This window comes from Bacillus sp. AM1(2019) (assembly GCF_009906915.1).
GTDB classification, from domain to species: Bacteria; Bacillota; Bacilli; order Bacillales; family Bacillaceae; genus Bacillus; species Bacillus velezensis.
The window spans coordinates 3,111,961-3,342,646 of the sequence record NZ_CP047644.1 but is presented as its reverse complement, the minus strand read 5'-3'; the positions used below and the strand labels follow the sequence as shown (position 1 = coordinate 3,342,646).

Here is a 230,686-nt window from a genome sequence, read left to right as displayed (position 1 = left end):
ATTGCCGGGGAAATAACCGACAAATACGGACGGCGGAAACTGATTATTTTCGGCATCGCCGCCTTTGCCGTGTCACAACTGATCTTCGCCTTTGCCGGAAGCCTGTGGCAACTGTTCGCATCCCGGCTTTTAGGCGGAATGGGCGCGGCGTTTTTAATGCCGTCAATGTTCGCTTACATAGCGGATATTACGACCGAAGAAGAACGCGGGAAAGGAATGGGGCTGTTCAGCGCGGCGATGACGCTCGGTGTTGTCATCGGGCCCGGTGTCGGAGGCTATTTGGTTCATTACGGCATGTCTGTGCCGTTCATCGTGTCTGCAAGTCTCGCCTGCTTTTCAAGTGTGCTTTCATTTTTCTTTCTGCCCGAAACGCTGGGACGTGAAAAGCAGCTGGAAGCCCGGGCAAAAACGGAAAAACGTGAGCATCTGTTTAAGCAAATGTCACGCGCGCTCAAGTCGCCGTTCGCGTTTATGCTGATTCTGGTTTTTGTGCTGAACTTCGGAATTATGAACTTTGAATCTGTTTTCGGCCTTTACGTTGACCATAAACACGGATTTAAAGCCTCTGATATTGCCTTTATTATTACGGCTGCGGGTCTCATCGGCGTGTTTGTGCAGGCGGTCGGCGTCAGTTATCTCGTCCGCAAGTTCGGGGAAAAGCGCGTCATTAACGTGACGTTGATCGGGGCTGCTGCAGGACTTGTGTGGTGCCGGTTTGCGGGTTCCTATTGGACTGTTTTTGCTGCGGCAATCTTTTTTCTGACGCTGACATCGCTGCTCCGGCCGGCGGTTAATACGATGCTGTCGAAGCTCGCCGGTGACCAGCAGGGGTTTGCCGGAGGGATGAACACCTCATTCATCAGCTTAGCGAATATCGCCGGACCGTCAGCCGCCGGTTTTCTCTTTGATGTAAATATGGAATTTCCGTATATGCTGGGAGCGGCCATTCTCGCCATCAGTTTTCTGGCCGCGCTTGGCTGGGGCAAAAAGACACAGACCCGGCCGTTCACGCAGCAAGGATAAGAATCAAAAGCCTCCGGGTATCCGGAGGCTTTTTGCTGATTGCCGTTTATTCTTTGGCTCTGCATCTCTGAAATTGCAGAGATGCGCATAGAGGGAAAATCATATCGAACGCCATTGTGAATTATAGGGAAATCAGTTGTTCCGTATGCTCAAGCATAGCGCGAATGGAAACCGGAACAGGTGTAGATAAAGGAAAACCAGATTTATCGCTTGACGAGTCTGACGAATTTGATCTGCCGGAAGTTGATCAAAAAAGAAGGCAGTCAGGCGGGAACCACATAGATCGGCGTAAATGAAGAATGGGAAAAAGCAGCGGTGTTAATATTTGCTGTTTCGCATGCAGAGTGAGAACAGTCTGCCTAAACGGGTCATTGGGATAATACGAACCGTTCAGCCGGGTGTAGGGGTTGATTGGTGACAACAAGGAGAGGTTAGCTTATAAAACCTCTCACGGAAGATGTTGCGATGGTTCCCCTGCACGGATTTTTCAGATTAAAACCCGCAATTAGGCCAACACACAATTATGCAAGAGACAATCATCTAAAAAGGGTGTCGGTAAGTACAATATGGTGTACGGAAAAGGAGTTGAAAATGTTGTATTATTACCCGTCATTCCATTTGTATCAGCGGCAAGAATTTAATTCTTATCCATGGGCCCATCAATTGACCCATTCAGGGAGCTCCCCCTATGTTTCCGCGCGCCCTCCTTTTTATAATTCTCCATGTTACAGAGAGTGCATAAGAAGCGGAGCGGATAGTTATTTCTGCTGCTATATCTGCGGTTTCTGTTAAAAAGAAAGACTTATAGAAGTAAGGTGATCTTTCCACGATGACAGTGAGACCATTATCCAGACAGCCATTAGCCAACACACGAAGCTTCATTACGATTCACGGAGGGGAAGCGCCCTCCTTTTTTGGAAATTTTATAAGAACCCCCTTCATGGCCCGTCAGAAGTGGTATTTGGTCTTGATATGTTCGACTGTTGGTGTTGACGAAGAATTCAAGAAACCAGGAAGCAGCGAAACTTGTATGTATCAGCGAGACACAAAGCTTTCCGCCGCTGAGCGGGTTCATTGTAGATGGGTGCTATCGCATGGGGTAGATAATGAAATTCTCGGCCTAACTAAAGAAATAAAAGAGCAGATTAGGTATTGGAAAAATCCAGATAAATGTTATATTTTTGATATAAGGAGGGAAATATGGACCAATTTATATCAACAATTATATTCACGATTCCTGGTTTAATTTGTTACTATTGGTTACAGCTGTTTGGGTTGACTCCAAATCAAAAGCACAATCCTTTTGAAATGTTAGGTATAAGTGTGTTGTTATGGATTCCTGTCTCAGGATTGAGTCTGATCACATACAATATATTAGTTCTTATATTGAATAGCTTATTAAACTATTATTCGACTAAGACTAACGGAATAACTGAACACTTTAAAGGTGATTATATAGGTGATCTAACAACCCTGAATAGTCACTTAACCAGCTTTTCATTTATAGCAGTATTTTTTGTATTCAGCCTTATCTTTAGTTACTGTGTAGCAAGAATTTATACTAAACTATATTTAAAATTGGTTATAGGAGCTGTTAATAAGGTTCGTAGGAAAAGAGGCTTAAACGGGCTTTCCAAATACCAAACAGTTTGGGAAGAAATTTTTGTGTCACAGGGGCAGAATGTAGTTGAACTTTCTAAGATTGACAATGAGGATAAAAAAATAATTGGAGATATAGAAAAAGTGTCCAGGCCGCTAGAGCCTGAACGAAACTTTGTTTTACGAGATATAACTTATTTTACCGAACTCGTAAAAAAGTACAATTTAAAAATTGAAAAGAGTTATATAGATGTTAAGGCAGGTATAAAAATAGGCGTTTTTAAAAAATCTGAAATTAAAAAAGCACAAATTATTGATAATGAATCAGATAACCCTATTGAGGATTGAATTATTTGCCTTTCCGTATTCTTGAGGATGGAACATCTACAGAAAACCGGTCTCTTTTTTCAACTTTCGGAACTGGTACCTCACTTGTAGGTCGAGGTCTAGGTACTCGGGATGGTGTAGAGTCTACTGAATTATTTTTCCGTGAATAATCAGAACCTTTGTTAGTATTACTCATTAATTTTATCACCTCCTTTTCTGATTAGACCAAAAATTAGATAAATCTGTCAAGATCAAGGCGTGAGACACAATAATGTGTCTCTTTTTATATTTTGAAAGGGGGTGAACAATATGCCAAGAGGTCGACAAGCTTGTCAGCTGATGAAAAAGAAGAGATTCGAAGAGAAGCCTTAGCAAACATGGAATAAAATAGTATAATAACCTCATTACTTTTGGGAATGAGGTTATTATATGAATTGGTTGGAATTTTTCTCATCCATATTAAACTCTTGGTCAGTTGCAATAGTAATTGTTGTGGCTATACTGAAAAAGCCAATTAGTAGTTTAATCAATAGAATTGGCAATCTCACAAATCTGAAATATAAAGATTTAGATTTAAGCTTTGGAGATAAGGTTAGTGAGATAAAATCTGAACTAGAATTTGGTAAAGTAATTGAGCAAACAGAGAAAAAGGATGAGGTAGGTCAAGAAAAGAAATTATTCATTGATGAAGTTATGCGTTTAGCTAAGGTTTCACCACAAGAGGCAATTTATAAAATGTGGCTGGAACTTGAAAAAGAGCTTAGATATGTTGGTGAGAGTTAATGCTCCTAATATAGGTGCAGCTGAAGAAATTGTGATATTTCTTCAGCAAGAGAATTATATTTCAACTAGAACAGGAAACATCATATTTTCATTACTGAATTTGAGAAATGCAGTTGCCAGGGACTATCCAGAAGCAAAGGATATTAAATACAGTGACGCAGTTGAATATTTTAAAATAATTGAAGAACTAATAGCTCAATTTAAAGAAATTTCAAGTGAATATTATGCTTATACCCCTTCTGTTTGATAGGGGTTTTTATTTTGAAAGGAGGTGAACACATGCCAAGAGAATTGATAAACGCAAAAATCACACATGTTTCTTATGTAGACAAGGCTGCGAATCAAAAGCAGTTCTTTTTTTTGAAATCAGAAAAACATCCGAACTTTTACAAGGAAGTAAAGACCCTTGCGAAAGAAGTGGACGAGCAAAAACTTGATTACGGTATCGTTTATGAGCCGGACACAGTGGATGCTCACGAGGATGTCATGATAGCTGCAGAAATTGAGAAGGTCCGCTCAAGGTTTCTTGAAAGATGCTCGTGGAATTGAAAAGCAGCATGACTTTCAGGGCGGCGTTGGTGAAATGGTTGAGTCTTATGTCGCTCCCCACTGATTTTTAAATGAATGGCGAAACCATCAAAAAAGGATCATGGGTGCTTGTGACAAAGGTTCCGAGGCAATTTGGGATGAAATTAAAAAGGGTGAGATTATCGGTTGCATCCCGGATATTAGAAAAAGCCTGATGACATCACTGGAAGCAGATTTTGACGGCAGCATTTTTTGAGGATTTAGCTGAATGAATCCCCCCTTAAATAGGATGCGGGAGAACACCCGCATCCCTGTCTCTAACTATTTCTTAACCGATCAGCCGCTGCATTCTCAGCGCGAGCCGCAGGCGCATCGTCGTTTCCGGATCTTTTAAGCTTTTGCCGAGCAGTTCCTCGCATTTTTCTAAACGATAGATCACCGTATTTCGATGGACGTACAGGCGCTTAGCCGTTTCTGAAATCTGGCAGTGGGTCTCCAGATAAACAGACAGCGTATGAAGCAGGCTCTGGTCTTCCTTTTGCCGGTCGGCCAGGCTTTGGAGGGTGGCTTCGTAAAACTTTTTCACATCTTCCGCGGGAAGCAGGCGGAGCAGCTCCGGCACGTCTTTGGCATGATAGATTTGAATAAACTCTGCGCTTCTGGACAAATGCCCGGATGAAATGGCGTCTGAAGCTTCGGTAAAAGCGTCAGGGACGTCGATCAGCTTTTGGCATATGTTTGAGATGCCGAAGGAGACAGTCCGTTTAAACTGCGTCCGGACCTGCTTTTGAAACTGCTCCAAAAAGCTGATGACAGACGCGTGCATTTCATTCCAGCTGTCTGTCGCTTCAATTAAAAGAATACCGACATTTCCTTTAATAAAGAGATGAGGGGGAAACGGAAAGGATGACAGCTCTCCTTCAAGCAGATCAAATACATGATCGGAAACGAGCTGATTTTCGGTAAAGCTGATCGTTTTCTCATTTCGGTCAAGTTTTCCGCAAATGCACATGTATTTCTGATCCCAGCGGAGCCGGAATTCTTTGGCGCGGCTTTTGATTTCTTCATGGCCGGTAAACGAGCGGTCGATGAAATTGCTGAAAAATTCATTGCGCGCCCGTCTGCCGAATTGTTTGATGGCATTTTCTTTCAGCAGTTCAAAGGAAATGACGTTGGCCGCCTGTTCAATTGTCAAAATCATGCCTTTATCAGCGGTCTGCACCAGCTCCGGAATCACCAGATAACCGCAGTTTTTTTCAACATTCAGAATCGGAAGGACAGAATACGCCTTTCTGTCAGACAGCATGGAAAAGCAGGTGAAATAAGGCCCGGAAAGGGAATAACAGATGTTTTTCAATAAAGACGTGTCAATGGGTATGCGGTGGGACGATGATAAGAGTTTTGTATGCTGATCCAAAAGCAGCACGGGAAGCCGGAGAATGTCTGAGAGCTTCTTAAGCAGGGATTGCAGCCCCTTGCCGCTCATGATGTGGTTTGTAAATTTTTTATGGGCGTAAATGGCCTGCTGGAGCTCATTTGAACGCATATCAAGAATATGGCTCAGAGTGGCGTTGACGATATCTCCGAGCCTGATGTCTTCCGGCAGCTCAATAATCGGAAATTCATACCGGTCGGCAAGCTCCGCCACATCTTTCGGAATGACATTAAGATAACGTTTCGTTTTGATCCCCAGTCCCGCGCAGCCCCGTTTTGCCATGAGGCGGATCAAATCTTTCAACAGCTGCGGGCGGTCCTTCAAGTGGTAAGCCGTCGTGACGAGCAATTCGTTTTTATGTAAAAAATCAGCGATGTCCGGCGCATCCATCATGTTGACGTGCTGCACCTCCCTCCAGCCGCCGGACTTGCCTGCGATTAATGCCGCCCGCTCATAAGCGGGAATCTTCATCACGTCATAAATATTCATCAGTAGTCAATCTCCTTTCAGGTTCTAAAGACAACCATTGGTTAATATGAATAAAAATCATCAAAAATTATAGCGGTTTTGCTGATGTATTACGATCATAGTAGCAGTAAACTGGCAATCATAGACGCATGTTGGGATAAAAACTGACAGAAAATCGTCATCCTTACAGGGAGGAAGATAAAATGGCCTATGACGTAATTGTAAAGGGTGCGAAAGCTGTGCGAAAAGGCGGAACAGAGCGGGCTGATATCGCCGTCAAGGACGGAAAAATTGCCTTGATCGGGCCCGGCATTGACGAAAACGCGGAACAAGTGGTGCAGGCGGACGGCATGTATGTGTTTCCGGGAGCGGTCGATTGTCACGTGCATTTCAATGAACCCGGCCGCGAAGAATGGGAAGGCATTGAAACCGGCTCAAACATGCTGGCTGCCGGCGGCTGTACGTCTTATTTTGATATGCCGCTTAACTGCATCCCTTCGACGGTAACTGCTGAAAACCTGCTGGCAAAGGCGGAAATCGCCGAACGGAAGTCAGCGGTTGATTTTGCGCTTTGGGGCGGTTTGATGCCCGGATATACCGAACATATCCGGCCGATGGCAGAAGCGGGGGCAATCGGGTTTAAAGCGTTTCTGTCTAAATCGGGAACGGATGAATTTCAATCAGCCGATGAACGGACTCTTTTAAAGGGAATGAAGGAAATCGCGGCGTGCGGCAAGGTTTTGGCCCTGCACGCAGAAAGCGACGCCCTCACCCGATTCCTTGAAGCCGAGTACGCGCTCCAAGGGAAAATTGATGCCCGCGCTTATGCTTCCTCACGTCCGGAAGAGGCCGAATGCGAGGCTGTGCAGCGGGCGATTGAGTATGCAAGAGCGACGGGATGCGCGCTTCATTTTGTACATATCAGCACGAAACGGGCCGTGCTCTCCATTCAGCAGGCGAAAAAAGACGGATTGGATGTCACCGTTGAAACGTGTCCGCACTACTTATTATTCAGCTTTGAAGACTTCTTCAAAAAAGGGGCGGCTGCCAAATGCGCTCCGCCGCTCCGCTCAGAGGCTGATAAAGAGGAATTGATCGGGGTTTTGGCTGAGGGCCTGATTGATATGGTGTCTTCGGATCATTCTCCCTGTCATCCGTCTTTGAAACGCGAGGATAATATGTTCCTGTCGTGGGGCGGGATCAGCGGAGGCCAATTTACGCTTCTCGGCATGATTCAATTAGCGATCGATCATGGGATTCCGTTTGAACATGTGGCCCGATGGACGGCCGAAGCACCGGCCAAGCGCTTCGGTTTAACGAATAAAGGCCGGCTTGAAGAAGGATTTGACGCTGATTTTGCCATTGTCCGGCCGGAACCTTTTACCGTCACAAAAGAAACGATGTTTTCCAAACATAAGCAAAGCCTGTATGAAGGCCGCACCTTTCCATACCGAATTGCTGCGACCTACAGCAAGGGGCGCTGTGTGTACCAGGATGGCGGTCGTAAGCAGAGCGGGGCATTCGGAACATTCCTGAAGCCTTCTCTAATAAAAGAGCCGATTCTCTGATGAGAATCGGCTTTTTTTGTCGTTTGGAAAGCGGGTCTCGTGGTATCTTTTTATAAAAAGGAGTAAAACACATTGTATGATCAAATCTTGAACATATTAACGGCATCGTGGTCGCGCAAGACTAGTACAAAATGGACGGAAGATTGCCCGGCCAAAGGCCAGTGCGGCGTGACGGCTTTAGTCATCCAAGATGTTTACGGCGGTGACATTCTCAAAACAAAAACCGGCACAAGCTGGCATTTTTATAACCGAATAGACGGGGAGATATATGATTTCACGAGCGGTCAGTTTTCAGAGCCGATCGTCTATCAGCACATTCTTTCTTCCAGAGATGAGGCATTTTCGGACACCAATGAACATCAATACCGGTTCCTGAAAAGTGCATTCAGAAAAAACATGGAAACGGAAAGAGAAAAACACCTGTGATAAACTAGAGTGAGAGGTGAAGGATTGTGATTTATATCGGACTGACGGGGTGGGGGGATCATGACAGCATCTATCCGCCTAAAACGGCGGGCCCGCAAAAACTGCAGGCGTATTCCTCCCATTTTCCCATCGTTGAGCTGGACGCGAGCTTTTACGCGATACAGCCCGCCCGCAATAACGAAAGATGGGTCAAAGAGACGCCGGAATCTTTTCAATTTGTCATTAAGGCATATCAAGGAATGACGGGCCATCAGCGCGGCGATATTCCCTTTGAATCGAAGGAAGAAATGTTTGAGGCGTTTAAGCTGTCATTATCGCCGTATATAGAGCATGGAAAGCTTGCCATGGTGCTGTTCCAATTCCCGCCGTGGTTTGACTGCAAGAAAGAAAACGTCGCATATTTAAGATGGTGCAGGCAGCAGATGGGCGATATTCCGTGCGCGCTTGAATTCCGCAACCGGTCTTGGTTTTCCCCGCCATTTTACGAACAGACGCTTTCTTTTATGAAGGAGGAAGGCTGGATTCACAGCATATGTGACGAGCCGCAAATCGGCGAGGGCAGCATTCCGACCGTCCTGAAAGCAACGGATGAAGAAAAAACGCTTGTCCGTTTTCACGGACGGAACAAGCAGGGCTGGATCAAACCAGACGGCGGACAAAACTGGCGTGAGGTCAGATATTTATACCGCTATAACAAACAGGAGCTCAAAGATTGGAAAAACAATCTTCAGGAGCTGAAAAAACAGTCGCGCAATCTGTATGTGCTCTTCAACAATAACTCAGGCGGAGACGCCGCCGATAACGGGCTTGAGATGCTTGAAATGTTAGATATCTCATATACCGGGCTTGCTCCGAAGCAGCTCGACCTATTCAGCTAGAAAAGAGGTTTCAAGACACATGTCTTATCTTATATTGATCATATTAGGATTTATCGCGGGAACGGTCGGCAGCCTGATCGGGCTTGGGGGAGGAATTATCATCGTGCCGGCGATGCTCTATTTAAGCACGATGACTCCGTTTTTCCATGACGTAACACCGCAGACTGCCATCGGCACGTCCCTTTTGGTGATTATTTTTACGGGCCTGTCATCAACTCTGGCCTATATGAAATATAAAACCGTTGACTACAAAAGCGGACTGATCTTTTTTATCGGTTCCGGTCCGGGAAGCATCATCGGCGCGTATTTGTCTAAACTTTTTAATGCGCATACGTTTTCCGTCTGGTTCGGACTTTTTATGATTTTGATTTCCATTACATTAATGCTGAAGGCGAAAGCAAAACCGGTCAATAAAGCGCATAAAGGCATGATCCGGACATATGAGGATGAATCGGGTGAGCTTTATACATATTCGTACCGTATTTTCACCGGTATCGTGATTGCCTTTTTCGTCGGTTTATTGGGCGGTCTTTTCGGCATTGGCGGCGGCTCTCTTATGGTTCCGGCCATGATGCTGTTATTTTTGTTCCCGCCGAAAGTGGCTGTGGCGACGTCAATGCTCATTATTTTCTTATCCTCCGTGACGGGTTCCGTGTCACATATCGCAGAGGGCCATGTCAATTGGCTGTATGCGCTGTGCCTCGTTCCGGGCGCGTGGTTCGGCGGCAAAATGGGCGCGTGGGTCAATAAGCGGGTGCAGACGAAAACGATCGTGCTTTTCATGCGGGTCGTCTTGATTTTAATCGGCTGTGAATTGATTTATCAAGGGATATTCAGCTAAAAGGTAGGAGAGATGGTATGTTAGAGAAGCTCCGTTTATATCATACGAATGATTTGCACAGCCATTTCGAAAATTGGCCGAAAATCGTACATTATATTGAGCAGAAGAGAAATGAACATGAAAAAGACGGGGAGGAAACACTCGTATTCGACATCGGCGATCATATGGACCGATTCCAAATGATAACGGAAGCGACCTTCGGCAAAGCGAATGTCGACTTGTTAAATCGGCTTGAGATCGATGCGGCTGCCGTCGGGAATAATGAAGGAATTACGCTGCCTCACGATGAGCTGGCGGATTTATATACCCATGCCGCGTTTCCCGTCATTGTGTCCAACCTGTTTGACAAGGACGGACAGCGGCCGGAATGGGCCGAGCCCTACGTGATCAAAACGCTGAAAAACGGGATGACCGCCGGCATACTGGGCGTCACGGTGCCGTATTATCCCGTCTATCAAAAACTCGGCTGGACGGTGACGGATGCGGAAAAAAGCATTCAAGAATCACTTGACGATATCAAGGGCAAAGCGGATATCATCATTCTGCTTTCTCATTTAGGCCTGATCGATGACCGGGCCGCAGCGGAAAAATTTCCCGACATCGATGTCATTCTTGAATCACATACGCACCACCTTCTTGAGGACGGACAGGACATAAACGGTGTATTGCTTGCATGTGCGGAGAAATACGGGAACTATGTCGGCTGTGTCGAGCTGACGATAGAAAGTGAATCACGAACCATTGTCAGCAAACAGGCATCTGTACAGAAAATGGCTGATTGGCAAGGGGAATCTGAAGATACGGCGGCTTTTCTGAAAGAGAAAGAACGGGAAGCGGAAAACCTGCTCTCCGAACAAGTCGCCAACCTGAATGAAGAAGCCGGCGTGAAGTGGTTTGAGGAATCGCCGCTCCCGCTTCTTTTAGCCGAAGCGCTGAAAAGCTGGTGCGGCTGTGAAGTCAGCATGGTGAATTCAGGCGTCATTTTGGGGCCTTTACAGAAGGGGCCTGTCACAAAGCTTGACCTGCACCGCATCTGCCCTCATCCGATCAATCCGGTGGCCGTTCGTCTTTCAGGCAGGGAACTCCAGGAAACAATCAGTCAGGCCGCCTCGGAACAAATGGAGCAGCTGCGGATAAAAGGTCTCGGCTTCCGCGGGGAAGTGATGGGCAGGATGGTATATGCCGGAGCGGAGGCAGAGGCCGGCATTCTTGAAGACGGTGTGACGCATCTCCTAAATGTGAAAGTGAACGGAGAAGAGATTGATCCGGAGCGGATATACTCGGTTGCCGTTCTCGACATGTTTACACTCGGAAAGCTGTTCCCTTACATCCGCGATTCAAAAGAAAAACAATACTTTATGCCTGAGTTTTTAAGGGATCTGCTCGCCTGGAAGCTCGCGCGGCAGCCGTAATGTCGTATAGCTTGCCCGCCGTTCCATCTCATCCGAGTAAAGGTAAGCGGGACTTTTTAAGAGTAAAAATAAAATACTATGTCCCCTCTTACAAGCATACATTGTGATATGTAAGGGGGGATTTTTCTTGCCTAGATACCGGAGCGCTCTTCGCAAGAGAGGGCCTTTGCCTTTTCGATATGTGCTTCTTCTGTCGTTTGCTTTTTTTATCATATCGACGGTCATCAGCCTTTGGATGATCAACTCCTCAATCAAACCGGTGCTGATGAACATCGGAGAAATGGAAACCAAACGGGTGGCGACAGAGGTCATTACGGAATCCATTGAAGAATACATGTCTCACAGCGACAATGTGAAAGATATGGTCGATATGAAAACGGATGAAAACGGAAAAGTCACAACGATGGATTTTAATACACAAATGGTCAACAGCATGAAGGCGAAAGTGACAAAGCAGCTTCAGGCTCATCTGAAGGAAGCGGAGTCGAACAATAAGCAGCATGAAACGGAAAAAGACGCGAAAACGGCCGATGAAATTATGATTAACATCCCTTTAGGGCAGGTCACGGGAAACAGCATTCTCGGAAATCTGGGGCCGAAAATCCCCGTGCGCTTTAACCTGATCGGTGATGCGTTAACTGATGTGAAAACAAAAATAAAGCCGTACGGCATTAACAATGCCCTGATCGATATCAGTATTTTTGTGGAAATAAAAGTGAAGGTCATTATTCCGTTTGCCAGTAAGACATCAGTCGTGACAAATAATATTCCGGTCTCCATTAAAGCGATTCAAGGAGAGGTGCCGCAGTTTTATAACGGAAGCGGCGGGTCAGGTGTGACGCCTTCCGTCCAGCTGCCGAGTGAAAAACAGAAGAAAGATAAATAAAAACACACAGCCGTAATCTTTCCTGGCGGCTGTGTGTTTACTTTTTCCTGCGGATTTCTTTTCGCTCCCATGCCCTTAAATGGGGATACGGATCAAAAGACCATTCCGATCTGCCGTTATCTTTATACATCCCGTAGTGAAGATGCGGCGGGAATTTTCCCGCGGTGCCCGGCGGTCCGTACCCGGAACTGCCGACAGAGCCGATCACCTCTCCGGGTTTGACGATCTGGCCTTTATGCACACCTTTTGCAAAGCCGTTCAGGTGAGCGAAGTAGTGATACGTGTTATTGATATCCCTGATGCCGATTCTCCAGCCGCCGAAACGGTTCCAGCCCTTCATTTCAACAATACCGTAGCAGGTCGATCTGACGGGGAGCCCGTAATGAGCGAACAGATCCGTTCCTTCGTGAATCCGGCGCCCGCCGAAACCCCGTGCGGCGCCCCATGTGCTGCGGTAGCTGTAATCCGTCTTCACGGGAAGCGGAAAAGCGTGCTCTCCGAGATCAAGGCGGCCGAACGTTTTAAACAGTGTCATGAATTCGGTGATAATGCCGACCGTCTGATCACGGCGGTAATAATTCCAGAGACCGATGCGGATATGGTCAAGATCGGTTCCGAATCCCGCTAAATACTGAGCAAATGTATAAAGGATATCCTCATCATTGCTTACCTCGGCTTTTCCGTCGCCGTCGCCGTCCAGGCCGATCCCGTCAAATACTTTAATGCTGAGAGGCGCATCGTCCTTAGGATTTGGATTTTCAGGGCCGCTCCACAAATGATCCGGAATATAAATGCTGATGATTCCCGCTTTTTCCGGCAGATCCTTTCGGTTCGAGCGGACATTTTCTTCATATTGGTCAACCGCCGCAAGCACATACCAAGGAATCTGCGTGACTGCTTCGGCTTTGCGGTACAACTGCATCCGTTCGCCGTAAACAGGAGCCGATTGTTCTTTCCCGCTTGCAGCCGGACAGAAAACTGAAAAAAGGAGAAGAGCAGATAACAGAACTTTCACAACATGATCTCCTTTCAGGATTGAATACAAATAGTTTGCGGCAACAATCCGAGAAAATGTAAGTAATTCTCTTCCCTTGTCGAGAAATTTTTCCTATGTTAAAGTGACTATTGAATAGAAATCCGCAAGTTTTATATCCATCGTGAAATAGAAATTTTTCGCACACGAACATGAATAAAGGGATAATGGAGATGATGGGGAAATGGCAAAGAAAGACGAGCATCTGAGAAAGCCGGAATGGCTCAAAATAAAGCTGAACACGAATGAAAACTATACGGGTCTGAAAAAATTAATGCGTGAAAATAATCTGCATACCGTATGTGAAGAAGCAAAATGCCCGAACATCCATGAATGCTGGGCTGTCAGACGTACGGCGACGTTCATGATTCTCGGTTCCGTCTGTACGAGAGCATGCCGCTTCTGCGCTGTAAAAACGGGTCTGCCGACCGAGCTGGATCTGCAGGAACCGGAACGCGTAGCTGATTCCGTCGCGCTGATGAATTTAAAACACGCCGTCATCACGGCCGTAGCGCGTGATGATCAGAAAGACGGCGGAGCAGGCGTCTTTGCGGAAACGGTCCGGGCGATCCGCAGAAAAAGCCCGTTCACGACAATTGAAGTGCTGCCATCCGATATGGGCGGAAATTACGACAACCTGAAAACATTAATGGATACCCGTCCTGATATTCTGAACCACAACATTGAAACCGTCCGCCGCCTGACACCGAGAGTCCGGGCCCGCGCAACATATGACCGTTCTTTGGAATTCTTGCGCCGTGCGAAAGAAATGCAGCCTGACATCCCGACGAAATCAAGCATTATGATCGGTCTCGGCGAAACGAAGGAAGAAATTATTGAAGTGATGGACGACCTGCTTGCGAACAATGTCGACATCATGGCGATCGGCCAATACCTGCAGCCGTCGAAAAAACATTTAAAAGTCCAAAAATATTATCATCCGGACGAATTTGCCGAACTGAAAGAAATCGCGATGCAAAAAGGCTTCAGCCACTGTGAAGCAGGCCCGCTTGTCCGTTCTTCCTACCATGCGGATGAACAAGTGAACGAAGCGTCTAAAAAACGCCAGGCCCAAGCATAAGATAAGCCGAAAAAACCCAAAACGCCGCAGGTTTTGGGTTTTTTGTGATGGAGCCGTTTTTGCAGGGAAAAAGTCATTCTTGAATAAGGATCGTCTGAACCGCTACACTGGATATAAAGAGGAAAAATTCTCCGTCCGTCCGAACCGTCTCATTTTGCAATTGATGGACAGAAGTCAATGAATTATGATAGTAAAGAGTGATAAAAGAGGTGAAGACATGATTCTTATTCAAAATGCCGAGTTTGAACTCGTACATGATTTTAAAAACGGCTTTAATGAAGAAGCGTTCAAAGCCCGCTATTCGGACATATTAAATAAATATGATTACATTGTGGGAGACTGGGGATACAGTCAGCTGCGGCTCAAAGGCTTCTTTGATGACCAGAATCAAAAAGCAACCTTTGAAACGAAAATCAGCACATTGGACGAATACATTTACGAATACTGCAATTTCGGCTGCGCGTATTTTGTTTTAAAACGAATCAGAAAATAATTGATGCAGAAGGGGATGCTGTCACGTGTATTTTGTTGACAGAAATAATATCGAACAAACACTCCGTTTTTTTGAGACCCAGCTGGCGCTGTTTGACAGCACGCCTGCATGGGAGAGCGAGATCGAAAAAAGGGCGCTTGAGCGGATCAGCCATCTTATGATCGAATGCATTCTCGATATCGGAAATGATATGATTGACGGCTTTATCATGCGCGATCCGGGGAGTTATGACGACATCATGGATATTCTGACGGATGAAAAGGTGGTAGCTGAGGATGAAGGGAATAAGCTGAAGCAACTGATCTCTTCCAGAAAGCAGCTTGTCCAGGAATATCAGCACGCCGATCATCAGGAGCTGTTTACGCTGATCACGTCAAACAAAGATGTGCTGAAAGCCTTTCCGGCCTGTGTAAGAACCTACCTGGAAACAGAATTAGGGCCTGTTTCCGCATTTAAATAACAACGAGTGAGAAAATCCACAGGAGTGTTGAGTATGAAGGATTATAAAGGATATTTGATAGATTTGGACGGCACAATGTACAACGGGACGGAAAAAATCGAAGAAGCGTGTGAATTCGTGAGAACGCTTAAAGCGCGCGGCGTTCCGTATTTATTCGTGACGAACAATTCTTCCCGGACGCCGAAGCAGGTGGCGGACAAGCTGATGAGCTTTGACATTCCGGCATCTGAAGAGCAGGTCTTCACGACGAGCATGGCGACTGCGCAGCATATCGCCCAGGAGAAAAAAGACGCGTCGGTGTATGTGATCGGCGAAGAAGGCATCCGTCAGGCCATTGAAGAAAACGGGCTGAGCTTCGGAGAAGAAAACGCGGACTTTGTCGTTGTGGGAATCGACCGCGGCATTACATATGAAAAGTTGGCAACGGGATGCCTTGCGATCAGAAACGGCGCCCGGTTCATTTCAACAAACGGCGACGTCGCCATTCCGACTGAAAGAGGGCTTTTACCAGGGAACGGTTCGCTCACATCCGTTTTGACGGTGTCAACGGGCGTTGAGCCTGTCTTTATCGGCAAGCCTGAATCCATTATTATGGAACAGGCGATGCGTGTGCTCGGAACGGATATTTCCGAAACACTCATGGTCGGCGATAACTATGCAACGGATATTATGGCCGGCATCAATGCGGGCATGGATACGCTGCTGGTTCACACCGGAGTGACAAAGCGTGAGCATATGGCAGATTACGGCCAAAAGCCGACATATGCGATTGACTCTTTAACCGAATGGATTGAACATCTATAAAAAAAGGGACGGCCATGACGGCCGTCCTTATTCTGTATTTCTGGCGCTGTGAGCAAGCCGGCTTGAAGCCGCTGCTGCGATTGCGCCGACGATATCATCAAGAAACGTATGGCATTCGCCCGTAGATTTATCATTTAACCGCCCGAGAATGCCGGGTTTTTCTTTGTCAATGTAGCCGTAATTCGTAAAGCCGATCGAGCCGTATATATTCACGATAGAGAAGGCGAGCACCTCGTCAACCCCATACAGGCTTTCATCAATCGCCAGAATGGTCTGAAGCGGTTCAGACAGCTTATTTTGTTCGGCGAGCACATCTAATTCTATTCCCGTTAAAATGGCGTTTTGCACCTCGCGTTTTGCGATGACACGGTCCACATTGAGCCTGCATACCTCCATCGTCAAATCAGGATGATATTTTTTTTGAAGGAAATACACCAGCTCGGCAATATCGTCCGTCTCAACCCCCCGTTCTTTTAAACGCGCTCTGGCGACAGCTTCCACCTGATTCAGTTGTTCCTTTTCTGACATTTGCTTCACCCAATCTTTTTTTACTAGTTTATACAACACTCTTCCGATGTGTACGATGTTTCTCCACTTATTCAAAGGATTACAATATGTATTCATAATTCCGCCGGCGTATGACTACGATGTGAATAGCTCTAATTTTTCAGGCAGGTGATTATGATGAAAAGCATCATTAAAGAAAAATACGGCATCCACGTCAGACAGCTCTCCGTTTATCAGAAATACCAATGCTTCCAGACGCCAAATTCCTTCTTTCTTATTATTCCCGTCTCCGGGTTTTCGCAATCAGAGCTGACGGAGCTTTACTACATGAGTCAGTATTTACAAGAACAAAGTGACCCATACGTTTCAGTGTTTATCTTTACGAAGGAAGGAGAACTGACCTTTGAGGACGAAGGCAAAACGTATGCGCTCTTAAAAGCGCCGATTCCCGTCTCAAACCGGTCGTTTTCTGTCGGAGGGGAGCTTGCCGAATTTCACAGAAAAGGGCGGGGTTTTCCGTACGAAGTGAAAGAAGCGGGCAGGATCGGCCAATGGAAGGACTTATGGGGAAAACGGGTGGATCAGCTGGAATCATTCTGGATGCAGAAAATTCATATGTCTCCGCTTGAACCGTTCGAAAAGAAAATGATCGAAGCATTTCCTTATTATTCAGGCTTAGCGGAAAACGCCATTCAATATTTAGTGGATACGGAGCTGGATGACAATCCCGGCGCAGAAGACTCGGGGACAATCTGCCATCAGCGGATGGAACGGGATACCTGGTCGGAGGAATCATTGATCCGCATTCCGGGCGATTGGGTATTCGACCATGCCGCCCGTGATATTGCGGAATATATGCGCAGCACATATTTGTATCATCGTGACGACCTGCTCAAAGATGGGTTTTTGTTTCTGCAGGAATATGAGCAAGTTACGCCGTTATCCTCCTTTTCCAAGCGCCTGTTTTACAGCCGCCTGCTGTTTCCGCTCCATTTCTTCGAGACGGTGGAGAGCTATTACATTTCTCATGATTCTGAAAAACAGTTTTACGAAGAGCAGCTTGACTACATTCTTGCCGACTGCACCCGCTATGAACAGTTTTTACAGACATGTCACGACATGATGAATGTCAGGTCGGCGCAGGTTTTTGTCCCGCCTGTGGCGTGGCTCGGAAAAGGAATCAGTTCATAAGAAAATATGACGTAAAAATATTTAGAAAATAGGGAATCTTGTCATATCAGTGTGTTAAGCGTTTTCATAGCTGTAGAAACAATATTCAGCCGCTTGTCAAAACAAATGCGGGCTTATATAATATTTGTAACTTAAATGTCTGTGAAGGGTTAACAATTGTCCTTTTCTAGTGGACAAAAGGAAGAAAGGTGGAGTTTCTCTTTGGAAGCGATTCGTATTGGACTGTTAGGACTGGGAACCGTGGGAAGCGGTGTCGTCAAAATTATACAAGATCATCAGGATAAGCTTATGCACCAGGTCGGCTGTCCGGTGACGATCAAAAAAGTGCTAGTTAAAGATATTGATAAAAAACGAGACGCAGACCTGCCGAAAGAAGTGCTGACGACAGAAGTCTATGATGTAATCGATGACCCTGAGGTCGACGTGATTATTGAAGTCATCGGCGGTGTCGAACAGACGAAGCAATATCTTCTTGACGCCTTGAAAGCGAAAAAACATGTTGTGACCGCAAATAAAGATCTGATCGCCGTATATGGCTCAGAGCTTTTAGCCGCCGCAAAGGAAAATGGCTGTGACTTGTATTATGAAGCGAGTGTCGCCGGCGGAATCCCGATTTTACGCACGCTCGAAGAAGGCCTTTCCTCTGACCGGATCACAAAAATGATGGGAATCGTCAACGGAACGACGAACTTCATCTTAACGAAAATGATTAAAGAAAAAAGCCCGTATGAGGAAGTGCTGAAAGAAGCGCAGGATCTCGGATTCGCGGAAGCGGACCCGACCGCCGATGTAGAAGGGCTCGATGCCGCGCGCAAGATGGCGATTTTAGCCCGTCTCGGCTTCTCTATGGACGTTGATCTGGACGATGTCAAAGTAAAAGGAATTTCCCGGATCACGGATGAAGACATCAGCTTCAGCAAACGGCTCGGCTATACGATGAAGCTGATCGGCATCGCCCAGCGTGATGACAATAAAATCGAAGTCAGCGTTCAGCCGACACTGCTTCCGGATCATCATCCGCTCTCTGCGGTGCATAACGAGTTCAATGCCGTTTACGTGTACGGAGAAGCCGTCGGCGAAACGATGTTTTACGGCCCCGGAGCCGGAAGCATGCCGACTGCGACATCGGTCGTTTCCGATCTGGTCGCGGTCATGAAAAACATGCGTCTCGGCGTAAACGGAAACAGCTTTGTCGCCCCGCAGTTTGAAAGAAATCTGAAGCAGCCGTCTGATATCTATGCCCAGCAGTTTTTAAGAATTCACGTCAAAGACCAGGTCGGCTCTTTTTCAAAAATCACATCGGCCTTCTCAGAGCGCGGCGTAAGCTTTGAAAAAATTCTGCAGCTGCCGATCAAAGGCCACGACGACCTCGCGGAAATCGTCATCGTCACGCATCATACATCGGAAGAAGATTTCAGTGACATTCTGCAAAACTTAAATGACCTCGAAGTCGTACAAGAAGTAAAAAGCACATATCGCGTAGAAGGGAACGGTTGGAGCTAATGTGGAAAGGACTTATCCATCAATATAAAGAATTTCTGCCGGTGACGGATCGGACGCCGGCCCTGACATTACATGAAGGCAACACGCCGCTGATTCACCTGCCGAAGCTTTCTGAAAAGCTCGGAATTGAACTGCATGTGAAAACAGAGGGCGTTAATCCGACGGGGTCCTTTAAGGACCGCGGCATGGTCATGGCGGTCGCCAAAGCGAAAGAAGAAGGCAATGATACCATCATGTGCGCCTCTACAGGCAACACATCCGCCGCGGCTGCGGCATACGCGGCGAGAGCCGGCATGAAATGCATCGTCATCATCCCGGACGGAAAAATCGCCTTCGGAAAACTTGCGCAGGCCGTCATGTACGGTGCGGAAATCATTGCGATTGACGGAAACTTTGACGACGCGCTGGCCATCGTCCGGTCAATTTGCGAAAAATCACCGATTGCATTAGTGAATTCAGTAAACCCTTACCGGATTGAAGGGCAAAAAACAGCGGCCTTTGAAGTATGCGAACAGCTTGGCGGAGCGCCGGACATTCTGGCGATCCCGGTAGGAAACGCGGGGAATATCACGGCCTACTGGAAAGGGTTCAAAGAATACCATGAGAAAAACGGCACCGGACTTCCGAAGATGCGCGGTTTTGAGGCGGAAGGTTCTGCGGCTATCGTCCGCGGCGAAGTCATTAAAAATCCAGAAACCGTTGCGACGGCAATCCGAATCGGGAATCCCGCCAGCTGGGACAAAGCGGTGCTCGCTGCGGAAGAATCAGCCGGAAAAATTGATGAAGTCACAGATGAAGAAATTCTTCACGCTTATCAGCTGATTGCCCGTGAAGAAGGCGTGTTTGCCGAACCGGGCTCCTGTGCATCCATCGCCGGCGTTTTGAAACAGGTAAAATCCGGTGAAATTCCAAAAGGCAGCAAGGTTGTCGCAGTTTTGACCGGAAACGGCCTGAAAGATCCGAACACGGCTGTAGACGTATCTGACATAAAACCGATCACGCTGCCGACAGATGAGGACAGTATTCTGGAATACTTAAATGGAGCGGCGCGTGTATGAATGAGGCGGAGATGCTGTTTTCCATTACGGTTCCGGGAAGCACCGCCAACTTAGGGCCTGGGTTTGATTCCGTCGGGATGGCGCTCAGCAGATATTTGAAGCTTTCGGTTTTCCGAAACGATGAATGGCAGTTCTCGGCGGAAACCGAAACTGTCGCGGGCATCCCTCAAGGAACGGACAACCTCATCTACCAAGTCGCCAAACGGACGGCTGACCGCTATCAGAAAGAGCTGCCGCCCGCCCATGTCAAAGTGTGGAGTGACATCCCCCTTGCACGGGGTCTCGGAAGCAGCGCGGCCGCTATCGTCGCCGCCATTGAGCTTGCGGATGAGTTATGCGGGCTGCAGCTTTCGGAAAGCGACAAGCTGCACTTAGCCAGTCTTGAAGAGGGGCATCCTGATAATGCCGCTGCTTCTCTTGCAGGAGGGCTTGTGATCGGCCTTCACGAAGAAGATGAAACACATATCGTGCGTGTTGCCGAAGCGGATATCGACGTTGTGGCAGTGATTCCGTTTTACGAAGTTCTGACCAGGGACGCAAGAGACGTGCTCCCGAAAGAGCTGCCTTACCGGCACGCCGTTAAAGCAAGCGCCGTCAGCAACCTTCTCGTTGCTGCGATCATGTCAAATGACTGGGCGCTCGCCGGGAAAATGATGAGAAAAGACATCCTCCATCAGCCGTACCGCGCCATGCTTGTTCCTGAGCTTTCAAAGGTGGAACATGCGGCCGAAATGAAAGGCGCCTACGGGACGGCGCTGAGCGGAGCGGGACCGACGATTCTTGTCCTGATTGAAAAAGGAAAGGGAGAAGAGCTGAGAAAGCAGCTTTCTGAGCATTTCCCCCACTGTGAGATTGCGGCGCTTACCGTCCCGTCAGAAGGAAGCGTAATTGAACGGAATCCTTTAGAGCAGGTGAAAAGTGTATAATGATAAAAAAGCGTTCTTCCCATCAGAGAAGGACGCTTTCTTTTTCTGGAGAAGGATTTTTATTTAGGGAAGCGAAATAAAAAGAAAAGGAGGAGAAACGATTTGAAAAAACTCATAACCGAGGAGGACATTGCGACTCTCATATCCGTGACAGACCCGCAATATGCCCCTGACGGCAGAAGAGCCGCTTACGTCCGGACAACAGTCAATCATAAGCGTGATTCCTATTCCTCAGCCATTATGGTATATGACACAGAATCCGGCATCTCAAACCCGTGGACTTTCGGGGACAACAGAAATACAAGTCCGCGGTGGTCACCTGACGGACGGCGCCTCGCCTTTGTTTCTGACAGGGAGAACGGCATCCCTCAGCTGTACATCATCGACGCTGCCGGCGGAGAGGCAAAGCAGGCGGCCGATATTCCTTGGGGCGTATCAGATCCGATATGGGCGCCCGACGGCAGATCCGTGCTTGTGTCCGTCAGTCTGACATCAGCGGAGCGCGCCGATGAGAAAGAAAAAAAGAAGCATGACGAGTATGAGCCGGTTGATATTCAGTCATTAACATATAAACGTGACGGGAAAGGCCTGCTGAACGGAAGCTGGGCCCAGCTTGTTCTGATTCATCTTGAAACGGGGGAGATTCGGCAGCTGACGGATCATGAAGCGGATCATTATGGCGCGGCCTTTTCACCGGATGGCAGGCAGCTTGCGTTTACCGCCAATTTATGCGAGCCGGGTGACGCCGGAAAGCCGAGCGATGTCTATCTGATGAATCTGGCGGACGGAAGCCTGAAGCAGATTACGCCGCACCGCGGTTCTTTCGGTTCCTGCGTGTTTTCACCGGACGGTTCTTATATCGCGATGCTGGGCCATGAAAATGAATTTCGCAATGCGACTTTAGAGAAAGCGTGGCTGTACGACGTGAAAACTGAGCGGCTGTCCTGCCTGACCGACATGCTGGATGTTCATTTGAGCGATGCGCTGATTGCGGATTCAATCATAGGAGGAGTGACGCCCCGGCCGGTATGGACAAACGACGGGCAGGGTTTTTACGTTCTCGGGAGCGAGCAGGGAAGCACCGGTATTTATTATATCTCGATTGACGGCCTCGTATATCCGATCCGATTAGAAGAAGAGTATGTGAACGGTTTTGCTTTTCATCCTGATCAGAAAAGCTGTATCGCTGTCATTGCCAAACCCGCACAGCCTTCCGAGCTTTACAGCATTTCGCTCGAAGATGGGGAAGAGAAGCAATTGACATTCAACAATGATCGGTTTATTGAGGAGCGCATCATATCCGTGCCGGAAAAGCTGCAATATGAAACAAAGGACGGGCTGACGGTAAACGGCTGGTTTTTAAAGCCCGCCGTTTTTGAAGAGGATCAAACTTATCCGCTCATTCTATACATACACGGCGGGCCTCACATGATGTACGGCCATACGTATTTTCACGAATTCCAAGTGCTGGCCGCACAAGGATATGCTGTCGTGTATGTCAACCCGAGAGGAAGCCACGGCTACGGGCAGGATTTTGTCAATCGTGTCAGGGGTGATTACGGAGGCGGAGATTACCGTGATGTCATGCAGGCGGTGGATGAAGCCGTTCAGGCGTATCCGTTTATTGACAGCGGCCGTCTCGGTGTGACGGGCGGAAGCTACGGAGGGTTTATGACGAATTGGATTGTCGGGCAGACAGACCGTTTTAAAGCAGCCGTCACGCAGCGCTCCATTTCAAATTGGTTCAGCTTCCACGGTGTCAGCGATATCGGTTTCTTTTTTACCGACTGGCAGCTCGGACATGATTTGTTTGAGGAAGCGGATAAGCTTTGGGATCGTTCTCCTGTAAAATATGCGTCCCGCGTTTCGACGCCGCTTTTGATCCTGCACGGTGAGCGAGATGACCGCTGTCCGATAGAGCAGGCGGAGCAGCTTTTTACTGCATTGAAGAAACTGAACAAAACGACGTCGTTCATCCGATTTCCGAAAGCCACGCATGAGCTGTCGAGAAGCGGCCATCCGGAACAGCGGATGAAACGCATCCGTTATATTTGTTCATGGTTTGATGACTATTTGTAAAAAATAAAAAACCAGGCTGTCATGCAGCCTGGTTTTATGATTAAAATACTTGTTCTACTTCAACGACACCCGGTACTTCTTCAAGAAGGGCGCGTTCGATTCCGGCTTTCAGCGTAATCGTTGAACTTGGGCAGCTGCCGCATGCGCCAAGGAGGCGAAGCTTTACAATGCCTTCGTCTACATCAACAAGCTCACAGTCACCGCCGTCACGAAGCAGAAACGGACGTAATTTATCCAATACTTCCTGTACTTGCTCTTTCATTTCAACCTCAGTCATGAGATTCGCTCCTTTCATATACATAAAACCATTATATTCACAGTAACGGTAAAAATCTAATGTTTGGTTTGCAAAGCTGCTTTCCCCATTATAGCATATTTAAACTTGAACATAAAAACCGTTTTTTATACAAAAGCTGCCCCGTCCTTTGTATACTGGTGTAAAGGGGATGATATACATGACAAAGCCGGTTACGCTCAGTGTTTACGGCGCTGAAACGCTTTGCGCAAGCTGCGTGAATATGCCGAGCGCCAAAGATACGTTTGAATGGCTGGAGGCGGCGCTGCAACGGAAATACCCGGAGCAGCCTTTTCACATGCGGTATATTGATATTGACGCACCGCCTCAGCAAAAGGAGACAGAAGAGCTTGCGGAGCGCATCAGAAACGATGAATTTTTCTATCCGCTCGTGCTGGTGGAGGATGTCATTGTGGGGGAAGGGAATCCGCATTTAAAAGATATATATGAAGAAATGGAAAGGCGCGGCTATGTTGCGGGCTCTTAAAAATGGCCGCTGATCGCAATCAGCGGCTTTTTTCTTATCAGCCGTTATGATGCTTGTACATCCATAAAAGGCCTGATTTTAATAAACGGGGCACACGCCCGATGAGCGGACGGTCGTTGACAAGACCGAAGCCCGCTTTTTTTCCGAGCGAACCGAGAACGCCTTTCAGCTTAAATTGCGGCATTGTTTCCGGCAGCTCTTCATTGTTCCAGCGTTTCAGGAGGATCTGCACAATTTGTTCCGCCTGTGCTTCAGCCAGCTGGGCGCTCGGCGCATGCGGCAGGCTCGCGCAATCACCGACGACGTAAACATGCTCATCGCCCGGAAGGTTGTGATGCGGTGTTAAAATGATGCGCCCCTGCGGATCTTTTTCAGCGTCCAGTTCTCTGACGGCTTTATTCGGCTGAATTCCCGCCGTCCACACGATGGCATCGGCCGCTATTCCTTCATCATGATTATAAACGATCCCGTCTTCCACTTTTGTAATATTCGCATTATTGATAATGGTGACGCCGTGTTCTTCAAACCATTTCTGAACATACTTGCTGAGTCTTTTCGGAAAGCTTGATAAAATCAGGTCGCCCCGGTCAAATAACATAATCTTCAGATCGTCACGGCTCTCTCTTAATTCACTGGCAAGCTCCACGCCGCTTAATCCCGCTCCGACGATAGCGACAGATGCATTGGCGCCGAGGTTGTTCAGCTTTTGATAGGCTTCGCGTGACTGATCAATGGTCTGAATGCTGTAAGTATGTTCCGGCGCGCCGGGCACGTTATGATACTTATCCTCGCAGCCCAGTCCGATCACCGCGTCATCGTAAGAAATCGGTTCGCGGTCATGAAACAGAACCTGTTTGTTTTTCGTGTCGACGGAAGCCACCTCACCGTATTGAACATCCAGATTCGGATGCTCAGGAAAAGACACCCTGATATGATGATCAGAAATCGTGCCGGCGGCGAGCGCATAATATTCTGTTTTTAAGCAGTGATACGGGTTTCTGTCAATCAGCGTGATGGATATATCTGACGGAAGCTGGTTCGGCAGTAAGCGGTGCAGCACCCGCATGTTTCCGTAACCCCCGCCGATCAAGACCAATTTTTTCATAATGATTCCCCTTTTGCCCGAAAAATATGGTAGTCAATGTTGTTACAAAATAACGAACTATGTAAAATAACATCTAGAATTATATCGAATTTGATCTAAAACCACAATAATAGTTTTAAAATAACCTACAAATTGACCAGAAAACACGTAATAGTAAAACCTTTAACCTGAATTAATATGTTACGATAACATTGAGCGTGAAACCGGATCTTTGACGAATAGAGGAAATTCCGTTAGGATAAGGTACATATGTGAGGTGAAACCGCATGAATCCGATGATTGAATTCTGTGTCAGCAATTTAGCGCGCGGTTCCCAGGAAGCACTTGAGATCTTAGAGAAGGATCCGAACTTGGACGTGCTTGAATACGGCTGTTTAAGCTATTGCGGGAAATGCATGGAGTCCCTGTTCGCCCTGGTCAACGGCGAAGTGGTCACGGGAGGCACGCCTGCTGAACTGGTTGACAACATATATACATTCATAGAAGAAAATCCGATGTTTTAATCAGAGGCTCCGAATGGGGTCTCTTTTTTTATTGCGCCCGGGTTTTGGCAAAATAAAAAATTTGTAGACAGCAAAAATAAATATTGTTATCTTAATAAAGACTTTTTTTAAATAAAATTTTAGAGGTGGATTCATTGAATATCGTTTGGGGGCTGCTCGGGGCAGTTGCTATATTAGCCATTGCTTTTTTGTTATCAGAGAAGAAAAGCAAAATTAACCTGCGAACCGTCATTGTCGGTTTATGTTTACAAATGGCCTTCGGATTCATCGTATTAAAGTGGGACGCCGGCCGGGCCGTATTTTTATGGTTCTCAAGCCGTGTGCAGCTTCTCATTGATTATGCGAACGAAGGCATCAGCTTTATTTTTGGCCCGCTGTTAAAAGTGGGCAGCAGCCCGGCTTTTGCGCTGAGCGTTCTGCCGGTCATTATCTTTTTCTCAGCGCTGATTGCCGTTTTGTATCACTTGAAAATCATGCAGCTCATCTTTCGCGTCATCGGAGGCGGACTGTCAAAACTTCTTGGGACAAGCAGAACGGAATCGCTTGCGGCGGCTGCGAATATTTTTGTCGGACAGTCTGAATCACCGCTTGCCATTAAACCGCTGATTGCGGGATTGACCCGTTCCGAGCTGTTTACGATTATGACGAGCGGCCTTTCGGCTGTAGCGGGTTCGACGCTTTTCGGTTACGCCCTGTTAGGCATTCCGATCGAATACTTGCTGGCGGCCAGCTTTATGGCGGCTCCCGCCGGTCTCGTGTTCGGAAAAATGTTAATACCTGAAACGGAAAAAACGCAGACGATAAAAGGCGATTTTAATATGGACGAAGAAGGCGAAGGCGCCGCTAATGTGATTGATGCAGCGGCAAAAGGCGCGTCCACGGGCCTTCAGATTGCTCTAAATGTCGGCGCCATGCTGCTTGCGTTTGTCGCGCTCATCGCCGTAGTGAACGGAATTCTCGGCGGAATCGGCGGCTGGTTCGGTTTCAAACATATTACATTAGAATCCATTCTCGGTTACGTGTTTTCACCGATCGCATTTGTAATCGGCGTTCCTTGGCATGAAGCGCTTGGAGCGGGAAGCTATATCGGACAGAAACTTGTGCTGAATGAGTTTGTCGCTTATTCAAACTTCGGTCCGCATATTGCGGACTTTTCTAAAAAAACGTCTACGATTATCAGCTTTGCGCTGTGCGGATTTGCCAACTTCTCTTCGATTGCGATTATGCTCGGCACACTGGGCGGTTTGGCCCCAAGCCGCCGTTCGGACATTGCGCGCCTCGGATTAAGAGCGGTTATTGCGGGAACACTCGCAAACCTTCTCAGCGCGGCGATTGCCGGCATGTTTATTTAGTAAACGATAAAAGCTCCCTGCATATGCAGGGAGCTTTTATGTATGAAAAACGGGGGATATTTGTATTGTGTCCGAGCAGAAGAGCTTTTATACTAAGTAAAAGAAAAAAAGTTGGAGGCCGATATGAATTCATTCCGTTTTACCAAGATGCACGGTCTTGGAAACAGTTATATATATGTAAATCAATTTGAAGAACAGCTGCCGGAAGAACGGCTGGCTGAGATTGCCGTTAAAGTGTCCAGCATTCACACGGGCATCGGCTCTGACGGAATGATCCTCATCTGTCCGTCAGAAAAAGCGCCCGTCAAAATGCGGATTTTTAATAATGACGGCTCAGAAGGGAAAAATTGCGGCAACGGCCTTCGCTGTGTGGCAAAGTACGCATACGAACATAAGCTGACAGAAGAAACGTCCTTTTTCATTGAGACGCTTTCAGGTCTAGTGAAAGCAGACATTACAGAGGACAACGGGATTGTGCGTGAAGTCGCCGTCGATATGGGCGAACCGCGCCTCACCAAAAAAGAGCTGCCGATGCTCGGCAATGAAGATGAACGGACGATCAATGAAACCCTTGTTTTTGGAGAAACGGAGCTTTCCGGAACAGCCGTATCAATGGGAAACCCCCATATTGTTTTTCCGGTTGCGGATATCAATCAAGCGCCTCTTACAACGCTCGGTCCCGTCATTGAAAAAGACCCGAGATTTCCGGAAGGCGTCAATGTCGAATTTGTGGAAACCGTCAGCGCCGATGAACTTCATTTCCGCGTATGGGAACGCGGCTCCGGCATTACACAGGCTTGCGGAACAGGCGCCTGTGCGGCGGCTGTCGCATCCGTATTGAACGGTGTTTCCGAACGAAACCGGGATATCACCGTTCATTTAGCGGGAGGCGACCTTGTGATTAATTGGCAGGACAACGGGCACGTACTGATGACGGGACCCGCCGAAACCGTATGCAGCGGCGTCTATTATTTGTAAACAGCTCGTTTGAGAAATACTCTCCTCAAGGTTTATAATAGATATCAGCATCCGTTTTTAAAAAAAGGAGGTCTACCTATGAGTGTTCCAGTAACCATCACTGAAGCAGCGGCTTTGCATATAAAAGATATGATGAAAGAGCATGAAGAAGAAAACGCGTTTCTCCGTGTGGGCGTAAAAGGCGGCGGCTGCAGCGGCCTGTCTTACGGAATGGGATTTGAGCACGAAAAAGGCGAAAAAGACAGCATGTTTGAACAGCACGGAATCACCGTTTTGGTCGACAGCGAAAGCCTTGATATTATGACCGGCACGATCATTGACTTCAAACAGTCCATGATGGGCGGCGGTTTCACCATTGACAACCCGAACGCCATCGTTTCCTGCGGCTGCGGTTCATCTTTCCGCACGGCCAAAAACGCCGGTACGCCGGAAGAGTGCTAAGGGTCAACCTGCCATTCTTAGGATGAAAAAATATGACGTCTTTCTTTTCGGTGGCGCTTGCACCATTGTGAAAGGCGTTTATCTGTTTAATAAAAATAAAACCCGCTCAACAGAAGCGGGTTTTGCTTTTTTAAAGATGTTATTCAATTGTATGTTTCATTGCATTGTACATATTTGCCGTATGTTCATCGGCTTTATCCCGTGACATGCGCAGCCGTTCCGCTGAAGAACCATATCCGATTTCTAGTTTGCCCTCTTTCAGTCCTTTAAAAATCCCATCAGCGAATTCATCCAGCGGTTCTCCTTGAGTATGCAGCCCTGCTCCGCCTAAATCTGTATTCACCGCCGGAGGCGCAACTTCAATCACTTCTACAGATGAATCAGAAAGCTGATGTCTCAGACTCATTGTAAATGAATGAAGCGCTGCTTTCGTTGCTGAATAGATCGGTGCAATAGCAAGCGGTGTAAAAGCCAATCCCGAAGAGACGTTAATGACAGCCGCATCTTCTTTTCCGGCAAAAAACGGAGCGAACAGCATAGACAGGTGGAAGGGAGCTTCAATGTTCGTTGTGATTTCTTTATTGAAATAGTCCCAATTGTCCTTCGCATCCGCTTTCAGCACGTGAAAACGTTGTTGAATCCCCGCGTTGTTTACTAACACATTCACTTCCGGATAATTTTCTTTCACCCAATCAAACAGTGATATACGTTCAGATGGAATGCTCAAATCACTGACATATGTAATAAGATCCGGGAATGTTTCCTTTGCTTTTTGAAGAGCGTGCTCACGCCGTCCGGTCACAATGACTTTATTTCCCGCTTTTAAAAACCGTTCTGCGAAAGCCAATCCTATTCCGGCATTTCCGCCTGTAATCAGTATTGTATTTCCCGTCAGTTTCATATTAACTCCTCTTTTCCGATTGTTTTTACATTTCTTTGTCAACATTTCAGCTTTGATCCAATCAATATATTCATCCCGCAATAGGCATGAAATAAGACAGCAGTGATTCTGTAAAATTTTTTTAGATCATCGGGAAACCCGCCAAAACTATTCTTTCCTTGTCACAATATGATGATACGGCTTAAAGCACGGTTTAAGTCAACAAAAGAACCTTGTGATTCCGTTTCGGTTACTCACATCAGACATAGGTCACGAAAGGAAAGCCGAATGTGAAGTCTTGGAATTTTCTTGATGCGATAAAGCGTACCGTATCACATGGGTGAGAGGCAATTAAAAAACGTTTCTGATCAAAACAAAAGGACGGCGATGCATATGCAGGAAGGAAACAGCGTTGATATCAGGCCGCTCAGCCTGAATGATGCAGAGCAGGAACTGGTTTTGCAGACGGAAAACCGCATGTTCTTTGAACGGTTTGCCATGTCGAGACAAGAGGATTTTTATACGCTGGAAGGCCGGAAAAAACGAATTGAACAATCACTGAAGAATGCGGAAAATGATACTGAATACAGCTTCGGCATTTTTCTTCAAGATCAGACCCTGATTGGCACGATCAGCCTTTTTCAGGTGGTTCGGGGTTCCCTCCAAAGCGCTTTTATCGGTTATTTTTTAGATGGCAAACATAACGGGAAAGGCTATGCGACGAAGGCTGTTAAGCTGGCAGTCGATTATGCATTCAATGAGCTGAAACTGCATCGGATAGAAGCCGGAGTCATGCCGCACAATAAGGTGTCAATCCGGGTGCTCGAAAAAGCTGGCTTTCATAAAGAAGGCATTGCGAGAAAAAATGTAAAAATAAATGGAAAATGGGAAGATCATCAGGTGCTGGCGATCATACATCCGGAGGATACATGACGATATCCTCCTTTTTTATATCCTTCGTCTCTTTCGACAGGTTCTTCCTAAAACTTCAAATCAATTGTCTAAATCATACTATTTGCAAATTCAAAAAAAAATAAAGGGTACATAGAACTGAAAAATCTGAAAGATGTGCTCATTGTCAACACGTCCTAAAGTCATATTTTTCGAAAGGATATTGATTTTTTGATAGGATTAAACTAAATTGTAAAAGTATAGAATAGTTAATTTATTTTGTAAGAAAAGGATGATAATATGATAGGTCAATTGAGCAATAAAAAAATATTTTTAAGTTCTTTTTTCATCATTTTGATCTGTTCATTACTCTTCCAATTCAGTATTTCAGATAAAGTTCTGCAGTCGTATTATTCTTCCGTCGGAGAAAGTACCTACGATATCGGGGAGAAAAGTGTTCGTACGATTGTCATGTTTCTTCAAGGGTTTATGATCTTCACAACTTTTGTGGAAATTCTGATAGGCGGATTTCTGTTATTCGTTGCCGCTTTTATTCTCGGTACAAAAAAACCGAAAAAAATATATTTGCTTCTATATACGCTGACTTCTTTAATCTCGGCATTTAAAATGTTGATTCTTTCAGTTGTTAACTACTTAACGGCTGATTCCTCGCTTATATATTCTGCCGGCGGCACCAGCTTGAGTCTGCAGCTGCTGGACCCATTTCTGCTCATATCAATCGCGGCTCTTTATGCTGCCGCAGGAAAACTGACCGATCTCAGTAAAGGCAAGAGAATCATTTTGACTGGATGTTTTGTTTTACTAAAACTCTTTACTATTTTCTTAAACTATTTTATGGCGGATAAAATTTAGCTCGGGAGAGAGTCAATTAAGCTGAATTTTATTATAAATTAAAAAAACAGAGTAGGGAGATGTTATGATGAACTTAGTAAAATCTAATAAAAAGTCTTTCATTTTGTTTGGCGCGGCTCTTGCTGCAGCAACATTGGTTTATGCACTATTATTAACGGGAATTGAATTAAACGTGGCGGCGGCTCATGCATTCTCAGCCAATGCTGAATTAGCTTCTACTCTCGGCATCTCTACAGCAGCAGCTAAAAAAGCAATTGATATTATTGATGCGGCATCAACAATTGCTTCTATCATTTCTCTTATCGGTATCGTTACAGGCGCAGGCGCGATTTCTTATGCAATCGTTGCAACAGCAAAAACAATGATTAAGAAATACGGCAAAAAATACGCAGCTGCTTGGTAAAATCGCTCAATAAATAATTGCTCTTTTTGTACAAGCTGCAAAAAGAGCCTCTCTCCCAAATACATATGTAAGGATTGAAAGTATGATAGTCAAACAAATTGCGGCTCTTATCAAATATAATACCCTGTCATCGTTTCGAAAAAGAAAGGAAGATTGGGGCATTCCTCAACTCAACAGCAAACTGCTGTCTGCCATTATTATTTCTCTGTTATGTTTATATCTCGTTTTCCTGGGATGCGGTGTTGTATTCGGGACAAAACTGATTCAGCTGCCCCTCAGCGCATGGGGGCAATTTGTTTTAATCGCCGTTTCACTTGAGCAGCTTTTTTGGGCTGCCGGCTTCTTTAAAGAACATCACAATGCCTTTCTGCTGGATACGCGTAAGGTCATTCATCAATTAAAAAAGGTGCGTTTTTTACAGCTGTTTTCTGTTTTTGCCGGCCAGGCGATCAAAAAAACCATTTTCGTATGGTATCTTTTTGTTTTTCCGGTCTTTTTGTTTTTATCAAGCGCAGGCATGACCGGGTCTGCGGCGATCATCGTATTTTTCTTGGGCTTCGTTTATTTTCTTCTCAATTTATTTTTATCTATGCTGTTTTCTTATGTTGTTTATCTTCTTACAAATATGTGGAGCAAATTGTTTTACTTGAAAATCATGAAAGGCATTTTATTCAGCGTCAGCCTGCTGGTTCCGCTTGCAGTCGGATATGCCGTTTATCTTCTCGTGTTTGGGGAGTATACCGCAAAGGATATTTCTAGCTTTACGGAGTCACCGGCTTTCCGGAACATCCTCATGAATACGCCGTATGTATGGTTAGCATTCCGCTCACATTCCGTGCTCGTTTTCGCTGCGGTGTTTGCGGCCGCCGTCCTTTTAACGGCGGGAATGTTTAAACTGTGGTCGGCCACCCTGAAGAAAATGGACCTTATTCCTTATATGTTTTTGACAAACGCAGATTTTGCGCCAAAGCTGAAATTATATAGAAATAACAAAATATTTCATGCCGTTTTTCAAAAGGACCTCCTGTTCTTATCGAGAATTGACGGGTTTTTTATCAGGAATTTCGGCAGTATGCTGTATTTGTTCATGCTGTTTTTAGGTTTTTGTATTCCGCTTTTATCGCATCACTTTATCGGGTATTCGGCAGCCGCCATCGTGTCTGCGGCGGTTATCATTGCGAACTTTTCGTATCAGCTCGTCGGAGATGCGCTCAAAACAGTATTATCAGTTGACGGGGAAATAAAAAATCAGCATTTGTTTCACCGGAATATCAAACATGCGTGGCAGCTGGTATTTCCGAAAGTATGTATTTATAATCTCGCCGCTCTTATCTATTCGTTCATCATCACCATTTTGATTACGGTGTTTTTTCCGTCTTCCGCGGCGCTGACGATTTACTTGTTTATTGTGTTTTTATGTTCGGGTTTTTTATACAGTCTTGTCCAGATTTCAAGCACCGCCCTGTATCCTAAGAAAAACTGGGAGCATCTGTACGAAATTGGAGAAGCGGGGAAAGCAAAGACGTATAACAACTTATACAGTTCTTTCATTTTCATTGTGTCGCTTCAAATCGCTGCGATCACATCGTATTTTATCTATAAAAAGTCGGAACTTGAAACGATGCTTATTCATTCTGCATCAGGTATTTTTGTCCTGTTCACACTATTAAACTATGGAGTCATGTTTCTGTTTCTTCGCAGAATCAATATGGCGGAAAGGTTTGCGAACAATGATTAAATTAGTGAATATACAAAAAAACTATAGTGAAAAACAGGTGTTGAAAGATATTTCGTTTGAGGTGAAAAAAGGCTCAATCTATGCTTTGCTGGGGACTAATGGAGTCGGGAAAACAACGACTTTGAAAATCATTTCGGGCCTGCTTAAACCGACTTCAGGCCGCGTCATGATTGACGGCAAGGAACTGGATTCAGAAGAGGGGGGGCAACTATCGGCTGATATCGGTTTTGTGCCCGACCATGCTTTTTTATATGATTATTTAACGGGAGTCGAATACTTGCGTTTTACAGCGGAGATGTTTCAAGTGCCGTCTCAGCGGACAAATGATTATATAAAGAATATGTTAGAGACGCTGAAGCTTGCTCAAGACGGAAATCAGCTGATTAAAACATATTCACACGGAATGAAACAAAAATTATCAATTGCGGCCGCGCTCATTCATCAGCCAAAGATATTAATTCTTGACGAGCCGCTGACGGGCATTGATTTAATCAGCGGTAAAACGATACGGACGTTATTAAAGGAGTACGTCAAGCAGGGAAATACGGTCCTGTTATCGACTCACCTGCTGGAGCTGGCACATTCGCTGTGCGATACGATCGGTATTATACATGAGGGCGTTTTTGCGGCGGAGTATCAGTCATCCGAGCATTCATTAGAAGAGATTGAAGAATTGGCTGAGAGTATCTATACATGATGAACCGCATGTTGCCGGCAATCAGGACGTCTGTCATTCCGTTAACCGCGTCATTGCTGTTTTTTTCAGGCGGTGTGATCGCTGCGTTTTTTTCCGATCACTTTGTTTCATCAGCGTCTTACAACGGCTCGTCAGGCGCGGTTGAACTGCTGAAAAACAATGCAATCGCTTGTCTGTTTTTAGCCGCGGGTTTTTTTACCTTTGGGTTGACCTCAATCTTTTATTTATTCACCAACGGGTTTATTTTAAGCGGTTCTATTATAGAAAATCTGCATAGCGGGGTTCCTTTTTATCAGATTTTTTTACTGCTAATTCCTCATGGTATATTTGAAGTTCCTGCGTTATTATTAAGTGGCGCCATTGGTTTTAAGGGCGTTGAATTGGTCATCAGGCTGTGTTTTTCTAAGGAAAAAAAGATAATCGCTTCAATGTTCAGGCATATTGGAATATTGGTGCTGCTTATTATTTGTCTGCTGATCGCCGCTGCCATTATTGAAGCTTACATCACACCAATTTTTAAGTAAAAGGGGCAGAAATCATATGAGAAGTAAATTATCATTAATCGGTGTGCCGATTGTTATGATTATCGGTTATATCATTTCTTTATCCTTTGAGTGGCTGTTTCCTGTTCTTACTTTTGGGGTGGCAGGACTATATCTCTTTATATTTGCTCCGGTGCAAAATAAATTCATTCGTTACATCTTTTTGTTTATTTTTGTGATTAATCTGTTAGCCAGTGCGGCTCTTTATTTCGGTATTTAATAAAAAAATGACATTCATATTGAATGTCATTTTTTTTATCTTCGAGCGGCTATGCTGCGTGTTAAAATCTGTCGCCGTTGAAAATAGAGTTTTTTACGATCACGTAGTCGACATTGCGGATGGCTTCGAGTGTATTACCGCCGGCGTAAGAGATGGAAGATTGCAGATCCTGCTCCATTTCAATCAGTGTGTCCTGTAAAGACCCTTTATGTTCGACATGCATTTTTTTGCCTTCGACGTTTTTCTTTTCGCCTTTTTGAAATTCAGAAGCGGAGCCGAAATATTCTTTGTACAGCTTTCCATCGATTTCGATCGTTTGTCCCGGTGATTCCTCGTGGCCGGCGAATAATGATCCGATCATGACCATAGACGCGCCGAATCGGATGGATTTCGCGATATCGCCGTGCGTGCGGATGCCGCCGTCAGCAATGATCGGTTTGCTCGCCGCTTTTGCGCACCAGCGAAGCGCGGCTAATTGCCACCCGCCGGTTCCGAAGCCGGTTTTAATTTTGGTGATGCAGACTTTCCCGGGGCCGATTCCCACTTTTGTCGCGTCAGCGCCCGCGCGTTCCAGCTCCCTTACAGCTTCAGGCGTCCCGACATTCCCTGCGATGACAAAGCTTTCCGGGACATGTTCTTTAATAAATTGAATCATGCTGATCACGGCATTGGAATGGCCGTGCGCGATATCAATGGTAATATAATCCGGCACCAGCTCCTGTTCTTTCAGCTCCCGGATGAATTCATAGTCATTTTCCTTCACGCCGACACTGATGGAAGAAATCAGTCCGCGCGCTTTCATATCCCGGACAAAAGTCAGGCGTTTTTCCGGCTCGAAGCGGTGCATGATATAAAAATACCCGTTTTCCGCGAGCCAGGCCGCGATGTTTTCATCTATAATCGTCTGCATGTTGGCCGGTACGACCGGAAGTTTAAACGTGTGTCCGCCCAACGTAACTGATGTATCACATTCAGATCGGCTTTCAACAATGCATTTTGCAGGAATCAGCTGAATATCTTCGTAATCAAATACATTTTCCATATATAACACCCCTAAAAGCGAATAATAGAATTAAATAAAATTAAAATGTTCGTCTTTTTATAATGTACTTTGTTTTGTCAGGAATGTCAAATGATTTCATGCCGCCTCATCTGCGGTCAGCTTGTCATCCATTTGCAGTTTGGTTATCATAGTAGTATTGGGTGTTGTAAGACATTTGTTACGATAGATAGATTTGCAGAAGAAGGGAGGGGCCGGTGTGGAACAAAAACAGCCCGGGCACAGCCCGAAAGCCCAGAAAATTCAGGACCGGATTATTTTAGGCACGATTTGGGTCGTGTCGGCGCTTGTCATTGCGCTTGTTGTCGGAACCGTCATGAATTATATTTGGATGTTTAAATAAAAAAGAGTCTGTGCCGGTATGACACAGACTCTTTTTTATTATTTTTCAAACATGCTTGTAGAATGCAGAGGCTGGACGCGCGCTTTCGGGTCCATGTAAGCCTTCGCGTTGTTCACGGCTGTCGGAGCTTCGCCGAAACCGCTGGCGATCAGCTTGACCTTGCCTTCATATGTGCAGATATCTCCGGCGGCAAAGAAGCCTTCGATATTCGTTTCCATTGTGCTTTTGACGACGATGGAATTTTTCTCGATTTCAAGGCCCCAGTTTTTAATCGGGCCGAGAGAAGAAACAAAGCCGTAGTTTACGATCAAGTCATCAATTTCAATGATTTCTTTACGGTCGCCTTTCACTTCTTCGAGAACGAGCTGTTCGATCCGGTCTTCACCGACAAGTTCAGCGGGAACAAACGGTGTCAGCACGTTGACTTTAGAATTATGCAGGTTTTCGACACTGTGCTCATGCGCGCGGAATTTATCACGGCGGTGGATGATGCTGACTTCTTTCGCGATCGGCTCAAGCATGAGCGCCCAGTCCACCGCAGAATCGCCGCCGCCCAGAACGGCAACGCGTCTGCCTGCGAATTGATTGAGGTCATCAATGAAGTAATGCAGGTTTTGGCCCTCATATTGTTCCGCTGATTCCAGCTCAAGCTTTCTCGGCTTAAATGCGCCGTTTCCCGCGGTGATAATAACCGTTTTTGAATAATGCGTTTCTGAATTCGTGACAAGCTTAAACACACCGTCCGCCTGTTTTTCAACAGATTCAACGGCCTGCTCTAAGCAGATGGTCTGATCGAACTTTGCCATTTGCTCTTTTAAGTTGTTCACAAGTTCTTGGGCGCGGATTTTCGGGAATCCGGCTACATCATAAATATATTTTTCAGGGTACAGCGCGCTGAGCTGGCCGCCAAGCTGAGGCAGGCTCTCGATGATTTTGACGCTCGCCTGTCTCATTCCCCCGTAAAAAGCGGTAAACAGGCCGACCGGGCCGCCGCCGATGACCGTAATATCATAAACCTTTGAATCCTCTTGCATACCAAATTGCCTCCTAATTGAAAATTGTTATTAATTATAACATACAATTTAAAAGGATGACGAGTGCCGAAAACCGCCCGGCCGCTTCATTCTTGAAAAAAATTGCGGCCGCCGCTAATATGGGGACAAATTCCAATCTGTTTTTTCCTGAATGTTTTCTGATTCTTCCGGATAGTATGGTGATATGCAGACATGTGCGGTTTTCTAAAAAATTTTATATTTCATTTCATAAAATCCCGCCAATAAGCTGAAGCTAATACAAATGTTGATTTGATTATGCGTCTAACAGCAAAAAAAAGAAGGTGGATGTGATGGCATTGAATAAACCCAAAATCGTGGTTTTAGGTGCAGGTTATGGTGGATTAATGACAGTAACAAGGCTTCCGAAGCATATCGGGACAAATGACGCTGACATTACTTTGGTCAATAAACACAATTATCATTATGAAACGACATGGATGCATGAAGCGAGCGCAGGAACGCTGCATCATGACCGCTGCAGATATCAAATAAAAGATGTAATCAATGAATCACGGGTCAAATTTGTGCAGGATACCGTAAAAGCGATAGATGTGCAAAATAAAAAGGTGACGCTTTCACAAGGGGACATCCCTTATGATTATCTTGTCATCGGGCTTGGCGCCGTCCCTGAAACATTCGGGATTAAAGGCTTAAAAGAATTCGCTTTTCCGATCGCGAATATTAATACGTCGCGCCAGCTGAAAGACCATATTGAGCTCCAATTTGCGACATACAATACGGAGGCCGAAAAACGCCCTGACCGCTTAACCATCGTTGTCGGCGGAGCGGGCTTTACGGGAATTGAATTTCTCGGTGAACTTGCGAACCGCAAGCCGGAGTTATGCAGATATTATGATATAGATGAAAGTCTCGTCCGGATCGTCTGTGTCGAGGCCGCCCCGACGGTTTTGCCGGGATTTGATCCGGAGCTTGTCGAATACGCCGTTCAATACCTTGAGAGCAAAGGCGTTGAATTTAAAATCGGCACTGCGGTTCAAGAATGCCGCGCAGACGGTGTCACAGTCGGCAAGAAAGATGAAGAGCCGGAAGAAATCAAATCGCAGACCGTTGTCTGGGCCGCGGGCGTGCGCGGACATCCGATCGTGGAGGAAGCGGGTTTTGAAAATATGCGCGGCCGTGTCAAGGTCAACCCTGATCTTCGGGCGCCGGGTCATGATGATGTTTTTATTCTCGGCGACAGCTCGCTCTTTATCAATGAAGAGACGGAACGGCCGTACCCGCCGACTGCTCAGATCGCGATGCAGCAAGGAGAAACGGTCGCCAAAAATCTGGGCGGTTTGATTAAAGGAGGCCAGCTTGAAGAGTTCAAGCCTGATATTAAAGGAACCGTCGCCTCCCTCGGTGAGCATAACGCCGTCGGAGTCGTATACGGCAGGAAGCTCAAAGGCACGCCGGCGTCCTTTATGAAAAAGGTCATTGACAACCGATCGCTCTTTATGATCGGCGGGCTGGGCCTGACGCTGAAAAAAGGGAAGTTTAAATTCTTCTGAAAACCCGCGGCCGCGGGTTTTCTCTTCTTTTAAAAAAGAGCGCTATCAAAAGAATGTAAAAGAAAAAAATGAATGTTTTCGCTTACATGAGTTATTTTGTTACATATTCTGACTTGGTGCTTGACAAGTAAATATGATATATTATCAGAAAATTGAGAAAAAGGGTGATCCGCATGAAAACGACAGCACAAAGCACGGCGGCGTGTCCGTTCTGCTCAGGTAAAGGGTATTTTCAATTGCTTCTTGGCGGCTCCGAAACATGTCCCTCCTGCCAGGGAAGCGGCAAAGAGAGACGCTGATTTTTCCAGACGTTGACTTTTTTACCGCCCCCGAGGTACACTGAAAGTGCTGTAGGGGGTGGATGTTTGTGATTAGTTTGCCGGTTGTCCTGATCTCAATTGTACTATTTTTTGTACTGTTTTTCGGCATAGGCTTTCTGTTGAACATGCTGCTTAGAATGTCGTGGATTATGGCTGTTGTCTATCCGATTGTATGCCTTTTCATTATCAGCAATAAAAAGATGATCAGTTACGTGCAGGCGCCGGGGGAATCCTTTCAAAGCCTGTTTCAGCGCATCATGTCATTAGCGGTTGCGGATGTCGTGATTTTGGCGGGCGGACTGGCGGGAGCCATCATGTCAGGCATTGCCATAAAGGCGCTCAGAAAAAGAGGATATCAAATGTTTTAAGCCGCTTTCTTATTCGAGAAAGCTTTTTTTGTGCCGCGGCGCTTTTTGTATAGCACCTCACCGAGTTGGGAACAATGACTCGGAGGAGAGTGATTTCAGATTGACGATAATCAGACGCGTATTCATGATCGTGCTCTTTTTGGGCGCATGCCATGCGACATACTTTTCCATAACCGGTGTTGAAGCAAAGGATCTGACAAATTGGATGACGGAACATCGCGGCGCCGTTTTGAAAAACATCGGCACTCCGTTTCAATCCTTACAGAATCAGCCGGAAAAGAAGGCATCAGGCAGGATAAAACCGCTGGAAGAAGCTTTTGACTGGGAACGCTATCCGTCACAAAAGGTGACGGCCACCGGTTATACCGCCGGAGCGGAATCTACCGGAAAATCTCCCGGGCATCCGCAGTACGGAATTACATATTCAGGCGTGAAGGTCAAACGCGATTTATATTCAACTGTTGCGGCCGATCCGTCTGTTTTCCCGATCGGGACGATTCTGTTTATACCGAATTACGGATACGGGGTTGTCGCCGATACCGGCTCAAAAATTAAAGGAAGCCGCCTTGACCTCTACTTTGACACCGTCAAGGACGTCTATAACAATTGGGGCAAAAAAACACTTGATGTCTACATGATTAAAAAAGGGAACGGCACAGTGACCGAGGACGAACTTGTAAAGCTGAACGAAACCAAGTCGATGCAAGTGTTCAGAAATCAATACAAAACGGTAAAAGAATAAAAACGCTTCAGCATCCGCTGAAGCGTTTTTTACATAAAGAAATAATCTAAAATCAATGTCAGCACAATACCGGTGACGCCGCCGAAGAACACTTCAATCGGCTGATGGCCGAGCAGTTCTTTCAGTTTCTTCTGTTTTTCCTTCTCTTCCGCTTTCTGAAAGTCCTTCGCTTCGCTGACAAACCGATTAAAGTCGATGACCAGTTTATTAATGACCGTCGCCTGTTCACCCGCATGCCGCCTGACACCTGTAGCGTCGAACATCGTAATGACGGCGAAAATCGCGGCGACTGCAAACAGGGGCGAGTCCAGTCCCTGTTCCAAAGCGACTCCGGTTGACAGCGCAGTGACGGCGGCGGAATGGGAGCTCGGCATGCCGCCGGTGCTCGTCACAAGAGACCAGTCCAGTTTTTTGGATACGATAAATTGAATAGGCACTTTTACAACTTGGGCAAAAATAATGGCGGCAAAACTCGCCAGTAAAGGAAAATTCATAAGTACATCCATATGCAACATCCTTTCTGTATCTGCTGATTCCGATCGTATCGAAAAACTGCAGAAAACGCCCTTAGTTTGGTAAAATAAAATCAATGAAAAATGTTTTTTCATTATACCACTTTACATAACAAATACCCACATAAGGAGTGTGTACTCATGTTTTATGCATCTGATCAACTGCGGCATCCCGAAACACTGGTCATCGGTCTTTTTCAAAAAAGCACGCTGAACGGATTTACGAAGGAATTGGATGATAAATTGGACGGTCATCTGACCCAGCTGTTAAAGGATGGTGATGTGTCCGCCAAACGCAATCGTGTATCAAAAGTATACCCTCCGGCTGCGACCGGTATGAAACGTATTTATTTTATCGGCCTGGGAAGAGAAGCGGATTATTCGTTTGAAGATACGAAAGAATGCTTTGCACGAGTATTTCAGCAGGTTCATCAAGATAAAAAACAGGAAGTATCTGTTTTGCTCGATACATTCGTCTCCGGGGAAGTGCCTGCCGCCGATGCCGCTCATGCGCTTTCAGAAAGCTGTCTGCTTGCGGTTTACGAAGTGCAGGATTATAAACATAAATCGAATGAGCCGGATCAGGAACTGAAATCAGTCTGCGCCGTGACCGAAGAAGACCTGAGGGAAGTGCAGGCCGGCCTGAACGTCGGAGCGGCATACGGCCAAGGGACGAATTCAGCCCGCACGCTTGTGAATATGCCGGGTAATATGCTGACGGCCACTGATTTGGCGTCATATGCCGCTGAGCTGGCGGCAAAATACGATTTCGAGTGTGAAATTTTAGAAAAAGATGAAATGGAAGAGCTCGGCATGGGCGGGCTGCTTGCCGTTAACAAGGGCTCATCCGAACCGCCGAAAATGATCGTTCTGAAGTACCAGGGCAAAGATCAGTGGGAAGACGTCATCGGCCTGGTCGGTAAAGGAATTACCTTTGATACGGGCGGATATTCAATTAAGCCGAAAACCGGCATTGTCGGCATGAAAAGCGATATGGGAGGGGCCGCCTCGGTATTAGGGGCAATGGAGATTATCGGCGAACTGCGGCCTGAACAAAACGTGCTCGCTGTCATACCGTCTACGGACAACATGATTTCGTCCGATGCGATGAAGCCGGATGATGTCATCGTTTCGCTCAGCGGAAAAACCATTGAGATCCTGAACACCGATGCGGAAGGGCGTCTCGTGCTTGCCGACGGCATCACATACGCCAAGCAGCACGGAGCCTCTGTCCTCGTAGACGTCGCAACGTTAACGGGCGGTGTCATTGTCGCCTTAGGGAACGAAATGACAGGCGCTATGACCAATCACGCCGCGTTTTATGAACAGGTGGCGGAATCGGCGAAAGAATCCGGCGAGCCGATCTGGCAGCTTCCGATTACAGAAAAGGATAAAAAACGGGTGAGAAACAGTCAGATGGCTGATTTGAACAATTCTCCGGGAAGAGAAGGCCACGCGATTATGGCGGGGGCATTCATTGGTGAATTCGCGGAAAACACGCCGTGGGTTCATCTCGATATTGCGGGAACCGCAACGGCGAATAAAGCGACATGCTTCGGCCCTGCCGGCGCAACAGGCGTCATGGCAAGGACGTTGGCTGTTTTGACTGAGCGGTTTACGCCCGAAAGATAACAGCAGCCCGCTGCCTTGATGCAGCGGGTTTTTTGATTTCCAAAATCTTTAGTTGACTAAAGCGCAGAATATATGGTAACTTTAATTATCTACTACATTAGCAAACTAAAGGATTTTTGGAGGGACTCATCAATGAATGCTGTTGTTGTCGCAGTATTGCTCATGCTCGTCTTAAGCCTGCTGCGTGTCAATATTATTATAGCTTTAATGATCGGCGCGCTTGCCGGCGGGCTGACCGGCGGCTTAGGCCTCGGAGAGACGGTGAAGGCTTTTACGGACGGTCTCGGCGGAAATGCCACCGTCGCGGTCAGCTACGCGCTGCTCGGAGCATTTGCCGCGGCGCTGACAAAGACGGGGCTTCCCGATGCAATGGTGGAAGCGTCTGTCAAACTAATCGGAAAAAAGGAAGATTCGCGGAAAAAAGCACTGTCAAAAGTGTTAATCGTACTGATTATTTTAATCATATCCTGTTTCTCGCAAAACGTGGTGCCCGTTCACATTGCGTTTATTCCTGTATTGATTCCGCCGCTTTTAAAAATATTTAACGAACTTGAAATAGACCGCAGGCTGATCGCGTGTGTGATGACATTCGGACTGACTGCGCCGTATATCGTTCTGCCTGTCGGATTCGGACAGATTTTCCAGGGGATGCTGAGAGATAATATGGCGTCAGCCGGTTTAAAGGTGCCGCTCAGTGATATCCCGTATGCTTTAATCATCCCGACGGCCGGGATGGCGGTCGGTTTAATTTTAGCCGTCATCGTCTTCCGGAAACCGAAGAAATATGAGACGAAGGAGATTGCCGGACTATCGTCTTCTCCTTATACGAAAAAAAGCATTGCCATCGCCCTGATCTCCATTGCCGTGTCGCTTGCCGTTCAGCTCTATCTGTCACAGGTGCTCGGAGTGGAAGGTATGATCATGGGCGCGCTTGCCGGCTTGTTTACGCTGTTTATCAGCGGAGTCATGAAGCGCAATGAAGCGGATAAGCTGATCACGGACGGCATGATTCTGATGGCTTTTATCGGGTTTGTCATGCTTGTTGCAGCCGGTTTTTCAAATGTATTGAATAAAACGGGCGATGTGGCTTCCTTGGTCAAAGCATCAACAGGCTTTATCGGCCACAGCCAATCATTAGGCGCGCTCCTGATGCTGGTGGTCGGTTTATTAATCACGATGGGAATCGGATCATCATTTGCAACCGTACCCGTCATTACGACCATATTTGTCCCGCTGTGCGCTCAGCTCGGATTCAGCCCGATGGCGACGATCGCTGTAATCGGAGCGGCCGCCGCGGTCGGTGATGCGGGTTCTCCTGCAAGTGACAGTACGCTCGGGCCGACGTCAGGCCTCAGCGCCGACGGACAGCACCACCACATATGGGATACGTGCGTACCGACATTTATTTTCTATAACATTCCGCTTGTGATATTCGGCTGGATTGCCGCGCTTGTTCTGTAAAAAAAGGCTCCCGGTAAGGGGAGCCTTTTTGTATGCTGAGACATCTTACGCCGGATTTCTGCTGAACCCCGTCGCTTTATGAATAGACCTGTAAACGGCAGGCGCGATTGATGCCAATAACAGTGCTAAAACGATATCTTTTATGAAAAACCATATCATGTAAAACCAGGCCATTCCGTAGCTGATCGGAGCATGAAGCCATAATTTCAGCGCAATATACGTATAGGTCGTGCCAATGAGATATATGACGGCGGTACCGATCAAAGAGGCCCATGCATAATGCAGGCGGCCGGGTTTTTTTGTTTTTTCCAGCAGCCATCCGGCTGCAAATGCCGCCGGGATGTAAGCGAGAATAAATCCGCCGCTCTTTCCGATAAACGGCGCAAAGCCTGCTGAGAATTGGGCGAAAACAGGCGCCCCCGCGAGTCCGGCCAATGCGTATACCGTCATTGCAATGGCTGCCCGTCTGGCGCCGAGAAGCATCGCGGCTAACAGACAAAAGAAAGGCTGCAGCGATAACGGAATTCCCGCAACTTGCAAAAAAGGAGCCATTGATGTAATGTTGGCGCCGACGGCCATCAGTGCGGCAAACATGCCGATAAGCGCCATATCGCCCGCACGAAGGTTGCGTTGTTTCATTTGTTTTTCCCCCTTACACTTGTACCAGATTAGCGTAATCGAAGGGTGATTGATTGTCAACAAAGATTTAATGCAGGTTTACTAAATGGAGGGAGCCATATGTTTTTCGGGAAAACGAAACAAACAAAACAGTCGGAACGGATTCCGCCAAACCAAAATGTCACAACGAAGTTTCCCGTGCTTCACGCCGGAAATGTTCCTTATTATGAAGATATGTCAAAATGGAATCTGCAAGTGTACGGACTTGTTGACCGTCCTATGCTGTTAAGCTTTGAAGATATCAAAGCCTTTCCGGAAGCCGAAGTGAAAAATGATATTCATTGCGTCACGGGCTGGTCCCGTCTTGATAATATCTGGCAGGGAATACGCGCCAAAGACATCGCTGAGAAAGCGGGCGTGCACAAAGAAGCGGGATTCGTCATTCTGCACGCTGAAGAGGGCTGGACGGCCAACCTGCCGCTTTCTGATTTTACGCGGGAAACATCCCTGCTGGCATATGCGCATAACGGCGAGCCGTTAACGCCAGAGCACGGCTATCCGCTCAGAGGCGTTTTCCCCCATCTTTATTTTTGGAAAAGCGCCAAATGGCTGCGCGGCATTCAGTTCACAAAGGAAAACCACCCCGGCTTTTGGGAGAAAAACGGCTACCATATGAGGGGAGATCCATGGAAGAATGAGCGCTTTACATGGGATTAAGCCTCCTATCACTATATAGTTCTTAGGTACCTTATTGAAATAAGGTGCTTTTTTTATATCAAAAATCCATTGACTTTGTTTGGCAAAAAACCTATTATTTGAGGTGTCTTTTGATATTGAAAATCATTATCAATAAGCATAGATAAAGCAATTGCCGCAAAGGGGATGAACACATAATGGACGGAAAACAAATAAAGCGGGGTTTCGCGCCGGCCGGCCGATACGCGGTTCCGGGCACAGAAGTAAGAGAAATGCGCTCAAAAGGAGGCCGTACGTATCGTATCTTTGTCTCTTTTCCTCAAGAAGAACCGCCTGCATCCGGCTTCCCCGTCATATACCTGCTCGATGCGAATTCCGTATTCGGCACAATGGCCGAAGCTTTGCGGGTGCAAAGCCGACGGCCTGAAAAAACAGGCGTTGTTCCGGCGGTGATTGTCGGAATCGGCTACCCGACAGATCAGCCGTTTTCCGCCGAACGTCACAGTGATTTTACGATGCCGCTTTCTGAATCAGAACTGCCGGTGCATCCGCGCGGCGCGGCATGGCCCGAACAGGGAGGGGCGGAAGCATTTCTGGAGTTTATAGAAGAAGAAGTAAAGCCCGCGATGGAGCGGGATTATCCGATCGACAGAGGCAGGCAGACGATTTTCGGCCATTCGCTGGGCGGTCTTTTTGTGCTGCAAGTGCTTTTGACGAGGCCGGACATGTTTCAGACCTATGTTGCCGGGAGTCCGTCAATTCACTGGAACAAGCGTTTTATTCAGGAAAAAGCGGAACGTTTGTCAGACCGGCTCTCTGCGGAAAATCTTCAAGTCAGCGTATTGCTGGCTGCGGGAGAAATTGAAAAAACACATAAAAGCAGAATCCCGCAGCACGCAGAGGCGCTGTACTCTTTATTATCCGGGTTTGAAGATGATGGAGTCCGTGCTGAATACAGCGAGTTTGAAGGAGAGGGCCATATTTCTGTCCTGCCCGTTTTAATCAGCAGGGCCCTGCGTTTCTGCCTGAATCCGGGAGGGCCGCATACCCCGTATTCTCCTGCATGAGAAAAAACAGGCCCTTCGAACTAAATGCGGCTGATTCTAATTTTCTAATTGACTGCGTGTTTTGATTTGGATATGATTGTCTTGAATCATAATTGATAATGATAATCATTATCAATATAGAAAGGGAATGATAATATGGACGCATTGGGAATGAAAGGGAAAACGGCCGTTGTCACCGGCGCCGCTCAAGGCATCGGAGAAGCAACAGCGCTTGCCCTTGCTGAACAAGGCGTAAATGTGGCAGCTATAGATACAAATGAAGACCTGCTTCTCGGGCTTACTGACAGACTTCGGAAAAAAGGCGTGCAGGCGCAGGGGTTTGCCGCAGATGTATCTGACAGTGCGGCTGTCAATGATATCATCGCCGCCGTTGAACGCGACATGGGGCCTATTGAAATATTGGCGAACGTTGCGGGCGTGCTGCGGCCGGGTCCGGTGCAATCCCTCAGTGATGAAGATTGGGATCAAACATTTTCTGTTAATACGACCGGCGTTTTTCATGTATCGCGGGCTGTAAGCCGGTACATGATTGAGCGTCAAAAAGGCGCCATCGTTACGGTCGGTTCGAATGCAGCCGGCGTTCCGCGTGCTTCCATGGCGGCTTATGCGGCGTCAAAAGCGGCTGCCGTCATGTTTACGAAATGCCTCGGACTGGAGCTTGCGGCCCATCATATCCGCTGCAACATCGTATCTCCGGGTTCAACGGAAACCGACATGCAGCGGGCGCTGTGGCAGGACGAGAACGGAGCCCGGGACGTCATCAGAGGTTCGCTTGATACATATAAAACGGGAATTCCGCTTCAAAAGCTGGCAAAGCCTTCTGATATTGCAAATGCCGTTTTGTTTCTGGCTTCTGAACAGGCAAACCATATTACGATGCATGATTTATGCGTTGATGGCGGCGCTACTTTAGGCGTTTGATTTAACGAGAAGGAGGGACAAACATGACAAATCAACATTTATTGGCGGAAGTGTCAGCAAAAGAGGTGCTGGACGCTTACAAGCCCGGGGCGTTCTTTTTAGCTTCCCCGAAAAGTACGATGCTTGCGGAAGGAATGTTTGCGGAAGTGCCTGATACAGACGCGGAAAATCAGCTGGATTCACTGCCTGAACGCGTGAGACAGACGCTTCTTGAGGCAAAGCAAGCCGGCATCAAACATCCGATTGCGGCCGGCGCCATTCCTTTTGACAGCAGAAAAGCTTCCCGGCTTTTTGTACCGAAGAATGTCCATACGGCAGGCCCGCTTTCGTTTGCGGAATCTTCCGCAGAAAAGCCGCAATCCAATACATATGACATCTGTCCCGTTCCGGAGCCTGAGGGCTTTATGAGCGGTGTGGAACAAGGCGTATTCAACATTACGGACGGTCCGCTCAGCAAAATCGTGCTGTCAAGGACGCTTCATCTGACCGCTGAAAAGGATATCGACATTCCTCAGGCCGTCAAGCATTTGGCGCAGCACAACCCGCGCGGCTATACATTCGCTGCGGATGTGACGGGAACGTCAGAAACAAGAAAAACGCTTTTCGGCGCAAGTCCTGAACTGCTGCTGTCCAAAAACGGAACATCGATTCTGTCCAATCCGCTGGCAGGTTCCAGACCTCGCAGCACAGATCCCGCCGAGGATCAGAGAAGAGCGGAAGAACTGCTGCAATCAGCAAAAGATCTGCATGAACATGCCGTAGTCGTGGCCGCCGTGGCCGCCGCCCTTAAACCGTTCTGCCGTGTGCTTGATGTGCCGGAAAAACCGTCACTCATTAAAACTGAGGCGATGTGGCACCTGTCCACCGAGGTAAAGGGAGAGCTGCGTGATCCGTCAACGACATCACTTGAGCTGGCCATCGCCCTGCATCCGACACCCGCGGTATGCGGAACGCCGACGGATGCGGCGAGAGAAGCAATTCAGGATATTGAGCCGTTTGACCGCAATTTCTACTCGGGAATGGCGGGCTGGTGTGATGCTGAGGGTGACGGAGAATGGATTATCGCACTCCGCTGCGCCGAAGCGGAAACAAGGTCTCTCCGGCTCTTTGCGGGTGCCGGGATTGTCGCCGGATCAAAGCCGCAGGATGAACTGGACGAGACCTCGGCCAAATTCCGCACCATGCTCCGGGCGATGGGGCTTTACCAAGATGAGTTGTAAAAAAGGAGGGAACGGATCGTGCTGACTGGATTTACGCCATGGCCGGAAGAATGGGCTGACAAATACCGAAAAGACGGCTGCTGGAAGGGTGAGACGTTCGGAGGAATGCTGAAAGAGCGCGCGGCTTTATACGGAAATCAAACTGCCGTGACGTGTAAAGATGTACATTGGAGCTACAAAGAATTAGATGAAAGGGCCGATCGTTTAGCGGCGGGACTGCATAAGCTCGGAATTCAAAAGGAAGACCGCGTTGTCGTTCAGCTGCCGAATATCGCTGAGTTTTTTGAAGTGATTTTCGCGCTGTTCCGGCTCGGAGCACTGCCCGTTTTCGCACTGCCTTCTCATAGAAGCAGTGAGATTACGTATTTCTGCGAGTTTGCAGAGGTGAAAGCATACATCATTCCTGATATGCATTCAGGTTTTGATTACAGAGCGCTTGCCAGACAGGTGAAAGACAAACTTCCGGATTTGGCGCATGTCATTGTGGCCGGCGCAGCTGAAGAGTTTCAAGAACTGAGCAGCCTGCATAGAGAGCCTGTTCAGCTGGAAGATATAAGCCCGGCGGAAGTCGCCTTTTTACAGCTTTCAGGAGGCAGTACGGGGCTGTCCAAGCTGATTCCGCGAACACACGACGATTACATATACAGTTTGCGCATCAGCGCGGAAATATGCGGCTTGGATCATCACAGCGTTTATTTGGCCGCTCTGCCGACAGCGCATAATTATCCGCTCAGCTCGCCGGGTGTGCTGGGAACTTTATATGCCGGAGGCCGGGTTGTTCTGTCACCGACGCCGAGTCCGGATGACTGCTTCCCGTTAATTGAAAAAGAACGTGTCACAATTACAGCGCTCGTCCCGCCGCTTGCGATGGTGTGGATGGACGCATCCGGTTCGCGAAGTGATGATTTATCAAGCCTTCAAGTGCTGCAGGTGGGAGGCGCCAAATTCAGCGCTGAGGCGGCCCGCCGCGTGAAGAGCGCTTTCGGATGCACCCTTCAGCAGGTTTTCGGAATGGCGGAAGGATTGGTGAATTATACGAGACTGGATGATCCTGAAGAGATCATAGTCAATACGCAAGGCAGACCGATGTCACCTTTTGATGAGGTCAGGGTTTTAGACGATGACGGGCGGGATGTCGCCCCTGGTGAAGCAGGACATTTGTTTACACGCGGCCCTTACACGATTCGCGGATATTATAAAGCGCCAGAACATAATGAAAGATCATTCACAGCCGACGGATTTTATCAGACCGGCGATATCGTCAAACTGACGGCGGACGGCTATATCATCGTCGAAGGACGTGCGAAAGATCAAATCAATCGGGGCGGTGAAAAAATAGCCGCTGAGGAGGTGGAAAATCACCTTCTTGCGCATCCTGCCGTTCATGATGCGGCCATGGTTTCAATGCCGGATGATTTTCTCGGGGAGAGATCCTGTGTGTTCGTCATCCCGAAAGGAGAAGCGCCGAAACCGGGAGAGCTGAAAGCATTTTTACGTGAGCGCGGATTGGCGGCATATAAAATCCCCGACCGGATTGAATTTATCGCTTCTTTCCCGAAAACCGGCGTCGGCAAGGTCAGTAAAAAGGATCTTCGCGAAACGATCGCCCAAAAAGTAAAGCCGGCTGAAATCAAACAATCTTAAAAAAAGGAAGTGTTTACATTGGCTATACCGTCTATTCCCGCATATGCGCTGCCGACAGCGTCAGATATGCCTGAAAATAAAGTATCGTGGACGCTGAATCCGAAACGCGCGGTGCTTCTGATCCATGACATGCAGAATTATTTCGTCGATGCTTTTGCGAAAGGTGAGGCTCCGATCACGGAGGCGGCTCAGAATATCAAAAAAATAAAAGAGCAATGCAAAGCACTCGGCATTCCGGTGGTGTATACCGCGCAGCCGGGCAGCCAAGACCCGGCGGACCGCGCGCTGCTGACGGATTTTTGGGGGCCGGGGCTAAAAAGCGGGCCTTATGAAGAAAAGGTCATTCCGGAGCTTGCCCCGGATGATCAGGACATTGTCCTCACAAAGTGGAGATACAGCGCGTTTAAACGGACGAATCTCCTTGACATCATGCGTGAAAGCGGCAGAGACCAGCTCATGATTACGGGAATTTATGCACACATCGGCTGTCTCGTCACAGCCTGTGAAGCATTTATGGATGATATCCAAAGCTTCTTTATCGGAGACGCCGTTGCTGATTTTTCTTCAGAAAAACATAAGATGGCCATCGAATATGCGTCTCAGCGCTGCGCTTACACGGCTTTGACAAACGAAGTACTGGAGCTGCTGGGCGGCGCGCCGGTTTCTGAAGGAGCAGAGAAGACTTCCGCCGTATTGACAAAAGACCGGGTGCGGGAACAAATTGCGGCGATTCTTCAAGAATCACCGTCTGATATTCCGGATCATGAAGACCTGCTGGACAGAGGTCTTGACTCCGTCAGAATCATGAGCCTTGTCGAACAATGGCGCCGTGACGGAGCTGAAGTGACGTTTGTGGAACTGGCGGAGAACCCGACGCTGGAAGAGTGGTGGAGACTTCTTTCTTCCCGATCTCAAAAAGTCTTGCCGAACGCAGATTATTTATAAAGGGAGAGAATAGAATGCATGATACACAACAGCTGCCTCTGACAGGCGCACAGGCCGGTATCTGGTTTGCGCAGCAGCTTGATCCTGATAATCCGATTTACAATACAGGCGAGTACGTTGAGATAAACGGCGCGATCGATGTGAACATATTTAAAACCGCTCTCGAACGCGTGCTGACGGAAGCCGCGTCATTACACGCCCGCTTCGAAGAGGGAGCAGACGGGCCGAAGCAGATCATCAATCCTCCATTTGAGGCTGCGATCGATGTCATAGATGTGAGTTCAGAAGCTGATCCGAAAGAGGCCGCACTCAGACTCATGCAGACAGATTTGGCTGAGCCCGTTGATATGGCGGCCGGGCCTTTGTTCCGCGACATTTTATTTCAGGCGGGACCGGAACGCTTTTTCTGGTATCAGCGCATTCACCACATTGCGATAGACGGCTACGGTTTTTCACTGCTGGCACGGCGTACGGCGCAAGTGTACACCGCAATACGGGAGGGACGTCCGGATAACGGGCGCTCCTTCGGCTCTTTGGAGGAGCTGGTAAAAGAAGAACAAGAATACCGCGCGTCTGATCAATTCCTGAAAGATCGGGAATTTTGGATGGAGAAATTTGCGGATGAACCTGATGTCGTCAGTTTGGCGGAAAGAGCGCCGAGAACGTCAACAAGCTTTTACAGGAGCACGGCTTATCTTTCTGAAACGGTTTTACAGCATGTAAAAGCGATTCCGAACTGGCATGAAGCCGTCACGGCCGCAGCGGCGGTATATGTCCATCGGATGACAAACGCGGGGGATATCGTGATCGGCTTACCGATGATGGGGCGGATCGGCTCGATTTCACTGAATATTCCGAGTATGGTCATGAATCTTCTGCCTTTACGGCTTTCTCTTCGCCCGGATATGAATTTTCATGAGGCCGTCACCCAAGTGGCAAAAGAAATCCGAAACATCCGGCGCCATCAGAAATACCGCCATGAAGATATGCGCCGCGACCTTAAATTGCTCGGAGAAAATCGCAGGCTGTTCGGCCCGCAAGTCAATGTGATGCCGTTTGACTACGCGCTTGATTTCGCCGGAGCGCCGGGCACCGTTCATAATTTATCAGCAGGGCCCGTTGATGATTTGTCAATTAACGTTTACGACAGAGCGGACGGAAGCGGAATGCGTGTGGACTTTGATGCGAATCCGGAAGTGTACAGCGCCGAAGATATTGAAAACCATCAAAAACGATTCCTGCTTCTGTTGGAATCCGCTGTGAAAGACCAGACACAAAAAATCGGCACACTCAACCTTCTGCTTGAAAGTGAACGTCTCCGCGTACTGGAAAGCTGGAATGACACGCGCAAGGCCGAGAAGCAGAAAAGTCTGCCGGAGCTGTTTTACGAACAGGCCGTAAAAACACCGGACCGGCCGGCAATCATCACCGAAAACGAAGAGCTCAGCTATGCCGAATTGAACAAGCGCGCGAACCAGCTTGCCGGCATGCTAAAGGAAAAGGGGCTCGGACCGGAACAATTTGCCGCTTTGCTGCTTCCGCGGTCACAGGAGTTGGCCGTGAGCATGCTGGCCGTTTTGAAAACGGGAGCCGCATACCTGCCGCTTGATCCTGATTTTCCTTCTGAGCGGATCACATACATGCTCAAAGATGCACAGCCTGCATGCCTGATTACAACGATGGAATTATCCGGCCGCATGCCGGAAGACAGTGATGCAAAAAGGATCATTCTCGATGACCCGGATACGGTAAAAACCGTTGCCGCTCAAAATGCTGACTGTCCCGCTCAGGCGGAATGTTCGCCTTTGCACCCCGCTTATATCATTTATACATCGGGCTCAACGGGCAAACCGAAAGGCGTAGTCGTCACATTAAAAAGCGTAAGCAATTTCCTCTTATCCATGCGGGAAATGTTCCCGCTCGGCGAACAAGACCGCCTGCTTGCCGTTACGACTGCGGCGTTTGATATTTCCGGACTTGAGCTCTTCCTTCCGCTCATCAGCGGGGCGGGGTGCGTCATCGCACGTAAAGAGACGATTCAGGAACCGCGGGCGCTTGCGCACATGATTCACTCATACGGTATTTCAATCATGCAGGCAACGCCGACATTGTGGCATTCATTAGTCACCAATGAACCGGATTCTCTCCGGGCGCTGCGGGTGCTTGTCGGAGGTGAGGCGCTTCCGAACGCGCTTATGCATGCTCTGCTTGAATCAGGCTGTACGGTGACGAATCTGTACGGGCCGACTGAAACAACAATCTGGTCGGCCGCACAGCCGCTTGCAAAAGACCATACGGGGGCGCCTCCGATCGGAACGCCGATTTGGAACACGCGGGTATACGTGCTGGACGCCGCATTGCAGCCCGTCCCGCCGGGAGTCGCGGGCGAGCTTTATATCGCGGGTGAGGGGCTTGCCAGAGGTTATTATAACCGTCCTGATTTAACAGCTGAAAGATTCATTGCCGATCCGTACGGGCCCGCGGGCGCGAGGATGTACCGGACGGGAGATCTCGTGCGCTGGCGTGAGGACGGCTCGCTTGATTATATCAGCAGAGCCGATCACCAAATTAAAATCCGCGGGTTCCGGATAGAATTAGGAGAAATTGAGTCAGTGCTGTCGAAATACCCGGGTATTTCGCAGGCCGCCGTCATTGTCCGTGAAGACCAGCCGGGAGATAAGCGGCTGGCGGCTTACGCTGTCGCGGATCAGCCCCTTGAGGTCGGCGGACTTCGTGCATATATGGGCGAAAGCCTGCCGGATTATATGGTGCCGGGCGCGTTTGTACAGCTGAAAGAATTGCCGCTGACGCCGAATAAGAAGCTCGATCGCAGCGCTCTGCCTGCACCTGATTTTTCCGCTGTCCTGTCTGACAGAGGGCCGCGGACGCCGCAGGAAGAAATATTATGCGATCTGTTTGCCGAGGTTCTCGGTCTCGCGCGGGTCGGAATTGATGACGGGTTCTTTGAATTGGGCGGACATTCGCTCTTAGCCGGACGCCTGATGAGCCGGGTCCGGGAGACGATGGGCGCAGAGCTTGGCATCGGCCGTCTGTTTGATACGCCGACCGTTGCCGGGCTCGCCGCACAGCTTGACACCGCAAAGAGTGCGCGGCCTAAGCTCAAGCCGTTTGACCGGCCGGAGCACATCCCGCTGTCATTTGCGCAGCTGCGTCTTTGGTTTCTCTACTGTCTTGAAGGGCCAAGCCCGACTTACAACATTCCGGTGATTGTCCGCATGTCAGGCAAGCTTGACCAATCAGCGCTGAAACACGCCTTTTACGATGTTGTCAGCCGTCATGAAAGCCTGCGCACCGTTTTTCCGGAAAATAAGGGATCATCTCATCAGCTCATTTTATCTGCTGAAGAAGCCCGCCCTGTGTTTACCGTGACACGTGCGGACAAAAACGAGCTCCAAGACATGCTTGCCGCTGCGGCACGATATCGGTTTGATCTCGCTAAAGAGCCGGCCGTCCGGGCTGAGCTGTTTGATCTTGGTGACGGCGAGTATACGCTGATGATTCTCCTGCATCACATCGCAGGTGACGGCTGGTCCTTGAATCCGCTCATGCGTGACTTATCCATAGCCTATATCGCCCGGCAAACAGGTGAAAAAGCAGAATGGGCGCCGCTGGCAGTTCAATATGCGGATTATGCGCTTTGGCAGCAGCAGCTTTTAGGCAGCGCGTCTGATTCTGAGAGCTTAATTGCGCGCCAGCTGGATTTCTGGAAGAAAACGCTTGAAAATGTACCGGATCAGCTGGAGCTGCCGTCTGATTTTCCGCGTCCTGCTGAATCAAGCTACAGGGGCGGCGTCATTCCGGTCAACATTGGCCAAGAGCTTCATGCCAGTCTTCTCTCACTTGCCAGAAATCAGCGCGTAAGCCTGTTTATGGTGCTTCAATCAGGGCTTTCCGCGCTACTGACCCGGCTCGGTGCAGGGACCGATATTCCGATCGGCAGTCCGATAGCCGGCCGCAGTGATGACGCATTGGGAGACCTTGTGGGTATGTTCATTAATACACTCGTACTGAGAACCGATACCTCTGGCGATCCGAGCTTTTGTGAGCTCCTTGAAAGGGTCAGGGAAATGAATCTCGCAGCATATGAACATCAGGACGTGCCGTTTGAACGTCTCGTGGAAGAATTGAATCCGGTTCGTTCCCGGTCAAGACATCCGCTGTTCCAAGTGATGCTCGCATTCCAAAATACGCCTGACCCTGTACTCAGTCTTCCTGATATGGAAACAAGCCTGCAAATCAGCAGTGTCGGATCGTCCAAATTTGATTTGACGCTGGAATTGGCTGAACAGCGCCATGACGACGGCACGCCTGCCGGTATTGAAGGCCTGCTGGAGTTCAGTACGGACTTATTCAGAAAAGAAACGGCCGAAGCACTTGCCGGACGCCTGCTTCTTCTGCTCGAAGATGCTGCATCACATCCGGAAAAACCGATCGGAAGCTTAACCATTCTTTCTGATGAAGAGCGCCGGAAGCTTTTGCCGGTTAATCGGGCAAAACAGCATATTCAGCCTCGGCAGACACTGCCTGAATTGTTTGAAATACAGGCCGCCGCAAAATCGGATGAAACGGCGGCAGTATTTGAAGAGAGCGGACTCACTTATAAAGAGCTGAATGAAAGAGCCAATCAGCTCGCGCACATGATGATTGCCCGCGGCGTCGGCCCGGAGCAGTTTGTCGCAGTGGCGCTGCCGCGTTCTTTAGATATGATTGTCGGGCTGTTAGCCGTCCTGAAGACGGGGGCAGCGTATTTGCCGCTTGATCCTGATTATCCTGCGGACCGCATTGCTTTTATGTTACATGATGCCAAGCCTGTATTTATGCTCACCAATCGTGAAGGCGCAAGTAAGCTCTCTATCGAAAGCGGCATGCCGGCCTTCATCTTGGATGATCCGCAGAACAAGGAAACACTTCGGCAATATGCCGTCACGAACCCTGAGAATGCCGACCGTATTCGTCCGCTGTCACCGCTTCACCCGGCCTATGTCATTTACACGTCGGGATCAACAGGTGTGCCGAAAGGTGTCATCATTCCGCACAGCAATGTTATCAGGCTGTTTGAGTCGACGCGGCATTGGTATCACTTTCATTCTGATGATGTATGGACGATGTTTCACTCCTACGCTTTCGATTTCTCTGTCTGGGAAATGTGGGGGCCGCTGCTTCACGGCGGACGTCTCGTCGTCGTGCCGCATGACATCAGCAGATCGCCGGAAGCGTTTTTACATCTCCTCGTGAAAGAGCGGGTGACCGTACTTAACCAAACGCCGTCAGCGTTTTACCAGCTGATGCATGCGGAAAAAGAACACAAAGAGCTGGGGCGTCAGCTCGCACTCAGATATATCATCTTCGGCGGCGAGGCGCTTGAGCTGAGCCGGCTTGAGGATTGGTACAGCCGCCACGCGGACAATCAGCCGGTGCTCGTGAATATGTACGGCATTACGGAAACGACGGTGCACGTCAGTTACCTTGAATTAGACAAAAACATTGCCGAACTGAAGGCAAACAGCCTCATCGGCTGCGGCATTCCTGATCTGAATGTATATGTGCTTGATGACCGGCTGGAGCCTGTGCCTCCGGGCATCACGGGCGAAATGTATGTGGCCGGAGGAGGCGTGGCACGCGGTTACTTAGGGCGGCAAAGCCTGACCGCCGAACGCTTTGTAGCTGATCCGTACGGCCCGCCGGGAACGAGAATGTACCGGACAGGGGATTTAGCCCGCCTGCGGAAGGACGGTTCTCTTGATTATATGGGCAGAGCGGACCACCAGATTAAAATTCGCGGCTTCCGGATTGAATTGGGAGAAATCGAAGCGGTTCTCGTCAAACATCCGGATGTCGAGGATGCTGCCGTAGTTGTCCGTGAAGACCGGCCGGGAGATAAACGGCTGGCCGCCTACCTTGTCCGATCTGCCGGCAGCACCTTGGACACGGGGGACATGCGCCGGTTTACCGAAGAAAGCCTGCCGGATTACATGGTTCCGTCAGCTTTTGTCCAAATGAATGAACTGCCGCTGACACCGAATGGAAAGCTTGACCGAAAAGCGCTCCCTGCGCCTGACTTCCAAACGGAGGTCACCGGCCGGGGACCGAGAACGCCGCAGGAAGAAATGCTGTGTGAGCTGTTCGCAGAGGTGCTTCACCTGCCGCGTGTCGGTATTGATGACAGATTCTTTGATTTAGGCGGCCATTCTTTGCTTGCGGTTCATTTAATGAGCCGTATTCGGGAAGCGATGGGAGCCGAGCTGAGTATCGGAACATTATTTGAAGCTCCTACGGTGGCAAGCCTTGCTGAAAGACTTGAATCAGGAACGGGCACAAGCGCGCTTGATGTTCTTCTTCCGCTCAGAACGGCAGGAGAAGAAACACCGTTGTTCTGTGTCCATCCGGCCGGCGGTCTCAGCTGGTGTTATGCCGGGCTGATGTCTTCTTTAGAGGCTGATTATCCGATATACGGCTTACAGGCGAGAGGCATCGGAAAAAAAGAACCGCTTCCGCAAAGCTTAGATGACATGGCGGCGGATTATATTGAAAAAATCCGCACCGTGCAGCCGAAAGGGCCGTACCGTCTGCTCGGCTGGTCTCTCGGAGGGAATGTCATTCAGGCCATGGCGACACAATTACAGAGCCGGGGTGAAGAGGTTTCGCTTTTGGTGATGCTTGACGCGTATCCGAATCATTTTCTGCCGATAAAAAATGCGCCTGATGACGAGGAAGCCGTTATTGCGCTGCTTGCCCTGGGAGGATACGACCCGGACAGCCTCGGGGATCAGCCGCTTGATTTTGACACCGCGCTGACCATTCTCCGCCGTGAGGGAAGCGCATTAGCCAGCCTGGACGAGTCAGTGATGATGAATCTGAAAGACACGTACGTTAATTCTGTCGGGCTGTTAGGAACATACAAGCCGAAGCCGTTCCACGGAGATGTGCTGTTCTTCAGATCCACGATTATTCCGGAGTGGTTTGACCCGATTGAGCCGGATACTTGGAAACCGTATATTACGGGGAAAATCGAGCGGTATGACTTAGACTGCCGCCATAAAGATATGTGCCAGCCGGGCCCGCTTGCCGACATCGGCGCGATTCTGGCAGAGAAATTAATCGGACGGCGTACAGTCCGGTAAAGAAAGGAAAGAGATGATATGACAAATCCATTTGAACGGGAAGACGGCTCATACCATGTGCTCGTCAATGCTGAAGGCCAGTACTCACTGTGGCCGGCCTATCTGGATGTGCCGGACGGCTGGGAAACCCGCCTGACGAATGAAACCCGCCCCGTTTGTCTCGAATATATTGAAACAAACTGGCGTGATATGAGGCCGGAAAGCCTGAAACAGGCCGAAGCCCCTAAAATGTAATAAGAAAAGCCTGCCGTTATTTCGGCAGGCTTTTTATGCGGACATCAGCCGTTAAGCTGTGTATGATCACAAAATGTATAAGGGTGGCCTTCTTCATTCGTGCACCATGACTGAGACAGAAAAGCCAAAAAGACCGCGGCCCACTGGTCTGCAAACTGGATTAAAATACCGCCGTCGTGCCACGTTCCGTTATCCTTCTTCCAGCGTGTATCAATTGGGTTTCCCTGATTCATATGAATATTATGCATGCCGTTTGTCGGCTTGAACCCGAAAATCTTATCAGCGCCCGGCTCCGGCCCGAATTTAGAGCCGTAAATATAGACGGTGGCTTTTTCTGATTTGGCTTTTTGCATGTGCGTCTCAATAAAGTCATTTAAGTCATTATCCGGACCGGTGACTTCATGCGGGAGGGGCACCATGTTCCGGGGATCAAACAATCCGCCGCGGACATAATCCAGCGCCAGCTCACGGCTGGTTTCATCAATTGGGGTATATCCATACGGAATTTTGGGCAGCAGGGTGATCGCGCTTGCGTCAAAATGATCGCGTGCCGCATACAGAACCTCTGATTCTTTTGAACTTGACATGACATTGATCGCACAGCGATAGCGCGTATCAGGCTCGCCTAGCACCTCGACTTGAAAATGCGGAGAATCATCATCTGTTTCCCTTTTCATATCTGACACAGTGCCTTTTAATACACCATAGTGCTGAACAGCCATATGAATCCTCCTTTTTCTTCCGGGATATGAATTGATATTCGAGACAGGGGGCCGTTTTTCCTTTTATGAGAAAGAAAAAAGGACAGCCCGCTGATCAGGCTGTCCTCTTCATATCTATTAAGCTTTTGCAGCCGAACCTTGCATTGCTTTTTCAGCAGGCACGTAGTCATAGCCTAAGTCTTTGGCTACCGCTTCATACGTGACATGTCCATTAGCCGTATTTAAGCCCGCTTTAAGCGCAGGGCTGTCTGCAATGGCTTGTGCCGCGCCTTTATTGGCGATTTGAAGCGCGTAAGGAACGGTTACATTCGTTAATGCGAGCGTAGACGTACGCGGTACGGCGCCCGGCATATTGGCGACAGCGTAGTGAACGACGCCGTGTTTTTCGTAAGTTGGATTATCGTGGGTTGTAATATGATCAACGGTTTCCACAATGCCGCCCTGATCGATGGCAACATCAACAATGACGGAACCCGGTTTCATTTGTTTAACCATTTCTTCCGTAACGAGAGTCGGCGCTTTGGCTCCCGGGATGAGCACGGCGCAGATCAGAAGATCCGCTTCCGCGACGGAATCTGCAATATTTACAGGGTTTGACATCAATGTTTTAATCTGATGCCCGAAAATATCATCAAGCTGACGCAGTCGGTCTGCGTTCAAATCGATCATTGTCACATCGGCACCGAGTCCGACAGCCATTTTCGCGGCATTTGTTCCGACGCCGCCTCCTCCGATGATTGTGACTTTTCCGCGGGATACACCCGGTACGCCGGCTAATAAAATTCCTTTTCCGCCCTTTGGTTTTTCAAGAAACTGAGCCCCGATTTGAGCGGCCATTCTGCCGGCCACTTCGGACATCGGCGTAAGCAGCGGAAGGGAACGTCCGTCCGTTACCGTTTCGTACGCGATAGCTGTCACGCCTTTTTCTGTAAGCGCTTTAGCTAATTCCGGCTCTGCAGCTAAATGAAGGTAAGTGAATAAGACCAGACCTTGACGGAAATACGCATATTCTTCAGCCAGCGGTTCTTTTACCTTCATGACCATTTCCGCATCCCATACTTGCTTTCTGTCCTCCAGAATTTCCGCTCCTGCTGATACGTAATCTTCATTTGTAAAGCCGCTTCCGAGTCCCGCTCCGGATTCCACAAGAACCCGATGGCCGTTTCCGATAAGCTGTGAAACGCCTCCAGGTGTTAATGCCACTCGATTTTCATTGTTTTTGATTTCCTTTGGAACCCCGATAATCATGTCTGTTTCCCCCAATGTTTGTGTGATGCTTCAAGTGTAGCGCGATTTTTGCGAAAATTCTTTGTTTGAAACAGAAAATAAAAAAACACGGATTTGTGAAATTTCACGAACCCATGCTGCGAAGTTTGATATCAAGGTAAATCGTAAACTTTTCATTCACATTTTTTAAGTCGATTTCTGCGATCTGGCTGATTCTTTTCAGCCTGTAATTCAATGTATTGACATGGATGTTAAGCGCTTTAGCGGCAGTGTTGACGTTGCTGTCGGCATCAATAAAATGTTCGAGCGTTTTTACCATATCGGCTTGGTGCTCCCTGTCATACTGCTCAAGCTTTGAGAGGGAATAGTTCATATAGCCGCTGTGCTTGCGTTTTTCATCCAACACATCCAGGTACTGATAAATGCCGAGTTCCGAAAAGCTGAAAAGGTGTTTGGTTTCTCTCACAAACCGCTCTTTCGCTTTTAATACGGAAAGCGCTTCCTGATAGGAGCGGTAAACATAAGAAATCGATTCGTAAATACCGCCGACCGCAATCGACGCATCCTCAATTTTATATCGTTCCTTCAGCTGTTTTTGAATATGAAGGGCGAAGTGCTTTAAATCTTTAAAAGGCTGATCGGTTTTCGGCGCGGCTAATAAGATTAATTCATTTGAATCAACAGTCGCCAGCATGACATGAATCTGCTGTGTCGTTTCCTGCAAATATTGCAGCTGCTGTTCCGTCTTTTCAGTCAGCTCATCATGTAAACGGATGATCATGACGCTGAACACGGACGGCAGCGCCATCCCGAGCTTATGAAACCCTTCGGCCATTTCGGCTTCCTGATAAATATGGCCGGTCAGCATTTTCCAAAAAAACTCCTGGCCCCGCTCTTCGATTTTCGTTTTGCGGATCTGCAGGTGCAAAAGTTTGTTCCGCACCGCTTTGGCTGCCAGCTGAAGTGTCTTCAGATCCTCGTCATTGAGCTTTTTTTTGATCTCAAGCGCCCAAATAAATCCGAGAACCTGACTGTTTTTCCAGATGGAAATCGCCACGCGGTTGCTCAGGCCCACCTCGTCAATTTCTTTCACTTTGATCGGCTGGTCCGTTTTTAAAAGGGCCGGAATGGTTCCGTCTTTCCACAGTTTGTTGATGACTTTTTCCGGCACCCTCCGCCCGATAATCGTCGACGTCCGGGCCGGATCTGTACAATCGCTGTGCGTGCTGTATGCAAGCAGTTTATGATTAACGTCTTCTATTGTAATGGGGCATTGAAGAACTTCACTGATATGGTCGGCAACATCTTCAAGCCTGTCGAAACTGTACTTAAATGGATCCTTTGGATTGGTCATCTGTATCCCTACTTTTTCATAGCTTCATATCTTGATCTTACCATCTTGCTTTTCAGACTGAAAGGCATCTTTGCAGGGAAATGGACTAGGACAATAAGATCATTCGATGAAATCGAAAACAATAAGAAAATCATACTATTATATTTACAAAATGTGTAAATGTGCCGAAAAATCGAATATATCATAAGACTCATTTTGTAAAATTAAAACAGATTTGTTTGACTGTGCCGAATGGTTGTTTTTATAATAATGACGTTCAAAAAATAAGTGAATTAGCCCATATTTAGGCTGATGACACAGGAGGGTATAAGGAATATGTCTGGATTAATTCGTGTCACACCCGAAGAGCTAAGAGCGATGGCTAAGCAATATGGCGTTGAAAGTCAGGAAGTCATGAATCAGGTTGACCGCCTGAACCGCATGATTTCTGATTTGAAAGGCATGTGGGAAGGTGCTTCAAGTGAAGCATTTGCGGATCAATATGAGCAGCTGAAACCTTCATTTATTAAAATGTCTGAATTGCTGCAAGATGTGAATCATCAGCTCGATCAAACGGCAAATACGCTTGAGTCTACTGACCAAGATATCGCTAACCAAATTCGCGGATAATAAGATGAATGAAGAAACGGAGCGCCTGATTCAATCAAGAAGACGGCGCTCTTTCTATGTAAGGGTGATATGAATATGTATATCGATATTACAATAGATTTAACACATTATAACGGCAGCGTCTTCGATCTCAGATTGTCAGATTACCATTCTGTGAAAAAAGTCATTGATATTGCCCGGCAGGCTCAGCATGTATCCGTTCCGCCGCGTGAAGGCTATTGGATCAGAGTGGTCAATAAAGAAACGGTTTTTTCCGGAGAACAAAAACTATCTGACTGCGGCATTACGAACGGAGACCGCCTTGAAATTTTATGAAAGGACATGGTGGAATGACAGGTCATAACAGATCTTATTTAGAAACAGAATTAGACGCCGTCCGGGAAGAAACCGAATCAGGCTTCACGTTCACCTTCCAGCGGGAAAAAATCAAGCTTCTTGACGGGCTGGAAGCAAACGTGATTAAAGATGCTGATCCTTTTTTTCAAAAAGAGGTCTCAGTTTCAGAAGACGAAGTAACCATCACAATCAAACCTCCTTCTTCTTATCAGGCTTTCCGCTATATAAAAGGAAAAGATAAAAAAAGCAGGTGGCAATTTGCCTACCGTCTCGTCCAAGCCGTGAAACAGCATAAGCTGAAACTTCTCAATCTGATTGCCGCCCCTGAAAATATCGTGTTTGATAAAGCGCTGACGCCTTACTTTCTTCATTACGGCGTAAAGGAGAGCCTTCCGCCTTATGAGGAAGATAGAGAAAGGGTGTTAAAAGAGCTCAAAGCCTGTGCGGCGCTTGCAGCTGACGGGGCGTACACCTTCGATGAATATTTGAAGTACAAGGAGACGCTTCACTTCTCTCCTGAGGTGAAAAGCGTGCTAGAGGCGGAGACGATTGAAGAACTGGAAGAAACCATTCAAACCGCAATTGATTCCCTCGAAGAAAGGGACAAGACATACATAAAACTGCCGAAAAAGAAATGGAAAATCCAAAGATACGCCGGTCTGGCGCTTGCCGTCCTCCTTGTGCCGACACTTCTTTACTCCTTATACGTTCTGTTTTTCGCCCAGCCGAAGCAAGAGGCAATTACAGAAAGCAACCGCTATTTTTTAAATCAGCAGTACAGCAAAGTCATTGACACACTCGCTAAATACGATGCGGAAAGCCTCCCGGAATCTGTGCAGTATGAGCTTGCTTCCTCTTATGTGGCAGTTGAAAATCTGAGGGAAGAGCAACGGAAAAACATCGGGAATCTGGTCACGCTGCAATCAGACCCGAAGCATTTCCTTTATTGGATTGATATCGGCAGAGGGGAAAATGAAGAAGCCATCAAAATCGGCCGCAATCTTGAGTACAACCCGTACATCTGGCTCGGACTTACAAAATATAAACAGCAATTATTAGCGGATGACAGTATGAAAGACGACGAAAAGCAGAAAGAACTGGACGCCGTGGAAAGCGAGCTTGCGAAGGCGAAAAAAGAGGCGGAGGAACAGCATAAAGAAGCGAAGGAAAACGGTGACACCGCCGAAGCTTCCGCCGGACAGGATGAAAGCAAACAAGACAAAGCGAAAGATAACAAAGAGAACGACAAGAAAGATGAGAAAAAAGATGGAAAAAAATAACAGCACACATCAAATGGCCGCAGGTAACGATCAGGCTGTCAGGAGGTTCGCCATATGAGTCTGTTATGGGTCTTTTACCGAGAGCACGTACAAAAGATTCAGCTGTCTGAACTCCCGCCGTCTCAGCCGATTACGATCGGTCCGGATATGAAAGATACAATCACGTTCGGCACACTTCCGTTACGGCAAAACGCCGCAACCCTTTATCGAAAAGAAACAGATCGTTATGATGTTTTCCTGGGAAATAACTGTGCCGGCGAATTGACAATAGGAAATGAAATGCCCTGCCGGATTGAAGAAGAGACGATGCGGCTTCTGCTCACCCCTGACCGGGAAGAATCCTCCGTCTATTTTATCGGCGGGAAGGATGAGATCGTTTTCTCATCAGAAACAGAGGAAGCGGATATATACAAAGAGCCGTCCTCCGCTCAAACAGGGGCTTTTTATCTGCGAAAGTCGGCAGGATGCTGGTCTGTCGTCCCTGATGGCCAGGACGTTTATGTGAACGGAAAGCTTGCAGAAGCTCCCGAAAGGCTCCGCATGGGAGATGAGCTGCTGTGGAATTTTCTGCGTGTGAGGCTGACGGAGGACGACCTTTTAGAAGTCGTTCATCACGAAAAGCTTCAAACCGGTTTAACCAAAACGGTAAAACCAAGCACCGAAATGAAAAAGAAATACCCGCAATATCGAAGAACGCCGCGCATGGTCTACGATCTTCCAGAAGACCGCGTTTCATTCAGCTTTCCCTCGCAGGAAAGCGAACAGAATAACCGGGGGCTGTGGCTCGTCATTCTGCCTCCTTTGGTCATGCTGATTGTAATGGGGGTTGTCGCCATTATACAGCCGAGGGGCATATTCATCCTTGTCTCTTTGGCGATGTTTATGATGACTCTCATTACGTCCACCGTGCAGTATTTCCGTGAAAAAAACCAGCGGAAAAAACGGGAGGAAAAACGGGAGCGTGTGTACAAGCAGTATTTGGAAAGCAAACGGGAAGAGCTTCAGACGCTGTCGGAAAAACAGCTGCAAGTGCTGACGCATCATTTTCCCCCGTTTGAAAAAATGAAATATTTAACTTCTGAAATCAGCGGCCGCATTTGGGAGAAATCGCTGGAAAGCAGGGATTTTCTGATGCTTCGGCTTGGAACGGGCACGGTCCCGGCAAGCTACGAGATTTCAATGAGCGGCGGAGACCTGGCGAACCGTGATGTGGATGACTTGATGGAGCAGTCGCAGCACATGCAGCGTGTGTATAAAGATATCCGCCATGCGCCCGTGACCGTTGATTTACAAGAAGGGCCGATGGGGCTTGTCGGGAAACCCCAGATCGTCAAAAATGAAATTCACCAGCTGATCGGCCAGCTCGCGTTCTTCAACAGCTACCATGACCTGCGATTTGTCTTTATCTTTCATGAGGACGAATATAAGGAATGGGAATGGATGAAGTGGCTGCCGCAATTTCAGCTGCCTCATATGTATGCGAAAGGATTTATTTACAATGAACAGACCCGCGATCAATTGTTATCGTCCATTTACGAGCTGCTGCGGGAGCGGGATTTGGAAGAAGATAAAGAAAAGAAGATCTTCCAGCCGCATTTTGTCTTTGTCATCACAAATCAGCAGCTGATCGCAGAGCACGTCATTTTAGAATATATCGAAGGCCGGCATGAGCATCTCGGCATCTCGGCAATCATCGCCGCGGAAACGAAGGAAAGCCTGGCGGAAAACATTCACACCCTCGTACGCTACATTAATGAAGATGAGGGAGACATTCTCATTCAGCAGAAAAAAGCGGTACAGATCCCGTTTAAGCTGGACAGGCACGAACGGACAAACAACGAGCGGTTTTCCCGGACGCTTCGGACATTGCACCATCAGGTCGGAATGACGAATTCCATTCCTGAAACGGTCTCATTTCTGGAGCTGTTTCATGCGAAGGAAGTAAAAGAAATCGGCATCAGGCAGAAGTGGGAGACAAGTGAGTCTGCAAAATCGCTGGCTGTTCCGATCGGCTATAAAGGAAAAGACGACATCGTCTATTTAAACCTGCATGAAAAAGCGCACGGGCCGCACGGATTGCTGGCGGGAACGACCGGCTCCGGGAAAAGTGAATTTCTGCAAACGTACATCCTGTCATTGGCCGTTCATTTCCACCCGCATGAAGCGGCGTTTTTGCTGATTGACTATAAGGGCGGAGGAATGGCCCAGCCGTTCCGCAAGATGCCGCACCTTCTCGGAACCATCACGAATATTGAAGGAAGCAGAAACTTCAGTATCAGGGCGCTTGCATCCATTAAAAGCGAGCTGAAAAAACGGCAGCGGCTGTTTGATCAATATCGCGTCAATCACATCAATGACTATACAAAGCTGTATAAAAAGGGAGAAACGGATATTCCGATGCCGCACCTGTTTTTGATTTCAGATGAATTCGCCGAGCTGAAAAGCGAAGAGCCTGACTTTATCAGGGAGCTTGTCAGCGCGGCCCGCATCGGACGGAGCCTTGGTGTGCATTTAATTCTCGCCACGCAAAAGCCGGGCGGCATCATTGACGACCAAATATGGAGCAACTCACGCTTTAAGGTCGCGCTGAAAGTGCAGGATGCAAGTGACAGTAAAGAAATCCTGAAAAACAGTGATGCGGCAAATATTACGGTCACCGGACGCGGCTACTTGCAAGTCGGAAATAACGAAGTGTATGAGCAGTTCCAGTCTGCCTGGAGCGGCGCCCCTTACATGGAAGATGTATACGGCACCGAGGATGACATTGCCATCGTTACCGATACCGGCTTAATTCCGCTGTCTGAGGTGGATGCGGATGATGCGGCGAAAAAAGACGCCCCGGCAGAAATAGAAGCCGTAGTCGAAGAAATCGAGCGGATTCAAAATGAAATGGGCATTGAAAAGCTGCCGAGCCCGTGGCTTCCGCCGCTTGCCGAACGTATCCCGCGCACGCTTTACCCTGCGCAGGAAAAAGACCGCTTCTTCATCGCCTGCGTGGATGAGCCTGATCAGCAAAGACAGGCGCCTCTCGCTTATACGATGATGGATGACGGCAATATCGGCATTTTCGGCTCATCCGGCTACGGCAAGTCAGTGGCTGCCATCACCTTCCTGATGAACTTCGCGGAAGGATACACGCCAGAAGAGCTTCATATGTACATCTTTGATTTCGGAAACGGCACGCTTCTGCCATTGGCAAAGCTTCCGCACACCGCAGACTATTTCTTAATGGATCAAATGAGAAAGATCGAAAAATTCATGATCCGCATCAAGGAAGAAATCGAGCGGCGGAAACGGCTGTTCAGAGAAAAAGAAGTCAGCCATATCAAAATGTACAATTCGCTCAGTGAAGAAGAGCTGCCATTTATATTTATCACAATTGACAATTTCGACATCGTAAAAGATGAAATGCATGAATTAGAAACAGAATTTATCCAGATTTCACGCGACGGGCAAAGCTTAGGCATTTACTTCCTGCTGACCGCAACGAGGGTAAACGCCGTCCGCCAGTCGCTGTTAAACAACATAAAAACGAAAGTCGTCCATTATTTAATGGATCAGTCAGAAGGATACTCCATTTACGGGCGTCCGCCGTTCAGTCTCGAACCGATCCCGGGCCGCGTCATGATCCAAAAAGAAGAACTGTATTTCGCGCAAATGTTTCTTCCGGCTGAAGCGGAAAATGACCTTGAGATGTTCCAGGCGCTGAAAGATGATGTCAAAGCTTTAGCTGAGCGCCACGCCGGAACAGCCGGCCCAGACCCGATTCCGATGCTTCCGGATAGGCTGACGGCCGGCGAATTTTCACTCCGTCTCGGCCCGCATCAAGAACCGTTCCGCATTCCTGTCGGGCTTCATGAGGAAAAGGTCAGCCCTGTGTACTTTGATCTGGGCAAAAATAAACATTGTCTTATTTTGGGCCAGACACAGCGTGGAAAAACAAACATCCTGAAAGTGATGCTGAATCACCTGCTGCGTGAAGGTACGGAACGGGTCGGGCTGTTTGACTCGATTGACCGCGGACTGTCGCAGTATGCGCAGGAAACAAAGGTCAGCTATCTGGACACAAAAGAAGACGTCCGGCAGTGGATCGAAACGGCAGAAGCCATTTTCACGGAGCGCGAAGCTCAGTATGCGCAGGCCGTCAAAAATGGCGATGTGCACAAACTCAGTTTCTCTCCGGTCGTGTTAATGGCCGACGGCATTACAAGATTCCAGCAGACGATCGACACCGCCATTCAGGACAAACTGGCGATGTTTATGAAATCTTACGCGCATGTGGGCTTCAGTTTTATTCCGGCGGGCAATCACAGCGAATTCTCAAAAGGCTATGATTCCTTAACGACGGAAATGAAACAGATCCGCCACGCGATGCTGCTTGTGAAAAAATCCGAACAAAATGTCATTCCGCTGCCTTACCAAAGGCAGGAACCGGACATTCAGCCGGGCTTCGGCTATTTGGTTGAAAACGGGAAGGAGCAAAAAATCCAAATACCTTTATGTTCAGCGGAAAGGGAGGCCGTCAGATGACTGAACAACGAAAAAGCCTGATCAAATTAATAGCCGCGGTCGTCATCATTCTGCTGCTGCCGGTGCTGTTTTTCCGGTTTATCGGCGATGACCCGGGAAAACAAAAAATCAACGCCACCCGCCAAATCGCAGTCGTGAATGAAGACATGGGCTTACAAACAGATGAAAATGAGGAAGAGGAATCCGTCCATTTCGGCAAAGAAGTAGCGGCCGCTCTCGGCGGCCGTCCGGATTATTCATGGACGGTTGTCAACAGGAGCGCGGCTGAAAACGGCCTGGCGGCTAAGAAGTATGACGCCGTCGTTTACATTCCATCCGATTTTTCAAAAGATATCTTAAGCTATGACAAGGAGCGTCCGCAAAAAGCCACGCTGACATTCAATATTCAAAGCAACCTGAACGCCGTCAACAAAGAAAAAGTGCAGCGTGAGCTAGAAGACGCCCAAAAATCAATGAATAAAAAAATGTCGGCATTATATTGGAATTTCGTCTCACAAAAAGTGAACAATGTCCGAGGCGATTTTGACAAGATCGTCAATAAAGAATCAGAATTTCAAAACGTTATGTACAATTTTTACAAGCCGAGCTCCAATGACTTGGCAGGTGAAATCAAACGGCAAAAAGACCTGATTGACGAACTGAAAAAATCAATGAATGAAGCGCAGGGCGCGGCAAAAGAAAAATTGACCTCGGCAGATGAAGCCAAAACCACGCTCAAAGACTTTGCCGATACGGTCGAGCGCTATAAACAATATCAAGAAAATCAGAAAAAACTGCTGATGGCCGCGCAGGAACAAAATCAAAAGCAAATCACAACCGGACTGAATGCCATTAAAGCACAGCAGGCCGCCAACCAGTTCAGCACGATGATGAGCGGGCTGTCTTCAGGCATAAACCAGGCGCAGACACAGCTTGCCCAGACGGGATCGGCTCTTTTTGCCGCCCAACAGGTGAGAGAAGCGCAGGTTCCTGATCAGGAACGCGGGATGGCGAATATTCAATCCAATTTACTGGACAATTATTTGACTCAATATAAAGCTCAAGCAAGATTTGAAACACTGAACAGCATCCAAACCCTTATGAAAAGGGATCGGCAGGCATTAACCGTTCCGGAAAAGGACCCGGGGGATGACGGCTCGGATGAACCGAAAGAAGAAGAAAAACCGGAAGAAGAAAAACCCGGCGATCTGAAAATTGACCTTGACGATCAGCGTGACGAGTTAAAACGCATCTCCGCTGAAATCAATCACATTTCTGACGGATTAAAAGAACCGGAAAAAGAAAAACCGGAACCCGAAAACCCGGGCCAAGGCGATGACGGTGAAAACTCCGGCGATACCGATCCGAATAACGGAACGAATCCCGGAGAAGACGGAAAAACGGAAGACGGCACAAAAGAAGAGCAGCCTGCTTCTGATAACACAGGCGATCAGGAGCCAAAAACCGTCCAGACCGCGACAGCCGCTAAAAACGTCACTCCGCCTGCTGATGAGCCGGCGGACGATCCGAACGATTCTGAAGGGGACGGAGGCACAGACATATCTGAGGCGAAAGAAAGGCTGAACCAAGCCGCAGAGCGCATTCAGCAAATTGAAAAAGAGCTGGAAGAAAAACAGCAGACTCATAATGAAGAACTGAAAAAACGTCTCGATGCTCTTGATGAAGAAATCCAAGGCCTTAAAGACCAGATTGATGACGTCAAAAAACGCGCAAAGAAAAAGCTGGAAGAATTGGAAGAAAAGAGAAAACAAGACTTCAATACCATTTACAGAATGATTGTAAGAACAGAACAGAACATTTTGAACTACCCGTCATTGGATGGCGGCCGCAAATCTGCTCTTGAACAGATATTTACCGCTGTCATCAATACAAAAGAAATATCCGATTTAATGAGTTACTATAATGATTTATCCCTGTATGAGGCGACACTCTATCACTCTCTTGACGCGGGCTCGCTGCCTGATGTGAAAAACAGGGTGCTGAAAGCCCAGCAAGGCGAAGTTCAAACCGTTCTCGCCATCAAACCGGTGGAAACGGCAAGCTGGGAAAACCTGAAAAACAACAAGATGCAGACAGATGAAGACATCAGCAATTTCATTAAAGGCATGACCGAATTCTCGGATAACTACAGCTCGTATATCAGAGATGAACAAGCCGGAGTGCTCGATGAGCTCGCCAGCATTTCAGACAGCGCGGCGAAAGCATCCGATCAGCTGGCTGAAGGCGCTGTGCAGGAAGCGGCCGCGTTCAGCGGAGACGGATTAACCGGAACGATGGCGCTCGGCGCTCAGGATACCGTCGGCCGCGAAGTCCTGCAAATGTCTGACACGATGGGCCATCTGTCAGAACGCCAGTCCGGCATCATCAGCTATACCGACAATATGCAGCAAAGCGTAAATGACGTCCAGCAAAAAGCGGACACCCTGAACAGCAACTGGGGCAAAAACGTCGATTCCACGAAATTGATCAGAAATGACGTGTACGGCATTTTAGGGAACGCGCTCGTTGACGGACAGGAAAACGGCTACGTTTATGATTATCTCGCCAACCCGCTTAAAATCAGCGGAGAGGTGCCGGAAGACCGGGTTCAGAATGTTCCGCCGGTCGTCATTTTGGTGATCGTCCTGATCAGCAGTCTTCTGATCGGCTATTTCAGCTCGTATTATCAGCAGGCGCCGCTTCTTGTCAAAGGCGCGCTCTTTGGGATTTTAAACATTATGGTCGGATTGATGATCAGTCTGTTCGGTCTGAATATCTACTCGCTTCCGGACGATCAGACGATTAAATGGTCAGTCTTTACGATTCTCTTGCTTGCGGCGAGTTCAGCTTTTATCCGGGCAGCCTTTGGCTTCAGCTCGATTACCGGATGGATCGCATCATCAGCGCTCATTCTCTTTTATGTGGCGCCTTTGATCGACCTGATTATGCCGAACTTCACCTTTGACAGTCCGGTTTCGAAAGTCTATATCGATATTCAATACGGAACGGGCCATCTGTTTGCGATGGGGGTAACGGTTCTTGCGATCATTACGCTGATTGCGGCGGCGCTTCCGCTCGTCATTCGGCTGTTTGCGGAAAAAACGGAGGAAAGTGATCAGTCTTATGAGGCGTAACACGTTCATGGAAAAAGGATTGCTGCTGTTTGCTCTCTCCTTTTTCCTTTTCCTTCCCCAAGCCGCAGCCGCGAATGAGGAAAATACTGATGTCAAGCCGAATGAATATGAAAAGAAAGACATTGAAATTCGTACGGATTACCTGCACGACGATGCCTACTCTGAGGAAAAAACGGCGCTTCCGAAAGAACAGAAGGATATCACCTTTGATCAGCCGGCCGAAAACCCGGATGACAAACTGATATCAAATTTGTTTACATCGTCAGACACGGAGCCGAATACGATCAAAGCGCAATCGAAAAAACTGGGTATCACATTTGCCGAGCCGGCGGTGAGGCGTACCTCGGCAGATATGGAAACGGAAGAGAAAAAGACTTCTTTTCTGCTGCCTGTCATTTATGCCGTCTTGATACTCCTCGGGATTGCGGCCATGATCTATCTGATCCCGAAAGTCACGGCGCAGGAAAAGGCAAAGCGGTAAACGGATCGCTTGTGTTTGCGGGAAGACAGCCCGTAAAATAAGAAAAAAAGGAGGAGTTTCATGCAGTTTTTTCTTATAACAGGCGCGTCAAAAGGCTTGGGCCGGGCGCTTACGGAACAGGCGCTTCAAGAAGGAGCCGAAGTCGCCGCGCTTTCAAGAACGATAAGCGGGGAAAAGCGCGAGGGACTGACAGAATACAGTGTTGATCTAACCGACCTGGCAGATACCGGGCGGCAGATGAAGGCGATTCTTGATCAAGCAGAGGAGAAGGGGTACTCCGCCGTCACACTGATCAACAATGCCGGAATGGTGGAACCGATCAAGCGGGCGAAAGAGGCTTCCGCCGAAGAATTGAACCGTCATTACACCCTTAATCTGACGGCGCCCGTTTTGCTCAGCCAAATGTTCACAAAGCGTTTCGAAGCGTTCAGCGGCAGCAAAACAATTGTCAACATCACATCGGGCGCGGCGAAAAATCCTTATAAAGGCTGGAGCGCGTATTGCAGCTCAAAAGCGGGGCTTGATATGTTTACGAGAACATTCGGGTTTGAACAGGAAGATGAAGAGCTGCCGGTCCGCATGATCTCATTCTCGCCGGGAGTGATGGATACAGACATGCAGGCTGTCATCCGTTCTTCGTCAAAAGAAGATTTCCATGACATCGAACGGTTCCGCAATCTGAAAGAAACGAAAAACCTCAGAAGTCCTGAATACATCGCCGGCGTCATTCACTCACTGATCGCGGGCGAGCCGGAAAACGGACGGATATACGATATCAAAGAATTTTTGTAGAGCAGCTTTCACGCTGCTCTTTTTTGTTTGTACAATCACTTCGGAGTCCGGCGGCATATGATGAATGAAACAACGTATAAGGGGTATAAGAAATGTATCAGATGAATTGAGTTTCTTCTCGATTTATGTTAGGATTCTAAAAATATAAATAAGGAGGGGTTTCCATGAGAAATGTAACGTTAATGGATGTCTTCACCCATCCAATCGCACAAAAGTATTTACAGCGTTCCGGTGTCGCCCATGCGATCGCCTGCGCGTTTCATGCATACCGTCTTGCCGTAAAAGCAGGTGTCAGCCCGGATCTGGCGGCGAAAGCGGCTTTACTGCATGACGTCGGCCATTATGAATGGTACACAGACGGCAAATGGGATTATGAAAAGTACAGAAGAAACGATATCCATGCCATTAAAGGCGCGGAACGGGCGCATAAGCTGCTCATCCGGCTCGGTGAAGAACCGAAAGCGGCGAAGGACATTGCGCTGGCGATTCTGCTTCACACCGATTCCTATCTGCCTGAAGGCGAACTGGACAAGAATACGCTCCAGCAAATCGTGAAACAAGCGGATGAACTCGATGAAGAACCCGGCGGACATCACCATTACCGCCAAATGGATCACACGGCCGCGCTCAAACAAATCCAAAAGCTTGATCAGTTAATTGACCAAGCCCAATATCCCATAAGAAGCTCAGTCTAGGCCACTCATGCGGCCTTTTCCCCTTACATAACTCCGCATGCTCACTAACACCTTTTCCGCTCCGATAGACGTACTGTGTCAAAGCCTTTGTCCGCTGCATATGCTGAAGGAAAACATAGTAAAGGGGATCAGCGAAAATGGCCCAACAAGGAAGCCCGCAAATCGTCTCGTTAGTGGACCCTTACGTTTATCAGACCATCCATAAGCTTATCGGCTCAAGGTTTATTATTCAAACCGTCAGACGCATTATCAGAGGACGGCTGATTGATGCCGCTCCGGATCACATCGCCATTGAAGAAACGCATGACCGTGTATTTTATATCAGAAACCGCCATGTGGTTTCCGTCATGCCTGATTATACCGAACGCGTGTAACAGCCCGAATAAGGCGCAAACCGGAGGCGGCCCTATAGAACCCCGGTGCGTCTTCTTTTTGAGATACATAGATGCACGGCGGCTTTTTTTGGTACAATCACAGTACAAGTTCACATAACAATAGGAGGAAACCGCTTGTTGAAATCAAAGGTCCATTTTTGGACGCTGCAAATTTTGCTCGTTTTGCTCATTATTTACGTATCAACGAAAGTCTCGTTTATTTTTCAGCCGTTTTTCGGTTTTATCACCACTCTGTTTTTCCCGATTTTGATCTCGGGCATTTTGTTTTTCATTTTTAATCCGATCGTGCGCCTGCTTGAGAAAAAAATCCCCCGGACATTGGCGATCCTGCTCATTTATCTCGTTTTCATCGGCCTGATTGCCTTTATGTTCACCGCCATCGGACCGATTGTGGCTTCCCAGGTCACGGGGCTGATTAACAATTTCCCTGATTACATTCATCAGATTCAAGTCTTGACGGCGCAATTATCCCATTCCAAATGGTTTACGTGGATGATGACGCAGGATTATGTGTCGATAGAAAAAATCCAGCAGTCTCTGACGGGATTTTTACAAAGCCTTCCGCAAAATATTACGGCAAGCCTGTCGGCCGTGTTCGGCGTCGTTACGAATATCACGCTTGTCGTGATCACCGTTCCGTTCATTTTGTTTTATATGCTGAAGGACGGCCGGCGGTTTCCGCTCTTGGCAGTCAAAATCCTGCCTTCTTCCTACCGGGCGGAAGGCAGGAAAATATTTAACGACTTATATGTCACATTGGCCGCCTATTTCCAAGGCCAGCTGCTGATTTGTCTCTTTGTCGGAACGGCATGCTTTATCGGATATTGGATCATCGGCCTGCAGTATGCGTTAATTCTCGGGATGGTGATCGCCGTCACCAATATCATTCCGTACCTGGGGCCGTTTCTCGGGGCGGCGCCCGCGGTGATTATCGCGTTTATGGATTCGCCGGCTAAGGCGCTGTTTGCCGTTATTGTTGTCGTTGTCGTCCAGCAGCTTGACGGGAACCTGCTTTCTCCGCTTGTCATCGGGAAACGGCTGAATACCCACCCGCTCACCATTATTCTTCTGCTTATCGGAGCGGGCAGTTTCGGCGGCATTCTCGCAATGATTCTGGCCGTGCCGGTTTACGCGGTTTTAAAAGCTTTCGTCTTAAATATCGTCCGGCTTATCAAACTTCGTCAGCGGTCAAAGCTCGAAGACAGCCGCAAGCCGAAATAAAAACGGGCACAACTCCCGATGCAGCGCATAAAATGCTGTAAAGAAAAGCGGAGGTGTGGGTATGCCTGCAATTGTGGGACCGATTTATATTATGAGTTTAGCCGGAGACGCTGCGGCGAGCTTCGGTGACGTGTTTGCCATTTCTCCCAAAGCCGTTGACCACTCAGGCGCGGGGGCAGGGGCGTTTCATTCCGGAGATTTTATCAAAGTCACTAATAAATTCAGCAAAACGCGCTTTGAAGACATCGATGTGTTTGACGAACCTGATTGGTTCAACGCGTGACAGCCTCCTTTTAGGAGGCTGTCGCTTTTTTGTAGTATAATAGAATCAGTCTTTATAAAAGGGGAATTTTTATGAAAATCAGAAAAGCGAATATTACCGTGCAGTCCGGAATGATCGGTGATGTATATCTGCATGAAAATAAAAAAGAACAGCATACCCTTGTAGCCGTTCCGGAACTTGAGTGGAGCACGATCATTTCCTATGAGGAAGAGAAAAAGGCGCTGGCGCAGCGGCTTTTACAATCATTCAGCAAGCTGATTGAAGAAGAGCCCGCCGGAGAGCTCGCCGGCAAGATCTCCCATTGGGTGGCTGAAATGTAACGAAGCGGTTTACCGCGTCCCGTCCGGGGCGATAATTGTAAAACAAGCTGAGGAGGGACAGGCCGATGAGCGACAAAACGGTTGACCTTTATTTACAGCAGGGGATGTACGGCCCTCTGCAGACGAAACCGGATGAACGCCATTTATTTTTAGGCTCGCTCCGTGAAAGAGTCATCATTGCCCTGACGAAGGGACAGGTGCTGCAAAAGCAGCCGTATGAAGAAGTGAAACAGGCGCTGAAAAGCCGAAAAGACGCGGTGCTCTATATAAACGGAAGGCTCCCGTATCATGCTTATTCACCATATATGAAGCTTGCCGCACTTGCCGGTGTCCGAAGCTCCGTCATATCGGACCTTCAATTCGAAACGCCGCTCGGCCTGGTTTTTGCCGCCGATTATGCCGTGAACCTTGACGGCATTTACGTACAGGATGACATTTTTCAGCGCTCACTCCTGAAATCTTAAAAGGGCAAAACACCGTTTGTCATTTTACAATGCCAATTCACTTACAAGTGGAGATAGGATATAATGGTTTTCATATGAATGGCGGGGAGGCCGGCTATGAAAAAAGCATTTATATGCATTGATTATACGAATGATTTTGCAGCAGAGAACGGGGCATTAACCTGCGGAGAACCCGCGAGACAGATTGAAGATACGATTGTCAGTTTGACGCAAGCATTTATAGAAAACGGTGATTACGTTGTCTTTGCGGTAGATTCGCATGATGCAGACGATGACTTTCATCCCGAGACACGCCTGTTTCCTCCGCATAATATCAACGGCACGGAGGGCAAAGAGCTGTACGGAAGGCTATCGCCTCTTTATGAGAAACATAAACACGCAAAAAACGTAAATTATATGGAAAAAACGAGATATTCTGCTTTTGCGGGAACGGATTTAGAGCTGAAACTGCGGGAACGGCAGATCACTGAGCTGCATCTTGCGGGCCTGTGCACCGACATCTGCGTTCTTCACACGGCGGTTGACGCCTACAACAAGGGCTTTCAGATCGTCATTCATCAAAACGCTGTGGCCAGCTTTAATCCGGAAGGGCATGAATGGGCCCTGTCCCATTTTAAGAACAGCATCGGAGCGCAAGTGGCAGAGTAAGGAAGGGGAAAATAATTTTGGTGGAGCATGGTTTTAAAGACGACAGTTTGTCTTTACATACAGATCTTTATCAAATTAATATGGCCGAAACGTACTGGAGAGACGGCATTCATGAGAAAAAAGCGATTTTTGAGCTTTTTTTCAGAAAGCTTCCCTTTGAAAACGGCTATGCGGTATTTGCGGGCTTAGAAAAAGCAATCGAATACTTGGAGAACTTCAAATTTACCGACAGCGATCTGAATTATTTAAAAACGGAATTGCACTATGCTGATGATTTCATTGATTATTTACGGGATCTTTCTTTTACCGGATCTCTTTACAGCATGAAAGAAGGCGAGCTCGTTTTTAACAACGAACCGATTATGCGGGTCGAAGCGCCCCTGATCGAAGCCCAGCTGATTGAGACGGCTCTGCTTAACATTGTGAATTACCAAACATTAATCGCCACGAAAGCGGCCCGCATTAAAGGCGTTGTCGGTGACGAAGACGCCCTCGAATTCGGAACGCGGCGCGCCCATGAAATGGATGCGGCTATGTGGGGAGCGAGAGCGGCTCTGATCGGCGGCTTCAGCGCAACGAGTAATGTAAGAGCCGGAAAGCGTTTTAATATACCGGTATCCGGCACGCACGCTCATGCGCTCGTACAAGCGTACCGCGATGAATATACGGCATTTAAGAAATATGCGGAGACCCACAAAGACTGCGTATTTCTCGTAGATACGTACGATACGATCCGTTCGGGCATGCCGAATGCGATTAAAGTCGCAAAGGAATTCGGCGACCGGATCAACTTCATCGGCATCCGCCTGGACAGCGGGGACTTGGCGTACCTGTCAAAAAAAGCGCGTGAAATGCTTGATGAAGCGGGTTTCACAGACGCAAAGGTCATTGCTTCAAGCGATCTTGACGAGCACACGATATTAAATCTGAAATCCCAAGGAGCGAAAATCGATACGTGGGGCATCGGCACGAAGCTGATTACCGCATACGATCAGCCGGCCCTCGGCGCGGTTTACAAGCTTGTCGCCATTGAAGAGGACGGCAAACTGACTGACACCATTAAAATTTCGTCAAACCCTGAAAAAGTGACAACGCCGGGAAGAAAGAGAGTATACCGGATTATCAACAAGCTGAATCACCACTCGGAAGGTGATTATATCGCGCTTTATGACGAGCGGGTAAATGATCAGAAACGCTTAAAAATGTTCCATCCCGTCCACACGTTCGTCAGCAAATTCGTCACTGACTTCTATGCGAAAGACTTGCATGAGCCGATCTTTGAAAACGGCGTTTTATGCTATGATAATCCCGAAATTACCGACATCCAGCAATACGTGCAGGATAACCTCAAACTTCTGTGGGAGGAATACAAACGGATCAGCAAGCCGGAAGAATATCCGGTCGATTTAAGCGAAGACTGCTGGAGCAACAAGATGCAGCGGATTCATGAAATCAAAAGCGAGCTGAAACGGGAACTTGAATAGAAGACAAAGCGGCCTTTCCTTTCTCTGGAAAGGCCTTTTTGTTGTGATAATATTTTTCACATTTAGACAAATTTCGTCAAATTATTTGATATACTTATGTTCGAAAGCCGCATCTAAGGGGGTAAATGAATGAAGGTGTTTGTTGCGAGACAGCCTATCTTCAACAGAAACGAACAGGTTGTTGCTTATGAACTTCTTTACCGGGAGAGCGAAGAGAACCGTTATTCGGCCGCTGACGGAGATAAAGCTACGACGGATCTCATTATTAACAGCTTTATCAACATCGGAATCGAAAAGCTGACTGAGGGGAAACGCTGCTTTGTGAATTTTACAGAAAGCCTGATGTTTTCAGATCTCCCTACCTCCTTTGATCCTGACCAGCTTATTATCGAAATTCTTGAGGACATACCGATCACTCCGGCACTCATCTCAAGATGCAGACAGCTGAAGAAATTAGGATATACATTAGCACTTGATGATTTTTACGCCATCAATCCGGAAAATGAAGAGTTAGTGGAACAGCTGATGAAATATATTGATATTTTAAAAATCGACTTTTTGCAATCCTCGCGTCTGGAGCGCAAAAAAATCATTCAGACGTACAGCTGTAAAAGTCTGATTTATTTAGCGGAGAAAGTGGAGACGAGAAAAGATTATAAACAGGCGGCCATAGACGGCTTTCACCTGTTTCAAGGATATTTTTTCAGTGAACCGCGTGTCATCAGCGGAAATGATCTGACGTTTCATTTTCATTCTTACTACCAGCTTTTAAGCGAATTAAACAATGACCAGCCCAATATACAGCGCGTGACGGAATACATAGAGCGGGACGTCAGCTTATCGTATCAGATTCTGCGTTTTTTAAACGGATCGCAAACAAGGCTGAAAAAAAAGATAGACAGCATCCAGCAGGCCATCATGATGCTCGGGCTGAATGAGATTAAGCGCTTGATTTACATTCTTTCATTCAGAGATTTAACGGCGAAAAGCCACTCAAGCCAAAAAGAAATCATTAAGATTTCCTTAATCAGGGCCAAACTGTGCGAACTGCTGGCGAAAAGAACCGGAAGGCCCCAGCCCTCTTCTTACATGCTGATCGGCATGTTTTCGCTCATCGATACGCTTCTCCACAGGGAGCTGGAGGATATCATCAAAGAACTGCCTTTAATCGATGAAGTCGGACAGGCGCTGCTCGGTTATGAAAACGATTATTATAAGATGCTCGCGCTCGTCAAAGCCATTGAATGCAACAACTGGGACTGTGACGAGTGGGGAAAAGAACTGAACAAAGAAGAAGCGTATGAATGTTACCTACAGGCGATCGAATGGTGCCGGCAGCTGATCGTGGATTGAGCCGCTTTAAGCCGACCACCTGAGGGCGATGATAAATCGGCTTTGCTCTCTGACCAGACTGACACGGATGCCGTCGGGATTATACGTCACGTCAAAGTCATTTTTGATGCCGGTCTGCTTAATGAGCCGCTTGACCGCTGCGGTGTCAGATGATTGCGCTGCGGTGAGGATGCGGCGCGCAAGCTCTTTTGACGCCGACAGCCGCGCAAGGAGCAGGCGCGCATCCTCCAGCATGCCCGCAGCTTCTTTTGCGGACGCTGTCAAAATATCTGCGTGAACCGGAGGACTGGGTGCAGGATTCCGGTATGGCGCGGCGAAAACAGGGAAGCATGGATACACATAATGCATACGGCGGCCTCCTTCCTGAGAAAACATTCGTTATACATGAGTATAGGCGGCGTGATAACGAGTTATGACATGCAAAAGACCACAATGCGGGGGTTGCGGTCTTTTCGGTGTTTGTCGGTGGTTATGCGACGCTGTTCGCCCATTCTGTTTTGAAATTGCGACGGCAGGGACTATAGTCCTTGCCGGTTTGTCGGAAAACCGTTAAAAAAACAGCAGAACCGCCAGATTGGTCTGCTTCATCCTAAACGTCTGCCTTTCTGGTAGTTATATAGTCCTGTTCGCTAAATGCTCCGTTCGGGACTATGGGATTACCCCGGTTTGCGGTGTCACGCAGATACTTTTACACATACTTTTCGGTGAAAAATCCCGCAAAAACGTTTACACTATTAGTAACAGATCAAATACCTAGGACTCGTTCACCATACACAATTCATTGATCTTTCAAAAAAAGGAGTGTGGAAACGGTGGAAAACAAATTAGAAGAAGTAAAGCAATTATTATTCCGACTTGAAAATGATATCAGAGAAACAACCGACTCATTACGAAACATTAACAAAAGCATTGATCAGCTCGATAAATTCTCATATGCAATGAAAATTTCTTAAAAAGACTTGGAAACAAGTCTTTTTTTTGTGCATTTTTTATCCATTTCGTGGATAAAGTATTATACGATTGTTAAAAAACGAAAAACCTGCTGTCTTTCATCACCTGCATTTAGTAAAATAGAATGGGAGGGTGAAGACAATTATTGAGCAAATGTGTTTAGATGCCGAAACGATTAAAGAGAAGATGAAGGAAATTGTAAATGATAATCTTTACAATTCAGATTTGATCAGTCTGCTGTGCTCTTTCATTGAAACAAAAGAATCCTTCTTTTTTGGAAACCTGGCATATCAGCATTACATAGCATTTAACGGAGCAAATTTCAAAGAAATAGAGCTACTGGCTGTTGGAATTGAATTGTTGATTTTATCATTTGATATCTTGGATGACCATGAAGATGAGGATAATGACAGTGCTCTTTGGATGAAAATTGACCGCTCAGTTTCGCTAAATGCATCAACATCTCTCTATACAATTAGTCTCCATCTCATTAATTCGCTTTGTACAGTTTCCGAATTTTCTCAGTTAGCCTTAAAATATGCATTAGAAGCAATGCAGGGGCAGCATGATGACTTAAGGAATGTGGCCGAGACTGAAGAAGAGTGCCTCGAAATGATAAAACATAAATCAGGTTCACTTACTGCGATGCCATGTGTACTGGGAACAATGCTTGCATCCGGGGAATATAACGAGACTGTTGAGAATTATTCTTACTTGTTAGGAATTGTGAAACAAATAGAGAATGATTATTATGGGTTATTTAATAAAGAACGCAGTGATATTAACAAAAAAAGAAATAACTTAGTTTTATTATACTTAAAACGAAAATTTAATCCGATGTCAGTATTAATTCTTAAAATAATGAATTCAAACCAGGAATATCAATTATTGCTTTCAGATAAAGACGCGTTCAAACAAAAGCTTTGGGATGCTGGGGTGATTCAATATATTTCTATCATGATTAAATTATATGAAGATAAAATAATGAATGAATTAAACAAAATAAATATTGAAATTGAGTTATTGCATTACAAATCATTGAATGAGGGCACAGTATAATGAATCAAGACATCGTAAATTATTTAATGAAAAACCCAGAAGTACTAGAGAAATTAAAAAAAGAAGAAGTTAGTTTACTTAGTATCCCAAATTCACTTATCCCAACTATTCTTGAGATTTTTGATAATAATGTAAAAATAAGAAGAAATGACCCAGCTTGGTTTACTTAAAAAACAAGAGAGTTGTGGTTCCTTGAGACAATTGCTGAAATGTTTTACGGTTGCTTTATTATTGTTCGGAATTTTTTATTTTACTTTTATAATTTATTATACTCAGAATGGAATATTAATAGGAACAAAAGTAGTTCAGTCTTCTAACCAAGAATTAAAAGTTGTGGATATTTCAAAATCTTCTTATGGAAGAATAATGGGTCTAAAAATTGGGGACAGAATTACTGAAATAAATGGCGGAAAACCTAAAAAAGAAAATATTTATGGTTCATACCTTGCGAAAATTAAGTATTTAAAAGTTGAGAGAGACGGGCGTTTAATAGAACTTAAAAATATTGAATTCATTTATTTAGATAGTCCATATAGTTTCTTTTCGTATATTATTCCGTGTATCTTTTTTCTTCTTAGTTTAATATGCATATTTTATATATTTAAAGTCAACCTAAGAAAAGATAGCGTCTCAGCGTATATTCTTATTTGCTTTTTACTGTGTATTTCTATTGCATACTTAAGCGCAGGAGGGGTTACAAGAGGTTATCGTATTAATAGGTACATTAATCTTTACACCTTTTTAGCTGTGCCTGTTTTATATCTAAATTTCTTGCATCAATATTTCAAAGAACTTAAAGTGAAATTTTCGAGAGGAATTTACGTTGGTTTATTGTACCTTCTTCCTCTAATTAATATCCTGCTTGAATTATTTAGAGATAGAATAGGTCATCATTTAATTGTAAGCCTTAACCTTTTAACATTTTTATTAGAAATGATTGTAGTTTATGTTAGTCTCATATTATATCAAATAAAACATAGAAAAAAGGATTTCTCTTACCTGTTAAAAGTACTTCTGGTTTCTAATACAATTGCTTTTTTACCCTTTTCTTTATTATATATTGCTCCATTGATTATTTTTGGACAATATGTATATAGCGCTGTAGTTACTGCACCTTTTCTTCTGCTCATACCTTTAGCATTGGTATATCAATTTGTCGTAAATAAGATTTACAACATTGATTTCTTGTTAGGCCGTTTGAGGTATTATTGCTTGTTAGCAGTTATTCCGACGATAGGAATCGTTTGGGTATTTGTAGTATTCATCAACAAAAATAAAAATTTTGACACTTTCCAAATTACATTGTTTGTATTTCTAATCATGCTAGCCGTTTTTTATTTCAAAGAAGTTCTAGACTTTAAGTTTCGCTTAAAGCGTTTCTCTGAAAAATACAATTACCAAGACAGCATATTTAAATATACACAGCTTCTTAAAAGCGTATCAGCTTTAAATCAAGTGTTTATGAATTTGAAAAAGACTATTTTGGACGTCTTGCCTGTTAGTAAAGCTTATATATTTGAAATCAATTCTGACGGAGACATTCTGTATTTTGATAAACAGAACAGTGAACCGAACTGGCAGCCGTATAAAAAAGAATTTGATAAAGTCACATCAGAGATTGGCAAGATTATTGAAGTAAATCAAGGTTTTCTGATGAAGATTGGAGAAAGAGGGGCAAACTCATACGTTCTGCTTTGTTTGTCGAGCATTAATACTCCAAGACTGACAAGAGATGAGATATCTTGGTTAAAGACATTGTCTTTTTATACAAGTGTTTCGATGGAAAACATATTGCAGATCGAAGAACTCATGAACCATTTACAAGATCTAAAGCAACAAGGCTCAAACCCGGTCTGGCTCAAAAAGCTGATGTTTACGATCGAGGAAAAGCAGCGTTCGGATTTGGCCCGTGATCTGCATGATTCAGTGCTGCAGGACTTGATTTCTTTGAAGCGCCAGTGTGAGCTGTTTCTGGCCGATTTTAAGAAAGAGGAGCCTTGCCACATAGAGGTGCAGGACAAGCTTCATCAGATGAATGAGCAGATGTCGGATGTCATTTTGATGACCCGGGAGACGTGCCATGAGCTTCGTCCTCAGCTGCTGTATGATTTGGGTCTGGTCAAGGCGGTATCCAAGCTTGCCGCGCAGCAGCAGGAGCGTGCGCCGTTTCATATCCGTCTGAATACGGGCCGGTTTACGGCGGCGCTGGATTTGGATACGCAGCTGAATTTGTACCGCATTATTCAGGAATTTCTTTCGAACGCCATGAAGCATTCTCAGGCGAATGAGGTGCTGATTATGCTGATCAGCATTCAAAATAAAGTGATTCTGCATTATGAAGACGACGGTGTCGGCTGCAATCAGGAAGAAGGCGGCGGGCAGTCGATGAGCATGGGTCTTTCGGGTATTAAGGAGCGCGTCCGTGCGCTTGACGGACGGATGAAAATCGACACAAGTGAAGGAAACGGTTTTAAAGCGGATATTGAAATGGAATTGTAACCAATTTATCACCAAATCGACTTGGCAGAAGCCAAGTCTTTTTAATAAAATGGAAATGAGTGAGTAAAAGGGAGGAAACCATGAAAAAGATACTAGTGATTGATGATCATCCGGCTGTCATGGAGGGCACCAAGACGATTCTGGAAACGGACACGAATCTTTCTGTCGATTGCCTCAGTCCTGATGCCAGTGAACAATTCGTTCTCCGGCATGATTTTTCAGCTTACGATCTCATATTAATGGATTTAAATCTGGGTGATGACATCAGCGGCATAGAGCTTTCCAAGAAAATCTTAAAAGAGAATCCTCTCTGTAAAATCATTGTCTACACAGGCTATGAGGTTGAAGATTATTTTGAAGAATCCATCCGCGCGGGCCTGCATGGCGCCATCAGCAAAACCGAATCTAAAGAGAAAATCATGCAATACATATATCACGTGCTCAACGGACAGATTTTAGTTGATTTCTCCTATTTCAAACAGCTGATGACCCAGCAAAAAACAAAAACGTCTTCTTCCCCTCAAAGTGAGCAGGATCGGTTAACCCCGAGAGAGCGCCATATTCTCCAAGAGGTCGAAAAAGGTTTGACCAATCAGGAAATCGCAGATGCGCTTCACTTAAGCAAGCGGTCAATTGAATACAGCCTGACATCCATTTTTAACAAGCTGAATGTCGGCTCCCGAACTGAAGCGGTGCTGATCGCCAAGTCAGATAACGTACTATAAATCTTGAAGGGAGAATGACCTATGAATCTGAACAATACATTGCTCGGCGCACTCGGTATTGAAATCACTGAAAACACGCCGGAGAGATGCGTGGCGGTGATGCCGGTGGATAAGAGGACGGTGCAGCCTTTCGGATATCTGCATGGTGGCGCGTCAGCAGCGCTGGCAGAGACTGTTGCAAGTGTCGGGGCCCAGCATTTTATCGACCGGTCGAACCAGGCGTGTGTCGGGCTTGAGATTAATGCTAATCATTTAAAATCCGTGAAAGAGGGCGGGACGGTCACGGCGATTGCGAAACCCGTTCACACAGGCAGGGCAACCATTGTGTGCGAGATTAACATTTTCGATGAACGGGAAAGGCTGATCTGTGTTTCCCGCTGCACGCTGGCTGTTATAACAAAATAAACAAACAGCCGGAACCCTGAATCGTCCGGCTGTTTGTTTTTATAAATATGAATCTTCTTTTCGTTTGATCACAAAGTTTCTGATTCCTTTGTAATCATCCTGTACGCTTCTTTTATCAAGCGCCGCTCCCGAATTGTACGCGGCCCTGCATATGAGGTGCGCTCCGACCGGCGCCGTCAGCAGGATAAAAATGATGCCGAGCAGTATTTTTACAGAAATTTCTCCGGTCAGCATCCACAAGTAGCCTAACACCCCGAGCAATACCAAATTAACGCCGAGTGTCGAGCCTTTTGAAGAGGCGTGGGCGCGCGTATACACATCAGGAAGCCTGAGTGTGCCGAAAGACGCGACCAGGCAGATCAGCGATCCCATCAGAATACAAATGCCGACGGCCCATTTAACGATTTCGATCATTTTCGATAATCTCTCCTTTCTCCAAAAACTTAGCAAAGGCAATCGTGCCGATAAACGATAAAATGCCGAGCAGCAGAATGATGTCCAAAAAGGCCGATGTGTTTAAGAGAATGGATACAAGCGCGGTCATGGCAATCAGATTAATGCCGATCCCATCAAGCGCGACGACCCGGTCCGGTATCGTAGGCCCTTTCATGACGCGAATGACGTACAGAAGAGTCGAAACCGCCATAATGCCGAGTGATAATTGCAGAATAAACGTAAACATCAGCGGCTCACCTCCTGAATGGCTTTCTCAAAAGAGACGCGGATGTCATGGATCGCTTTCTCCGCATCTTCAATGTCCATGGCGTGTATATAGAGAATCGACCGGTCATCGGAGATATCCATCACGAGCGTACCCGGTGTTAAAGTGATTAACAGCGAGAGCAGCGTGATCTCCCAATCCTCCGTCAATTCCGTCTTAAACGCGAAAATGCCCGGGCGGATGTTCAGCTTCGGCGATATAACGGTTTTCAGCACGCTGACATTGGCCAAATATAATTCCTTTATAAAGATCAGTGTCAGTTTGATGACTGACCATATTTTCCAAATGTAAAACGGCCGCGAGAAGAAGCGCCGGAAAAAAAACAGCGCCGCCAAGCCCGCGATAAATCCGGTCATAAAACCCGCCGCGCTGAGGCTGTTTGTGAGAAACATCCAGCAAACAGCGAGAAGAACATTTAATAATAGTTGAAAAGCCATGCCATCTACTCCTTCAAAACAGCTTCAATGTATTTTTCCGGATTCAGCAGATTCTCAGCCGTCTGATTGACATACGGTGAAACCCATTCGGTTCCGAGCCCGAACAGAAGCGACAAAAGGAGAAAAGCGGCTGCCGGATAAAGAAGTCCTTTTGCGGACCGTCCGCCTGCGCCGGGGATTTCTTTTTCTTCCCCCCAAAAAGCCGTCGTAAAAACCTTCAGCACGGAATAGAGCACAAGCAGGCTTGATAAGAGAATCAATACGGAAAACAAAGTTTCCCCCTTATCGAACCCGCCTTCCGCAATCTTCAGCTTGCCCACAAATCCGCTGAACGGCGGGATGCCGGCCAAAGATATGGCTGAAATAAAGAACATCCATCCCAAAACGGGATAACGGGTGATCAGTCCGCCCATTTTATGCAGGCTGGCAGTGCCCGTCAATGCGATAAGCGTGCCGGCGAGCATAAACAGCGCTCCTTTAATCAGCATATCGTGAATCAAGTAATAAACCGCTCCTTGAATGGAGGCCGGCGTGTTCATGGCAATGCCGAACAAAATCACGCCGACGGCTGTAATAATATTGTAGATGACGATTTTCATGACATCCGAAAAGGCGATAGATCCGATTACGCCGAATAGCACCGTCAGCATCGCAAGCCACATCATCAATTGGTGGGTAAAGCCCGTATCGTGAATAAAGATCAGGGTGAATACTCTTAAAATGGCGTACAGGCCGACTTTCGTCAAAAGAGACCCGAATAAGGCCGAAATCGCAGCCGGCGGGGCGTAATAAGAGCCCGGCATCCAGAAATACAGCGGGAATATCCCGCCCTTTAAACCGAAAACGACGAGAAGAAGGACGCCGATGACGGTTATCAGCCCGGTCTGGCCCGATTCGCTTATTTTTACGCTTAGGTCAGCCATATTCAGCGTGCCCGTCACCGCATATAAGTAACCGACGCCGATGACAAAAAACGCGGATGACACAATGTTAAACACGATATACTTCAATGATTCTCTTAATTGAATTTTCGTTCCGCCAAGCACGATCAGCATGTAGGACGCGATAAGCAGAAGCTCAAAAAAGACGTACATGTTGAACAGGTCACCCGTCAAAAACGCTCCGCTTACGCCGGCCAGAAGAAACTGCACCCCTGAATAATAGAAAGCGCGCTCCCTTTTTTCTCCGATGGAGCGGAAGGAGTACAGGGTGACGAGCAGCCCGATTATGGCGGTTGTCAAAACAAGCAGTGCGGCAAGCTGATCCGCGGCGAGCACAATGCCGTACGGCGCTTTCCAGCCGCCGAGTGTCAGCGTCTGAATCCCGTGTGTGAAAACCGTCTGAACGAGAGCGGCGCTGATGACGATGGAGACACAGGAAGCGGCAGTGCTGAATACCCGCATCAGCATCACGTGCCTGTTCATAAAAATCAGCAGCACTGCGGCAAGCAGCGGCACCAGAATAGGCAATATCACAAAGTTATTCATGTTGATCATTTCCCCTCATTCGATCCATATCGTCCGTTTTCAGTTCCTGATAGGCGCGAAACGCCATCACAAGCAGGAAGGACGTGACGCCGAACGAAATAACGATCGCCGTCAGTATGAGTGCCTGCGGCAGCGGATCGACAAACGACGTGCTTTTTCCGCCCAGTATGGGAGGGGCGCCTTTTTTCAGTCCGCCCATGGTCAGGAGCAGCAAATGGACGCCGTGGCTTAAAAGCGCGGTGCCGATAATCACGCGCAGCAGACTTTTAGAAAGCAGCAGGTAGGTTGCCGCCATAAACAAAATACCGGCAATGACAGACATTAAGATTTCCATTATTCTTCCTCTCCAATCGTTTGAATAATGGTCATCGTCACGCCGACAACAACGAGATACACACCTAAATCAAACAAAGTGGCCGTCGCAAGCTCCGTATTCCCAAGCACCGGGAGATGAAAATGGCCGAATGTATGGGTGAGAAAGGGTGCTCCGAATAAGAACGAACCTGCACCTGTTGCAATGGCGATAAGCAGACCCGCGCCCGCCACATAAATAAAATTGACGGGCAAAATCGATTTGACGGTTTTTAAATCAAAGGCCAAAAGCAACAGCACGATGGCCGAAGACGTAATCAGTCCGCCGACAAATCCTCCGCCGGGAGCGTTATGTCCCGATAAAAATAAATAGAAAGAGAAAAGCAGAATGATAAAAGATACAAGCTTCGTTGCCGTCTGAAGGATGATGTCGTTTGTTTTTTGCTGTCTCAACGCTCTTCTCCCTCCTCTTTTACTTTCGTTCTGATCATGCCGTAAATCCCGAGTGCGGCAATCGACAGCACCGTGATTTCAAACATCGTATCAAATCCCCTGAAATCAACGAGGATGACGTTGACGATATTGTTTCCTCCCCCGAGCTTATGGCTGTAAGCGGTGAAAAAGGAGGAGATGCTGTCTTTTGTTTTTTCGCTGGAAGACGCGATTCCGAGCATTGTCACGATGACGCCGACACCGAGAGAAATGATAAAATTCGTCATCCGGAATGTTCTTGTCTTCTTTTTTCGCCGCATTTTCGGCAGATGGTAAAAACAAAGAAGAAACAAGGCAACGGATATCGTCTCAATGACGAGCTGCGTGAGCGCCAGATCGGGCGCTCTGAAAATCACGAAAAACAGCGCGAGTGTGTACCCGACAACACCGAGTGAGATAATGGCCGTCAGCCGCGATTTGGCGAACACAGTCGCAATCGTTGCGCTCACCATAACGAGGGACAGCACGATTTCATACAGGCCGATTTCAGCCATTCCTTTCGCTGTCATGGAAAAGCCGCCTTTCATGACGAACGCCGCTCCGATGAGAATGATAAACGCCGCAAAGATATACAGCAGATAATCCCGCAAAAATCCGGTCATATAAGATGACGTCAGCTGGTAAGATCTTTTTTCCATACTGCCCGTCACCGCATCGTAAAGCTTGTTCAGCGTCAGTTTTTTCGGAAACAGACCGTACAAACGCTCCCATTTAGACAGCGTTACGTAACCGATCGTGCCGACAATGATGATACCGAGGGTCATCATTAGCTCAGCCGTCACCCCGTGCCACTGGGAAATATGAACATGGAATGTATCTCCGCCGGTTAACAGAGCCGGATAAATGGAGTTCATCGCCGGTTCAATCAGGCTGTAAGACAAAACGTTCGGTGCAAAAAACAGACTGACGGCGCAAGCGGCAAGGATCACCGGCGAAATCAGCATGCCGAGCGGTGCTTCATGCGGCGTCTTTTCAAGCTGATCAGGTTTGCGCGCGCCGCTGAACGTTCTGAAAAACAGCTTCATGCTGTAGATGAAAGTGAAGACGCTCCCGATCCATGCGAGAACGGGGAACAGCACGCCCCACGTATCCAGGCTGAAAATATCTGCATGAGCAATCCGCAGCATACTTGTAAAGAACATTTCTTTACTTAAAAAGCCGTTAAACGGAGGGAGGCCTGCCATGGAAAACGTTCCGATCAGTGAAACGGTGAACGTTACCGGCATAAGCGCCATCAGTCCGCCGAGCCTGCGGATGTCCCGTGTTCCCGTTTCATGGTCGATAATGCCGACCGCCATAAATAAACTTCCTTTAAAAGTAGCATGGTTAATTAAGTGAAACACAGCCGCGGTGACAGCCGCCGTAAAATACTCTGAATGCTGGTAATGAAGCGCGGCGGCTCCTGCGCCGAGCATCGATACAATCATACCGAGCTGACTGACTGTGGAAAATGCCAGAATCGCTTTTAAATCGGTTTGTTTCATCGCATTGAAGGAAGCCCATACCATCGTGATCAGACCGACTGAGGCAACCGTCCAAAACCAGACGGGTGAAAATGCAAAAATCGGACTGAATCTGGCAATCAGATAAATGCCCGCTTTCACCATTGTAGCCGAGTGCAGATAGGCGCTGACAGGAGTCGGCGCCTCCATGGCATCAGGCAGCCAGATATAAAACGGAAACTGCGCTGATTTCGTAAAGGCTCCCAATAACAGGAGAACCATCGCCGGAATAAAGAACGGATGGCCTGCGATAATATGCACCTGGTTGACCATTTCCCTGATACTGAAAGAATCCGTCATCAGATACAGCAGGATAAAGCCGCCAAGCATGCACAGCCCGCCGCCGACGGTAATCAGCAGTGACTTTTCCGCCCCGTAGCGTGATTTCTTCCGCTTATGCCAATACCCGATTAATAAGAAGGATGACAGGCTTGTCAGCTCCCAGAACATATAAAGCACGATGACGTTATCGACGAGCACAACGCCCAGCATCGCGCCCATAAACATCAGCAGGTACACATAAAAGGGGCCGAGCTTTTCTTTGTCCTTCGATAAGTAAAAAATACTGTAAAGCGTCACTAAAGAGCCGATACCCGTAATCAATAAAGCGAATAACAGCCCGAGTCCGTCAATATAAACGGTATAGTTAATACCGAGGGACGGAATCCATTCGGCCGCATACCGGACGGTTTCCCCAGCCATTGTGACAGGGAGCTTGCTGATAAAGTAAACAAACAGCACAACGGGCACTATCAGCACAAACCAGCCTGTATGGACTTGTTTTACCCGTTTATAAAGAAAGGGAACGATAAATGCAAATAAAAAAGGCGCCAAAATCGCGAAATGTAACAGCTGCAACAGAAGACCTCCTTTGCTTGTTTTTTCATCAAGCAACTGCTTTATGTAAGAGTGAATCAATCAATTCACGGTCATAGGACCCAGTCCAAATTATATCGCACTTTTTTTTACCCTGCTACGGCATAATGTATTCCTCTCTGTGTTTTGTGGTCTTTTGAACCTAAAATAAATTTATCAAATATCCTGATCTTTGTATATACATTTATCTTTCAGTTCAAGCTTTTAAAAAAGGAGCTGGTCAGATGAAGAGAAAGGCGGCGGCCTGTATTGGAATATTTTGTACTATTATTGCAGGAACATTCATAGCGGACGATTTCTGCAAAACGCGGCAGCAGACGGAGGCGGATAATTGGGAGCGTTTTTTTCTCGGTGCGGAATACGCAGAAGACAAGCTGAGTGCGGCTGAATCAATGCAAACACCGTTTCAGCCGCGTGAGTATATCAGAATCGTATATAGATGAAAAGAGTTCCGGCACCGGGGTGCGGAACTCTTTTTGTGTGGCAATCAGCGTTTTCCTTTAATGTAAGGGATGCCGTTGGCTTTAGGCGCATCCGCGCGGCCGATGAAGCCGGCAAGCGCGAGAATGGTCAGAATGTAAGGAGCCATCAGCATGTATACATTCGGAATGTCTTTGAACAGGGGCAAAAGCGAGCCGATAATGCTCAAACTCTGTGCAAACCCGAAGAACAGCGCCGCCCCGAGCGCGCCGATCGGATGCCATTTGCCGAAAACCAGCGCGGCGAGAGCGATAAAGCCTTGCCCGGAAATGGTGGAGTGCGTGAAATCAAGCGCGATCGTGGAAGCATATACACCGCCGCCGAGCCCGCCGAACAGCCCGCTGATCATGACGCCGATATAGCGCATGCCGAACACGTTGATTCCCATCGTATCGGCCGCCATCGGATGTTCCCCGACAGAACGGATGCGGAGGCCGAACGGCGTTTTGAATAAAATAAACCAGGAAACAAAGGCCAGTACGATGGCTAAAATCGACGTATAATATACGTCAGAAAAGAAAATCTTTCCTAAAACCGGAATATCGCTTAACCCGGGAATGTTCGTTTTGTAAAAGGGCTCCGGGATTTTATCAGTCTGCGCCTTTCCGTAGATCAGCTTGACGATAAACAGTGTCGCTCCTAACGCGAGCATATTGATCGCCACACCGGTTACCGTCTGATCGGCGCGGAAAGAAACCGCGGCGGCCGCGTGGATCAGTGAAAACAGTCCGCCGGCAATCATAGCCGCAGCCAAGGCGAGCCACGGAGCGGCGGCGCCAAGCTCGCGTCCGAAAAATAAGTTGAACATGACGCTTGTAAAGGCGCCGATAATCATCAGTCCTTCAAGACCGATGTTGACAACTCCCGATCTTTCAGAAAACACGCCGCCGAGAGCAGTTAAAATAAGCGGAGCCGCATATACGAGTGTTGCCGGGACAATAATGGATAAAATCTGCAGGAAGTCCACTTACTTCGCCCCCTTTTTCTTCAATTTATCAAGGATGAGACGGATGGCGTAGCTTGATGCCACAAACAAAATAATAATGGCGATGACGATGTCAACGACTTCAGAAGGCACCCCGGATTCAATCGGCATATTTAATGCCCCGACTTTAAGGCCGCCGAGAAGACATGCCGCCAGAACAACGCCGATTGCCGTGCTGCCGCCGAGAAGCGCAACCGCAATGCCGTCGAAGCCGACGCCGGTAAAGGCGCCCTTAACCGCCGCGTATTGAAAGGTTCCGAGTCCTTCCATCGCGCCGGCAAGCCCCGCGAAGGCGCCGGAAATCATCATGGCGTACATCATATTTTTTCTGACGCTCATTCCGGCGTATTGTGCGGCGTGCTGGTTAAAGCCGACAGCCCGGAATTCAAATCCGCTTTTTGTTTTATGAATGATAAACCACATGAGGACTGCCGCAAACAGAGCGATCAAAATGCCCCAGTGAAGGCGGGAGTAATCTGTCAGCTGCTCTAAAAACGGCGAGCGGAGCGACGCGCTTTCATGAATTTTGTCTGTTTTGTCCCGGTGGTCCGTCATGACATCGGAAATGAGATAATTGGTTAAATGAAGAGCGATATAATTCATCATGATCGTGACAATCACTTCGTGGACAAAAAAACGGGCTTTTAAAAATCCGGGAATCAGGCCCCAAATGCCGCCCGCAGCCGCAGCCGCCAATAACGAAAGCGGAAGGTGGATGTAAGCGGGGGCGTCAAAGGAAGCGCCGACCCACACCGCGGCGGTCCAGCCGACAAGGAGCTGTCCTTCAACCCCGATATTAAACAGGCCGGTCCGAAATGCGAATGCCACGGCCAATCCGGACAAAATATATGGCGTAATCTGCCGGATCGATTCCCCGATGTAATACACTTCACCGAAAATGCCGCTCCAAAGAGCCGAATACCCGCTTACGACATTGTAGCCGCTGGCGAGCATGATGACCGCACCCGCAGCTAATCCAAGGATGATCGCAATCAGCGGCACAGCCAGATGAGAAAGTCGATTAATCATGTGTTTTCCCCGCCTCCATTTGCTTACTTCCCGCCATTAAAAGTCCGAGCTCCTGCTCGTTTGTTTCAAGCGGATTGACGTTTGCGATGATGCTGCCTTCAAAGATGACGGCGATGCGATCGCTGAGATTCATTATTTCATCAAGTTCAAAAGATAACAGAAGCACCGCTTTACCGGCGTCACGCTGCTCAATGATCTTTTTATGGACGAATTCAATCGCGCCGACATCGAGTCCCCGCGTCGGCTGGGCCGCAATTAAAAGATCCGGATTTCTGTCCACTTCCCGGCCGATAATGGCCTTTTGCTGATTCCCCCCGGAGAGAGCGCGCGCAGGCGTATATTCATCAGGTGTTCTGACGTCGTATTCTTCAATCAGGCTTCGCGCTTTGTCATAAATCGTGTGTTTATTTAATATGCCGAAAGAAGAGTAGGGCTTTTGGTAATAACTTTGCAGCACGATATTTTCTCCGATCGGAAAATCAAGGACGAGCCCGTGTTTATGCCTGTCCTGCGGAATATGCCCGATGCCGGCTTCAGTGACTTTCCTGGGCGGCATGTTTTGCAGCTGTTTGCCGTTTAACGTGATCGTGCCGGCATTTGTTTTTCTGAGACCTGTAATGGCTTCAATTAATTCAGACTGGCCGTTTCCGTCAACGCCCGCAATGCCGACGATTTCACCGGCTCTGACTGAGAGGGAGAGCTGTTTGACCGCCTCAACGCCGCGCGCGTCCTTAACCGTTACATCAGAAAGTGAAAGCACTTCTTGTTTCGGATCGGCCGCTTGTTTATCCGTCTTGAATGACACTTCGCGTCCGACCATAAGGCTTGCCAGTTCATCTTGATCCGTATGTGCGACATCGAGTGTTGTAATGCCTTTTCCTTTCCGGATGATGGTGACACGATCGCAGACTTCCATAATCTCTTTTAATTTGTGGGTGATGAGGATGATTGATTTTCCTTCATTGACAAGATTTTTCATAATCTGAATCAGTTCTTGAATTTCGTGCGGAGTCAGCACCGCGGTCGGCTCGTCAAAAATGAGAATGTCGGCGCCCCGGTAGAGGGTCTTTAATATTTCCGCCCGCTGCTGCATACCGACGGAAATATCGGCAACTTTGGCTTCAGGATCAATGTGCAGGCCGTAACGGTCGGAAATATCGCGCACGTCCCGGGCGGCGCGCTGTCTGTCAATCCGGCCGAATGTTTTCGGCTCTTTTCCGAGAATGATATTTTCTGAGACGGTAAAGGTATCCACAAGCATAAAATGCTGGTGCACCATCCCGATGCCGAGATCGTTGGCTTTGTTCGGGCTGTTGATGTGAACGCGTTCGCCCCGCACCCGGATCTCGCCTTTTTCCGGCTGATACAGGCCGAATAAAACGTTCATGAGTGTCGATTTTCCGGCGCCGTTTTCACCGAGAAGGGCGTGTATTTCGCCTTTTTTCACTTGAAGCGTGACGTCATCATTGGCGACGATTCCGGGAAACTCCTTGCGTATATTAAGCATTTCAATGATATAATCCACCGATTTGACGCTCCTTTTCAGAGATACTTTGATGAGAAAGAGCTTGGCAAAAGAAAAGCTGCAAGAGATGCAGCTTTTCCTTCACCGCTCTTTTCATAAAAGAGAGGGGATAAGCACGGAAGTCTCCTTATCCCCTGGTTCTTACTCAGCCTTGAAGGATTTCAATTCTTTTTCAGTTGAAGGGATCTCGAGTCCGTCCGCGATTTTCTTCTTCCAATCGTCTGTTGCTTTAATGACATCGTCAGAAAGGTTCTCCTTGTGATCCGAGATGCCGACTGCATCTTGCGCCAAACCGTATGTTAATGTTTTGCCGCCCGGGAATTTGCCGTCACTCGCTTTTTTCGTTAAGTCCTCCACGGCCGTATCCACTTTTTTGACCATTGATGTGAGAGTGACATTGTCTTTTGTGCCTTTGACTTGACCTTCCGCGTACTGGTCTTTATCAACACCGATAACCCATACGTTCCGCTTCGGATCTTCTTTTTTCAGATTTTTCGCTTCTGTGAAGACGCCCGTTCCCGTTGCGCCGGCCGCGTGATAAATGACGTCAACGCCTGATTTGTACATGCTTTCAGCCGTCGCCTTACCGACATCGGCTTTGTCAAATCCGCCCGCATATTTCACTTCGACGGTCGCTTTCGGATTTGCGGCTTGTACACCCGCGCGGAAGCCGATTTCGAATTTTTTGATCAATTCAGACTCCATTCCGCCCACGAATCCGACTTTTCCCGTTTTGCTCGATAGCGCAGCGGCCGCTCCCACGAGGAATGAACCTTCCTGCTCTTTAAATGTAAGGCTCGCCACGTTGTCTTTTTTGACAACGGCGTCAATGATCGCAAAATTTGTGTCTTTGCGCTGATCGGCGATTTCGCTGATGGAATCCTGCATCAGATACCCGACGCCGTAAATCAGGTCAAAGTGTTCCCGCGCTAATTTATTTAAGTTCGTTGTATAATCTGCATCTGATTTTGATTGAAGATAGTCAAAACCGCTTTTGCCTTTTGTAAGCCCGTTGTCTTTTCCGAATGCCTGAATACCTTCCCAGGCGGACTGGTTAAATGATTTGTCATCGACACCGCCGATGTCCGTTACCATGCCGACGGTAAAGTTTTTACTGCCGGAGCCGTTTGCTTTGTCACTTGAACCGCATGCGCTTAATATGGTTCCGGCCGCCGCGATGAGCGCCATCGCCATTCCGATTTTGCGTTTTTTCAAAGATATAACCCCCCTGTAAAATATGGCTGTGCCGTTCAATTCAGACTTGAGTCCCCGTACCGGATGCAGAATCGAAAAAACTTTCTGATAATAATGATGAGACGTCTCTCTTTTTCCCGCCTTGAGCGGCTGTCTCTTCCGTGTTCGGGACTTATGACTTATCTGAAAAGAGCTGCTAACCAATCATAATTTATCATTTTACCCGCCATAAATAAATAGAAATTTGCTTATTTTTTAAAAAATATCAATTTTAAGAATCGGCTTCCTCATCTGGATAAAACAGAGGAGGATCATCCGGGTCATTATCCTTATATAGCATACAAAAAAAGAATCTCAAGCCTTTTGTCACGGGATATGACAGTAAAAAAGCACCGTTCACAGCGGAACGGCGCTTTTTGACATTATAAATATTGTTTGATGCTGCTGACATTACCGGTGTTGATATGATATTGGAAGACGGGTCTGCCGATCGTGCCGTACGCCATCTCTACATTCAGCACTTGTATGTCTTCCAGAAATTTAAGGTATTTCCGGATGGAGACTTGCGAGATTTCAGTATGCTTGGCGAGATCTTCCGTGGTAAAAGAGCCGTCACCGAAAGACTCAATGCTCGCCCAGATGAGTTTAAGCGTGCTTTTTGTCAATCCCTTCGGAAGGTGAACCTTTTCCGCCGCTTCTTTCTTTTGAAAAAGCTCGGCATCCAATTCTTTCTGTGTCATGCTTCTGTGTGATTGATAAACTTTCTGCTTGCGTCTGTAGTCGGAAAGAGCGGTTTGAAAGCGGTCAAATTCAAATGGTTTGATTAAATAATCGACGGCGCCGTACCGAAGCGTTTTTTTGATGACGTCCAGCTCGCTTGCGGCCGAAATGACGATGACATCAACCGATTCATTTTGTTTGCGGATTTCCGTTAATAGCTCAAGCCCGTTTTTTCCCGGCATGTAAATGTCAAGAAGGATGAGATCGATATGATGCTCGCTCAGCACGTGCAGCGCGCTTTGAAAGGATGATGCGATCCCTTTCAGCTGAAATCCTTCAATCTGGCTGAGATAGCGTTTATTTAATTCACCCACCATGGGGTCGTCTTCAACTATGAGTACATTAATCATCATTTTCCTCCTTCGGTTCATACGGAATGCGAAGACTGAAAGTCGTTCCTTCATTCTTTTCACTTGTCACAATCATATGGCCTTTTAAATTTTCTGTTGCCTGCTGGGTGAAATAGAGGCCGAACCCCCGGTTTGTCCCTTTCGTGGAATAACCTTGTTCAAAAATACGGGCTTGGTCTGCCGCAGACATTCCGGCTCCTGTGTCCGTAATCTCTATATCAAGCTGGCGATCCTGAAACCGCATTGAGCACGTAATGTTTTTTTTCGGCATCTGCGCCACCGCGTCGAGCGCGTTGTTTAACAGGTTTCCGATAATCGTAATGAGCTCATGGATGACGGCCGGATCTGCCGCATTCGGGATCAGGCTGCCGAGCTGAATGTCCAGATCAGCGCCCTGTTCGCGTATGTAGCTTTGTTTTCCTAGAAGAAACCCTGCGAGAACCGGACTTTTGACATCACTTATAATCTCGCTTGTTTCCGTCTTCTGCTGAATGGCAATGTCTTTAATGTAAGTGCCGAGATCATCGTATTCTTTTAACTGGACAAGCCCTAAAATGACATGAAGCTTATTCATGAATTCATGAGACTGGGCTCTTAATGCGTTTGCATACATTTTAACACCGGACAGCTGTTCTGCTAAATGTTTGACCTCCGTTTTGTCCCTGAATGTGGCGATCGCTCCGACGGTTTGTCCTTTCAGATGAATCGGAACCTCATTAAAGACCAGCTCAAGCCCGTTAATGCGGATATCCCTGTCCTGAAGCGGTTTTTTCGTTTCAATCACTTGTTTCAGCCGGCTTTTCGGGAGAATATCGTTCACATCTTGATCGACCGGATTAGTCGGAATACCCATTTTAATAAAAAGCCGTTTCGCTTCCGCATTGGCGAGCTTGATTTTTCCCCGCGCGTCAACCGCCAGGATGCCTTCCTTCGTTGATTCGAGCATGGCGCTCCGCTCTTCCAGGAGGGTGGCGATTTCATAAGGCTCAAGACCGTACATAATGTTTTTGACGGTGCGGGCGACAATGACGGCTCCGATGACGCCGACAAAAATACTTACGCAGATGATGAAATAAAGCGGTCTCAAACTGTGGCTGACGACATCCTGTATTTTGTTAAGCGAAATTCCGACCGAAACGACGCCCACTTGTTTTTTATCTTTTCCATAGATCGGTACGAAGGCTCTCATGGATTTTCCGAGAGTTCCCGCTGATGTGCTCGTTTTGATATGCCCGTGCATCGCCGGCTGTTCATCTCCGCCGGTGAATTTCTTCCCGATTTTATTTGCGTCGGGGTGGGTGAGGCGGATGCTGTTCATATCCATCACCACGACAAATTCGGTTCCTGTCGTATGCTGGACGTCTAATGTATAATCCCGGAGCTCTTTCAGCCCTTTTTTTGTTTGCAATGCCCGCGCGACACTCGGTGTTTCCGCGACCAGCTTTGCGGTGCGCAGCGCGGTCGTCCGTTCTTCTTCTTTCACGCGGTCTGCTGTTTGGACGCTGATCGTGAAAAAGGTGATACAAAGTGCGATAAGGACGACAATACAGACGAATATCGTTAATCGGGTTTGCAATTTTAATGTTTTTTTCATAACAGCCTTCCTTACGTTTATCATTCCCGCGTTCTACTTTACTCCGAAAAAGCCGGTTTGTGAAGATCAGGCCCTTATTTCGTAAAAGTGAGGAAAAATGGTATTTTTTATCTTGTCAATGTGTTTTAAGTCCTCCATAATAAGTGAGGTAGATTACAGAAAGGGACTTTTTATATGAAAAATACTTATTGGACGGGTTATTTTCCGCTCGTTGCGATTCTGCTTTTTAGTTCGTCATTATCCATTTCTACCTCGCTTTATGTCATGAAGATACTTCAGACGCTCGGCATGTATCAGGGGATGCTGGATTATTTCTCTGAGAAAGGGATCAGACTGGCGCTTTTTGCAGCGTTCGCCCTTGTGTATTTTATGCTATTTTCGGCTTTGAAGCTGATTGCAAACACAGTGACAGAGCTGTCTCTTTTGTTTTTCACAAATGACCCTGAAGGGGACAATCTGAAAAAAATCAGATTAGGCTCTTTAATTTATGTAGGCGGAGGAATTCTTTCCTTTGCGCTCGTGCAGAATGGTTTTTGGATTGCGGCGTTATTTGCCGTTGTTACGCTCGTTTATTTGATTTTCATGGTGTACAGAATCTATTCGACACTCTCGATCGTTTCGCTGATCGGTTTTATATTGCTTGAGATTCTGTTTTGGTTTACTTTTGTTATCGGTATTTTGTACATCTTTATCAAGCTTTATAATAGCATAATGGCTAGCTTACCTGTGTAAGCTAGCCATTTTTGTTAAGACAGAAATCTGTTTTTAATCTCAGGGGAGGGGAGCATGCATGCTTCCCTTTTTCCGAACCATTTGTAACGGCGCCGGGCGATGAAAGAGTAGGCTCTGTCCCTGAGGGGGCGGGGCACTGCGAAAAAAACCGCTGACAGCCGCCAGGCTCCGCGGAGATGACGGGAAACCTTTAACACGGCTGCGGATTTTTTGTATATCCGCCCGTTTTCGATAAAAATCATGCTGTCAAATTGTTCTGTCGGAAGTCCTTCTGATGCCAAAAGCTCCCGGGCGGTATCTGATTGCAATGAAGCAAATGAGATTTTGCCGGCCGGATCGCGTTTAATGATGAATTGAACGGCGCCGTTGCATAAGTTGCAGACGCCGTCAAACAAAAGTACGCGGTCCGGAAGCTGAGCTGGTTTCAAAGCGGATCCCCTCCGTTATCTTTAATAAGCTGCCTGCAGCGTGTTTTTCCAGATCGAAAGCTGAGGGCTTGCGTCATGAAGGTATTCGACGCTTGACGGTGTATCCTTGCCGACCCATACCCCCATCGTATAAGCGTCCGTCAGGCCGACAAACCACATATCGTGATAGTCATTTGACGTTCCTGATTTTCCGCCGACGTACGGAGCTTTAAAGTTCGCTTTTTTTCCTGTTCCGCTTTTGACGACGGCTTTCATCATTTCTTTGATCTGCATGTTGGTCCGCACGCTGAATACCTGCGTCGGCTCATCTTTCCATTTTAATATCGTTTTTCCTTTTAAATCAGTCACTTTTGTAATCGCGTGACTCGGCGTATAAACGCCGTTGTTGCCGAACGTGGTGTACGCATTGGTCATTTCAAGCGGAGTCATGCCGTTTGTAAAACCGCCAAGCGCCGCAGGCAGACGGTAATCCGCGCTGACCAGCTTCGCGAAATGAAACGGTTCAAGGTAGCTGAATGCCTTATTGACGCCGACGCGGTCCATGATTCTGATGGCCGGTGTGTTGTACGAGTATTTAAACGCCGTTTCCAGCGTGACCGTACCGTACGTGCGGTTATTGTAGTTTTGCGGGCAGTAATCCGCACTGCAGAATTTGCTTGCGTCAATCTTGCTGTGTGGCGTTGCGCCGGTCTTTTCAATGTAAGGTCCGTAATCAAGCAGCGGCTTAATGGATGAACCGGGCTGTCTGTATGCCTGATAGGCACGGTTGAAATCATATTTATGATAATCTTTCCCGCCTGAAAGCGCGATAATCTGATGTGTCTGATGATTAATCACGGCCGCTCCGCCTTGGACGCCTGCATACGGCAGATTTTGATTCACTTGGGCGACGACCTGGTTTTGCATATACGGATTCAGCGCCGTATAAATTTTCACGCCGTCTTTTAACAATGTGCTGACTCTGTCTGAAAGCTCACTCTGTATTTTTTGTTTCGCCTTTCCGGAAGCTTTTTCAAGACGTTTGTCATAGCCTTCGGATGATGAAACAAGCTGTGTGAATTCATCATTTACATAGGAAACATAGTCAGGATATTTATTTGTTTTTTCGTTTATATCAAGCTTGATCTTTTCCTTTTCGGCTTTTTTCAGCTGTTTCCCGGTTATAACGCCTGCTTTTTTTAATCCGTTAAGCAATCTGACTTGTCGCTTTTTCGTATAATCAAAATGCTTGAGAGGATCATATAATGTAGGGTTATTAGGGATGGCGCAGATAAAGGCCATTTCTCCCAAAGTGAGAGATTTCAGCGGCTTGCTGAAATAAAATTGTGCCGCCGAACCGACACCGTATACGCCGTTATTAAAATAAATCGTATTTAAGTAGCCTTCTAAAATCTCATCTTTGCTGTATTTTTTCTCAAGCTGATAGGAATAGGCCAGCTCCGTCAGTTTTCGGCTGAAGGTGCGTTCATGGCTTAAATACACATTCCTTGCCAGCTGCTGGGTGATGGTGCTGGCGCCCTGATCAATTTTATGATCTTTGAAATTGGAGGCGGCCGCCCTGACCATCCCCATAAAGTCAAACCCTTTATGCTCATAAAAATGACGGTCTTCAGAGGTTAAAAACAGTTGTTTTACCTCATTCGGTATTTTATTAAAGGGCACGATCACGCGGTTCTCATGATCGCTGACAATCTCAGAAACAAGGCTTCCGTCCCTGTCATACATGTAACTGTTTTGAACCAGGTTGATCGCTTTTAAATCAATATGTTTATCGAGCACCTGATCAAAAGGCTTGATTTGTTTTACCTCTTTGCCGGAAGCAATAACTGTAAATGCACACAACGGGATAATGCCGAGCAGCAAAATCCATCCGATTATTTTACGTACCATGGTCACTCTCTTTTCTCCTGATTTCTAGCCATATCGTATCATTCTTTTAAGAATACGAGAAGGTTAAATTTAGAAGAAATCGTGATCGCTGCCGGTCAGCCCGCATTTGACGCTGTATCCTTTTGCAGATGTCCCGCCATCCATAAGAGCCCCGCGCCTATTAAAAAGAGAAAGGCGGTGACGTAGAAAGCAGCCGAAATGGAAAAACCGCTTGAGACCGCACCTCCGAGCAGAGGGCCGAGCACATTTCCGAGAAAACGAAAGCTGACGTTATAGCCGAGCACCTCTCCCTGGATGCTGCCCGGCGCCCTGACGCGGATTGCGGCCGTAATGCAGGGGAGCGTGCCGCCCATGACCATGCCGAACAGAAATCTGAAGACTAACAGAATGGAGAGGGAGGAGGCGAGCGCCTGCGGAATGAAAAACACCGCTGAGGCAATCAAAAGCACGATTAAGATCCGGCTGTGGCCGAAGCGGTCGCCGAAGTCCCCCCATTTCCGGGCAAGCAGTAAGCTTCCGAGTCCGGTCGCTGAAAACGCCATTCCGGAGAAAAAGGCTAAATTAACAGGTCCGTGCAGCTCATTGACATATAAAGCGAGCAGCGGCTGGATGCTGAAATTGCCGGTCTGCACGATCATAGTAAGCACCATCATCGCCCAAAGCGCGGGCTGGTGAAAAATATAAGAGAGCACCTGTTTTCTGGAATAGGTTTTCCGCTTGTTTTGTTTCTCGCCGAGCGGCTGCTCATTGACCTGAAATAAAACGAGAAGCACGGATGCGAAAATAACAAAAGACGTAATAAAAAACGTGTACGTAAACCCGAAGCTGTCAGCGAGCATCCCGCCCAGCATCGGTCCGAATAAAGTGCCTGACACCTGACCCATCTGCAGCGTGCCGAGCGTCTTCCCGGCAGTCTCTTTCGGCGTCTGCGCCGAAATCATGGCAAGCGACGTCGGAACAAAGCCTGTTACTAGACCCATAAGCAGCCGCAGGACAAACAGCTGATAAACGGATGTCACAAACCCCATCAATAAAATGCTGACGGCAATGCCGGTTCCTGTAATCAAGAGAATATTTTTGTAGCCGCGCTTATCGCCGAATCTGCCCCAAAACGGGGAAATCACAAACGCCATTAAAAACGTGACGCCGAACACATACCCGCTCCATCTCTGCACATACCCGCCCGAATGGGGGCTGATCGTTTCGATATATAACGAAAGAAACGGAACAATCATGGTCATGCTGGCGGAAATAAAGAAATTTGTAATCCAAATGACGACGAAGTTCTTCTTACGGACAGAAATAACATCACCTTCTTTACTTTTCGTGTATCTAATCATTAGTATATAGGAATGAATCCGGTATTTGTATTTTCGATGCGGATATAGGAAAATTCATTATTTTTAGAAAATGAAGAAAGTTTCAGAGGGGAAACTGATATACTATCATAAAATATCATTTTTGAACGGAGGAAAGGCAGGTGTAAAAAAAGTGGATCAGCGCAGTCTGCTCATTATTGATTTTGAATTTACAATGCCTGACGGAAAATACAGCCCGCAAAATTTCTTTCCCGAGATTATTGAAGCGGGGATTGTCAAGACAGTGAATGATGAAGTGACTGAAACGTTTTCGAGTTATATCAAACCGAAAAAATTTCCGAAGCTGACGAAACGATGCAAAACCTTTCTGAACATAACCCAAAAAGACGTGGACGGCGGAATCACGTTTAATGAATTCATCCGCAAATTAAATGAGCTTGATCCTGATAAAAACTGCACGATCGTCACCTGGGGCAATATGGATATGAAAGTGTTAAAGCAAAATTGCATGTTTAACCACATCCCTTTTCCGTTCAAAGGAGAACTTCGGGATCTGTCCCTTGAATACAAAAACTTCTTCGGCGACAGAACATTGACCGGCCTTTGGAAAGCGGCAGAAGAGTATGGCGATAAAGGGACGGGCACGCATCATAAAGCGCTGGATGATGCGCGGACGACATACAAATTATTCAAGCTTGTCGAGCGGGATAAACAATATCTTGAAAAACCGAAACCTCCGACGATCGGTGATCGCGTCGATCTGACTGAACTGTTTCGCCGGGCCACATAAAAAAACCCAATCATGCCGACTGGGTCAAGTTCTTTTAAAATAGTCACGCTCTAACGCGGCCAAGTTGGCAAGCGAACGTTCCGCCCATTCTGAGCCGTCCGCTGTAAGCTGATCTTTCAGCCGGGCAGACGCCGCTTGTAAGGAAGCCGTATAATCAGGCACCTCGCCATCAAACGGTTTGACCATCTGATGCGGTATGTTTGTCTGTTCCCCGAATGCAAGCGCTCTTCTTTCATGAAAAAACGGAACATCCGCCTGCTTCGGATGATGAAGATCTCCTTGAGCGGGATGCGTCAGAACGGCTTTAATTTTCACTAAATAGTGATTGGGCCTGACGTCTGTCACTTCCCCTATGTATGCTCCTGTTTTATAAAACCCTTTTACGATTGTGCCGATGTCAAACGTATTCATAGCGTTCACCTCTCTCTAGTTATTCTATAAGAGATCAACGCGGTTGGCTAGTGAACAGCTGCCGGAAGCCTGACTGAGGCCGTTGTGCCCGAGTGCTCGCCGCTGGTGAAACAGACGGAGCCTTCATGATGCTGAATAATCGAGAATGTCACGGTAAGCCCGAGCCCGGTGCCGTTCGTTTTCAGCGTATAATACGGCTTGCCGAGTTTCTGCAGTTCTTCATCGGACATGCCGATTCCGTTATCCGTAATCTGAATGAGAATCATCTCTTCCTGTTTTTGGACAGAGACCTCGATTCGGCCGTTTTCAGAGGGCACGGCTTCAATACTGTTTTTAATCAGATTAATGAAGGCCTGTTTCAGTTTTTTTACATCGCCGAACACATATAAATCAGGCTCGCTTTGAACAGTCACGGTCACCGATTTAAAATTGGCATAAGACTCCATTAAGGAACCTGTTTCCTTTACGAGCAGAGAAATATCAAACTTTTCTTTTTCATAGTCATCCTGCTTCGCCATATCGAGATAATTCGTAATGATCGTCTGAGCCCGGTCGAGTTCGGACAGCACAAGTTTCTGATATCCGGAGTGGGATTTGTCCTGGAGCTGCTCGCCGCTGAACAGCAGTTGCACAAAACCTCTGACGACCGTAAGCGGATTGCGGACTTCATGGGCAACGCTTGCCGCAAGCTCGCTGACGACGGCCATTTTTTCTGAGTGAATCAGCCTTGCCCGCATGGACGCATTCTCATCAATGATCTCAATCAAATAAATGCACAGCAAAAGGGCGCTGACTTGAAAAAAAACAGATACTGCCGCCTCATAATAAACGGAAGGTAGATTTTGAAAATTGAAAATATTGGTCGCGGAATAGATGAAGACAGATGCGGTTAATAAGGCGGTTTCAGTGCAGCCGATGAGAAGAGCGAAAAGCAGTTTCTTCCGCTTTGAAAAAAAAGGCCATTTCGTTTGGAGCTGGATAGGGATGATGATTAAAAAAGGAATTAAGGATAAGAAAAAAAGAGCGGAAGGTTCAAACCATATGAGCTGAAAAAAAACGGATGCCGCCCCTGCGGCAAGTCCTGCACCGGTACCGGAATAAAGCAGGCAGACGATAATGGGAATCAGCTGCAAACCGTAACGGACGGAATGAAGCTCCTGGATGGGAAAAGCCGTACATAATAAGGAAGATGACGCTGCAAATACGGCGACCAGCAGGCGGTTCGCTCTCGGCACAAGCAAATCGGGCTTACTGAGCCAGAAGACTTGATAAAGAAAAATAGGGAATAAAATAAAAGAGAAGTGAAGCAGGTAATCCTTTACAATCTCCATTTATGCGAAATCCTTTCCTATGTAAATATGAATCTATTATAACATCTTTACCGGAAAAAAAAGTATATATTTCTCTAAAGCGAACGCCCTTATCTCATCTGATAAAGGCGTTCTTTCCGCTGCTAAGCGAGCGCTGCTTTCATTCTCTCAAGCCCTTCTTTTACGGCAGCGGCTGAACAGCCGACATTAAGTCTCATAAATCCTTCGCCGCCCGGTCCGTATTTTGTTCCCGGCTCTAATATGATTTTCCCTTTTTTGAGCATTCTTTCTTTGAGCTCGGCATCCGAAAATCCGTACTCGCTGAAATCCATCCAGATCAAATAGGAAGCGTCAGGCTTCATCATGCGGACTTTCGGCAATTCTTGTCTTAAAAAGTCCTCAGCCAATTTCATATTCCCTTCAATGTAAGGAATCAGCGCGTCAAGCCAAGGGCCTCCCTTTGTATAAGCCGCTTCAATTGCTGCAACCGCAAATGTGTTGAGGCTGGAAATCCCGTTCTGATGCAATGCGGCGGAGAATTTCGCCCGCTTATAACGATCGGGAATGATAATGGCGGATGCCTGAATGCCGGCAATATTAAACGTCTTGCTCGGCGCGACACAAGTAACGGAAATCCGCGCAAACTCCTCAGACAGAGAAGCGAAAGGCGTATGCGGCTTTCCGTACAGCATCAAGTCGGAATGTATCTCGTCAGAAACGACGGTGACGTTATGGGCGGCGCACAGCGATCCGAGCTTCATAAGCTCATCCCGGCTCCACGCTCTGCCGGACGGATTGTGGGGGTTACAAAGAATCATCAGCTTGACCTCAGAATCGTTCAGCTTTTTCTCAAGATCCTCAAAATCCATACAGTAGACGCCGTTTTCTTCCCGTAATGGGTTATGTAAAACCTGCCGTTTGTTTTCCTTGATCATCTGATAAAAAGGCGTATACACCGGTGATTGAATCAACACCGGATCGCCCGGTTCGGTAAAGGCTTGTACGGCCATGCTGATTGCCGTGACAACACCGGGACTGAACGCGATGCTTGCGGGATCGGGCCGGTAGCCGTGCCGCGTCTCAAGCCATGAAGCGACGGCTTCTCTTGTGTTTTCGTCAGGAGACGTATAACCGAATATGCCGTGGTCAAGGCGGGCTTTTAAGGCGTCAGTGACCGCTTCGGGAGCGCGGAAATCCATATCGGCAACCCACATCGGAAGCGCATTCGATACGCCGAATAACGCTTCCGCCTTGTCCCATTTCACCGATTGTGTGCCAAGACGGTTTTCTCGAAGATCAAAGTTCATGTATGTCACTCCTGTAGTATCATTATTTTGCACAGCGTATCTATGATAAAATAGAATTGCAAACTTTATTATAAGCGGTGATGAAAATGGAAGAAAGCCAAGCGGTCATGGAAATGATGAAAATCATTGCCAAGTGGGACCCGTTTAAATATGGAGAAGATTTTTATGAGACAGAAGCCGTCGATATCGTTCAGGCCGTCTACAGTGAAGACCGTGCCGACAAGCTGGCAGTAGCCATTCAGGATATCTTTGAAGCTTCATTTGAGCGAAAGCTTCCGATCGAAGGCTGCCAAAAGGCCGCCGAGCAGCTTCTGTTCATAAAAGAAAGCAGCTCCTGCACCCCTTAAAAACCGGCGGTTCCGCCGGTTTTTTTATTGAATAAATTCAAAAATCCGCTCCGAAACAAACTCCGGGCGCTCTTCGGGTACGAGGTGCCCCGTATCCTTGAGTGAATACAGAATGGAATCCGGCAGGTCGTCATGAAGCCGTTTTCCGACTGAGACCGGAACGACACGGTCTTCTTCTCCCCAGATTAAAAGAGCGGGGTTTTGCACTTTCTTCAAATCCTCGGGCTCTAAATCACCCTCCCTGTGTCTGATAAACCTTGTCATCGCTTTGAAAATCTGGCGGTCTGTAAATGGTTTTTCGTAACCGTCAATCATTTCCTGATCGATAAGCGTCCGGTCGTGAACGACATTTAACAGGTTGTTCAGCACGCCGTCTTTTGAAAGCCAATACTTAAGATACAGGTCAAAACAAGGGAGATGCGTCCCGAATATAATCGACGGGTGCGAGCGCTTTAAATACCCCGAGCTGCACAGCAGGACGATTTTAGAAAAAAGCTCGGGTCTGAGAAGAGACGCGGATAAGGAAATCTGGCCGCCCATTGAATGGCCGATGAGTGCGGCCCGGCTGATACCGAGCTTTTCCAGAAGTCCGATCAGAAGCTTGGCGAGGTTTGCGTAAGTATATACGAAAGTCCGTGACTTTTCCGATTGCCCGAAAGGAGGCAGGTCAACGGCGATAATATCATAATGGTTTCTGAGCAGCGGGATCAGTTTTCTGAAGCTGAATGCCGAAGATAAAAAACCGTGTACGCAGACGAGTGTCTGTCTGCCGGGATTTTCATAATGCTCGTAATACAGCTCAACTCCGTCTATCGCGGCCCGTTTAATCGGTGAAACAGCTTCCATGAGAGCCTTCGCCGTCCTTTCTTTGTTGTAATGTAAAGGCTTTTTTGATTGTCAGATTTTAGCTCTGGTTTCTTTCGGGTTTTTCTTAGCATTTGTCGAAAATCGTGATATAATGTCATGAAGATTTTTGATAATGCAAAGGTGTGAAACGTATGAAGCTGACCGAAAAAGAAACAGAAATATTAGAAATTTTAGACGAAAACAGCCGCGTTGATGCGGAAACGATTGCGAAAATGGCAAACATTCCCGCCGAAGAAGTCAAAAGCATCATTGAAAAGCTTGAAAAAGAAAAAGTCATCATTGATTATGCGGCGATGATCGACTGGCGCAAAGTCGACGGTTTGGAAGGCGTCACGGCGATGATTGACGTAAAAGTCACTCCGAAACGAAATGTCGGCTTTGATGAAGTCGCTGAGCGGATATACAGATTCCAGGAAGTTGAATCAGTGTACCTGATGTCAGGGGTGTATGACTTATCTGTCGTTATTCGCGGCAACACGATGTCAGACGTGGCAAGCTTCGTGTCTGAAAAATTGTCCACCCTTGAGTCTGTCGTTTCCACGACAACGCACTTCATCCTGAAAAAATATAAGCATGACGGCAAAGTCTTTGAAAGCGGAGACGATGACAAAAGAATCGTGGTGTCTCCGTAAATGCAAACGAAGACTTCTTATTTATCTGACTACGTGCAGCAGATTAAACCGTCAGGCATCCGCAAGTTCTTTGATCTGGCCGCCACGATGGAAGGCGTCATTTCACTGGGAGTGGGAGAGCCTGACTTTGTGACGGCCTGGAACGTGAGGGAAGCGAGTATTCTTTCTTTAGAACAGGGGTATACGGCTTATACGGCAAATGCGGGTCTTTATGAACTGAGAGAAGAAATCAGCCGCTATTTAGATCAGCGGTTCGGCCTGAGTTATTCGCCTGACAGTGAACTGATCGTTACGGTAGGGGCAAGCCAGGCGCTTGATCTCGCTGTCCGCGCCATTATGAATCCCGGGGAGGAAATGTTAATTCCCGAACCGTGTTTTGTCGCATATGAATCACTCGTGACCCTGACGGGGGCGAAGCCGGTGCCGATTCAGACTGTCGCTGCAAAAGGTTTTAAAGCATCAGCAGCCGATTTTGAAGCAGCCCTGACGGACAAAACAAAAGCGCTGCTTCTATGTTCGCCGTCAAATCCGACAGGTTCTGTCTATTCGAAAGAAGAGCTTGAATCCATCGCTGCTTTCGCTGAAAAACACGACTTGATCGTGCTTGCCGATGAAATTTATGCCGAGCTGACGTATGATGAGCCATTTACGAGCATGGGGGCCATCCGCGGCATGAAGGAACGCACGGTTCTCATTTCCGGCTTCTCCAAAGCATTTGCCATGACGGGGTGGAGACTCGGATTTACGGCGGCGCCTCCCGTGATCAGGGATGCCATGCTCAAAATTCATCAGCACGCGATGATGTGCGCGCCTTCCATGGCTCAGTACGCGGCGCTTGAAGGGCTGAAAAACGGCCAGGAAGACGTCGAAAGAATGAAGAAAAGCTATCGGAGACGCCGAAACCTGATTGTGGAGACATTGAACGAAATCGGACTCGGCTGCCACCACCCCGGCGGAGCATTTTACGCCTTTCCTTCCATTCAGTCGACCGGCATGAGTTCAGAAGAATTCGCGGAACAGCTGCTCATTGAGGAAAAAGTAGCCGTCGTTCCGGGGAATGTATTCGGCCCGAGCGGCGAAGGCTACATCAGATGTTCCTATGCGACATCCATTGAGCAGATTCAGGAAGCGCTCGTCAGAATCAAACGGTTTGTTGAAAAAAGGGCATAAAAAAAGATACGAACCCGGTTCGCATCCAAATAAAAGGGGGGGAATACTAGAAAGCCTTCGTAATCATAGTATACCCCCATTTTTCTGTCCTTAAACATGATCATGTAAAAAAGTTCTCTTTGCGAAAAACAAACTTGTATGATATAATTTTAAATTGCGTATAATCTGTATTTAATTTAACTTAGGAGTTGTTATGAATGGCAGCAAAATTTGAAGTGGGCAGTGTTTACACTGGTAAAGTAACAGGATTACAAGCGTATGGTGCGTTTGTTGCATTAGATGAAGAAACTCAAGGACTTGTTCACATTTCTGAAGTCACTCACGGTTTCGTAAAAGACATTAACGAACACCTTTCTATCGGTGACGAAGTACAAGTAAAAGTACTTGCGGTTGACGAAGAAAAAGGCAAAATCAGCCTTTCTATCCGTGCGACTCAAGCGGCGCCTGAAAGAAAAGAAAGCAAACCAAGAAAACCGAAAGCGGCTCAAGCTTCTGAAGAAACATCTGCTCCGCAAGGTTTCAACACATTGAAAGATAAGCTTGAAGAGTGGATTGAACAGTCCAACCGCAAAGACCTTATCAAAAAATAATCATCAAAAAAAGCACCGGATATGTATGTTCGGTGCTTTTTTTATGTTTATCTGACTTCCGGATTTGCCGCTTCCTCGCGGGATGTTTCTTCGTTCGGCTTAAACAGCAGGCCGAGATTGATCAGACCGGCGATGCCGACAAGACCGTAAATAATCCGCGACAGAGCTGATCCTTGGCCGCCGAAGATGGCTGCTACTAAATCAAATTGGAAAAATCCGATCAGTCCCCAGTTAATAGCGCCGATAATCGTTAATACGAGACAGATACGCTGAATAACACTCATGTAAACAACCTCCTCTATGAATTCGTGAAACAGTTATAGATTGTGACAAAGCAAAGAATCTATGCATACTACATTCTCCGCCGTGTAAATCACACACTGTCTCAAGCTGTACAAGTGCCTTTCCCGGGAAGCCGCTGTCTGTAAACCGCGTGATGTGCCGTCAAAAAAGCGGATTGCTTTACATTGAATGTCATCTTTCTGCATAATATAAATCCAAAGGAGGAGATGTCATGCAAAACTTTACATATTGGAATCCGACCAAATTGATTTTCGGAAAGGGAGAGGTCGAAAAACTTCCTGAAGAAATCAAGCCGTACGGAAAGAATGTACTGCTCGTATACGGGGGCGGCAGCATTAAGCGCAGCGGTCTTTATGATCAAGTAACCGAACTGCTGAAAAAAGCAGGAGTTACCGTACATGAATTGGCAGGCGTAGAGCCGAATCCGCGTGTCTCAACGGTGAACAAAGGTGTTGCGCTCTGTAAAGAAAACAGCATCGATTTCTTATTGGCCGTCGGCGGCGGAAGTGTCATTGACTGCACGAAAGCCATCGCGGCGGGCGCTAAATATGACGGCGACGCGTGGGATATCGTCACGAAAAAACACCAGCCGAAAGAAGCGCTGCCGTTCGGAACAGTGCTGACCCTTGCGGCAACCGGTTCGGAGATGAACTCCGGATCAGTCATCACAAACTGGGAGACACAAGAGAAATACGGATGGGGGAGCCCGCTCGTTTACCCTAAATTCTCTATTCTCGATCCGGTAAACACATTTACCGTTCCGAAAGACCACACCATTTACGGCATGGTCGATATGATGAGCCATGTGTTTGAACAATATTTCCACCACACGTCAAACACGCCGTATCAGGACCGGATGTGTGAATCGCTTCTGCGCACGGTGATTGAAACAGCGCCGAAGCTGATCAATGATCTGGAGAACTACGAGCTTCGTGAGACGATTTTATATACAGGCACGATCGCATTAAACGGAATGCTGTCAATGGGCGCAAGAGGGGATTGGGCCACACACAACATCGAGCATGCGGTATCAGCGGTTTACGATATACCGCACGCCGGAGGTTTAGCGATTCTGTTCCCGAACTGGATGAGACATGTGCTCAAAGAAAATCCGGCCCGCTTTAAACAGCTTGCCGTCCGTGTTTTCGATATAGACGAGACAGGCAGATCAGATGAAGAGATCGCACTTGAAGGAATCAGCAAGCTGTCTGATTTCTGGACGAGCCTCGGCGCTCCGAACAGACTCGCTGATTATGATATTTCTGATGAGAAGCTGGATACGATTGCAGATAAAGCGATGGCAAACGGAGCATTCGGACAGTTCAAGTCACTGCAGAAAGAAGACGTGCTTGCGATACTGAAAGCATCATTGTAATAACATAAAGGGGGCGGCCGGATTGGCAGCTCCTTTTTTTCTGTGTTATAGTAATTCCCTTACGATTTTTTTGGAGGTCATGATAAATGGAGAACTTTACTTACTACAATCCGACGAAACTGATTTTCGGAAAAGGTCAAATCGACCAATTGAAAAAAGAGCTGAAGCAATACGGGAAAAACGTGCTGCTTGTTTACGGAGGCGGCAGCATTAAGCGAAACGGCCTGTATGACCAAGTAACAGGCATCTTAAAAGAAGAAGGCGCAACCGTTCATGAGCTTGCGGGCGTTGAACCGAACCCGCGTCTGGAAACGGTAAATAAAGGAATTGAGCTGTGCAGACAGCATGAGATTGATTTCCTTCTCGCAGTCGGCGGCGGAAGTGTCATCGACTGTACAAAAGCGATTGCGGCCGGTGCGAAATATGACGGCGACGCATGGGACATTTACAGCAAAAAAGTAACGGCGCAGGACGCACTCCCGTTCGGCACGGTGCTGACGCTTGCGGCGACAGGCTCTGAAATGAACCCTGATTCCGTTATCACAAATTGGGAAACAAACGAAAAATTCGTATGGGGCAGCAATGTCACTCATCCGCGTTTCTCCATTTTAGATCCTGAGAATACTTTCAGCGTTCCGGAAAACCAAACCGTATACGGCATGGTGGATATGATGAGCCACGTATTTGAACAATACTTCCACAATGTTGAAAACACGCCGCTTCAGGACAGAATGTGTTTTGCGGTCCTTCAGACGGTAATTGAAACAGCACCGAAACTTTTGGAAGACCTTGAGAACTATAAGCACCGTGAAACGATTTTATACGCGGGTACGATCGCATTAAACGGCACGCTGCAAATGGGCTATTTCGGCGATTGGGCTTCCCATACGATGGAGCACGCCGTATCAGCGGTGTATGACATCCCTCACGCGGGAGGACTTGCGATTCTGTTCCCGAACTGGATGAGATACACGCTGGATACAAATGTAGACCGTTTTAAAAACCTGATGCTCAACATGTTTGACATTGATACTGAAGGCAAAACGGATAAAGAAATTGCGCTTGAAGGGATCGATAAATTGTCCGCGTTCTGGACAAGCCTCGGTGCACCGTCCCGCCTTGCGGATTATGACATCGGTGAAGACAAGCTTGAGCTGATCGCAGACATCGCCGCAAAAGAAATGGAATACGGCGGATTCGGCAATTTCCAAAAACTGAACAAAGATGACGTACTTGCCATCTTAAAGGCGTCACTGTAAGATACATTCCCGGCCGGGGTGAAGATGAAATAGATTTTCAAGCTGCAGATGTAATCACATGCTGCGGATTTGACTCCCTGTTTCTGTACATTTAGCAGAAAAGGATTAATTAACTTTGCGATTGCCGATCATCTATTTACACAAAATCTAAATCATGAAGAGCCTTGCTATACTTCGAATTTAAAAAAGGGGCGCTGATTCAATCAGCGCTCCTTTTATGCATTTTGTGTACTAAGGTCCCGCTGAGCCCCCATATAGCTTCCCATTAAGTTTTGATAACCGGGAAGATGACTGGAGATTAATGCGCCAAAACCTTCAACATCGTTGCGCCAATCACGCTGAAGCTCGCATGCTACGCTGAACCAGTTCATAAGCTGCGCGCCGCCATGAGCCATACGGGTTAGTGATGCATCTGCTACTTGCTTATTAAACGTCCCCGAAGCATCTGTCACAACAAACACTTCGTAGCCTGCTTTAATGGCAGAAAGCGCAGGAAAAGCAACGCAGACATCTGTAACTACACCTGCGATAATCAGCTGTTTTTTGCCAGTCGCTTCAATGGCTTTAACAAAGTCTTCATTGTCCCATGCATTAATTTGTCCGGGACGGGCTATTTTTGGCGCATCAGGAAAGAGATCAACGAGTTCTTGCATGAGCGGTCCGTTGGGTCCGTTTTCAAAGCTGGTTGTTAAAATAACCGGTAAATCAAAGAATTTAGCCGTATCACCGAGAGCCAATACATTGTTTTTAAATTCATCAACGCCATAGTCACGCACGAGACCGGAAATAAGGCCGGTTTGATGGTCAACTAAAAGCACGGCAGCATCATCTTTTGAAAGACGGGAATAAAGATCAGACATTTTATAATCCTCCTTGAATTAAGGCAAGTAAGTTTGTGAATTGAAAACGGTAAATCTATTCATATGCTGTATAGATAGAAAGTTATTTCTGAGGTGACTTTTCGTGAGGGTGATGATCCTTCAATTAATCTGGAACGGGAACCGGAGCATGATCAATCCAATGGATGAACTGTTGTAAATAGCGTTGAAGATAACATTTCGTTTGTTCATCCGTAAGTATGTTTTGAGCGGAATCAATTTTCTCATGGACTTGCGAAATCAGCATTTTTTGAAATGGCAAAACATTGACTTGCATAGCTTCGAGTACTTCCCTCATTTGCGTTTGACCAAAGGCAGTGCCGAACCCTCCGGGGGTTGCTCCGATTAAGCCAACCGGTTTTCTGTTTAAAACAGAAGAGGTCCGCGGTCTCGATGCCCAGTCCAATGCGTTTTTTAACACCCCGGGGATTCCGGAATTGTACTCTGGACTTACAATGATGATGCCGTCAACGTCTTGTATATCAGCTCTAAAGGATGTTACGGAGTCTGGTGCTCCGGCAATTTCTAAATCTTCGTTAAAAAAAGGAAGACTGTCTATTTCAACCCAGCGAAATTGAGCCGCATTATCTAAGTCAATCAATGATTGAGCAATTGCTCGATTATACGAGTTTTTTCGTAAACTTCCGCAAATAAGACCAATGGTTTTAGTCATAAAATCACCTCCCGGTTTAAAATCACTTTCATCTTAACATGATACTCCAAATATAGACACTATTTTTAAAAATGGACATTTATGCCTTAATATGCCTTCGCGGCAGCCTCTCAAGAGGAGTACTATATAAAAAGAACCGGCCCATCGGGATTGGCGATGGATGTCATCCTGCTCCAAAGTAAAGGTGATACGTTCCTGGATCATCAACATTCGATTCGTTCCCCCTCTCACGATTATTACAAATATAACCATATCGAATCCGGGATATTGTATAAAAAATGAACGCATCTTTAGCGCAAATCCCGTATTCATCCGGCCTTCTTCATGACTTGATTTAGCGGGTGAGTTCATATAAAGTGAAAGAGAAAACAATTCACCGTGATGGAGGGACAAGCAAATGACGCATGTACGCTTTGATTACTCAAGAGCGTTACCTTTTTTCAATGAACATGAACTTACATACGCACGTGATTTCGTAAAAACGGCACACCATAATATCCATGAAAAAACAGGCGCCGGAAGCGACTTTTTAGGATGGGTGGACCTCCCTGAAAACTACGATAAAGAAGAATTCGCGCGCATTAAAAAAAGCGCTGAAAAAATCAAATCAGATTCAGACGTGCTTCTCGTCGTGGGTATCGGCGGTTCATACTTAGGCGCCCGCGCGGCGATTGAAGCGCTCAATCATTCTTTCTATAACGTCCTGCCGAAAGACAAGCGCAAAAACCCTCAAGTTATCTTTATCGGCAACAATATCAGCTCAACTTATATGAAAGATGTTATGGATCTTTTAGAAGACGCTGATTTCTCTATCAATGTCATTTCTAAATCAGGCACGACGACGGAACCTGCAATCGCTTTCCGGATTTTCCGCAAACTTCTTGAAGAAAAATACGGAAAAGAAGAAGCGAAAGCGCGGATTTACGCGACGACAGATAAAGAGCGCGGCGCTTTAAAAACGCTTTCTAATGAAGAAGGCTTCGAATCATTCGTTATTCCTGATGATGTCGGCGGACGTTTCTCCGTTCTGACTGCGGTAGGCCTTCTGCCGATTGCGGTAAGCGGGGCTGATATCGATGAAATGATGAAAGGCGCTCTTGATGCAAGCAAAGACTTTTCCAGCTCGGAATTAGAAGATAACGCGGCTTACCAATACGCCGTCGTCCGCAACGTTCTGTATAATAAAGGAAGAACCATTGAAATGCTCATCAACTATGAGCCTGCGCTGCAATACTTTGCGGAATGGTGGAAGCAGCTCTTCGGCGAAAGTGAAGGAAAAGATGAAAAAGGCATCTATCCTTCTTCCGCTAACTTCTCAACAGACCTTCACTCTCTCGGTCAATACGTGCAGGAAGGCAGACGCGATCTGTTTGAAACTGTATTAAACGTTGAAAAACCGAAGCATGAGCTGACAATTGAAGAAGCGGAAAATGATCTCGACGGCTTAAATTACTTAGCCGGAAAAACGGTCGATTTCGTCAACAAAAAAGCGTTCGAAGGCACGATGCTTGCCCATACAGACGGAAAAGTGCCGAACTTAATTGTCAACATTCCGGAGCTTAATGCATATACATTTGGATATCTTGTCTATTTCTTTGAAAAAGCGGTGGCGATGAGCGGTTATCTGCTCGGAGTCAACCCGTTTGATCAGCCGGGTGTTGAAGCCTATAAGGTGAATATGTTCGCGCTTCTCGGCAAACCGGGCTTTGAAGAGAAAAAAGCAGAGCTTGAAAAACGCCTTGAAAAATAAAAAGAAGGGCTGGCCCTCAGCATGACGGGTCAGCCTTTTTTAAACCGTGAAAGGTGTGATGATGAATTGATGCGGCTTTTATGTAAGCATGCCGTCATTTCCGTCTGTTCCGCCGTTATTGTCTATTCGGCACTAAAACTGTCTCCTGAATCCCTCTTACAAACCATCCTGTTTTTCGCTTTCCCTCTCGGCTTGTTTACGGACATGGTCCGGCTGAAACTGAAGATTGGCCGGATGCAGTCGCTGATCACGAAGTGCTGTCTCTATGCCGCCGTTTTCTATATTTCAACGGAAGGCGCTCTCTCCGCAATTGTGACGTATGTTCTGATTGAATGCGCCGTCACCTCTTTCCGGCGTCTGTCTGCCGCTCCCGATTCTTCCCGGGCGCCGTATGAAGATGCCGCAGAGCGGGGACGCTAAAGACAAAAAGGAGCATATGCACATGATCAGCATACCATCTTCACTTGAAGGGCAATCGTTTTTACTCCGCGAATTGGAACAGGTGATGAAACCGATCGGTTATACCATCGGAGGCGGCTGGGAGTATGACCGCGGGTTCTTTGATTACAAAATTTCCGATCAGGACGGCGATTTATTTCTCCGTATCCCTGTTGAAGCAAATAAGGGACACCTGGATGAACGGGGGGCCGCCGTTACAATCGGCACACCCTTTTTGCTGAGGCACGTCTATCAGCAGGCAACGGATGATCACGCAGGCGGCGGTGTTTTTGAGTCATTATTCAACCAATTCTCCGAGCCGAAACGGCGGGATGCGGCAATTGACCGCTCATATACAGATATCGGCATCTCGCTTGTGAAAGAGCTGGAAGACGTCCTGCTGCATTAAAGAGCCAAAAACAGATCAGTATCGAGCACCTTGTATGACAGGGGAGGGGTCAGCATTGGCCCCTCTTCTTTTTGTATGCCGATGATCGTGGTATTCCGTTTGAGATAATAGAGCGCACAGTCATGATAAGATGAGCCCTTTAATTCCCCGGGAACGGGAATGATGCGAACCTTTTTCTCCAGCGTCAGATCTGACAGCGTTTGCGGTTTGGCAAGCTGCAGCTTGACCCGGTAATGCTCAAACATCACCCGGCTCGACAGCCGTGATGTGCACAGAATCTTATTAGCTCCTGCGCGCTCGGCGTTTTTGACATACCGTTCCGTTAAAATTTCCACGATACAATAAACGGACGGATGCAGCCCTTTGATGGCGAGAAGCGTTAATACCGACAGCATATCAGCTTCGGATTCATTTTTCTGCTGATCCGCTGTCAGAATGACGGTATCGGCTTCCGTAACATTCGCCTTATTGAGCGTACTGTCATCAGCGGCATGTCCGCGGATGAAATGGACGTTTTCAATAAGCGGCCCTTCCCTTAATGAATCATCAATCAGGACGACAGTTTTTGACGGCGCGATGTGCTGCAGTTCTTTCAGCAGCATATGCGATTTCTCATTCCATCCGATAAGAATGACGTGCCCTTTGCCTTTAAAGGCGACCTTCCCTTCGACATAGCGGTGCTGTTTGCTGAATACGGCTGAAGAAAGCGTGGCGAAATAGGCGGTCACAAAACTCGCTCCGCTTAATACAAGCACCATGCCGGCAATCTGCCCGAGCGGCGTCTGGGGAACGTAATCGCCGTAGCCGACCGTGGCCACCGTAATAACCGCCCACCAAACCCCTTCAAACACAGACGTGAATTGCTTCGGTTCAAGCATGTAAATGAGTTGGCCGAACAATAAGATCAAGGCGATAATGATCAGTCCGATCCGAACATATAACGGCCATCTCAGCCAGGAAATAAAAATACGGTTTGATTTCATTCGTCCGGCTCTTCTTTCGACAGAGAGATGGATAAAATCTGCTTAATAATGGTGTTTAGTTTTTCGTCCAGCTGTTCCTGGCCGTATGAGTCACGCGCATGTCTGATTAAATCGGCCGTCTCATCTTCAAACTGAATGAGAGGCTCGTCGTTTTCCGATTCATTATAGAGCTGGATAAAGGCGTCAAGCCCCTCGTTCATTCTGTCTATCGCATTGCTCAGCTGTTCTTTCTCGCCATTTGTCACTTTCATGTCGATCACACCTGTATCTTTTTTTATACAGTATGTCCCAGTTCGTTTGATGTCTTTCAAAAATCGACGAAAACATATTCACCCTTATTTTTTCATATGATAAAGAAAGCGGACCGAAAAAGGGTGAGTCGAATGACAGTCATTCAAAAACTGCTGGCGGCGCTGGCCGGAGCGCAGCTGCTCGCTTCGGCGGCCGTATTGCTTATTTTTGATTTGAATGGACACAATCATATGTCCGGCGGATTTTCATGGCTTGTTTTTGCAAAAGAGACCGCAGGCACGTTTCCGTTTTACATCGGAATGGCCGGGTGTATCCTCATCATGCTCGGAGGATTGATTCCTGTCAGAAAAAAGAAGCGGATTTCTGTACAGGAAAGCGGACAATCATTAAAATAATATATAAGCAGATCGTACGATATAAGAGAAAAAGGAAGAGGATAATATGCTGTTTATCTTTTTAACAATTGCTGCATTGGGATTGTCGTTTTGGGCACAATTTAAAGTGAAAAGCAATTTTCAGAAATACTCAGACGTAGAAGCTTCCAGTCAGCGGACGGGGGCGGAAACGGCAAGACGGATTCTTGATATTAACGGTTTATATGATGTGCCGGTAGAACCGGTAAGAGGCACTTTAACAGACCATTACGACCCGACGGAGCGGGTGGTGCGTTTATCTGAGCCGGTATATTACGGCCGCTCCATTTCCGCCATTTCCGTCGCTTCCCATGAAGTCGGACATGCTTTGCAGCATCAGGAATCATACGGCGCGCTTGTGCTGAGGCACAAAATTTTTCCGGTCGTCAATTTTGCCTCCGGGGTTGCCCCTCTGCTTTTCTTGGGCGGGATGCTCCTGGGCAGCTTGAACTTAATCGGACTCGGCATTATTTTGTTTTCGGCCGCTGTTTTTTTCCAGCTTGTCACACTGCCTGTCGAGTTTAATGCCAGCGCGAGGGCGAAGCGGATTATCGTGTCGGAAGGATTCATTCGCAACAGTGAAGAACACGGCGTGAATAAAGTGCTGAACGCCGCCGCGCTGACGTATGTGGCTGCGGCGCTCGTTTCATTATTCGAGCTGCTTCGTTTTGTGATGATTTTCTTAAATGGTCGTGATGAGAATTAACACGAAGGAGGTGGCCCCTTACCGTTTGCGGTAGGGGTTTTTTTGCTTATATTAAAACTGATTCTCATTATGCTGTTAATCGGATTAACGGCCATCTTTGTCGCTGCGGAATTTGCGATTGTCAAAATCCGCGGTTCAAAAATTGCGGAGCTGGTTGAAACCGGAGACAGCCGGGCGCTCGCGGCGCACAGGGTGATTTCAAATCTCGATGAATATTTATCAGCGTGCCAGCTCGGCATTACGATTACGGCGCTCGGACTCGGCTGGCTCGGTGAACCGACGATTCAGCGGCTTCTTCATCCTGTTTTCAGCCTGATCGGAATGCCGTCATCTATTACGCACGTCGTCACGTTTATTGCGGCGTTTATCGCCGTTACGTATCTGCACGTCGTCATCGGAGAGCTTGCGCCGAAAACGATATCCATTCAAAAAGCCGAAGCCGTCAGTCTGTGGACGGCAAAACCGCTCATTCTGTTTTATAAAGTGATGTATCCGTTTATTAAGCTGTTAAACGGCTCAGCCGGATTTTTGGTCAAGCTGTTCGGTTTTCATTCGGTGAAAGAACATGAGGTCGTGGTCAGTGAAGAGGAATTGCGGCTGATTTTGTCCGAAAGCTATAAAAAAGGTCAAATCAATCAATCTGAATTCCGTTACGTCAATAAGATATTTGAATTCGATAACCGGGTCGCCAGAGAAATCATGGTGCCGCGCACCGAAATCGCCGCCATCTCGCTTGAACAGTCAGTTGATGAAGCCATACATTTGATCATCAACGAACGGTATACGCGATATCCGGTTATTAAGGAAGACAAAGATCACATTCTCGGCATTATTAACAATAAGGATTTATTTAAAGCGTATTTTCTCGGCCGCTCCATTGAATTAAAAGAAATTATGCGTCCGGTCATCAGAGTCATTGAAAGCATCCCCGTTCAGGAGCTTTTGATCCGTATGCAGAAGGAGCGGATTCATATGGCGATTCTCGTTGACGAATACGGCGGCACGGCGGGGCTTGTGACCGTCGAAGACATATTGGAGGAAATCGTCGGGGAAATCCGTGATGAATATGACCAGGATGAAATGCCCCACATCGTCAAAAAAGGCGAACACCACTATGTGATGGACGGCAAGGCGCTCATAGAAGAGGTGAATGATCTTCTTGATATCGCCATCGAAAATGAAGACATTGACACGATTGCCGGCTGGCTCTTAACACAAAAAATGGAGCTGAAAAATGGTGATGTGTTTCATGCCGAAGGGTGTGAATTTAAGGTGCTGGAAGCGGAAGACCATCATATCCGCTTCGTTGAAATTAAAAAAACTGATTTCTGAGCCTCCTGCTTTTGCAATGAGGCTTTTTTTTATGGGAAAAATGCTTCTTCGTCCCGCTCCTTCATATGATGTAAAGAAAGGAGTGTCGGTATGAAAACGGATTGGTGGAAAACGGCGGCCGTCTATCAAATTTATCCCCGAAGTTTTATGGATTCGAACGGGGACGGAATCGGCGACATTAACGGCATCAGAGCAAAGCTTCATTACATAAAAGAGTTGGGGGCGGATGTGATCTGGCTTTGTCCCGTTTTTGACTCGCCGGGCGCGGACAACGGCTACGATATTCGGAATTATAAACAAATTGCCGGCGAATTCGGGACGATGGAGGATTTTGACCGGCTCCTTGCGGATGTCCATGCGCTCGGCATGAAGCTGATTATAGACCTTGTCATCAACCATACAAGCGATGAGCACCCTTGGTTTATCGAATCACGCTCAGCGAAAGATTCCGAAAAACGGGACTGGTACATCTGGAGAGACGGAAAAAACGGCAAAGAGCCGAACAATTGGGAAAGCATTTTCGGCGGATCGGCGTGGGAATATGATCAAGAGACCGGCCAGTATTACCTGCACCTGTTTGACAAAAAACAGCCTGATTTAAATTGGGAAAACGAAGCGATGAGGCAGTCCGTTTATGAGATGGTCCGCTGGTGGCTTGATAAAGGCATAGACGGCTTCCGGGTGGATGCCATTTCTCACATTAAGAAAAAAGAAGGTCTCCCTGACATGCCGAATCCGGACGGTCTCCCGTACGTCCCGTCTTTCCCGTATCATATGAATGGGGAAGGCATAATGGCTCTCTTAAAAGAGCTGAAACGGGAAACATTTTCGCGCTATCCGATCATGACGGTCGGCGAGGCGAACGGAGTGGCGGCTTGGGAGGCGGCTGATTGGGCCGGTGAAGAAAACGGCGTCTTTCAAATGATTTTTCAATTTGAACATCTCGGCCTCTGGGATACGGAAGATGATCAAAGCATCTCCATTCCGGCGCTTAAGCGCGTCTTGTCCGGCTGGCAGAACAGTCTTGAAGGAAAGGGCTGGAACGCGTTGTTTATGGAGAACCACGATCAGCCCCGTTCCGTCTCGGTATGGGGTGACGAACGGTTTTTGAAAGAAAGCGCCAAGGCACTCGCCGCGATGTATATGCTGATGAAAGGCACGCCGTTTATTTACCAGGGGCAGGAGCTCGGAATGACCAATGTTTCGTTCCCATCCATTGAAGATTATGATGACGCCGCAATGAAATATCTGTATGAAAAAGAGACGTCCCGCGGCGTTCCGCATGAAAAAGTGATAAAGATCATCTGGAAGAAGGGCCGGGATAATTCACGGACACCGATGCAATGGAGCGGTGAGGCGAACGGCGGGTTTTCTGTTGCTTCTCCGTGGCTCGGAGTGAATCCGAACCACACATGGCTGAATGCTGCATCACAAATGCAGGATGAAACATCCGTATACCATTTCTACAAACGGCTGCTCGCCCTCAGAAAAGAACACGGCGTATTGATCAGCGGCACATATGAATTGCTGCTTCCGAATGACCGGCAGATTTATGCCTATCTAAGAAAAAACGGAACAAAAACCGCCCTGATCATCACAAATCTGTCCCGAACCCCCGCTTTATACAGGCATCCCGGTTATCCGCTTGACTCCGATTCTCTCGTGCTTGCAAACGCGGAGACAGAAGCGCACCGCCATGTGACATCCTTTCTTTTAAAGCCTTATGAGGCCCGCGTATATATATGGTGAAAAACTTCAGTCCCGAGGCTGAAGTTTTTTGTGATCTGCGTTTATCATCGCGATCCGACAGGAAAAGACAAATACAGAAACGAATATGGGAAAGGAAGAGAAAAAGAAAGGAGGCATTCATATGCTGAAAAAATTACAGATTCAAACAAACAGACGGGATGAAATGATCGACATCACACATGAAGCTGAAGCGTTTCTCCGCAAAACAGGCGTAAAAAGCGGTTTGGCGCTCATATACTGTCCCCATACAACCGCCGGCATTACCATAAATGAAAATGCCGATCCGGATGTGAAGAGGGATATGCTCAGAAGGTTTGATGAAATGTATCCGTGGGAGCACGAACTGGACCGGCATATGGAGGGAAATACGGCGGCACATATGAAAGCGAGTACAACCGGCGCCTCCCAGCATGTCATCATAGAAGACGGGCGCCTGATACTCGGAACATGGCAGGGCGTTTATTTTTGCGAATTTGACGGTCCGCGAAACAGAACCTGTTATATCAAAATACAGGCTGAAACGGAGGAAAACACAAATGAGTGAGTGGATGAGTGCATTATCATTAACAAAGCCCGTCATTCAGGCGCCGATGGCCGGCGGGCTGGTCACGCCGCGTCTGGCTTCGGCGGTATCAAATGAAGGGGCGCTCGGAAGCCTCGCTTCAGGATACGTCAGCCCGCAAGCGCTTGAAAAACAGCTTATCGAGATGAAAGACCTGACGGACCGCTCCTTTCAAGTAAATCTTTTCGTCCCGGAAGAAAGGCAGATGCCTGAGGCGGAACTGGTTGAAAAATGGAAAGCCCGCATCCCGAGGGCAAAAGACGCCAAGCCGTTCTCTGATCTGAAAGAAGAATGGAATGATTTCGAGGAAAAAGCGGAGCTTCTGATCCGTTACGGAGTCAAAGCGTGTTCATTCACCTTCGGCCTGCCGCCGGAAGAAACGGCGGAAAAGCTGAAGAAAAGCGGATGTTTCCTTTTCGGCACGGCGACAACGCCGGAGGAAGCGAAGGCCTTTGAAGAACGGGGGATGGACGCCGTTATCCTTCAGGGAATAGAAGCCGGCGGACATCGCGGGTCGTTTCTGCCGGTTAAAGGAGAACCGGCTCTCGGCCTTATGGCGCTGATTCCGCAGGCTAAAGACGCGCTGAATATCCCGGTGATTGCGGCAGGCGGCATTTTTGACCGCCGCGGCGTGCAGGCGGCCCGATGTTTGGGTGCAGACGGCGTTCAAGTCGGAACACCGTTTCTCCTTTGTGAAGAAAGCAGCGCCTCACCGGCATATCAAAAAGCCATTGCCGAATCAAAAGGAGCCGACACGCGGCTGACCACCCTGTTTTCGGGAAAACAGGCGCGGGGAATCGTGAATCAGTTCATGAAAACATATGAGGCTGACGAGGGAAATACGCTGCCTTATCCGCTGCATAATACGCTGACAAAGCCGATGCGCGGGCACGCGGCTCAATCAGGAGACGCGGAGTATATGTCTTTATGGGCCGGCCAGTCCGCCGCGAAACTTGAAGGGCCGACAGACGTGAAAACCGTTTTGGACGGATTGTGCGAATCATAATCCAGAAATCGTGAGGTGATGGATGATGAAGATTCTTCAAATGTCCTACAAAAAAAGAGGGACTATTGAGTTTGTCTTTGAAGATTTTCCGCATTCCAAAGTCACCATGGCGCCGATTAAAGGGTATTACTTTGTCCGCGCCATTAAATGGAGCCGACGGGACAGAGCCGTCACCCGACATGATTTAGAGAAGTTTGAATGGGCTGCAAACCAAGCGCTCGGCACGACGGCTTTTTACCGGAAAAGAAAAGCATTCCGCATCCCATCGTCAAAATGACAGACGATGGGATTGTTTTAATGCATGATCTGATAAAGCGCGGGTGCATCAAGCCTTGTTGCCTGGTTAAGCAGATAAGCCGGCTGCACGGCATTTTTTTTTCTTAAAGAATTCAATCTCTGGATGATTTGTTCAGCCGTCAGAATCCCGAGACCGTGGGCGAAATATTGATCATTCCCCATCACAATGACATTCTCTCCCCGCCACTGAGCCTTTGCAGGATTAAAATCAGGATTTTTAAAATATAAACAATCTCCCCGTAAAAAGTGGCTGCCGGTTTCCGTGTAGATCGGCAGATGCTCATAGTGCCAGTCATACAAAGTGATATCCCGGAAACGCCGGTTAAACCGTTCTTCACCGATTGTCTTTAAGACGGCCAGATAATAAATCACAACAATGGCGGTAGCGCATTCAAATGCGTAAAACGCCCCGTTTTCAATAATGTCCCGAATCGCTTTTGAAGCGGGGATTCTGTACTTCAGCTCCAAGGCTCCTTCCGGCGTCACTCTCCAATAAGCCGTATTTCCGTATGTTTTGGCGAAAGTTGCAAATTTCACCCCTGATCCGTGCAGTTCTCTTGCGGCTTCCACAATATGGCGGCGCAGCCGCACCTCGAACATCAGTTCAGCAATCGACCCGTAATCGAATTGTACGGGAGAATTGAGCAGTTCATTTATATACGGAACAAGGCTTTCTTCCGTCTGCCAGTTCGCGATGTCCTGAGGCCGAAGCACTTGGCCGGATATGATAATCATCTGCGCGCCCCCTTCTCTTTTTTTATAAGATATGCAGGAAGCTTGGGCAATGAAAATCAAGTCATAAAAAAGGAGGAAATGTTAACAAAATGTGAAGACTGAGCCGATATATAAGGTATCACACTTGAGGGAGCAGCTTAATATGAAAAAATTCATTAATTGGTGCACAAAGGCATCGATTTCACGTAAATTAATCATTTCATTTATCGTGATCTTAATCATACCGATTCTCGTGTTAGAATTCAGTTCATACCATACGGCGAGCAATTCGCTGGATGATCAGATTTCAGGCAACGCGAAAAATAACATCGAATCTTTTAACACAACGATTACAAATGATATCGGCGCAAAAGCAAAGGCGATTGAATTTTTCAGTGAAACGTTAAAAGGGTCATCCTTCTCAAAGAAAAACATGTCTGCTCTTGAAGAAAAGTTCGGGCAATACACGTCTATTCATAAGGACGTAGCCCGCATTTACGGAGGAACGGAAGACGGCAGCTACGCACAGGCGCCGAAGGAGAATACTCCGGCCGATTACGATCCGAGAACACGCACTTGGTATAAAGACGCTGTGAAGGCCGGCGGCACGCTCGTTGTCACCGACCCTTACACCGCGGCAAGCGACGGCAGGATGGTCGTTACCGTGGCAAAGCAGATGCAGGACGGAACAGGCGTAGTGGCCATGGATATTACGATTGACCAGCTGCTGAAGCAGATGCAGGGAATCAAAATCGGGCAAAAAGGATTCGTGTTTATCACGTCCAAAAATAAAACCTATGTCGCGCATAAAGACCACAAACCGGGCGACAAAGTTTCAACCCCGTGGCTGAATGAGGTATACAGCAAAGACAGCGGCATTATTTCATACAAGCTCGATGATCAAAATAAAAAAATGGCGTTTACGACAAATAAACTGACCGGATGGAAAATAGAGGGGAGCATGGAGCTCAACGAAATTAAAGACGCCTCACAACCGGTGCTGACGATGGGAATGATCGTCCTTGCAGCATCCATTATCATCGGGGGAATTTTAATTCTGTTGATTGTCAGATCCATTACGTCACCGCTGAAACGGCTTGTCCGCTCTTCTAAACAAATCAGCGGCGGAGACTTGACTGAAACCATTGATATCCGCTCGAAAGATGAATTGGGCGAACTCGGCGCGAGCTTTAATGAAATGGGAGAATCTCTGCGCGGACTGATCAGCGCGATTCAAAACTCTGTCGACAACGTGGCCGCGTCATCGGAGGAGCTGACCGCTTCAGCTTCGCAGACAAGCAAAGCGACGGAACATATTACAATGGCCATTGAGCAGTTTTCAAACGGAAACGAAGAGCAAAGCGAAAAAGTCGATTCAAGCTCAGCCAAGCTGAATCATATAAATGACGGACTCACCGCCGTTTCCCGCACATCATCATCCATTACGGAAGCATCTAAACAATCGAAGGAAGCTGCCGGCACCGGGGAAGAATATGTGCAGCAAACCGTCGGGCAGATGAATCTCATCAATCAATCGGTCCAGCAGGCGGAAGCGGTTGTAAAAGGCCTTGAGGCCAAATCAAAAGACATCACTCATATTTTAAGAGTCATCAACGGTATTGCCGATCAGACAAACCTGCTTGCTTTAAATGCAGCCATTGAAGCGGCAAGAGCCGGTGAATACGGGCGGGGCTTCTCAGTGGTAGCCGAAGAAGTGCGCAAGCTTGCCGTCCAATCCGCCGGTTCTGCCAAAGAGATTGAAAAACTCATTCAGGAAATTACGGCTGAGATTAATACATCACTTCACATGTTCACATCCGTTAATGAAGAAGTTCAATCAGGACTTGCCGTGACGGACCGCACGAAAGAAAGCTTCCAGAATATCTTCGGCATGACAAACGATATCGCCGAGAAGCTTCAATCGATGAACGGCACGGTTGAACAGCTGTCAGACAGCTCCCAGCACGTTTCAGCCGCAGTGACGGATATTGCGGACGTATCTAGGGAAAGCGCAGCAAGCATTCAGGATATTGCCGCATCCGCAGAAGAACAGCTTGCATCAATGGAAGAAATCAGCACATCCGCCGATACTTTGGCGCAAATGGCCGAAGAACTGCGGGAATTAACGAAACAATTTAAAATCAACTAGTAAAAAAGGACGCTTTCCGGAGGGAAGGCGTCCTTTTTTATAGTGACAGCCGGATAATTAAATAAAAAGTCTTGCATGCAAAGGGAGTACATAGAACTATTTTTCATTTATGACTTCATTTTCAATGTAATAAAAAGGGAGTCGGCCGATATAAACAGTAAATGATTGAAAGAGGTTTACAAAATTGAAAAAAACAGCAAAAAAAATCGCCAGAAAATCAATAGCCAAAAAACTTATCATTTCATTTTTACTGATCTTAATTATTCCGGTAGCAGTATTGGCTGCCGGCGCCTACCGTTCGGCGGCTTCATCCGTTGAAAAGCAAATGATGGAAAGCGCCGAAGGAAATGTGCAAATCTTAAACAATATGATTGATGACCGGATCGGAATGTTTACAAAAAGCTCAGCATATTTCAGCGAATGGGCGACAAGCGCTAAATTTAAAGAAAAAAACCAAACGGAAATGCAAGAAAGGTTCAAGCAGTTTATTGAAAGCAATGATAAAGCGTCCGCCGTATTTTCAAGCAGCAAGGAAGGAACGTTTACCCGTTATCCGCATGCCGATATGCCGGCCGATTTCAATCCGCTTGAAAGAAGCTGGTATCAGGAAGCCATGGAGAATAAAGGCCAAACCATCATCACGGACCCTTATGAGTCCATCTCAAACAAAAAGATGGTCGTCACCATGGCCCGCGCGGCGAAAGACGGATCAGGCGTCGTCGCCATTGATATAAAAATCGACGATCTCATCACGATGACAAAAGAAGTGAACATCGGAAAAGAAGGATACGCCTTTATCCTCAGCAAAAATAAAAAAGCCGTTGCCTACAGTGATGAAAAAGCCGGCTCGGCGGTATCGGGAAAATGGGTTGATACATTATACAGCGGGCAAAAAGGCGTCTATGAATATACGCTGAACGGGAAAGCGAAAAAAATGGCGTACGTGACCAATGAAGCGACGGGCTGGAAGATCAGCGGAACCATGTCTGTGGATGAAATCAAAGATGCGGCAAGACCGGTTCTGACTCTGGCCGTTATCATATTGGCGATAGCCATTGCCGCAGGGATGATTTTCATTTATTTTGTCATCCGCTCAATTACCAAACCGTTAAAACATCTCGTAGCTTCAGCAGAAAAAATCAGCAGCGGAGATCTGACGGAAACCATTGATGTCAGCTCTCAAGATGAGCTCGGCGTGCTCGGGAAAAGTTTTAATCATATGACAGATTCACTCCGTTCGCTTATTCAAGGAATTCAGGACTCTGTTGAACATGTCGCTTCTTCCTCAGAGGAGCTGACGGCTTCGGCTGAGCAGACGAGCAAAGCAACGGAACATATCACCCTTGCGATTGAACAGTTTTCTAATGGAACGGAAGACCAAAGTGAGAGTATTGATAAAGCGACAGCCCAAGTGAATGAGATGAAAGACGGGCTCAGCGATCTGGCGGAAGCGGCAGCCGTGGTGACGGAAACGTCAATTGAATCGGCGGAGATATCCGGCGCCGGTGAGCGGCTTGTCAAGAAAACAGCCGGCCAGATGGGCGCCATTGACCAATCCGTAAGTAAAGCGGAGCAAGTCGTACAAGGGCTTGAACTCAAATCGCAGGACATTACCAGCATTTTGCGCGTCATTAACGGCATTGCCGATCAAACGAATCTCCTTGCTTTAAATGCAGCCATTGAAGCGGCAAGAGCGGGAGAATACGGACGCGGTTTTTCAGTCGTTGCCGAAGAAGTGAGAAAGCTTGCCGTACAATCCGCCGATTCAGCGAAAGAAATCGAATCCTTAATTCATGAAATCGTCAAAGAAATTCATACTTCGCTCGGAATGCTGGAATCCGTCAATCACGAGGTGAAAAGCGGACTTCAGTTAACGGACGAAACGGAAAAAAGCTTCCGGGACATTTCCGTTAAAACAAATCAGATTGCCGGTGAACTGCAAAATATGAATGCAACCGTGGAACAGCTTTCTGCCGGGTCTCAGGAAGTATCAAACGCTTCAGAGGATATCGCGGCCGTCTCCAGACAAAGCGCGGCCGGCATTCAGGACATCGCGGCTTCAGCTGAAGAGCAGCTTGCGTCCATGGAGGAAATCAGTTCCTCCGCCGTCACGCTGGAAAAAATGGCGGAAGAATTACGCGAACTGACAAAGCGTTTTAAGATAAACTCTTAATTAAGTCTAAAAGACTAATTTTAAGATAGGTAAAAAGTATGTTTCGTTATATTTCTTCTTTTTGGATGTGTATAATTACCCATAATTGCCGATATGAAGGGTAAACACGCAAGAGGAGATATAGCAGATGAAAAAAATTGTGCAAATCATCAAGCAGAGATCGCTTACAAGAAAACTGCTCATTTCTTTTTTGGCCATTCTCATTCTTCCTATTTCAACGCTGGCTTTTATCGCCTATCAATCGGCGGTAAGCACGCTTGACAGGCAGATGATGGGAAGCGCACTAGATAATGTGCAGCAGATTAACGATATGATCAACACAAGCATCAGCCAAAAGGAAGACGGAACGGCATATTTCAGCGACTGGCTCACAAAGGATCGGTACAAGCCGAAAAACCAATCGCAAATTACCGATAAATTCACAGAGTACATGAAGATCAATAAAGACGTGGAATCCATTTATACGAGTGACACGGAAGGACATTTCACACGGTATCCGGATCTGCAGATGCCTAAAGGATATAATCCGCTTGAAAGAGACTGGTATAAAAAGGCCGTGGAAAATAAGGGGAAAGTTGTTGTAACAGATCCTTACCGCACGGCTTCCACCAATACGATGGTCGTGACGGTCGTTCAGCAGACGAAAGACGGCTCAGGAGTCGTCGCCATCAATATGAAAATCGATGAGCTTCTGAAAACGACAAAGAAAGTGAACATCGGAAAATCAGGCTATGCTTTTATCCTGACGAAAGACAAAAAAGTGGTCGCCCACCCGAACCGCACATCAGGCACAGTATTAAACGGGGAGTGGGCTGAACAGCTGTTCACCAGCAAAAAAGGTGATTTTCAATACAAATACGACGGCCAGGAAAAGAAAATGGCTTATGATACAAACGGGCTGACAGGCTGGAAGATTACCGGAACGATGTATCTGGACGAAATTCATGAAGCGGCCCTGCCGATCCTTCATCTGTCCCTGCTCGTTCTCGTATTAGCGATTGTGATCGGAACCATCGTCATGGTGCTGATTATCCGTTCAATCACAAAACCGCTCAAGCAGCTTGTGACATCATCGAAACAGATCAGTGAAGGCGACTTAACAGAAACGATCGAGATTCAGTCAAAAGATGAATTAGGCGAGCTTGGCAAAAGCTTTAACAATATGGCCGCTTCACTCAGGTCTCTCATCCATGCCATCCAGGATTCCGTGAATAACGTCGCATCTTCCTCAGAGGAGCTGACGGCTTCAGCGGAGCAGACAAGCAAGGCAACCGAACATATCACACTGGCGATCGAACAATTTTCTAACGGAAATGAAAGCCAAAGTGAAAACATTGAAAGCGCGGCGGAACATATTTACCAAATGAACAGCGGGCTTAAAGATATGGCGAAAGCATCTGCCGTCATTACCGAATCCTCCGCCACATCAGCGGAAGTCGCCAATTCAGGCGGAAAGCTCGTCCACCAGACGGTCGGCCAAATGAACGTCATTGACCGGTCAGTGAAAGAAGCTGAACAAGTGGTGCGCGGACTTGAAACAAAATCAAAAGACATTACAAACATTCTCCGTGTCATTAACGGAATCGCTGACCAGACAAACCTTCTTGCGCTGAACGCGGCAATTGAAGCCGCACGTGCGGGTGAATACGGGCGGGGCTTCTCAGTCGTCGCCGAAGAGGTCAGAAAACTTGCGGTCCAGTCTGCCGATTCAGCGAAAGAAATCGAAAGCTTAATCATAGAAATCGTCAACGAAATCAATACATCTCTCGGCATGTTCCAATCCGTCAACAAAGAGGTGGAGAGCGGACTGGATATTACGAATCAGACCGAAACGAGCTTCAAACGGATTTCTGAAATGACGAACCAGATCGCCGGAGAAATTCAAAATATGAATGCGACGGTAGAACAGCTGACAGCAGGCTCTCAGCAGATTTCAGGAGCTTCTGAGCAAATCGCGTCCATCGCAAAAGAAAGCTCCGCCAGCATTCAGGATATTGCGGCCTCCGCCGAAGAACAGCTGGCTTCAATGGAAGAAATCAGTTCGTCTTCGGAAACGTTATCCCAAATGGCGGAAGAATTACGTGATATGACGAAACGATTTAAAATAGATTAATAGGTCATAGAACACCCAAATGTGCTGTTTGGGTGTTTTTTTTAGTTTTTTTAATAAATCTTTTGTCCTATCTGACGATATTAGATTTAGCTTTTCAAAGAAGGAGACTGAAAAAATGAAACAACTGATACATTGGATCAAACAGCCATCCATCAGCAAGCCGCTGATCGCGGCATTTTTAGCCGTATTGGTGCTTCCGGTCGGCATACTCGCCTACTTCAGCTACCAAACGGCGGGGAGTACATTAGAAAGCGAACTGACCCACAGCGCCCAGGGAAATGTCAGTGAACTGAACAGCGTGCTGGAAAACATGCTTGAGGGTAAGCTGAAAGCGATTGACTACTTCAGCGAATCAATCACAAAGGAAAAACTGAACACAAAAAATAAATCGGTACTGCTTGACAACATGAAGCAGTATGTCACCGTAAATGACGATGTCGCGTCAATTTACGCCGCGTCTCGCGACAAAGCGTTCGTGAAATATCCGTCCGTTGATATGCCGTCCGATTATAATCCGCTCACGCGCGAGTGGTATACCAAAGCGGTTGAAAAAAGCGGACAGCCGGTGTTTACCGAGCCCTATAAAGACGCTGCAACCGGACAGACGGTTGTTACGATTGCCCAGCAGACAAAAGACGGATCAGGCGTTGTGGCGCTTGATATTAATCTTGGCGACCTGCTGAACGCTTCCGAACGCGTCCAGATCGGTCATAAAGGTTTTGCCTTCATTACAACGGGAGATAAAAAATACATCGCGCATCCGACTATAAAAGCGGGAACGGAAGGCTCCGGAGAGTGGACGGAAGAAGTATTTTCCAAATCAAGCGGATCGTTTGAATACATGTTTGAAGGACAGCAGAAGAAAATGGCCTTCACGACAAACAAACTGACGGGCTGGAAAATCGCCGGCACATTTTTTGTCAGTGAGATCCATGACGCAGCCTCGCCTGTCATGAAAATGGCGCTGATCATCCTGGCGGTTTCTCTTATCGTCGGCGGTATTTTAATCGTTTTTATCATTCGCTCGATTGCAAAACCGCTCAAAAAACTTGTTTCGACATCAGCTAAAATCAGTGACGGCGATTTAACGGAAGTCATTGACATCAAGTCGAAAAATGAATTCGGGCAGCTCAGCCAAAGCTTCAATGAGATGTCGGCGTCACTCCGGTCTGTCATCGGCGTCATCCAGTCATCCGTCGAACATGTCGCTTCTTCATCCGAAGAGCTGACGGCATCCGCCGGACAGACAAGCAAGGCGACAGAGCATATTACACTGGCGATTGAACAATTCTCAAACGGAAACGAATCACAAAGCGAGAAATTGGAAGAAAGTGCTGATCACCTTTCCCAAATGAATGCGGGCATTGCCGAGACGGCGAATGTATCGGCGGAAATCACTGAATCCGCCATCCACACCTCTGAAACGGCCGGAAGCGGAGAAGAATTAGTGGCGAAAACGGTCGGCCAGATGAAAACAATTGATCGTTCCGTACAGCAGGCGGAAGCGGTTGTAAAAGGGCTGGAAACGAAGTCGCACGACATTAAGAGCATCCTCAACGTCATTAACGGCATTGCCGATCAAACAAATCTGCTTGCCTTAAACGCTGCCATTGAAGCGGCCAGAGCAGGCGAATACGGGCGGGGCTTCTCCGTCGTTGCGGAAGAAGTGAGAAAGCTTGCCGTACAATCAGCCGGCTCCGCGAAGGAAATCGAAACGCTGATTCAGGAAATCGTCAAAGAAATCGCCACATCGCTTTCCGTATTCCAAGCGGTGAATCAAGATGTGAAGGAAGGCCTCGATATTACGGATCAAACGGCCGAAAGCTTCAAAAAAATCTCAGAAATGACGACTCAGATTTCAGGCGCCTTGCAGCATATGAACGGAACGCTTGAGAAGCTTGCAGCCGGGTCGCAAAATGTGACAAACGCGGTGGAGGACATTACCTCAGTCGCCAAAGAAGGGTCCGCCGGCATTCAAGACATCGCCGCCTCAGCTGAAGAGCAGCTGGCCTCCATGGAAGAAATCAGTTCATCCGCCGAAACGCTTGCGCATATGGCTGAAGAACTGCAGCAGGTCACACGGAAATTTACGATTCAGTCTGAAGACGAAGAACAGCTGTAGCGAACTGTTTCTTTTCCTCATTTAAAAAAAGCGATACACTAGTATAAAAGAAGGGAGTGGCAGTGATGAGATTAGAAGGCAAAAAAGTCATAGCGCTTGTCAGTGACGATTTTGAAGACTTAGAGCTTTGGTATCCCGTCTACCGGCTGAGAGAGGAAGGCGCGATCGTTCATTTAATAGGAGAAGAAGCGGGCCGTTCATACAAAGGAAAATACGGCGTGCCCGCGACGGCGGATTACGATTTTAAGAGCCTGATTATTCAGGAGTATGATGCCGTGCTCGTGCCCGGCGGCTGGGCTCCTGACAAACTGCGAAGATATCCCGAAGTTTTGGAGATCATCCGTACGATGAACGAGCAGAAAAAGCCGATCGGCCAGATCTGCCATGCGGGCTGGGTGCTCATATCTGCCGGAATTCTCGCAGGAAAAAAAGTAACGAGCACGCCCGGCATCAAAGACGACATGACAAATGCAGGGGCACAGTGGCTGGATGAAGCTGTCGTAACTGACGGCCACATTGTATCAAGCCGCCGCCCGCCCGACCTTCCGCAGTATGCAAAAGCGTTTGCTGACCTGTTAGCGTCCAAATAAAAAACATCCGCCCGAATCCGGGCGGATGTTTTTAGTTTTGATCGGCGGGAAAGACAATTCCGATTTGTTTTCTCGCTTCTTCCATAATGCTTGCCGTAATGAAAGAACGTTCAAATGTATTTTCGGAAGACTCCCGCTGTCCGTTTCGAAGAAGATTGATGAATTCAGCCGTTTCGTAGTACATCGACGGTTTCAGATCAGGGACTGAAATGTCTTCCGTCCGTCCGTCACGATAGCGGATTTCCGCCCGTTCCGGCCCGTGAATGCTGTCCAGCACGATCGTGCCGTCCTCACCCTGAATTTCCGCCGGGGCAAACGAATTTGAGATTTTCGAATGCATCAGCACCGCTTCAAATCCGTCGTATGACAGAATGACCGTGCCTTCGCCGTCAACGCCGGATGCTAGTTTATGACCGGTCGCAATGACGTTTTTCGGTTTGCCGAACAGGACGACGGCCGGATAAATGCAGTACACGCCGATGTCCATTAACGAACCGTTCGATAATTCAGGCTTAAACGCGTTTAGCACCGTACCGTTTTTATATGCATCATATCGTGATGAATATTGGCAGTAGCTTGCCGTGAATCTCCTGACGGGTCCGATTTTATGTAAGTGGTTTTGAAGCATGCTGAAGTTCGGCAGGAACGTTGTTTTCATGGCTTCCATCAAGAGAACGCCGTTCGTTTTGGCTGCGTGAATCATTTCATCCGTTTCCCTTGCGTTAGACGCAAACGGTTTTTCGCACAGTACGTGCTTGCCGTGTTCCATAAAAAGGACCGCCTGCTCTTTGTGAAATGCATTCGGGCTGGCGAGATACACCGCGTCATAGGCTTTGCTTTCCGCCATTTCTTTCAGGCTGGTGAAATAATGAGCAGCGCCGTGTTTGCCGGCGAATTCCGCCGCACGTTCCTCAGTTCTGGAATAAACCGCCGTTAATTGAAAATCATCAATAGCAGAAGCCGCCTCCAGAAATCGTTCTGTAATCCAATTCGTTCCGACTGTTGCAAATCGAATCATTGCTATCGCTCCTTCTATGTATTGGCTTACATTATAGCTTTTTTTCTAAGAAACATAAATGGGAAAAAGGCTGGCAGCTAAAGGGATAGGAAAAATTCCCATAGAGACCGGTTATTATTTTTCATTACAGGAACGATAGTGTACAATTTAAGTAAAATACATATGATGGAGGAACAATAGTGGAAACATTGCAAACATGGGGCGGCAGATTTAAACAGTTTTTCTTAGACAATAAATTTGTCTTGTTTTTGCTTGTATTGCTGCTCATCGGTCTCAATATCCTTGTCTTTATGAAGACATCATTTATTTTCACACCTATTATCGTCCTGCTCAAAACGATTGCACTCCCCGTCATTTTGACAGGAATTGTTTATTATCTGCTTAATCCGATCGTAGATATATTGGAAAAAATAAGAGTGAAAAGAGTCTATTCCATCCTGCTCCTTTACCTCATTATTATAGGGCTGATTTCGATTACGGTCGTTTCAATTATTCCGTTTTTAAAGGAACAGATCATGAGCCTGATCGACAACCTGCCGAAATATGTGGACATCGTTGAAGACCAGACGAAAAGCCTGATCGGAAGCGATTTTGTAAATCAGGCGCAAAAGACGATGAATATCAACATTTCCGATCTTGCTAATAAAGTATCGGCGCAGGCTGCGACAATTGCAAACAGCACATTTACCGGAGTCGGGAATTTTATCGGTGCGCTGACGGAAGTGATTATTTCGATTGTAACCGTACCGTTTATTCTGTTCTATTTGCTGAAAGACGGCAAAAAACTGCCAATCTATATCTTAAAGTTTGTGCCCACCCGTCTGAAAGAACAAACGTATACGATGCTGAGTGAAATGAACCACAGATTAAGCTCCTATATCAGAGGACAGGTCATCGTCAGCTTCTGCATCGGGTTTTTATTATTTATCGGCTATCTGATTATCGGACTTGATTATGCTTCCCTGCTTGCGGTCATTGCCGCTTGTACGAGCGTTGTTCCGTATTTAGGGCCGACCATTGCCATCACGCCGGCGATTATTATCGCGTTGGTCACTTCGCCCCTTATGCTGCTGAAGCTTGCGATTGTATGGACCGTTGTCCAGCTCGTGGAAGGGAAATTAATTTCGCCGCAGATCATGGGGAAAAATCTTCACATTCACCCGATTACCATCATCTTTGTTCTTTTAACCGCCGGAAAGCTGTTCGGGGTTGTCGGCATTATTTTAGCCATCCCGGGGTATGCGGTCATCAAAGTGGTCACGACCCATCTGTTTGATTGGTTCAAAATGCGTTCGCATTTATATGAAGAAGAAAAAAATGATGCTGTATCGAAGTCATAAAATCGGAGCGGACATGATATTTATTATAAGACAGGCTTTCCTTCAGAGGAGAGCTTCTCTTTTGTAAATGATGAATGAAGGGAAGAATGGGATGACACTATGGGAGATGTTCACAGCAGCCGTTTTGGGAATCGTGGAAGGGCTGACGGAGTACGCGCCGGTTTCTTCCACGGGACATATGATCATAGCGGATGACATCTGGCTGAAATCCGGAAGCCTGATGAATCCGGAAGCCGCCAATTCCTTCAAAGTGGTGATTCAGCTCGGTTCGATTCTGGCGGTGGCCATTGTGTTTAAGGATCGGATATTACATTTACTCGGCCTCAAAAAAAACGTCACGCGCGATCAGCAGAAGGGATACAGGCTGACCATCGCGCAAATCGCCGTCGGTCTTGTTCCGGCGGCGGTGCTCGGCTTTTTATTTGAGGATTTCATTGACCGCTATTTATTCTCCGTCAGAACGGTCGCTTACGGATTAATTGCCGGAGCCGTGCTTATGCTTATAGCGGACTGGATCAATAAAAGGAAAGAAACAATCGATACGGTGGACAGAATCACCTACAAACAGGCTTTCTGTGTCGGATTATTCCAGTGTCTCGCTTTATGGCCCGGATTTTCCCGCTCAGGCTCAACGATTGCCGGAGGTGTCATTGTCGGCTTGAATCACCGGGCAGCCGCAGACTTCACATTTATTATGGCTATTCCGATTATGGCGGGCGCAAGCCTTCTGAAGCTGGTGAAATACTGGAGCAGTCTTTCTTATGACATGATTCCGTTTTTTCTTGTCGGCTTTATCTGCGCCTTTGTCGTCGCCCTCTTAGTCGTCAAGTTTTTTCTTCGGCTCATCAATCGGATTAAGCTTGTCCCGTTCGCCATTTACCGTGTCATCCTCGGCATCATTTTAATCATGCTCGTGCGATAAACGAAGAGGCCCCCGGAGGGTCTTCTTTTTATGTTCGAAAAACGTCTCAGGAAAATATGAGCAAACTGAATTTTCTGCTTGAAATTCAAAGAAGACTCGTCTATAATAAAACATGACGTTACAGCACGGGGCCATAGCTCAGCTGGGAGAGCGCTACGCTGGCAGCGTAGAGGTCAGGGGTTCGAGCCCCCTTGGCTCCATACCTTTAAACCCTTATTCTATAAATAAGGGTTTTTTTGTTTTTTCATCTTCTGCGGCAGCCTCTGTGTTCTGCTTCATTTCTAACAACTCAAAATAAAGGAAAGAGAGAAAATGAAAAAGAAAATCTATCTTATATTATCTCTGTCAGCGGCACTGGCGCTTTTTTTGACAGCGCTTCCGGCTCTTTCTCCCGTCATCTTCACGTCTGCTTCAGAAAAAGGAGCCATCAGGCATGACATTTATAAAAAAGGATATCCGTATCAAAGCTACTTTGCGATTCTTCAAAAAGAAGAAGACGGCGGAGAGGCCGGGAACCTTTATTATGTAAATTGGTTCAATTGGAAAGATGAAACCGGACAGACGCCGCACGTATGTTATTCAAAAAAATCGTCCGAAGGCGAGTACAAAGTAAGCTGCGGAACCGGACCGTAATGATCAAGAGCCCCTCTCCAATGAGGGGCTCTTTCTGTCGAGCTGAATGCCGCTCCGGCTCTCCGTTTAATATCCCCAATATAACGGCGTATCATAATGCCGATACGGATCATTCGGATAATGCGTATTTGGCTGATAAGGCTTATTCATATCAAGAATACCCGTGTTTTCAGTCTGTCCGCAGTATTTATCGGGACCTATCACAGTTGATTGCCGGATCGGTGAAACGGCTTTTTCCCACTTATGCTCATTCAGACAGTACGTATGCGCCATGATCTCAGGCGGCGTCAGACGGAGAATATCCGAGCCGTATATCACTTCAGGCGAAGGGGCGTCAAATATGGCCAAAAGGTGGGTTTTGTCTGAAGTGGCGACTTCATAATGCCACCACCCCTGCGGAACATTCGCCACTTGTCCTGGAGAGATCGGATAATTCCGTATTTTCTGGGTGAACGGATTCAGCATCGACACCACCGCGGAACCCGAAATACAGTACACCAATTCAGCGGCGTTTTGATGGGTATGCGGTTCAATCACATTTGTTTTGCTCAGAAAGATATCTAATAATGAAATATTTTCAAGCGTGTTTAACTGTTTAATCCCCAATACATTGATAAAGTTCCGAGCATCTTTCGTAAAAAAACGGCTCTCATTCACATCATAAGTGAATTGTGTATTCGGAGACGTGTAATCGATATCGGAAACCATGCACTCCCCCGCTTTCATCTTTAAACGTATATTCCCAAATATATGTGTCCCTGTTTCACCGGGTGATAAAAAAAGGAGGTGAAATCCATAAATTCCAAATCCAACACAATATTGTGACGACTTTTTTAAAGATTCATTTTCAATATATCTTTTATTCGAAATATCTCTTACTATAAAGATATATTGAAAATACATCTTTAGAAGGGTTGAGGATTAACATGCTGGATGAGAGAACAATAGACATCATCAAAAGCACAGTACCCGTATTGAAAACACATGGAGAAAACATCACCGGACGCTTTTATAACCTGATGTTTCAAGATCATCCCGAACTGTTAAATATGTTTAACCAAACGAACCAAAAGAAACAGACTCAGCGCGCAGCATTGGCAAATGCAGTCATTGCGGCTGCGGCGAATATTGATCAATTAGAACAAATCATTCCGGCGGTCAGACAGATCGGCCATAAACACACAAGCATCGGTGTAAAACCGGAACATTATCCGATTGTCGGAAAGTATCTGCTTCTGGCAATTAAGGATGTGCTGCAGGATGCCGCAACTCCTGAGATTATGCAGGCATGGGAAAAAGCTTACGGTGTTATTGCGGAGGCTTTCATCGGCATTGAACAAGACATGTACAATGAAGCCGGATGGCAGGGGTATAAAGAATTTACGGTTATACAGAAAACGAAAGAAAGCAAAGATATTACATCATTTTATATCAAACCGAGTGACGGCTCTTCGCTTCCTGGATTTGAAGCGGGACAATATATCAGCATTAAAGTGCGGATTGCGGATTCTCCTTATACGCACATTCGCCAGTACAGCCTGTCTGATGCTTCTCAAAAAGGGGCATATCGGATTTCTGTGAAAAAGGACGGAGCGGTTTCTTCTCATCTCCACAATGAAGTTCAAGAGGGAGATAAACTTGAAGTCAGCGCACCCGCCGGGGATTTCAAGCTGTCTTCTTCCGAAAAACCGGTTGTTCTTATCAGTGCCGGCTCTGGAATCACGCCGATGATGAGCATGCTGAAAACAGCCGCCGAAAAACAGCCGGAGCGTTCCGTTACTTTTATTCATGCCGCGAAAAACGGAGAGTACGCCGCGTTCCGCAAAGAGGCTGAACAAGCTGCGGAGAATCATCCGAATATTAACGTCATTTATGTATACAGTGAACCGGCAGAACAAGACCGCTCAGGAGACAAGCCTTTTTACAGCGGCAGGATTGATCAAACCTTCCTGGAGCAGCTTCATCTGAATCAAGATGCTGCATTTTACTTGTGCGGATCAGCGCAGTTTATGACACAAATGAAAGACATGGTTCTTGCCCTCGGGTTTGACTCTGATTCCGTTCAATATGAATTGTTCGGCCCTCAGCTGAGCATGGCATAACAAAAAAGACTCCTCAAAAAGGAGTCTTTTTTATTTGCACAATGTGTTCTTTCTCCGTCTTTTTCCCTATTTTATTGAAATTTTCATCAATGACCAGTAAAATTATAAATCTAGTGATTCCGGAATTAAAGGAAGGTTGATATGAAAAAGAAAGCAAAGACCAAAAGGGTGCTTGGGTGCCTTTTTGCTGTATCTCTTATATTCGGATTATTTCTGGTATCAATGGTGTTTTCGAAATTCATAGTGACGGAAGAAAAACCGCCTGAAGAGGTGGACGAGCAGCAGGTCTTTATTGACAGCCTTTCCGGGCATGCTCAAATTTTATATGAGAAATATCATGTCCTTCCGAGCATCACCCTCGCACAGGCCATTCTCGAATCGGACTGGGGGAACAGTGAGCTTGCGGGGAAAGCGCGCAACCTGTTCGGTGTAAAAGGTGATTATAAAGGAAAACACGTCACGATGAAAACGGATGAATTTGAAAAAGGAAAACGAAAAACGATTCGGGCAAAATTCCGTAAATACAGCACGTTTTTTGAATCAATGGATGACCATGCAAAATTATTTGTCAACGGAACGTCTTGGAATAAAAAGAAGTACAAGCCCGTCATTGAAGCGGACAATTATAAAACAGCGGCGGCTGCCCTTCAAAAATCCGGCTACGCCACAGACCCCGGCTATGCTGAAAAAATTAAAGATGTCATAGAAACCTATAACCTGAATGAATATGACAAAATCAATGCCTCTCTTAAAGCAGTTGATATGAAAGGCGCCATCAAAGACCACGCCATTGAAGACGTGTGGTCGAAGCCGTCAAAAGAGCGGCATTCTATAAAACTGGCATCGGCGCAAAAGTTTACCGGCCAGCATATTAAAGTCGTATCTGAAAAACAAAACGGAGAATCCGTCTGGTACCAAATTCAAGTGAAAGATGAGCTGATCGGCTGGGTTGACCAAACCGCCGTCCAGTTAAGTGAAGAAACATAAGCATCAAAAAAAGCCGGCAGCCCGCCGGCTTTTTTTACATCCCTTCAGTTTCAAACCTTTTAATATCACGTTTATGCCCCATCAGCACAAGGCAGTCACATTCATGAATGACAGTCTCCGGAGAAGGGGACAGCTGAATGTCTCCGTTATGTTTCACGGCAAGAATGGTACAGCCGAATCTGGCCCGGACGCCGAGATCAAGAATGGATTTTAAATGCAGCTTTTTCGTGGCTGAAAGCTCCACGATGCTGTATTCATCTGACAAATCAATATAATTTAAGACGTTTTCATCCGAAAGGCTTTGCGCAATCCGCACGCCCATATCCTTTTCGGGATGGATAATACGATCAGCACCGATCTTTTCAAGCACTTTGTGATGATAATAGTTTTGCGCTTTCACCCAAATATTAGGGATGTTCAGCTCCTTCAATAACAGCGTCGTCAGCGTGCTTGCCTGAATGTTGGCGCCGATTGCTACGATGACATATTCAAAATTTCTGATGCCGAGCGACTGAAGCTCGCTTTCTTCCGTTGAATTTGCCCGCACAGCATGCGTGGCATAAGAGGAGTATGCGTTGACCCGCTCTTCGCTGATATCGACCGCAAGCACCTCATGCCCCATTTTAAAAAGCTCTTTACAGATGCTTCCGCCGAAACGGCCGAGTCCGATGACGGCAAATTGTTTATTTTTGATTTTTCCCAATCCTCATAACTCCTTAAGAAACTGTTTTCGTCACTCCAAATACAACAAACAAGAATGTACTCCTGTTTCAAGGGTTTGTCAATGCGAGGGCCGGAGAAAGAAAACAGCACAAAAAAAAGACCGGATGACAAGCGAGGGGCTTGTGCCGGTCTTTTTTCGCAATTATTAGCAGTCGCAAGGCTGTGTCGGCGGTGTGCTGCGTTTTTGAACAACAATTGTGTCCTCAGCATAGAATTTAGAGCCGATGCTTAATGATTTATTTTCTGCACGGAACTTATATGTACCTGCAGCAGGCAATGTTTTATTATTAAGAGAAAGCTTAAATTCCGCTGCGCCGAGCAAATCAATGTTTAACGGAAGTCTGACTGTTTTGCCGTTATTCAGAATTTGTCTTTCACGCAAAGCGTGTCCGTTGACTGTATCTTTTGTTGTAGCCGCAAATCCGCTAGGAAGGGTAAATTCCATAACGCCTAAGCTCAGGATCGTGTTCGGACGGTACGTCAATTCGATATCAGAAAATGACCATTCCTGCTGGCTGGCACCTGTATATTTTGCAAATAAGGTAGCAGTCGCTTTCGTGGACATTTCCGGCTCGTGAACGGTTGAGCCTGACTCAGCGGCGAATGACGCTGTCGGCAGAGAAAGAAGCAAAACCAGGCCGAATAAACTTGCCATGACAGTTGAGAAAAACTTGTGTTTCATTTTCATAAATCCCCCTAAAAAAAATTTGCTGATTGTTCTTAAAAAAGAACGACCATACCTATAAAAATTTACCATCAATTTTAATGGAAGTAAATGGGGTTATATTCCTATATTTTCTCAAAAATAATCAAATCACGACAAAAAACGCCTGATTTTGATTCAGGCGTTTTTTTCGTCCGTTTCTATCGGAATAAATTTAAAAATCTCCCCGCTCTGAACCGAGTCGGCGAGCCGCTTCAGCCAATCATAATAAGCTTTCGAACTTTCAAGCTGATCATATAACTGCCGCGCTTCTTCCTGTAATTCCGCGTTGCCTTCCTCGGCCAGCAAAACGGACTGCAAATCCGCCTGGGCCTGTACGATGGCGGACAAATTCACCTGAACTTCACGATCCCATTTCGGTGGGAAGAAATTCGTGAAAAACGTAAAGAAATCTTTTTCCGCTACAAACGTATGCTTCCGTGTGCCGCGGTGAAAGGTTTTTTTGACCACATTTAAATCCTGCAGCTTTTTGACGCCTGTGCTCATACTCGGTTTGCTCATCTGCAGTTCCTCACGCATTTCGTCAAGCGTCATTTCATCCCTCATATACATTGTTCCGTATAAAATCCCGACACTCCGTGTGATTCCGTAAAGATCCATCGTCTCTGCAATGGAATCAATGACAAGATCCCTGGCTTGTTCTATAGCTGCGAATTCTGGATTCTCATCCATATTGTCCCTCTTTTCCTCTTGAAGTTTAAATTTGTTAAGTCATTTCTTTATGTTCTTAATCTTAACGAATCATGACAAAATGTCAAAATCTAAACGGACTGACCGGGTTTTGACAGGCCAAAAAACATGTGTTAAATTAATATTGTTAAAAACATTAAATTTTTATTTAACAAACTTACTTTTCGGTAAGGAGGACTCTTATGAGCAAAACGCTTTATATCGGCGGCGAATGGATCAGTGCAGAAAAAAAACAGACCCGCCGTATCATTAATCCATTTAATCAAGAAGAAATTGCAACGGTATGCGAAGGAGACCGGGACGATGCGGTGAAAGCCATCGCCGCAGCCAGAAAAGCATTTGATGAAGGGGAGTGGCCGGTGCTTTCCGGGCTCGAGCGCGGCCAATTTGTTCTGAAAATTGCGGAATTAATCAGACGCGATCTGAACGAATTAGCTGAGCTGGAATCGCTCGATACAGGAAAAACGATTGAAGAAAGTAAAGCCGATATGGATGATATCGCAAATGTATTTCAATATTATGCCGGTTTGGCGGATAAAGACGGAGGCGAGGTCATTTCATCTCCGATTCCTGATTCCGTAAGTAAAATCGTCAGAGAGCCAATTGGCGTATGCGGACAAATTACGCCGTGGAACTATCCGCTTCTTCAGGCGAGCTGGAAAATCGCTCCCGCTCTTGCGGCCGGAAACACGATCGTTTTAAAGCCGAGCGAGATTACTCCGCTGACAACCATTAAAGTCTTTCAATTAATAGAAGAAGCCGGTATACCGAAAGGGGTCGCCAATCTCGTGCTGGGGCCGGGCGCCTCTGTCGGCGACGAGCTGGCGAGAAACCTCGACGTCGATTTGGTCTCTTTTACGGGCGGAATTGAAACAGGCAAAAAAATCATGCAGGCGGCAAGCGGCAACGTGAAAAAGATTGCCCTGGAGCTTGGCGGCAAAAATCCGAATATCGTATTTCAAGATGCAGATCTCGAAACAGCTGCAGATCAAGCGCTGAACGCCGTGTTTTTCCATGCCGGCCAAGTTTGTTCGGCAGGGTCACGTCTTTTGGTGGACGAAGCTATTCATGATGAATTTTTAGCCGAGCTGATCAAGCGTACGAAACGCATCAAATTAGGAAACGGTTTTCATGAAGATACGGAAAGCGGTCCGCTGATTTCCGCCGAGCATCGGGCCAAAGTCGAAAAATACGTAGAAATCGGCATCGAAGAAGGGGCAAAACTGGAAACAGGCGGCAAACGTCCTGATGATCCCGCCCTTCAAAACGGTTTCTTCTATGAACCTACTATTTTCTCAAACTGCAAGTCTGATATGCGGATAGTCCAAGAGGAGATCTTCGGCCCCGTTTTAACAGTTGAGTCATTTTCTTCTGAAGAAGAAGTGATCAGACTTGCCAACGATACCATTTACGGGCTGGCCGGAGCGGTATGGTCAAAGGATATTGAAAAATGCGAACGCGTAGCCGCCAAACTGCGGATGGGAACGGTATGGATCAATGATTTCCACCCGTATTTCGCGCAAGCGCCATGGGGCGGGTACAAACAATCGGGCTTCGGCCGCGAACTCGGCAAAATCGGTCTGGAAGAATACACGGAAATCAAACATATTTACCGCAACACGAAACCTGCGGCTGTGAACTGGTTTCAAGCATAACGAGGAGGAGATACAATATGACATTAAATATGAAAGTAGAAAGCATGCATAAATTCCATACATTCGAAATCCCGACAGTCATTAAACACGGAATCGGTGCGATTCAGCACGCGGGGAGTGAAGTCAGAGCGCTTGGCGTCACAAAAGCGCTGCTCGTAACAGACCCGGGAATTTATAACGCGGGAGTGGCAAACCCGGTCATTGAATCTTTGCAGGAAGCGGGCATCGAAGTCGTCCTGTTTAACAAAGTGGAGCCGAACCCGCCTGTACGTCTTGTAAACGAAGGATCAGAACTGTATAAAAAAGAAAACTGCAACGGCCTTGTGGCTGTCGGCGGCGGAAGCTCCATGGATACAGCGAAAGCGATCGGGGTAGAAGCGACACACGAAGGAAGCGTGCTTGATTATGAAGCCGCGGAAGGCAAAAAGCCGCTGGAAAACCGTATTCCTCCGCTGACAACGATCCCGACGACTGCGGGAACAGGTTCAGAGGTTACACAATGGGCGGTCATTACAGATGAAGAAAGAGAATTTAAATTCAATACGGGCGGACCGCTTATCGCCGCGCATTTAACGGTCATTGACCCTGAGCTGCACACGTCCATGCCTCCGCATGTGACGGCCATGACAGGTATTGACGCACTTGCGCACGCCATCGAGTGCTATACGATGAAATTCGCGCAGCCGATCACTGATGCCGTCGCTTTAATGGCCATTGAATATGCGGCGCATTATATTAAGCGCGCGTTTGCGGACGGGGAGGATTTGGAAGCAAGATACGGCATGGCGCAGGCGGCGATGCTTGCCGGCCTTTCATACGGCAGTGAATCAGCAGGCGCGGCGCATGCGATGAGCCAGACGCTCGGCGGCATCATCCCTGTCGCTCACGGACAATGCGTCGCAGCTATGATGGGGCCGGTAATGGAATACAACTGGAAAGGCTATCCGGAAAAATTCGCCCGCATCGCCAAAGCATTCGGAATCGATACAAGCAACATGACAACCGATGAAGCGGCAAAAGCGTCCGTCAACTGGATGTATGATCTTGTAAAAGATTTAGAGGTGCCGAGTTTAGAAGAACAAGGTGTGTCTCCGGACATGATTGAACGTTTATCAAAAGAAGCCATGAAAGATCCGCAAACTTTCGGAAATCCAAGAGATTTGAATGAGAAAGCATACAACTGGATTTACAAACGCTGCTTTGACTTAACGCCGAAAACGGTATAATAAATGAACCCCGCTCCTTTACAGAGCGGGGTTTTTTAAGGATAATGTCAAGAAAAAGGCGGTGATGGCTGATGTGGAAACGCATAACAGCAAAGACGGAAGGCGTATATATAGCGGATACCGAACAATTTGTTACCAAAAAGATGGACAAGCTTCGTGCGGAATACGGCGGGTTCCCCGGTGACCTGCATTTCGGACTGACAAAAAAGGCCGGCGCGCGTGAGCCGATGTATGAAAGAGGAACAGAAATTTTTAACCGGAGACAAATTTCAATCGTGTCCATGGAGGAATGTGATGACATTGCGGAGAAGATGGGGATTTCTCATATCTTTCCCGAATGGCTCGGCGCTAACATCGCAATCAGCGGTTTTTCTGCACTGACGCCGCTTAAAGAAGGAAGCAGAATAATATTTCCAAGCGGTGCGTCTCTGTTGTGCGAGGGAGAAAATGATCCGTGCATTCAGCCGGGAGAAGTCATTCAATCCTTTTATCCGGATCAGCCAAAACTCGCCGCGGCGTTTGTGAGGCACGCGATGGGCAGAAGAGGAATTGTCTGTATTGTTGAACGCCCGGGTGATATATGCACGGGCGATGCGGTCACCATCCATTCTTATGAACCGAAACGCGCCAAGAAAAAAATCGAGAAGGTCTGACTCAGACCTTTTCGATTTTTTGTTTGATTTCTTCTATTTGATTGATGTGACGCTTTTCATGATGGCCGATAAAATCAATCCACTGGCGGATCGTCAGTTCTTGAAAAACAGGATGCGGAAGCACACGTTCTAAGTCTTCCTCGTTTAATGATGAAATGACGGCGGTCAGCTGCTGTCTTGCCGTATCTAATTCTTGTTTTGCTTCAATGACTGATATTCGGTTTTGCTCAGGTTCGAGGTGTGACGGCGCCGGCCGTTTATTTGTTCTGTCCTCTATAAACTCCATCGGTTTTTCTTCGATTTTTTTAAACGGTGCGTCTTTTGCCTGCGTTGATAAAAGGGTCTGCGCTGTTTCGTCAATTTTCTTTAAATGGTCAAGGACTTCCCGCACGCTCCACTCATCAGCCGCGGGCTTTCGGTTGAATTCCTCATCAGAGAGTCCTTTCAGTTCTTCCCAGGTCTGCTGTCTGGCTTCATTAAAAATGCTCATCCTATCTCCTCCTTTAGAGTAAACATATCATATCCGGATTGGATAATCATGTAATCAGCCTCCCTTATCAGAAAATTGAAACCATTTTCCGTTACATCCGTATATAAAGTAACACTCCGACACTTCGGCCGAAAGGAGGATAGAAGATGAACATATTTCATCTGCCGCTTGAAACGGTCTATCTTTACACATTGATTATTTCGGGAAGTCTCACGCTTTTGATTCTGTTTTTTCAAGATGTGTTTCACGGCCTCTCGGAAGCCATTCCTGTTTCATTTTTAAACCCTGCATTGATTCTGTCTTTTTTAACAATCTTTTCAGCCTCAGGTTATATCGGCGAAATCGCCGCTCCGCTATCAAGTCCTGTCATTGCGTTGCTTTCATTTGTTCTTTCGGTTCTTTTGGTCAGCCTGCTTCACTTCTTTGTTCTTGTCCCGCTTTCATCAGCGGAAGAATCGCTCGCATATCGGGAGACGGATTTAAAGGGCAGAGTCGGCAGGGTCATTACTTCCGTCCCGAAAGACGGCTATGGAGAAGTAATCATAGAGGGAATAGGGGGCGCCATTTCTAAATCAGCCGTCAGCTTTGATCAAGAACAGATCAAGTACGGAACGGCCGTATTAGTGATTGACGTGAAAGACGGAGTGCTTTTTGTGACGCCGCATGAACCAATCTGATATCTAAGGGGGAACTGTTATGACTATGCCGATTATCATCGTTATCGGAATGGTATTCTTTTTACTCATCGCACTTATTGCTGTATTTATTACGAAGTACCGGACGGCGGGGCCGGACGAAGCCCTTATCGTGACCGGAAGTTATTTAGGAAATAAGAACGTCCACATTGATGAAGGCGGAAATCGTCTGAAAATCGTCCGGGGCGGGGGAACTTTTGTGCTCCCGGTATTCCAGCAGGCAGAACCTCTCAGTTTACTGTCAAGCAAACTTGATGTCTCTACACCTGAAGTCTATACAGAACAAGGCGTTCCTTGTTAAACACTATAGAAAAAGAGTGGTAATGAAATCAATCCACCCTCTCAAATTTATAAGCAATGTCTTCAATGTCATTTCCGTTGATTACAATAGAATCAATTAAGCCTAGCAAGATGTGACGCTGCTCTTCAATAGTCTTATTTCTAATCCCAATAGCGTTGCTTAGTTTTTGCCGAAACCTCATTTCGTTATCAGCCTGTTCTGACATATTGGCAATTGTTAATCTAGCTTTTTTAAGCTCGTCAGTTAGATTATCAAGTTCTGCTGAATATTTTTCATTAAAAGTTTTATACTGAGTGTCTGAGATATCACCAGCTAAGTTTTTTTCAAGCAGCTTGTCCATCTTTTTGATAAGACTATCCATTTCTTTTTGGATACCGACAATTCTTTCTTTAGCTTTCTTCTCATCCAGGCTCATTACACTCTTATTTTTATCAAACACCCTTTGAAGTTTGTCTTTACTATTCAAGATATGCTCTAAATCACTAAATATCGCTTCCTGTAGCTCTCTGGCTCCCACATGATGTGAGTCACAATACTGCTTTCCATAGCGAATATAGTTCATACAGTAATAATTGTCTTTGGTTACAACCTGTCCTAAAGAGTTTTTTCGCCCTCTTTTAAATGTCATACCTGTCCCACATTTAGCGCACTTGGCTATTCCTGCGAATAGAGATGTATTAGAACGAATACCTTTTCTTCTTGATTTTGTACTGATCATAGTTTGAATCTTATCAAAGAGTTCTCTTTCAATTAAAGGTTCATGTGCATTTTCAGCGATTATCCAGTCTTCCTCTTTGTTGTAGTCGTTTATGATACATATATCATCAGAAGTCTTTCCTAACGCTTCAGGAGCTTTATAAGGGCGCTCTTTCTTACTCCTCTTGTTGTATACAACATCGCCTACATATGCTCTATTTTTGAGAATATAGCCAACTGTGTACTCACTCCATCGACCACCTTTGCTTGATGGATAAGTTTTTTTGTCGGGATTATCACCGTTTAAGTAATGGGCTATCGCTTTCATTCCCATGCCTTGTTCATATAGTTTGAAAATCTTTCTTACAACATACGACTTCGAATTATCAATGCTTAGTTTCTTTGTTGCAGAGTCATACGTGTATCCAATTGGAGCGTTGCTGGCTTGATTCCATTCACCGGCATAAGCCTTTTCTATCTGTGTGAATTTAATCCGTTCAGCGAGCTTCTGAGACTCTTTTTCAGCGAACATTAAATACATGGTTATTCTTGATGTATCCAAGTTCCCTATGCCATTTCTATTTTCTCTTGCATGGGAATCAAAGTGTTCCTCTACAGTTATAACTCTGACACCATGCCTATCTAATTTCTCAATAAGTTCTAAACCTTTACTAGTCTTCCTATAAATACGGCTGATACCTTTCATGATTACACAATCATACTCTTTATTAATTGCACCTTTAAGTAATTCTTTAACTTCTGGTCTATTGTTATCGTCTGTACCAGAAGCAGAATCAGTTTTAATATCCACTATAGTGAGGCCTAATTCTTTTGCTTTGCGCTCACATATTTTTATTTGATTCTCAATCGTTTCAGCCTGACCTTGCTTTAAAGTTGATCTCCTGGCGTATATGCATGTTTTCATTGAATCCCTCCTATTTCCAAATAAAAGCACTCACCGATCAATATACTTGATGGCAAGTGCTTTTTCAATAGTATCTAAATATGTATCCATGCTTAGTGTAAACTTTTAAAGGCGTTCGCTCTGCAGGTAACTCTTAAACTGCTTATCTATGTAATCCTCTAATTTAAATTCTCCTAAGAACGTTCGCTTTTTAATTCGAACAGTGCTTGATGGTGGGGTATCAATCGTATTGCTCCTAATATCCCGAAAAAAAGAATTTAGCCTTTCAATATTCTGTTCCATGTATTGCTCTGCTTGCAGCCTAATAGCTTCTGTCATCAATCCAACTCCTCTTATTTTATTTTTATCCCTAAAATGAATATAGGGAGGTGATAATTTGACATGTTCCTGCGAAAATCTCTCCATTTACTGGTGATATTCTCGTTATGAGTTATTTTATTTTTATCCTCAAACCAATCTTAACATCTTTTAATCAGATACAAAAGTAAATAATAAGAATAAAAATAAAATAAATTCATTGACTGGAATGCTTGTCTGGAGTATATTGTTAATAGAGACAAAAATAAAAAATAAGGATGATCCATTAGCCGGTAGGGGGAATTTACACATGAAACTATTAAAAGATGAAAACAGACAAAGCGCTCTCAAAAAAGTCAGACTCTTGGAACAAGCAGACTTGAATGAAAATTATGAAGAAATGGACTATATTATTGAAAAGTTCCGTTACTCTATAGATCCAATTCTAAATGAATTTGGAAATGTGTATCAAATACATAGACAGCTTCAGAAAGGTGAAATAAATAGAATTGAAGCTTCACGAAAGTTTGGAAAGATGGACTTGAAAACCCCAGAGTGTAAAGTATTTTCACGTTTAATGATTCTCCCTATATGTTTACAGACTGCAGAATACCGTTTGATGTACGAGGTTGGAAATGAAATTGACCTGGATATTATTGAAGAAGAAAGCTACATCAAATCATCGTATCGCTGCAGACTGCTAAGTATGTTAGCTAATGCTGAATTAGGCATCGGTGATTTAAAAAAGGCTCAGCTATATGCTGGTTTAACAATTAACTGTGCTATTTCGGACAATTTCTTTGCAAGTGGCTATTTAATTCATGGAAACACCCTTTTATTTTCAGACTATGAAGCAGCTAAGCAAAGCTTTATGCATGGTTTGAATTTTACAGAAGAAGGTAAGTTTCATTATAAAGAGCTTAGACGCTCATTATCTTTCTTGGAAAATTACTACGGAGTGGAAAATGAGTTCCTTGATCATGATTCTGAAGAGGTTGGAGAACAGCAAGGAGTAGTCTTCTCACTGATCAAACAAGGCAAAAAGAGTGAAGCACTCAGGATCCTTGAAAGCCTGGAGAATAGAGAGCAGAACAAAAATATCTTAGCCTTTCACTTCTACTATAAGGGGCTTTGTACAGACAGTAAGGAGTATTTCTTTAAGTCTGTGAGATATTTTAAAGAATCAGATGATACATTCTGCATTAAGTTGCCTCTGGATGAGCTTGAAAGATTAGGAGAGAATAAGGCTCTTCTTGAATTAATCACAGTTTAATTGACTATTTAAATGTTTCTACGTGGAAACTTGAAAGGAGGTGAGGATATGTCAATGAAAATTAAACTTGGATTAGCTGCTGGCGCTGTTGCTCTATTTGTTGCAGGATATGCTACGAATCAGGCAGTTAAAGACGTTGCTGCAGGGCAAGATACTGTATTTAAAGTTGCAACAATTGGACGTGGCTAAGTAGTAGCTACATAGGGGAAAGTCTTAAATGGCTTTCCTACTTTTTTAACACTTTTTAGAGTAAAAATAAAATAAGTGGAGGGTTAAATGTCGGCTAGAAGAAGCGTAAGAATTGATTTAGCAGCATTAGCTAATGGCTTTAAGCGGATCAATGAAGACAAGCCGGTTTATTACAGCCTAAAACATAATGCAATACTTAGCACAAATGGTTACACAGCAGAAATTATTAGCCCGCAGCCATATGATTCAGTGGTTATTGGGTTGCCTTACATAATGCGTGATGGGGTTTGCAAGAAAGTTACATATAGAAAATCATCGGAACATTTAAAAAATGACATAAGGATTATGCTTGAGAACCTGGATAAATTCTCATCTAACGGTTTTCATCAAATGACGGTTACAGAGTGTTTTGACACCGGTTTAATTAAGCTATCTTCTTCATATTGTCCGGAAGCTTACGCTGATATATCGAAATTTAACGGTAGGAATGTGGAGAGTGGGGAGCAACTGTGGTGCAAACTTGAAACAAATGAAAACAGAGCGCCGGTTGTTACAGCTATTGAAAACAGTAAGCCGTCAGAATACTTGAATTTAATTTAAAGGGGAGGGAAGAGATTATGAGCGCTATTGATTACTTAGAAATGCTAGAGTCCGCAGAGTACGAGGAATTGTTGTCTAAGCTTTATGATGACGATATCACTGAATCTGAAATGAAGAGACTTACTGAATTAAACTCAAAACCGCATTGTCAATCAAGATGACTCGTCCTTAATGGATGAGTTCTCTTTTAAAAGGAGAGATTTTTTATGAAACAATCAAAGTATTTCTTTTGCTATTCAATTAACTTACACCGAAAGTTGAGAGCAGCAGGAGCGTCATCAATCTGTGAAGCTTTAAGCACTCGAAATAAGCGGTTTTGGCTTTATGAGAAAGACGAAACTGTTCAAAGGGTACTAAATGAAATGTGATTGCTAGAAGCTCCCATAAGGAAGTCTAAGCACCAGAATAATAAGCACAAAAGGAGAATGTTTATTGAAATCAAAGCGAAAACATATTAAGGGGAAAGAAGAAATCCAAAAAATTATAGAGTCAAGCGGCATTAAGTACCTCTTGGTCAACAATAAGATATTTGATGAACTTTATGTTAATGAAGAACTCAACATGTCAGAGTTAGACTTAATCACATATATTCATCTTCAAATCATGATGCTAAACAAGATTACTTTAAGCGCAAAAGAATTGGCTTCTTGGATTGGCTGCAGCGAAAAACAAATAAGAGTAGTGATTAGTAGGCTGAGAGAATACAAAGTAACGTGCAATTGTCGCTACTCTCCTCATGAATCTAAAGTATTTCTAACTGATGATGGTGAGGAAAGAATAATAAACCTGATAACTGAAAAAAATCAAGTTGTCTATAACCCTTCTACAAAAAGCAATCAGAAAGTAAAACATTGGTATCCCAATTTAATTCCAGATCATAAAAAAGGCAAGGATAAGCCCGTACCTGTAAATTTCTTTCTCGTATCATTAAAAGACCTTAATTTGTTCACGCAAGGACAATTGAGCCGCACAGAGTTCATTACATACTTATTTTTATTAAAAACATATGCATATGGCAAAAAAGACAAAGACCAGGTGTGGATGAGGTATAGCCTTATCGCTTCAAAAACACGTAGAAAATTACCGCAGACAACACAAGATCATATTGAAAAATTGAAATCATTAAATATTGACGGTGCTCAGTTAATTCGACAAATGTACCCCAATAACTATCAAATACAAATGGAAGCAGGTCATGAAACCTCATCCAAATTCATTCCAGACTTTAATGTAAAGACATTGGAGGAACTGAAGTTAAAAAAAGAGGAAGTCAGTTTTTATAAAAAGGAAGATGATATTTTATTTGAAGAAGTTAATTTGCCTTTTTAAGAAGTCAATTTTTTAAATGAAGAACCTAATTTCAAAAATCAGAAGCCCAATTATTTAAAATGTGAATTCGATTTTTGTGATGAGTTTTCAACCCCTTGCCACGACTGGGCTCAAAGGGTATGGCGACTCGCTATAATAACTTAATAATACACTTTAGAATAGTTTAAATAATAGTCTCAAAAATAGTTAAAAAAGATAATCTAGAAGATTCTTTAGAATCTTCTGGCCAACAATTAAAAATTGCTGTCCTGTCTCACAATTAAAATTGTTCGCCATATTTATTTATGATCGGATACTTACCTAAACTATAATTAATTGGAGGATTACTTATTGAAAAATGAAAATTTAACTAAATCAGTGTTCGTTTACTCTTTAGATTCATCTGCTTTTTATAATGATAAAGAAGAAAAATTAAATCAGGATTTGCTTCAACTTCGCCTTTATAAAAAGTTCTTGCAGAAGTTGGCAAAAAAAGTGGCGAAAATGAATGATTCAAATGTATCTGATATTCATTTAGATCTAACTGGTAAGCTCATTGAGGAAGAAAGAAGCTTTAAGGAATTGGAGCAATCGCTAATTACATATATCAAGAAAAAAGGTGAAAGTGAGTCCAGGCTTTCGAATGATATTGATGAGCTAATGGCCTGCAAATACAACAAAGCGAAAATCAACCGTCTTAAAAAAATTACTAACTGTTGGATTAACGAAAAGAAAGATGAATTAATTGAAGAGCAGCAAAGTTTTAAAGGGACAAGAACCCTTAGAGGTGATTCGCTTAAAACAAAAGATGGAGAAGTTAGATCACAAAGGGTTATTTCTTTATTTGATTCAGTGCTAATTAGAACACTTGGATTGGACTACGATCAGATCACTGAGGAGATTATGATAGTTGAATCCTTTTACCATAACGTTTTTAGAAGCTTGGTTCAGAATGGTTATTATTTTAATAATGAAAAATATGTTTACTATGCTTCATCAGCAGGACAAATTAGACAAAAGAAGGGTGTATTCATCAAAGAAAAGACGTATCTGAAGAAGAAAAACACTCTGATGTGTGGGCTTAGTGAAGAGGTAATTAATTCTAAGGGCGGCATGAGCATTAACAAATGGATCGCTTACCTTGCCTTATCAAATAGCGCCAGTACATTATGGGAAGGGTTTAATATTGATGAGTGTATAGTTGTAAATGATTTTGAGACGGATGTGTCCACTGAGGTTGATTACATAAACGATGAAACATACGAAATTAAAAGAGAGTACAAGTCTATTCCAATAAATCATACGGATGGCTGTGGAATGATACTCCCAGAGCTTTCGGAAAGTGCATTCATGTTTAGAGCCCCTTTTATGAAAGGAATGTTAGTCCCATTTCCATTTGATGAGTATTCTAAATTATGCCGGAAGACCAAAATTAAAGATATATACGGCAAGGAATGGGATATTGTTAAAGACGGTATTAAAATTATCCTGACGAAGAGTCAGTTTAAGCTCTGGAAACATTATGATTCATGGGATGATTACAAATCCAAATTTAAGAAGTATGAGTGTCAGGCAGCCAAGTTGAATGAAGAAGAGGATGAATTTAAAAACAGTGAACTTAATTATCAAATGATCCAGACACTAACCGACACGACAGATGAAGAGTTAGATAAGCTTTCAGAAAACACAGTGAAGAGGATCCAAACTCTTTACAAAGATAAAGAATCAATGCTTGAGGTTATAGGAGCCGTTGAAAGCAATACCCATAAAAATAACTTTCAGAAAGCCCATTTGATTTATCCTGAGTTGCTAAATGATAACCATTCAAAGGAGATTATTAAGAAGAATAAAAAGCGTTTGGTGAAGGAAGCAAAAGCAGGAAAAATTCTGCTAGAAGGCTCTCATTATACTTTTATTATTCCAGATTTGTATGCTGCTTGCGGTTATTGGTTTTGTGGTGATTCTGATCCGAAGGTTTTACTAAATGACGGAGAGGTTAGCTGTAAGCTTTTTAATAATCAGCAAAAATTAGATGTGTTAAGGCCTCCTCATCTATCTAGGGAGCATGGCATTAGGATCAACAAGTTAAATGATGATCTTAAAGACTGGTTCATTACGAAAGGTGTGTATACGTCCACTAAAGATGCCTTGTCAAGACTTCTGCAGTTTGATGTGGACGGAGATAAAGCACTTTTAGTTAGCGACAGCACTTTTGTTGAGATAGCAGAAAGAAATATGAAAAATGATGATATTGTTCCCCTTTATTATGAAATGAAGACAGCAGAAAACCAAGAAATCAATAATGAGAACATCTATAAAAGCTTGGAATTAGCGTTTGAGGTAAACATTGGTGAGTATAGTAATAACATAACCAAGGTGTGGAATAGTGATAAGGTTGATTTAGACGTGATCAAATGGCTTACCATGGAAAATAACTTTGAGATTGATTATGCCAAGACCTTATACAAACCAACCCGTCCTGAACATGTTAGTCAAAGAATTAATGGTTTCCTGAAAGGGACTTATAACAGAAAAGTTCCTCACTTCTTTATTTACGCAAAAGACAAGAAAAGAAAGAACGTCAGACCAAGAAATGATTCTGTAGTTAATCGGTTGGGTGAAAAAATACCGAATAACAGGGTGAACTTTAAGAGGCTGGCGGGTAAATTTGATTACACAAAACTGAAGAATAAGAATACTAATCTTGAGCTTGATCAAGAGGTATCGACACGATTTAATGAACTCTACAAGTTGTATTCAAAACAGCAAAAGGAATTAGGTACAAAGGGAATTCTCCTGCAAATAAAAGATGAATTACTCAAAGATTATAGCAAAAAAAAGGTTGAAGATACAATGATTGTGACAGTCTATACTATGCTTGATCGTAATAAGCACTGGAAGGCCAAACAACAGAAAAAACAAAATGTTTCTCGTCAAGAAGCAGAATGGCATGTAACAAAAGAGATCAGAGAAACCTTGCTGAGTATTAGAGACAGCAGTTACATAACAGATATATTGGTTGAATATCTATTCAAGACTAAATGCTCTAAGCATAAGGATACTCTCTACAATTGTTTTGGGTATAACATTGTAAGGAATTTAAAAAAGAACATTCGCAGAGCTATTAAATGTGTTGATTGTGAGCGGGAAATCGAAAAGGGAACTAGGTGTGATAAGTGTCAAAAGGAGAGGAAAAGAGAGTTAGATAAGCTGAGAAAACGAAAAGAACGTAAAAATAAAAAATGTCACGCTTAAATTATAAGAAAATAAATGAAGATGGAAAAGCCCTTGATATACAAGGGTTTTTCCAGTTGTATAGTGATATCTATAATCTTCTTCTAGGGAAGAAAAAAGAAGTATTGATTTATGGATAATTATTTATACGATTCCGTTATTATAATTTATCACAAAAATCCATACTATGCAATTTCGACCCAAACATTGTTTAATTCAACTTTGGACATCTATAGTTTTTTGGTTATTCCTCCTAAATAATCAAAGAATGCTGATCATAGTGATCAGCCCCCCTTATTTTAGATAATTATTTCAAATAAAAATTTATTGATGGAAGGAGGACTATAAGTGGAAATTGATAGACATAAGCTATGGCTAGATATTCGTAAAAGAAGGTTAACTCAAACGGAAATTGCGAAAGAATGCGGTTGTGCTCAGTCAAAAATCAGCTCCTTTTTGAATTATGATTCAGATATGTCACCTGAGCTTATTCAAAGAATGAAAGACTTTGTCTACTCTAAGCCTGAGTATGAAAACGGAAAGCGTAGAGTAATCAAAGTGATCTAATTCTTTGTCGTTACTACATTAAACAGCATTGCGGAAACAGTGCTGAAGAGATGTACAGGCCGACTCCAGCGACGTTAAATAAATGGTTTCGGGGTTTCATTAGTTTTACTCCTTTGATTTTATTTTTGTTCTTATTCCGAACCATTTTTGGTTCGGGGTTTCTCCTTTTAACATGACTATGTGCGGGGCATCCTCAGTGCCCCCGTAATCGTGTTTAAATGAGAAAAACAATTGGAGGAATAATAAAATGAAAAAAAATAAGGTTACTGATACGAAGATCCTCAAGTCAGGATACTACTGTAAGAAATGCGATTTGTTTTTTGAGAATACATGGGATATGGAATGCTACTGTCAAGGCGAAGGATGGTATAGAGCTAGTAAAGCGATTTTGATGTTAGAGAAGGTGCTCGGTAATGGAAAATAAAAAAGAACAGCCAAGATGGGGCGAGCCAAATGAGAAGTTTCAAGAGTTGGTTAAAAATATTGATCCAGAAGTATTAAGAAAAGCAAATGAAAAAATAAAAGAGATGGCCAATGGTAAGCCTCTTTATAGATTTTAATTAAACATTTAGGAAGGAGGTGATGATATGAGCAAATTAGCAAATGACTTAATAGGCATTTTCAAGCTCGTTTCAAGAGACAGTGAGTTAATGAATCTTGCTTATTATAAAGAGTTGAGTAATCCCGCTAATATAGACGTGCAGCGAAGAGATGATTTTGATGACATCCTCAAAGGAATTATTGTTAGAGCTCCTAAATCTAACGATTTAAAAGAAGATGATCCTCAATGTCGGATCTGCATGTACTTTGGTAACGGCTATACTACACACAATAAGCGTATTACTTCCCAGGATGTAATGATTGATGTATACACCCATATTGACCATTTTGAAGACAATGATCCTAGGAGTCTCAAAATCATAGACCGGCTAATTGATATTGTTTACGATAAAAATGTTGCTGGTGTGGGTAAGGTTGTTAATATCAATAGAATGTTGATAGCTAATCCCCCTGATGGATACCTCGGCTATAAACTCATCTTTTCCTTTGGAGCTCCACAATAATGGAATATTCAAAGGACTTCTTTATTTTAGGTACTCCTATTTCAACAGATATAGGAGAGTGCCACTTCATTAGACTTAAAGATTATCCTCAGTTCGTAAATGATCTCTCTCAAATGGTTAAATCAAAATCTGAAATAATAGCTGAATTTCAAGAAAACAATAAATTTGGTCAATTGGATAGCTTGATCAATGATTTTAACGCTTCAACTTTGTTGGACATAGTTCATGTGATGGATCAGTTAAGAGCCTCTTACCAAAGAGTGTTTGCGAAGGTGTTTAATAACCCTGATCCGTTCCAAGCTGTAGACGAGAAGAATTTTCACGATATCCGTAAGTTAATTCTTGATATGCATTGTTTAAAAGAAAAAAAGGTTAGCAAAAACTCTGAACTTGAAAAATTCAACAAGAAAAGTAGAGCGTTGAAACAGTCTGAGAACAATTATGATTTCTCCGATATTGTTAGTTGTGTTGTTCAATTTACTGGGTATTCATCCGCTGAAGTTCTTGAATTAACGCTTCCTCAACTTCACTCTCATTTTTTCAGAGGAGCTGCTTTTTTAAATAGCTCTGCTGCGATTGTACTCTCTACTGTAAGTCCGGAAGCTGCTAAAAACATCGGTTCTTGGAGTCAACATATAGATTTATTTGAAGAAGAGAAAAATTACATAACTAAGAAAGAAGCAAGAAATCTAGAGAAATTATTCTCAAATTAAAAAACAAGGTGGAATTTTAATAAATGAGTAAAAAGACAGTAATTCATGATGTATGTAACGTTGTTATGAAAAGAAAATCTGACGGGAAAGTTATTGCAACTGCTGAAGCACAAACAACTAGCCTGTCTCAAAGTATCCAGGAAGATTATCTAAAGGGTGGATGGGGAAACAAAAACCTATTCCAAATGAAATCTGACAAGAATATTACTGGGACAATCAAAAATGCTTTCTTCAGCTTGGACTGGTTGGCCATGCAGCAAGGAGTCAAGGTTGAAAATGGAACGGTGCAAGTATGGGAGGATGAGACGCTTACTGTTGAGTCAGATGGAAAAGTAACTCTTAGCAAGACTCCAGTTGATACAGTTTCTTTCGAGAATAGCGAAGGAGAGTCTTATCTTATGGAAACTGAAACCACAGAAGGTCAACTCCCTACAACTTTTGCAAAAGAGGGTGCGAAAGTTAAAGCACGATATAAAATTGATGCTGAAGGCGAAATTGTTGAAATTAAGGCTGATGCATTCTCTGAAGCTTATGAGATGGAATATCACACTTTAGAGTACGACCCAGAAACTGAAACAATCCATAGTGATCTTTATATTCAGTTCGATAAAATCTCTCCTTCTGGTGAAGCAGAGCTAAACTTTGAAGCCGGCAACGCAATTACACCTGAAATCAAATTCACAGCGCTTGCAGTTGATAATTCTCTTGGGCGTTTCATTCGGGTTAAACGTAAAGCAGATGGATCAAAAGGTGAGAAACCTACTGAGTCTCCAAAGCAAAGCGTTGATCTTGGCGGCGCAAGTGCATAAGGGAGGCGTTGAAGATTCCTTTCTTAAATAAAGATGGAACTACGCTTACCTCTGCAAAAGATGATGGTACTGGCAACCCTATAACGCCTGTATCAATTGAACATTCAACTATTCCATTAGAGGTTGATCTTAAAACTGATCAGCCTCTTGATGTTAATGTTGCAAACAAATCATCTATTCCAGTTCTTGTGAGAAACACAGTTCCTATTAAAACTCAGATCCAAAAGTCATACGAGGAATCTGTCTTAACAGATAATGATACTGTGGCAGTTGGTGCAACAAAGTCGTACACATTAGATCTTGTTGAGAATTTAGGAGTGTTTAGAGCTTATGGCGTTGCTCTGTATACAACACAGACTGACAGCACAAATAGCAAAGTTACAGTCAGTGCTTATTCTGTGCCGAAGAGTATTCCTTTTTATTCATCAACATCAGCAAGTGATAGCACAACTTTAATCAGTAATGCTGCATTTGTTTCAAACTATCCAATTCAAAAACAGTTGCCCTTCGTTTGCCCAAAAGTGCTATTAACAGTTAAGGCATCTGGAACTGTTGATATTACTGGTTTTAAAATGATTGTTTGGGGGATGGAATAATGACTTTTCATGATGTATGCGGAAAGTTTAAAACCGTTGATGGTATTGAAGATGCGTATTTACTGCTTTCAGAGGAGGACAATTATTACATAAGCCTGAGTGATTTTGAAAAGCTCTTTGAAGAGGATTTTGACGAAGAGCATCCATATGAATCACTTTCAGCAGCTTCTGATAATTCTCCAGCCTGGAAAGACATTTGGGACGATATTTGGACGGAAGACCTTTAATAAGGTCTTCTTTATTTAGGAGAAATAATCAATGTCTAATTCACAATTTATAGGTCAACTTAAACAAAACAATATACAAATTAATAATCTTAAAGATCAATTTTTCAGAACTGAATCTCACATGTCTGATCATGAAAAACGCTTGAATGAAAAAGTTGATGAGTTCATGGAGAAGCAGAATTTCGATTTAAAAATGCACATTCAAAACAATGCGAATCCACATCAAGTCACAAAAGAACAAGTCGGATTATCAAATGTACTTAATGAAGAGCAAGCCACAAAAGTTGCTTTTGATGACCATCTTAACGATAAGAAAAATCCTCATGCAGTTACTAAAATCCAAGTTGGCTTGTCTAAAGTTGATAATGTACAGCAAGCAGCGAAGGCTGACTTTGACGCTCACGATGCAGACCAGGATAGACATATCACAAAGGATGAGCGCGGTTATTGGAACAGCTCCGATGAAAGGTCAAAGTCTTTTTTAGCTGAACACACTAACAATCAATCAAACCCACACAATGTTACTGCTGCACAGGTTGGGCTTGAGAAGGTAGACAATGTAAAACAAGCTGCTAAAAGTGACTTTGATAATCATCTGAATGACACTAGTGTTCATGTTACGGCTGAAGACCAAGGTTACTGGAATGATATGACCCAGCAGTTCAAAGATCATAATGAAAACCAAGAACGACACGTCTCGGTAGCTGAACGGAAGACATGGAACGGTGCTATTACATATGCCAACATCATGCTAAAAAATGGAGCTACAGTAGGTACACGAACGCCCATTTACGCAAAATGGGGAGCGTTGTTAGTTTTAAGAGGTCATGTTAGAACTGAACCAGAGATTGTGTTCGGCTCAATACCTGCAGAATTAGTACCATTTGGCGGTGCTGTAAAATCAGTACCACTCAGCGGAACAGGTGGAACAGCTAATCTGATAATTTACGATAATGGTGATTTGAAAATAAAATACCCAGACCCAGCTGACTCAAACAAGATGGGCGGAGGCTACTATCTGGACGTAGTCGTGGGCTTTCAAAAAGGAGACACAACATGATTCAGGTTTATGAGTATGATGAAAATTTCATTCTAACCAAACCCGTTATTGTTGAACCGGATGAAAAAGGAAACTGTACAATCCCTGAGAATTGCACAGACGTTCAGCCGCCTTCTTTTATAAAGGCGATGTATCATACATCAGATAAGTTATGGACAGAAGCTGCAACGGAGGAAGAAAAAGAGGAACTAGAAAAACAAATTGAAAATGGGCGAGTATCTTCACCGGTTGATCTTTTGAAAATGCAGAATGCTAAATTATCGTTACAAGTGGCTGCTGCTGAAAAGGAAAATGCTCAACGAAGACAACGAGAAGCTGATACAGCTCTATTAATCGCACAACTACAAAAAGATATTACTGACTTGAAGGAAGGTAAGTAAATGGCTTCATACCCCGAATTTGCAGATATTAAGCAGTTCTATGACTGGAAGTGTTATACGGACGCTGATATAAGGACGTATGTTGAAATAGACTGGATTACCCCCGAACAGTACGAAGAAATTGTAGGGAAGCCTTATGATAACAATGAAAGCAAAGGAGAAATTAAATGACATCGAAAAAATTAAGCGTATCAGGTGTAAAGACACTATCAAAAAGTGTTGATAAGAAACAAAAGGTTCAGATCAATGATGAGTATCATGTATACATTTATCCTCAGTTTGGTATGTTCAAGCTACAAAAGATGTTTGAGAATTTTGCGAAAGCCCTATTAGAAGCTGAAGAGCAAGGTATTGATTTGAGTAAGATCAGCATGAATGATTGGTTAAGTTTTAATGTCGTGAAAGAGTTCAGTGACTTGGATATTCCTGATGATACTAAGAAACAGTTTGAGTTTTATTACGAGTTAATGAACACTGATCTCCTTTATCCAATCTTTAATGAGTTTCCTATAGAATCACTTGAAAAAATAAACATCATAGCTAATAGACTTCGATCCAATTTTGAAAAATTAGGATCTGCTAAGTCTGAAGAGTTTGAACAGATGATTATTAATACAGTAGCTGAACTGGAAGAAAAATAACCATTCAGATTTAAACAAAGTCGATTCGCGAGCGACTATAAATGTCTAAAACAAGGACAGAAAACACCATGTGGGATTTATTAGCACCCTCCTTTCATGCTAGAAAAAAGTGAAAAATAAGGATAAAAATAAAATAAATAGATTGACGATAGTAAACGTAAGTGTTATAATTAAGTTAAGAAAGGAGGGAAAATGAGTATGGAAAAGTTAGAGCTTATCCTTCGGGACTTGGCTTGGGTGGTTGCAATCCTAGCAGGAATAACAACCATGATCAAGAACATCAAGGACTTGAAGGCAAGCAAAAACAAAAAACGACGTTCTCCCGCCAAGAAGAAACGTCGCTCATAAGCTAGAGGGGATTTATTCCCCTTCTCTTATTATTATAACACTTTTCATTCCGTACTCAAAACACATGAAAAAATTGGTTGATGTCACAACAATATTCTTTTTTATTCTGTTTATTATGCTGTTTTCGAATTTTGATTATGCTCATCTCAGCACCTTAGATATACTAACAATGGTATTAGCGTTGATCTGGTTGGTAGTTACTATCATAAACATTTTCCTTAAATGGAGGAACCTTCGAAATGACTAAGATTGTTTTTGACAGCATGGACGATTTAAAAGATTTTATTGCAAAAGAAATTTTAACTACGTCTGAAGCGATTGAGATAATTGGCTGTAGTCGTCAAAACTTAAAACAGTTGGTCGATCGTGAAACATTAGTACCCATTAAAACAACAAGTCGTGATCGTTTATTTTTAAGAGAAGATATCGAAAGTTATAAGAGGAAAAGGTAAAGGCATCCGCAGCAACGGGTGCTTTTTTATTTGTGTTATGAAGCGAGACAAATAAATAAAACAACATACAACGGAGGAATTTGAAAATGAGTACAGCTAAAAAAATAGGTCGAATTAAAACAACTTTAGATGTGGACATGTATCTTGAGGTTTGTGATTACAATGTGTATATGGAGAATTCAGATGAAGGTGAAAAAGTGTATTATGGCGTTAAAATTGCACTTCACTTGCTTCATCCGGAATCCAGAGAAACTGTCGATGTCATTAGGCAAAATAAGCTGATTGATTCAGAAAAGATCAGTTTTAAGGATGATGAGACTAAACTGGCTACATTTGAAAGGTATTTTAAAGACAAAGCATTAGAAGTATACAAGAACGCCTTTGTAGAAAATGAATTGGCTTGCTGTAAAAGCTGTGGGGAACCTGAAGGATTACACGAAATAGAATCTGGGGTTGTATATGCTAAATGTAAGTGCGATCTTAAAGCGTTCTTATCACAAGAAAAATGTAAAAAATAAAGTAGGTGTAAAATTTATTATGCTTGATGAAAGAAAGTTAAAAGCAATTGAATTATTAGTGGAAGGAAAGCTGAATAGGACTGAGATTGCTAAGGAAGTAGGAGTGACCAGACCGACTCTGTACAACTGGGAAAAGGAAGAAGAATACTCGCAGGAGTACGACAGACTTTTACATTACAAAAAACTTTCAGTTAGACGTGAAGTAAGTCGAGATACAAAAGCCTTCTTTGAAAATTTAAAAAAGATCAGCGAATCATCCACAAATGATAATGCAAGGGTGAAGGCTACACAGCTATTACTTGCATACACTGAAGGTAATCCAGAGAATATTTTAAATATCAAAGATGATCGAAGCAATGACAATGTATCAAAAGATGTATTGGCTAAGGAAGAAGAAGAGTGGACGGCTTCAAAGCTATCTGAAGACGAATAAAAAGACCCTTAGCTTTTATTAATTGGCTAGGGTCAGCTGTGCTTCATATTCTTTTATCACTTTATAGAAAGTATTCTTAGTAAGCTGTAAGTCTTTAGCGAATTGAACACCTGTAATCTCTTTGCTTTTCCATTTAGAGTAGCCTGATTCAAGGGTGGATCGTTGCTCTTTTGTTAATGTGTCAAACCCCTTTTTAGGTCGTCCTAAGTGCTTTCCTTTTTCTTTGGCATCTTTGATCCCTTCTGCTTGTCTCTCTCTTATGTCCTCCCTTTCCTTCTCTGCAAAGGCTGTAAGGATAGTCAATACAATCTTCTGTATAGCTTCTTTAAGAATATCGTCTTGATCTTCAGTTGAGTTGATCATTGGTTCTTTAATGAATTTAAGCTTAATGCCATTATCAATGAACCAATCGTATTCTTTTTGAGTCTCTTTCATGTTACGACCCATACGAGTGATTGAATCAAACACAACAGTATCACCTGTTCTTACAACTTGCTTGAGTGTTTTATATGCAGGTCTTTCGAAGTCTTTACCACTTTGCTTGTCAATGAATAGATCACGTTCAGCAATGCCTTCTTTAAGCATATTGGTGATCTGCCTGTTTTCGTTTTGATCCTTTGAACTTACTCTTATGTAACCAAACATTTTAGAAATCATCGCTTGTCATCCTCTCATTTATTGTACCTTTATTATACCATTTTTGTTTGTAAAGGTCTATTACATTTTATAAACGTTTATAAAAATAAAATAACACCTTTTTAAACGTGATGTTGCTGAGATAGACAGCGTTTATAAACGTATGCCTTTACAAACTATGGTTATGGTATAAGTAAGTCATTTTGTGAGTATAAAACCACCCGATAGAATCCTCTCTAAAAGGCATTTACAGGCTAAATAAGCATTGATGCGTAATCTGATACCTATAGGCTAAATGTGTTTGAAACGCACCAGAAAGGACGCTAGTTATCAATAATAGGGGGCATTCTAAATGATTGAACACCCTCTCATCCGATAGCAACCCACACAATTTTTATTATAATTTTAAAACTCGGAGGTGATTGGGATATCTGATTTAATCAACACAAGAGAAAACAGGAATTTGCTTAGAGAGTATCTTTATAGAGATTACCTGAAAAATGGTTCAACTCATGATGAAGCAGTAATGAGGACAAACAGAATGATGAAGGGGAAGAATCTCTTCGGTAAAAATGGAGTAGCTCATTCACTTGGGGCTCGTAGTTTTGAATTCTTTTGTCTATATTACCTCCAGGATACTTTCCAAGCAAAACCTACTAATACAGCTCGTAAACTTGGTGATTTCCATTTTGAAATATGGAATACGCTTGATGATATGTTCATTAAAGATGAATTCGATAAGCTTGTCCTCTGTATGCCTCGTGGAAGCTCTAAGACAACAACTGTTAACTTTGCCTTATCAACATATTTAGCAGCATACGGTATATCCTACTTTACGCTTGTAGCTGGGAAGAAAGAGGATGATGCAGTTGAATTCATAAATGATACCAGACGAGCATTTGACGAGAACCCCTACATAATCAATACATTTGGACATATGCTCACACGTTCAATTAAGTTGAAAATGTACTTCTCAAACGGCTGCAAAATCCAAGCTATAAGCTCTGGAACGAGTGTTCGTGGATTGAGGCATAATGGAGAACGTCCTACATGCATTATTGGAGATGACTATCAATCGGCAGCTGATGTTATAACTCAAGAAGCAAGAGATAAGAAATACAATACATGGACACAAGATGCTGATTATGCTGGTGATGATCCTGTCATAAGGGATGGCAAAAAGGTTAAGATGGGAACAAAGTTTATTATGCTCGGCACAATTCTACACAGGGATTGCCTAATTTCAAGGATACTAAAGGATGTGCAGTATAAACGGATCGTGAAGAAAGCAGTTCTTGTTGACGATATTGATGAATTATTCAATAGTGGCAAATGGGCTGAATTAAAGAAAATTCGATATGATGCAACCAATCCCAATGCAGGAGAGGATGCTAAAAAGTTCTATTTAGAGCATGAAGAAGAGATGAAATTCCCAGTTCTTTGGGAAGATAAGTATGATTGCTACGATCTTGCCGTTGGAAAGTATTATCCTAATCCTTCAGCATTTAAACAAGAAATGATGAATGATGCGTCTAAGCTAGGGCAGAAAGCTTTCCATGATATCAAGACATTACCTAGAAAAGAAATTGAAAAGGAAAAAGACAATTTCATAAAAACAATACTTTGTTGTGATCCAGCCGTTGAGGTACAGGATAGTCACGATTATTCTGCTTTTATTGTCGGTTCTAAGACTCCTAATAACTTTAGATGGGTTAGGAAAGCGTGTATTGAGAGACTTGAATACGATGACTATATTGCAAAGGTGATATCCTTATTGAAAGAATACCCAGATATCACGCATTTATGGATTGAGAAGAACGTGTTTAGCGGTGCAGATGTACGTGATATTCAAAGAGAAATTAATAAAGATCGTACACTAACAGCAAGAGACATTCAAATCATTAATGAACATCAAACGAAAAACAAAGAAGCTAAGATTAGAGCCATTGGTGGAAAGGTAGACAGTGGTTTTATTGTATTTCCTCAAGAAGATAAAGAGTTTACTGATCAAATAATGGCCTATGAAGGTGAAAAGTTTACACGTTTTGATGATGCTCCTGATATTACAGCTGAGTTTGACAGGCTTATTGATGAGCTACAAGAAGTGCAATACATTAACTTTTTAGATAGGTCAGCATTATTTTAAAGGAGGTGAGTAATTGAGAAACATCGTTGATACAGTTTTAAAGCGAAAAAGAAATGGACAAATTCAAATAACTCCTGAATTAGAAACTTTGTTAATGAAGTGTCTTAGAAAGCTTAGAGAAAACCAGGAGACTTATAAAACATACGAAGAATACTACAATGGACATCATAGCATAATGAGGAACTACGCTATGAATGAGAGTAGAAGTAATATGAAAGTAGTCGTGAATTTCTTTAAAAAATTTATTCATGACGAAATTGCGTATGCTTTAGGGAATCCAGTGACCTATATTAGTTTAGATGGAAATAATCAATTGATTGATGTGATTGATTATAACTTCTCTCATTGGTCTAAAATTCACGATCAAAAACTTATGCTAGAAGCAACTAAATTTGGCGAAGCATATGAAATCCAATACACAACCAGAGACAATGAATTTAAGTGTGCTGTATTAACGCCAATGAACTGCTTTGTAATCGAAGAAGGCGATGTTGAGAAAGACGTTATTTTAGCATTGCATATATACAAAAATGATTTGTTTTCTGATAACGAAAAAGTAGATGTTTACATAAGTAATTCAATCTTACACTTTGATGTTGATGGGAGCGATAATCTAATTTATGTGGGGCAGCGTACACATATCTTCGATACACCTCCAATTGAAGTGACCTCCGCAAATCACGAAAGAACAAGTATGTTAGATGATATCAAATCAGAAAATGATGCCTATAATAACACTTTATCTGATTTGGTGAATGAGGTATCTGATTTCAGACAGGCTTTCTTGAAAATAACCGGAGCAAAAATCACTGATGAAGACGCAGCAAAGTTTAAGAAAACGGGTATTCTTCAAGTGCCTACACAAGCAAGTGTTGATTATCTTATTAAGAAGATTGATGATAAATTTGTCCAAAATTTGCTGAAAGAGCTTGAAGAGAAAATGTACAAGTTGGCCAGTCATGTAGACACAAATGAAAAGCTTCAATCTAATTTATCTTCTGCAGCCCTCAGATCAAGATTAATCTCCTTGGAAAATAAATGTTCCCTTAAACAAGCGATGCTGGAAACAGCAATTAAGAAGAGGTTAAAGAACTTCTTTAAGTTTATCAAGATCCAAAAAGGCGAGGAATACGATCATCGCAAGGTTAAGCTTAAATTAACAATGAACATCCCTTCTGATATTACTGCTTTAGCTGATTCATTAAGCAAATTATCTGAAGTATGTTCATGGGAAACGATACTAGCCCAAATACCATATGTTGAAAATCCTGCTGTAGAGATGCAGAAGAGAAGACAGGAACAAGAATATGCAAGAGAACAAGAGATTGAGCACCAAAGAAAACTTAAATCATTAGAGATAAGCAATACTACAGGCTCTCTATAAATAGAGCCTTTTTCTTATGTAAAAATATGCACTTTTTAGGGTCACTGACACTAGAAAGGGCGAATGGAGTGATTTGAAATGAATTTAGAAGATGTTAAAAAGTTTTTTGAAGAACAACAAGATAATGACGAGGTAAAACAATATCTTCAAGGGTTGCAGCCTGTAACACTTGATGGTGTTAAACAGTTCGTTGAAACAGATGAAGATGCTAAAAAGTGGATGCAGTCGCAAAAAGATAGATTCTTCTCCACAAGTTTAAACTCATGGATGGAAAGCACATTTCCTCAGAAGCTTGAAGAGGAAATTAAGAAGCGGTATCCAGATGAAACTCCTGAACAAAAAAGAATTCGGGAACTTGAACTCAAAAATGAAGAATTTGAACGCAATGCAAGAATTGAGAAAATGAAATCCATTGCACTAAAAACAGCATCAGATAAAAAGATTCCTGCAGACTTAATTGATTTGCTTGTTTCTGATAATGAAGAGGTAACTCTAGGAAACTTAACAAAATTTGAAGAGTCTATGAAGCCGTATATTCAAGAACAGGTTGAAGACCGATTGAAGAATAGCAGCTATACTCCTCCTGCTTCTGTAAATAACAACAAAGCTGGATCCTCTTCAGACTTTATGGCAGCTATTTATGAGAATCAATCAAGACTATAAAACTATTAGAAATAATAAAATAAAGAATAAAGGTGGAAATTATAAATGGCATTTTTAAAAGATCAATTAGAAGGTTTTGTACCTACACAAATTCAAAAAGAAATCATCAAAGGCATTACCAAGGGTTCAACATTACTCAAATTATCTAAGGTTCAGCCTATGGAATCAGATAAAAAGAAGATTCCTGTTTTGGTTGATGGGCCTGGAGCATACTGGGTAGGAGAATCTGAACGGATTAATACATCCGAAGTGAGATATATCCATCCTGAACTTGAAGCTAAAAAGATCGGTGTAATCATTCCAGTAACTAAAGAGAAATTAAATGACACCACTATCAACGTTTTCTCAGAACTGCGAACAGAAATTGAAAAAGCATTTTACACTACTATTGATGGAGCGGGTCTTTTTGGTATCAACTCTCCGTTCAAGAAAAGCTTGTTTGGCTCTGCTGAGGCTTCTGGAAATCTTATTGCAAACGGAACCGGCGGCACATTTGATATTGACGTTTCAAATGCTATGGCTCTTGTTGAAGATGCAGGATTAGATGTAACTGGATTTGCAGGGCATCGAGGTATTAAAAATACTCTACGTACTCTAAGAGACACAAACGGAAATCAAATTTATGTTCCTGGTGTATCACAAAATGAATTGTACGGATTCCCTGTTGAGTTTTCTTCAAATGGTGGATTTGACAAAACAAAGGCTGATTTAATCTTAGGTAACTTTGATTACTCATTGGTTGGTATTCGAGAAGGATTGAAATATGAAATCCTGAAGGAAGCTACACTACAAGGTCATGTAATGGGCGATGGTAAACCTCTTTCACTTGCAGAAAACGATATGATTGCAATTAAGGCAACTATGAGACTTGGTTTCTTACCTATTAAGGAAGATGCTTTTGCAGCAATCACTCCTAAGGTTGATAAACAAGATTAAGCCGAGAGAGGTTATCCTCTCTCTTTTTTTATCATTAAAAATCTAAATAAAATATGAGGTGCTTAATATGAAGGATTACATTGATCCAAATGGTAATGAAGTGAAATTGACAGAAAAGGCCTTTAAATTAATTTATAAGGAACAAGGCTATAAGGAAAAGAAAAAAACAGTAAAGAAGCAGAAGAAAACTGAGAAATCAGGTGAATAGAATGGATCAATTGGCTAATTTGAAGTTGTTTTTAGATATTGCTGATGACTCTGAAGATGCTCTTTTGGAACTTTATTTAAAGAAAGCTCGGCGTTTTGTAATTAATTACTGTGAGATTAATGAAAATGAAATTCCAGATAATTTGCTAGGTGTCATTGAGGATATAGCTGTCTTTAAGTATAGGTTAAAGGGTGTTGAGGCTACAAAAGCGGAAACAAGAGGGGGTATTTCAGAAAGCTATTACGACAAACTCCCTGATGATATTAAGCTTGAATTGGATAGCTTTAAAACCCCTTACATCACTGCTGGAGGGTGACTCACATTGAAGTTCAATGATCTATATTATTTAATTCAGGTTAAAAAGGTGAAGACAGGTAAAAAGACTGATTGGGGAACAGACATATATGAGGATCAAGAAACTCTAGTTCCATACAAATGTTCGTTTCAGCCTTATGTTGAATCAATTAGTTCTCCAACTGCGATAGGAAGAATAACTGACATAACCAATATGATCTTCTGCCCGCCTAACGAAAAATTAGATAAAGGTGTTAAAGTCGTTCATAAAGGCAAAGAGTATGAAGTTCTTTACCCGCCTAGAGACTGGGGAAGACATTATGAGGTGTTCGTTAACTATATAGGTGCACACAAGCCCACTAAGTAAACAAACGAAGTGCTTTAAATTTTGAGGCACTTCTTTTTTTTATTTGTAGAAAAATTACTAAGGAAGTGAAAGAACAAGTGTCTCAAAATTTAAAAATTGTATTAACTCCTGTGGCTGACACATCAACTAAGACTGTTCAGCAATTAAATAAAGATATATCCACACTTCAAAATAAAATCAATCCATTGAATCTCAAAGTAAGCTTTGACGACAAAGTTCTTAGAACTCTTGAAAGGTTTTCAAGTGCTTTTAAGCAAAGTGAAGAGGCATTAAAACACCTTAATCAGACAGTCAAAGAAAATATTACTGAGACTAAAAATGCAGATGGTTCTATCACAAGGCTTACACAGCAGTATAAGCGGAGTGGTGAAATCCATGAGAAAACACGGACAATCATAGACAACTCAACAAAGAGTTTGGAACGGGAATCAAAAGCAGCAAGTAAGCTCGTACAACAAATGGAGCGTCTTGGCCAAGCTCAAAAGAAAGTAACGAAACATGATGCAACTGGTCGTGTCACCGGAACAGTGACTAAATATAGAGATGAGTTTAAAGATGTCACCCATAGCACAGATAGGCACGGGGCAACTTTAGCTGTTAAAACCACAGAAAACTTTGACCAGCAACAAAAGGCAATAGATAAACTAAACCAAAAATTAGAGCAGCTTAGACAAAAAGGCCAACTATCCTCAACCGTCCTCAATAGACTATCCAGTTCAATTAACGCCGCAAGAACAACCTCTCAAATAGATCAGATCGTTAACAGAATGAAACGCTTGGATGACTCTGCAGCATTAAAAGCTAGAACTAAAGAGTTAGAACATCAATTAAGCCTGTATCAGAGACAAGCTAAATTAAATGTTAAATCTTTGACGGATAGGTATGGAACATCTATCAGTCCTGAGAACTCCAGAGCATTGCAAAACTATATTAATTCTGTGAATCAGCTCAATGTAAAGACACCAAATATTACCAGACAGATGCAAAGTCTTAGTATGCAGTTTAGAGAGATTCAATCTAATGCAAGCTCATCTTCAAGACAAGTATCTAGTTTTGGTGAGAAATTAAAGCAAGCTTTTACTGGAATGCCTGCTTACATGCTAGCCGGTTCTGCTTTATTTGGTGGGGTTACTGCTCTTAAATCAATAGTTTCTCAGGTTGTTGAAATTGATACGCTCATGACAAACATTCGTCGTGTAATGGATGAACCAGACTACAAATTTAATGAGCTTCTTCAAACGTCCATTGAATTAGGGGATTCCCTATCGAATAAAATCTCAGATATTCTTCAAATGACTGGCGATTTTGGACGTATGGGTTTTGATGAAAGTGAACTGTCCACTCTAACAAAAACTGCACAAGTCCTTCAGAACGTCTCCGATCTCACCCCTGATGACACCGTAAATACATTAACCGCAGCGATGCTCAACTTTAACATCGCCGCAAACGATTCCATTTCAATTGCAGATAAGCTTAATGAAGTCGATAACAACTATGCTGTAACTACAATGGATCTGGCTAACAGTATTAGAAAAGCTGGTTCAACAGCTTCAACTTTTGGTGTTGAATTAAATGATTTAATCGGATACACCACGGCCATCGCAAGTACCACTCGTGAATCAGGAAACATTGTTGGTAACTCATTAAAGACGATTTTCGCACGTATCGGGAATAACGAAAGCTCAATTAAAGCTTTAGACCAGATCGGAATTTCTGTAAAGACTGCGGGTGGAGAAGCTAAGTCAGCAAGTGAGTTGATTAATGAGGTAGCAGCCAAATGGGATACGTTAACTGATGCCCAAAAACAAAACACTTCTATTGGCGTTGCAAACATCCATCAATTATCTCGATTTAATGCAATGATGAATAATTTCTCTATTGCCCAGAATGCCGCAACGACTGCCGCTAATTCCGCTGGGAGTGCATGGAGCGAGCAACAGAAATATGCAGACAGCTTACAGGCAAGATTAAATAAACTTCAAAATAAGTTCACTGAATTAGCTGTAGCATCAGGAGATGCATTTATTAGTGATGGTTTAATTAATGCTGTATCTGTAGTTGGGGATCTTCTGAAAGCTGTTACTTCAGCTGTAAAGGGTATCGGATTCCTTCCAATTGCTTTTATGACAGCAAACTTTGCTGTAGTTGGCTTTAATAAGAATATGCGTTTGCTTCAAACAGCAATGATTTTTGGGGCGAATTCTTTAACTGAAGCCCAAAGAGCAGCAATTGGGATAGAAGCGGGAATGACAAGAGCTACAATTGCTACAAGGTCGTTTACTGTTGCCTGGAGAGGTATGTTGGCATCTACAGTAGTAGGCGTTGCCTTTGCTGGTATTGGTTTTGCTTTAGAAAAAATAATTACAGCATTCGCTGATGCAAAGAAAGCAAAAGAAGACTTTGAACAAAGTCAGCAAACCAACATTGAAGCCATTACAACCAACAAAGACTCTACAGACAAACTGATTAAACAATATAAGGATCTTCAAAAAGCTAAAGATTCAAGAACCCTTACATCTGATGAAGAACAGGAATACCTTCAGGTTACACAACAATTAGCACAATCGTTTCCGGCTTTAATTAAAGGCTATGATTCTCAAGGTAATGCAATTCTAAAGAGTAATAAGGCTTTAGAGGAGGCTATTAAGAATACCAAAGAATATCTTGAGCTCAAAAAGACAGAGACGAAAGACGGTGCTAAAAAGACGTTCGAAGACGCTTCAAAAGGAATTGAAAAGTCTAAGGACGAACTGAAGCAGTATGAGAAGATGGCCAAAGAATATTCAAAAGGCAAGAATTTCTGGTCTTTCTTAGAAAGTCCTATTTCAGATGAAAATGACTATAAGTTGGAAGCTGATAAAGCACAGCGGAATATAAATAGGGTTCAAAATGATATCTCTAGCGGTAATGCAAAAGTTAGGGACAGCGTACTATCCATTGCAGAAGCTTACAGTAAAATTGATATCAGCAATACGTTAAAGGCAAGTCTCGCTGATATTGTTGATAAACTTACTCTAAAAGACGACTTGAATCCTGAGGATCTTGAAAAATTCTCTTCTGCACTGGGTAAACTTCAAGAAAAAATGCAATCAGCGTTGAATTCAAACGATGAAAAAGCATTTGATAGCGCAAAAAAAGACCTGCAAACCCTTTTAGAGACCTATGCTGACTCTGGTTCATCAATTGATGTCTTTAAGTTGAGTTTTGATAAGGCACAAAAGAACATTAAAGATGGCGACAAAGCCGTTTCATCTGTTAAATCTGAAGTTGGTGATTTAGGTGAAACCCTTGCTGAAGCAGGTAACGAAGCTGATGATTTCGGTCAAAAGCTAAAAAAGGCGCTTGAAGCAAATGATATCAATCAGATTAAGGATCTTATTAAAGAACTCTCAGAAGGAATAAAATTTGGCTCTGTTCAAGATATCCTTAACGGAGATGTTTTTAATAACACCAAAGAACAAGTTGCGCCTTTAAATGAGCTTTTAGAAAAGATGGCTGAAGGAAAGAGCATTTCTGCCAATGAAGCTAATGCTCTAATCCAAAAAGATAAAGAATTAGCCAAAGCAATAAGTTATGAAAATGGTGTTATAAAGGTTAACCGAGATGAAGTAATTCGTCAGAGAAAAGTTAAACTTGATGCGTATGATGACATGGTTCGGTATAGCAATCACCTAATGAAAACCGAGGTTAACAACGCTATTAAGACCTTAAACGCTGATACGTTAAGGATTGACAGCCTTAGAAAGCTACGAAGAGAGCGTAAACTTGATATATCCGAAGCAGAATTGTCTCAGCTTGAAGTTAAATCAATTAACAATGTAACTGATGCGAAGAAAGAATTACATAAGATTGAAAAGCAAATGTTACAGCCTGGTGGATACTCGGATAGTGAAAGATCCCAGATGGATAGTGTAAGGTCGGCTATCCAAGCTTATATCTCAGCATCAGAAGAAGCTGCATCTACCCAGGAAACAAATAAACAAGCGTTAATAGAATCAGGCACTTCCCTTGAAAAATGGACAGACGAGCAAGAGAAAGCAAATGAAGAAACCAAAACATCTACTTATGTAACTGATAAGTATAAAGAGGCTTTAGAAAAGGTATCATCTGTAATTGACGAACAAAACAAGAAGTTAAACGACTATGCAAAATGGTCTCAAAATTACAGAAATAACCTAAAGAAAGAAATCAAAGAGCTCCAGCAAAAGAAAAAGCTCATGCAGGAACAAGCCAAACTTCTCAAGGATCAAATTAAATCTGGTAATGTTCCTCAGTACGGTATAGTTACCTCTTCCCTTTCCTCTGGTTCATCTTCTGGTGGTTCTTATTCTTCCGGTGGCGGGTCTTACTCCGGTAAATACTCCAGCTACATTAATTCTGCCGCAAGCAAATACGGTGTTGATCCAGCTCTAATTGCAGCTGTAATCCAACAAGAATCAGGATTCAATGCAAGGGCTCGTTCTGGAGCCGGGGCTGCTGGTTTGATGCAGTTGATGCCTTCCACTGCTAAAAGCTTAGGTGTAAACAATGTTTATGATCCTTATCAGAGCATTATGGGTGGCACGAAATATTTAGCTCAACAACTAAGCAAATTTGGTGGCAATGTTGAGAAAGCACTTGCTGCTTATAACGCAGGGCCTGGTAATGTAATCAAATACGGCGGCGTCCCTCCTTTCAAGGAAACTCAGAATTATGTACAGAAGATCATGTCAAATTACACCAAGTCAATGACTTCTGCTAATTCCTCCATTGCAAGCTACTACACGAAGAACAGTGCGTTTAGAATAAGTTCTAAATATAATGCGCAAGATGGCGCTTACCGATCAACTCCACATAAAGGTATCGACTTCGCAGCGAAAGCTGGAACCGCAATTAAATCCGTTCAGAGTGGAAAAGTTCAAATTGCTGGTTATAGTAAAACTGCCGGTAACTGGGTTGTCATTCAACAGGATGATGGAAAAGTTGCTAAGTATATGCATATGCTTGATACCCCTTCTGTTAAAGCCGGTCAAACTGTTAAAGCTGGCCAGACCATTGGTAAAGTTGGCAGCACGGGTAATTCAACAGGAAATCACCTTCATCTTCAAATTGAGGAAAACGGAAAGACGATTGACCCTGAGAAGTATTTAAAAGGTGTCGGTACATCTATTTCAGATGCATCTCAAGCTGAAGCAGAACGACAACAAGCAATAGCGCAAGCTAAATCCGACCTCCTCTCCCTCCAAGGTGATATCAGTTCTGTTGGAGAACAAATAGAAGAGCTTCAATACGAAATTGTACAGTCAAAGCTTGATGAGTTTGATAAGCGTATTGGTGACTATGATTTGGCAATTGCCAAGAACCAAGCCTTAGCAAGTCATTATCTGTCAGACAGTAAACAGTTTAGAAAATATACTGCAGAACAGAAAAAAGCAATGGCTGAACAGCAAAAGATTCAGAGTCAAAAGGTTTCATGGATACAAAAAGAAATTTCAGCCAATAAGAATTTGAATTCTGCCCAAAAAGCTCAACTTAAAGAAGAGCTGAAGCAAGCTAAAATAGACCTTATCAACTTTCAAGAGCAAGTAAGGGAATTGCAAGGGCAAATAGTTCAATCTAAAGTAGATGAAACTTTAAAGTCAATTCAAAAATCATCAAATAAGACTGAATCCAAAATTAAAGACGTTGATAATAAAATATCAATGACTGAAAAAGACAAGGATAAGGTCAAATATTATAGTCAGCAAGTCAAATTAGTACAGCAACAACAGGCTGAGGCCAAAAAGTACATCAAGCAATTAGAGGAACAGAAAAAAGCAGCAAAGGGCTTTCCAGAAATACAAGAGCAAATTACAACTGAGATCGAAAATTGGAAAGATAAACAGAAAGATTTTAATCTGGAGCTTTATAACACCAAAAAATCGATCAAGGACATTTATAAATCTCTTGCTGATGAAGTTGTCTCTATCTACAAAGAGATGTACGAAAAGATGCGTGATATCGAATTAAAAGCGCACCAAAAAGCTACACAAGACTTGATTGATGAGATTGATAAAACTGATGATGAAGCTAAATACCAAAAAGAGCTCAAAGAAAAGAATCAGGCTATTCAAGAAACCAAAGAAAAGATCAGTAAATTATCCCTTGATGACTCAGATGAAGCGAAATCACAGGTTAAAGACTTAGAGAAGCAGCTTCAAGAACAGCAAGAAGCATTGGATGAGTTCCTTAAAGATCGTAGTAATACGAAACGTAAGGAAGCACTTCAAGACCAACTTGAAAAAGATCAGGATGCCATAAATGACAAATATGATAACCTGACGAATGATGAGAGAGAATTCAAGAAAATTGAAGACAAACTCATGAACGGGAAAATCACTGACATCTCTAAGCAACTGAATGAATTCTCTAAGTTCATTAACAGCAATATGGAGTCCATTGGGAAAAGCATCTCTAATAACCTTATTGATAAGCTTAAAGAAGCTTCTAATGCCTTAAATACCGTTGTCAAAGGCAATACCACCGGTCAAAAGGTTGCCAGGTTTAAAACTGGAGGGCATGTAGGTAAACTACCAGCGGCTGGTGCTCTCGCAGTAGTGGATAGTGGAGAACTCATCTTAAATGAGTCAGACACAAAAAATATGCTTAAAGCAGTAGACACTGTACGTGAATTGTCGGAAAAAGATTTAAATGGTACCCCTTCTGCAAAGCCCGATTTAAGTAAGTATAAAGATTTCCTTAGTGATGTTTCGTTTGCTGGTGGTAAGTTTGGAATACCAAGTTTAAGTGCAAACGTTAAAACAAACGTTCCAGATTCTCTTGTTAGCAACAAAACAGAGACTTCTACAGTAAACAATGACTTTAACTTTACAGTAACCATTAAAGAAACTGGGAATCCTCAGAAAGCTGTTGATTTAATGTACAAGCAATTTACAAATGGCCTCAAAAACAAGGGGTTAAATTTCAACAACTCATGAGCCAGTATACATGCTGGCTCTATATAAAGCAGGAAACGCAACTGTTAAAAATTATGTAAAGCTCGAATTTTCAATTACAGAAGTCAGCAATGCAAAAGAGACAGCGAATATGGTGTTCAAGTAAATCACAAATAGTCCGAAAAAAAGGACTTAATTTTAATATTGGGTAACAGTGGTGTACTTCCAGTTCATTTTTCGAGTGGGAAGTACACCCTTTTTTGTCAAGCCATACTTTTGCCACTTATAAGTGAGGGTTTAAGAGCTTTTTGGAGCATTAACTGCATAAAACAAGCATAAGATAGCAAAAATAGGGGAAAAGGGTACTGAGAAGTGGAAAAAACTTGTTTATGATGCCTGATTGTATTACACTTATTGTACATTCACCGAACGCACAATGTGATTGTATAATAAGCAATCATTTTTGTGAGGTGTTTAGATGGATCGGAAAAAGGAGGATGAGAATATGGCTATTAATCATATGACAATTCCTAAAACTCAATCTGAGGCAATGAAGAACATTAGGCGTATTATGCAAAATAAGATGAAGGAAAATCGAATTTCTTACCAACAAGTAGTGAGATCTATCGAAGATGCGAAGAATGGGAGATAAAATTGTAGCAGATACATGCGTTTTTATAGAGAGTATATTTGGTGCTGAAGGAAATGATAGCGAAATATTTTTTGCAAGCCTTGAGCATAACGATGCAAGGCTTGTTTTTTCGAGAGAAATTATTGGTGAATTAATGTATATTTTAAAAAAGAAGTGTAATGACTTTTCTCTATCGGAAGAAGAAACTAAAGAAGTGTTGGATAATATAACTGCAATGTTCCAACTGGGCAAATCTGTGAACACTAAGTTTATGAGAGTTAAAGTTCCAAGAGTAAAAGATCCTGAAGACCAAATGTTCGTAATAGCTGCGTATGCTGCTGATGCGTCACATTTAGTAACTTTAGATAAAAAAAGCGGAATGTTAGATTTGAAGCATGTCCCTTTTATTTGTTGCACACCCGGTGAATATACTAATAATAATGATGAGCAGATTATCTCTTGAAAGTTCTTACATAACACAGAAGAAGACTACCGAACTGGATCGATGGTCTTTTTGTGTTTTATGAAACTGCTAAGTGTGATCCACCTATAAGTATGCAGTTATGGTATGAAGTTATAGTTGAAATGTAATGACAAGCCTCCCTGGTAATTTAACATACAGAATTATTAAACGAACTTGGGTTTATAACAGGCTTACATCTGGGAAGCATATAGGCATGTACAATAAACAGGCGTATCCTTATTGGATACGTCTTTTTTTTGTTGGAATAGCGAGTGAAATAACCGATAATAAGTAAAGATGGGAAGGGGAGGTTAATTTGTCAAAAAAGAAGATCATACTTCTAATATCAACACTAAGTGTTGTGGCAGTTGGTATTATTCTAGCTATAACAATTCCGATGTACATAAACAGATTGGACACCAGTAATTTAGACACAATTGCTGAGAAAGTGGGAAATGATAAGGGAGTTAAGAAAAACTTTAATCAGGTGTGGATGTCTAAAACCGATAAATCTAATGATAAAGTATATGACTTAGTTTTAGCAGCCAAGCCATCTTTCACCCAGTTATCGGATAAAGAAAAGTTACTTACAGTGGGTGAAGTAATGGAAATTACGCAGAAAAACTCCAACTTGAATAAAATAGACTGTGGGAAAGACAAGGTTTGTTCGATAGCTCATATTTTTGTTCACCCGGATAAACACGATAAGGTACTTAGATATGAAGTTGATTATGATCCATTAAATACCCCTGAAGAAAACACTTTACTAATAAAAGATCGTGTAGATGGTAATCCTGAATCAACTGGTTTCCAAAGAAGAGAAGTTACATACAGCGAAAATGATGATGAACAGTCTGAAGATGAAGATTATCAGGAGAAGACAATTGCTATTGGCATGACCAAGCAGGAAGTTATCCAACTTAAAGATTGGGGCAGGCCTAAGTCTATTCATAAGACAACGACAGCGTCAGGGATAAATGAACAATGGGTTTACGGTATTAGCAGATACCTATATTTTGATAATGGAGTATTAACAACAATACAAGAATAAAAAAGCTCTATCCTTAATCGGATAGGGCTTTTTCTTTCGGACATTTGAGTCTAATCTAAACAATAAATAAAACCCCTCACAAATAACTGTGAAGGGTTTATTTAATACTCACATACTTTATCTTCGCATTCCGGTTTTCGGGTAGCATTTACTTTGAAAACTCCAACTTCATCATTTGCCTTATCGTATATACCCCAAATTTTTTTGTCTTTGTTTCCGTTTAAATAGCCATTTATTGAAATACCACCCATTGGATTTATTTCATAATCATTGGTGTAATCAATTGACTGGATATCTTTATAGTTTGTTTCAATAAAATCATTCATTCTTTTTTTAGCCAAAGAGTACAACTCTTCCTTTTGCTGAGTTTCTTGGGCTTCCATTTTTTTGTCGTGTTGTTCCTTCATAAATATCCCTCCAAGTGTTATAATAACCAGAGCTATAAGGATAATTATGTATTTTTTCATAAAACCATCCTTTCTGTCTTACATTTTACATGAAGGAAGGGGTATTGTACATGAATACAAAGACTGACATACCTAATTTAACAGATAAAGAATACTATTTCCTGAGTCAATATACGTATGATGATAAGAGTCTAAAAGAGAGTTATGTAAATAAAGATCCTATTGAGACCACATCTAATAAAGCATTTTATGTAGATAAAATCAAAAAAGATCCAGATACAGGGCTAGATGTATACGTCTTTGTCCAAGCCAAGAAAAAAGAAGGTAAATGGGTAAAACCAAAAGAACCAGAAAATGTCGTTGTAGGTTTTCAAGGAACAAATCAGGAACAAATTAAAGCTGATGTTATAAGTGCAGATGGCGGCAACGTAGTCATGGGTAAAGACCCGAAAAAGAAAGTCCAATACATAATGAAAAAAGATGCGTCCGAAAACTCTAAAGCTATTGCCAAGTATAACGGCAGTATGGAACAAGCAATGATGATTAAGAGCGGAGAATACAAAATTGTCACTAAGACATCTCAATTTGATCAAGGTGATAAGCTCGTTGCCAATGAAGTGAAAAAGTATGCTGGCGCTAACACAGTGATTTCGACAACAGGTCACTCACTTGGGGGAGCAGATGCGGAATATGCCGGCGTAAACAATAATATATACAGTGTCGCTTTCAATAATCCATCCATTGTTAAGCTTCATGATAAAGAAACACAGAAGAAAATCAGAAATGGCGAATTTGATTTGTATCATAAAGCAATCATTAATCCTGATGACATGGTGGGTTCAGGTTGGTTTTTAGAATACGACAGACACAACGGAACAACTATATACACGAAAGACCCAAGCATCGCACGTCAAGATCGCGCTAACCGGCTCAATACATCTTTGGGTATTACTGGTATTTTAGGGAGTCTTATCACTTCATTCTATGGCCAAGCATTTGCAAAAAATCCTGATACTCATAGTATGATTGACGCTAACTTTAAATTTGATAAGAATGGTAATATCCAGAGTGTTGATGGCAGCAAAGGTGTTTATAACCAGAATATCGAATCGTTCTCATCTTATTCAGGTATGAATGGGCAAACCATTAAAGTGGATGCCAAGTATGCAAAAGAATTAGCTAAACGATTACAGGCAGCTATTGAAGACTTAAAAACAAAGAAACAAGTAATTGAACGATTCCCTCATGATCACAGCAAAATGGTTTATGACGTAAAATCTATTTGCGGAAAGAGATTAGGTGAATTCAAGGATTTAGACCCAAGTGATGTTGATAAAGCTGTATTGTTTCACGCACCTTATGTGAAAGATGGGGCAGCATTTTATGACTCAGAAGAACATTATCAAACTGAGGCTTCTCTTCATTATTTGATTAGAGATTTAGAGGATATTAGTGAATTCATTGTTAAAATGGCTGAAGATCTAAAAGATAAGGATGATGAATTAGCAAGCTGGTTACGGTTATAAGGGGGATTTAAATTGCCATATGGAGTTAATATGGATGCAGATGAATTTTACAGACGGTTACAACAGAATGAGGAATTAAAAAAAATTGTGGGTTCAAGTTTAAAATCCCATTGTCAGAGCCTAAAAGAAGACATAAAAAACGCATCAGATTTTTCTTCAGCACAACAGGTTATAGCTGAAGTGTATATTGCTTTACTCTCTTCATTTGAAGGTAAAGCTAAAGAAGCATTAGTCCAAAGGCTTAATGAAAATGCAACAATGCTTACCAATGCCACTGAGGGCAGAAGTGCTTTTCTGAGAAGTATTAAGACTAAATAGTTAAAATAACCCCTTCACAAATTGTGAGGGGGTTTTTTATTGTCATTTGGGGCAATCAGTTTTTTAATCGACTTTCAACATCAAATAATCGCTTATTCAATAGCTCTGTTTTATTATCTACGTTCTGTATGTGTTTAAGATGAGCCGTAATATCTTTTGGCTGGTTCTCTTCAAGACGGTCTAACTTAACATTAATCTGATTGAATTCCTTCTTTGTATCTTCTCTGAATTCATTCATTTCCTCTTTAAATTCGTGCATCTCTTTTTTAAATGACTTCAAATCAGAAGCCACACCATCAATTTTGTTATCAATTTTCTTAATCTCATCTAATATCGCTTGAAGCATGTTGTTTTCCATCCCATTCACCTCTCCGTACAGTATAACAGCAATTGCAATACTTTTGATTGTCCACATTATGGACAATTGAATATTTCAATGGTTTTGTTTAAGACTCTTTAGAGTCATCCTCTACAAACTCTACAACTTCCTGGATTGGACAATCAAGGTACTCGCAGATCTTGTGTATTACAGAAAGCGCTACATACTCATCTTTGTTTAATTTAGCCATTGTGGCAGGAGCCAACTTTAAATCAGCTTTTAAATCCTGATTTGTTTTATCTTTCATGATCATTGTGAGCTTTAACGGCTTATAACTCAATTTTAATGGTTTCATTCTTTACTATCACCTACGAAAAATTCATATTGTTGAACATATTATAACACAACATGTATTTGAAAGATGCAAACGAATAAAAAAAGTTCGTGAAATGTATTGACGTATCAAATGCTTAAGTGTATTATAAATTCATGAAAGCGAAATTATTTTCATAAATGCGAAAAAAGGGGATAGTAAAGTGAAATCAACAGCTGAAAAAGAAACTAAGCCCTCAAATCAAGTTGTAATCAAAAAGAGAACCTTTTTAGGTGAATTCAAGCTTGAAGATTACATTGATCAACAATTCAAAATTGCACTGAGACAATGAGGAGGCCTTGAATTGAAGCGAATAACCATTCGTAGAAGTGATTTGGGTGACTTTCCAGCAATGTTGTTTTACAAGCAATTCGCCAGAAATGGCGAAGATGGTCAAGTACATTTGTATCAAGTCCTTAAAAGGAAGGATGGTAAATACGACAGTATCCATTCAGTATTCTTGGCTGAAGACATCAAATACAAAAACCTCAGAAGCTTAACCAATGCAGTAATTGATAAGTTGCTCAGTACACGATTATGGGATGCTCTCATTGACAATAGGGAGCTTGTTACACCGGAAGGCTATCAGATTCTTGATAAAAACAAAACTTACTAAAGGGGAAATAACCGATGCAAATTAACCGTCACACTGTAGGAACTAACGTAGCAAGCTTAGGAGCAATCACAAACGAGGAACGTTTTCAGGAATTGACGGATCATTTCAACTATTTTAGAGGGAAAATGTTCGAAGAAGAAAACAACTTCATTGAAACATACGACGATGGGAAACCTAAAAAGCGTCTCAGAATCTTCACAGATCTGACAATACCGGTTTGTGTTGAACTTGATGCGAATGATCGGAAAGACGGAATAGCAGCGTTAGTAGAAGCAGGAGAGATGGGTGTTAATTTCCCTCATATCATGTTGGATATGGGGGGAGGTAAAACAGTTATCCCAACTATAACAGACAATGTGTTTTACATAGATGAAAAAGCAACTGTGGTAGAAGTAGATGAAGATGAGTAAGACGGATTTACATAACGATCGGTTCTGTCAGGTTGTATTTGGGGGATTAATCGTAGTTGTACCAGCGTTAAGTATATTGGGTATAGCGTGGTTTGGGTGATTAGGAAGAGTGTCACCAGCACTCTCCTAATCTGATGGGTTAGTACACTCCCATTGTATTCAAACATAACAATTTAATCAAGGGGGTAGCGTTTTGCGAGCCCCTTAAAACTGAATACAGTCAGTCTATACTCCTGAGTTAAGGTGTTGTCTTTAGTGATGCCTTTTTTCGAAGGCTCCAATATGGCGCTATCGCCACAAGTGGCAACGAAAGAGACTGCCGTGGAATGCTCTAACACACGTAAAACTTGACAGGGTAGTGACTCAGCCGACGCAAAAAATGAGGATAGGATGCCTTCTGTGTTTCCCTATTTACACATGCATCTGAAAGGCGAAAGCTGCCATTAAGTGCTGACGAAGGATGGGTGTATCGTTTCTGACGATGCAGGACAAGCCATAAGTAGGAGAGTCCAATTTTGGACTTTCTGAACCTGTTAGGGACACTTGACACAGTAGGCTTGTTTGGGGAATAACCAACGACAAATAGGGTGAACACACGGATACCACAAGTTGATATACAATCAAGTTTCAGTCGCCTGCCTGAGTTTGTTTATTTTTTTTACAAGCAAATTCAGGCAGACAACTTGTCCAGCCGTTGTCCACAGTCTCAACCAATCAAGCAAAAAAACAAAAGAAAAGTCAAGACAAATAACACAGAAATTTGTGAGGTTCGTTGTGAACCTGGCAAGGTAAGAAACAGAGGGACAACATGTAGTTATGTCACTCTAAGTGAGGTCGTACCCAAAACGTATACGACCTTGTATCACTCGTTGACAAATTAGCAACGACTCATCCACGACCACAATAAGGTCGTAGACAAAACAACCACGACCTCGGTAAGCTCGTTGGTGAAATAACAACGACCTGAACGAACTAATAGTTAGCGCAGGTCAAAAGCTAAAACGTATATTGTACGTATCAGGTCAAAGGTTCGGAACATTATTCCTATCAGAGTCAACCAATCCATTTTTGGGGCGTCAAAGGATCGGAACATTATTCCGAACCTAGTGTGCTACTGTCCACTCTATATATTGTATATAGTGCCTAAAAGGGTGTAAGGATTGTTTACGCCCTCTAAACATCTAAAAGGGTGTGAATACTATTCCTACCCTTAGCGCAAAAGGTCAAATTGACCTGAGTATAGAGCTTGTGCAAATTTTGCACAAGTAAACAATATCATGTGGGGTGACAAATTGTCACAACTATATATTGATCCTCCCATTTTGGGAGAAATACTTCGACTAATTCAACGGTATGAATTAATTGTCGGAAATTCCGACAATAGAAATCTTATTCATTGGTAACAAATTGTTACGATCAATTATTGAGCTCGTACAAAATTTGGACGACCAAACGGTATCGTTTAATTGTGCCAAATTGGCACGAACTAATTCAAAATACAATATGATCAGGCAAAATTTGCGTGATCAACTCTAAAATGATTTCGGAAATTCCGAAAAGGTGAGCAGATATGAAATGATTACCGAAAATTTCGGTGAACAACAGATGATCTTATTACAAATTGTAATAAGAGACAAACTAAGTTGATTGTCCATAATGTGGATGAACAATGGGCGGAAGTTTCCGCTTAATAATAGGAGCTGGGTGAACGAATCGTTCAGTCTGCAAAAATGCAGAGTGTGGCCAGTGAATGATACCTAAATTTTCGAAGTCGTGTTTTTCGAACCGTCGTCAATTCTTGATTGTGACAATTTGTCACAATTAATCCGACGTTACGAAATGATTTTCGGGAATTCCGAAAAACAAAATTTACTTGAAGACCTACCTGTATCCTTAACCTACGAGATAGGCAAGGAGTCAAATTGACGTAGCGCCAAACATCAATCATGTTATAATGAATAAAACTCTAGGAATATCAAGGTTCTACAATGTTATACAAGGCGTGCCGGTAATGGCCGACGGAACCGCCATTATTAAAATCGGAGGCTCCATCGGTGAAATCGCAACAGCAGCTGAACAATTTTTGGGGAAATCTAAGGAAGACCGTGAGCAGGAGGCGCGGGAGGTGCTGGAGGGCCATCTGCGCTCCATCCTCGGCTCCATGACCGTTGAAGAGATTTATAAAAACAGGGAAAAGTTTTCTCAGGAAGTCCAGCGGGTCGCGTCTCAGGATCTTGCTAAAATGGGGCTGATGATCGTTTCTTTTACGATTAAAGACGTCCGTGATAAAAACGGCTATCTTGAATCATTAGGTAAGCCGAGAATCGCCCAAGTCAAGCGGGATGCGGACATTGCCACGGCAGAAGCGGATAAAGAGACGAGGATTAAACGCGCGGCCGCTGATAAAGACGCAAAAAAATCAGAGCTGGAGCGGGCGACGGAAATAGCTGAAGCGGAAAAAATCAATCAGCTGAAAATGGCGGAATACAGAAGAGAGCAGGATACAGCAAAAGCCAATGCCGATCAGGCATATGATCTTGAAACAGCAAAAGCCCGCCAGCAGGTGACAGAGCAGGAAATGCAAATTAAAATTATTGAGCGGCAAAAGCAGATTGAATTGGAAGAAAAAGAAATCCTGCGCCGTGAGCGCCAATATGACTCTGAAGTGAAGAAAAAAGCCGATGCTGACCGTTACTCGGTGGAACAAGCGGCCGAAGCCGCAAAAGCGAAGCAGCTCGCCGAAGCGGATGCCGAGCAGTACAGCATCGAAGCGATGGCCAAGGCGGAAGCGGAACGCGTGAGAATTGACGGTCTTGCTAAAGCGGAGGCTGAAAAGGCGAGAGGAGAAACCGAAGCGGAAGTCATCCGCCTGAAAGGTCTCGCAGAAGCGGAAGCTAAAGAAAAAATCGCCGAAGCATTCGAAAAATACGGTCAGGCTGCAATCCTTGATATGATTGTGAAAATGCTTCCTGAATATGCGAAGCAAGTCTCAGCGCCTCTTTCCAACATTGATAAAATAACCGTCGTTGATACGGGAGGAAGCGGTGAAAACGGCGGGGCCAATAAAGTCACAGGCTACGCAACCAATTTAATGGCCGGTCTTCAGGAAAGCTTAAAAGCATCTTCCGGAATCAATGTAAAAGAGCTTATTGAGAATTTTTCAGGCAAAGGAAACATAAAACAAAGTATAAATGAACTTACAAAAGAACTGAGTGATTCAAACAAACGGCACAGCCCGGAATAAAAAAACAGCAGGCGTAAACCGCCTGCTGTTTCAGTTCGTCCGCTTAGCTTCAAGAAGCCGCGGCGCAGTCATGAATAATAAGATAAGGACAATGGCCGAAAGGATAAAAGAAGGAATCATATAAGTCGCGTTATAGACGGACGAATAAATCCATACCGGCGTGCCCTTCGGAGCATAGCTTCCGAAAAAGACAGCTCCGGAGACCACATGTGCCGCATAACGCAGCACACTGCCGATGAAGACACCGCCTATAACATACATCGTTAAAGCGCCTCTTTTTTTATTCAATGCCGATTCCCGTACACCGAAAGCAAACAAGCCGCTGAAACCGAGGACTGCAAATGCCGCGATGTAATCAAGAAATAGCTGCACCGGGTGCTGCAAAAACAAATTGCCGATGGCGATCTGGACAATCCCTGTTAAAAAGCCTGTCGTAAGCCCGGCCTTCACTCCCCAGCGGAATGAAATCAAAAAAATCGGAATCATCATAATAGAGACCGAACCGCCTTGGGGCATCCGGAGAAACATACCTGAGACAATGTCAAGAATGACAGCCGCCCCGGTCATAATCGCTATTTCAATTAAGCGCACAAGCTGTGTTGAATGATTCATAGTTTTCCCCCTGGTCAGACAACCGTATCAAGGATAAACAAAAAAGCAGCGGGGGAAGGATGGGAAAAGGTCCGCGCGCTGCTTACATAAACTGCAAATCATTTGGCTTTGCCACATCCCTACGCCAGCGTTAACTAACAGGTTCAAAGGGTCAGAACAAAACGTTCACTCTCAGCTTTAATGCTCCCCTTGTGGTCATCAAGTATTTAGTTCAATCTTACTATACAAGAAAATATGCCAAACCACAAGACAGCTTATCTTTCTATAGAAGAGAAACTGAAATAAGTATGAAAGAAAATAATTAATGATTTTTTTAAAAAAACTATTGTCATATTTTCAAAAGGGTGTTATATTATTAAACGTCGCTGATGAACAGCAGACAACAACGAAAAGCTTCGGAAACAACTTAAAAAAAGTTGTTGACATAAAAGGAGCTGAGTGGTAAGATAATAAAGCTGCTTCAACAAGCGGTAATGATCTTTGAAAACTAAACAAGACAAAACGTACCTGTTAATTCAAAGTTTTAAATAAATCGCACAGCGATGTGCGTAGTCAGTCAAACACTTTATCGGAGAGTTTGATCCTGGCTCAGGACGAACGCTGGCGGCGTGCCTAATACATGCAAGTCGAGCGGACAGATGGGAGCTTGCTCCCTGATGTTAGCGGCGGACGGGTGAGTAACACGTGGGTAACCTGCCTGTAAGACTGGGATAACTCCGGGAAACCGGGGCTAATACCGGATGGTTGTCTGAACCGCATGGTTCAGACATAAAAGGTGGCTTCGGCTACCACTTACAGATGGACCCGCGGCGCATTAGCTAGTTGGTGAGGTAACGGCTCACCAAGGCGACGATGCGTAGCCGACCTGAGAGGGTGATCGGCCACACTGGGACTGAGACACGGCCCAGACTCCTACGGGAGGCAGCAGTAGGGAATCTTCCGCAATGGACGAAAGTCTGACGGAGCAACGCCGCGTGAGTGATGAAGGTTTTCGGATCGTAAAGCTCTGTTGTTAGGGAAGAACAAGTGCCGTTCAAATAGGGCGGCACCTTGACGGTACCTAACCAGAAAGCCACGGCTAACTACGTGCCAGCAGCCGCGGTAATACGTAGGTGGCAAGCGTTGTCCGGAATTATTGGGCGTAAAGGGCTCGCAGGCGGTTTCTTAAGTCTGATGTGAAAGCCCCCGGCTCAACCGGGGAGGGTCATTGGAAACTGGGGAACTTGAGTGCAGAAGAGGAGAGTGGAATTCCACGTGTAGCGGTGAAATGCGTAGAGATGTGGAGGAACACCAGTGGCGAAGGCGACTCTCTGGTCTGTAACTGACGCTGAGGAGCGAAAGCGTGGGGAGCGAACAGGATTAGATACCCTGGTAGTCCACGCCGTAAACGATGAGTGCTAAGTGTTAGGGGGTTTCCGCCCCTTAGTGCTGCAGCTAACGCATTAAGCACTCCGCCTGGGGAGTACGGTCGCAAGACTGAAACTCAAAGGAATTGACGGGGGCCCGCACAAGCGGTGGAGCATGTGGTTTAATTCGAAGCAACGCGAAGAACCTTACCAGGTCTTGACATCCTCTGACAATCCTAGAGATAGGACGTCCCCTTCGGGGGCAGAGTGACAGGTGGTGCATGGTTGTCGTCAGCTCGTGTCGTGAGATGTTGGGTTAAGTCCCGCAACGAGCGCAACCCTTGATCTTAGTTGCCAGCATTCAGTTGGGCACTCTAAGGTGACTGCCGGTGACAAACCGGAGGAAGGTGGGGATGACGTCAAATCATCATGCCCCTTATGACCTGGGCTACACACGTGCTACAATGGACAGAACAAAGGGCAGCGAAACCGCGAGGTTAAGCCAATCCCACAAATCTGTTCTCAGTTCGGATCGCAGTCTGCAACTCGACTGCGTGAAGCTGGAATCGCTAGTAATCGCGGATCAGCATGCCGCGGTGAATACGTTCCCGGGCCTTGTACACACCGCCCGTCACACCACGAGAGTTTGTAACACCCGAAGTCGGTGAGGTAACCTTTTAGGAGCCAGCCGCCGAAGGTGGGACAGATGATTGGGGTGAAGTCGTAACAAGGTAGCCGTATCGGAAGGTGCGGCTGGATCACCTCCTTTCTAAGGATTTTAACGGAATATAAGACCTTGGGTCTTATAAACAGAACGTTCCCTGTCTTGTTTAGTTTTGAAGGATCATTCCTTCAAAACATAGGAACACCTGCTAAATGCGCCACTTCCTGTGGCAACGCATGTGTTAGCATGTCCTATGCGTTGTTCTTTGAAAACTAGATAACAGAAGTAATTCACATTCAATTAGTAATGCAAGATATCACGTAGTGATTCTTTTTAACGGTTAAGTTAGAAAGGGCGCACGGTGGATGCCTTGGCACTAGGAGCCGATGAAGGACGGGACGAACACCGATATGCTTCGGGGAGCTGTAAGCAAGCTTTGATCCGGAGATTTCCGAATGGGGAAACCCACCACTCGTAATGGAGTGGTATCCATATCTGAATACATAGGATATGAGAAGGCAGACCCGGGGAACTGAAACATCTAAGTACCCGGAGGAAGAGAAAGCAAATGCGATTCCCTGAGTAGCGGCGAGCGAAACGGGACCAGCCCAAACCAAGAGGCTTGCCTCTTGGGGTTGTAGGACACTCTGTACGGAGTTACAAAGGAACGAGGTAGATGAAGAGGTCTGGAAAGGCCCGCCATAGGAGGTAACAGCCCTGTAGTCAAAACTTCGTTCTCTCCTGAGTGGATCCTGAGTACGGCGGAACACGTGAAATTCCGTCGGAATCCGGGAGGACCATCTCCCAAGGCTAAATACTCCCTAGTGACCGATAGTGAACCAGTACCGTGAGGGAAAGGTGAAAAGCACCCCGGAAGGGGAGTGAAAGAGATCCTGAAACCGTGTGCCTACAAGTAGTCAGAGCCCGTTAACGGGTGATGGCGTGCCTTTTGTAGAATGAACCGGCGAGTTACGATCCCGTGCAAGGTTAAGCAGAAGATGCGGAGCCGCAGCGAAAGCGAGTCTGAATAGGGCGAATTGAGTACGTGGTCGTAGACCCGAAACCAGGTGATCTACCCATGTCCAGGGTGAAGTTCAGGTAACACTGAATGGAGGCCCGAACCCACGCACGTTGAAAAGTGCGGGGATGAGGTGTGGGTAGGGGTGAAATGCCAATCGAACCTGGAGATAGCTGGTTCTCTCCGAAATAGCTTTAGGGCTAGCCTCAAGGTAAGAGTCTCGGAGGTAGAGCACTGATTGGACTAGGGGCCCCTACCGGGTTACCGAATTCAGTCAAACTCCGAATGCCGATGACTTATCCTTGGGAGTCAGACTGCGAGTGATAAGATCCGTAGTCGAAAGGGAAACAGCCCAGACCGCCAGCTAAGGTCCCAAAGTATACGTTAAGTGGAAAAGGATGTGGAGTTGCTTAGACAACCAGGATGTTGGCTTAGAAGCAGCCACCATTTAAAGAGTGCGTAATAGCTCACTGGTCGAGTGACTCTGCGCCGAAAATGTACCGGGGCTAAACGTATCACCGAAGCTGCGGACTGTTCTTCGAACAGTGGTAGGAGAGCGTTCTAAGGGCTGTGAAGCAAGACCGGAAGGACTTGTGGAGCGCTTAGAAGTGAGAATGCCGGTATGAGTAGCGAAAGAGGGGTGAGAATCCCCTCCACCGAATGCCTAAGGTTTCCTGAGGAAGGCTCGTCCGCTCAGGGTTAGTCGGGACCTAAGCCGAGGCCGAAAGGCGTAGGCGATGGATAACAGGTTGATATTCCTGTACCACCTCCTCACCATTTGAGCAATGGGGGGACGCAGGAGGATAGGGTAAGCGCGGTATTGGATATCCGCGTCCAAGCAGTTAGGCTGGGAAATAGGCAAATCCGTTTCCCGTGAAGGCTGAGCTGTGATGGCGAGCGAATTATAGTAGCGAAGTTCCTGATTCCACACTGCCAAGAAAAGCCTCTAGCGAGGTGAGAGGTGCCCGTACCGCAAACCGACACAGGTAGGCGAGGAGAGAATCCTAAGGTGATCGAGAGAACTCTCGTTAAGGAACTCGGCAAAATGACCCCGTAACTTCGGGAGAAGGGGTGCTCTGTTAGGGTGCAAGCCCGAGAGAGCCGCAGTGAATAGGCCCAGGCGACTGTTTAGCAAAAACACAGGTCTCTGCGAAGCCGTAAGGCGAAGTATAGGGGCTGACGCCTGCCCGGTGCTGGAAGGTTAAGAGGAGCGCTTAGCGTAAGCGAAGGTGCGAATTGAAGCCCCAGTAAACGGCGGCCGTAACTATAACGGTCCTAAGGTAGCGAAATTCCTTGTCGGGTAAGTTCCGACCCGCACGAAAGGCGCAACGATCTGGGCACTGTCTCAACGAGAGACTCGGTGAAATTATAGTACCTGTGAAGATGCAGGTTACCCGCGACAGGACGGAAAGACCCCGTGGAGCTTTACTGCAGCCTGATATTGAATGTTGGTACAGCTTGTACAGGATAGGTAGGAGCCTTGGAAACCGGAGCGCCAGCTTCGGTGGAGGCATCGGTGGGATACTACCCTGGCTGTATTGACCTTCTAACCCGCCGCCCTTATCGGGCGGGGAGACAGTGTCAGGTGGGCAGTTTGACTGGGGCGGTCGCCTCCTAAAAGGTAACGGAGGCGCCCAAAGGTTCCCTCAGAATGGTTGGAAATCATTCGCAGAGTGTAAAGGCACAAGGGAGCTTGACTGCGAGACCTACAAGTCGAGCAGGGACGAAAGTCGGGCTTAGTGATCCGGTGGTTCCGCATGGAAGGGCCATCGCTCAACGGATAAAAGCTACCCCGGGGATAACAGGCTTATCTCCCCCAAGAGTCCACATCGACGGGGAGGTTTGGCACCTCGATGTCGGCTCATCGCATCCTGGGGCTGTAGTCGGTCCCAAGGGTTGGGCTGTTCGCCCATTAAAGCGGTACGCGAGCTGGGTTCAGAACGTCGTGAGACAGTTCGGTCCCTATCCGTCGCGGGCGCAGGAAATTTGAGAGGAGCTGTCCTTAGTACGAGAGGACCGGGATGGACGCACCGCTGGTGTACCAGTTGTTCTGCCAAGGGCATCGCTGGGTAGCTATGTGCGGACGGGATAAGTGCTGAAAGCATCTAAGCATGAAGCCCCCCTCAAGATGAGATTTCCCATTCCGCAAGGAAGTAAGATCCCTGAAAGATGATCAGGTTGATAGGTCTGAGGTGGAAGTGTGGCGACACATGGAGCTGACAGATACTAATCGATCGAGGACTTAACCAATTTGAATGTATGCTTACTGTTATCTAGTTTTGAGAGAACACTCTCAATGGTTTGGTGGCGATAGCGAAGAGGTCACACCCGTTCCCATGCCGAACACGGAAGTTAAGCTCTTCAGCGCCGATGGTAGTCGGGGGTTTCCCCCTGTGAGAGTAGGACGCCGCCAAGCCATTACACGTAAGTGTAATATATGGAGGATTAGCTCAGCTGGGAGAGCATCTGCCTTACAAGCAGAGGGTCGGCGGTTCGAGCCCGTCATCCTCCACCATTCCTATCATACATAAGTTGGCGTATTAAGCCGGTGTAGCTCAATTGGTAGAGCAACTGACTTGTAATCAGTAGGTTGGGGGTTCAAGTCCTCTTGCCGGCACCACCTTTATATGTTATACTATATAAGTCTCTTGTAATAAGAGCCATTAGCTCAGTTGGTAGAGCATCTGACTTTTAATCAGAGGGTCGAAGGTTCGAGTCCTTCATGGCTCACCATGTTTTTCTTGCGGATGTGGCGGAATTGGCAGACGCGCTAGAATCAGGCTCTAGTGTCTTTACAGACGTGGGGGTTCAAGTCCCTTCATCCGCATTGCCAAACGCGGAAGTAGTTCAGTGGTAGAACATCACCTTGCCAAGGTGGGGGTCGCGGGTTCGAATCCCGTCTTCCGCTCCAACTATACTATACCATCCATGCCGGGGTGGTGGAATTGGCAGACACACAGGACTTAAAATCCTGCGGTAGGTGACTACCGTGCCGGTTCAAGTCCGGCCCTCGGCACTTATTGTTGCGCCCGTAGCTCAATTGGATAGAGCGTTTGACTACGGATCAAAAGGTTAGGGGTTCGACTCCTCTCGGGCGCGCCATACATACTTTTGAAAACGGGAAGTAGCTCAGCTTGGTAGAGCACATGGTTTGGGACCATGGGGTCGCAGGTTCGAATCCTGTCTTCCCGACCATTTTGGGGCCTTAGCTCAGCTGGGAGAGCGCCTGCTTTGCACGCAGGAGGTCAGCGGTTCGATCCCGCTAGGCTCCACTTGATTTTAATTGTTTTTTGGCGGTGTAGCTCAGCTGGCTAGAGCGTACGGTTCATACCCGTGAGGTCGGGGGTTCGATCCCCTCCGCCGCTACCATTGGACCTTTAGCTCAGTTGGTTAGAGCAGACGGCTCATAACCGTCCGGTCGTAGGTTCGAGTCCTACAAGGTCCACCACTTATACGGAGGAATACCCAAGTCTGGCTGAAGGGATCGGTCTTGAAAACCGACAGGGGTGTCAAAGCCCGCGGGGGTTCGAATCCCTCTTCCTCCGCCATATCTAATTTAATTATCATCGCGGGGTGGAGCAGTTCGGTAGCTCGTCGGGCTCATAACCCGAAGGTCGCAGGTTCAAATCCTGCCCCCGCAACCAAAAAATGGTCCGGTAGTTCAGTTGGTTAGAATGCCTGCCTGTCACGCAGGAGGTCGCGGGTTCGAGTCCCGTCCGGACCGCCATTTATAAAAAGGCTCGGTAGCTCAGTTGGTAGAGCAACGGACTGAAAATCCGTGTGTCGGCGGTTCGATTCCGTCCCGAGCCACCATTTAATTTAATATTGTTTTGGCGGTTGTGGCGAAGTGGTTAACGCACCAGATTGTGGCTCTGGCACTCGTGGGTTCGATTCCCATCAATCGCCCCAAACAACATGCGGGTGTAGTTTAGTGGTAAAACCTCAGCCTTCCAAGCTGATGTCGTGGGTTCGATTCCCATCACCCGCTCCATTTTTATATTGTCATGGGCCTGTAGCTCAGCTGGTTAGAGCGCACGCCTGATAAGCGTGAGGTCGGTGGTTCGAGTCCACTCAGGCCCACCATGATGATTTTTCCACAGTAGCTCAGTGGTAGAGCTATCGGCTGTTAACCGATCGGTCGCAGGTTCGAATCCTGCCTGTGGAGCCATACGGAGAAGTACTCAAGTGGCTGAAGAGGCGCCCCTGCTAAGGGTGTAGGTCGTGTAAGCGGCGCGAGGGTTCAAATCCCTCCTTCTCCGCCATAAGGCCCGTTGGTCAAGCGGTTAAGACACCGCCCTTTCACGGCGGTAACACGGGTTCGAATCCCGTACGGGTCATTAAAAAACCTTGCATACTATGCAAGGTTTTTTATTATGCGTTCATAGCGTAAATGGTAAAAGACAGGTATGTGGCAAAAGCGCTCCATAATAAATAAGGAACCAGAAGCCAGGCTGAAGCTTTACTGTATTTACCGGCCATGAGCAACAGAATGAGTGTTGTCACCGCCACAAGCAGGCAATCGATAGATGCAGCAAGCAAATTTTTCTGTGTGAATTGAAAATAGCTGAATCCTTGATTCACGATATAATTGATGAGAAGCATCACCCAAAAAGCTTTGGATTCTTTACATGAAAACTTTGCGTATATCAAGGCTGCTGAGAGCGAAATAAGCGCAAACAAAACCGCCCATATGATGCCGATCACTGATCCGCTCGGCGTCCAGTCAGGTTTTTGCAGCGCGTCATACCATTCCCGGTCGATGGGAAAGAGAAACCCCGCTAAAGAAAACAAGACATATGTAATGATAAATACAATAATCGCACCAATATACTTCTTTTTCATTTGTTCCCTCCGCCATTCAATGTCAATACGTTAGTTCCCTTTTTTGGAAATATTAAACCTTTTAAAAGGTTTCATGCACCATTAAGTGTATGGGTTTTCAGTGTGAAAATGCAGCAAACCATTTATTTGTATTCAAAAACCCCGGCAGGCCGGGGTTTTAATCAGCATGAAGATCGCCAAAGGTCGTCATTATTCCTTCTTTGTCCAGTTCCTGTTCATATTTTTCGTGTGCTTTGCTTGGATACACGGAAATGTTTTTGCCGGTAATATCTGTCGCGATAAAGTTTTCATAATCCTCAGCATAGCCGATGTTTTCTTCTGAGTTCATTGTCATATCCCCATAGCTGAGCGGCGGATCCTCTAAATCCTGAGGCGTTTCTGAGTTTCCGTATTCCTCAACATCCTGATAAGCATCTTCACTATCGTAAGCCGCCCGAATTGATTCATCATCATCAAATTCAAACTGTCCGAACGGTGTTTCCTCTTCAATCGGCCTGTCTTTGGAAACGGCATCCTGAGAGGAATATTCCGCCAATGTCGTAGCCGTCGGCAGAGCTTCGAGCCTGTCATAAGGAATGTCCTTGCCGCTGACTTCACATGTGCCGTATGTGCCGTTTTCAATTTGTTTCAGAGAGTAATCAATGTCGCGAAGGTGCTCCCGTTCATGGTCGAGCAGAGCCAGGTCTTTTTCCCGCTCGTATAATTCGGTCGCCTGATCGCCGGGATGATTGTCATAGGAAGACAATTCGCCGGATGACTGATACGGGAATTCATCAGTTAACTGAAATTGATCATTTTCTTTAAAGCGGCTTAAAATATCATGTCTGGCTTCTTCCAATTCTTTTTTTAAGTGTGTGATCTGTTCGTTTGTAAGCACATCAATCCCTCGTTTCTATGTGATGCTTACTGTTAGTATGAACGCTTTTGCGCAGAAAAATGGTGGATAAAAATAGTCATTTTCCCATGAGGAAGTAAAAGGATACAGTGATTGCCGAGAGTGGGGAAAGAAAATTCAAGTTTGTTTCTTTATTCATTTGCGCAAAAAGGTTTATAATAAGAAATGCAGGCATTTTGTCGTGCTCAAATCTGTGTGTTTGACACAAAGTCATCACAGGTGTATTGTATTAAAAGCATTTAACGGATTATGGAGGAATGTCTCATGGTGACAACGGTGCAGCATACGTTCCGAGAGGAAGCAGATCATGCATTACATAAAGCCAAACAAGTCAACCATGCTGTCTTATTGAGCTATTCAAGACGTATTGCGTCTTTAGACCCTCTATCATTTTTCAAAGACGGAGCAAAAAAATATAAAGGCAAACGATTTTTTTGGTCAGAACCCGGTAGTGAATTAACAATAGTCGGTCTTGGCACAGAAGCGCTGTTCCAATCGAATGAAAAAAATGGAAAGCGTTATCACGACGTTTTTGAACAATGGGAGCGCTTTAAAAAGACGGCTTTTCATATTCATGAAGAAGAAGAGGCGGCGCATACCGCGGTCGGCCCTGTTTTATTCGGCGGCTTTTCATTTAATCCCGCTGAAGAGAGAGGAGACGAATGGAACGGGTTCGAAGAAGGACTGTTCTTTATTCCCTCACTCATGCTGACAAAGACGGCAGATGGTGATTATTTAACCGTCAATCAATGGGCGGCAGACGGTAATCAGGCAGAAGATACGCTGAAACGTCTGAAATCTTTTTCGGAAGCTTTTTCAGTTTCTTCAATCGAGTATGAAGAATATCCTGTTTTAACAAAAGCGGAAGAACTTGATGTGGAAAACTGGCTTGAAGCCATTAAAACAGCAACAAATGATATGAAAGCAAATCAATATGATAAAGTCGTGCTGGCAAGGGAAGTCGTTTTGTCATATGATGGGCCTATTCCGGCAGAGAGCGTTGTCCGTAAGCTTTTGACGGACCAAACGACAAGCTATGTTTTTGCGATTGAGCAGGGAGATAAATGCTTTGTCGGCGCTTCACCGGAACGGCTGATCAAAAAATCCGGCAAAGACGTTATGTCCACCTGTCTGGCAGGTTCAATTAAGCGCGGAGAAAATCAACAAGAAGATGAGCGTCTCGGCAAGGAATTGCTGCATGACGAAAAAAATCTCGCGGAACATGATTTTGTGGTTAAGATGATACACGATTCTTTCTTGTCGAGCTGCAGCGATGTGAAAAAGCCTGCAGGTCCGCAATTATATAAAACAAAAAGTGTTCAGCATCTATATACGCCGATCACAGGCCATCTTAAAACGTCCGCTTCGCTGTTTGATTTAATTGAAAAGCTGCATCCCACACCGGCATTGGGCGGAGCTCCCCAGCAGAAAGCTATTAAAGTTATCGCTGATATTGAACCGATGACACGCGGATGGTACGCGGCTCCGATCGGCTGGATGGACGGCAGGGAAAACGGAGAATTTGTCGTGGCTATCCGATCAGGGCTGATTGAAGGCAAAAGTGCGCGGCTTTTCGCAGGCTGCGGCATTGTTGAAGATTCAGATCCGCAATCAGAATATGAAGAAACACAAATTAAACTAAAGCCGATGATCTCTGCTTTAGGAGGTGAAAGGCTTTGACAAACCCGATTACACATTATATCGGAAGCTTTATTGATGAATTCGCTCTATCGGGTGTGACCGATGCAGTTGTTTGCCCGGGGTCGAGGTCAACTCCCTTGGCGGTTTTGGCGGCGGCCCATCCGGATATTCAAGTCCATATACAGATTGATGAACGATCCGCAGGTTTTTTCGCACTCGGTCTTGCAAAAGCCCGCCAGCGTCCGGTCATGCTGATTTGTACGTCAGGAACGGCAGCGGCTAACTTCTATCCGGCCGTGATTGAAGCTCATTATTCAAGAGTGCCGCTTATTGTCCTGACTGCTGACCGGCCTCATGAATTGAGGGAAGTGGGGGCGCCTCAGGCGATTAACCAGCATTTTCTGTTCGGTAACTTTGTTAAGTTTTTCACAGACTCGGCTCTGCCTGAAGAAAATCCTCAAATGCTGAGCTATATCAGAACATTGGCCGGCAGAGCCGTAAGTGAAGCCGGGAAGAGCCCGATGGGGCCGGTCCATATCAATGTGCCGCTCAGAGAGCCTTTGATGCCGGATTTATCAGCCGGACCTTTTGAAAGAATGAGAAAGGGGCGGCACGTCTCAGTCACAACAGGGATTCAGTCAGCTGATCAAGATTCTCTCTGTCATATTACAGAGCGTCTCGCGGGGACCGAAAGAGGTATGATCGTCTGCGGCGAAATTCACGGTGAAGCAGAAAAGCAGCAAATCATCGCGCTTGCCGAGATGCTTCAGTTCCCGATTTTGGCTGATCCGCTTTCAAACCTCCGAAACGGGGAGCATGATAAGACGCTGATTATTGATGCTTATGACTCGTTTTTAAAAGATGAAGAAATAAAAGAGGCGCTGCGCCCTGACGCTGTGATCCGCTTCGGTCCGATGCCGGTTTCCAAACCGCTCTTTTTATGGCTCAGAGATGATCCTGCCATTGAGCAGTTTATCGTCGATGAAGGCGGAGGATGGAGAGATCCCACCCAGGCCGGCGCGCATATGATTCATTGCCATCCGTCTGTGTTTTTGGAAGCGGTCCGTTCAGCTGAAACCGGAAAACGGCCGTCCGGATGGCTTGAGAAATGGCAATTTGTCAATGACCGGTTCCGGAGTCATTTACAGGCCGCGAGCATGGATGATTTATCATTTGAAGGAAATGTATATCGTCAGCTTCAGCACCTTGTCCCTGAAGGCAGTTCGATTTTTGTCGGCAACAGCATGCCGATTCGCGACGTGGATACGTTCTTTGAAAAACAAGATCGCTCCTTCCGTGTCTATGCCAACCGCGGCGCTAACGGCATTGACGGAGTTGTCTCCTCGGCTATGGGACTGTGTGAGGGTACAAAAGCTCCTGTCACGCTTGTAATTGGAGATTTATCGTTTTACCATGATTTAAACGGGCTGTTAGCGGCTAAAAAACTTGGAATTCCGCTTACGGTTATTTTAATAAACAATGATGGCGGCGGGATTTTCTCGTTTTTGCCGCAGGCATCTGATAAGACTCATTTTGAAGAACTGTTCGGTACGCCGACGGGTCTTGATTTCCGGCATGCCGCCGCACTGTACGGCGGGACGTATACTTGCCCTGAGACATGGGAAGCATTTAAGGATGCGTATCAGCCGCAGGCGGACAAGCCCGGACTTCATATAATCGAGCTGAAAACAGATCGGACATCAAGAGTTCAATTCCATCGCGATCTGCTGCAGGCCGCAGTGCGGGAAGTGAAAAAAGAATGGAAACTGTAACTGTTAGAACGGCCGACGGCGTATGCTATCGGGCTGCTGATAGCGGACACGAATCGTCTGAAGCTATTGTTTGTCTGCATGGATTTACGGGCAGCAAAGAATCATGGATGTTTTTACGCGGCATGTTTCCCGGCGAACGAATGGTGATGATTGACTGCCTGGGTCACGGGGAGACAGACGCGCCTGTGCAAGCGGCAAGGTACAGTGCGAGCCGGCAGGTTGCGGACCTTGCCGCCGTTTTTGATCAATTAAAACTTCACAAAGTGAAACTTATTGGTTATTCTATGGGGGGGAGACTTGCGTATTCCTTCGCACAGGCATTTCCGCATCGGGTGTCAGCGCTTGTTTTGGAAAGTACAACCCCGGGCCTGAGCACGCTTCAGGAACGCAAGAAGCGGATTCAGTCAGACCGGAAGCTTGCTGACTTTATATTGCGGGAAGGTATAACATCGTTTGTCGATTATTGGGAGAGCATTCCGTTGTTTGCCACGCAGCTTTCTCTGCCGGACAGCGTAAAGGCATCCATCCGTGCCGGCAGGCTGAAAAATAATCCGTCCGGACTTGCAGGCAGCCTGCTCGGAATGGGGACGGGCTCACAGCCTTCCTGGTGGGAGGCATTACACCGCATCAAGGCGCCCGTCCTGCTCATATGCGGTGAATGGGATGAAAAGTTTTGCGCTATTAATCAAAAGGTGCATAACCTGCTCCCATCAAGTAAAATAGAGGTTGTCAAACAGGCGGGGCACACGGTACATGTGGAACAGCCGCGAATTTTTGGTAAGATAGTAAGTGAGTTTTTATACGGCTTGTAAAGCATAAAGAAAATAGCTTTTCGGCCGGACTCAGGCAAAAATGAAGGAGGTCATATCAATGGCTGCAGAATGGAAAAGTGAACGTCAGTACGATGAAATCCTGTACGAGACGTATAACGGTATTGCAAAAATAACAATTAACCGCCCGGAGGTACATAACGCATTTACTCCTAAGACGGTATCAGAAATGATTGACGCGTTTGCTTGTGCGCGTGATGACTCCAATATTGGTGTCATCGTTCTTGCGGGAGCGGGAGATAAAGCATTCTGTTCAGGCGGAGACCAAAAAGTCCGCGGTCACGGCGGATATGTCGGAGATGATCAGATCCCGCGTCTGAATGTGCTTGATCTTCAGCGTTTGATCCGTGTTATTCCTAAACCGGTCGTAGCGATGGTATCAGGCTATGCCATCGGCGGAGGCCATGTGCTTCATATCGTCTGTGATTTAACGATTGCGGCCGATAACGCGATTTTCGGTCAAACCGGACCGAAAGTGGGAAGCTTTGACGCCGGTTACGGCTCAGGTTACCTGGCGCGTATCGTCGGACATAAGAAAGCCCGTGAAATCTGGTACCTGTGCCGTCAATACAACGCGCAGGAAGCGCTCGACATGGGGCTTGTCAATACGGTTGTCCCATTAGAGAAACTTGAAGAGGAAACAATTAAATGGTGTGAAGAAATGCTTGAGAAAAGCCCTACAGCCCTTCGTTTCCTTAAAGCGGCATTTAACGCAGATACAGACGGCCTCGCCGGAATTCAGCAATTTGCAGGAGATGCAACGCTTCTTTATTACACGACTGACGAAGCGAAAGAAGGCCGCGATTCCTTTAAAGAGAAACGCAGTCCCGATTTCGGTCAATTCCCTCGTTTTCCGTGATCAGATGACACTACGAAACAGCTTGAGCCGCTCTGGTCCAAGCTGTTTTCTTTTCAAAAAAAGTACTTTTACCTCGGAGATGATAACATGCTGACAGAACAGCCGAATTGGCTCATTCAAAGGGCTCAGCTGACACCAGAGAGAATCGCTCTCATATTTGAAAACAAACAGATGACATTCAGAGAATTATATCATGCTTCTAAACAAATGGCCGCGCGGCTGTCCAAATACTGCTCGCTTAAAAAAGGAGACCGTGCCGCGATTTTGCTTTCTAACAGACCGGAAATGGTTTATGCCGTTCATGCATGCTTCTTATTAGGGGCGGAAGTTGTGCTGTTGAATACGAAACTCTCAAAACAGGAACGGTTGTTTCAGCTCGAAGATTCACAGGCAAAGCTTTTATTAACGGAGGACGGCTTTTGCCGCGAAGAATATGAATCTGCGGTCGCCGCCGCAGATGTGGACGAGCTGCAGGCTGAAGAGGCGGGAGACATTGAACCTGAAGCTTATGTAACGCTTGATGATACGGCGACTCTTATGTATACGTCAGGAACAACGGGAAGGCCGAAGGGGGTGCAGCAGACTTTCGGTAATCATTATTCCAGCGCTGTATCGTCTGCGCTGAATCTGGGGGTCACGGAGCGGGACCGCTGGCTTATTGCGCTGCCGCTGTTTCATATCAGCGGTCTGTCTGCGCTGTTTAAGTCGGTCATTTACGGCATGCCTGTCGTGCTTCATCAAAAATTTTCTGTCACTGATGTGCTGGACAGCATCAGCTCCCATCAGGTCACGATCATTTCAGCGGTGCAGACCATGCTTTCGGGCCTGCTTGCGGAAACAGAACAATGTCCTGAATCACTGCGCTGCATTCTGCTTGGCGGGGGTCCGGCACCGCTGCCGCTCCTTGAAGAATGCCGCAGGAAACAATTTCCGGTATTCCAATCTTACGGCTTGACTGAAACCTGCTCGCAGATTGTCACGCTTTCTCCGGAATTCAGCATGGACAAGCTCGGCTCGGCCGGTAAACCGCTGTTTTCATGCGAAATTAGAATTGAAAAAGACGGAAACCCTTGTGCGCCGTTTGAACACGGTGAAATTACGGTGAAAGGCCCGAATGTAATGAAAGGGTATTACCATCGTGACGACGCAAACCAGGCCGCTTTTCATAATGGATGGTTTAAAACGGGCGATCTTGGCTATTTGGATGATGAAGGGTTTTTATACGTGCTGGACAGGCGGTCGGACCTCATTATTTCAGGCGGAGAGAACATCTACCCGGCAGAAGTGGAAGCGGCGCTGCTTGCCCATCCGGCTGTAGCGGAGGCCGGTGTTTCGGGAGCAGAAGATCCGAAGTGGGGGAAAGTGCCGCATGCTTTTCTCGTGCTGACTTCTTCTGTCAGTTCTGAGGAGCTGACCGCCTTTTGCCGTGAGCGGCTTGCAAAATATAAAATACCGGCTGCTTTTTTCGCGGTTGACGAGCTCCCGCGGAACGCGTCCAATAAACTGATGAGACATCGGCTGAATGAGCTTCGTAAAGGAGAATTGTCATGATTAAGATTGAAAAAATCACCCTTTATCATGTAAGTATGAGGCTGAAAAAACCGTTTAAAACAAGTATTGAAACGCTGCAGGACCGTAAATTTTTGATCGTGGAAGCGATCGATGAAACCGGGAGAACCGGCTGGGGGGAGGTATCGGCGTTTTCTTCTCCGTGGTATACAGAAGAAACGATTCAGACATGCGCGCATATGCTGAGAGATTTTTTCATCCCGAATGTCGTAGGCCGCGAGTTTTTCCATCCGTCAGAGGTGCCTGACAGTCTCGCGCGTTTCAAAGGAAACCGCATGGCAAAAGCGGGGCTGGAATCAGCCGTGTGGGATCTATATGCCAAGAAAAAAGGGATATCACTCGCAGAAGCCTTAGGGGGCAAAAGAGATAAAGTGCCCGCCGGCGTGGCGGTGGGTCTTGCTTCGGCTGATGAGATGCTTCGGGAAATTGAGCAATACGTAAAAGAAGGTTATCAACGTATAAAAATAAAAATTCAGCCCGGCCATGACGTTGATCTGGTCAGAGCCATCCGCAGCCGTTTTCCGAACGTACCGCTGATGGCGGATGCCAACTCGGCATATGAACTGAAAGACATCAGCAGGCTGAAAGAGTTGGATGAATTCCAGCTCATGATGATAGAACAGCCGCTTCAGGCAGATGATATTGTCGATCACCGCCACCTGCAGAAACACTTGAGAACCGCGGTATGCCTTGATGAAAGCATATGCTCATATGATGACGCAAGGCGGGCGATTGAGCTTGGGAGCTGTAAAATCATTAACATAAAACCGGCGCGTGTAGGAGGCCTGACAGAGGCTTTAAAAATACATGACTTATGCAGAGAGCATCACATGCCGGTTTGGTGCGGCGGAATGTTTGAAACCGGCATTTCGAGAGCGCAGACAGTCGCGCTTGCTTCGCTGCCGCAATTTACGATACCGGGTGATATTTCCTCATCAGACCGATACTGGGAGGAGGATATTATCACTCCCGACATCCGTATCGAAGAGGGGTTCATCTCTGTTCCGGACGGTCCCGGACTGGGTGTCGAAGTCAATCAGGAAATAATGAGAAAATACGTCACCCAAATGGACGTTTTTACGACAAACAACTGATAAAAAGACATTTCAGCGTGTTGAGCTGCCTGTAAGCTGCTGTTATATTGAAACTGTTCATCATCACCCCTTCCCCCGTTTGAACCGGCTGTATCAGCCGGTTTTTTTAATGAGCGGACACTTGACAAATGTGAGTGTGTGCGATAATTTTGCACAAAGGAAACTTTTTGTCCTGTATCAATCATTTGTTCTTAAATATAAAGAATTGTCATAAGACTGACATCAACATCACATTTAAAAGAGAACGGGACAAAGGAAAGGGGACGGATATGAAAAAAAGCAGTGTATTGGCGTCTGTGCTGATGGTTTGTTTTGCATTGTCTTCATGCAGCTCTGAATCTTCAGGCGGACAAAAAGGAAAGCTCACGATTACGGCTACCACTTCTCAGGTGGCTGACGCCGCTGAACATATCGGCGGAGACCATGTTGAAGTGACGTCACTGATGGGGCCGGGAGTCGACCCGCATCTTTATAAAGCATCACAAGGAGATACGAAAAAATTAACGGAGGCGGATGTTGTTTTATACAGCGGACTTCACTTAGAGGGGAAAATGGAGCATATGTTAACGAAAATCAGCAGGCAAAAGCCGTCCGCAGCAGTGGCTGAATCAATACCGAAGGAGAAATTGATTCCAGCGGGTGAGAATATGTATGATCCGCATGTATGGTTCAGCATTCCGTTATGGCTGTATGCCGTTGACGAAATCGAAGCGCAATTAAAAAAAGCAAAACCCGAATATGCAGACGACTTTACAAAAAACGCCCAAGAGTATAAAGAGAATTTGAAATCTTTAGATAAAAAATCGAGAGAAAAGATCGGGACAATTCCCGAAAAAAGCCGTGTACTAGTTACAGCACATGATGCCTTTGCGTATTTTGGCAAGGAATACGGATTTGAGGTCAGAGGACTTCAAGGGCTGAGCACGGACTCTGATTACGGACTGAAAGATGTTCAAAAGCTTGTCAGTCTGCTTGCGGATAAGGAAATTAAAGCTGTGTTTACGGAAAGCAGCGTATCGAAAAAGTCAATAAACGCGGTTGTTGAGGGCGCCAAAGAAAAAGGTCATGATGTTTCGGTCGGCGGCTGGCTGTATTCAGATGCCATGGGCGAAAAGGGGACAAAAGAGGGCACGTACGCCGGTATGTTCGCCCATAACATAGATACGATTGTCAGCTCATTAAAATAAACAGGAAGGGAGAGAATGACGTGTATCCTGTCAGCATTGAAAATGTGACGGTAGCCTATCACAAAAAACCGGTCCTGCAGAACGTCACCATGCAGGTGCCGGAAGGAAAACTGATCGGGATTATCGGGCCGAACGGAGCCGGAAAATCAACGTTGATAAAAGCTGTTTTAGGATTAACGCCAAGCGCCTCCGGAACGGTCTCTATTTATGGGAAATCATCAGAAAAGGAGCGGAAGAGGATCGGCTATGTTCCGCAGCGCGGTTCTGTGGATTGGGATTTTCCGACAAGCGCTCTGGATGTCGTTTTAATGGGAAGATATGGGCATATCGGCTGGTGCAGGCGTCCGAAAAAACGTGATATTGATTTTGCTGAAGCCTGTTTGGATAAGGTCGGTATGCTTGATTATGCCAAAAGGCAGATCAGCCAGCTTTCGGGAGGCCAGCAGCAGCGGGTTTTTCTGGCCCGGGCTTTATGTCAGGATGCGGATATATACTTTATGGATGAACCGTTTGTGGGAGTTGACGCCGCTACGGAGCGGGCGATTATCACGCTGTTGACGGAATTAAAACAAAAAGGAAAAACCGTGCTCGTCGTCCATCATGACCTGCAGACGGCAAAGGAGTATTTCGATTGGATGCTGCTGCTGAACATGAGAAAGATTGCTTTCGGACCGACTGAACACGTGTTTACAATCGAAAATTTACAAAAAACGTACGGAGGAAGGCTTGCATTTTTGAAAGATCACCTCCTGGCCGAAGGGGGAACGGGCTGATGGCGCTGCATCATATATGGCTTCAGCTTCAGGAACCGAATACCCAATGGGTGTTGGCGGGAACTTTGCTTCTCGGCATGGCAAGCGGCGTGCTGGGAAGCTTTGTGCTTCTCAGGAGGCAGAGTCTGATCGGCGACGCCATGGCTCATTCGGCTTTGCCCGGAGTATGTCTTGCGTTTCTCATTGCCGGAGAAAAGACGATGCTGTTCTTCTTGATCGGAGCGGCTGCCGCGGGGCTTGCTGGAACTTGGTGCATCCAGAACATCACGGAGCATTCAAAAACGAAGGAGGATTCTGCGATCGGCATCGTATTGTCCGTGTTTTTCGGGATCGGCATTATTCTTCTGACCTATATTCAAAGACTCGGTTCCGGAAGCCAGAGCGGGCTTGATTCTTTTTTATTCGGTCAGGCGGCGTCACTCGTTAAACAGGACATTGTCATCATCGGAGTCATTTCTGCCGTTCTGCTTTTATTGTGCGCCGTCTTTTTTAAGGAATTCAAATTGATCACATTTGATATGGCATTTGCGAAAGGGGCGGGACTGCCTGTCAGGTTTCTGAACGGACTGCTGGTTTTTTTAATTGTTTGTGCGGTTGTGATCGGGCTGCAGACGGTCGGTGTCATCTTAATGGCGGCCATGCTTATTACGCCGGCGATCGCCGCAAGGTATTGGACGGAGCGTTTAACGGTCATGATCGTGCTGTCCGGATTAATCGGCGGGTTATCCGGTGTGGCGGGAACGCTTTTAAGTACGACGACGGACGGTATGGCGACCGGGCCGTTAATTATTTTAAGCGCGGCTTCCGTTTTTCTGTTTTCTCTATTATTCGCTCCGGATCGCGGACTGGTGTCAAAGACGGTTAAACTTTTCCGGCTGAGAAAAAAGACCGCTTTTGAACAAACGCTCTCAGCTATTTACGAGATGAGTGAACAAACGAATGAAACCTCAGTCACCGGGCAGATGTTGAAAAAAGAATGGGAGCGCCCTATCAGGAAACTGGAGAAAAAGGGATACCTCAAGCGCAGCGGAGCCGAACAATGGCGGATGACGGAGGCAGGGCTGACGAAGGGATACGAAATTGTCTTATCACAGCGCATGTATGAAGTTTACCTCATGCATGAAACGGAACTGGCCGGTATAGAAACGGCCGCCAGGGACGAATTTCATCCGGATCTTCTGCCGAAAGAACTGAAAGAAAAGCTTTTGCAGCTTTTACGATTGCACGGGCGAATGCCGAATGAATCACTTCAAAAGGAGAAAGGAGGCGCTTACAATGAGTTATGAAGCGTGGATTATCGCAACGGGAATCTTAGTCGGCGTGAGCTGCGCGTTAATCGGCACTTTTCTTGTGCTGAGAAACATGGCGATGCTTGCTGACGCGATCAGCCACACGGTGCTGCTCGGAATTGTCGGCGCTTTCCTTGTGACGGGAGCCCTTAACGGAATTCCGATGTTTATCGGGGCTGCGGCATCCGGGCTGCTGACGGCTTTTTTCGTACAGTTTCTGCACAGTAAAGGCGTGCAGTCTGACGCGGCTATCGGTGTCGTTTTTACGTCCTTGTTTGCGGTCGGCGTCATTCTGCTGTCTGTATACGGCAAGCATGTACATCTTGATATAGAACATTCGCTTATGGGAGAAATTGCTTTCGTTCCGTGGAATACAGCTCAGCTGTTCGGCGCTGATATCGGCCCTAAAGCGTTTTGGATGATTTTATCTGTGCTTATCATCAATGTGCTGCTGATTGTCTGCTGCTATAAAGAATTTAAAATCGCCGCCTTTGACCCGGAAATGGCGATAGCCATCGGCATTCCTGTCCTGGTCATTCATTATGTGCAGATGGGTATGCTGTCGCTTACGACGGTTGCTTCTTTTGATTCAGTGGGAGCGGTTTTAGTCGTTGCGATGCTGATTGTACCGCCTGCAGCCGCCTATTTACTGACAAACCGCCTTTCTTCCATGCTTTTCATCAGCGCGGGTATCGGCGGGCTGTCAGCCGTATTGGGATATGGCGCCGCCACATGGCTCAACGTGTCAATTTCAGGTGCGATGGCTGCGATGACCGGCGTGTTTTTTCTGCTGGCCTTTCTGTTTTCTCCGGCTCAGGGGCTGATTTCAAAAAGGCTTGCGGCGCGGAAATTAAAAAGAGCTGTATAAAACAGCTCTTTTCTTTTATAAATCATGCGGTTTAAAGGTTTTGCAATCCGTTTCTTCACTTTTTTCAGCGGTTTCGCCTGTATGGCTGACCACATAAATAGCGTCGGCCGTGCATTTGTTTCCTCTGCCCCAATATGAACAGTTATTGACTTCACACAGAATTTTTTGGTCCATGCTGGCTCCCCTCCAAGATAAAAGGTACGCCATTAGTATGAGCCGCCCTGATTTCTGTTATTCCTCCTGGCGGATATAACGTCTGTCTTTCATAAAGAGCTTCCAGAAGAAATAAAACCCGGGAAACAAAATGATGAAAGCGACGATATACGTCATAAACAGCGCCCTGAAGGTTGCCGGCTCCGTAAATCCTGACATGACCGTAATATCCGGATAAATCATATAAGGAAGATGCGCCCGTCCGTATGCATAGCTTGCCAGAAAGTATTGAAGCGCAATGGCGATCATGGCGATTCTCGGTTTGCCGAGGTTGCGGCCGAAGCGCTTATTCGGCAAAAACAGAGCCACGCCGGCAATGATAAATGTAATGACAGACAGAATGAGCCATGTCTTGTCTTTCATCATCCCCGTATACAGCCAGCCGGCTTCAGAGCGTAATGTCAGCATAATGAAGAAGGCAAACAGAAGCGACAGCGGCCCTGTTAGTAAAGAGCTCCGTCTGTAGATGCGGTACGCATGCTCCTCTTCCGCAACATTTGAAAAATCGGCCAGAAGCAGTGAAGATAAAAATAAAGTGCTTAAAATGGCAAAGCCGATAAACGCATACGCATTAAGGCTTGTAAAGACATTTGCCAAATTCAGGTGATACACGCCGCCCGTCTTCTCAATAAATCCTCCGTGTGTGACCGGAAGGACCAAAATCAGCACAGCGGGAATAATGAAGCCCGAAATTCCGGAGATATATCTCATGATTTTTCTTTCCTTCGCAGTATTGGAGAAGACGAGAAAGCCGCTGCGGATGGCCAAAAGCAGCAAAATAATACTCCCCGGGATCAATAAAACGGTTCCCAGCACGAAGGTTGCCCCTGGAAAGAAGCTGAATAGGGCGACAACGATCGCGACGATAAAGACGTTGGTCACTTCCCATGTCGGGGACAAATAACGGTTGGCGATGTTTGTCGCCTTTGTTTGTTCTCTATTTAAATAAATCATCGACCAAAAGCCTGCTCCGAAGTCCATCGTTGCCATGACCGCGTAGATAAACACGAAGCCCCATACGATTGATATCGCAATGAGAGCATCCATGGTAATGTCCATTTCAATTCAGCCCTTTCTATTGTTAGGATTCCGCCGCTTTTACATCCTCCTCAACGGGATGTTTGCGGAAATAATAAAGCAGCACATAAATGACTGCGGCTGCCAAAATGGCGTAAACGACCGTAAACAGGATGAACAGCAAACCGATTGAACCGGTTGTCGTGACGACATCAGACGTTTTCAGGAGATGGTAAATCACCCATGGCTGCCGCCCCGTACAAGCGAATATCCACCCGAATTCAATTCCGATCAGACTGAGCGGTCCTGCGGTTAAAAATAAAATCAAAAGCCAAGTCGGAAAGCTGTCTTTCTTTAAAATTTTTCTCCAGACGATGCCGATGATTGAGTACAAAATGAGCAGCATCCCGATGCCGACCATTCCGTTAAAAAGTGTATGGATGAATAAAGGCGGCCACTCGTCTTTCGGAAACGCGTTCAATCCTTTGACGACGGTATCAAAGCTGTTTGCAGCCAAAAAGCTTAAAGCCCAGGGTACTTCTATCGCCCATTTTACTTTTTCTTCTTTTGCGTCAGTAAAACCCCCGATCGCAAGCGGAGCGTGTGATCTAGTTTCAAACAGCCCTTCTGCGCCCGCAAGCTTCTCAGGCTGGTATTCGTAAAGAAGCTGGGCTGACTCGTGACCGTTTAAAGAGGCAAGAATGGAAAAGATTCCGCCGATCGTTAAGGCGAGCAGCAGCGCTTTTCGGTGAAAGCGGTATACCTGCTCCTGTTTTCTCGTTCTCAGCATTTTATAAGCCGCAACTGACGCAACGATAAATGCACCGGTCATGAAAGCCGTCAGTACGACATGGCCCGCGGTGGTGAAAAAGCTTGGATTAAAAAACGCTGCCCAAGGTTCGACATCAGTGATTTTGCCGTTTAAAATTTTAAAGCCGGCCGGCGTTCCTTCAAATGCGTGAACATTTGTGATTAAGACGGCGGATGCCGCGGCGCCGATCAAAACGAAAATAACGGCAATGATGCGCATCGCCGGAGTCAGCCGGTCAGCGGCGTAGACATAAATGGACATAAACAGCGCTTCGATAAAGAAAGCATAAATTTCAATCTGAAACGGGAGTGACATCACCCTGCCGATGACTTCCATGAATCCGGGCCACAAAAGGGCAAGCTGTGTACCCGCGATCGTTCCGGTCGGTATCGCCACGCCGAGCAGAACAGCCTGCGCCTTCGTCCACCTTTTCGCCATAATGGCATAATGCGGATCTTTTGTTTTCTGATAAATCAATTCAGCCATTAAAATCATCAGAGGCAAGCCGACACCAAGCGTCGCAAAAATAATATGAAAGCCCATGGTTGTCCCGAACAGGCTTCTGGCTAACACTAAATCATCCACGATCATAAACCGCCTTTCTAAATTACCGTTTTATGTAATGTGGTTATATTATTTGCTGAAGCGATTAGATTATTCTTCTGATTCCATATATGTGCAGGGTTTAGAAACCAAGGGATCAGGGCATATATGATTGACAAGCGGTTATTTAAGGTTTAAAATAAAACGTAATCATTACGATTTGAGAAAGGGAGATCAGCATGAAAAAAGATATTCATCCGGATAACCATCAGGTGATTTTTCAAGATGTGAACAGCGGCTACCGCTTTTTAAGCCATTCTACGAAAACGTCAGAGGAAACGGCAGAGTGGGAAGACGGAAAAACATACCCGCTGATTAAAGTAGAAGTCAGCTCAGATACGCATCCGTTTTATACAGGCCGCCAAAAATTCAACGAAAAAGGCGGGAGAGTCGAACAGTTCAACAAAAAATACAATATGGGGAAATAAGACAAGCCCAATGGGGTTTGTCTTATTTATTGAGCACTTTGTCATCTCGTGCGGGGAGTGACGAATTGACCCGCCTTATGTTATATTGTGAATAAAAAAGCAGAAAGGAAACACCAAGATGAGTCTTCTAAACGATATCATGCAATTTAATGAGCAGTTCACTAAAAACAAAGATTATGAAAAATACCAAACATCTAAATTCCCGGATAAAAAGATGGCGATTTTGTCCTGTATGGACACGCGTCTTGTAGAATTGCTTCCGCATGCGATGAACATGCGAAACGGCGATGTGAAAATTATTAAAAGTGCCGGCGCGCTTGTCGCCCACCCGTTCGGAAGTATCATGCGCAGCCTTTTAGTGGCCGTATACGAATTAAACGCCGATGAAGTCTGCGTTATCGGCCACCATGATTGCGGCATGAGCAAAATCAACAGCGAGGATATGCTTGATAAAATTATCGACCGCGGTATTCCGAAAGAGCGGATTGACATGCTGAAGCACTCAGGAGTTGATCTTGATCAATGGCTGAAAAGCTTTGATTCAGTAGAAGCGAGTGTTACAGACAGCGTAAACGTCATTAAACACCATCCGCTATTCCCTGACAATGTGCCGGTGCACGGTCTGGTGATTGATCCTGAAACTGGTAAACTTGATCTGGTGATCGACGGCTACCAGCATATGGACTAATGTTTTTGTTTTTTGTCCGGTACGGGATCAACACCGCCCGGATGAAAAGGGTGGCACTTTAAAATCCGCTTCAGTGTCAGCCATCCGCCTTTTAATGCGCCGTGAGTCTTGACGGCTTCGATTCCGTACTGTGAACACGTCGGATAAAAGCGGCATGACGGGGGTGTCAGCGGAGAGATGAACTTCTGGTATCCGCGGATGAACGCAATCATTATGGTTTTCATCAAAAAACCACCTTTCTGATGCTAGTATAGAAAAAAAATTTCAGATTGAAAAGCTTCCGCCACAATTCTTATCGGAAAACTGTGTTATAATGGATGCATATTCTGAAAAAAAGGGAGTGCCATTATGCCTTCAGTAGAAAGTTTTGAGCTTGACCATAATGCGGTTGTGGCTCCGTATGTAAGACATTGCGGAGTGCATAAAGTCGGAACAGACGGCGTCGTGAATAAGTTTGACATTCGCTTCTGCCAGCCGAACAAACAGGCGATGAAGCCGGATACGATTCATACGCTTGAGCACTTGCTTGCGTTTACGATTCGCACACATTCTGAGAAATACGATCACTTCGACATCATAGATATCTCACCGATGGGCTGCCAGACAGGCTATTATCTTGTTGTCAGCGGCGAGCCGACAGCGGAAGAAATTGTAGACCTGCTTGACGCTACGCTGAAAGAAGCCATCGATATTACGGAGATTCCGGCGGCCAACGAAAAACAGTGCGGCCAGGCGAAACTTCATGATTTAGAAGGCGCGAAACGCCTGATGCGTTTCTGGCTGTCACAGGATAAAGAAGATTTGCTGAAAGTGTTCGGATAAAAAACAGGCCTTTTTGCTGACATGCAAAAAGGCTTTTTTACATATTTCTAAAAAATGTCACACCTTGTGTGTAAGCGTTTGCTAAAATAGAAGCAAACATAAAGGAGTGATGGGATGAAACGGGCTGTATTGGCAGGTATGTGCGGTATGGTATTTTTATTATCTTCCTGCGGGGGCAATTCGGACAAAACCTCCGCGGATGAGGAGCCTAAAGCGCTTGAGGTCAAGCTTACAGGACCGGAAACGGCAGCACCGCATGAAAAAGCGGAATACAAGGCGGAGGTTTTTTACGGCGGCAAGCGTGTCACGGATGCGGATGAAGTCATGTTTGAAGTATGGAAAGAAGGAAAAAAAGGCAGCAGCAAAACAAGCAAGGCCAAGGAGGAAAAAGGGGCGTATCACCTGCGGACTGAATTTGATGAAGAGGGTGTCTATACCGTTCAATCCCACGTAACGGCAAAACAGCAGCATAATATGCCGACTGTAAAAGTGCGTGTCGGGGGTGCTGAAGCTGCCGATGATTCCTCCGGCCATGAGGAACAGACGCATCATCATTAAGGATTTTTTTTATCCGTCAAGCCTTTTGATGCGTCCTCCGGCGGGTCAATCGTATGTTTTACATTATAAGCTCTTACAGTCGACCAGATGGATAAAAGCAGCACGGCGAGCACGATAAGAAAGCCGAAGCTCAGAAGAAGCAGCATGAAATCCCTCCTTTTTAACAAATCATAACATATTTTCCATCCGTAAAATCAAGGGCTAAAAATTTATGTTTTAACACACGATATATAGGGTATATCAATAGTAAACCAAAGGAGGAAGATAGGCATGTCAGAAAAACTATTGGATGCAGTCAATAAGCAAGTTGCAAACTGGACGGTCATGTATGTGAAATTACATAACTATCATTGGTACGTCAAAGGGAAGGACTTTTTCACATTGCATGAAAAGTTCGAGGAGCTGTATAACGAAACGGCTACATATATTGATGATCTGGCAGAACGTCTGCTGGCATTAAACGGCAAGCCGATCGGCACAATGACGGAATCATTGAAGACAGCGTCTGTAAAAGAAGCGGAAGGCAATGAGAGTGCAGAACAAATGGTACAGAACATTTATGATGATTTCACTGTCATTGCGGAAGAGCTGAAAAGCGGCATGGACCTCGCAGATGAGGTAGGAGACGAAACGACCGGTGATATGCTGCTTGCCATTCACCAGAATATCGAGAAACATAACTGGATGCTGAAAGCGTATTTAGGATAATCAACAAGGGAAGACCGGGGCTATAAAGCACTCGGTCTTTTATTTGGCTGCCGAAGAGAGGTGTTGTCCATTTTTCTGAAAAATCCAGTCTGTTCCATTCACTTTTCATAGAATAATGTAAGGCCGTTTCTGTGAAAGGATGTTGGATCAAGTGGGCAAAGACTTTGGCATCTTTTCGTTTTTTGCAGTGATCGTGTCGGCAGCGGGGTTTTTCTTCGGAGGTTTTCAGTATTCGTTTCTGATTTTGCTATCGGTCATGGCGATTGAGTTTATCAGTACAAGCTTAAAAGAATCTCTTTTGCAGCAGCTGAGCGCAAGAAAGCTTTTTGCGCGGCTGGTCAAAAAAATCGTGACCCTGGCATTAGTCTCAGTTTGCCATTTTTTTGACCAGCTGCTTCATACCGAAGGCGCCATCCGTAATTTGGCTATCATGTTTTATATCTTATACGAATCGGTTCAGATCGTGATTACGGCAAGCTCGCTGGGCATACCGGTTCCGCAGGTGCTCGTCGACCTATTGGATACCCTGAAAAATAAATTCAAGCGCAAACCGTAACATTTGCTTCAAAGGAGGCTATACTAGCGGGTATGATGGTTTTCCTCTGAATTTTTGATAAAGGGCTTCCGAACAAACGCAACTGTGGTATGATGTATGGAAGATATGAAGGAACGGATTAGAGGGATAAACATGTACGAGTTTAAAGACTATTATCAGAACACTGTTCAGCTCTCCTTTGAACACCAGCCTTTTTCAGACAGCCCGAAGCACGTATGGGTCATATGCCGATACGGAGATAAGTGGCTTTTGACTGAGCACGAAGACCGGGGGTTTGAATTTCCGGGCGGAAAAGTGGAGCCGATGGAATGTGCGGAGGAAGCGGCCCTGCGCGAGGTGAAAGAAGAAACCGGTGCCGCGGTAAGACATCTGAAGTACGTCGGACAGTATAAAGTTCTCGGCAGGGAAAAGGTAATCGTAAAGAATATTTATTTTGCCGATATTGAAAAGCTTGAAAAACAGGCTGATTATTTTGAAACAAAGGGGCCGGTGCTGTTCAGCGAACTGCCGGAGAATCTCCCGCGAAATAAAAAATTCAGTTTCATTATGAAAGATTCGGTGCTTCCGATCAGCCTGAAAAAGCTGAAAGAGGACGGCGTATTTCAATCATAAAAAACGAAGACCCGGCGCTTACGCACGGGTCTTTTTTATATTTTTCCTTTCGTCCATTTTCTTTCTAACAGTTCGACTCCCTGATACATCAATGTTGCAAAAATCGCGATGATCAGAAGGCTTAAGAACACAAGAGTGAAATTGAAGACCTGGAATCCGTAAATGATCATGTAGCCCAGACCTTTTTCGGAAACGAGAAACTCGCCGACGATGACACCGACCCAGGATAAACCGACGTTCACTTTAAGCGCGGAAATAATCGCGGGGGCGCACGCCGGCAGAATGACTTCTTTAAACATGATGCTTTTTTTCGCTCCGAAGGTTTTCATCACCTTAATATAGTTTTCATCCACTTCCTGAAAAGCCGTAAAGACGACGATTGTCGTGATAATGACACTGATGACTGCTCCCATGGCGACAATGCTTGTGAAATTCGGTCCGAGTGCCACGATGAGAATCGGTCCGAGTGCGACCTTCGGCATCGCGTTTAAAATGACGAGGTACGGGTCTAAAACCCGGGCGAGCCTGTTTGACCACCATAACAGAGCGGCGAGGCATGTGCCGAGAAGCGTGCCGAGCAAAAAGCCGAGAACGGTTTCTCCTAAGGTTACGCCGATGTGCGCCGCAAGGGATCCGTCCGCAATCTTTTCAACTAAAAGCCTGCAAACGGCGGAGGGTGAGCTGAAGATTAACGGATCGATCCAGCCCGCCCTGCTCGATATTTCCCATCCGGCAAAAAATACGATGAAAATGGCGGCCTGATACGCACGGATCCGGAGCTTTTCTTTTTGGTGTCTTTTCTTAAACTGCTGATGAAGCTGTTCAATCGTGCCGCTGCTGTTTTTCAAGGGAATTCAGCTCCTTCCATATGGTTTGAAACAGCGGCTGAAAGGCCGGATCCTGACGCGCGTCAAACGGATCTAAAGCCGCGAGCTCCTTAGGCACGGTGAATATTTGGTGGATGGTGCCCGGCTGATTCGAAAATAAATAGATCGTATCGCTCATGGCGATGGCTTCACCGATATCGTGGGTGACGAGCACGGCGGTTTTTTGAAAATCCTTTAATGTTCTGAAGACAAGGTTTTCCAAAGAAAGCTTCGTTTGAAAGTCCAGCGCGGAAAACGGTTCATCAAGGAGCAGCAGGCCCGGGTCCGGCGCAAGAGTTCTGGCAAGTGCCGCCCGCTGCCGCATCCCGCCTGAGAGCTCTTTCGGATATTTCTTTTCAACGCCGATTAATCCGAGCTTAGGCAGAAGGCTGAGAACTTCAGCTCTTTTTTCTTCTGTTAATGTTTTTGAAATGTGTAAACCGAGCAGCACGTTTTCCTCAATTGATTTCCAAGGAAATAAATAATCCTGCTGAAGCATATAACCGATTTGGTGTTCTTTATGGTTCGGCACGCTTCCTTCAATCAGCACCCGGCCTTGCGCAGGGGTGATAAGGCCGGCCAGAATGGACAGGAGTGTTGTTTTTCCGCATCCGCTCGGCCCGAGAAAGGAGATGAAATCCCCTTTTTCAATCTGAAAATGTATATCTTTCACGGCGGTTGTCTTTTCTTTCAGCGAGAAATAAGTATGTGTTACATGATCGACATGTAAAAAAGACATTCATGTTCCTCCTATTGTTCTGAGGTGACTTTTTGGGCGATTTTTGTGTTGACGAGTTTGCTGTACGGAATGTGTTTCGGGAGCTCTCCGGCTTCATCCATAATAGATTGAAGCTGTTCCCATTCATCCTTTTGCAGAACTGGGTCTGCAGAGAATGACTTTTGTTTTTTATAGCGCTCTATTGATGTTTCGATAATGGCCGGATCAGTATCGGCAAATTCCTTCTGAATCGTTTTTGCGATGTCTTTGGCCGGATGGCTTTCCACCCATTGCTGGGCGCGATAGATGGCGCGGGTGAATTTTTCCGCCGTCTTTTCATTGCTTTTCAAATAACTTTCTTTTGCCATAAAGGTTGTGTATGGCACTTGGCCGGAAGCTTCTCCGAAGGATGCGACGATATGGCCGATGCCTTCTTTTTCAAATTGGGATGCCGTCGGTTCAAACAGCTGCACATAATCACCCGTTCCGGATGCGAATGCGTTGGAAATATTGGCGAAATCAATGTTTTGAACGAGGTTAATGTCTTTTTTCGGTTCTATGTGATTCTTTTTCAGGGCGTACTCACCGGCCATTTGGGGCATGCCGCCTTTTCGCTGGCCGAGAAATGTTTTTCCTTTTAAATCGCTCCATTTGAATGATTTCTCATCCTTCCGTGACACGAGAAATGTGCCGTCCGTCTGTGTCAGCTGCGCGAAGTTGATGACCGGATCTTTTGCTCCCTGCGCCTCCACGTAAATGGATGTTTCAGAACCGACCAGCGCGATGTCAGACCCGTTTGACAAAAGCGATGTCATCGTTTTGTCTCCGCCCCATGTTGTTTGAAGTGACACTTGGAGCCCTTCTTTTTTAAAGAAACCTTTTGTTTCAGCGACATACAGAGGCGTATAGAAGATGGAGTGTGTGACTTCCGCCACCTTTACCTTCGTCAGACTTTCTTCCTGTCTGCAGGCCGGAAGAATGAGCAGGAAAAAGGCGCATATGACAAAAACGCAGCCCGTTTTGAGCCATTTGTTCACGGTGTAACCTCCTTGTTTTAAGCGTTTAAATAACCTTTTCTGCTTTACATATCGTATGATGGGTATAAAAAATGTGTGAGTGCCCATATTCACGTTGGGAAAGAATAAAAAAACTGATGATATAAGGAGGCTCATTGTTTTGCTGGCAGAAAAGAAAAGGTTCCCGTCTCCGAGTCCGCATGTCCGCCTCTTTGCGGTATGCTATGAGTCAGAAGGGCTGAAGGTAAAGGGGCTCCTTGCCGAGCCTGCTGAGCCGGGAACATATGACGGTTTTTTATATTTGCGCGGCGGCATAAAAAATGTCGGCATGGTACGCCCCGGAAGAATCGTTCAATTCGCTTCCCAAGGCTTTGTCGTGTTTGCGCCTTATTACAGAGGCAACCAGGGCGGCGAGGGAAATGAAGATTTTGCGGGAGAGGACAGAGAGGACGCGTTTTCCGCTTTTCGCCTGCTTCGGGAGCATCCGAACGTCAGGGAAGGGCGGGTGCATATTTTCGGTTTTTCCCGGGGCGGAATCATGGGGCTTTTGACCGCGATTGAAATGGGGCATCAAGCGGCTTCGCTCGTATCATGGGGCGGTGTGAGCGATATGGTGCTTACTTATGAAGAGCGGAAGGATATGCGGCGGATGATGAAGCGTGTGATCGGCGGCACGCCGAAAAAGGTGCCGGATGAATACAGATGGCGTTCGCCGTTTGAAAAAGCAGACCGCATTCAGGCCCCTGTGCTGCTCATCCATGGAGAGAATGATGAGAATGTTTCGATCGAACACGCCCGGATGATCGAGGACAAGCTGAAAGAGGCGGGGAAACCGGTGGAAACCTGGTATTACAGCGGTTTTACGCATTATTTTCCGCCGCAGGAAAACAGACGCATTGTCCGGCGGCTGGCGGAATGGATGAAGACACGGTAAGATGCCTGATTTATGATATGATAATAAAGAATAAGAGAATGAAAGGGGATTTTCATTTTGGGAATGCCTGTTGAATTTAATACCATGATTGTGACAAAAGGCAATGAAAAACGGATAGAGGAAAATATCTTTTTATTGGAGAAAGAGGGCTATCGCGTCTATCCTCTTGATATTCCGATGGACGTGCGCAAAACGAAAACCGGCGAGAAATCCGGCACCGGCGAGGTCCAAAAGCTCGAATGGGCGAACGGCCGGACAAGCATTACATACAGACTCACGTCGCTTCATTCGACAAACTGAAAAAACAAAAGCCGAGGGCATAAACGCCCTTGGCTTTTTTGATTACACGAGAGGTCCGCCGGCTTTGGCAATCGAGTCTGCATGGGAAAACTTTTTAAAGTTTTCTTTAAACTCATTGGCTAAAAACAGCGCTTTTTCGTTGTATGCTTGTTTATCGCTCCATGTGTTTTCAGGCTGAAGAACTTCATCCGGAACGCCCGGAACATGAACGGGACTGCGCAGGCCGAAAATGCTGTCTGCCGTCATGTCAGTCTGGTTCAGTCTGCCTTCAATAGCGGCCTTGACCATCGCTCTTGTATACGAAAGTTTCATCCGTTCTCCGACTCCGTACCCTCCGCCGGTCCAGCCTGTGTTGACCAGGAAGACTTGAACGCCGTGTTCGTCGATTTTATGCCCGAGCATTTCGGCATATACATGCGCCGGAAGCGGAAGGAACGGTGAACCGAAGCACGTCGAGAAAGTCGTTTGCGGAGATGTCACGCCGCGCTCGGTTCCCGCGAGTTTACTGGTGTACCCACTTAAGAAGTGATACATCGCCTGTTCCTTCGTCAGTTTGCTGATCGGAGGGAGCACACCGAATGCGTCCGCCGTTAAAAAGACGATTGCCTGCGGATGGCCGGCAATGCTCGGCTGCACGATATTGCCGATCATCTCAATCGGATATGCGGCTCTTGTGTTTTCCGTGTAGAAGGAATTATCGTAATCCGCTTCACCCGTTTTTTCATCAAGCACGACATTCTCAAGAACAGACCCGAAGCGGATCGCACGAAAAATCTGCGGTTCTTTTTCCTCGCTCAGATTGATACATTTAGCGTAACATCCGCCTTCAATGTTGAAAACGCCGGAATCTGACCAGCCGTGCTCGTCATCGCCGATCAGTTTGCGGTCCGCATCGGCTGAAAGCGTCGTTTTCCCTGTGCCGGAAAGACCGAAAAACAGGGCGACATCGCCTTTTTCACCGACATTGGCTGAGCAGTGCATCGGCAGTATATCCTGCTGCGGAAGCAGGAAGTTCATAATGGAGAATATTGATTTTTTCATTTCTCCGGCGTATTCGGTGCCGCCGATTAAAATGACGCGCTTTTCGAAAGAGACAATGATAAATGTTTCCGAATGCGTGCCGTCCGTCTCCGGATCTGCTTTAAAATGCGGAGCCGAGAGAATGGTGAAAGGCTGCGCTTGCGGATCTCTTTCATCCGTCTCCGGTCTGATAAACAGCTGGCGTGCGAATAAATTGTGCCATGCAAATTCATTTACGACCGTAATCGGGAGTCTGTATTTTTCATCCGCTCCTGCGAATCCTTCAAAAACAAACAGTTCATCCCGCTGTTTTAAGTAGCTGACGACTTTGGCGTACAGCTTTTCAAACGCCTCTTCAGAAATGGGCTGATTCACCGCGCCCCAATCAATTTGATTTTCTGTGCTTTGTTCACGGACGATAAATTTATCTTTAGGTGACCTGCCTGTATAAGCGCCGGTGGTGGCGCGTACGGCGCCCGTTGATGTCAGCGTTCCTTCATTTCGGCTGATCACTTTTTCGGTAAGTTTTGGAGCCGATAAATTATGATGCACATTCGGACTTGCAAGTAATGCTTGAAGATCTGCGGTTAAATCAACTAATTTCATAAAAACCTTCCTTTGCCGGTTTATTTGTATTTCGCTGAATGTGGAATTAGTATAACATATATCTGAAAATAGTCTATACTATTTGCGGTTTTTTGTTTGTGTTTTTCCATTGCTTCCCGAAATAAAGGCGCGTAATCGCTTTAATTCATATTGACACTTTCCGCCCTTTTACGATAAGATATTTCATTGAGCGGATACTCTTATCCCGAGCTGGCGGAGGGACAGGCCCGATGAAGCCCAGCAACCGGTTTCTCTGTAAAAAAGCAGGTGAAAACACTGTGGGAAACCAAGGTGCTAACCTGATGCAAGGTTTAATATTTTCCTTGAGCGATAAGAGTGAAAGGCACACAGACCAAACCCTTTCCTCGAGTGGAAAAGGTTTTTTTATTTCATAAAATATGCCAATTAACATTCTCTGATATAGTATGACATTGTATTAAGAGGGAGCGAGTTCCGTATCATATGAGAAGGTCTTGCAAAAGATCTTTTTTCAGGAGGAAAAGTGAATGAGTAAAAACCGTCGACTATTTACATCTGAATCTGTTACTGAGGGTCATCCGGACAAAATCTGTGACCAAATTTCTGACAGTATCTTAGATGAGATTTTAAAAAATGACCCGAACGCGCGCGTGGCCTGCGAAACATCTGTAACGACAGGACTTGTGCTGGTAAGCGGAGAGATTACTACATCAACATACGTTGACATTCCGAAAACAGTCCGTGAAACGATTAAAGAAATCGGCTACACACGCGCCAAATACGGATTTGATGCGGAGACTTGCGCTGTTTTAACATCAATTGATGAACAGTCTGCGGATATCGCAATGGGTGTCGATCAGGCTCTTGAAGCGCGTGAAGGCACAATGAGCGATGCTGAAATCGAAGCAATCGGAGCGGGAGACCAAGGCCTGATGTTCGGTTATGCGTGTAACGAAACGAAAGAGCTTATGCCGCTTCCGATCTCTTTGGCGCATAAATTAGCCCGCCGTTTGAGCGAAGTCCGCAAAGAAGACATTCTTCCGTATCTTCGCCCTGACGGCAAAACGCAAGTTACCGTTGAATATGATGAAAACAACAAGCCGGTCCGCATCGACGCGATCGTTATTTCAACTCAGCACCACCCGGAAATTACGCTTGAGCAGATTCAGCGCAATCTGAAAGAGCATGTCATTAATCCTGTCGTGCCTGAGGAACTGATCGATGAAGAAACAAAATACTTCATCAACCCTACGGGACGTTTCGTAATCGGCGGACCTCAAGGTGACGCGGGTCTTACCGGCCGTAAAATCATCGTTGACACATACGGCGGATATGCACGCCACGGCGGCGGCGCATTCTCCGGTAAGGATGCGACGAAGGTAGACCGTTCTGCGGCATACGCTGCGAGATACGTAGCGAAAAACATCGTGGCAGCAGGCCTTGCTGATTCTTGTGAAGTGCAGCTTGCATACGCAATCGGCGTGGCACAGCCTGTTTCTATTTCCATCAATACATTTGATACAGGAAAAGCTTCTGAAGAAAAACTGATCGAAGTCGTACGGAATAACTTCGACCTGAGACCTGCCGGCATTATTAAAATGCTTGATCTGCGCCGCCCGATCTATAAGCAGACTGCTGCTTACGGCCACTTCGGACGTCATGATGTGGATCTTCCTTGGGAGCGTACTGACAAGGCGGATGCGCTTCGCAAAGAAGCACTAGGAGAATAATTTTATAGCCGCTTACTTAAGCGGCTTTCCCTTTTTGTAGATGCTGCCATGCTTATTTTTACATAGCGTGAAACCAATGGCGTAACACAGCGTCTATAAAAAGGGGGTCCAATTAGAAAATTACACTTATGGAGGCTATACTATGTGTGGATTTGTCGGTGTTTTTAATAAGCATCCATTAACTCAAACCGCAGATCAAGAAGAGCTAATCAAACAAATGAACCAAATGATCGTTCACCGCGGTCCTGACAGCGATGGGTATTATCATGACGAGCACGTCGGATTCGGCTTCAGACGGCTCAGTATTATTGACGTAGAAAACGGCGGACAGCCTTTATCATATGAAGACGAAAAATATTGGATCATTTTTAACGGCGAAATCTATAACTACATTGAATTGAGAGAAGAGCTTGAAGCGAAAGGCTACACTTTCAATACAGATTCCGATACTGAAGTGCTCCTTGCGACATACCGTCATTATAAAGAAGAAGCCGCTTCAAAGCTTCGCGGAATGTTTGCGTTTTTAATCTGGAACAAAGCTGACCGCGTTATGTACGGCGCGAGAGACCCGTTCGGCATTAAGCCGCTGTATTACACAACCATCGGGGACAAAGTATATTTTGCATCTGAAAGAAAAAGTTTAATGGCCGCTCAAAACGGCATTGATCTTGATACAGCTTCTTTACAGCAATATATGTCTTTCCAATTCGTTCCTGAACCGAGCACGCTTGACGCTGAAGTGAAAAAAGTCGAGCCGGGCAGCCAGTTTACGATCCGCCCGGAAGGCGATATCGCGTTTAAAACATATTTTAAAGCGAACTTTAAGCCTGTTCAGTCTGATGAAGATAAATTGGTGAAAGAAGTCAGAGACGCAATCTTTGACTCTGTCAAAGTTCACATGAGAAGTGACGTTCCTGTCGGTTCGTTTCTATCCGGCGGTATCGACTCTTCTTTTATCGTCTCAGTTGCGAAAGAATTTCACCCGAGCCTTAAAACATTTTCCGTCGGTTTTGAGCAGCAGGGCTTCAGTGAGGTTGACGTAGCGAAGGAAACGGCTGCCGCGCTCGGGATTGAAAATATCAGCAAAGTCATTTCTCCTGAGGAGTATATGAACGAGCTTCCGAAAATCGTCTGGCACTTTGATGACCCGCTTGCAGATCCGGCGGCGATTCCTTTGTACTTTGTCGCAAAAGAAGCGAAAAAACATGTAACGGTCGCGTTATCCGGGGAAGGCGCGGACGAGCTGTTCGGCGGGTACAATATTTACCGCGAACCGCTTTCGCTTAAACCGTTTGAACGCATTCCGTCCGGTCTGAAAAAAATGCTTCTTCATGTGGCGTCCGTCATGCCTGAAGGAATGAGAGGGAAAAGCCTCTTAGTCCGCGGCTGCACACCGCTTGAGGAGCGTTATATCGGTAATGCGAAGATTTTTGAAGAGCCCGTGAAAAAACAGCTGCTCAAACATTACAATCCAGAGCTTTCATACCGTGATGTCACGAAGCCGTACTTTACGGAAAGCCGTTCATACAGCGACATTAATAAAATGCAGTATGTTGACATCCATACGTGGATGCGCGGCGACATCCTGTTAAAGGCTGACAAAATGACGATGGCCAACTCATTGGAACTGCGCGTGCCGTTCCTTGATAAAGTCGTGTTTGACGTGGCTTCTAAAATTCCGGATGAACTGAAAACGAAAAACGGCACGACGAAATACCTTCTGCGCAAAGCTGCTGAAGGGGTAGTGCCTGATCATGTGCTTAACCGCAAAAAACTCGGCTTCCCTGTGCCGATCCGCCACTGGCTGAAAAATGAAATGAACGAATGGGTTCGCAACATCATTCGTGAAAGTGAAACAGATGCTTATATTGAAAAGGATTATGTCCTTCAGCTTCTAGAAGATCATTGTGCCGACAGAGCGGACAACAGCCGCAAAATCTGGACCGTGCTGATCTTCATGATCTGGCACAGCATCAATGTTGAAAAAAGACTGGTGCCGGAAGAGCTGAATCATCAGCCGAAAGAAGTCATTTTCGTTTAATCCAAAAGGCTTTCGATGTTATCGAAAGCCTTTTTTCTATTGTTTTTTGTAAACCGTCTATTCCGCTCTGTTTTCGACAAAGTATTACGCAATATTCAGAAAAAGGTTATAATAGGACTAATCGGGTAGATTCCGGAAAGTGTTTTCTGGCTATTTCGTCTCGGTTTGTTGTTTCTTTGTCAAAATCAGGGGGAGGGAGAGTTATGCAAAACAAAGAAAAAACGCTTCACCGCGGCTTGGAAGAGCGGCATATCTCGCTTATGTCGTTGGGCGCCGCGATAGGAGTCGGGCTGTTTCTCGGGTCGGCTTCTGCCATAAAGCTTGCCGGGCCGGGGATTTTAGCCGCTTACGCCTGCAGCGGGCTGATTATGTTTTTTATTATGCGGGCATTAGGGGAAATGGCGATTCAAAAGCCTGTAGCCGGCTCATTCAGCCGGTATGCCAGAGATTATCTCGGTCCGCTTGCCGGGTTTTTAACAGGCTGGAATTATTGGTTTTTATGGGTTGTTACCTGCATGGCGGAAATCACCGCGGTCGGCATTTATATGGGCTACTGGTTCCCTGACGTGCCGTCATGGATCTGGGCGCTTTGTGCACTCATCATTATGACGGCTGTCAACTTTCTGGCGGTCAAAGCGTACGGTGAGCTTGAATTCTGGTTTGCGCTCATTAAAGTCTTGGCGATTCTGTCAATGATCGCGATCGGTCTGGTGATGATCGTATTCGGTCTCGGAAACGGAGGCGTTGCGCTCGGAATCAGCAATTTATGGAGCCACGGCGGCTTTTTCCCGAATGGGATTAAAGGGGTGCTGCTGTCGCTTCAAATGGTCATGTTTGCCTATCTCGGGATTGAGCTGATCGGTGTCACAGCCGGTGAGGTCAAAAATCCGGAAAAATCACTGGCGCGGGCCATAGATACTGTTTTTTGGCGCATTCTCATTTTTTACGTCGGAGCTTTGTTTGTCATTATGTCAATTTATCCGTGGCAGGAAATCGGTTCAGGCGGAAGCCCGTTTGTTTTGACATTTGAAAAAATCGGAATACCGGCTGCAGCCGGAATCATTAATTTTGTCGTATTGACGGCGGCCCTTTCTTCCTGCAACAGCGGGATCTTCAGCACGGGGCGCATGCTGTTCAATCTGGCGGAACAAAATGAAGCGCCTAAAGTATACGGTACGGTCACAAAAGGCGGTGTGCCGGGAAAAGCGGTATTGGTTTCAGCGGGCGCGTTATGCATCGGCGTTTTGCTGAACTACGTGGTGCCGGCAAAAGTGTTTACGTGGGTGACGAGCATTGCGACGTTCGGGGCGATTTGGACATGGTCGATTATTTTGCTTTCCCAAATGAAATACCGTAAAAGCTTACAGCCGGAACAACGGAAAAAACTGAAATATAAAATGCCTTTATATCCCTTTTCCTCATATATCTCATTGGCATTTCTCGCTTTTGTCGTTGTGCTGATGGCTTTTGATGCAGAGACCAGGGTGGCCGTCATCATCGGTCCTGTCTGGTTCGGCATATTATTAGCCGCCTATTACGGAAAAGGTTTCCATAAAAGAAAAGACATAGGTCTGGAAAACGGACAGACATTCGCCGAAAAAGCGTAAAAAAAGAGCCCGGGACATGGGCTCTTTTTTTCATAGGATCGGGCCGGCGGGGGAAGAATAAAACAAATTCCTGAACATTTTGCTTCTGTTTCCTGACAATCGGGAGAATGCAAATGGTTTTTACTTAAATAATATTTTGAAAAATGGTACAGTAGTAAAACAAAGCTGATCTTTTTTATTTCTCTTGCAGTGTTTTATAGTATCGGCCTTTTTCAACATATTCCGTTCTGATTCTTTCCATGTCCCGTATGTCTTCTTCTGTCAGCCGGCGGATAACCTTTGCGGGCCGGCCGAACGCAAGACAGCCGGGAGGAATGGTTTTGCCCGGAGGAACGAGACTTCCGGCGCCGATAAACGCGCCTTCTCCGATTTCCGCCCCGTCCAGAATGACGGAGCCCATACCGATTAAAGCATTCTTTTTGATGATTGCGCTGTGCAGTGTAACCTGATGGCCGATCGTGACGTCATCTTCAATAAGAAGCGGGCGGTTCGGACTTTGATGCAGACAGCTCAAGTCTTGTATGCTGACTCTTTTTCCGATCCTTGTCGGCGCAACATCCCCCCGGATGACGGCTGAGAACCAAATGCTTGATTGTTCTCCGATCACGACGTCGCCCGTAATGACGGCGTTATCCGCAATGAACGCTTCAGGATGTATGTCAGGCGTAAATTGTTTATAAGGGTAGATTATCATGTCTCATCCTTCTTTCTCTAAATTTATGTAAGAGGTGAACTGCATGTGGACTTGGAAAGCAGACAGGCCCGTCGGTACCATTGTCATTATCCACGGGGCAAGCGAATACCACGGACGTTATAAATGGCTCGTTGAAATGTGGAGATCTTCCGGATATAACGTGGTGATGGGCGATTTGCCCGGTCAGGGAACGTCGACCCGCGCCAGAGGGCATATTCGCTCTTTCCAAGAATACATTGATGAAGTAGATATATGGATTGATAAAGCGAGAACGCTTGAAGCGCCCGTTTTCCTTTTGGGCCACAGCATGGGCGGACTGATTGCGATAGAATGGTTTAAGCAGCAGAGAAATCCCCGCATTACGGCACTCATTTTATCATCACCTTGTCTGGGTCTGCAAATAAAAGTCAATAAAGTCCTTGATTTTGCGTCTAAAGGACTGAACGTCCTCGCTCCGTCCCTCAGAGTGGATTCCGGCTTATCACCTGATATGGCAACGAGGAATGCGGATATGATTGAAGCGGATCAAAACGACTCTTTATATGTCACGAAGGTATCCGTAAGATGGTACAGAGAGCTTTTAAAAACCATTGATGCCGCTATGGTGCCGACTGATGCGTTTTTAAAGGTGCCGCTTTTGCTTATGCAGGGCGGTGATGACAAAATCGTCGATAAAATGAAGGTCCGCAAATGGTTTTCCGGTGTGGCTTCCCATAATAAATCGTACCGGGAATGGGAAGGGCTTTATCATGAAATTTTTAATGAACCGGAAAGAGAAACTGTGTTTAAGGCGGCAAAAGCCTTTACAGATCAGTATATTTGAATTCGCTGGGGGTGCATATGTTGACAGTACCGGAACATCCTTTTAACCTTATGGCAAAAGTGTATCGGGAAATTTTTCCGCTCGTTCATCAGGAATTGAACATGTGGCGGGAAAAATCAGATTCCATTAAAAATACCGAACTGCGGCAGCAGGCGGCCGCAAGTATCCGCGATAAATCGTTTCATTGTGAAGGCGGCGGCATTTTAGCCCTGCTTTCGGGAGAGCAGAAACAGAAATGCGTGCAATTTATCATCGCGTATCAGACAATCAGTGATTATCTGGACAATCTGTGCGACCGCAGCACCTCGCTTGATCCCGAGGACTTCCGCATGCTTCATCTCTCCATGCGTGACGCGCTGACGGTCGGTGCCGAGGTGCGGCCGTACTATCAGTACAGAGAGGAGCGGGATGACGGCGGTTATCTTCATGAGCTGGTCAGAACATGCCAGCGGGTGCTCGGGTCAATAGAACATTACGGTATCATTAAACCTTATTTGCTTGAGCTATGTGATTATTATTGCGATCTTCAGGTTCATAAGCATGTCGTTGAGCATGAACGCGTTCCGAGGCTTAAAGGCTGGTTTGAGCAGTACCGGTCACAGCTTCCGGAAATGGAATGGTTTGAATTCTCGGCCTGCGCCGGATCGACGTTAGGCATTTTCTGTCTCGTTGCTTACTCGTTCCAGCCTGATTTTAACGAACATACCGCTGAGAAAATCCGCAGCAGTTATTTTCCGTACATACAAGGGCTGCATATACTGCTCGATTATTTAATTGACCAGGAAGAGGATCTGCTTGAAGGCGATCTGAATTTCTGTACGTATTATCAGTCTCATGAAGAAATGATGCAGAGACTGCAGCATTTTATTGAAAAAGCGGATGAACATTTGAAAGGCATTCCGCATGAAAATTTTCACCGGCTGATCAACAGGGGGCTGCTCGGCGTCTATTTATCCGATGACAAAGTCGCCGGCCAAAAAGAAATGGGCCGCCTCGCGCGAAAGCTGATCAGGGCAAGCGGAAAAACGTCATTTTTCTTTTATATCAACGGAAGAGCCTACCGCAAATTTCAGAAGATGGCTTGGACGAAAAGTTCGTAATGGGTGAACTGCGCCTCTCGTGTAAATCATGACGGCGCAGTTTTTTATTTATGACGTGAAGTATGAAATGAAACATTGTTTGCGCCTGCAGAATATGATACTTTAATTTTATGAAAAAATTAAAGTATTTAGCGGTCATAGCATTACTTTCCATTTCCGGAGGCTGCTCCGTCATCCATGCTTCCGCCGGCTATCATCCTGTCTTGATAGCGCACAGGGGCTCTTCTTCGATTGAGCCGGAACATACAGCTTTGTCTTATGCGCGTGCCATTAAAGACAAAGCAGATTATATTGAGATAGACTTACGGGAGACAAAGGACGGCCATCTGATTGCAATTCACGATAAAACGGTAGATCGGACAACAGATGGTAAAGGGATGACAGATGATCTGTCTTTGGCTCAGATTAAGAAACTGAATGCGGGAAAAGGAGAAAAGATTTTAACATTAGAAGAAATCATACAGAAATTCGGACAAACTGCCAATTACTATATTGAGACAAGAGAAAGCAACGGCAGCCTGGTGATGGAAAAGAAACTGATTGACATATTACAAAAACATAAGCTGATTTCCAGCCATAAAGCAGTCATTGAGTCTTTTAGCGGGAAGAGCTTAAAGAAAGTTCGATC

General features: G+C 45.4%; 229 protein-coding genes, 22 tRNA genes, 3 rRNA genes, 4 pseudogenes and 2 riboswitches (2 of these 260 running past the window's edge). Of the genes and pseudogenes, 193 read left to right on the top strand and 65 right to left on the bottom strand.

The genetic code is table 11. The annotated features are described in order from the left end of the window. The 7 genes and pseudogenes from GNE05_RS16545 to GNE05_RS16525 form a co-directional block, all read left to right on the top strand. Positions 1-1,023 carry the 3' portion of an MFS transporter gene (locus tag GNE05_RS16545; RefSeq protein WP_072177417.1) on the top strand. 174 nt of this gene lie to the left of the window's left edge, so only the last 1,023 of its 1,197 coding nucleotides appear in the window; its start codon lies off the left edge, out of view; it ends in the stop codon at positions 1,021-1,023. Between the two features lie 164 nt (positions 1,024-1,187). After that, entirely contained in the window at positions 1,188-1,319 is a 132-nt protein-coding gene (locus GNE05_RS21435) for a hypothetical protein (protein ID WP_266023836.1), read from the top strand. A gap of 686 nt (positions 1,320-2,005) precedes the next feature. Continuing rightward, a pseudogene (locus GNE05_RS21560) lies at positions 2,006-2,269 on the top strand (hypothetical protein); the annotation flags it as partial. Then, entirely contained in the window at positions 2,224-2,970 is a 747-nt protein-coding gene (locus GNE05_RS16540; protein ID WP_059367888.1) for a hypothetical protein, read from the top strand. The pseudogene GNE05_RS21560 and the gene GNE05_RS16540, both read left to right, overlap by 46 nt. Before the next feature lie 408 nt (positions 2,971-3,378). Continuing rightward, positions 3,379-3,732 (top strand): hypothetical protein, encoded by a 354-nt coding sequence (locus GNE05_RS16535; protein WP_104842788.1) that lies wholly within the window; start codon positions 3,379-3,381, stop codon positions 3,730-3,732. Continuing rightward, entirely contained in the window at positions 3,698-3,979 is a 282-nt protein-coding gene (locus GNE05_RS16530; RefSeq protein ID WP_160182999.1) for a hypothetical protein, read from the top strand. Before GNE05_RS16535 ends, GNE05_RS16530 begins: the two co-directional genes overlap by 35 nt. Positions 3,980-4,011: 32 nt before the next feature. Beyond that, positions 4,012-4,447: pseudogene (locus GNE05_RS16525) on the top strand (XkdF-like putative serine protease domain-containing protein); the annotation flags it as partial. 141 nt (positions 4,448-4,588) lie between these two features. Here GNE05_RS16525 and GNE05_RS16520 read toward each other — a convergent pair. Then, a complete protein-coding gene (locus tag GNE05_RS16520; protein ID WP_022553734.1) occupies positions 4,589-6,184 on the bottom strand; it encodes a PucR family transcriptional regulator in 1,596 nt (531 codons plus the stop codon). A gap of 182 nt (positions 6,185-6,366) precedes the next feature. On the opposite strand from GNE05_RS16520, the gene GNE05_RS16515 reads away from it, so the two are divergent. The 6 genes from GNE05_RS16515 to yunB all read left to right on the top strand — a co-directional run bounded on the left by GNE05_RS16515 (position 6,367) and on the right by yunB (position 12,174). After that, positions 6,367-7,731: an allantoinase gene (locus GNE05_RS16515; RefSeq protein WP_061862541.1), complete on the top strand. Its 1,365-nt coding sequence runs from the start codon at positions 6,367-6,369 to the stop codon at positions 7,729-7,731. A 72-nt stretch (positions 7,732-7,803) separates the two neighbouring features. Beyond that, the gene (locus tag GNE05_RS16510) at positions 7,804-8,157 is read left to right on the top strand and encodes a YunG family protein (RefSeq protein WP_007408736.1); all 354 of its coding nucleotides are present in this window, start codon (positions 7,804-7,806) and stop codon (positions 8,155-8,157) included. Positions 8,158-8,183: 26 nt separating this feature from the next. Continuing rightward, positions 8,184-9,035: a DUF72 domain-containing protein gene (locus GNE05_RS16505; RefSeq protein ID WP_014418802.1), complete on the top strand. Its 852-nt coding sequence runs from the start codon at positions 8,184-8,186 to the stop codon at positions 9,033-9,035. 19 nt (positions 9,036-9,054) lie between these two features. Next, positions 9,055-9,876 carry a sulfite exporter TauE/SafE family protein gene (locus tag GNE05_RS16500; protein ID WP_007613562.1) on the top strand — a complete coding sequence of 274 codons (822 nt, stop codon included), beginning with the start codon at positions 9,055-9,057 and terminating at the stop codon, positions 9,874-9,876. A gap of 17 nt (positions 9,877-9,893) precedes the next feature. After that, positions 9,894-11,288 carry a bifunctional metallophosphatase/5'-nucleotidase gene (locus tag GNE05_RS16495; protein WP_061862540.1) on the top strand — a complete coding sequence of 465 codons (1,395 nt, stop codon included), beginning with the start codon at positions 9,894-9,896 and terminating at the stop codon, positions 11,286-11,288. Between the two features lie 127 nt (positions 11,289-11,415). Beyond that, on the top strand, positions 11,416-12,174 hold the full coding sequence (gene yunB / locus GNE05_RS16490; RefSeq protein WP_160182998.1) for a sporulation protein YunB: 759 nt from the start codon (positions 11,416-11,418) through the stop codon (positions 12,172-12,174). A 37-nt stretch (positions 12,175-12,211) separates the two neighbouring features. On the opposite strand, the gene lytH is transcribed toward yunB, so the two are convergent. After that, the gene (lytH, locus tag GNE05_RS16485) at positions 12,212-13,189 is read right to left on the bottom strand and encodes an L-Ala--D-Glu endopeptidase (protein WP_015418142.1); all 978 of its coding nucleotides are present in this window, start codon (positions 13,187-13,189) and stop codon (positions 12,212-12,214) included. Between the two features lie 202 nt (positions 13,190-13,391). Between lytH and lipA the strand changes: the two genes are divergently transcribed. The 4 genes from lipA (at position 13,392) to GNE05_RS16465 (ending at position 16,045) form a co-directional block, all read left to right on the top strand. Continuing rightward, the gene (gene lipA / locus GNE05_RS16480; protein ID WP_003151923.1) at positions 13,392-14,288 is read left to right on the top strand and encodes a lipoyl synthase; all 897 of its coding nucleotides are present in this window, start codon (positions 13,392-13,394) and stop codon (positions 14,286-14,288) included. 217 nt (positions 14,289-14,505) lie between these two features. Continuing rightward, the gene (locus GNE05_RS16475; RefSeq protein WP_003151928.1) at positions 14,506-14,781 is read left to right on the top strand and encodes a YutD family protein; all 276 of its coding nucleotides are present in this window, start codon (positions 14,506-14,508) and stop codon (positions 14,779-14,781) included. A 25-nt stretch (positions 14,782-14,806) separates the two neighbouring features. Next, entirely contained in the window at positions 14,807-15,241 is a 435-nt protein-coding gene (locus GNE05_RS16470; RefSeq protein ID WP_160182997.1) for a DUF86 domain-containing protein, read from the top strand. 33 nt (positions 15,242-15,274) lie between these two features. Continuing rightward, a complete protein-coding gene (locus tag GNE05_RS16465) occupies positions 15,275-16,045 on the top strand; it encodes a TIGR01457 family HAD-type hydrolase (RefSeq protein ID WP_072589531.1) in 771 nt (256 codons plus the stop codon). 27 nt (positions 16,046-16,072) lie between these two features. Here the strand turns inward: GNE05_RS16465 and GNE05_RS16460 are convergent, their stop codons facing one another. Beyond that, entirely contained in the window at positions 16,073-16,573 is a 501-nt protein-coding gene (locus GNE05_RS16460) for a phosphatidylglycerophosphatase A family protein (protein ID WP_160182996.1), read from the bottom strand. Between the two features lie 153 nt (positions 16,574-16,726). On the opposite strand from GNE05_RS16460, the gene yutH reads away from it, so the two are divergent. The 5 genes from yutH (at position 16,727) to GNE05_RS16435 (ending at position 23,309) form a co-directional block, all read left to right on the top strand. Beyond that, entirely contained in the window at positions 16,727-17,743 is a 1,017-nt protein-coding gene (yutH, locus tag GNE05_RS16455; RefSeq protein ID WP_029973819.1) for a spore coat-associated protein CotNH, read from the top strand. 201 nt (positions 17,744-17,944) lie between these two features. After that, on the top strand, positions 17,945-19,246 hold the full coding sequence (locus tag GNE05_RS16450; RefSeq protein ID WP_007613551.1) for a homoserine dehydrogenase: 1,302 nt from the start codon (positions 17,945-17,947) through the stop codon (positions 19,244-19,246). Next, positions 19,246-20,304 carry a threonine synthase gene (gene thrC / locus GNE05_RS16445; protein WP_014721762.1) on the top strand — a complete coding sequence of 353 codons (1,059 nt, stop codon included), beginning with the start codon at positions 19,246-19,248 and terminating at the stop codon, positions 20,302-20,304. Before GNE05_RS16450 ends, thrC begins: the two co-directional genes overlap by 1 nt. Further along, on the top strand, positions 20,301-21,230 hold the full coding sequence (thrB, locus tag GNE05_RS16440; protein ID WP_007408725.1) for a homoserine kinase: 930 nt from the start codon (positions 20,301-20,303) through the stop codon (positions 21,228-21,230). Before thrC ends, thrB begins: the two co-directional genes overlap by 4 nt. A 102-nt stretch (positions 21,231-21,332) precedes the next feature. Next, positions 21,333-23,309, top strand: a complete 1,977-nt coding sequence (locus tag GNE05_RS16435) for a S9 family peptidase (protein ID WP_160182995.1) — start codon at positions 21,333-21,335, stop codon at positions 23,307-23,309. 40 nt (positions 23,310-23,349) lie between these two features. Here the strand turns inward: GNE05_RS16435 and GNE05_RS16430 are convergent, their stop codons facing one another. Beyond that, the gene (locus GNE05_RS16430; RefSeq protein ID WP_169510385.1) at positions 23,350-23,685 is read right to left on the bottom strand and encodes a NifU family protein; all 336 of its coding nucleotides are present in this window, start codon (positions 23,683-23,685) and stop codon (positions 23,350-23,352) included. A gap of 79 nt (positions 23,686-23,764) precedes the next feature. On the opposite strand from GNE05_RS16430, the gene GNE05_RS16425 reads away from it, so the two are divergent. Further along, entirely contained in the window at positions 23,765-24,091 is a 327-nt protein-coding gene (locus GNE05_RS16425; RefSeq protein ID WP_052827803.1) for a YuzD family protein, read from the top strand. Positions 24,092-24,128: 37 nt separating this feature from the next. On the opposite strand, the gene GNE05_RS16420 is transcribed toward GNE05_RS16425, so the two are convergent. After that, the gene (locus GNE05_RS16420) at positions 24,129-25,196 is read right to left on the bottom strand and encodes an NAD(P)/FAD-dependent oxidoreductase (protein WP_012118347.1); all 1,068 of its coding nucleotides are present in this window, start codon (positions 25,194-25,196) and stop codon (positions 24,129-24,131) included. Positions 25,197-25,462: 266 nt separating this feature from the next. Here GNE05_RS16420 and GNE05_RS16415 point away from each other — a divergent pair, with 266 nt between their 5' ends. The 4 genes from GNE05_RS16415 to GNE05_RS16400 all read left to right on the top strand — a co-directional run bounded on the left by GNE05_RS16415 (position 25,463) and on the right by GNE05_RS16400 (position 28,470). After that, entirely contained in the window at positions 25,463-25,699 is a 237-nt protein-coding gene (locus GNE05_RS16415) for a YuzB family protein (RefSeq protein ID WP_007408721.1), read from the top strand. Between the two features lie 134 nt (positions 25,700-25,833). Next, entirely contained in the window at positions 25,834-27,051 is a 1,218-nt protein-coding gene (locus GNE05_RS16410) for a NupC/NupG family nucleoside CNT transporter (RefSeq protein ID WP_024085753.1), read from the top strand. 123 nt (positions 27,052-27,174) lie between these two features. After that, positions 27,175-28,029: a diaminopimelate epimerase gene (gene dapF / locus GNE05_RS16405; RefSeq protein WP_160182994.1), complete on the top strand. Its 855-nt coding sequence runs from the start codon at positions 27,175-27,177 to the stop codon at positions 28,027-28,029. 78 nt (positions 28,030-28,107) lie between these two features. Then, a complete protein-coding gene (locus GNE05_RS16400; RefSeq protein ID WP_160182993.1) occupies positions 28,108-28,470 on the top strand; it encodes a HesB/IscA family protein in 363 nt (120 codons plus the stop codon). Positions 28,471-28,609: 139 nt separating this feature from the next. On the opposite strand, the gene GNE05_RS16395 is transcribed toward GNE05_RS16400, so the two are convergent. After that, the gene (locus GNE05_RS16395; RefSeq protein WP_015387769.1) at positions 28,610-29,371 is read right to left on the bottom strand and encodes an SDR family oxidoreductase; all 762 of its coding nucleotides are present in this window, start codon (positions 29,369-29,371) and stop codon (positions 28,610-28,612) included. Positions 29,372-29,743: 372 nt separating this feature from the next. On the opposite strand from GNE05_RS16395, the gene GNE05_RS16390 reads away from it, so the two are divergent. The 7 genes from GNE05_RS16390 (at position 29,744) to GNE05_RS16360 (ending at position 34,714) form a co-directional block, all read left to right on the top strand. Next, positions 29,744-30,283 carry a GNAT family N-acetyltransferase gene (locus tag GNE05_RS16390; RefSeq protein WP_029973810.1) on the top strand — a complete coding sequence of 180 codons (540 nt, stop codon included), beginning with the start codon at positions 29,744-29,746 and terminating at the stop codon, positions 30,281-30,283. A gap of 258 nt (positions 30,284-30,541) precedes the next feature. Continuing rightward, the gene (locus tag GNE05_RS16385) at positions 30,542-31,114 is read left to right on the top strand and encodes a hypothetical protein (protein ID WP_007613520.1); all 573 of its coding nucleotides are present in this window, start codon (positions 30,542-30,544) and stop codon (positions 31,112-31,114) included. Positions 31,115-31,181: 67 nt separating this feature from the next. After that, positions 31,182-31,517, top strand: a complete 336-nt coding sequence (locus GNE05_RS16380) for an uberolysin/carnocyclin family circular bacteriocin (RefSeq protein WP_160183214.1) — start codon at positions 31,182-31,184, stop codon at positions 31,515-31,517. An 82-nt stretch (positions 31,518-31,599) separates the two neighbouring features. Next, positions 31,600-33,255: a hypothetical protein gene (locus GNE05_RS16375; protein ID WP_160182992.1), complete on the top strand. Its 1,656-nt coding sequence runs from the start codon at positions 31,600-31,602 to the stop codon at positions 33,253-33,255. After that, complete coding sequence (locus GNE05_RS16370; protein WP_017419446.1) at positions 33,248-33,952, top strand: ABC transporter ATP-binding protein; 705 nt, start codon at positions 33,248-33,250, stop codon at positions 33,950-33,952. The genes GNE05_RS16375 and GNE05_RS16370 overlap by 8 nt, the downstream gene beginning before the upstream one ends. Next, positions 33,949-34,476 (top strand): stage II sporulation protein M, encoded by a 528-nt coding sequence (locus GNE05_RS16365; RefSeq protein WP_065180447.1) that lies wholly within the window; start codon positions 33,949-33,951, stop codon positions 34,474-34,476. Before GNE05_RS16370 ends, GNE05_RS16365 begins: the two co-directional genes overlap by 4 nt. A 16-nt stretch (positions 34,477-34,492) precedes the next feature. Continuing rightward, complete coding sequence (locus GNE05_RS16360) at positions 34,493-34,714, top strand: DUF5970 family protein (protein ID WP_003151978.1); 222 nt, start codon at positions 34,493-34,495, stop codon at positions 34,712-34,714. A 61-nt stretch (positions 34,715-34,775) separates the two neighbouring features. Here the strand turns inward: GNE05_RS16360 and guaC are convergent, their stop codons facing one another. Further along, on the bottom strand, positions 34,776-35,756 hold the full coding sequence (gene guaC, locus GNE05_RS16355) for a GMP reductase (RefSeq protein WP_065180448.1): 981 nt from the start codon (positions 35,754-35,756) through the stop codon (positions 34,776-34,778). Between the two features lie 217 nt (positions 35,757-35,973). On the opposite strand from guaC, the gene GNE05_RS21060 reads away from it, so the two are divergent. Beyond that, positions 35,974-36,117 (top strand): hypothetical protein, encoded by a 144-nt coding sequence (locus GNE05_RS21060; protein ID WP_003151982.1) that lies wholly within the window; start codon positions 35,974-35,976, stop codon positions 36,115-36,117. Between the two features lie 38 nt (positions 36,118-36,155). On the opposite strand, the gene yumC is transcribed toward GNE05_RS21060, so the two are convergent. After that, complete coding sequence (gene yumC / locus GNE05_RS16350; RefSeq protein WP_154817921.1) at positions 36,156-37,151, bottom strand: ferredoxin--NADP reductase 2; 996 nt, start codon at positions 37,149-37,151, stop codon at positions 36,156-36,158. A 311-nt stretch (positions 37,152-37,462) separates the two neighbouring features. Here yumC and GNE05_RS16345 point away from each other — a divergent pair, with 311 nt between their 5' ends. The 4 genes from GNE05_RS16345 (at position 37,463) to GNE05_RS16330 (ending at position 40,113) form a co-directional block, all read left to right on the top strand. After that, positions 37,463-38,683: an NAD(P)/FAD-dependent oxidoreductase gene (locus tag GNE05_RS16345; protein ID WP_160182991.1), complete on the top strand. Its 1,221-nt coding sequence runs from the start codon at positions 37,463-37,465 to the stop codon at positions 38,681-38,683. Positions 38,684-38,856: 173 nt separating this feature from the next. Beyond that, the gene (locus GNE05_RS16340) at positions 38,857-38,982 is read left to right on the top strand and encodes a YuiA family protein (RefSeq protein ID WP_142302797.1); all 126 of its coding nucleotides are present in this window, start codon (positions 38,857-38,859) and stop codon (positions 38,980-38,982) included. A 68-nt stretch (positions 38,983-39,050) separates the two neighbouring features. Further along, complete coding sequence (locus GNE05_RS16335; protein ID WP_003151989.1) at positions 39,051-39,371, top strand: YuiB family protein; 321 nt, start codon at positions 39,051-39,053, stop codon at positions 39,369-39,371. Between the two features lie 100 nt (positions 39,372-39,471). After that, positions 39,472-40,113 carry a 3D domain-containing protein gene (locus GNE05_RS16330; protein WP_012118336.1) on the top strand — a complete coding sequence of 214 codons (642 nt, stop codon included), beginning with the start codon at positions 39,472-39,474 and terminating at the stop codon, positions 40,111-40,113. Between the two features lie 29 nt (positions 40,114-40,142). Here the strand turns inward: GNE05_RS16330 and GNE05_RS16325 are convergent, their stop codons facing one another. Further along, complete coding sequence (locus GNE05_RS16325) at positions 40,143-40,619, bottom strand: divergent PAP2 family protein (protein ID WP_021495380.1); 477 nt, start codon at positions 40,617-40,619, stop codon at positions 40,143-40,145. Positions 40,620-40,766: 147 nt separating this feature from the next. Here GNE05_RS16325 and GNE05_RS16320 point away from each other — a divergent pair, with 147 nt between their 5' ends. Together GNE05_RS16320 and GNE05_RS16315 are read left to right on the top strand one after the other, a co-directional pair. Further along, the gene (locus GNE05_RS16320) at positions 40,767-42,257 is read left to right on the top strand and encodes a leucyl aminopeptidase (RefSeq protein ID WP_007408704.1); all 1,491 of its coding nucleotides are present in this window, start codon (positions 40,767-40,769) and stop codon (positions 42,255-42,257) included. Between the two features lie 132 nt (positions 42,258-42,389). After that, complete coding sequence (locus GNE05_RS16315; protein WP_007613482.1) at positions 42,390-43,718, top strand: Na+/H+ antiporter NhaC family protein; 1,329 nt, start codon at positions 42,390-42,392, stop codon at positions 43,716-43,718. Positions 43,719-43,763: 45 nt separating this feature from the next. Here the strand turns inward: GNE05_RS16315 and GNE05_RS16310 are convergent, their stop codons facing one another. Beyond that, entirely contained in the window at positions 43,764-44,357 is a 594-nt protein-coding gene (locus GNE05_RS16310) for a biotin transporter BioY (RefSeq protein WP_160182990.1), read from the bottom strand. A 99-nt stretch (positions 44,358-44,456) separates the two neighbouring features. Here GNE05_RS16310 and GNE05_RS16305 point away from each other — a divergent pair, with 99 nt between their 5' ends. The 8 genes from GNE05_RS16305 (at position 44,457) to GNE05_RS16270 (ending at position 58,205) form a co-directional block, all read left to right on the top strand. Continuing rightward, positions 44,457-45,053, top strand: coding sequence for a sulfite oxidase-like oxidoreductase (locus GNE05_RS16305; RefSeq protein WP_012118333.1), 597 nt, complete (start codon positions 44,457-44,459; stop codon positions 45,051-45,053). Positions 45,054-45,229: 176 nt separating this feature from the next. Next, positions 45,230-46,099 (top strand): alpha/beta hydrolase, encoded by an 870-nt coding sequence (locus GNE05_RS16300; protein WP_095273342.1) that lies wholly within the window; start codon positions 45,230-45,232, stop codon positions 46,097-46,099. A gap of 135 nt (positions 46,100-46,234) precedes the next feature. Next, positions 46,235-47,020, top strand: a complete 786-nt coding sequence (locus GNE05_RS16295) for a 2,3-dihydro-2,3-dihydroxybenzoate dehydrogenase (protein ID WP_014418780.1) — start codon at positions 46,235-46,237, stop codon at positions 47,018-47,020. A 23-nt stretch (positions 47,021-47,043) separates the two neighbouring features. Further along, a complete protein-coding gene (dhbC, locus tag GNE05_RS16290) occupies positions 47,044-48,240 on the top strand; it encodes an isochorismate synthase DhbC (RefSeq protein ID WP_160182989.1) in 1,197 nt (398 codons plus the stop codon). 18 nt (positions 48,241-48,258) lie between these two features. Beyond that, positions 48,259-49,884 (top strand): (2,3-dihydroxybenzoyl)adenylate synthase, encoded by a 1,626-nt coding sequence (locus GNE05_RS16285; RefSeq protein ID WP_160182988.1) that lies wholly within the window; start codon positions 48,259-48,261, stop codon positions 49,882-49,884. 18 nt (positions 49,885-49,902) lie between these two features. After that, on the top strand, positions 49,903-50,829 hold the full coding sequence (locus tag GNE05_RS16280) for an isochorismatase (protein WP_017419433.1): 927 nt from the start codon (positions 49,903-49,905) through the stop codon (positions 50,827-50,829). Between the two features lie 14 nt (positions 50,830-50,843). After that, positions 50,844-57,971, top strand: coding sequence for an amino acid adenylation domain-containing protein (locus GNE05_RS16275; RefSeq protein ID WP_160182987.1), 7,128 nt, complete (start codon positions 50,844-50,846; stop codon positions 57,969-57,971). Positions 57,972-57,989: 18 nt separating this feature from the next. Next, the gene (locus GNE05_RS16270) at positions 57,990-58,205 is read left to right on the top strand and encodes an MbtH family protein (protein WP_127010589.1); all 216 of its coding nucleotides are present in this window, start codon (positions 57,990-57,992) and stop codon (positions 58,203-58,205) included. A 44-nt stretch (positions 58,206-58,249) separates the two neighbouring features. Here GNE05_RS16270 and GNE05_RS16265 read toward each other — a convergent pair whose 3' ends face one another. From GNE05_RS16265 to GNE05_RS16255, 3 genes are all read right to left on the bottom strand, one after another. After that, positions 58,250-58,927 carry a YukJ family protein gene (locus GNE05_RS16265; protein ID WP_160182986.1) on the bottom strand — a complete coding sequence of 226 codons (678 nt, stop codon included), beginning with the start codon at positions 58,925-58,927 and terminating at the stop codon, positions 58,250-58,252. Positions 58,928-59,044: 117 nt separating this feature from the next. After that, positions 59,045-60,175, bottom strand: a complete 1,131-nt coding sequence (gene ald / locus GNE05_RS16260; protein WP_003152011.1) for an alanine dehydrogenase — start codon at positions 60,173-60,175, stop codon at positions 59,045-59,047. Between the two features lie 103 nt (positions 60,176-60,278). Next, a complete protein-coding gene (locus GNE05_RS16255) occupies positions 60,279-61,508 on the bottom strand; it encodes a sporulation transcriptional activator AdeR (protein WP_014418775.1) in 1,230 nt (409 codons plus the stop codon). Positions 61,509-61,823: 315 nt separating this feature from the next. Here GNE05_RS16255 and GNE05_RS16250 point away from each other — a divergent pair, with 315 nt between their 5' ends. The 16 genes from GNE05_RS16250 (at position 61,824) to GNE05_RS16175 (ending at position 79,512) form a co-directional block, all read left to right on the top strand. Next, positions 61,824-62,117, top strand: a complete 294-nt coding sequence (locus GNE05_RS16250) for a WXG100 family type VII secretion target (RefSeq protein WP_003152013.1) — start codon at positions 61,824-61,826, stop codon at positions 62,115-62,117. Between the two features lie 75 nt (positions 62,118-62,192). Continuing rightward, entirely contained in the window at positions 62,193-62,432 is a 240-nt protein-coding gene (locus GNE05_RS16245; RefSeq protein WP_003152015.1) for an ESX secretion system protein YukD, read from the top strand. A 14-nt stretch (positions 62,433-62,446) separates the two neighbouring features. After that, positions 62,447-63,733 (top strand): type VII secretion protein EssB, encoded by a 1,287-nt coding sequence (essB, locus tag GNE05_RS16240; RefSeq protein ID WP_160182985.1) that lies wholly within the window; start codon positions 62,447-62,449, stop codon positions 63,731-63,733. Between the two features lie 54 nt (positions 63,734-63,787). Further along, positions 63,788-68,263: a type VII secretion protein EssC gene (gene essC, locus GNE05_RS16235; protein WP_160182984.1), complete on the top strand. Its 4,476-nt coding sequence runs from the start codon at positions 63,788-63,790 to the stop codon at positions 68,261-68,263. After that, positions 68,260-71,376: a type VII secretion protein EsaA gene (gene esaA, locus GNE05_RS16230; protein ID WP_160182983.1), complete on the top strand. Its 3,117-nt coding sequence runs from the start codon at positions 68,260-68,262 to the stop codon at positions 71,374-71,376. Before essC ends, esaA begins: the two co-directional genes overlap by 4 nt. Positions 71,377-71,383: 7 nt before the next feature. Then, entirely contained in the window at positions 71,384-71,857 is a 474-nt protein-coding gene (essA, locus tag GNE05_RS16225) for a type VII secretion protein EssA (RefSeq protein WP_021495371.1), read from the top strand. A gap of 60 nt (positions 71,858-71,917) precedes the next feature. Further along, positions 71,918-72,649: a (S)-benzoin forming benzil reductase gene (locus tag GNE05_RS16220; RefSeq protein ID WP_007408685.1), complete on the top strand. Its 732-nt coding sequence runs from the start codon at positions 71,918-71,920 to the stop codon at positions 72,647-72,649. 164 nt (positions 72,650-72,813) lie between these two features. Further along, positions 72,814-73,344 carry an HD domain-containing protein gene (locus GNE05_RS16215; RefSeq protein WP_007613450.1) on the top strand — a complete coding sequence of 177 codons (531 nt, stop codon included), beginning with the start codon at positions 72,814-72,816 and terminating at the stop codon, positions 73,342-73,344. A gap of 137 nt (positions 73,345-73,481) precedes the next feature. Beyond that, positions 73,482-73,718 (top strand): DUF2642 domain-containing protein, encoded by a 237-nt coding sequence (locus GNE05_RS16210; protein ID WP_095060625.1) that lies wholly within the window; start codon positions 73,482-73,484, stop codon positions 73,716-73,718. A gap of 135 nt (positions 73,719-73,853) precedes the next feature. Further along, a complete protein-coding gene (locus GNE05_RS16205; protein WP_014418769.1) occupies positions 73,854-74,960 on the top strand; it encodes an AI-2E family transporter in 1,107 nt (368 codons plus the stop codon). A 61-nt stretch (positions 74,961-75,021) separates the two neighbouring features. Beyond that, positions 75,022-75,243 carry a spore germination protein gene (locus GNE05_RS16200; RefSeq protein ID WP_014418768.1) on the top strand — a complete coding sequence of 74 codons (222 nt, stop codon included), beginning with the start codon at positions 75,022-75,024 and terminating at the stop codon, positions 75,241-75,243. A 71-nt stretch (positions 75,244-75,314) separates the two neighbouring features. Then, entirely contained in the window at positions 75,315-75,563 is a 249-nt protein-coding gene (locus tag GNE05_RS16195; protein WP_003152028.1) for a YueH family protein, read from the top strand. 65 nt (positions 75,564-75,628) lie between these two features. Beyond that, the gene (locus GNE05_RS16190) at positions 75,629-76,027 is read left to right on the top strand and encodes a YueI family protein (RefSeq protein WP_003152031.1); all 399 of its coding nucleotides are present in this window, start codon (positions 75,629-75,631) and stop codon (positions 76,025-76,027) included. Positions 76,028-76,123: 96 nt separating this feature from the next. Next, positions 76,124-76,675 (top strand): cysteine hydrolase family protein, encoded by a 552-nt coding sequence (locus GNE05_RS16185; RefSeq protein WP_003152033.1) that lies wholly within the window; start codon positions 76,124-76,126, stop codon positions 76,673-76,675. Positions 76,676-76,692: 17 nt separating this feature from the next. Then, on the top strand, positions 76,693-78,159 hold the full coding sequence (locus GNE05_RS16180) for a nicotinate phosphoribosyltransferase (protein WP_014418767.1): 1,467 nt from the start codon (positions 76,693-76,695) through the stop codon (positions 78,157-78,159). A gap of 129 nt (positions 78,160-78,288) precedes the next feature. Next, the gene (locus GNE05_RS16175) at positions 78,289-79,512 is read left to right on the top strand and encodes an EAL and HDOD domain-containing protein (protein WP_007613436.1); all 1,224 of its coding nucleotides are present in this window, start codon (positions 78,289-78,291) and stop codon (positions 79,510-79,512) included. 6 nt (positions 79,513-79,518) lie between these two features. On the opposite strand, the gene GNE05_RS16170 is transcribed toward GNE05_RS16175, so the two are convergent. Next, the gene (locus GNE05_RS16170) at positions 79,519-79,860 is read right to left on the bottom strand and encodes a YuzC family spore coat inner layer protein (RefSeq protein ID WP_021495366.1); all 342 of its coding nucleotides are present in this window, start codon (positions 79,858-79,860) and stop codon (positions 79,519-79,521) included. Between the two features lie 464 nt (positions 79,861-80,324). Here GNE05_RS16170 and degQ point away from each other — a divergent pair, with 464 nt between their 5' ends. The 6 genes from degQ (at position 80,325) to GNE05_RS16140 (ending at position 85,151) form a co-directional block, all read left to right on the top strand. Continuing rightward, complete coding sequence (degQ, locus tag GNE05_RS16165) at positions 80,325-80,465, top strand: degradation enzyme regulation protein DegQ (protein WP_003152043.1); 141 nt, start codon at positions 80,325-80,327, stop codon at positions 80,463-80,465. A 151-nt stretch (positions 80,466-80,616) separates the two neighbouring features. Next, positions 80,617-81,522: a polyprenyl synthetase family protein gene (locus GNE05_RS16160; protein ID WP_014418764.1), complete on the top strand. Its 906-nt coding sequence runs from the start codon at positions 80,617-80,619 to the stop codon at positions 81,520-81,522. Next, positions 81,522-81,692, top strand: coding sequence for a competence pheromone ComX (comX, locus tag GNE05_RS16155; protein ID WP_032863917.1), 171 nt, complete (start codon positions 81,522-81,524; stop codon positions 81,690-81,692). Before GNE05_RS16160 ends, comX begins: the two co-directional genes overlap by 1 nt. Then, on the top strand, positions 81,670-84,021 hold the full coding sequence (locus GNE05_RS16150) for a sensor histidine kinase (RefSeq protein WP_328700097.1): 2,352 nt from the start codon (positions 81,670-81,672) through the stop codon (positions 84,019-84,021). Before comX ends, GNE05_RS16150 begins: the two co-directional genes overlap by 23 nt. A gap of 80 nt (positions 84,022-84,101) precedes the next feature. Further along, positions 84,102-84,746 carry a two-component system response regulator ComA gene (locus GNE05_RS16145; RefSeq protein WP_003152052.1) on the top strand — a complete coding sequence of 215 codons (645 nt, stop codon included), beginning with the start codon at positions 84,102-84,104 and terminating at the stop codon, positions 84,744-84,746. 21 nt (positions 84,747-84,767) lie between these two features. After that, positions 84,768-85,151, top strand: a complete 384-nt coding sequence (locus GNE05_RS16140) for a hotdog fold thioesterase (RefSeq protein WP_160182981.1) — start codon at positions 84,768-84,770, stop codon at positions 85,149-85,151. Between the two features lie 39 nt (positions 85,152-85,190). Here the strand turns inward: GNE05_RS16140 and mnhG are convergent, their stop codons facing one another. The 7 genes from mnhG to GNE05_RS16105 are packed head-to-tail and all read right to left on the bottom strand — an operon-like array spanning position 85,191 to position 90,960. After that, positions 85,191-85,565 (bottom strand): monovalent cation/H(+) antiporter subunit G, encoded by a 375-nt coding sequence (gene mnhG, locus GNE05_RS16135; RefSeq protein ID WP_007613429.1) that lies wholly within the window; start codon positions 85,563-85,565, stop codon positions 85,191-85,193. After that, positions 85,549-85,833 carry a Na(+)/H(+) antiporter subunit F1 gene (locus GNE05_RS16130; protein ID WP_003152057.1) on the bottom strand — a complete coding sequence of 95 codons (285 nt, stop codon included), beginning with the start codon at positions 85,831-85,833 and terminating at the stop codon, positions 85,549-85,551. Before GNE05_RS16130 ends, mnhG begins: the two co-directional genes overlap by 17 nt. Next, positions 85,833-86,309: a Na+/H+ antiporter subunit E gene (locus tag GNE05_RS16125; RefSeq protein ID WP_052827786.1), complete on the bottom strand. Its 477-nt coding sequence runs from the start codon at positions 86,307-86,309 to the stop codon at positions 85,833-85,835. Before GNE05_RS16125 ends, GNE05_RS16130 begins: the two co-directional genes overlap by 1 nt. A 5-nt stretch (positions 86,310-86,314) precedes the next feature. Further along, positions 86,315-87,796, bottom strand: a complete 1,482-nt coding sequence (locus GNE05_RS16120; protein WP_041482212.1) for a Na+/H+ antiporter subunit D — start codon at positions 87,794-87,796, stop codon at positions 86,315-86,317. Continuing rightward, positions 87,789-88,130 carry a Na(+)/H(+) antiporter subunit C gene (locus tag GNE05_RS16115; protein ID WP_003152063.1) on the bottom strand — a complete coding sequence of 114 codons (342 nt, stop codon included), beginning with the start codon at positions 88,128-88,130 and terminating at the stop codon, positions 87,789-87,791. The genes GNE05_RS16120 and GNE05_RS16115 overlap by 8 nt, the downstream gene beginning before the upstream one ends. Continuing rightward, positions 88,130-88,561, bottom strand: a complete 432-nt coding sequence (locus GNE05_RS16110; protein WP_007613424.1) for a Na(+)/H(+) antiporter subunit B — start codon at positions 88,559-88,561, stop codon at positions 88,130-88,132. Before GNE05_RS16110 ends, GNE05_RS16115 begins: the two co-directional genes overlap by 1 nt. Further along, on the bottom strand, positions 88,558-90,960 hold the full coding sequence (locus GNE05_RS16105; RefSeq protein ID WP_160182980.1) for a Na+/H+ antiporter subunit A: 2,403 nt from the start codon (positions 90,958-90,960) through the stop codon (positions 88,558-88,560). Before GNE05_RS16105 ends, GNE05_RS16110 begins: the two co-directional genes overlap by 4 nt. A gap of 242 nt (positions 90,961-91,202) precedes the next feature. On the opposite strand from GNE05_RS16105, the gene GNE05_RS16100 reads away from it, so the two are divergent. Beyond that, positions 91,203-91,421, top strand: coding sequence for a hypothetical protein (locus GNE05_RS16100; RefSeq protein WP_160182979.1), 219 nt, complete (start codon positions 91,203-91,205; stop codon positions 91,419-91,421). 44 nt (positions 91,422-91,465) lie between these two features. On the opposite strand, the gene nupQ is transcribed toward GNE05_RS16100, so the two are convergent. The 6 genes from nupQ to malK form a co-directional block, all read right to left on the bottom strand. Beyond that, positions 91,466-92,425, bottom strand: a complete 960-nt coding sequence (gene nupQ / locus GNE05_RS16095) for a guanosine ABC transporter permease NupQ (RefSeq protein ID WP_003152071.1) — start codon at positions 92,423-92,425, stop codon at positions 91,466-91,468. Further along, positions 92,426-93,472 carry an ABC transporter permease gene (locus GNE05_RS16090; RefSeq protein WP_012118308.1) on the bottom strand — a complete coding sequence of 349 codons (1,047 nt, stop codon included), beginning with the start codon at positions 93,470-93,472 and terminating at the stop codon, positions 92,426-92,428. It lies immediately after the preceding gene. Beyond that, complete coding sequence (locus tag GNE05_RS16085; RefSeq protein WP_032869810.1) at positions 93,465-94,997, bottom strand: ABC transporter ATP-binding protein; 1,533 nt, start codon at positions 94,995-94,997, stop codon at positions 93,465-93,467. Before GNE05_RS16085 ends, GNE05_RS16090 begins: the two co-directional genes overlap by 8 nt. Before the next feature lie 141 nt (positions 94,998-95,138). Continuing rightward, a complete protein-coding gene (locus GNE05_RS16080; protein ID WP_007408665.1) occupies positions 95,139-96,212 on the bottom strand; it encodes a BMP family lipoprotein in 1,074 nt (357 codons plus the stop codon). A gap of 401 nt (positions 96,213-96,613) precedes the next feature. Next, positions 96,614-97,321 (bottom strand): response regulator, encoded by a 708-nt coding sequence (locus tag GNE05_RS16075; RefSeq protein WP_003152077.1) that lies wholly within the window; start codon positions 97,319-97,321, stop codon positions 96,614-96,616. Further along, positions 97,314-98,915, bottom strand: a complete 1,602-nt coding sequence (malK, locus tag GNE05_RS16070) for a malate sensor histidine kinase MalK (RefSeq protein WP_064107461.1) — start codon at positions 98,913-98,915, stop codon at positions 97,314-97,316. Before malK ends, GNE05_RS16075 begins: the two co-directional genes overlap by 8 nt. Positions 98,916-99,089: 174 nt before the next feature. Between malK and GNE05_RS16065 the strand changes: the two genes are divergently transcribed. After that, positions 99,090-99,647, top strand: coding sequence for a YufK family protein (locus GNE05_RS16065; RefSeq protein WP_007408662.1), 558 nt, complete (start codon positions 99,090-99,092; stop codon positions 99,645-99,647). Positions 99,648-99,661: 14 nt separating this feature from the next. Here GNE05_RS16065 and GNE05_RS16060 read toward each other — a convergent pair whose 3' ends face one another. From GNE05_RS16060 to GNE05_RS16050, 3 genes are all read right to left on the bottom strand, one after another. Beyond that, positions 99,662-100,075 carry a thiol-disulfide oxidoreductase DCC family protein gene (locus tag GNE05_RS16060; RefSeq protein WP_007408661.1) on the bottom strand — a complete coding sequence of 138 codons (414 nt, stop codon included), beginning with the start codon at positions 100,073-100,075 and terminating at the stop codon, positions 99,662-99,664. Positions 100,076-100,096: 21 nt separating this feature from the next. Further along, a complete protein-coding gene (locus GNE05_RS16055) occupies positions 100,097-101,971 on the bottom strand; it encodes a transglycosylase domain-containing protein (RefSeq protein WP_160182978.1) in 1,875 nt (624 codons plus the stop codon). An 89-nt stretch (positions 101,972-102,060) separates the two neighbouring features. Continuing rightward, the gene (locus GNE05_RS16050; protein ID WP_015418098.1) at positions 102,061-103,305 is read right to left on the bottom strand and encodes a multidrug efflux MFS transporter; all 1,245 of its coding nucleotides are present in this window, start codon (positions 103,303-103,305) and stop codon (positions 102,061-102,063) included. A gap of 151 nt (positions 103,306-103,456) precedes the next feature. On the opposite strand from GNE05_RS16050, the gene kapD reads away from it, so the two are divergent. After that, positions 103,457-104,074 (top strand): 3'-5' exonuclease KapD, encoded by a 618-nt coding sequence (gene kapD, locus GNE05_RS16045; protein ID WP_003152084.1) that lies wholly within the window; start codon positions 103,457-103,459, stop codon positions 104,072-104,074. A gap of 24 nt (positions 104,075-104,098) precedes the next feature. On the opposite strand, the gene GNE05_RS16040 is transcribed toward kapD, so the two are convergent. The 3 genes from GNE05_RS16040 to GNE05_RS16030 form a co-directional block, all read right to left on the bottom strand. Then, on the bottom strand, positions 104,099-104,485 hold the full coding sequence (locus GNE05_RS16040; RefSeq protein ID WP_015418096.1) for a kinase-associated lipoprotein KapB: 387 nt from the start codon (positions 104,483-104,485) through the stop codon (positions 104,099-104,101). Between the two features lie 47 nt (positions 104,486-104,532). Continuing rightward, positions 104,533-105,816 (bottom strand): sensor histidine kinase, encoded by a 1,284-nt coding sequence (locus GNE05_RS16035; protein WP_160182977.1) that lies wholly within the window; start codon positions 105,814-105,816, stop codon positions 104,533-104,535. A 122-nt stretch (positions 105,817-105,938) separates the two neighbouring features. After that, a complete protein-coding gene (locus tag GNE05_RS16030; RefSeq protein WP_121984665.1) occupies positions 105,939-107,102 on the bottom strand; it encodes a MalY/PatB family protein in 1,164 nt (387 codons plus the stop codon). Between the two features lie 86 nt (positions 107,103-107,188). On the opposite strand from GNE05_RS16030, the gene GNE05_RS16025 reads away from it, so the two are divergent. Continuing rightward, positions 107,189-107,449 carry a DUF1871 family protein gene (locus tag GNE05_RS16025; protein WP_156240464.1) on the top strand — a complete coding sequence of 87 codons (261 nt, stop codon included), beginning with the start codon at positions 107,189-107,191 and terminating at the stop codon, positions 107,447-107,449. 24 nt (positions 107,450-107,473) lie between these two features. Here the strand turns inward: GNE05_RS16025 and GNE05_RS16020 are convergent, their stop codons facing one another. Continuing rightward, the gene (locus GNE05_RS16020) at positions 107,474-108,295 is read right to left on the bottom strand and encodes an alpha/beta fold hydrolase (protein WP_007408654.1); all 822 of its coding nucleotides are present in this window, start codon (positions 108,293-108,295) and stop codon (positions 107,474-107,476) included. A 152-nt stretch (positions 108,296-108,447) separates the two neighbouring features. On the opposite strand from GNE05_RS16020, the gene GNE05_RS16015 reads away from it, so the two are divergent. From GNE05_RS16015 to yugI, 3 genes are all read left to right on the top strand, one after another. After that, positions 108,448-108,948 (top strand): Lrp/AsnC family transcriptional regulator, encoded by a 501-nt coding sequence (locus tag GNE05_RS16015; RefSeq protein ID WP_003152098.1) that lies wholly within the window; start codon positions 108,448-108,450, stop codon positions 108,946-108,948. Beyond that, the gene (locus GNE05_RS16010; protein ID WP_160182976.1) at positions 108,949-110,118 is read left to right on the top strand and encodes an aminotransferase; all 1,170 of its coding nucleotides are present in this window, start codon (positions 108,949-108,951) and stop codon (positions 110,116-110,118) included. Positions 110,119-110,315: 197 nt separating this feature from the next. Continuing rightward, entirely contained in the window at positions 110,316-110,708 is a 393-nt protein-coding gene (yugI, locus tag GNE05_RS16005) for a S1 domain-containing post-transcriptional regulator GSP13 (RefSeq protein ID WP_007408653.1), read from the top strand. Between the two features lie 47 nt (positions 110,709-110,755). Here yugI and GNE05_RS16000 read toward each other — a convergent pair whose 3' ends face one another. After that, on the bottom strand, positions 110,756-110,992 hold the full coding sequence (locus tag GNE05_RS16000; protein ID WP_003152104.1) for a DUF378 domain-containing protein: 237 nt from the start codon (positions 110,990-110,992) through the stop codon (positions 110,756-110,758). A gap of 230 nt (positions 110,993-111,222) precedes the next feature. Between GNE05_RS16000 and GNE05_RS15995 the strand changes: the two genes are divergently transcribed. Further along, positions 111,223-112,386, top strand: a complete 1,164-nt coding sequence (locus GNE05_RS15995) for an iron-containing alcohol dehydrogenase (RefSeq protein WP_014418746.1) — start codon at positions 111,223-111,225, stop codon at positions 112,384-112,386. 86 nt (positions 112,387-112,472) lie between these two features. Next, positions 112,473-113,645 carry an iron-containing alcohol dehydrogenase gene (locus GNE05_RS15990; protein WP_003152109.1) on the top strand — a complete coding sequence of 391 codons (1,173 nt, stop codon included), beginning with the start codon at positions 112,473-112,475 and terminating at the stop codon, positions 113,643-113,645. Between the two features lie 215 nt (positions 113,646-113,860). Here GNE05_RS15990 and ycaC read toward each other — a convergent pair whose 3' ends face one another. Both ycaC and GNE05_RS15980 read right to left on the bottom strand, forming a co-directional pair. Continuing rightward, complete coding sequence (gene ycaC, locus GNE05_RS15985; RefSeq protein ID WP_014418745.1) at positions 113,861-114,505, bottom strand: isochorismate family cysteine hydrolase YcaC; 645 nt, start codon at positions 114,503-114,505, stop codon at positions 113,861-113,863. A gap of 124 nt (positions 114,506-114,629) precedes the next feature. Beyond that, positions 114,630-115,196, bottom strand: a complete 567-nt coding sequence (locus GNE05_RS15980) for an NADPH-dependent FMN reductase (protein ID WP_053285190.1) — start codon at positions 115,194-115,196, stop codon at positions 114,630-114,632. A 397-nt stretch (positions 115,197-115,593) separates the two neighbouring features. Here GNE05_RS15980 and GNE05_RS15975 point away from each other — a divergent pair, with 397 nt between their 5' ends. Genes GNE05_RS15975 through GNE05_RS15965 form a run of 3 tightly spaced genes read left to right on the top strand, consistent with a single transcriptional unit; the run spans position 115,594 to position 117,793 of the window. Continuing rightward, positions 115,594-116,946, top strand: coding sequence for a glucose-6-phosphate isomerase (locus GNE05_RS15975; protein WP_160182975.1), 1,353 nt, complete (start codon positions 115,594-115,596; stop codon positions 116,944-116,946). 21 nt (positions 116,947-116,967) lie between these two features. Beyond that, a complete protein-coding gene (locus GNE05_RS15970) occupies positions 116,968-117,366 on the top strand; it encodes a transporter (RefSeq protein WP_160182974.1) in 399 nt (132 codons plus the stop codon). Positions 117,367-117,388: 22 nt separating this feature from the next. Then, positions 117,389-117,793 carry a YugN-like family protein gene (locus GNE05_RS15965; RefSeq protein WP_110124318.1) on the top strand — a complete coding sequence of 135 codons (405 nt, stop codon included), beginning with the start codon at positions 117,389-117,391 and terminating at the stop codon, positions 117,791-117,793. Here the strand turns inward: GNE05_RS15965 and GNE05_RS15960 are convergent. Further along, a complete protein-coding gene (locus tag GNE05_RS15960; RefSeq protein WP_014418741.1) occupies positions 117,790-118,776 on the bottom strand; it encodes a potassium channel family protein in 987 nt (328 codons plus the stop codon). The genes GNE05_RS15965 and GNE05_RS15960 overlap by 4 nt on opposite strands. After that, on the bottom strand, positions 118,773-119,027 hold the full coding sequence (locus GNE05_RS15955; protein WP_003152123.1) for a protein mistic: 255 nt from the start codon (positions 119,025-119,027) through the stop codon (positions 118,773-118,775). Before GNE05_RS15955 ends, GNE05_RS15960 begins: the two co-directional genes overlap by 4 nt. Positions 119,028-119,159: 132 nt before the next feature. Here GNE05_RS15955 and GNE05_RS15950 point away from each other — a divergent pair, with 132 nt between their 5' ends. The 7 genes from GNE05_RS15950 (at position 119,160) to GNE05_RS15920 (ending at position 125,073) form a co-directional block, all read left to right on the top strand. Next, positions 119,160-119,423 (top strand): YuzI family membrane protein, encoded by a 264-nt coding sequence (locus GNE05_RS15950; protein WP_014418740.1) that lies wholly within the window; start codon positions 119,160-119,162, stop codon positions 119,421-119,423. Positions 119,424-119,469: 46 nt separating this feature from the next. Next, positions 119,470-120,147: a zinc metallopeptidase gene (locus tag GNE05_RS15945; protein WP_003152125.1), complete on the top strand. Its 678-nt coding sequence runs from the start codon at positions 119,470-119,472 to the stop codon at positions 120,145-120,147. Positions 120,148-120,189: 42 nt separating this feature from the next. Next, positions 120,190-121,479, top strand: coding sequence for a hemolysin family protein (locus tag GNE05_RS15940; RefSeq protein ID WP_007408640.1), 1,290 nt, complete (start codon positions 120,190-120,192; stop codon positions 121,477-121,479). 90 nt (positions 121,480-121,569) lie between these two features. Beyond that, positions 121,570-123,228: a glycoside hydrolase family 13 protein gene (locus GNE05_RS15935; RefSeq protein ID WP_160182973.1), complete on the top strand. Its 1,659-nt coding sequence runs from the start codon at positions 121,570-121,572 to the stop codon at positions 123,226-123,228. Positions 123,229-123,349: 121 nt separating this feature from the next. Next, positions 123,350-123,772 (top strand): secondary thiamine-phosphate synthase enzyme YjbQ, encoded by a 423-nt coding sequence (locus GNE05_RS15930; protein WP_061862522.1) that lies wholly within the window; start codon positions 123,350-123,352, stop codon positions 123,770-123,772. Beyond that, a complete protein-coding gene (locus tag GNE05_RS15925) occupies positions 123,765-124,796 on the top strand; it encodes a nitronate monooxygenase (RefSeq protein ID WP_014418737.1) in 1,032 nt (343 codons plus the stop codon). The genes GNE05_RS15930 and GNE05_RS15925 overlap by 8 nt, the downstream gene beginning before the upstream one ends. 25 nt (positions 124,797-124,821) lie before the next feature. Then, positions 124,822-125,073, top strand: a complete 252-nt coding sequence (locus GNE05_RS15920; protein ID WP_014418736.1) for a hypothetical protein — start codon at positions 124,822-124,824, stop codon at positions 125,071-125,073. 17 nt (positions 125,074-125,090) lie between these two features. On the opposite strand, the gene GNE05_RS15915 is transcribed toward GNE05_RS15920, so the two are convergent. Further along, positions 125,091-125,828 carry a protein-glutamine gamma-glutamyltransferase gene (locus tag GNE05_RS15915; protein WP_007408635.1) on the bottom strand — a complete coding sequence of 246 codons (738 nt, stop codon included), beginning with the start codon at positions 125,826-125,828 and terminating at the stop codon, positions 125,091-125,093. A gap of 142 nt (positions 125,829-125,970) precedes the next feature. Between GNE05_RS15915 and tlpB (GNE05_RS15910) the strand changes: the two genes are divergently transcribed. From tlpB (GNE05_RS15910) to GNE05_RS15890, 5 genes are all read left to right on the top strand, one after another. Then, positions 125,971-127,956, top strand: a complete 1,986-nt coding sequence (gene tlpB / locus GNE05_RS15910) for a methyl-accepting chemotaxis protein (RefSeq protein ID WP_160182972.1) — start codon at positions 125,971-125,973, stop codon at positions 127,954-127,956. A gap of 184 nt (positions 127,957-128,140) precedes the next feature. Further along, positions 128,141-130,129 carry a methyl-accepting chemotaxis protein gene (gene tlpB, locus GNE05_RS15905; protein WP_160182971.1) on the top strand — a complete coding sequence of 663 codons (1,989 nt, stop codon included), beginning with the start codon at positions 128,141-128,143 and terminating at the stop codon, positions 130,127-130,129. Between the two features lie 127 nt (positions 130,130-130,256). After that, positions 130,257-132,242: a methyl-accepting chemotaxis protein gene (gene tlpB / locus GNE05_RS15900; RefSeq protein ID WP_007408632.1), complete on the top strand. Its 1,986-nt coding sequence runs from the start codon at positions 130,257-130,259 to the stop codon at positions 132,240-132,242. A gap of 19 nt (positions 132,243-132,261) precedes the next feature. Then, positions 132,262-134,364 carry a methyl-accepting chemotaxis protein gene (tlpB, locus tag GNE05_RS15895; protein WP_442858621.1) on the top strand — a complete coding sequence of 701 codons (2,103 nt, stop codon included), beginning with the start codon at positions 132,262-132,264 and terminating at the stop codon, positions 134,362-134,364. Positions 134,365-134,429: 65 nt separating this feature from the next. Then, positions 134,430-134,954, top strand: coding sequence for a type 1 glutamine amidotransferase domain-containing protein (locus tag GNE05_RS15890; RefSeq protein WP_014418730.1), 525 nt, complete (start codon positions 134,430-134,432; stop codon positions 134,952-134,954). Between the two features lie 31 nt (positions 134,955-134,985). On the opposite strand, the gene GNE05_RS15885 is transcribed toward GNE05_RS15890, so the two are convergent. Further along, positions 134,986-135,972: a Gfo/Idh/MocA family protein gene (locus tag GNE05_RS15885; protein WP_015240454.1), complete on the bottom strand. Its 987-nt coding sequence runs from the start codon at positions 135,970-135,972 to the stop codon at positions 134,986-134,988. Positions 135,973-136,151: 179 nt separating this feature from the next. Here GNE05_RS15885 and GNE05_RS15880 point away from each other — a divergent pair, with 179 nt between their 5' ends. From GNE05_RS15880 to GNE05_RS15865, 4 genes are all read left to right on the top strand, one after another. Then, the gene (locus GNE05_RS15880; protein WP_014305691.1) at positions 136,152-137,312 is read left to right on the top strand and encodes an AI-2E family transporter; all 1,161 of its coding nucleotides are present in this window, start codon (positions 136,152-136,154) and stop codon (positions 137,310-137,312) included. 91 nt (positions 137,313-137,403) lie between these two features. After that, positions 137,404-138,234: an undecaprenyl-diphosphate phosphatase gene (locus tag GNE05_RS15875; protein ID WP_007613337.1), complete on the top strand. Its 831-nt coding sequence runs from the start codon at positions 137,404-137,406 to the stop codon at positions 138,232-138,234. Between the two features lie 127 nt (positions 138,235-138,361). Then, positions 138,362-138,434 (top strand) — tRNA-Ala (locus tag GNE05_RS15870). Positions 138,435-138,546: 112 nt separating this feature from the next. Next, complete coding sequence (locus GNE05_RS15865; RefSeq protein WP_014418727.1) at positions 138,547-138,867, top strand: hypothetical protein; 321 nt, start codon at positions 138,547-138,549, stop codon at positions 138,865-138,867. Positions 138,868-138,933: 66 nt separating this feature from the next. Here GNE05_RS15865 and GNE05_RS15860 read toward each other — a convergent pair whose 3' ends face one another. Beyond that, positions 138,934-139,575, bottom strand: a complete 642-nt coding sequence (locus tag GNE05_RS15860) for a cupin domain-containing protein (protein WP_014418726.1) — start codon at positions 139,573-139,575, stop codon at positions 138,934-138,936. 218 nt (positions 139,576-139,793) lie between these two features. Between GNE05_RS15860 and hmpA the strand changes: the two genes are divergently transcribed. Then, entirely contained in the window at positions 139,794-140,969 is a 1,176-nt protein-coding gene (gene hmpA, locus GNE05_RS15855) for an NO-inducible flavohemoprotein (RefSeq protein WP_014418725.1), read from the top strand. Positions 140,970-141,110: 141 nt separating this feature from the next. Further along, positions 141,111-141,956 (top strand): glucosaminidase domain-containing protein, encoded by an 846-nt coding sequence (locus GNE05_RS15850; protein ID WP_014418724.1) that lies wholly within the window; start codon positions 141,111-141,113, stop codon positions 141,954-141,956. A gap of 34 nt (positions 141,957-141,990) precedes the next feature. On the opposite strand, the gene GNE05_RS15845 is transcribed toward GNE05_RS15850, so the two are convergent. The 3 genes from GNE05_RS15845 to cudC all read right to left on the bottom strand — a co-directional run bounded on the left by GNE05_RS15845 (position 141,991) and on the right by cudC (position 144,075). Continuing rightward, positions 141,991-142,659: a potassium uptake protein KtrA gene (locus GNE05_RS15845; protein WP_014418723.1), complete on the bottom strand. Its 669-nt coding sequence runs from the start codon at positions 142,657-142,659 to the stop codon at positions 141,991-141,993. 165 nt (positions 142,660-142,824) lie between these two features. Then, entirely contained in the window at positions 142,825-143,361 is a 537-nt protein-coding gene (gene bslA, locus GNE05_RS15840) for a biofilm surface layer hydrophobin BslA (protein WP_025650408.1), read from the bottom strand. Between the two features lie 159 nt (positions 143,362-143,520). Further along, positions 143,521-144,075 carry a transcriptional regulator GbsR gene (gene cudC, locus GNE05_RS15835; RefSeq protein ID WP_014418721.1) on the bottom strand — a complete coding sequence of 185 codons (555 nt, stop codon included), beginning with the start codon at positions 144,073-144,075 and terminating at the stop codon, positions 143,521-143,523. A gap of 200 nt (positions 144,076-144,275) precedes the next feature. On the opposite strand from cudC, the gene betB reads away from it, so the two are divergent. From betB to GNE05_RS15820, 3 genes are all read left to right on the top strand, one after another. Continuing rightward, positions 144,276-145,748, top strand: a complete 1,473-nt coding sequence (gene betB / locus GNE05_RS15830) for a betaine-aldehyde dehydrogenase (RefSeq protein WP_014418720.1) — start codon at positions 144,276-144,278, stop codon at positions 145,746-145,748. A gap of 17 nt (positions 145,749-145,765) precedes the next feature. Then, complete coding sequence (gene gbsB / locus GNE05_RS15825) at positions 145,766-146,974, top strand: choline dehydrogenase (protein ID WP_014418719.1); 1,209 nt, start codon at positions 145,766-145,768, stop codon at positions 146,972-146,974. Between the two features lie 71 nt (positions 146,975-147,045). Continuing rightward, the gene (locus tag GNE05_RS15820) at positions 147,046-147,627 is read left to right on the top strand and encodes an MOSC domain-containing protein (protein WP_017419516.1); all 582 of its coding nucleotides are present in this window, start codon (positions 147,046-147,048) and stop codon (positions 147,625-147,627) included. Position 147,628: 1 nt separating this feature from the next. Here the strand turns inward: GNE05_RS15820 and GNE05_RS15815 are convergent, their stop codons facing one another. Next, a complete protein-coding gene (locus tag GNE05_RS15815; RefSeq protein WP_061862516.1) occupies positions 147,629-148,117 on the bottom strand; it encodes a DinB family protein in 489 nt (162 codons plus the stop codon). A 146-nt stretch (positions 148,118-148,263) separates the two neighbouring features. Here GNE05_RS15815 and GNE05_RS15810 point away from each other — a divergent pair, with 146 nt between their 5' ends. Further along, positions 148,264-148,794, top strand: coding sequence for an NfeD family protein (locus GNE05_RS15810; RefSeq protein ID WP_017419514.1), 531 nt, complete (start codon positions 148,264-148,266; stop codon positions 148,792-148,794). A gap of 19 nt (positions 148,795-148,813) precedes the next feature. Beyond that, positions 148,814-149,107, top strand: a pseudogene (locus tag GNE05_RS15805) (flotillin family protein); the annotation flags it as partial. Between the two features lie 34 nt (positions 149,108-149,141). Here GNE05_RS15805 and GNE05_RS15800 read toward each other — a convergent pair. Both GNE05_RS15800 and GNE05_RS15795 read right to left on the bottom strand, forming a co-directional pair. Beyond that, on the bottom strand, positions 149,142-150,734 hold the full coding sequence (locus tag GNE05_RS15800) for a recombinase family protein (protein WP_160182969.1): 1,593 nt from the start codon (positions 150,732-150,734) through the stop codon (positions 149,142-149,144). A gap of 105 nt (positions 150,735-150,839) precedes the next feature. After that, positions 150,840-151,052 carry a hypothetical protein gene (locus GNE05_RS15795; protein WP_160182968.1) on the bottom strand — a complete coding sequence of 71 codons (213 nt, stop codon included), beginning with the start codon at positions 151,050-151,052 and terminating at the stop codon, positions 150,840-150,842. A 289-nt stretch (positions 151,053-151,341) separates the two neighbouring features. On the opposite strand from GNE05_RS15795, the gene GNE05_RS15790 reads away from it, so the two are divergent. The 21 genes from GNE05_RS15790 to GNE05_RS15700 all read left to right on the top strand — a co-directional run bounded on the left by GNE05_RS15790 (position 151,342) and on the right by GNE05_RS15700 (position 165,443). Next, positions 151,342-152,304, top strand: coding sequence for an AimR family lysis-lysogeny pheromone receptor (locus GNE05_RS15790; protein ID WP_160182967.1), 963 nt, complete (start codon positions 151,342-151,344; stop codon positions 152,302-152,304). A 48-nt stretch (positions 152,305-152,352) separates the two neighbouring features. Then, positions 152,353-152,493 carry a hypothetical protein gene (locus GNE05_RS15785; RefSeq protein ID WP_157870122.1) on the top strand — a complete coding sequence of 47 codons (141 nt, stop codon included), beginning with the start codon at positions 152,353-152,355 and terminating at the stop codon, positions 152,491-152,493. An 87-nt stretch (positions 152,494-152,580) separates the two neighbouring features. Then, positions 152,581-153,093 carry a hypothetical protein gene (locus GNE05_RS15780; RefSeq protein ID WP_160182966.1) on the top strand — a complete coding sequence of 171 codons (513 nt, stop codon included), beginning with the start codon at positions 152,581-152,583 and terminating at the stop codon, positions 153,091-153,093. A 17-nt stretch (positions 153,094-153,110) separates the two neighbouring features. Then, positions 153,111-153,254 carry a hypothetical protein gene (locus GNE05_RS15775; protein ID WP_160182965.1) on the top strand — a complete coding sequence of 48 codons (144 nt, stop codon included), beginning with the start codon at positions 153,111-153,113 and terminating at the stop codon, positions 153,252-153,254. Between the two features lie 271 nt (positions 153,255-153,525). Then, positions 153,526-154,422 (top strand): hypothetical protein, encoded by an 897-nt coding sequence (locus tag GNE05_RS15770; protein ID WP_160182964.1) that lies wholly within the window; start codon positions 153,526-153,528, stop codon positions 154,420-154,422. A gap of 330 nt (positions 154,423-154,752) precedes the next feature. After that, positions 154,753-157,656, top strand: coding sequence for a hypothetical protein (locus GNE05_RS15765; protein ID WP_160182963.1), 2,904 nt, complete (start codon positions 154,753-154,755; stop codon positions 157,654-157,656). 327 nt (positions 157,657-157,983) lie between these two features. Then, entirely contained in the window at positions 157,984-158,202 is a 219-nt protein-coding gene (locus GNE05_RS15760; RefSeq protein WP_014417453.1) for a helix-turn-helix domain-containing protein, read from the top strand. A 413-nt stretch (positions 158,203-158,615) separates the two neighbouring features. Then, complete coding sequence (locus tag GNE05_RS21055) at positions 158,616-158,762, top strand: hypothetical protein (protein WP_014417454.1); 147 nt, start codon at positions 158,616-158,618, stop codon at positions 158,760-158,762. A 27-nt stretch (positions 158,763-158,789) separates the two neighbouring features. Next, positions 158,790-159,266 carry a hypothetical protein gene (locus tag GNE05_RS15755; protein WP_160182962.1) on the top strand — a complete coding sequence of 159 codons (477 nt, stop codon included), beginning with the start codon at positions 158,790-158,792 and terminating at the stop codon, positions 159,264-159,266. Further along, positions 159,266-159,979 (top strand): hypothetical protein, encoded by a 714-nt coding sequence (locus GNE05_RS15750; RefSeq protein WP_160182961.1) that lies wholly within the window; start codon positions 159,266-159,268, stop codon positions 159,977-159,979. The genes GNE05_RS15755 and GNE05_RS15750 overlap by 1 nt, the downstream gene beginning before the upstream one ends. Positions 159,980-160,002: 23 nt before the next feature. Continuing rightward, positions 160,003-160,788 carry a hypothetical protein gene (locus GNE05_RS15745; protein WP_160182960.1) on the top strand — a complete coding sequence of 262 codons (786 nt, stop codon included), beginning with the start codon at positions 160,003-160,005 and terminating at the stop codon, positions 160,786-160,788. 8 nt (positions 160,789-160,796) lie between these two features. After that, entirely contained in the window at positions 160,797-161,384 is a 588-nt protein-coding gene (locus tag GNE05_RS15740; protein ID WP_160182959.1) for a hypothetical protein, read from the top strand. Next, positions 161,384-161,611, top strand: coding sequence for a hypothetical protein (locus GNE05_RS15735; protein ID WP_160182958.1), 228 nt, complete (start codon positions 161,384-161,386; stop codon positions 161,609-161,611). The genes GNE05_RS15740 and GNE05_RS15735 overlap by 1 nt, the downstream gene beginning before the upstream one ends. Before the next feature lie 31 nt (positions 161,612-161,642). Beyond that, complete coding sequence (locus tag GNE05_RS15730) at positions 161,643-162,671, top strand: hypothetical protein (RefSeq protein WP_160182957.1); 1,029 nt, start codon at positions 161,643-161,645, stop codon at positions 162,669-162,671. Then, complete coding sequence (locus GNE05_RS15725) at positions 162,668-163,051, top strand: hypothetical protein (RefSeq protein ID WP_160182956.1); 384 nt, start codon at positions 162,668-162,670, stop codon at positions 163,049-163,051. Before GNE05_RS15730 ends, GNE05_RS15725 begins: the two co-directional genes overlap by 4 nt. Further along, positions 163,052-163,222, top strand: coding sequence for an XkdX family protein (locus tag GNE05_RS15720; RefSeq protein ID WP_160182955.1), 171 nt, complete (start codon positions 163,052-163,054; stop codon positions 163,220-163,222). It abuts the gene before it with no gap. Then, positions 163,219-163,692, top strand: coding sequence for a hypothetical protein (locus GNE05_RS15715; protein WP_160182954.1), 474 nt, complete (start codon positions 163,219-163,221; stop codon positions 163,690-163,692). The genes GNE05_RS15720 and GNE05_RS15715 overlap by 4 nt, the downstream gene beginning before the upstream one ends. Positions 163,693-163,890: 198 nt before the next feature. After that, positions 163,891-164,040, top strand: a complete 150-nt coding sequence (locus GNE05_RS21050; RefSeq protein ID WP_017417543.1) for a hypothetical protein — start codon at positions 163,891-163,893, stop codon at positions 164,038-164,040. 239 nt (positions 164,041-164,279) lie between these two features. Beyond that, positions 164,280-164,492 carry a helix-turn-helix transcriptional regulator gene (locus tag GNE05_RS15710; protein WP_160182953.1) on the top strand — a complete coding sequence of 71 codons (213 nt, stop codon included), beginning with the start codon at positions 164,280-164,282 and terminating at the stop codon, positions 164,490-164,492. Between the two features lie 86 nt (positions 164,493-164,578). Then, complete coding sequence (locus tag GNE05_RS15705; RefSeq protein WP_160182952.1) at positions 164,579-165,010, top strand: hypothetical protein; 432 nt, start codon at positions 164,579-164,581, stop codon at positions 165,008-165,010. Between the two features lie 19 nt (positions 165,011-165,029). Further along, entirely contained in the window at positions 165,030-165,443 is a 414-nt protein-coding gene (locus GNE05_RS15700) for a phBC6A51 family helix-turn-helix protein (protein WP_053574402.1), read from the top strand. An 18-nt stretch (positions 165,444-165,461) separates the two neighbouring features. On the opposite strand, the gene GNE05_RS15695 is transcribed toward GNE05_RS15700, so the two are convergent. Beyond that, entirely contained in the window at positions 165,462-166,100 is a 639-nt protein-coding gene (locus GNE05_RS15695) for a recombinase family protein (RefSeq protein ID WP_104679076.1), read from the bottom strand. Between the two features lie 520 nt (positions 166,101-166,620). On the opposite strand from GNE05_RS15695, the gene GNE05_RS15690 reads away from it, so the two are divergent. The 11 genes from GNE05_RS15690 to GNE05_RS15640 all read left to right on the top strand — a co-directional run bounded on the left by GNE05_RS15690 (position 166,621) and on the right by GNE05_RS15640 (position 181,136). Continuing rightward, positions 166,621-168,225, top strand: coding sequence for a hypothetical protein (locus GNE05_RS15690; protein WP_160182951.1), 1,605 nt, complete (start codon positions 166,621-166,623; stop codon positions 168,223-168,225). Between the two features lie 13 nt (positions 168,226-168,238). Next, on the top strand, positions 168,239-169,609 hold the full coding sequence (locus GNE05_RS15685) for a phage portal protein (RefSeq protein WP_053574399.1): 1,371 nt from the start codon (positions 168,239-168,241) through the stop codon (positions 169,607-169,609). Between the two features lie 78 nt (positions 169,610-169,687). After that, positions 169,688-170,272: a DUF4355 domain-containing protein gene (locus tag GNE05_RS15680; protein WP_053574398.1), complete on the top strand. Its 585-nt coding sequence runs from the start codon at positions 169,688-169,690 to the stop codon at positions 170,270-170,272. A gap of 45 nt (positions 170,273-170,317) precedes the next feature. Beyond that, positions 170,318-171,208, top strand: coding sequence for a phage major capsid protein (locus GNE05_RS15675; protein WP_053574397.1), 891 nt, complete (start codon positions 170,318-170,320; stop codon positions 171,206-171,208). Between the two features lie 67 nt (positions 171,209-171,275). Then, on the top strand, positions 171,276-171,416 hold the full coding sequence (locus GNE05_RS15670; RefSeq protein WP_157110140.1) for a hypothetical protein: 141 nt from the start codon (positions 171,276-171,278) through the stop codon (positions 171,414-171,416). A gap of 1 nt (position 171,417) precedes the next feature. Then, complete coding sequence (locus GNE05_RS15665) at positions 171,418-171,732, top strand: phage head-tail connector protein (RefSeq protein WP_071347049.1); 315 nt, start codon at positions 171,418-171,420, stop codon at positions 171,730-171,732. A gap of 6 nt (positions 171,733-171,738) precedes the next feature. After that, the gene (locus tag GNE05_RS15660) at positions 171,739-172,077 is read left to right on the top strand and encodes a hypothetical protein (protein WP_160182950.1); all 339 of its coding nucleotides are present in this window, start codon (positions 171,739-171,741) and stop codon (positions 172,075-172,077) included. A 77-nt stretch (positions 172,078-172,154) separates the two neighbouring features. Continuing rightward, a complete protein-coding gene (locus GNE05_RS15655) occupies positions 172,155-179,033 on the top strand; it encodes a phage tail tape measure protein (protein WP_160182949.1) in 6,879 nt (2,292 codons plus the stop codon). Positions 179,034-179,496: 463 nt separating this feature from the next. Next, positions 179,497-179,643, top strand: a complete 147-nt coding sequence (locus GNE05_RS15650) for a hypothetical protein (RefSeq protein ID WP_154019386.1) — start codon at positions 179,497-179,499, stop codon at positions 179,641-179,643. Continuing rightward, positions 179,633-180,085 (top strand): putative toxin-antitoxin system toxin component, PIN family, encoded by a 453-nt coding sequence (locus tag GNE05_RS15645; protein WP_025649603.1) that lies wholly within the window; start codon positions 179,633-179,635, stop codon positions 180,083-180,085. The genes GNE05_RS15650 and GNE05_RS15645 overlap by 11 nt, the downstream gene beginning before the upstream one ends. Positions 180,086-180,401: 316 nt before the next feature. Then, positions 180,402-181,136, top strand: coding sequence for a hypothetical protein (locus GNE05_RS15640; protein ID WP_160182948.1), 735 nt, complete (start codon positions 180,402-180,404; stop codon positions 181,134-181,136). 101 nt (positions 181,137-181,237) lie between these two features. Here the strand turns inward: GNE05_RS15640 and GNE05_RS15635 are convergent, their stop codons facing one another. After that, positions 181,238-181,603 carry a DUF1433 domain-containing protein gene (locus tag GNE05_RS15635; RefSeq protein ID WP_104678860.1) on the bottom strand — a complete coding sequence of 122 codons (366 nt, stop codon included), beginning with the start codon at positions 181,601-181,603 and terminating at the stop codon, positions 181,238-181,240. A gap of 50 nt (positions 181,604-181,653) precedes the next feature. Here GNE05_RS15635 and GNE05_RS15630 point away from each other — a divergent pair, with 50 nt between their 5' ends. Further along, complete coding sequence (locus GNE05_RS15630; protein ID WP_160182947.1) at positions 181,654-183,069, top strand: lipase; 1,416 nt, start codon at positions 181,654-181,656, stop codon at positions 183,067-183,069. 12 nt (positions 183,070-183,081) lie between these two features. Continuing rightward, complete coding sequence (locus GNE05_RS15625) at positions 183,082-183,387, top strand: hypothetical protein (RefSeq protein ID WP_160182946.1); 306 nt, start codon at positions 183,082-183,084, stop codon at positions 183,385-183,387. A 55-nt stretch (positions 183,388-183,442) separates the two neighbouring features. Here GNE05_RS15625 and GNE05_RS15620 read toward each other — a convergent pair whose 3' ends face one another. Continuing rightward, on the bottom strand, positions 183,443-183,745 hold the full coding sequence (locus tag GNE05_RS15620; RefSeq protein WP_014417471.1) for a hypothetical protein: 303 nt from the start codon (positions 183,743-183,745) through the stop codon (positions 183,443-183,445). A gap of 88 nt (positions 183,746-183,833) precedes the next feature. Then, a complete protein-coding gene (locus GNE05_RS15615) occupies positions 183,834-184,061 on the bottom strand; it encodes a helix-turn-helix domain-containing protein (RefSeq protein ID WP_160182945.1) in 228 nt (75 codons plus the stop codon). A gap of 181 nt (positions 184,062-184,242) precedes the next feature. Here GNE05_RS15615 and GNE05_RS21430 point away from each other — a divergent pair, with 181 nt between their 5' ends. From GNE05_RS21430 to GNE05_RS15600, 4 genes and pseudogenes are all read left to right on the top strand, one after another. Continuing rightward, a complete protein-coding gene (locus tag GNE05_RS21430; protein ID WP_267543624.1) occupies positions 184,243-184,371 on the top strand; it encodes a hypothetical protein in 129 nt (42 codons plus the stop codon). A gap of 12 nt (positions 184,372-184,383) precedes the next feature. Continuing rightward, positions 184,384-184,695 (top strand): hypothetical protein, encoded by a 312-nt coding sequence (locus GNE05_RS15610; RefSeq protein ID WP_160182944.1) that lies wholly within the window; start codon positions 184,384-184,386, stop codon positions 184,693-184,695. Between the two features lie 14 nt (positions 184,696-184,709). Further along, on the top strand, positions 184,710-185,105 hold the full coding sequence (locus tag GNE05_RS15605; protein WP_160182943.1) for a hypothetical protein: 396 nt from the start codon (positions 184,710-184,712) through the stop codon (positions 185,103-185,105). 1,996 nt (positions 185,106-187,101) lie between these two features. Continuing rightward, a pseudogene (locus tag GNE05_RS15600) lies at positions 187,102-188,349 on the top strand (flotillin family protein); the annotation flags it as partial. Between the two features lie 30 nt (positions 188,350-188,379). On the opposite strand, the gene thiT reads toward GNE05_RS15600, so the two are convergent. Further along, the gene (gene thiT, locus GNE05_RS15595) at positions 188,380-188,961 is read right to left on the bottom strand and encodes an energy-coupled thiamine transporter ThiT (protein ID WP_061862514.1); all 582 of its coding nucleotides are present in this window, start codon (positions 188,959-188,961) and stop codon (positions 188,380-188,382) included. Positions 188,962-189,060: 99 nt separating this feature from the next. Then, positions 189,061-189,161, bottom strand: a riboswitch (TPP riboswitch). Positions 189,162-189,526: 365 nt separating this feature from the next. Between thiT and GNE05_RS15590 the strand changes: the two genes are divergently transcribed. The 24 genes from GNE05_RS15590 to GNE05_RS15475 all read left to right on the top strand — a co-directional run bounded on the left by GNE05_RS15590 (position 189,527) and on the right by GNE05_RS15475 (position 196,326). Then, positions 189,527-191,076, top strand: a 16S ribosomal RNA gene (locus tag GNE05_RS15590). Positions 191,077-191,309: 233 nt separating this feature from the next. Beyond that, a 23S ribosomal RNA gene (locus tag GNE05_RS15585) occupies positions 191,310-194,239 on the top strand. Between the two features lie 50 nt (positions 194,240-194,289). Next, positions 194,290-194,405: ribosomal RNA gene (rrf, locus tag GNE05_RS15580) — 5S ribosomal RNA — on the top strand. Together the 16S, 23S and 5S rRNA genes with 21 tRNA genes alongside form the textbook arrangement of a ribosomal RNA operon. A gap of 23 nt (positions 194,406-194,428) precedes the next feature. Then, positions 194,429-194,504 (top strand) — tRNA-Val (locus GNE05_RS15575). 29 nt (positions 194,505-194,533) lie between these two features. Next, positions 194,534-194,609 (top strand) — tRNA-Thr (locus GNE05_RS15570). Between the two features lie 37 nt (positions 194,610-194,646). Then, a tRNA-Lys gene (locus tag GNE05_RS15565) sits at positions 194,647-194,722 on the top strand. A 10-nt stretch (positions 194,723-194,732) separates the two neighbouring features. After that, a tRNA-Leu gene (locus tag GNE05_RS15560) sits at positions 194,733-194,816 on the top strand. A 9-nt stretch (positions 194,817-194,825) separates the two neighbouring features. Beyond that, positions 194,826-194,900: transfer RNA gene (locus GNE05_RS15555), tRNA-Gly, on the top strand. Positions 194,901-194,919: 19 nt separating this feature from the next. Then, positions 194,920-195,005 (top strand) — tRNA-Leu (locus GNE05_RS15550). Between the two features lie 9 nt (positions 195,006-195,014). Next, positions 195,015-195,091, top strand: a tRNA-Arg gene (locus GNE05_RS15545). 16 nt (positions 195,092-195,107) lie between these two features. Beyond that, positions 195,108-195,184 (top strand) — tRNA-Pro (locus GNE05_RS15540). 4 nt (positions 195,185-195,188) lie between these two features. Continuing rightward, a tRNA-Ala gene (locus GNE05_RS15535) sits at positions 195,189-195,261 on the top strand. A 20-nt stretch (positions 195,262-195,281) separates the two neighbouring features. Next, a tRNA-Met gene (locus GNE05_RS15530) sits at positions 195,282-195,358 on the top strand. Between the two features lie 2 nt (positions 195,359-195,360). Further along, a tRNA-Ile gene (locus GNE05_RS15525) sits at positions 195,361-195,437 on the top strand. A gap of 7 nt (positions 195,438-195,444) precedes the next feature. Beyond that, positions 195,445-195,537 (top strand) — tRNA-Ser (locus GNE05_RS15520). Between the two features lie 19 nt (positions 195,538-195,556). Then, a tRNA-Met gene (locus GNE05_RS15515) sits at positions 195,557-195,633 on the top strand. 6 nt (positions 195,634-195,639) lie between these two features. After that, positions 195,640-195,716: transfer RNA gene (locus GNE05_RS15510), tRNA-Asp, on the top strand. A gap of 10 nt (positions 195,717-195,726) precedes the next feature. Beyond that, positions 195,727-195,802 (top strand) — tRNA-Phe (locus GNE05_RS15505). A gap of 20 nt (positions 195,803-195,822) precedes the next feature. Further along, a tRNA-His gene (locus tag GNE05_RS15500) sits at positions 195,823-195,898 on the top strand. An 8-nt stretch (positions 195,899-195,906) separates the two neighbouring features. Continuing rightward, positions 195,907-195,980, top strand: a tRNA-Gly gene (locus GNE05_RS15495). A gap of 15 nt (positions 195,981-195,995) precedes the next feature. Next, positions 195,996-196,072, top strand: a tRNA-Ile gene (locus GNE05_RS15490). 10 nt (positions 196,073-196,082) lie between these two features. Further along, positions 196,083-196,157: transfer RNA gene (locus GNE05_RS15485), tRNA-Asn, on the top strand. 3 nt (positions 196,158-196,160) lie between these two features. Continuing rightward, positions 196,161-196,251: transfer RNA gene (locus GNE05_RS15480), tRNA-Ser, on the top strand. Positions 196,252-196,254: 3 nt separating this feature from the next. Beyond that, positions 196,255-196,326: transfer RNA gene (locus tag GNE05_RS15475), tRNA-Glu, on the top strand. A gap of 34 nt (positions 196,327-196,360) precedes the next feature. On the opposite strand, the gene GNE05_RS15470 is transcribed toward GNE05_RS15475, so the two are convergent. Continuing rightward, the gene (locus tag GNE05_RS15470; protein ID WP_053284966.1) at positions 196,361-196,831 is read right to left on the bottom strand and encodes a TspO/MBR family protein; all 471 of its coding nucleotides are present in this window, start codon (positions 196,829-196,831) and stop codon (positions 196,361-196,363) included. A 157-nt stretch (positions 196,832-196,988) separates the two neighbouring features. Continuing rightward, the gene (locus GNE05_RS15465; protein ID WP_053284965.1) at positions 196,989-197,708 is read right to left on the bottom strand and encodes a TraR/DksA C4-type zinc finger protein; all 720 of its coding nucleotides are present in this window, start codon (positions 197,706-197,708) and stop codon (positions 196,989-196,991) included. 282 nt (positions 197,709-197,990) lie between these two features. Between GNE05_RS15465 and GNE05_RS15460 the strand changes: the two genes are divergently transcribed. The 10 genes from GNE05_RS15460 (at position 197,991) to GNE05_RS15415 (ending at position 209,608) form a co-directional block, all read left to right on the top strand. Next, positions 197,991-199,406: an isochorismate synthase gene (locus GNE05_RS15460; protein ID WP_061862513.1), complete on the top strand. Its 1,416-nt coding sequence runs from the start codon at positions 197,991-197,993 to the stop codon at positions 199,404-199,406. Next, positions 199,403-201,139 carry a 2-succinyl-5-enolpyruvyl-6-hydroxy-3-cyclohexene-1-carboxylic-acid synthase gene (gene menD / locus GNE05_RS15455; RefSeq protein WP_061862512.1) on the top strand — a complete coding sequence of 579 codons (1,737 nt, stop codon included), beginning with the start codon at positions 199,403-199,405 and terminating at the stop codon, positions 201,137-201,139. Before GNE05_RS15460 ends, menD begins: the two co-directional genes overlap by 4 nt. Beyond that, positions 201,127-201,951: a 2-succinyl-6-hydroxy-2,4-cyclohexadiene-1-carboxylate synthase gene (menH, locus tag GNE05_RS15450; RefSeq protein ID WP_061862511.1), complete on the top strand. Its 825-nt coding sequence runs from the start codon at positions 201,127-201,129 to the stop codon at positions 201,949-201,951. Before menD ends, menH begins: the two co-directional genes overlap by 13 nt. A 58-nt stretch (positions 201,952-202,009) precedes the next feature. Beyond that, on the top strand, positions 202,010-202,828 hold the full coding sequence (gene menB, locus GNE05_RS15445; protein WP_003152221.1) for a 1,4-dihydroxy-2-naphthoyl-CoA synthase: 819 nt from the start codon (positions 202,010-202,012) through the stop codon (positions 202,826-202,828). Between the two features lie 87 nt (positions 202,829-202,915). Further along, positions 202,916-204,379: an o-succinylbenzoate--CoA ligase gene (locus tag GNE05_RS15440; protein WP_061862510.1), complete on the top strand. Its 1,464-nt coding sequence runs from the start codon at positions 202,916-202,918 to the stop codon at positions 204,377-204,379. Further along, complete coding sequence (menC, locus tag GNE05_RS15435; protein ID WP_061862509.1) at positions 204,376-205,491, top strand: o-succinylbenzoate synthase; 1,116 nt, start codon at positions 204,376-204,378, stop codon at positions 205,489-205,491. Before GNE05_RS15440 ends, menC begins: the two co-directional genes overlap by 4 nt. A gap of 269 nt (positions 205,492-205,760) precedes the next feature. Then, positions 205,761-206,678, top strand: coding sequence for a metal ABC transporter solute-binding protein, Zn/Mn family (locus GNE05_RS15430; protein WP_061862508.1), 918 nt, complete (start codon positions 205,761-205,763; stop codon positions 206,676-206,678). 20 nt (positions 206,679-206,698) lie between these two features. Continuing rightward, positions 206,699-207,451 (top strand): metal ABC transporter ATP-binding protein, encoded by a 753-nt coding sequence (locus GNE05_RS15425; RefSeq protein ID WP_014418707.1) that lies wholly within the window; start codon positions 206,699-206,701, stop codon positions 207,449-207,451. Beyond that, positions 207,451-208,737, top strand: a complete 1,287-nt coding sequence (locus GNE05_RS15420) for a metal ABC transporter permease (protein WP_017418425.1) — start codon at positions 207,451-207,453, stop codon at positions 208,735-208,737. Before GNE05_RS15425 ends, GNE05_RS15420 begins: the two co-directional genes overlap by 1 nt. Further along, entirely contained in the window at positions 208,727-209,608 is an 882-nt protein-coding gene (locus GNE05_RS15415) for a metal ABC transporter permease (RefSeq protein WP_061862507.1), read from the top strand. Before GNE05_RS15420 ends, GNE05_RS15415 begins: the two co-directional genes overlap by 11 nt. A 15-nt stretch (positions 209,609-209,623) precedes the next feature. Here GNE05_RS15415 and GNE05_RS15410 read toward each other — a convergent pair whose 3' ends face one another. The 3 genes from GNE05_RS15410 to GNE05_RS15400 are packed head-to-tail and all read right to left on the bottom strand — an operon-like array spanning position 209,624 to position 212,234. Then, on the bottom strand, positions 209,624-209,782 hold the full coding sequence (locus tag GNE05_RS15410) for a DUF1540 domain-containing protein (protein WP_007408842.1): 159 nt from the start codon (positions 209,780-209,782) through the stop codon (positions 209,624-209,626). Between the two features lie 57 nt (positions 209,783-209,839). After that, complete coding sequence (locus tag GNE05_RS15405; protein WP_014418703.1) at positions 209,840-210,880, bottom strand: cytochrome d ubiquinol oxidase subunit II; 1,041 nt, start codon at positions 210,878-210,880, stop codon at positions 209,840-209,842. A gap of 22 nt (positions 210,881-210,902) precedes the next feature. Then, entirely contained in the window at positions 210,903-212,234 is a 1,332-nt protein-coding gene (locus tag GNE05_RS15400; protein ID WP_015418060.1) for a cytochrome ubiquinol oxidase subunit I, read from the bottom strand. A 197-nt stretch (positions 212,235-212,431) separates the two neighbouring features. Between GNE05_RS15400 and GNE05_RS15395 the strand changes: the two genes are divergently transcribed. After that, the gene (locus GNE05_RS15395; RefSeq protein ID WP_003152229.1) at positions 212,432-212,680 is read left to right on the top strand and encodes a type B 50S ribosomal protein L31; all 249 of its coding nucleotides are present in this window, start codon (positions 212,432-212,434) and stop codon (positions 212,678-212,680) included. A 118-nt stretch (positions 212,681-212,798) separates the two neighbouring features. Beyond that, on the top strand, positions 212,799-213,368 hold the full coding sequence (locus tag GNE05_RS15390) for a beta-class carbonic anhydrase (protein ID WP_003152233.1): 570 nt from the start codon (positions 212,799-212,801) through the stop codon (positions 213,366-213,368). Here GNE05_RS15390 and yidD read toward each other — a convergent pair. Then, positions 213,365-213,592 (bottom strand): membrane protein insertion efficiency factor YidD, encoded by a 228-nt coding sequence (gene yidD / locus GNE05_RS15385; RefSeq protein WP_007408838.1) that lies wholly within the window; start codon positions 213,590-213,592, stop codon positions 213,365-213,367. The two genes, GNE05_RS15390 and yidD, sit on opposite strands and share 4 nt — an antisense overlap. Before the next feature lie 124 nt (positions 213,593-213,716). Here yidD and GNE05_RS15380 point away from each other — a divergent pair, with 124 nt between their 5' ends. Together GNE05_RS15380 and GNE05_RS15375 are read left to right on the top strand one after the other, a co-directional pair. Then, a complete protein-coding gene (locus GNE05_RS15380) occupies positions 213,717-214,190 on the top strand; it encodes an S-ribosylhomocysteine lyase (protein WP_003152237.1) in 474 nt (157 codons plus the stop codon). A 114-nt stretch (positions 214,191-214,304) separates the two neighbouring features. After that, positions 214,305-214,748: a FixH family protein gene (locus GNE05_RS15375; RefSeq protein ID WP_160182942.1), complete on the top strand. Its 444-nt coding sequence runs from the start codon at positions 214,305-214,307 to the stop codon at positions 214,746-214,748. On the opposite strand, the gene ytzI is transcribed toward GNE05_RS15375, so the two are convergent. After that, positions 214,745-214,894 (bottom strand): YtzI protein, encoded by a 150-nt coding sequence (gene ytzI, locus GNE05_RS15370; protein ID WP_007408836.1) that lies wholly within the window; start codon positions 214,892-214,894, stop codon positions 214,745-214,747. The two genes, GNE05_RS15375 and ytzI, sit on opposite strands and share 4 nt — an antisense overlap. A 124-nt stretch (positions 214,895-215,018) precedes the next feature. On the opposite strand from ytzI, the gene GNE05_RS15365 reads away from it, so the two are divergent. From GNE05_RS15365 to ytkD, 3 genes are all read left to right on the top strand, one after another. Then, entirely contained in the window at positions 215,019-215,456 is a 438-nt protein-coding gene (locus GNE05_RS15365; protein WP_007408835.1) for a Dps family protein, read from the top strand. A gap of 151 nt (positions 215,457-215,607) precedes the next feature. Continuing rightward, positions 215,608-216,012 carry a phage holin family protein gene (locus tag GNE05_RS15360; protein WP_007408834.1) on the top strand — a complete coding sequence of 135 codons (405 nt, stop codon included), beginning with the start codon at positions 215,608-215,610 and terminating at the stop codon, positions 216,010-216,012. A gap of 132 nt (positions 216,013-216,144) precedes the next feature. Continuing rightward, a complete protein-coding gene (gene ytkD, locus GNE05_RS15355; RefSeq protein WP_003152244.1) occupies positions 216,145-216,624 on the top strand; it encodes an RNA deprotection pyrophosphohydrolase in 480 nt (159 codons plus the stop codon). A gap of 35 nt (positions 216,625-216,659) precedes the next feature. Here the strand turns inward: ytkD and GNE05_RS15350 are convergent, their stop codons facing one another. The 3 genes from GNE05_RS15350 to GNE05_RS15340 are packed head-to-tail and all read right to left on the bottom strand — an operon-like array spanning position 216,660 to position 219,245. Beyond that, positions 216,660-217,472 (bottom strand): ABC transporter permease, encoded by an 813-nt coding sequence (locus GNE05_RS15350; protein ID WP_109567149.1) that lies wholly within the window; start codon positions 217,470-217,472, stop codon positions 216,660-216,662. Beyond that, positions 217,447-218,229, bottom strand: coding sequence for an ABC transporter ATP-binding protein (locus GNE05_RS15345; RefSeq protein ID WP_003152246.1), 783 nt, complete (start codon positions 218,227-218,229; stop codon positions 217,447-217,449). The genes GNE05_RS15350 and GNE05_RS15345 overlap by 26 nt, the downstream gene beginning before the upstream one ends. A gap of 11 nt (positions 218,230-218,240) precedes the next feature. Continuing rightward, positions 218,241-219,245 carry an ABC transporter substrate-binding protein gene (locus GNE05_RS15340; RefSeq protein ID WP_022553651.1) on the bottom strand — a complete coding sequence of 335 codons (1,005 nt, stop codon included), beginning with the start codon at positions 219,243-219,245 and terminating at the stop codon, positions 218,241-218,243. A 139-nt stretch (positions 219,246-219,384) separates the two neighbouring features. On the opposite strand from GNE05_RS15340, the gene GNE05_RS15335 reads away from it, so the two are divergent. Next, positions 219,385-220,158, top strand: a complete 774-nt coding sequence (locus tag GNE05_RS15335) for an alpha/beta hydrolase family protein (protein ID WP_160182941.1) — start codon at positions 219,385-219,387, stop codon at positions 220,156-220,158. Positions 220,159-220,215: 57 nt separating this feature from the next. Continuing rightward, positions 220,216-220,458: a DUF2584 domain-containing protein gene (locus GNE05_RS15330; RefSeq protein ID WP_003152249.1), complete on the top strand. Its 243-nt coding sequence runs from the start codon at positions 220,216-220,218 to the stop codon at positions 220,456-220,458. A gap of 42 nt (positions 220,459-220,500) precedes the next feature. On the opposite strand, the gene pckA is transcribed toward GNE05_RS15330, so the two are convergent. Further along, a complete protein-coding gene (pckA, locus tag GNE05_RS15325) occupies positions 220,501-222,084 on the bottom strand; it encodes a phosphoenolpyruvate carboxykinase (ATP) (protein WP_007613256.1) in 1,584 nt (527 codons plus the stop codon). 197 nt (positions 222,085-222,281) lie between these two features. Beyond that, positions 222,282-222,421, top strand: a riboswitch (SAM riboswitch). Positions 222,422-222,590: 169 nt separating this feature from the next. On the opposite strand from pckA, the gene metK reads away from it, so the two are divergent. The 3 genes from metK to alaP all read left to right on the top strand — a co-directional run bounded on the left by metK (position 222,591) and on the right by alaP (position 227,441). After that, positions 222,591-223,793 (top strand): methionine adenosyltransferase, encoded by a 1,203-nt coding sequence (metK, locus tag GNE05_RS15320; RefSeq protein WP_003152253.1) that lies wholly within the window; start codon positions 222,591-222,593, stop codon positions 223,791-223,793. Between the two features lie 142 nt (positions 223,794-223,935). Then, on the top strand, positions 223,936-225,834 hold the full coding sequence (gene asnB, locus GNE05_RS15315) for an asparagine synthase (glutamine-hydrolyzing) (RefSeq protein ID WP_003152255.1): 1,899 nt from the start codon (positions 223,936-223,938) through the stop codon (positions 225,832-225,834). A gap of 203 nt (positions 225,835-226,037) precedes the next feature. Beyond that, complete coding sequence (gene alaP, locus GNE05_RS15310) at positions 226,038-227,441, top strand: alanine permease AlaP (protein ID WP_160182940.1); 1,404 nt, start codon at positions 226,038-226,040, stop codon at positions 227,439-227,441. A gap of 175 nt (positions 227,442-227,616) precedes the next feature. Here alaP and GNE05_RS15305 read toward each other — a convergent pair whose 3' ends face one another. Further along, on the bottom strand, positions 227,617-228,132 hold the full coding sequence (locus tag GNE05_RS15305) for a gamma carbonic anhydrase (protein ID WP_025285156.1): 516 nt from the start codon (positions 228,130-228,132) through the stop codon (positions 227,617-227,619). Positions 228,133-228,178: 46 nt separating this feature from the next. Between GNE05_RS15305 and GNE05_RS15300 the strand changes: the two genes are divergently transcribed. From GNE05_RS15300 to GNE05_RS15290, 3 genes are all read left to right on the top strand, one after another. Next, a complete protein-coding gene (locus tag GNE05_RS15300) occupies positions 228,179-228,958 on the top strand; it encodes an alpha/beta hydrolase (RefSeq protein ID WP_003152261.1) in 780 nt (259 codons plus the stop codon). 20 nt (positions 228,959-228,978) lie between these two features. After that, a complete protein-coding gene (locus GNE05_RS15295; protein ID WP_032863656.1) occupies positions 228,979-230,058 on the top strand; it encodes a tetraprenyl-beta-curcumene synthase family protein in 1,080 nt (359 codons plus the stop codon). A gap of 110 nt (positions 230,059-230,168) precedes the next feature. Continuing rightward, positions 230,169-230,686, top strand: the 5' portion of a protein-coding gene (locus tag GNE05_RS15290; protein ID WP_014418692.1) for a glycerophosphodiester phosphodiesterase family protein. Its footprint extends 292 nt past the window's final position; 518 of the gene's 810 nt are visible here — the first part of the coding sequence; its start codon is at positions 230,169-230,171; the stop codon falls past the right edge of the window.

Excerpts from the sequence above, each read along its gene's own strand:
- GNE05_RS21435 (WP_266023836.1), top strand. The coding sequence starts at position 1,188 with ATGGAAACCGGAACAGGTGTAGATAAAGGAAAACCAGATTTATCGCTT.
- GNE05_RS16540 (WP_059367888.1), top strand. The coding sequence starts at position 2,224 with ATGGACCAATTTATATCAACAATTATATTCACGATTCCTGGTTTAATT.
- GNE05_RS16535 (WP_104842788.1), top strand. The coding sequence starts at position 3,379 with ATGAATTGGTTGGAATTTTTCTCATCCATATTAAACTCTTGGTCAGTT.
- GNE05_RS16520 (WP_022553734.1), bottom strand. The coding sequence starts at position 6,184 with ATGAATATTTATGACGTGATGAAGATTCCCGCTTATGAGCGGGCGGCA.
- GNE05_RS16515 (WP_061862541.1), top strand. The coding sequence starts at position 6,367 with ATGGCCTATGACGTAATTGTAAAGGGTGCGAAAGCTGTGCGAAAAGGC.
- GNE05_RS16500 (WP_007613562.1), top strand. The coding sequence starts at position 9,055 with ATGTCTTATCTTATATTGATCATATTAGGATTTATCGCGGGAACGGTC.
- GNE05_RS16495 (WP_061862540.1), top strand. The coding sequence starts at position 9,894 with ATGTTAGAGAAGCTCCGTTTATATCATACGAATGATTTGCACAGCCAT.
- lipA (WP_003151923.1), top strand. The coding sequence starts at position 13,392 with ATGGCAAAGAAAGACGAGCATCTGAGAAAGCCGGAATGGCTCAAAATA.
- GNE05_RS16475 (WP_003151928.1), top strand. The coding sequence starts at position 14,506 with ATGATTCTTATTCAAAATGCCGAGTTTGAACTCGTACATGATTTTAAA.
- GNE05_RS16465 (WP_072589531.1), top strand. The coding sequence starts at position 15,275 with ATGAAGGATTATAAAGGATATTTGATAGATTTGGACGGCACAATGTAC.
- GNE05_RS16460 (WP_160182996.1), bottom strand. The coding sequence starts at position 16,573 with ATGTCAGAAAAGGAACAACTGAATCAGGTGGAAGCTGTCGCCAGAGCG.
- yutH (WP_029973819.1), top strand. The coding sequence starts at position 16,727 with ATGATGAAAAGCATCATTAAAGAAAAATACGGCATCCACGTCAGACAG.
- thrC (WP_014721762.1), top strand. The coding sequence starts at position 19,246 with ATGTGGAAAGGACTTATCCATCAATATAAAGAATTTCTGCCGGTGACG.
- thrB (WP_007408725.1), top strand. The coding sequence starts at position 20,301 with ATGAATGAGGCGGAGATGCTGTTTTCCATTACGGTTCCGGGAAGCACC.
- GNE05_RS16425 (WP_052827803.1), top strand. The coding sequence starts at position 23,765 with ATGACAAAGCCGGTTACGCTCAGTGTTTACGGCGCTGAAACGCTTTGC.
- GNE05_RS16420 (WP_012118347.1), bottom strand. The coding sequence starts at position 25,196 with ATGAAAAAATTGGTCTTGATCGGCGGGGGTTACGGAAACATGCGGGTG.
- GNE05_RS16415 (WP_007408721.1), top strand. The coding sequence starts at position 25,463 with ATGAATCCGATGATTGAATTCTGTGTCAGCAATTTAGCGCGCGGTTCC.
- dapF (WP_160182994.1), top strand. The coding sequence starts at position 27,175 with ATGAATTCATTCCGTTTTACCAAGATGCACGGTCTTGGAAACAGTTAT.
- GNE05_RS16400 (WP_160182993.1), top strand. The coding sequence starts at position 28,108 with ATGAGTGTTCCAGTAACCATCACTGAAGCAGCGGCTTTGCATATAAAA.
- GNE05_RS16395 (WP_015387769.1), bottom strand. The coding sequence starts at position 29,371 with ATGAAACTGACGGGAAATACAATACTGATTACAGGCGGAAATGCCGGA.
- GNE05_RS16390 (WP_029973810.1), top strand. The coding sequence starts at position 29,744 with ATGCAGGAAGGAAACAGCGTTGATATCAGGCCGCTCAGCCTGAATGAT.
- GNE05_RS16385 (WP_007613520.1), top strand. The coding sequence starts at position 30,542 with ATGATAGGTCAATTGAGCAATAAAAAAATATTTTTAAGTTCTTTTTTC.
- GNE05_RS16380 (WP_160183214.1), top strand. The coding sequence starts at position 31,182 with ATGAACTTAGTAAAATCTAATAAAAAGTCTTTCATTTTGTTTGGCGCG.
- GNE05_RS16375 (WP_160182992.1), top strand. The coding sequence starts at position 31,600 with ATGATAGTCAAACAAATTGCGGCTCTTATCAAATATAATACCCTGTCA.
- GNE05_RS16370 (WP_017419446.1), top strand. The coding sequence starts at position 33,248 with ATGATTAAATTAGTGAATATACAAAAAAACTATAGTGAAAAACAGGTG.
- GNE05_RS16365 (WP_065180447.1), top strand. The coding sequence starts at position 33,949 with ATGATGAACCGCATGTTGCCGGCAATCAGGACGTCTGTCATTCCGTTA.
- GNE05_RS16360 (WP_003151978.1), top strand. The coding sequence starts at position 34,493 with ATGAGAAGTAAATTATCATTAATCGGTGTGCCGATTGTTATGATTATC.
- guaC (WP_065180448.1), bottom strand. The coding sequence starts at position 35,756 with ATGGAAAATGTATTTGATTACGAAGATATTCAGCTGATTCCTGCAAAA.
- yumC (WP_154817921.1), bottom strand. The coding sequence starts at position 37,151 with ATGCAAGAGGATTCAAAGGTTTATGATATTACGGTCATCGGCGGCGGC.
- GNE05_RS16345 (WP_160182991.1), top strand. The coding sequence starts at position 37,463 with ATGGCATTGAATAAACCCAAAATCGTGGTTTTAGGTGCAGGTTATGGT.
- GNE05_RS16340 (WP_142302797.1), top strand. The coding sequence starts at position 38,857 with ATGAAAACGACAGCACAAAGCACGGCGGCGTGTCCGTTCTGCTCAGGT.
- GNE05_RS16325 (WP_021495380.1), bottom strand. The coding sequence starts at position 40,619 with ATGGATGTACTTATGAATTTTCCTTTACTGGCGAGTTTTGCCGCCATT.
- GNE05_RS16320 (WP_007408704.1), top strand. The coding sequence starts at position 40,767 with ATGTTTTATGCATCTGATCAACTGCGGCATCCCGAAACACTGGTCATC.
- GNE05_RS16315 (WP_007613482.1), top strand. The coding sequence starts at position 42,390 with ATGAATGCTGTTGTTGTCGCAGTATTGCTCATGCTCGTCTTAAGCCTG.
- GNE05_RS16310 (WP_160182990.1), bottom strand. The coding sequence starts at position 44,357 with ATGAAACAACGCAACCTTCGTGCGGGCGATATGGCGCTTATCGGCATG.
- GNE05_RS16305 (WP_012118333.1), top strand. The coding sequence starts at position 44,457 with ATGTTTTTCGGGAAAACGAAACAAACAAAACAGTCGGAACGGATTCCG.
- GNE05_RS16300 (WP_095273342.1), top strand. The coding sequence starts at position 45,230 with ATGGACGGAAAACAAATAAAGCGGGGTTTCGCGCCGGCCGGCCGATAC.
- GNE05_RS16295 (WP_014418780.1), top strand. The coding sequence starts at position 46,235 with ATGGACGCATTGGGAATGAAAGGGAAAACGGCCGTTGTCACCGGCGCC.
- dhbC (WP_160182989.1), top strand. The coding sequence starts at position 47,044 with ATGACAAATCAACATTTATTGGCGGAAGTGTCAGCAAAAGAGGTGCTG.
- GNE05_RS16275 (WP_160182987.1), top strand. The coding sequence starts at position 50,844 with ATGCATGATACACAACAGCTGCCTCTGACAGGCGCACAGGCCGGTATC.
- GNE05_RS16270 (WP_127010589.1), top strand. The coding sequence starts at position 57,990 with ATGACAAATCCATTTGAACGGGAAGACGGCTCATACCATGTGCTCGTC.
- GNE05_RS16265 (WP_160182986.1), bottom strand. The coding sequence starts at position 58,927 with ATGGCTGTTCAGCACTATGGTGTATTAAAAGGCACTGTGTCAGATATG.
- ald (WP_003152011.1), bottom strand. The coding sequence starts at position 60,175 with ATGATTATCGGGGTTCCAAAGGAAATCAAAAACAATGAAAATCGAGTG.
- GNE05_RS16255 (WP_014418775.1), bottom strand. The coding sequence starts at position 61,508 with ATGACCAATCCAAAGGATCCATTTAAGTACAGTTTCGACAGGCTTGAA.
- GNE05_RS16250 (WP_003152013.1), top strand. The coding sequence starts at position 61,824 with ATGTCTGGATTAATTCGTGTCACACCCGAAGAGCTAAGAGCGATGGCT.
- GNE05_RS16245 (WP_003152015.1), top strand. The coding sequence starts at position 62,193 with ATGTATATCGATATTACAATAGATTTAACACATTATAACGGCAGCGTC.
- essB (WP_160182985.1), top strand. The coding sequence starts at position 62,447 with ATGACAGGTCATAACAGATCTTATTTAGAAACAGAATTAGACGCCGTC.
- essC (WP_160182984.1), top strand. The coding sequence starts at position 63,788 with ATGAGTCTGTTATGGGTCTTTTACCGAGAGCACGTACAAAAGATTCAG.
- esaA (WP_160182983.1), top strand. The coding sequence starts at position 68,260 with ATGACTGAACAACGAAAAAGCCTGATCAAATTAATAGCCGCGGTCGTC.
- essA (WP_021495371.1), top strand. The coding sequence starts at position 71,384 with ATGGAAAAAGGATTGCTGCTGTTTGCTCTCTCCTTTTTCCTTTTCCTT.
- GNE05_RS16220 (WP_007408685.1), top strand. The coding sequence starts at position 71,918 with ATGCAGTTTTTTCTTATAACAGGCGCGTCAAAAGGCTTGGGCCGGGCG.
- GNE05_RS16215 (WP_007613450.1), top strand. The coding sequence starts at position 72,814 with ATGAGAAATGTAACGTTAATGGATGTCTTCACCCATCCAATCGCACAA.
- GNE05_RS16210 (WP_095060625.1), top strand. The coding sequence starts at position 73,482 with ATGGCCCAACAAGGAAGCCCGCAAATCGTCTCGTTAGTGGACCCTTAC.
- GNE05_RS16200 (WP_014418768.1), top strand. The coding sequence starts at position 75,022 with ATGCCTGCAATTGTGGGACCGATTTATATTATGAGTTTAGCCGGAGAC.
- GNE05_RS16195 (WP_003152028.1), top strand. The coding sequence starts at position 75,315 with ATGAAAATCAGAAAAGCGAATATTACCGTGCAGTCCGGAATGATCGGT.
- GNE05_RS16190 (WP_003152031.1), top strand. The coding sequence starts at position 75,629 with ATGAGCGACAAAACGGTTGACCTTTATTTACAGCAGGGGATGTACGGC.
- GNE05_RS16185 (WP_003152033.1), top strand. The coding sequence starts at position 76,124 with ATGAAAAAAGCATTTATATGCATTGATTATACGAATGATTTTGCAGCA.
- GNE05_RS16175 (WP_007613436.1), top strand. The coding sequence starts at position 78,289 with ATGAAGGTGTTTGTTGCGAGACAGCCTATCTTCAACAGAAACGAACAG.
- GNE05_RS16170 (WP_021495366.1), bottom strand. The coding sequence starts at position 79,860 with ATGCATTATGTGTATCCATGCTTCCCTGTTTTCGCCGCGCCATACCGG.
- GNE05_RS16160 (WP_014418764.1), top strand. The coding sequence starts at position 80,617 with ATGTGTTTAGATGCCGAAACGATTAAAGAGAAGATGAAGGAAATTGTA.
- comX (WP_032863917.1), top strand. The coding sequence starts at position 81,522 with ATGAATCAAGACATCGTAAATTATTTAATGAAAAACCCAGAAGTACTA.
- GNE05_RS16150 (WP_328700097.1), top strand. The coding sequence starts at position 81,670 with ATGACCCAGCTTGGTTTACTTAAAAAACAAGAGAGTTGTGGTTCCTTG.
- GNE05_RS16145 (WP_003152052.1), top strand. The coding sequence starts at position 84,102 with ATGAAAAAGATACTAGTGATTGATGATCATCCGGCTGTCATGGAGGGC.
- GNE05_RS16140 (WP_160182981.1), top strand. The coding sequence starts at position 84,768 with ATGAATCTGAACAATACATTGCTCGGCGCACTCGGTATTGAAATCACT.
- mnhG (WP_007613429.1), bottom strand. The coding sequence starts at position 85,565 with ATGATCGAAATCGTTAAATGGGCCGTCGGCATTTGTATTCTGATGGGA.
- GNE05_RS16130 (WP_003152057.1), bottom strand. The coding sequence starts at position 85,833 with ATGTTTACGTTTATTCTGCAATTATCACTCGGCATTATGGCGGTTTCG.
- GNE05_RS16125 (WP_052827786.1), bottom strand. The coding sequence starts at position 86,309 with ATGGCTTTTCAACTATTATTAAATGTTCTTCTCGCTGTTTGCTGGATG.
- GNE05_RS16120 (WP_041482212.1), bottom strand. The coding sequence starts at position 87,796 with ATGAATAACTTTGTGATATTGCCTATTCTGGTGCCGCTGCTTGCCGCA.
- GNE05_RS16115 (WP_003152063.1), bottom strand. The coding sequence starts at position 88,130 with ATGGAAATCTTAATGTCTGTCATTGCCGGTATTTTGTTTATGGCGGCA.
- GNE05_RS16100 (WP_160182979.1), top strand. The coding sequence starts at position 91,203 with ATGAAGAGAAAGGCGGCGGCCTGTATTGGAATATTTTGTACTATTATT.
- GNE05_RS16090 (WP_012118308.1), bottom strand. The coding sequence starts at position 93,472 with ATGATTAATCGACTTTCTCATCTGGCTGTGCCGCTGATTGCGATCATC.
- GNE05_RS16075 (WP_003152077.1), bottom strand. The coding sequence starts at position 97,321 with ATGATTAATGTACTCATAGTTGAAGACGACCCCATGGTGGGTGAATTA.
- malK (WP_064107461.1), bottom strand. The coding sequence starts at position 98,915 with ATGAAAAAAACATTAAAATTGCAAACCCGATTAACGATATTCGTCTGT.
- GNE05_RS16065 (WP_007408662.1), top strand. The coding sequence starts at position 99,090 with ATGAAAAATACTTATTGGACGGGTTATTTTCCGCTCGTTGCGATTCTG.
- GNE05_RS16050 (WP_015418098.1), bottom strand. The coding sequence starts at position 103,305 with ATGATTAGATACACGAAAAGTAAAGAAGGTGATGTTATTTCTGTCCGT.
- GNE05_RS16040 (WP_015418096.1), bottom strand. The coding sequence starts at position 104,485 with ATGAATACGTTTGACATCGGCACAATCGTAAAAGGGTTTTATAAAACA.
- GNE05_RS16035 (WP_160182977.1), bottom strand. The coding sequence starts at position 105,816 with ATGGAGATTGTAAAGGATTACCTGCTTCACTTCTCTTTTATTTTATTC.
- GNE05_RS16030 (WP_121984665.1), bottom strand. The coding sequence starts at position 107,102 with ATGAACTTTGATCTTCGAGAAAACCGTCTTGGCACACAATCGGTGAAA.
- GNE05_RS16025 (WP_156240464.1), top strand. The coding sequence starts at position 107,189 with ATGGAAGAAAGCCAAGCGGTCATGGAAATGATGAAAATCATTGCCAAG.
- GNE05_RS16020 (WP_007408654.1), bottom strand. The coding sequence starts at position 108,295 with ATGGAAGCTGTTTCACCGATTAAACGGGCCGCGATAGACGGAGTTGAG.
- GNE05_RS16015 (WP_003152098.1), top strand. The coding sequence starts at position 108,448 with ATGAAGCTGACCGAAAAAGAAACAGAAATATTAGAAATTTTAGACGAA.
- GNE05_RS16010 (WP_160182976.1), top strand. The coding sequence starts at position 108,949 with ATGCAAACGAAGACTTCTTATTTATCTGACTACGTGCAGCAGATTAAA.
- yugI (WP_007408653.1), top strand. The coding sequence starts at position 110,316 with ATGGCAGCAAAATTTGAAGTGGGCAGTGTTTACACTGGTAAAGTAACA.
- GNE05_RS16000 (WP_003152104.1), bottom strand. The coding sequence starts at position 110,992 with ATGAGTGTTATTCAGCGTATCTGTCTCGTATTAACGATTATCGGCGCT.
- GNE05_RS15995 (WP_014418746.1), top strand. The coding sequence starts at position 111,223 with ATGCAAAACTTTACATATTGGAATCCGACCAAATTGATTTTCGGAAAG.
- GNE05_RS15990 (WP_003152109.1), top strand. The coding sequence starts at position 112,473 with ATGGAGAACTTTACTTACTACAATCCGACGAAACTGATTTTCGGAAAA.
- ycaC (WP_014418745.1), bottom strand. The coding sequence starts at position 114,505 with ATGTCTGATCTTTATTCCCGTCTTTCAAAAGATGATGCTGCCGTGCTT.
- GNE05_RS15980 (WP_053285190.1), bottom strand. The coding sequence starts at position 115,196 with ATGACTAAAACCATTGGTCTTATTTGCGGAAGTTTACGAAAAAACTCG.
- GNE05_RS15975 (WP_160182975.1), top strand. The coding sequence starts at position 115,594 with ATGACGCATGTACGCTTTGATTACTCAAGAGCGTTACCTTTTTTCAAT.
- GNE05_RS15970 (WP_160182974.1), top strand. The coding sequence starts at position 116,968 with ATGACGGGTCAGCCTTTTTTAAACCGTGAAAGGTGTGATGATGAATTG.
- GNE05_RS15965 (WP_110124318.1), top strand. The coding sequence starts at position 117,389 with ATGATCAGCATACCATCTTCACTTGAAGGGCAATCGTTTTTACTCCGC.
- GNE05_RS15960 (WP_014418741.1), bottom strand. The coding sequence starts at position 118,776 with ATGAAATCAAACCGTATTTTTATTTCCTGGCTGAGATGGCCGTTATAT.
- GNE05_RS15955 (WP_003152123.1), bottom strand. The coding sequence starts at position 119,027 with ATGAAAGTGACAAATGGCGAGAAAGAACAGCTGAGCAATGCGATAGAC.
- GNE05_RS15950 (WP_014418740.1), top strand. The coding sequence starts at position 119,160 with ATGACAGTCATTCAAAAACTGCTGGCGGCGCTGGCCGGAGCGCAGCTG.
- GNE05_RS15945 (WP_003152125.1), top strand. The coding sequence starts at position 119,470 with ATGCTGTTTATCTTTTTAACAATTGCTGCATTGGGATTGTCGTTTTGG.
- GNE05_RS15935 (WP_160182973.1), top strand. The coding sequence starts at position 121,570 with ATGAAAACGGATTGGTGGAAAACGGCGGCCGTCTATCAAATTTATCCC.
- GNE05_RS15930 (WP_061862522.1), top strand. The coding sequence starts at position 123,350 with ATGCTGAAAAAATTACAGATTCAAACAAACAGACGGGATGAAATGATC.
- GNE05_RS15925 (WP_014418737.1), top strand. The coding sequence starts at position 123,765 with ATGAGTGAGTGGATGAGTGCATTATCATTAACAAAGCCCGTCATTCAG.
- GNE05_RS15920 (WP_014418736.1), top strand. The coding sequence starts at position 124,822 with ATGAAGATTCTTCAAATGTCCTACAAAAAAAGAGGGACTATTGAGTTT.
- GNE05_RS15915 (WP_007408635.1), bottom strand. The coding sequence starts at position 125,828 with ATGATTATCATATCCGGCCAAGTGCTTCGGCCTCAGGACATCGCGAAC.
- tlpB (WP_160182972.1), top strand. The coding sequence starts at position 125,971 with ATGAAAAAATTCATTAATTGGTGCACAAAGGCATCGATTTCACGTAAA.
- tlpB (WP_007408632.1), top strand. The coding sequence starts at position 130,257 with ATGAAAAAAATTGTGCAAATCATCAAGCAGAGATCGCTTACAAGAAAA.
- tlpB (WP_442858621.1), top strand. The coding sequence starts at position 132,262 with ATGTGCTGTTTGGGTGTTTTTTTTAGTTTTTTTAATAAATCTTTTGTC.
- GNE05_RS15890 (WP_014418730.1), top strand. The coding sequence starts at position 134,430 with ATGAGATTAGAAGGCAAAAAAGTCATAGCGCTTGTCAGTGACGATTTT.
- GNE05_RS15885 (WP_015240454.1), bottom strand. The coding sequence starts at position 135,972 with ATGATTCGATTTGCAACAGTCGGAACGAATTGGATTACAGAACGATTT.
- GNE05_RS15875 (WP_007613337.1), top strand. The coding sequence starts at position 137,404 with ATGACACTATGGGAGATGTTCACAGCAGCCGTTTTGGGAATCGTGGAA.
- GNE05_RS15865 (WP_014418727.1), top strand. The coding sequence starts at position 138,547 with ATGAAAAAGAAAATCTATCTTATATTATCTCTGTCAGCGGCACTGGCG.
- GNE05_RS15860 (WP_014418726.1), bottom strand. The coding sequence starts at position 139,575 with ATGGTTTCCGATATCGATTACACGTCTCCGAATACACAATTCACTTAT.
- hmpA (WP_014418725.1), top strand. The coding sequence starts at position 139,794 with ATGCTGGATGAGAGAACAATAGACATCATCAAAAGCACAGTACCCGTA.
- GNE05_RS15850 (WP_014418724.1), top strand. The coding sequence starts at position 141,111 with ATGAAAAAGAAAGCAAAGACCAAAAGGGTGCTTGGGTGCCTTTTTGCT.
- bslA (WP_025650408.1), bottom strand. The coding sequence starts at position 143,361 with ATGAAACACAAGTTTTTCTCAACTGTCATGGCAAGTTTATTCGGCCTG.
- cudC (WP_014418721.1), bottom strand. The coding sequence starts at position 144,075 with ATGGATGAGAATCCAGAATTCGCAGCTATAGAACAAGCCAGGGATCTT.
- betB (WP_014418720.1), top strand. The coding sequence starts at position 144,276 with ATGAGCAAAACGCTTTATATCGGCGGCGAATGGATCAGTGCAGAAAAA.
- gbsB (WP_014418719.1), top strand. The coding sequence starts at position 145,766 with ATGACATTAAATATGAAAGTAGAAAGCATGCATAAATTCCATACATTC.
- GNE05_RS15820 (WP_017419516.1), top strand. The coding sequence starts at position 147,046 with ATGTGGAAACGCATAACAGCAAAGACGGAAGGCGTATATATAGCGGAT.
- GNE05_RS15815 (WP_061862516.1), bottom strand. The coding sequence starts at position 148,117 with ATGAGCATTTTTAATGAAGCCAGACAGCAGACCTGGGAAGAACTGAAA.
- GNE05_RS15810 (WP_017419514.1), top strand. The coding sequence starts at position 148,264 with ATGAACATATTTCATCTGCCGCTTGAAACGGTCTATCTTTACACATTG.
- GNE05_RS15800 (WP_160182969.1), bottom strand. The coding sequence starts at position 150,734 with ATGAAAACATGCATATACGCCAGGAGATCAACTTTAAAGCAAGGTCAG.
- GNE05_RS15795 (WP_160182968.1), bottom strand. The coding sequence starts at position 151,052 with ATGACAGAAGCTATTAGGCTGCAAGCAGAGCAATACATGGAACAGAAT.
- GNE05_RS15790 (WP_160182967.1), top strand. The coding sequence starts at position 151,342 with ATGAAACTATTAAAAGATGAAAACAGACAAAGCGCTCTCAAAAAAGTC.
- GNE05_RS15785 (WP_157870122.1), top strand. The coding sequence starts at position 152,353 with ATGTCAATGAAAATTAAACTTGGATTAGCTGCTGGCGCTGTTGCTCTA.
- GNE05_RS15780 (WP_160182966.1), top strand. The coding sequence starts at position 152,581 with ATGTCGGCTAGAAGAAGCGTAAGAATTGATTTAGCAGCATTAGCTAAT.
- GNE05_RS15775 (WP_160182965.1), top strand. The coding sequence starts at position 153,111 with ATGAGCGCTATTGATTACTTAGAAATGCTAGAGTCCGCAGAGTACGAG.
- GNE05_RS21055 (WP_014417454.1), top strand. The coding sequence starts at position 158,616 with ATGGAAAATAAAAAAGAACAGCCAAGATGGGGCGAGCCAAATGAGAAG.
- GNE05_RS15755 (WP_160182962.1), top strand. The coding sequence starts at position 158,790 with ATGAGCAAATTAGCAAATGACTTAATAGGCATTTTCAAGCTCGTTTCA.
- GNE05_RS15750 (WP_160182961.1), top strand. The coding sequence starts at position 159,266 with ATGGAATATTCAAAGGACTTCTTTATTTTAGGTACTCCTATTTCAACA.
- GNE05_RS15745 (WP_160182960.1), top strand. The coding sequence starts at position 160,003 with ATGAGTAAAAAGACAGTAATTCATGATGTATGTAACGTTGTTATGAAA.
- GNE05_RS15735 (WP_160182958.1), top strand. The coding sequence starts at position 161,384 with ATGACTTTTCATGATGTATGCGGAAAGTTTAAAACCGTTGATGGTATT.
- GNE05_RS15730 (WP_160182957.1), top strand. The coding sequence starts at position 161,643 with ATGTCTAATTCACAATTTATAGGTCAACTTAAACAAAACAATATACAA.
- GNE05_RS15725 (WP_160182956.1), top strand. The coding sequence starts at position 162,668 with ATGATTCAGGTTTATGAGTATGATGAAAATTTCATTCTAACCAAACCC.
- GNE05_RS15720 (WP_160182955.1), top strand. The coding sequence starts at position 163,052 with ATGGCTTCATACCCCGAATTTGCAGATATTAAGCAGTTCTATGACTGG.
- GNE05_RS15715 (WP_160182954.1), top strand. The coding sequence starts at position 163,219 with ATGACATCGAAAAAATTAAGCGTATCAGGTGTAAAGACACTATCAAAA.
- GNE05_RS21050 (WP_017417543.1), top strand. The coding sequence starts at position 163,891 with ATGGAAAAGTTAGAGCTTATCCTTCGGGACTTGGCTTGGGTGGTTGCA.
- GNE05_RS15710 (WP_160182953.1), top strand. The coding sequence starts at position 164,280 with ATGACTAAGATTGTTTTTGACAGCATGGACGATTTAAAAGATTTTATT.
- GNE05_RS15705 (WP_160182952.1), top strand. The coding sequence starts at position 164,579 with ATGAGTACAGCTAAAAAAATAGGTCGAATTAAAACAACTTTAGATGTG.
- GNE05_RS15700 (WP_053574402.1), top strand. The coding sequence starts at position 165,030 with ATGCTTGATGAAAGAAAGTTAAAAGCAATTGAATTATTAGTGGAAGGA.
- GNE05_RS15695 (WP_104679076.1), bottom strand. The coding sequence starts at position 166,100 with ATGATTTCTAAAATGTTTGGTTACATAAGAGTAAGTTCAAAGGATCAA.
- GNE05_RS15690 (WP_160182951.1), top strand. The coding sequence starts at position 166,621 with ATGATGAAGGGGAAGAATCTCTTCGGTAAAAATGGAGTAGCTCATTCA.
- GNE05_RS15680 (WP_053574398.1), top strand. The coding sequence starts at position 169,688 with ATGAATTTAGAAGATGTTAAAAAGTTTTTTGAAGAACAACAAGATAAT.
- GNE05_RS15675 (WP_053574397.1), top strand. The coding sequence starts at position 170,318 with ATGGCATTTTTAAAAGATCAATTAGAAGGTTTTGTACCTACACAAATT.
- GNE05_RS15670 (WP_157110140.1), top strand. The coding sequence starts at position 171,276 with ATGAAGGATTACATTGATCCAAATGGTAATGAAGTGAAATTGACAGAA.
- GNE05_RS15665 (WP_071347049.1), top strand. The coding sequence starts at position 171,418 with ATGGATCAATTGGCTAATTTGAAGTTGTTTTTAGATATTGCTGATGAC.
- GNE05_RS15650 (WP_154019386.1), top strand. The coding sequence starts at position 179,497 with ATGGCTATTAATCATATGACAATTCCTAAAACTCAATCTGAGGCAATG.
- GNE05_RS15645 (WP_025649603.1), top strand. The coding sequence starts at position 179,633 with ATGGGAGATAAAATTGTAGCAGATACATGCGTTTTTATAGAGAGTATA.
- GNE05_RS15635 (WP_104678860.1), bottom strand. The coding sequence starts at position 181,603 with ATGAAAAAATACATAATTATCCTTATAGCTCTGGTTATTATAACACTT.
- GNE05_RS15630 (WP_160182947.1), top strand. The coding sequence starts at position 181,654 with ATGAATACAAAGACTGACATACCTAATTTAACAGATAAAGAATACTAT.
- GNE05_RS15620 (WP_014417471.1), bottom strand. The coding sequence starts at position 183,745 with ATGGAAAACAACATGCTTCAAGCGATATTAGATGAGATTAAGAAAATT.
- GNE05_RS15615 (WP_160182945.1), bottom strand. The coding sequence starts at position 184,061 with ATGAAACCATTAAAATTGAGTTATAAGCCGTTAAAGCTCACAATGATC.
- GNE05_RS15605 (WP_160182943.1), top strand. The coding sequence starts at position 184,710 with ATGCAAATTAACCGTCACACTGTAGGAACTAACGTAGCAAGCTTAGGA.
- thiT (WP_061862514.1), bottom strand. The coding sequence starts at position 188,961 with ATGAATCATTCAACACAGCTTGTGCGCTTAATTGAAATAGCGATTATG.
- GNE05_RS15470 (WP_053284966.1), bottom strand. The coding sequence starts at position 196,831 with ATGAAAAAGAAGTATATTGGTGCGATTATTGTATTTATCATTACATAT.
- GNE05_RS15460 (WP_061862513.1), top strand. The coding sequence starts at position 197,991 with ATGGTGACAACGGTGCAGCATACGTTCCGAGAGGAAGCAGATCATGCA.
- menH (WP_061862511.1), top strand. The coding sequence starts at position 201,127 with ATGGAAACTGTAACTGTTAGAACGGCCGACGGCGTATGCTATCGGGCT.
- menB (WP_003152221.1), top strand. The coding sequence starts at position 202,010 with ATGGCTGCAGAATGGAAAAGTGAACGTCAGTACGATGAAATCCTGTAC.
- GNE05_RS15440 (WP_061862510.1), top strand. The coding sequence starts at position 202,916 with ATGCTGACAGAACAGCCGAATTGGCTCATTCAAAGGGCTCAGCTGACA.
- menC (WP_061862509.1), top strand. The coding sequence starts at position 204,376 with ATGATTAAGATTGAAAAAATCACCCTTTATCATGTAAGTATGAGGCTG.
- GNE05_RS15430 (WP_061862508.1), top strand. The coding sequence starts at position 205,761 with ATGAAAAAAAGCAGTGTATTGGCGTCTGTGCTGATGGTTTGTTTTGCA.
- GNE05_RS15420 (WP_017418425.1), top strand. The coding sequence starts at position 207,451 with ATGGCGCTGCATCATATATGGCTTCAGCTTCAGGAACCGAATACCCAA.
- GNE05_RS15415 (WP_061862507.1), top strand. The coding sequence starts at position 208,727 with ATGAGTTATGAAGCGTGGATTATCGCAACGGGAATCTTAGTCGGCGTG.
- GNE05_RS15410 (WP_007408842.1), bottom strand. The coding sequence starts at position 209,782 with ATGGACCAAAAAATTCTGTGTGAAGTCAATAACTGTTCATATTGGGGC.
- GNE05_RS15405 (WP_014418703.1), bottom strand. The coding sequence starts at position 210,880 with ATGGACATTACCATGGATGCTCTCATTGCGATATCAATCGTATGGGGC.
- GNE05_RS15395 (WP_003152229.1), top strand. The coding sequence starts at position 212,432 with ATGAAAAAAGATATTCATCCGGATAACCATCAGGTGATTTTTCAAGAT.
- GNE05_RS15390 (WP_003152233.1), top strand. The coding sequence starts at position 212,799 with ATGAGTCTTCTAAACGATATCATGCAATTTAATGAGCAGTTCACTAAA.
- yidD (WP_007408838.1), bottom strand. The coding sequence starts at position 213,592 with ATGAAAACCATAATGATTGCGTTCATCCGCGGATACCAGAAGTTCATC.
- GNE05_RS15380 (WP_003152237.1), top strand. The coding sequence starts at position 213,717 with ATGCCTTCAGTAGAAAGTTTTGAGCTTGACCATAATGCGGTTGTGGCT.
- GNE05_RS15375 (WP_160182942.1), top strand. The coding sequence starts at position 214,305 with ATGAAACGGGCTGTATTGGCAGGTATGTGCGGTATGGTATTTTTATTA.
- ytzI (WP_007408836.1), bottom strand. The coding sequence starts at position 214,894 with ATGCTGCTTCTTCTGAGCTTCGGCTTTCTTATCGTGCTCGCCGTGCTG.
- GNE05_RS15365 (WP_007408835.1), top strand. The coding sequence starts at position 215,019 with ATGTCAGAAAAACTATTGGATGCAGTCAATAAGCAAGTTGCAAACTGG.
- ytkD (WP_003152244.1), top strand. The coding sequence starts at position 216,145 with ATGTACGAGTTTAAAGACTATTATCAGAACACTGTTCAGCTCTCCTTT.
- GNE05_RS15345 (WP_003152246.1), bottom strand. The coding sequence starts at position 218,229 with ATGTCTTTTTTACATGTCGATCATGTAACACATACTTATTTCTCGCTG.
- pckA (WP_007613256.1), bottom strand. The coding sequence starts at position 222,084 with ATGAAATTAGTTGATTTAACCGCAGATCTTCAAGCATTACTTGCAAGT.
- metK (WP_003152253.1), top strand. The coding sequence starts at position 222,591 with ATGAGTAAAAACCGTCGACTATTTACATCTGAATCTGTTACTGAGGGT.
- asnB (WP_003152255.1), top strand. The coding sequence starts at position 223,936 with ATGTGTGGATTTGTCGGTGTTTTTAATAAGCATCCATTAACTCAAACC.
- alaP (WP_160182940.1), top strand. The coding sequence starts at position 226,038 with ATGCAAAACAAAGAAAAAACGCTTCACCGCGGCTTGGAAGAGCGGCAT.
- GNE05_RS15300 (WP_003152261.1), top strand. The coding sequence starts at position 228,179 with ATGTGGACTTGGAAAGCAGACAGGCCCGTCGGTACCATTGTCATTATC.